The organism is Mesorhizobium sp. RIZ17, assembly GCF_051127865.1.
In the GTDB taxonomy this organism is placed as follows: Bacteria; Pseudomonadota; Alphaproteobacteria; order Rhizobiales; family Rhizobiaceae; genus Mesorhizobium; species Mesorhizobium humile.
On record NZ_CP147861.1, the window covers coordinates 4078756 to 4306725 of the forward strand.

The following is a 227970-nucleotide window of genomic DNA, read 5'->3' on the forward strand; positions in this document are numbered from 1 at the left end:
GGCGACGACGACACAATTGTTCGCCAATGTCCGCCGCAATTATTTCAAGCTCTATTTCCACTACATCTATTTCAACGTTGTTCGTTACACCTACCTGCAGGCCGACAACATCTTCTCGCTGCTGATCCTCGGGCCTTCGCTGGTCGCGCACAAGATCACTTTCGGCGCGCTGAACCAGATCTCGAACGCGTTCGGCAAGGTGACGAATTCGCTGCAGTTCCTGTTGAATTCCTGGTCGACGATTGTCGAACTGCAGTCTGTGCACAAACGTTTGCGTGCCTTCGAGGCGACACTGCAAGGCGAACAGCTGCCGGTAATCGATCAGCATTACCTAGAACGCGAGCAGGCTGGCATGCGCCCCGAAGATCAGCCGGCAAGTTAAAGCATGTCTCCCGAAAGTGGGAACCGGTTTCGGGATAAAGACATGCGTAAAATCAAAAACCTAAAGCGCATGGAGCGAATCTGAAAGATCGCGACGCGCTTTAGGGTGCGGCTTGCGTCCAGTCAGCCGCCCACGCTCGCCTGGGCTTGGCCGCCGCGCTGCCGCTCGACATAGTCGCGAAAACTGATGCACTCGACGTCAGCCTTCACGCAGACCTCGCCGGCGAAGCGCTCCAGCGCGTTCCAGTAGGCGCCGTTATTCATCAGCGTGAAGTGGAAGCCGAGCTCCAGCGGCAGGCGCTTGCCATTGTACTGAGCCTCGAAGGCGGCGCGGAACGCCTGGTAGGCGCGTTCGGTGAATTCGCCCGCCATGGCCAGCTTCTCGGTGCCGCTCGAGTGGCGGACATAGAGATTGTAGTCCATAGCGACCACGGGCTTCGCCTTCGCTCCCTCCGGGATAAGCGGCAGGGCAAAACGGGTCGTGCCATTCAGGGTCGGCGGCACGGCGGGACCGTTCGAAACGCCGCTGGCGTCATACTGGAAGCCGGCTTCGGGTAGGGCCTCGTAAAGCGCCTTGCCGGTCGAAAGATAGGGCGCGCGGAACCCGACCAGCGCATGATGCGCGAAATCATGCCAGTCGGCCGGTTCCGGGATGCCGTTGATCGCATAGGCCTTCTCGAAGATGCGCCGGGCGGAGGCGAATTCGGCCAGCCAGTCCGCCTTGCTCCAGGCCTTGCCGTCGAAATGGCCGCAGGCATGGCTGCCGATGTCGTGGCCCTCGGTGGCGGCCAGCCGGACCTGCTCCAGCCGGTCGGCCACGTCCTGCTTCGAGGCGCCGAAGCCGACATTGGATTTGCCGGCGGCCTTGCCGGGGCCGGCATAGTCCTGCCGCGTCTCGGGGGAAAGCAGGAAGACGCAGGACAGGAAATAGGTGAAATGCGCGCCCGTGCGCTTTGCCAGCGCCCGGCTGCGCTGCCATTGCGAGATATCGCGGGCGGCGTCGAACGAGATCAGCACCACCTGCTTGGGTCTGGCGGGCGAAACGGCCGGCGATTTCGGCGGATCGGCGAGGGCTGCGTTGGCGCAGGCAAGCGTGGCGAGACTGAATGCAAGGACGCGGTACGAACGAAGCATTGGCAACCTTCTGGCGGGACGTCTCCGGCTGATCGGAAGCCGGCTATCGCGCAAATGTGGCGCGGTTGCGTTCAGGCAAGGGCTGTGGGCGCCGGGCATTCCCAGCCGATTTTCCGGCCCGCCCCCTTCCATGCCGACAAAATTTCGCTAAAACGCGGGCTCAAGAAGCGCCCCCTTCCGGGGCAGCAATGGTTTTGATTGATGTCGGACGACAGTTTTATCCGCGAAGTCAACGAAGAGATTCGTCGCGAGCAGGCGCAGGCGCTGTGGGATCGTTTTGGCCCGTCCGTTCTCGGCATCGCCATCCTGATCGTGCTGGGCACCGCCGCGGTCGTTGGTTACCGTTACTGGGACGAGAGCCGCGCCAACCGCTCGGGCGACGCCTTCTCGGCTGCCCTCAAATTCGCCAATGACGGCAAGAACGACGAGGCGATCGCCGCGCTCGACCAGCTGGAGAAGGACGGCTACGGCGCCTATCCGCTGCTCGCCCGCATGCGCGCCGCGACCGTCAAGGCCGACAAGGGCGACGTCGACGGCGCGGTCAAGGACTTCGACGCGGTCGCCGCCGACACCGCCATCCCCGGCGGCATCCGCGACATCGCGCGGCTGAGGGCAGCACTGCTGCTCGTCGACCACGGCTCTTACGCCGATGTCTCCAGCCGCATCGAGGCGCTGACCGCCGACATCAATCCGCTGCGCCACTCGGCGCGCGAGGCGCTCGGCCTTGCCGCCTGGAAGGACGGCAAGTCGGCGGACGCGCTCAAACTGTTCGACCAGATCTCTTCGGACGATGCCGCCCCGCGCAATGTGCGCCAGCGGGCGCAGCTGATGTCCGAGCTGATCCGCGGGTCGGGCAACGCGTCGTGACCTCGGATGGGCTTCAAAGTCGCCATCATCGGCCGGCCTAACGTCGGCAAATCGACTCTTTTCAATCGGCTGGTCGGAAAGAAGCTGGCGCTTGTCGACGACACGCCGGGTGTGACGCGCGACCGGCGCGTGCATGCGGCAAAACTCTACGATCTCCATTTCGACGTCATCGACACCGCCGGCTTTGAGGATACGGCCGCCTCGACCCTGCCTGGCCGCATGCGCCAGCAGACCGAGATCGCCATCCGCGAGGCAGACCTCATCTTCTTCACCGTCGATGCCAAGTCGGGCCTGCTGCCGGACGACCGCACCTTCGCCGAGGTGGTGCGCAAGTCCGGCAAGCCGGTGGTGCTCGTCGCCAACAAGGCCGAGGCGCGGGGCGCTCAAGGCGGCATGCTGGAGGCCTGGGAACTCGGTCTGGGCGAGCCGATCCCGATTTCGGCCGAGCACGGCCAGGGCATGCCCGACCTGCGTGACGCGGTGGTCGAGGCACTTGGCGAGGAACGCGCATTCGGCGAGGACGAGGAAGAGGAAGACGGCGATGAGGTCGCCGCCAGCGAGGTGCTGATCGGCGAGGACATCGCCGACCCAGACGCCGAAGCATCCTATGACGACACCAAGCCGCTGCGCATCGCCGTCGTCGGCCGTCCCAACGCCGGCAAGTCGACGCTGATCAATGCGCTGATCGGCGAGGAGCGGCTGCTCACCGGTCCGGAGGCCGGCATCACCCGCGATTCGATCTCGGTCGACTGGGATTGGCGCGGCCGCCGCATCAAGCTGTTCGACACCGCCGGCATGCGCCGCAAATCGAAGGTGCAGGAGAAGCTCGAAAAACTCTCGGTGCAGGACGGCCTGCGCGCCATCCGCTTCGCCGAGATCGTCATCATCGTGCTCGATGCCACCATTCCCTTCGAGAAGCAGGACCTGCAGATCGCCGATCTCATCACCCGCGAGGGCAGGGCGCCGGTGATCGCCTTCAACAAATGGGACCTGATCGACAATCCGCAGGAGCTGCTGGCCGAGCTGCGCGAAAAGACCGAGCGGCTCTTGCCGCAGGTGCGCGGCATCCAGGCGGTGACGGTCTCGGCCGAAACCGGGCGCGGCCTCGACAAGCTGATGGAAAGCGTCATCAAGACGCACAAGGTCTGGAACAGCCGCGTGTCCACCGGCAAGCTCAACCGCTGGCTGGAAGGCATCCTCGCGCATCATCCGCCGCCCGCCGTCGCCGGCCGCCGTCTGAAGATCAAATACGTTACCCAGGCCAAGACGCGCCCGCCTGGCTTCGTCGTCTCCTGCTCGCGCCCGGACGCGATGCCGCAATCCTATGTCCGCTACCTGACCAACAGCCTGCGCGAAGCCTTCGACATGCCCGGCGTGCCGATCCGCATGGCGCTGCGCACCTCGGACAATCCTTTCGCGGGCAGGGCGAAGAAGCGCTGACGTTGCCCTTCGTTGTGGGCAAGATTTTCGCAACGCTGGCGGGACAGCACCCCCCTCTGCCCTGCCGGGCATCTCCCCCGCAAGGAGGGAGATTGGCAGCTCCGGCGCGGCGCCCTTTTTACAACGCTGGAGAGTAGCGAAAGCTTGCGTGACATCCGATCTCCCCCCTTGCGGGGGAGATGTCCGGCAGGACAGAGGGGGTGTGACGGAACGCGACGCCGAATAGTCCGATCCGCCACTGCCTATCCGAAAAGAGCTAAGCAACCTTCGACAGCCTCTCTTTCATCTTCGCCCCCTCAGGCAGCGTCTCCAGCGCCGCCTGCAGCAATATCTCGGCAAGTCGCGCCGCCACCGGGTCGAGTTCGGCGTCCTTCTGGTGCAGGTGCAGCGCCATCATCGGCAGGGCCGGGAGACCGAGCACCCCGGGCGCGATCGCCCTGACATTGGCCGGCAGGCCGATATCGGTGCGGATCGTCAGGCCAAGGCCAGCCGCCACCGCCGCCCAGATGCCGCTGAGGCTGGGGCTCGAGAAGGCCATGCGCCAGGGCATGCCCGCGCGGTCGAGCGTCTCGGTCGCCACGGTCCTGAGCAGGCAGGGCGCCTCGAACACCACCAGCGGCAGCGGCTCGCCATCGCGCGGACCTGCCTCGATCGGCTTCGCCGGGCCGATCCAGCGCGCTTGCACGTCGGCGACATGCCGGCTGTAGGGCAGGGTCATGCCGTCATGCCAGGCGAGCGCGATGTCGAGATTGCCTGACAGGACACGCTCGGCCAGATCGTGGCTGCGTCCGATCCGCGCTTCGATCCGAACCTTGGGGTGGGCGCGGGCGAAGCGGCCGAGCACGTCGGGCAGCACGGCTTCGCCGAAATCCTCCTGCAGGCCGAGCCGCACCCAGCCTTCCAGCTCGATGTCGCGAATGGCTGAGGCCGCCTCGTCGTTGAGCTCGATCAGCCGCCGCGCATAGCCGAGCATCGTCTCGCCGGCTTCGGTGAGCGCCAGGCCCCGCCCTGCCTTGCGGAAGACCGGCGTCGCCGCCTGCTCCTCCAGCTTCTTCAGTTGCGCGCTGACGGCGGACGTCGAGCGTCCCAGCCGTTCGGCCGCCTTGGCGAAGCTGCCCAACTCCATGCCGGTGACGAAGGTTCTGAGGACATCGAGGTCGAACGTGACGCGGTGCATGAGATTGTCCTGATTTTTAGGATTGTTGATCAAAAACTTCCTGATTTTGTGGATGAAGCTATGGCGCTACATCCCGTCCGTCAAGCCGTCAGCCGGCCGTCACGGGAATGGAACCATGTCCGCCATCGTCACACGAAACGACTGCCAGCCGCCCAAGGGAGATATCGCCGCTTCGGCGCGGCGCGACTTCGGCCCCAATCATCGCTGGAAGGTTCTGGGCATCGGCGTCGCCGCCAATGCCGGCTTCTCCGCTACCTTCTCCGGCATCCCGGCAACCGCTGTGGCGATGCGCCAGGGCTATCACCTCGACAATGCCTCGCTCGGCCTCGCGCTCGGGCTGCTCGGCCTCGGCGTGGCGCTGAGCGAGCTGCCCTGGGGCGTGCTCACCGACCGCTGGGGCGACCGTCGCGTGCTCCTGACCGGGCTCGGCGCGACGGCCGCATGGCTCTTCATCATGGCGCTGCTCGTCGTGCCGGCGAAAACGGCCGTTCCAGGCGTCGCGCTGCTGTCGGCAAGCCTGCTCGTCGCCGGCCTGCTCGGCGGCAGCGTCAACGGCTCCAGCGGCCGCGCCATTATGGGCTGGTTCGCGGAGGGCGAGCGCGGCTTCGCCATGAGCATCCGGCAGACGGCGGTGCCGCTCGGCGGCGGGCTGGGCGCGCTCGTCCTGCCTTCCCTGGCGCTGGCTGTGGGCTTCACCGCGGTCTTCGGCCTGCTTGCGGCCGTCTCTGCTCTGTCGGCCTGGTTTGCCTGGCGCTGGCTGCACGAGCCGCCGGTGGGAAGCGGCGGTCACGCCGCCGCCACGACAAGCGGCCCGGCGCCGCTTCGCAACATCGAGGTATGGCGCATCTCGACCGCCATCGGCCTGCTCTGTTTCCCGCAGGTCGCCGTGCTGACCTTCGGCTCGGTCTTCCTGCACGACTTCGCCGGCATGGGTACCTTTGTGACCAGCGCCAGCCTCGCGGCGGTGCAGACCGGCGCCATGGTGATGCGCGTCTGGAGCGGGCGCTTCACCGACCGCCACGGCAACCGCCGCCCGTTCCTCAAACTCTGCAGCGCGTTGAGCGCACTGGCCTTCCTGGTGCTTTGGCTGCTGGTGATCGGTGTCGCCGGAGCACCGGCGCTGGCGCCGCTGCTTCCGCCGATGGTCGTCGTCGCCGGCATATCCGTCTCGGCCTGGCATGGCGTCGCCTATACCGAGCTTGCCACGCTTGCCGGCGCCGGCCACGTCGGCACTGCGCTTAGCCTGGCCAACAGTTTTGTGTTCATCGGCTTCTGTCTGGTGCCGATCGCCATTCCGTGGCTGCTGGTGGTCTTCGCATGGCCGGGCGTCTGGCTCGCGGCGGCGATCTGCGCTGCGCTCGCTTGGCCGATCTTCCTGCGCCCCGCTTGATTCACCCAAGCCTGATTCACCAGTCTGATTGTTCGCCGGCTTTGCTGTGAAAACAGCAAGCCGGCTTTCCTCAAAGATGAAAAGAACACGATCGATGTCGTTAACCCCGCATCAAGGTTAATGCTTCATTTTGGCTCTCCGGGGTCAGTAGCGTTCTGGAGAGTTCCGTGCATCGACGCGTTTCATTGCGGCTTGCCGCCGCCGCCGTTGCGAAAAAACGTTCCTTCCTTCCTCCTTTGGTGCTCGGGCTCGGTATCTGGATCGGGTTTCCGTCGGCCGTCGCCTATCAGGATATGGCAAGCCTGATCTCCGGCCTGGAATCGTCCAACGTCCGCTGGAACGCCTATATCGAGAAATCCGCCGCCGGCTCGGTGCATGCGGCCGAAATGCCGTTCGTCGATTCCGTCACCACCGGCTCGCTCTCCGGCTCCGGTGTGGACCTGCCGGGCGTCGGCACGGTGGCCTTTCGCGGCAAGGGCAATGTCGCAGGCGCCACGCCCGATGAAGACCGCGTCATACGCGCCGACAAGAAGGGCCGTTTGGTCAAGGTGGCGCCGGTCGCGCCGCCCAAGAATTTCAGCGCCGGCTCGATCTTCGAGCGCACCTCCTCGCTGCTGCGGCCCTCGATGGACAGCAACCTGAAGCTCACCTTCGCCAAGCCCGGCATCAAGGGCAAGGAAGTGCAGATCGCCCAGGCCTTCCATCTGCGCGAGGACAAGAAGCCGGATCCGGATCTGCCGGCGGCGCTTGTCGCCCTCGTCAACAACGACAAGCCGGATATCCTCGCCACCGCCTATGCCCAGTCCGCGCCCGACTATGCGAAGGCGTCGCCCTTCGAGGCGCTGCTGCAGGACGATCCGAACGACGGCCGCTTCATCCCGCCGATGGGCAAGGGCGACCATGCCTGGCTGCAGAATCCGCTGCCGGCGAGCGTCTTTTCCAAGCCCGAGCAGGCCTGCCTTGCCAAGGGCATCTATTTCGAGGCGCGCAGCGAGCCTGTCCGCGGCCAGGCGGCGGTGGCGCAGGTGATCCTCAACCGCGTCCGCAACCCGACCTATCCCAAGACGATCTGCGGCGTCGTCTACCAGAACGACAACTGGTTCAACCGCTGCCAGTTCTCCTTCGCCTGCGACGGCAGGAAGAAGATCATCACCGACCAGGCTTCCTACAAGACCGCCCAGGACGTCGCGATGGCGGTGACCGCCGGCAAGATCTTCATTCCCGAGGTCGGCTCGTCGACGCATTACTACGCCAATTACGTCCATCCGGGCTGGGCGCGCGCCATGCACAAGATGACCAGGATCGGCCTGCATATCTTCTACCGCACCTATGGCGGCGGCTGGAGCTGAGCCCTCAGGCGACTCGAACTGAGCCGATTGGGCGGCTCGAGCCGAGCCGCCTAAACGACCGCTCCGGCGATCCTTCCTCCGTCCGCCGGCGCACCCCGGCGGACGCGGCTTGTTGCGCGGATTCGCGCCGAGTCCTCACGCGGCCGTGAAGGGCACGATGTCGCACCTCGATAAATCGTTGATTTAATTATTAAAAATACATCGCTTGGAAGTTCGGCCCGTGGCTTGACGGGCGCGGACCCTCTAACTATGTTGCCGGCGACTTTAGAAGCGGACGGACGGTGATCGTCTGCCCGGGCAGGGGGGTTGCGATGGCCGACAAAAACGGGCCAGACGGAACCGGAGAAACCGGCCGCGGCAGGCAGCCAGAAGCCACCATCCGCGACGACGAACTTGAGCGCCGCCGGCGCGATCTTGGAGCATCGCTTGCGACGAGACGCACGGACCGGCTCGAGGGGAAAGACGAAGCGAAAGCTGCGACCGGTTACGGTCAGGCGCTGAAACTGTCCAGCGAGTTCATCGCCGGAGTGGTGGTCGGTGTCGGCTTGGGCTGGATCATCGACCGCACGGCGGGAACAACGCCCTGGGGTCTGATCGTCGGCCTGCTGCTGGGTTTTGGCGCTGGTATACTGAATGTCCTGCGCTCTGCGGGGCTTGCATCCGAATTCGGCCAGGGCGGCAAGCCGCGCGAGCCGAAAGAATGAAGTGGGGCGCCGCAGGGCGCTGAAGCGAACTTAAGAAGCCGTGTGGCTTTGACGGGGATTTAAAGTGGCTGCTGCTGACAAGGTCGATCCGATCCACCAGTTCCAGATCCATCCGATCATCCCGCTGCATATTGGCGGCTACGACGTCTCGTTCACCAACTCTTCCCTGTTCATGGTCGTGACGATCGTGCTGGCGTCGGCCTTCCTCTATATGAGCACGGCCAGCCGCGCGCTCATTCCGGGCCGGCTGCAGTCGGTGTCCGAAATGGCCTACGAATTCGTCGGCAACATGCTGCGCGACGCCGCTGGCAAGCAGGGCATGCAGTTCTTCCCGCTGGTGTTCTCGCTGTTCATGTTCGTGCTGGTCGCCAATTTGGTCGGCCTGTTCCCCTATTTCTTCACCGTCACCAGCCACATCATCGTCACCTTCACGCTGGCGATCCTGGTCATCGGCACGGTCGTCGTCTACGGCTTCGCCAAGCACGGCCTCGGCTTCCTCAAGCTGTTCGTGCCGCATGGCGTGCCGGGACTTCTCCTGCCGCTGGTGGTGGCGATCGAAGTCATCTCCTTCGTCTCGCGACCGGTCAGCCTCTCGGTTCGTCTTTTCGCCAACATGCTGGCCGGCCACATCACGCTGAAAGTGTTCTCGGGCTTCGTCGTCAGCCTCAGCGCGATGGGCGCTGTCGGCATCGCCGGTTCGGTCCTGCCTCTCGCCATGGCCGTCGCGCTGACCGCTCTCGAACTGCTGGTCGCCTTCCTGCAGGCCTACGTCTTCGCGGTGCTGACCTGCATGTATCTGAACGACGCCCTGCACCCGAGCCACTGATTTTCACCGGCGCCCCGGCGCCAGCATACCCAACGTACCAACTGCAACGAACAAGCAAACCACAGGAGTTTTGAAATGGACGCAACTGCAGCAGCTGCTATCGGCGCTGGTATCGCCTGCATCGGCATGGGCGGCGCGGGCATCGGCCTCGGCAACATCTTCGGCAGCTACCTCTCGGGCGCGCTCCGCAACCCGTCGGCTGCCGACGGCCAGTTCGGCCGCCTGATCTTCGGCTTCGCCGTGACCGAAGCTCTGGGCATCTTCTCGCTCCTGATCGCTCTGCTCCTGGTCTTCAAGTAAGAGCCGGCGCTGACGAAAGGGGCCGCATGGTGCGGCCCCGTTCTAGGGACAGGGGAATGAGATGTTCGTGACATCTGCCTATGCGCAAGAAACAGCGCCGGCCGCGGCCGAGGGCGATACGCATGCGGGCACTGCCGTGCCTGCCGCGGAGCATGAGGCGTTCCCGCCGTTCGATGCCAAGACCTTCCCGTCGCAGATCCTGTGGCTGGTCATCACCTTCGGGCTCTTCTACCTGTTCCTGAAGCGGGTGGTGATGCCGCGCCTTGCCGGTATCATCGATGTCCGCAGCGACCGCATCACACAGGATCTCGACCATGCCGCAAGGCTGAAGGGCGAGGCCGACGCCGCCGTTGCCGCCTATGAGCAGGAACTGGCGGAGGCCAAGGCCAACGCCAACAAGATCGGCCAGCAGGCAAGCGACGCCGCCAAGGCGGACGCCGAGGGCACGCGCAAGAAGCTCGAGGCCGAGCTCGAAAAGAAGCTTGCCGAGGCCGAGGCGAGCATCGCCTCGATCAAGGCCAAGGCGATGAAGGAAGTCGGCACGATCGCCGAGGACACCACGTCGGCCATCGTCGAGGCGCTTGTCGGCGGCAAGGCCGACAAGTCCGAGATCGCGGCCGCGGTCAAATCCGCGAGCCGGTAAGGAGCGGGATCATGGACGCCACATCACTTGCCACGCTCTGGGCCACGATCGCCCTGATCATCTTCCTCGGCGCCATCATCTATCTGAAGGTGCCGGGCATGCTGACCAAGTCGCTAGACGCCCGCGCGGTCAAGATCAGCGCCGAGCTCGAGGAAGCGCGGCGCCTGCGCGAGGAGGCCCAGCAGCTGCTCGGCCAGTATCAGCAGAAGCGCAAGGAAGCCGAGAAGGAGGCCGCCGACATCGTCGCCGCCGCCAAGCGCGAGGCTGAATTGCTTGCTTCCGAGGCCGCCAAGAAGACCGAGGACTATGTCGCCCGGCGCACCGCGCTTGCCGAGCAGAAGATCAGCCAGGCCGAACGCGAGGCCGTCAGTGAAGTGCGCGCCAGCGCCGTCGACATCGCCGTCGAAGCTGCCCGCGCGCTGCTCGCCGCCAAGGTCGATGTCAAGGCAGGCGCGGACCTGTTCAAGTCGGCGCTGGACGACGTCAAGGCCAAGCTGAACTGAGCTGGCCGCACTTGCGAATGAGAAGCCGCCTGGGCAACCCGGCGGCTTTTTTGTTGTTTGAAAAGGGAGCGGGACGCCTGAACTGCTGATCTCCCCCTTGTTTACGCTATACACACACCTTCTGTGACTGGTGTAACTGATCGGGCCGACGCTTGATTGCCGCGTGGTTCCCCCAATCCGTCGCTGCTTCGCAGCGCCACCTTTCCCCCCTCCGGAGGGAAAGGAAGGGAGCGTTGCCGGACGAGCGTTGACGGCAAAAGCTTGGCGCCCTTCCTCTACCCCGTCGATCGGGGGAGAGGTGGCTCGGCGAAGCCGAGACGGAGTGGGGGTCGACCATCGCTACATTCGACAACGCATGCGCCAAGCTGCCATGCTCGCTATCGCCAAAGACCAGCCGCTTGGAAATGTGTGCATGCCATAGCTCCCCCACAAGGAGGGAGGTCAGCCGTCATCGTCGGCGGCGCCTTACTCCAGTCCGACGAAGCTCTCTTCCTCAACCGCCTCGGCGCCACCCAGCCTGAACGGCGCGAACGAGGCCCGGTGGAGCCTTGCCACCGGTCCATGCGCCTCGATCGCGGTGCGGTGCCTCACCGTCGCATAGCCCATATGCACTTCGAAGCCGTAATGCGCGTGGTGTCCGCCGCAGCCGCACATCATGCGGTCGCGCATCACCTTGGCGACGATCGAGGCGGCGGCGATCGATTGCGAGCGCTGGTCGCCCTTGACCAGCGCCCGGCCCTCGCAGGCGAGGCCGGGCGGAACGTCGCGGCCATCGGCCAAGGCAAGCTTGGGCTGCAGCGACAGGCCGGCGGCGGCGCGGCGCATTGCTTCCAGGCTCGCCTTCAGGATGTTGCTGTTGTCGATGCCTTCGGCGCTGATCGAGGCCATCGAGACGCTGAGCGCCGAGCCGAGAATCTTGAGGAACAGCGCCTCGCGCTGCAAATGGCTGAGGCGTTTGGAATCGTCGAGGCCTTCCGGGATATTGGCGGGGTTGAGCACCACCGCCGCGGCCACCACCGGACCCGCGAGCGGACCGCGGCCGGCCTCGTCCATGCCGGCGACAGGCCACAGCCCGTCGGCCATTGCCTTCGTCTCGATCGAGAAGTCGGGCTTCTCGACCATTTCAAAGAGAAGCGGAGAATCGGAACGCGCGCGAGCCATGGTGCGGCGAGGTTCGCATCGGCTCCGATTCTCCGCAAGTCCTTCCGGGTCGGATGGGGCGTCGGACCGGGAAGGCACCGTCTCGCGGCCGGGGGACATTGGCCGGACGGGATACTTGAAAGGAGGGCAATTCCAGACGGAAAGTCGCTTGGCCTGGAACCGCTTGGCGCCGGCCCGTCATGGCCGGCACTGAGGTTAAAGCAGCATCAGCTGCTCGCCGGCGCCGGAGCCTGCGACGAATTGGTCGGTGCGGAGCTGCCGCCGCTCGACATTGAGGCCGAGCCGCTTGGCGGCGATCTCGAAGCGCCGGCCGATCTGCCAGGCATAGGGACCGGCGCCCTTCATGCGCTTGCCCCATTCGGAATCGTAGTCCTTGCCGTCGCGCATCGATCGGATCAGCGACATCACATGCCGGTAGCGGTCCGGATAGTGACGCAGCAGCCAGTCCTTGAAGATCGGCGCCACTTCGAGCGGCAGGCGAAGGATGACATAGCCTGCCTCCCGGGCGCCGGCGGCTCTGGCCGAATCGAGGATGCGCTCCATCTCCGGATCGTTGAGGCCCGGGATGATCGGCGCCACCATCACCGAGGCCGGGATGCCGGCGTCCGAAAGCTGCCGGATCGCCTCCAGCCGCTTCGTCGGCGTCGACGCGCGGGGTTCCATCGTTCTTGCCAGCATGCGGTCCATCGTCGTCACCGACAGCGCCACCTTGGCAAGGCCGCGCTCGGCCATGCGCGACAGGATGTCGATGTCGCGCGTCACCAGCGCCGACTTGGTGACAATGCCGACCGGATGGCCGCGCGCCTCCAGCACTTCGAGGATCTCGCGCATGATGCGGTATTGCTTCTCGATCGGCTGGTAGGGATCGGTGTTGGTGCCGATGGCGATCGTGCGCGGCTGGTAGCCCGCCTTCGACAATTCCCTGTCCAGCATGCGCGCCGCATCCGGCTTGGCGAACAGCTTCGATTCGAAATCGAGCCCCGGCGACAGGCCCATGAAGGCATGCGTCGGCCTGGCGAAGCAGTAGACGCAGCCATGCTCGCAGCCGCGATAGGGATTGATCGAACGGTCGAAGGAAATGTCCGGCGACTCGTTGCGGGTGATGATCGTGCGCGGCTTCTCGACCTGCACTTCCGTCTTGAAGGGCGGCAGTTCCTCCAGCGAGTTCCAGCCGTCATCGAACACATGACGGCTGACCGGCTCGAACCGGCCGGACGGGTTGATGCCGGCCGAGCGGCCGCGATTGCGGTCGGGCCGCACGCGCATGCCGCTCTGCTCGATCATCGCGTTCGCCATCTCGGCTCTGCCTGCTCCGAAGGCAGCAATGTCGGCGCGCACGATCTGTTCCATTTTCGCCCTCTCCCAGGGACTGTCGGCAGGCTGTCGAATCGCTCTGTTCATGAAACTATTCCTATTTTGTCGATGAGAACAAAGCAAGAACTTTTTCGGCCGAAAAGCGCAACTGGCGCAAGCCGTGGCTTTCCGCTATTCGGCTAGGGATGCTCAGCGTTCTCATCGAGACCTTGAACGACGAAGAGGGGCTTGCCCGCACGCTCGCCTCGCTGGTCGGCGGCGCGGTCGAAGGCGTGGTGCGCGACGTGATCGTCTGCGATCAGGGTTCGACCGACCAGACGCATCGGGTGGCCGAACATGCAGGCTGCCACTATGTGACCGGCGGGATCGGCGCCGGTATCGGCCAGGCCAAGGGCGATTGGCTGCTGCTTTTGGAACCGGGCGCCAGGCTCGCCGAGGGATGGATCGACGAGGTGGTGGCGCACACGGCGAAGCAAACCATTCCAGCACGCTTTTCACGCGCCCGGGCCGATCGCACGCCTTTCCTGGCCCGCGTCTTTTCGGGCAACCGCGCGCTGGCCGAAGGGCTCGTCGTCAGCAAGCGACAGGCCTCGGCGCTGGCAAAGAGCGCGCGCAGCGCCGAGGCCCTGGCGCGCGGCCTTGCCACCAGAAGGCTGAACGCCGAAATCTGGGTTGCTCCGCCAAAGTGAGACCGGCTCTCCCTTCTCCCCTTGTGGGAGAAGGTGGCCGCGCAGCGGCCGGATGAGGGGTGCTCCAGGGAAAGCTAGCGTCTCACTTCGCTGGAACACCCCTCATCCGTCTCGGCGCTGCACGCCGATCCACCTTCTCCCACACGGGGAGAAGGAAACGCAGCGCGGTCCCTCCCCAGTCAACTCCCCCGAATTTCCACCGGCATCCAGTTGCCACTGCGCCTGGCCAGGCGTTGCTCGCGCGTTTCGGCATCGAACCGGACAGCGACCGGCTCGCGCGAGAACCGTTCACGCTCGTCGAGCGCGTTGACGATGACGATCGCCCTTGCGTCGTCACCGTCGCCGGCGATTGCCGCGACATAGACGCCGCATTCGCGGCAGACGAGGTAGTCGGCGGTGCGCAGGCCGAAGCGGTAGATCTGCAGCCGTGCCTCGTCCTCGACCGAGATGCTCAGGCGTCCATTCGGGTCGGCCGCCGCGCGCGAGCCGTGCCGGGTGCAGAACGAGCACTGGCAGGCGCGGATTTCCAGTTCGGCCGGATCGAGCGCGGTGGAAAAGCTCAGGCGGATGTTGCCGCAATGGCAGCCGCCGCTGTGAACGGCCATGGCACAGGTTCCTCGTTTGCTCGCACAAGCTACTGTGCCGGCGCCGGCTTCGGAATGGCAGCCTCGAAGGCGACAGCGCCATTTCGCCTGCAAACCGGTTGCCGTTCGGGCGCTTTGCCTGTGCTTTACGAGGTGGGCTTGCCGCCGCGCCTGAGATGCTCGTCCAGCCGCGGCATGATCTCGACGAAGTTGCACGGCATGTGCCGGTAGTCGAGCTGCGCCTTGATGATCCCGTCCCAGGCGTCCTTGCAGGCGCCAGGCGATCCCGGCAGCACGAAGACGAAGGTGGCGTTGACGACGCCGCCTGTCGCCCGGCTCTGAATCGTCGAGGTGCCGATCTTGTCATAGGAGATGCGGTGGAAGACTTCCGAAAAGCCGTCCATGCGCTTTTCGAAGGTCGGTTCCAGCGCCTCAGGCGTCACGTCGCGGCCGGTGAAGCCGGTGCCGCCGGTGGTGATGACAACGTCGATGTTGTCGTCCTTCGACCAGCCGAGCACCTTGTCGCGGATCTTGTCGCGATCGTCGGTGACGATGTCCCGCGCGGCAAGCGTATGGCCGGCTTGCGCGATGCGGTCGGCCAGCGTCTGGCCGGATTTGTCGTCGGCAAGGCTGCGCGTGTCGGAAACCGTTAGCACCGCGATGCGCACCGGGATGAAGGGCCGGCTTTCGTCAAGCTTCGCCATCGCTCACCTCCATGCTGCGGGTCGCGGCGACGAACCAGTCGGAGTGGCGGGCGCGGATCTCGATCGCCGCGCGCTTGGCGACATTGCCGGTCTCGAACAGGCCGAAGCAGGTGGCGCCCGAGCCGGACATGCGCGCGAAGGCAGCGTCGGCGCGCTTGAGCGCCTTCAGCGCCTCGCCGATCGCCGGCTGGATCGAGCGGGCGGCAGGTTCGAGGTCGTTGCGGGTCGTCTCCAGCCAGTTGCGAATGGCGTGGAAGTCGAGGCGCTTCGGCAGCGGCGGCAGCGCCTCGTTGTCGGGGCTGGACAGCGCTTTGAACACGTCCGGCGTCGAGACGGCGATGCCCGGATTGACCAGCACCAGGCCGAGCGCCGGAAACGCGGGCAGGGGGGATACTTCATCACCAATGCCGCGCGCGACCAGCGGCTTGCCCTTGAGGCACATCGGCAGGTCGGCCCCGAGCGAAAGACCGATCCGGGCCAGCGAATTGTCGTCGATATCGAGCTTCCAGAGTCGCGCCAGGGCGTTGAGCGCGGCTGCCGCGTCGCTGGAGCCGCCGCCGACGCCGGACGCGATGGGCAGGTTCTTCTCCAGCCGGATGGCGACGGGCGGTGCATGCTGCGCGCCGGCTTCCCGGCGCAAGGCATCGCGCGCCTTCACCACCAGATTGTCGCCGTCGAGCGGCAGGCCGGCGGCATAGCGGCCGGATACCGAGAAGTCGTCCTGCTCCGCCGGCTCGATCTCGAGCCGGTCGCCGAAACGGGTGAAGACCGCCAGGCTGTCAATGAGATGGTAGCCGTCGGCGCGCTGTCCGGTGACATGCAGCGCCAGATTGATCTTGGCAGGCGCAAGCCAGGTCCGGACCTCTGTGCCGGGCTCGAGAATGTCGGCTGCTGGCGAGATGGGATCAGTCCTTGGCGAGACGATATTCGCCGGTCTTGGGATCCTTGACCAGCGTGCCCATCGTGCCGTTCGCCGCCTGTTTCTCGGTGCGCCGGATCTTGGCCGTCACGCGTTCGGCCTCGCGCACGAAAGCGCGGTAACCAAAGTAAGCGGCGGCGCCGACGACGGCGAAGAAAATGATCTGCGGCATCTCAAAACTCCTCCCGCGTTCTCGCGGCAAGGCCGGCCGGATGGGCTCGGTCAAGCGATCATGCTATCCGCAATCATGGCTTTTTCAAAGCCCGAAGCGAGCCCACAGCGCGCGCTCTTCCGCCGCATCGATGACGCCACTGGCGGCGGCCGCCGCGATATCGGGCGCAGAGAAGCGCGAGCCGAACAGGCCGAAACGGCCAAACAGACCGCGCGGCGCGGTGATCAGCTTGAGCTGCGTCTTGTCGCCGAAACGGGTCCTGAGCACGCCGCGCATATCGCCCAGCGCATCGACAAGGCCGAGCTCCAGGCCTCGCTTGGCGGTCCAGAACAGGCCGGTGAACAGGTCCGGGTCGTCCTTGAGCTTTGTACCGCGCCGCTCCTTGACGAGATCGATGAAGGTCTCGTGCACTTCAAGCTGCAGCGCCTTCAGCCGCTCGACATCTTCCTTCTTCTCCGGCTTGAACGGATCGAGCACGGCCTTGTTCTGTCCGGCCGTGTGGACACGCCGCTCGACGCCGATCTTCTTCATCAGTTCAGGGAAACCGAAAGAGGCCGAGACCACGCCGATCGAGCCGACGATCGACGACGGGTCGGCGAAGATCTCGTCGCCGGCGACCGCGATCATGTAGCCGCCGGAAGCCGCCACGTCCTCGACGAAGACCAGAACCTTCTTGTTCTTTTCCACCGCGAGATCGCGGATGCGCTTGAAGATCAGCCGCGACTGCACCGGCGAGCCGCCCGGCGAATTGATCGAGATGGCGACCGCCGGCGCGTCGAAGCCGAACGCCTTTTCGATGAGGCCGGCCGTCGAGGCGAGCGACAGGCTCGGCCGGAACTGGCCGCCGCCGGCCATGATGGCGCCTTGCAGCCGGATGACCGGAATGGTGACGACTGTCGAGCGCCAGGATTTCGGCAGCAGGCGGTTGAAGAGGCGTTTCACGAAGGAATGTCTCCGGTCCATTTGCAAGGCAGCAAGATGAGATCAGGTCGGTTGGTCTGTTTCACGGCGTCATCTTGCCCTGGGCATGTAGGAATTCGCTGGCCAACGGCAATGCCGCATCGCCAGCCGGTGCATGTCGCGCAAAAGTGTGCAGCGGTTTTGCGAAACAAACATGCATAAACAAAAACTTGAAGCGCGTCGCTAGAATCCATTTCAACGCGACGCGCTTCAAGGATCAATCGCCGAACAGCGATGCCAGGCCGTTATTGATCATTTCGGTCCGCTCCGCCGGCGCGTTGCCGGACGGACCGTGCAAGGTGAGCGGCGGGCGGATCGACAGTTTTCCGCGCGCGCCGAGCACCGCCCTGACGACGATGCGGATCGCCGCCGCGTCCGGTCGCGGATGCACGCACAGCATCTCGGCATCGCCGAAACGCCCCTCGATCGCATCGAGGATGGCGACGAGCTGTTCGGGCCGCGCGATGGCGGCCAGCCCGCCGCGCGGCCTGGCGACGGCGGCGGCGCTCCTGATCCAGCGCTCGAACAGGCCATCCTCCGCCACATGCGCCTCTCGGCGCAGCGCGTCGGGGGTGGTGCGATCCTCGGCGGCGTTGAACGGCGGGTTCATGATGACGAAATCGAAGGAATTGTCGGCAAGTCCTGCCTCGGACCGCGCCCGGCCGGCAAGCGTGACGTCGGCCGTCAGCACCGAGGCGCGGTCGCCGAGATGCGCATTGCCGGGATGCGAAAGCGTGGCGGCGGCGAACCCGGCCATTTCGGCCGAACGTTCGACGAGCACGGCCTGGGCCGCCGGGCAGCGCGATAGCACGGCAAGGGCGGCGGCACCGGCGCCGGCGCCGAAATCGGCGAGACGGCCGGAAAAGCCCGAAGGCACGGCGGCCGCCAGCATCATGGCGTCCATGCCGGCGCGATGACCGCCACGGCTCGGCTGCACCAGCCAGAAGCGGCCGCGATGGAAGGCATCGACCGTGTGCGCCGGCGTATCTGGGGCGATCGTCGCTGCCATTATTTCTGGCGGATTTCGTTTTCGATGCCGGCATCCTTCAGGATGCGGCGCGCCACGTCAGCCTTGTCGGCATCGACCATGACACGCTTCTGCAAAAGGCCGATCGACCCTTCGAGCACGCTCATATTCTGGTCGGCGACGAAACAGGCGATGCCGGCGTCGCGCATCAGCGATTCGACAAAAGAGATCACGACGGCGTCATTGGTGCGGACAAGCTCGATCATGGAACGAAAATCGCAGGTTGCGGCGTTTCTGTAAACGTGCGGGTAGACACACCGTCGGCAAAGGCGCGCCAATTCGCCTCTTGCCGTGCCCGGTTGTGCCGCCCTAGAGTCGGCGCGGGATTAAGGGTGCCGTCGTGCGCGTTAACTCGTGCGCGTTAAACAGACGGGAGTTGTCGTGGTGGGTGTCGTTCTCAACATCGAAGGCAAGCGGGAACCCGCTTCCATCAAGGATTTGATCGATCTGACGGCTGCCGACATGGGCCGGGTCAACGAGCTCATCCTGTCCAAGGCCGGCTCCGACGTCGAGATGATCCCGGAGATCGCCAACCACCTGATCTCGTCGGGCGGCAAGCGGCTGAGACCGATGCTCACGCTCGCCGCCGCGCAGATGTTCGGCTATTCCGGCGAAGGCCATGTCAAGCTCGCCACGGCGGTCGAGTTCATGCACACGGCGACGCTCCTGCATGACGACGTGGTCGACGAGAGCGCGCTGCGCCGCGGCAAGAAGACGGCGCGCATGATCTGGGGCAACCAGGCGAGCGTGCTGGTCGGCGATTTCCTGCTCGGCCAGGCGTTTCGCATGATGGTCGAGGTCGGTTCGCTGGAAGCCCTCGACATCCTATCGGCCGCCGCCTCCATCATCGCCGAGGGCGAGGTCATGCAGCTTGCCGCCGCCAAGAACCTCGAAACCACCGAGGACGAGCATTTCGCCGTCATCAAGGCCAAGACCGCGGCGCTGTTTTCGGCCGCCGCCGAAGTAGGACCGGTCATCGCCCAGGCCTCGCGCACCGATCGCGCGGCACTTCGGTCCTACGGCATGAATCTCGGCCTTGCCTTCCAGCTCATCGACGATGCGCTCGATTATGGCGGCTCCAGCAAGGATCTCGGCAAGAATGTCGGCGACGATTTCCGCGAGGGCAAGGTGACGCTGCCGGTGATCCTCGCCTACCGGCGCGGCACCAAGGCCGAGCGGACCTTCTGGAAGCGCGCCATCGAGGACAATGTCGTCGACGATGCCGCGCTCGAAAAGGCCATCGGCCTGATGGCCCGCCACGGCGCGATCGCCGACACGATCGTCCGCGCCCGCCATTTCGGCGAGATCGCCCGCGACGCGCTCGCCCCGCTGGAGGCGACGCCGCAGAAGTCGGCTTTGATCGACGTCATCGATTTCTGCATCAGCCGCGTCAACTGAGCCTGTCTGTCTTCCAGGCCCTGCTTGGCATCCGTCGGGCATGGCGCCTGTGAATCCCGCGCCGGCCGTCTCGACAAGGGGCGGTTCGGCAAATTATCTATAAAATATGGCCAGCACAGAAGACACCATCGCCGTCCGCATCAGCAAGGAACTGGCGGACCGCATCATTTCGGGCGCCATCGAGCCTGGCTCGCGGCTGCGCCAGGACCATGTCGCCGAGGAATTCAACACCAGCCATGTCCCGGTGCGCGAGGCTTTTCGCCGCCTGGAGGCTCAGGGCCTGGCGATCAGCGAGCCGCGCCGCGGCGTGCGCGTCGCCGCCTTCGATCTCGGCGAGGTCAGGGAGGTGGCCGAGATGCGCGCGGCGCTCGAAGTGCTGGCGCTGCGCCATGCCGCGCCGCATCTGACGGCGTCGATCCTCGACCAGGCCGAGGAGGCGACCAAGGCCGGCGACAAGTCCCGCGACGTGCGCTCCTGGGAAGAGGCCAATCGCACCTTCCACCGGTTGATCCTGGCGCCTTGCAACATGCCGCGCCTGCTCTCTACCATCGACGACCTGCACGCGGCGAGCGCGCGCTTCCTGTTCGGCGCCTGGCGCTCCGAATGGGAAATCCGCACCGACCAGGATCATCGGGCGATCCTGAGCGCGCTCAGGCAAGGCAACGTCGAATCGGCCGCCGCCACGCTCGGTCGGCACGTGCAATGGATCGGCCAGAAGCCGGTCAAGACCGCCTCCGGCAGGACCCGCGACGCCTTCGCCATCGTCGGGTAGCACAGGCGATTGGGCAAGGCCTTCAGCTTCGTCTTCGTGGATAGCATTGGGCGAGGCTTCCCAGCTTCGTCATTCCAGGGCGGAGCAAGGAGCGAAGCGACGCGCGCAGACCCTGGAATCCATGCCGTGACGTCGATCGAAAAGCAAAACGGATCAAGACTTTACGCTGATCGGCGCCCGCCGCCCAGAGCCGGCCATTCTCGACCGCAGGAGCGCTGCCGCCAGGTCACGGCATGGATTCCAGGGTCTCCGCGACGGAGCTCCGCTCCTGCTTCGCCCTGGAATGACGAACCCGCGGGCTTGCCATCTTCGCAAAAATATGGATTCGATAATAGATCGAACGCAAAAATTATCTATAATTTCAATCCAGCCAGGGAAGACACCGTGACCAACGCAGCCGTTTCGACCTACAAGCCCTCCTTCAGCCCACTGCGCCTGCACAGCCGTTCGCTCGCCTGGCAGATCGGCGCCGTCATTCTCGGTTCGCTGTTCCTGGCGCTGTCGTCCTATATCGAGGTGCCGATGGTGCCGGTGCCGGTGACCATGCAGACTTTCGCCGTCACGCTGGTCGGCGCTCTCTATGGCTGGCGCTTCGGCGCGCTCACCATTGCCGCCTGGCTGGTCGAAGGCGCGGCAGGATTTCCGGTGCTGGCGGGCGGCGCGGCTGGCATACAGCATTTCGTCGGCCCGACCGGCGGCTATCTCTTCGCCTTCCCGGTCGTCGGCGCCGTTGTCGGCTGGCTGGCCGAACGCGGCTGGAACGGCAACCGCGTCATGCTCGCCTTCGCCGCCATGCTCATCGGCAACCTGCTTTGCCTCGTTCTCGGCACCGCCTGGCTTGCCGTCATGATCGGCGCTGAGAAGGCCATCACCTTCGGTTTCCTGCCCTTCATCGTCGGCGGCCTGCTCAAGTCGGCGCTGGGCGCGGCGACGCTGAAGCTCTTTTCCACCTATCGGGCGGAACAGCGCGACCGCTCGTCCGGGACGCGATGACCGTCAGGCTGCGCGCCCATCATCTGCTCTGCCTGCTGACCTATGTCGGCAAGGGCTACTCGCCCGCCTTCACCGCCAACTACGACAAGGTGGTGAAGCGGCTGGGTGAGGGTGAGGGGGTTGTGGTCGTTTCCGGTCCGGACGACATCTGCGCCCCGCTGCTCGGCGAGCCTGAGCCGCATTGCCTGCGCCAAAGCGCCGCCGAGCGGGACCGGCTCGCCGCGCGCGACGTGGGGACTTTGCTCGGCCGGCCGATCGAGGACGGCGACCGGTTCGTGCTGGACGCCTCCAGCCTGGCAGGGATGCGCGAGGCCTTTTCCGCCGGCCTGACGCGCCAGGCGTGCTCCGGCTGCGAATGGTCGGGCCTGTGCGACACGGTTGCCGCCGGCGGATTCAGCGGGACGCATCTGTAGGCAATCCGACGCTGGCATATGGGCATCTCAGACCTTCGCGCGGGATTTTTCGGTGGCGCGGCATCGTTTTTTAAGCCGGATGATTGCATTGTGATTCGCTTGGCGATTGAAGCCCGACCCCAAAAAGGCCATGCTTTGACCGGAAAAGATCGAGTCTAAGGGCGGCCTGCCAAGGGCGGGATCGCGTCTGGCTGAAAGGGATACGATGCGGCAAGGACGTGCGCGCTGGCTGACGAGGCTGGCATTTTTGACCGGAGTGGCGCTTTGGGTGCTGCCGGTCCAGGCCAAGGAAGAGGCCAAACCGCTGCAGATCACGTCTTTCTCGGGCGCCTATCTCGCGGCCCATATCGCCGAAAGCGACAACGACCTCGACGATGCGATCGCCTACTACAAGCAGGCGCTGGCCTTTGCGCCGGACGACAAGGAGTTGCAGCAGAGCCTGATGCTGGCGCTGGTCGCGCAAGGCCGCTTCGAGGAATCGCTGGTCTATGCCGACAAGCTGAAGGAAGTGCCCGATGTCGAGCGCTTCTCGCGCCTGGCTCTGGCCATCGATTCCTTCCACAAGAAGGACTACGCCAAGGCGCAGTATTGGCTGAAGCTCTCGCTCGAATCCGATCTCGACCGGTTGCTCTCCGGCGTCATGGAAGGCTGGGCCAAGGAGGGCGCCGGCAACGCGTCCGAGGCCATGGATTCCATCGACAAGCTCAAAGGCCCGGACTGGTTCGGCCTGTTCAAATCCTTCCACCGCGCGCTGATCGCCGATGCCGCCGGCCTGAACGACAAGGCCGATGAGATCTACGCCGCCACCATGGCCGACACCACGGCCGGCGGCTCTGCGCCCGAAACCTGGATGCGCAACGCCCAGGCCTATGCCTCGTTCCTGGTCCGCAAGGGCGACAAGTCGAAGGCCCTGGCGGTGTTGAACCAGGCCGAGGCGTTCGCGCCGGGCAAGCTCGAGATCACCACGCTGCGCGACCGCATCGCCAAGGGCGACAAGATCGAGCCGCTCGTCGCCGGCCCGGCCGACGGCGCGTCCGAAATCCTGCTCGACCTTGCCACCGCGCTCAACCGCGGCGGCGGCGAGCCTTTCGTGCGACTTTACCTGCAATACGCTCTGGCGCTGAAGCCGGACAGCGACGCCGCCCTTGTGCAGCTTGCCGCCGTTGCCGAGCAGCTGAAGGACGGCGAAGGCGCGGTCGCGCTCTACCGCCGCATTCCGGCGTCCTCGCCGCTGAAGGAGCTCTCCGACCTGCAGATCGGCCTCAACCTCGCCGACCTCGACAAGCATGACGAGGCGATTTCCCACCTCAAGGCCTATCTCGACAAGCATCCGGACGACATGCGCGCCTATCTGGCGCTTGGCGGCGTCTATGGTTCAAAGGAAGATTTCCGCTCGGCCGCCAGTCTCTACGACAAGGCCGTCGAGCAGCTGAAGACGCCGACCGCCGCCAACTGGAACATCTTCTACCAGCGCGGCATCGCCTATGAGCGGCTGAAGGAATGGCCGAAGGCGGAACCGAATTTCCGCAAGGCGCTGGAGCTGCAGCCCGACCAGCCGCAGGTCATGAACTATCTCGGCTATTCCTGGGTCGACATGAACATGAACCTCAAGGAAGGCCTGGCGATGATCCAGAAGGCCGTCGACCTGCGGCCGAACGACGGCTACATCGTCGATTCGCTGGGCTGGGCCTATTTCCGCATGGGCCGCTTCGACGACTCCGTGCGCGAAATGGAGCGCGCCGTCTCGCTGAAGCCGGAGGATCCGGTCCTCAACGACCACCTCGGCGATGCCTACTGGCGCGTCGGCCGCAAGCTGGAGGCCACCTATCAGTGGACGCAGGCACGCGACCTGAAGCCCGATCCGGATGTGCTCGCCACTTTGCAGCAGAAGCTGCTCAAGGGCCTGCCGCCGATCGAATCCAACACCGCGCAGGAAACCCCGAAAATGAAGCCGGAGCCGACGCCTGTGCCGAAAGGCTGAGCGATTTTCGTCAACGTTCAAGAATGCGGGGCTCGTCGAGCCCCGTTTTCTTTTCGGCCTGGTGTCTGTCGAGCTTATGGTCGGCTTGCCTCACTCTGAAGGTCGGCAAGTTCTCCAGCGATAGGTTATGTCTGCGGTGGCAGGCAAATGCCTCGGTGATTGGCCGAAACGCCTATCGCGATCGTCATTCTGGGGCGGAGCAGGAGCGAAGCTCCGTCGCGAAGACCCTGGAATCCATGCCGTTACGTTCGCCAAGGCGTGCAACGAGCAAAATTCTGCACCGTGGCGGCGCATCCAAGTCACGGCATGGATTCTATGGTCTGCGCCGCGTCGCTTCGCTCCTTGCTTCGCCATAGAATGACGAGGTTGGGGCGGCTTCAATCCCTGGCGTTTGCGCTGATTTCACGGAAATGAACGAAAAATCTTGCACCAAAACAAGGGCGACCTTTCAAATCCCTGTGTCGAGGAACTAGAACATCTTTCTGTAGACGACGAACCCGGACTTCTCGCCGACCTTGTCGTAGAGCTGCATGGCGGTGTGGTTCGTCTCATGCGTCAGCCAGTAGACGCGGCCCGAACCCGCTTCCCTGGCGCGCTGGTAGACGGCTTCGATCAATGCCCGCCCCACACCCTGGCCGCGCGCGTCCTGTGACGTGAAAAGGTCCTGAAGGTAGCAGTTCGGTGCGATAGCTGTTGTCGAGCGGTGGTAGAGATAGTGGACGAGGCCAAGCAGCTTGCCCTCGCGCTCGGCCACCAGCGCATGCATGGGCTCATAGGCGTCGAAGAAGCGCGACCAGGTCATCTGCGTGATCTCGCCGGCAAGCGCTGTTGGGCCGGAGCGCCCGTAAAACGCGTTATACCCGTCCCAGAGCGGCAGCCACTGCTCGTAATCCTGCCTCGTGACGGGTCGGACGGTAAGTTGACCGGACATAGCGAAACCTTTGTCGTTAAAGCTCGGGCGGAGCAAAGGATCGCCGCCGTTCGCCGGCAATGGGCCAGCCGCACGCAAAGCGTTCAACCTTGTCGGATGCGGGGCGCTGCCTTGACGCTTGCCGGCCCGGCAACTAGGGAAGCGTCATCCTGCGCTTTCCGAGGCCGCCGTGACCATCGAGATCCCTGCCCATATGCATCCCAGCCGCTCTTTCCAGGGGCTGATCCTGACCTTGCACAATTACTGGGCGGACTATGGTTGCCTCATCCTGCAGCCCTACGACATGGAAGTCGGCGCCGGCACCTTCCATCCGGCCACCACCTTGCGCGCGCTTGGCCCGTTGCGCTGGAACGCCGCTTATGTCCAGCCGTCGCGCCGGCCGAAGGACGGTCGCTATGGCGAGAACCCCAACCGCCTGCAGCATTATTACCAGTACCAGGTGATCCTGAAGCCCAATCCGCCGAACCTGCAGGAGCTCTATCTCGGCTCGCTCGCGGCGATCGGCATCGATCCATTGCTGCATGACATCCGCTTCGTCGAAGACGACTGGGAAAGCCCGACGCTGGGCGCCTGGGGCCTCGGCTGGGAATGCTGGTGCGACGGCATGGAAGTCTCGCAGTTCACCTATTTCCAGCAGGTCTGCGGCATCGAATGCGCGCCGGTGGCGGGCGAATTGACCTACGGGCTGGAGCGGCTCGCCATGTATGTGCAGGGCGTCGACAATGTCTACGACCTGAACTTCAACGGCCGCGAGGGCGCCGAGAAGGTCACTTACGGCGATGTCTTCCTGCAGGCCGAGCAGGAATATTCGCGCCACAACTTCGAATTCGCCAACACTGCGATGCTGCTCAGGCATTTCGAGGACGCCGAGGCCGAGTGCAAGGCGCTGCTCGATGCCGGCACGCCCAAGCCGAGCGACAATCTGGCGATGCACCGCATGGTCTTCCCGGCCTACGACCAGTGCATCAAGGCAAGCCATGTCTTCAACCTGCTCGACGCGCGCGGCGTGATCTCGGTCACCGAGCGGCAAAGCTACATCCTGCGCGTGCGCAATTTGGCCAAGGCATGCGGCGAGGCGTTCCTCAAGACGCGGGCTGGCGGGCTGGCTGCTTAGCGAACCGACTGCAGCTTTGGCGCTTGATCCTCCTTTTGTTCCCGTGTAGGTTGCAGGAACGTGCTGGGGGGAACAGGCAGCGTGGGCATTCTCAAGAATTTTTCGACAAGTACGAGCTGGGTCGTCAGGCTGCTGTGGATCGGCATCGCCGTCGACGTGATCGCCGTACTTTCAGGTCTGTCGGAGATCTGGCTGCTGAGTGATATCGAAGCCGGCACCTATGATTACGATGTCACCGCCGCGGCCAATCGGAACGACAGCCGGCAGGGGGCGATAGGCATCGTCCAGCTCGTTCTCTATCTCGCGCAGGCGATTGTCATTCTCGGCTGGATCAGACTGGCCAACAAGAACGCCAGGGCGCTTGGCGCCCGTGGCATGGAGTTCACCCCCGGCTGGGCGATCGGCTGGTATTTCATCCCTATCGCCAACCTTTGGAAGCCCTATCAGGCGATGTTGGAGATTTGGCGGGCAAGCAGTGGGTCTCCCGACTGGAAATCGGCCGGAACATCCGGAACGCTTCAGGGCTGGTGGGCCGCCTGGCTGGTGGCCAACGCGCTCGGCCGGGTCTCCTTCAGGCTCTCCATGAAAGCGCGGGAAATTCCGGAACTGAAGAACGCCTCGATTGCGACTGCCGTCTCCGATGTCGCCAGCGTTGTGCTGAGCCTGCTTTTCCTGGAAGTCGTGAAGGAGATTTATCGGCGGCAAACCGCCTGGCCCGCCGCCGCTCCCGCAATGCCTCAGGACAGCGCCGGCTTGCCTGAAACAGCATAGGTCACCGCAGCCAGGATATTCTGGCCGCTCGAGCCATCGATCGTGCGCATGGCCTGCCTCACCCCCGGCATCGTGATCACGCCGTGCATCTGGGCGGCGAAGCAGGCGCTGAGCGCCAGGATCTGCAGGGTTCTCGATGCCGTTTTCATCGTCGTTCAGCCAATAGGTCTCTGCCTGAGCGTGTGTCGCTTCAGCGCAGCATTCGGTTCATGGGAAGTTCTGCTCCAAGGACGATCGACCTCGTTGCGTCCCGACAGCGGCTTGAAATTCCGTGAATTCGCTTCAAGAGGCGATCCGCTAGCGGGGTGACAGCGGCCGGCCGAGTTGCTATTTCCCGCCCATTCGTTACGGCGCTGACGCGCCGGCCCTTCCCATCAAGGGGAGGGTGGGAGCCAAATCATGCCTGACCTATTGCTAGAACTTCGCTCGGAAGAGATTCCCGCCCGCATGCAGCGCAAGGCTGCCGGCGACCTGAGGAAGATGCTGACCGATGGTCTGGTCGAGGCGGGTCTGACCTATGAAGCGGCGCGCGAATACTGGACGCCGCGGCGCCTGGCGCTCGACATCCGCGGGCTGACGGCGCGCTCCAAGGACATCCGCGAGGAGATCAAGGGTCCCTCGACCACGGCGCCCGAGCAGGCGGTGCAGGGTTTCCTGCGCAAGGCCGGGCTTTCGTCGATCGCCGAGGCGCATGTCCATTCCGACCCGAAGAAGGGCGACTTCTACGTCGCCCATATCGCGAAGCCGGGCAGGGCGGCCGAGGAGATCATCGCCGAACTGGTGCCGGGCATCATTCGCGCCTTCCCCTGGCCGAAATCGATGCGCTGGGGGCCGGCCTCGGCAAAACCCGGCTCGCTGCGCTGGGTGCGGCCGCTGCAGTCGATCGTCTGCACTTTTGGCCCGGAGACCGAAGAGCCGGTCGTGGTCGATTTCGAGATCGACGGCATCCGCGCCGGCAACGTCACCTATGGCCACCGTTTCCACGCGCCGGGCGCGATCACCGTGCGCCGCTTCGACGACTATGTGTCGAAGCTCGAGGCGGCCAAGGTCGTGCTCGACGCCGACCGGCGCAAGGAGATCATCCTGGCCGATGCGCGCAACATCGCCTTCGCCAACGGCCTCGACCTGGTCGAGGACGAGGGCCTGCTGGAGGAGGTTTCCGGCCTGGTCGAATGGCCGGTCGTGCTGATGGGCGAGTTCGAGCAGGATTTCCTCACCATTCCGGGCGAGGTCATCCGCCTCACCATCCGAGCCAACCAGAAATGCTTCGTCACCCGGCCACAAGGTGCGGCCGAGGACCTGTCGAACCGCTTCATCCCGGTCGCCAACATCGAGGCGAGCGACGGCGGCAAGGAGATCGCGCGCGGCAACGGCAAGGTGGTGCGCGCGCGCCTGTCCGACGCGCTCTATTTCTGGAAGACCGACCAGGGCGATCTGCCGGACCTCGGCATGCTGCAAGAGTCGGCGGCGAAGTTCGGCCTCGACCTGAAGAAGCCGCTCGACCAGCGCATGGCACGCCTCGATCATCTCAACGTCACCTTCCATGCCAAACTCGGCACGCAAGGTGCGCGTGTGGAGCGCATCAAGCAGCTGGCGCGAGGGCTTGCGCCTGTCGTCGGTGCCGATACCGCATTGGTCGCCCGCGCCGCCGTGCTCGCCAAGGCTGACCTGCAGACCGAGGTGGTTGGCGAGTTCCCCGAACTTCAGGGCGCAATGGGCCGCAAATATGCGCTGCTGCAGGGCGAGCATCCGTCGGTCGCGGCCGCCGCGGAGGAGCACTACAAGCCGCAAGGCCCGTCTGATCGCGTGCCGACCGATCCGGTCTCGGTTGCCGTCGCGCTCGCCGACAAGCTCGACACGCTGACCGGCTTCTGGGCGATCGATGAAAAGCCGACTGGCTCGAAGGATCCGTTCGCCCTGCGCCGCGCCGCGCTTGGCGTGGTGAGGATCCTCATCGAGAACCGGATTCGCCTGGCGCTGAAGTCTGTTTTCGCCAAGGCCTTTGCAAACTTCAAAGGCGGCGCGGATCAGTCGTCCGACCTCCTTGCCTTCTTCCACGACCGCCTGAAGGTTTATCTTCGCGACCAGGGCGCCCGGCACGATCTGATCGACGCAGTCATCACGCCGCAGTCCGACGACCTGCTGCAGATCGTGCGCCGCGTCGAGGCGCTCGGTTCCTTGCTCGACACCGACGAGGGCAGGAACCTGCTCGCCGGCACCAAGCGCGCCGCCAACATCCTGGCCGCCGAGGAGAAGAAGAAAACGCCGGTCGCCGAGACTGTTGAGCCGGCGCTGTTCCGCGAGGGAGCGGAAAAGAAGCTCAATGCCGCGGTGAATCAGGCCGAGAAGGAAGCCGGCCAAGCGATTCAAAACGAAGATTTTTCGGCTGCCATGCTGGCGCTTAGCGTGTTGCGCGAACCGGTTGATTCATTCTTTGAGGGCGTTCTCGTGAATGATGAGGACCAGGCCGTGCGCGCTAACCGTCTGGCGCTGCTTGCCCGCATCCGGACCGCCACCGATCAGGTCGCGGATTTTTCAAAAATCGTCGGCTGATAGCGCGAAAATCGCGCCTTCCAACTTGCCCGCATCCGCTAGGATGCGGGCATTCCTCGACAATTCGGCGCACGAAATTTAATGCGCCGGAGCCGGCTTACAGTCATATGACGATGACCTCCGCATGGGACAACCGATACATGTCGCCCGGAAGTGTGCAGCGGTTCCGGGACCACGACATGCATCAGACAAAAGACGTTCCCCAACCACGGAGGCATGCCATGAATTCCGTTGACGATATCGACCTGATTGAAGAGACCCCGGCCGCCGCCGAGGCCATCGAATCCGCTTCCGAAAACCTGCTCGACCACGCTGCCGCCGCGGCGGTCGAATCCGCCGAGCCATCCGAAGACGATGAGGAAGAAGGCGACGACGAGGAGGCCACTGCCTCGGCCGACGATGAGTCGGACGACGAGGATGAAGATGACGACGAAGACGGCGACGACGAACACGAAGACGCCGACGAAGAAGCCAAAGCCTCGGGCGACGATAAGTCCGACGACGAGGATGAAGATGGCGACGACGATGAAGACGACGCCGACGAGTCCGACGATGACGACAAGGAAGACGCGGCCTGAGCCGTCTCCTCTCGTCTGAAATGAGGGGCGGCGCGTTATGCGTCGCCCCTTTTCGTCAGGCTTGCCCTGTCACTCTTCGAGAAGCTGACCTCGTCAATCTTCCAGGAAGATTGACCCGTCAATCTTCCACGATGCTGACCCGCACGCTGTCGGGATAGACGTCGACCTCGATCAACGGCTCGCCATTGACGATGGCCCGCCTTGTGGCGCTGCTCATGGCGCCGCCACGTTCCAGCATGCGCTGCAGGTCGGCGCGCGAACCATCGCTGCGGAACCAGGAATCGCCCTGGTCGTCGCTGTCGCGCCGGTGGAACTTGTGCCAGTTGGCGCGGTCCTGCCGCACCATCTGCGCCGCGCTGCTCAGCGGATAGCCGTCGCTGGCGCGATGATCGCGATCGGAAATGCGCGCCGTGTAAGAACCGAGCATGTCGTCGGCCCGCGCCGTGCCCGCGCTCAGCGCTATTGCCGCCATCAACCCGGCGACGGCCATTGCTTTCGAGACAGTCATGAAATCCCCCTTCTTTTTGAAACGCCAACCCATCGTGCCATATCCCGATGACGGAGATCGGACAGGCAATTCCGTTCGGAATTGCGTCCCGACAAACTGCGCCTAGCACATCGAGGTGGTGTGCAGTGTGATCTACATCGCCTTGCCGACGCGCGGCAGCGGCTGCGCATTTGGAGGCTGCGCGTTGGCCGTCGCGGCGGGCTGGTTGCCGGTTTTGCCGTTCGAAGCGGACGCGGTGCCGTTCGCGGGCGTCGCCGTCGAAGTGCCGTTTGCCGGCGCGGTGGCCGCGGGTGTGGTTGTCGGTGTTGCGGGTTTGGCCGACGCGGTCGCCGCCGGCGTCGAGAAGGCGCCGCCGACAATGCCGCCCCGGATGATCATCGGGGCCTGCTGGTGCCCGGACTTCTCGGGAATTGCCGCGACCTTTTCGTCGGTGACGGCGGGCACGGGATCGCCCAGCGCTATCATCGACGGCGTCGAGGCCGCGGACTGCTTGGTTGCCTCGATTGCATTCAGCCTGACGACGGAAGGCGTCGAGGTCGAGAGTCCGACAACGACGATCGACGAAGCCTGTGCCGCGCCGCTCATCGCCAAAAGGCTGATACCGAACGCTCCGAGCAAACGCATCACAAAAACTCCCCAGCCCGCAACCAACTCAAGCCCGCACCTTAGAGCCGGCACATTGAAGCCGGCTTGCGCGGAAACTTAACATTTTAGGGATTGATAAATCGCCAATGCCCGCACTTGCCCGATGCAAGCGGCCGTATTACGGGACCGGCATGTCTAAAGCGCGTCGCGTTGAAACGGATTCAATCGACGCGCTTTAGGTTTTGTTTCATGCATGTCGTTGTCCCAAAACCGCTGCACACTTTTGGGCAACATGCATCAGGACTGGTGGCGAATTTGGCTGAGATACTGGCGATCGGCGAGGCTCTGGAGCGGGCTTTGGCGTTGCTCGAAGGCGGCGACGTCGTCGCCATCCCGACCGAGACGGTTTACGGCCTTGCCGGCGATGCCACCAATGGCGTCGCCGTGGCGCGCATTTTCGAGGCCAAGGGCCGGCCGCGCTTCAACCCGCTGATCGCCCATGTCGCCGATCGCGCGATGGCGGACCGTATCGCCGGCTTCGATCCGCTTTCGGCAAGACTGGCCGAAGCCTTCTGGCCCGGCCCGCTGACCTTGGTGTTGCCGCACAGGGCGGACAGCGGCATCCATCCGCTGGTCACGGCGGGGCTGGACACGATCGCGCTGCGCATGCCGCGCGGGTTCGGCGGCGAGCTGATCGCGCGGCTCGGCCGGCCGCTCGCCGCCCCCAGCGCCAATTCCTCCGGAAGGATCAGCGGCACCACGGCGGGCGCGGTCGCGGCCGATCTCGGCGACAGGATCAGGCTGGTCGTCGATGGCGGCGCGACGCCTGTCGGGCTGGAATCGACTATTCTCAAGGTCGAGAACGGCAAGCTGCGGCTGCTGCGGCCCGGCGGCATCTCCGCCGAGGAGATCGAGGCGGTGGCCGGCGCGAAACTATCGCGCGGCGCCAGCGGCATCGAGGCGCCGGGCATGCTTGCCTCGCATTACGCGCCAGGCGCCGCGATGCGGCTCAATGTCGAGGACGTTGCCCAAGGCGAGGCTTTGCTTGCGTTCGGCCGCAACCGCGCCGCGGGCTGGGAGCGGGCCGTCGCGCTGCGCAATCTCTCCGAAACGGGCGACCTGCGCGAGGCGGCCAGCAACCTCTTCGCCTTCATGCAGGCGCTCGACCGTGCCGGCGCCGCCACCATCGCCGTCGAGCCGATCCCGTTCGAGGGCCTGGGCGAGGCGATCAACGACCGGCTTGCCCGCGCCGCCGCGCCGCGTGACAAGAACGGCTGAGCCTATCTCTTTGTTTTGACGCAATTCCGGACGGAAAACCGTTTCGCACTTTTCCTGGAATTGCTCTAGGGTTTGCATCATGAACGATCAGCCCTTCGATCTCGATCCCGCCGTCATCGACCGCTTCGTGGCCATCGTCGGCGACAAATATGCGCTGCGCGACCAGGCCGATATCGCGCCTTACATCACCGAGCGGCGCGGCCTTTGGCATGGCCGCACATCGCTGGTGTTGAGGCCGGGCAGCGTCGAGGAAGTGCGCCGCATCATGCGTCTTGCGACCGAGACCGGAACGCCGGTCGTGCCGCAGAGCGGCAACACCGGGCTGGTCGGCGCCCAGGTGCCGGACAAATCCGGCCACGACATCGTGCTGTCGCTGTCACGGCTGAACCGCATCCGCGAGATCGATGTCTTGTCGAATACGGTGACCGCCGAGGCCGGCGTGATCCTGCAGACGCTGCAGGAAGCGGCCGACGCCGCCGGCCGGCTGTTTCCGCTGTCTCTCGCGGCCCAAGGCTCCTGCCAGATTGGCGGCAATCTGTCCTCCAATGCCGGCGGCACCGGCGTGCTTGCTTACGGCAATGCGCGCGAGCTCTGCCTCGGCGTCGAAGTCGTGCTGCCGACCGGCGAGGTGTTCGACGACCTTCGCAAATTGAAGAAGGACAACACCGGCTACGATCTGAAAAACCTCTTCGTCGGCGCCGAAGGCACGCTCGGCATCATCACCGCCGCGGTGCTGAAGCTTTTCCCGAAGCCGAAGGGCAGGGAGGTCGCCTTTGCCGGGCTGCCGTCGTCCCCGCAGGACGCGCTTTCGCTATTCACCTTGGCGATGGACCGCGCCGGCGCTTCGCTCACCGCTTTCGAGTTGATCGCCAAGAGGCCCTACGACTTCACGCTCAAGCACGGGCAAGGCATTACCCGGCCGCTGGCCGACGACTGGCCGTGGTATGTGCTGATGCAGGTCTCGTCCGGCCGTTCCGAAGAAGACGGCAAGGCGCTGATCGAGGAGATTCTTTCGGCCGGCCTGGAGCAGGGCATCGTCGGCGACGCGGTGGTGTCGGCAAGCCTTGCCCAGGGCGACGCCTTCTGGAATTTCCGCGAGACGCTGCCCGAATGCCAGAAGCCGGAGGGCGCCTCGATCAAGCACGACATCTCGGTGCCGATCGCCTCGATCCCGGAGTTCATCGAAAAGGCGGCCGGCGTGGTGGAGGGGGTCTGCCCCGGGGCGCGCGTGGTCTGCTTCGGCCACATGGGCGACGGTAATCTGCACTACAACATCTCGCGTCCCGTGGACTGGCAGGACGAGGCGTTCCTCGACCTCTACCACCCCATGAACAAGGCGGTGCACGACGTCGTGCGCTCCTTCCATGGCTCGATCTCGGCCGAGCACGGCATCGGTCAATTGAAGCGCGACGAACTGATCGCCACGGCGCCGCCGATGGCGATCGATTTGATGCGCCGGGTGAAGGCTGCCTTCGATCCGGCCGGCATCATGAATCCCGGTAAGGTTATCTGATCCTTCCCATATCTGGTGGCCAGTCGCATTCCGATAACCATCCCTGAGATCAGCAAAATTTAACCGACTTTCTTAAGCGCGCCGGTAAGAAGCGAGCGCTAATGTTTCTTCCCATAACGAGGCCGGAAAAACCGGCCCTGAGAGAACCGGAAAAACGGCCCTCAGGAATAACAGGGAAGACATCGATGAACACTGGACTGAAGCCAGTCTGGGCCGGGCGCAATATGCGCCTCGACCCGTTTCGCCTGCCGCAGATGGTGAGCTATGCCACCCGCGACGACTATGGCGATGTGACCTTCACCATCGACCAGCGCGGCGCCGTCATCCGCCGCATGCTGGAGATGAGCGGCGTGCCGGCGATCATCGCGCTGCCCCCCAATGCGTTCCGCGGCGTCGCCGCGCGCGCCATGGAGGATCCGGACGGCAACGTCACGGTGACGCTGGAACTGCTGCACAATGATCCGATGCTGTCGGTGCCGCTTCTGGTCGCCGACGACCTCGACGACGTCGCCGCCGACTGGCGCGCCTGGGCCGATGCCTATCGCCTGCCGATGCTGCTGATCGAGGCCGACGGCATTGCCCGCACACTGGAAGAATCGCTCGGCGCCGCCATCAAGGCGCTGCCGCCGCAGGAGCGCCGCAAGGGCCGCGTCTCCAATATGCGCCGCCCGCGCTTCCTTGCCCGCCGCAAGGCCGGCAATCTGGGCCTCAGGCTCGTCATCGACGGCCAGGAGATTATCGCGCGGGAGTAGCGCGGCTTTCCTTCTCCCCTTGCGGGAGAAGGTGGATCGGCGCGAAGCGCCGAGACGGATGAGGGGTGCTCCAGCGGAGTGAGACGTCGGTGTTCCCTGGAGCACCCCTCATCCGTCGCCTTCGGCGACACCTTCTCCCCCAGGGGGAGAAGGGAAGGCGCCCCGCTAAACCAGCGGCTTCAGCCATATCCACACTGACCCGCCGATCAGGCCGAGGAAGATCAGCCAACCGACCTGGTTGTTCGACTTGAACAGTTTCAGGCATTGATCCGGATTGTTGATGTCGAGCCGGATGATCTGGCGCGCCATATGCGCGCCGGCGGCGATCAGCCCGGCGAGCGACACCACGGGCACCTGCGCCGAAGCGAAGGCGATGGCGAAGCAGATGAGCGCGCCGCCATAGAGTCCGGTGAGCCAGGTCTTGGTGTTGTCGCCGAACAGCCGCGCCGTCGAGCGCACGCCGACGATCGCGTCGTCTTCCTTGTCCTGATGCGCATAGATCGTGTCGTAGCCGATCACCCACAGGATCGAGCCGATATAGAGCATGATCGCCGGGTCATCGATGTCGCCGAACTCGACCGCCCAGCCCATCAGCGCGCCCCAGGAGAAGGCAAGCCCCAGCACGAATTGCGGCCAGTTGGTGATGCGCTTCATGAAGGGATAGACGGCCACGATCGCCAGCGAGGCGATGCCGAGCGGAATGGCGAAGCTGTTGAACTGCAACAGCACGGCAAGCCCGATGAGCGCCTGGATGATGACGAAGGTCCAGGCCTGGCGGCGCGTCACCTTGCCGGCGGGCAGCGGCCGCGAGCGGGTGCGCTCGACCTGGTTGTCGATTTCCTCGTCGGCGAGGTCGTTGTAGGTGCAGCCGGCGCCGCGCATGGCCACCGCGCCGATGAAGAACAGCAGCAGGTACCAGGGCGCCGGAAGCAGCGTCAGCAGCGGATCGGTCGAACGCGGATAGGCGCCCGCGGCAAGTGCCGCCGACCACCAGCAGGGCCACAGCAGCAGCTGCCAGCCGATCGGCCGGTCCCAGCGCGCGAGCTGCGCGTAGGGCCAGAGCCAGCGCGGCAACACCCGATAGACCCAATGGCCGCTCGGCGCGTCGGCGACACGGCCCTGGATCGCTTTCGACTGGACGGGTTCCATCACGCTGGAGTGGCAGCAGCAAGGGGCGCCGTCAAGCGGACGCAGTGTCGCTTAAGCAGTGAAAACATCGTGACTGGCAAACCATGCCTTGGCGATATCGATGAAGGCCATGGCCGCCTTCGACAGGCGTTGGCGCGTGTCGTGGGTCAGGATGATGCGCTGCATCGGCAGCGGATCCGAGAGCGGTTTGCAGACCAGCGGCAGGCCGTCATAGCTGCGGTCGCCATAGGGCCTTGTATAGCTGACCGCGACGCCGAAGCCGTTGGCCACCATGGAGCGCTGCAATTCGAACGAACTCGTCGTCGCCCGGGCGATTGGCGACAGGCCACGGCTCAGGAAAAGATCCAGCATGTGCTGCCAGCTATGCGGCTGGTCGGTGGTGATCAGCGGATGCTCAGCAAGCTCCGCCAGGCTGACCGCATGCTTGTCCGCCAGCGCATGGCCCGCCGGCAGAAGCGCGTGCGGCCGCAATTCGTGCAGCAGAATGCGCTTGAAATGGCCTGGAAGGCCGAGATCGTAGGTGAGGCCGAGGTCGACGGCGCTGTCGGCGAGGCGCCGCCCCAGCGTGTCGAAGGTCTCGTCGCCGATGATGACCGTGACGGCCGGGCAGCGCTCGGCGAAGGCGCGCATCAGCGCCGGCGCGAAATAGGGCGCCAGGTCCTCGAAGCAGCCCAGCACCAGCTCGCCGCCGATATCGGCATCACGTGATCCGAGCGCGGCGAGCTCGTCCGCCTCGCCAAGCACCTGCCTTGCCTTGGCGACGGCCCTGCGGCCGAAGGATGTCAGCGCAACGCCGCTTCCCCGCTGGCGCACGAACAGCTTCTGGCCAAGCGCATCCTCGACATTGTCGATCGCCACCGAGATCGACGGCTGCGACACATTGAGCGCCGAGGCGGCGGCGGTCACGCTGCCATAGCGGGCCACGGCAACGACATAGCGCAACTGGGTGAGCGTCAGTCTCATAGGCAAAAACTATAAACTAGATGACAAGTTATTATTTTACGCGATGTCTGGCGCTTGCGATAGTCGGGCCACCGAACCGCGAGCAATTCCAGGAAAAGTGTGCAGCGGTTTTCCGTCCGGAATTGCGTCAAACAAAGAGAGACAGAGCGCCATGGCCAGCCCAAAGATCGATGCTTCGACGATTGCCGATTACCAGCGCGACGGCGCTGTCTGCATCCGCGGCGCCTTCAAGGACTGGGTCGATGTCATCGCCGACGGCATCGAACGCAACATTGAGAACCGCAGCGCCACCGCCTCCGACATCGCCGGCGGCAAGGGCAGCTTCTTCGACGATTACTGCAACTGGGAGCGCATCCCGGAATTCGTCAGGATCGTGCGCGAATCGCCGGCCGCCGAGCTCGCCGCCGCCGTCATGCAGTCGCGCAGCGCCCAGTTCTTCCACGATCACGTCCTGGTCAAGGAGCCCGGCACCCAGAAGCCGACGCCGTGGCACCAGGACATTCCCTATTACTTCGTCGACGGCAGCCAGACGGTGAGCTTCTGGATTCCGATCGATCCGGTGAAGGAGGCGACGCTGAGGCTGATCGCCGGCTCGCACAAATGGGAAAAGATGGTGCTGCCGGTGCGCTGGCTGAACGACGACAATTTCTATGCCAGCGAGGGCGACTACCGGCCGGTTCCGGATCCCGACAACGACCCGTCGATGAAGGTGCTCGAATGGGAGATGGAGCCGGGCGACGCCATCCTGTTCGACTTCCGCACCGCCCACGGCGCGCGCGGCAACATGACGTCGGCGCGGCGCCGGGCGCTGTCGCTGCGCTGGGTCGGCGACGACGCGCGTTATGTCGAACGTCCCGGCCGCACCTCGCCGCCCTATCCGGGCCACGACATGAAGCCCGGCCAGAAACTGCGCGAGGACTGGTTTCCAGTCGTTTTCCGGAGCTGAACGGCCCTGCCTCGTCATCCACGGGCGGAGCGGTAGCGAAGCGGACGCGCAGACCCGAGGATCCATTCCGTTACCTTCGCCACAGCGTGCAACGGAGCAGAATTCTGCACTGCAACAGCGCTTCCAAGTCACGGCATGAATTCTATGGTCTGCGCGCGTCGCTTCGCTCCTGCTCCGCCATAGAATGACGAGGTTGGGGCGGAACTGACCGAATGCGGGACCTGTCTCATCACATCTTGATCAGGGCCATGTTCCCGTGCGCAATTGCCGCCAAAATGCCAAGACGCCTTGACCCGTCGCCCGCGGACCAATAGCGGGTTCAGGGAGACGATCAGCAAGAGGTGGCCATGAATGTTCTTCTTCTCGGCTCGGGTGGCCGCGAACATGCGCTCGCCTGGAAGATGTCCGCCTCGCCGCTGCTGACGAAGCTCTATGCCTCACCCGGCAATCCGGGCATCGGCCGTGTCGCCGAGCTGGTCAAGCTCGACGTTGCCGACCATTCTGCCGTCGCGTCCTTCTGCCAGGAAAAGAAGATCGACCTCGTCGTTGTGGGCCCGGAAGGTCCGCTGGTCGCCGGCATCGCCGATGATCTGCGCGCCTGGGGCGTCCGCGTCTTCGGTCCGTCAAAGGCCGCGGCAAGGCTCGAGGGCTCGAAGGGCTTCACCAAGGATCTCTGCGCCAAATTCGACATCCCGACCGCCGCCTATGGCCGCTTCGGCGATCTCGGCACGGCAAAGGCCTATGTCGAGAAGATAGGCGCGCCGATCGTCATCAAGGCCGACGGGCTCGCAGCCGGCAAGGGCGTCACCATCGCCATGACTTTGGAGGAGGCGAACGCCGCGCTGGAGGCCTGTTTCGACGGCGCATTCGGAGCCGCCGGCGCCGAGGTCGTCGTCGAGGAATATCTGACCGGCGAGGAGGCGAGCTTCTTCTGCCTGTGCGACGGCGCCACCGCGCTGCCCTTCGGCACGGCGCAGGACCACAAGCGCGTCGGCGACGGCGACACCGGGCCGAACACTGGCGGCATGGGCGCCTATTCGCCGGCGCCGGTGATGACGCCGGAAATGACCGAGCGCACCATGCGCGAGATCATCGAGCCGACCATGCGCGGCATGGCCGATATCGGCGCGCCCTTTGCCGGCATCCTCTTCGCCGGCTTGATGATCACCGACCAGGGCCCCAAGCTGATCGAGTACAACACCCGCTTCGGCGATCCCGAATGCCAGGTGCTGATGATGCGGCTGAAGGACGATCTGCTCGTCCTGCTCAACGCCGCCGTCGACGGCCAGCTCGCGCATATGTCTATCCGCTGGAGCGATGACACGGCGTTGACCGTGGTGATGGCGGCGAGGGGCTATCCCGGCACGCCGGAAAAGGGCTCGGTCATCCGCGGCCTCGATAAGGCGGAAGGCGAGGGCGTCCAGGTCTTCCACGCCGGCACCGCCATCAACGGCGGCGCGCTGGTCGCCAATGGCGGCCGCGTGCTCAACGTCACCGCGCTCGGCGCCACGGTCGGCGAGGCGCAAGCAAAGGCCTACGCGGCGATCGACCATATCGACTGGCCGCAAGGCTTTTATCGGCACGACATCGGCTGGCAGGCCATCGCACGCGAGAAAGCCGGCGCCTAGAGCGTTTCACGGAATCGCCGAACCGCTCTAAGTCTTTGTTTTACGCAATTCCGGACGGAAAGCCGCTACGCACTTTTCCTGGAATTGCTCTAAGCCGCCTTGCTTCTGCCTGTCCGCGCCCAGGCCGGCAGCCAGTCGCCATGCGCGGCAAGCAGATCGTCGACCAGTGACCAGATCTGGTCGAGATCGAGCTCGGCCGCCGTATGCGGGTCCATCATCGCGGCGTGGTAGATGTGCTCGCGGTTTTCGCTCATCAGCGCCCGCACCGTCAGTTCCTGCACGTTGATGTTGGTGCGGATCAGCGCCGTCAGTTGCGGCGGCAGATCGCCGATGTAAGTGGGCTGGATACCCGAGGCATCGACCAGGCACGGCACTTCCGCGGCGCAGTCGAAAGGCAGCGAGGTGATACAGCCATTGTTGCGCACATTGCCGTAGATCACCGACGGCTCGCCGGTCCATACCGAGTTCATGATCGAGGAGGCGTATTCCCTGGATTGCTCGACCTCGATCCGGTCTGCCGAGCGGTAGGCCTCCGCCTGGCCCTTCCAGCGCTCGATCTGCTCGATGCAGCGTTTCGGGTATTCGTCGAGCGGGATGCCGTATTTCTCGATCAGGTCGCCGCGCCCGTCCTTGATGAAATAGGGCGTGTACTCGGCGAAATGCTCCGAGCTTTCGGTGACGAAATAGCCGAGCCGGGTCAGCATCTCGTAGCGCACCTTGTTCGGGCAGCGCGGGTTCCAGCCGGGCTTCGGCGCGCGGCCCTCGCGATAGGCGCGCACGAGATCGGGATAGAGGTCGCGGTAGGTGCCGTCCGGCTGGCGATGCTCGAACTTGAGATAAAACGCCATGTGGTTGATGCCGGCCGAGCGGTAGCGGATCTCGTCATAGGGAAGGTCGAGGTCGTGCGCCAGTTCCATCGCCGTGCCCTGCACCGAATGGCAGAGACCCACCTGCTTGATCGTGGGATATTTCTCGGCGATCGCCCAGGTGTTGATCGCCATCGGGTTCACATATTGCAGCATGATCGCTTCGGGACAGACGGCGAGCATGTCCTCGCAGATCTTCCACAGATGAGGCACGGTCCTCAGGCCCCGCATGATGCCGCCGACGCCGAGCGTGTCGGCGATCGTCTGGCGCAGGCCGTATTTCTTAGGCACCTCGAAGTCGGTGACGGTGCAGGGCTCATAGCCGCCGATCTGGAAGGCGACGACGACGAAGTCGGCGCCTTTCAATGCCTTGCGCTGGTCGGAATAGGTCTCGGCCTTGGCCTTGACGCCCAGCGTCGCGATCAGCTTGTTGACGACGACGGCGCTTTCTTCCAGCCGCTGCGGATTGATGTCCATCAGCGCGATCGTCGCGCCCGACAGCGCCGGACGCTGCAGCACGTCGCCGACGATGTTCTTCATGAACACCGTCGAGCCGGCGCCGATGAACGTGATCCTGGGATTCCTTGCCACTGTAAGCCTCCGGCACTTTTGCTACGCCACGTCGAAGGCGGCCCTGACGAGCCGTTCGGTGTAGGCGGTCTTGGGATTGGAAAGGACCTCGTCGACAGGTCCCTGCTCGACGATCTTGCCATGCTGCATGACGATGACGCGGTGGCACAGCGCCCGCACCACCTTGAGGTCGTGCGAGATGAACAGGTAGCTCAGGCCGCGCTCGTCCTGCAGCTTGCGCAGCAGGTCGATGATCTGCGCCTGCACCGAGAGGTCGAGCGCCGAAGTCGGCTCGTCGAGCAGGATGAATTCGGGCTCCAGCGCGATGGCGCGGGCGATCGCGATGCGCTGCCGCTGGCCGCCGGAAAATTCGTGCGGGAAGCGCGACAGGATGTTGCCGGGCATGCCGGCGCTGACCAGCGCCTCGCGCACGCGGTCGACCCGTTCGCGCCGCGTCGCGCCCAACCTGTTGACGACCAATCCTTCCTCGATGATCTGGCCGATCGTCATGCGCGGATTGAGCGAGGAGAACGGGTCCTGGAAGACGATCTGCATGCGCGAGCGCAGCGGCCGCATTTCGGCGCGTGTCAGCTTCTGGATCGGCTGGCCATCGAAGCGGATCTCACCACGTTTGGCATCCTGCAACCGGAGCAGCGCCTGGCCGAATGTGGTCTTGCCGGAGCCAGATTCGCCGACCAGTCCCAGCGTCTCGTGACGGCAAAGCTTCAGGTCGAGGTCGTCGACCGCGACCAGTTCGCGCCAGTCCGGCTTGAGGAATGAGCCGTGGCGCAACATGAAGCAGACGCGCACGCCGTTCGCCTCGAGGATGGTGCCGCTGCCCTGCGGCAGCGGCTGCGGCCGCCCGCGCGGCTCCGAGGCGAGAAGCCGCTGCGTATAGGGATGCCGCGGCTCGGCGAACAGCCGCTCGGTGACGTTGTGCTCGCACATCTCGCCATGCTGCATGACATAGACATAGTCGGAGAACTTGCGCACGACGGTGAGGTCGTGCGTGATCAGGATCACCGCCATCCGCAGCTCTTTTTGCAGGTTGCGGATCAGGTTCAGGATCTGCGCCTGCACCGTGACGTCGAGCGCCGTGGTCGGCTCGTCGGCGATCAGCACGTCCGGCTCGTTGGCCAAGGCCATGGCGATCATCACGCGCTGCCGCTGGCCGCCCGACAGCTGGTGCGGATACTGCTTGAGCCGCGCTTCCGGCTCGGGGATCTGGACATGCCGCAGGAGCTCGAGCGCGCGCGCCCAGGCTTGCCTGCGGCTCATCTTGCGATGCACCCGGATCGCCTCGACGATCTGGCTTCCGACCGTGTAGATCGGATTGAGCGAACTCATCGGCTCCTGGAAGATCATCGAGATGCGGTTGCCGCGCAGCTTGCGCCGCGCGCTTTCCGCGAACTTCAGGATGTCCTGCCCGCAATAGTCGATGCTGGACCGCGGCGACACGGTCGCCCGGCGAGACAAGAGGCCCATGACCGTGCGCGCCGTCACCGACTTGCCGGAGCCGGATTCGCCGACGATGGCGATCGTCTCGCCGCGATAGAGCTGGAACGAGATGTCCTTCACCGCCTCGACGGTGCCGTGCTCGACCTTGAAGGCGACCTCGATGTTGCGGGCGTCGATGACTGGCTGGTCGTGCCGACCATTGTGGTCGTACCGGACGGCCGGAGCAAAATTGTCTGCGAGCGCGATCGTCGTCATCCGGCCACCTCAATAGGGATCGACGGCATCGCGCAGGCCGTCGCCCAGCGCGTTGAAGGCAAAGACTGTGATCAGCACGAAGCCGACTGGCGACAGGATCCACGGATAGGTGCCGATGACCGAATAGGTCGCGGTGTCCTGCAGCATCAGCCCCCACGAGATCAGCGGCGGCTTCACCGCGAAGCCGAGGAAGCCGAGGAAGGATTCGAGCAGCACCACCGTCGGGATCGCCAGTGTCACCGCGACGATCACGTGGCTCATCACATTGGGGAAGATGTGTTGCATGATGATGCGCCGGTCGGTGGCGCCGACCGCCATGGCGGCGCGCACATAGTCGATCCGCGCCAGCGCCAGCGTCTTGCCGCGCACCTCGCGCGACATCTGCGCCCAGCCCAGCGCCGACATGACGATGATGACGAAGCCAAGGAAGACATTGGTCGGCGCGGTGACCGGGATCAGCGTCGTCAGCGCGAGGTAAAGCGGCAGTTGCGGGAAGGCAAGCACAAGCTCGACGAAGCGCTGCATCCAGACGTCGAACTTGCCGCCGAAATAGCCGGAGATCATGCCGATGCTGGTGCCGATGACCGTGATGATGAAGACTACCGTCAGCGCGATCATCAGCGACACACGCGAGCCGTGGATGGCGCGTGACAGCACGTCGCGGCCGAACTTGTCGGTGCCGAGGAAATGCACCGGCTGGCCGTCCATCGAGGCGAAGAAATGCCGGTTCGCCGGGATGAGGCCGAGAAGCTTGTAGGGAGCGCCCTCGACGAAGAAGCCGAGCAGCCTTGGATGGTCGTAGTCGGGGCCGACGATCGGCTGGAAGGTGACCGGATCGAGATCGGCCGAATCGGACAGCGCATAGACCCGCGGCCGCGCGACGAAATTGCCGTCCTTGTCGTGGAAAACAGGCACTTGCGGCGGCGCGAAGGCGACGTCGGTCGCCTTGGGGTCCATCGGCGCCAGGAATTCGGCGAACACCGCCATGACCAGCAGCAGCACCACCAGGCAAAGCCCGGCCATGCCGGTCCAGGAACGCTTCAGCCGGCGCCAGACAAGCGCGATGTAGCTCTCGTTGCCATGCGCGGGTCCGGCCACCGCGACGCCTTCGGTCGGCAAGGGCGTGAGGGATGGGGGCGGCGGTGAGGGGTCGCGGGCCAGCATCTAGCGCTCCCCGAACTGGCGAATGCGCGGGTCGAGCAGGACGAGGAGCATGTCGGCGACGATGTTGCCGACAATCAGCGTCGCCGACAGCACCATCATGAAGGTGGCCGTGACATAGACGTCGCCGACCGCCATCGAACCGACGATCGCCGGACCGACGGTCGGCAGTGCGAAGATGATCGCCGTTTCGATCTCGCCGGTCAGCATATAGGGCAGCACCACGCCCTGATACATCACCAGCGGATGCAGCGCGTTGGGCACGGCATGCCGCATGACGACGGCGCCGCCGGTCAGGCCCTTGGCCTTGGCCGTCTCGACATATTGGGCGTTGAGCGTGTCGAGCAGGTTGCCGCGCATCACGCGCATATTGTAGGCGAGGCCGCCGAAGGTCGCGATCGCCACCACCGGCCAGACATGCTTGACCAGGTCGACGAACTTCGCCCACGACCACGGCGCGCCGCCATATTGCGGCGAGAAGAACGAGCCGATCTCCGAAACGTTGAACTGGAAGACCAGGAGATAGACGATGATCAGCGCCATCAGGAAGCGCGGCACCGTCATGCCGAGGAACGAGATCGCCGAAAGTGTCGTGTCGATCCAGGAATATTGCCGCGTCGCCGCCCATATGCCGAAGGTGATGCCAAGCACCGAGGCGAGCAGATGGCAGACCAGCGCCAGAAGCAAGGTGCGCGGCAAGCGCTCGCCCACCACATCGGCCACCGGCTTGTTGTAGTAGAGGCTGTAGCCGAAATCGCCGCGGGTGACGATGCCGCCGATCCAGTTGAGGTACTGGACGGGCAGCGGCTTATCGAGGCCGTGCTCTACACGGTAGGCCTGCGCCTGCGCGTCGGCTTCGGCGAAGGACGCGCCGCCCTGGTTGATCAACTGCGAGCGGATGTAGTCTGCATAGTCGCCGGGTGGCGCCTGGATGATGGCGAAGGTGACCAGGCTCAGGATGAGGAGGACCGGAAGCGCCGACGCTATGCGCATGAGCAGGAATCGCAGCATGGACGGTCCGCTTCCTTTTTTGACCGGTCGCTCCCTCGGGTGCGTTCGGAGGTTTCGTTTGTCCGGCCGCGCCGCGACGCGGCCGGACGTCTCTTGGTCAGGGGAGGTAGACCTTACATCGGACCCTTGTCACCCGGCTTGCCGGGAAGCTCTTCGGGGAACAATTCATATTTCGCCTGTTTGTCGGCCGCGACGAAAACCCGTTCGCGGATGATCGAATCCTCGGCCCAGTTGAACATGAAGATCGGCGTGCCCTGCGGGATGTTGGAGAAGCGCTTGTTGACGATCAGCGCGCCCGGATATTCCGTCAGGCCGATATTGTAGACATGTTCGGTCGAGATCTTCTGGAATTTCTTCATCAGGCTGGCGCGCTCGTCATTGTTTGACGAGGAGACGAACTTGTTGATGATATCGACAAGGTCCTTTTCGAAGGGCATCAGGTCGACCACGCCGCTTTCGGGCGCGCGGTGATCCCAGCTGGTTTTGGGGCCGACGGGCGCGAGTTGCACGGTGTTCTGCACGACGGAAGTCAGCTCCTGCTCGTTGCGCCGGATCAGCCAGTCGAAGCGGCCGGAATATTGCGTGGCGTCGCGCTGGGTGCCGTTAAGTCCGTTGAGCACGACCCGCAAGCCCAGTTTCTCCATCTGCGCCACCACGCCTTCGGCGAGGCTCTTGTCGGTCGTGTAGTCGTTGTTGACCAGCATCACGATCTCGACATTCTTGCCGCCGGCGGTGCCCGCCGGGAAATTCACGAAACCGTCGCCGTCGGTATCCTTGAGACCGGCCTTGGCGAGCTCGGCCTTGGCGCCTTCGAGATCGAACGGATAGTACACCGTCGACTTGCGGTCATAGAAGCTGGTGCCGGAGGAGAAGCCGCCGGGATAGATGGCGGTGAACGGCCCCTTGACCAGTGACCCGCCCAGCGCCTTGCGGTCGATCGCCATGGTCACGGCCTTGCGGAAATCCTCGTTACGGTTCAGCTCGCGGATCGCCTGGCCACGCTCGTCCGGGTTGCCCCAGCCATTGGCGGAGAAGTTCAAGCGCAGATTGTAGCCGATCAGCCGCGGACCGAATGCGAGCCTGGCCGGCGCATTGGCTTCCGCCGCTCGTTTCAGCGAGGCGACGAAATTCTCCGGTTGCTCGAGATTGGAGAAGTCTCCGGAGCCCGCCACCGCCTGGACGTCGCGGTCGGCCCAGGTCGACAGCTTGTAGTGCAACTCGTTGAGATAAGGCAGCTGGTTGCCCTTCTCGTCCACCTTCCAATAGTAGGGGTTGCGGCGCATGACGATGATGTCGTCCGGCCGGTACTCGACCGGTACCCAGGCGCCCATGACCGGCATGTTCATATATTCGGGCGGGAAGGCGTTCTTGAACTGGTCGTAGGTGTTCTTCGAATATTTCGGATGCTGTGGCTTCAGGATATGCGACGGGCCGGGGCAGAAGGTGCCGTAGGCCATCGCATAGAGATATTGCCGCGGGAAGGCGTCCTTGAACGTCCACTCGACGGTGTTGTCGTCGATCTTCTTCAGCGTCGTGCCGACGCCGAAGGTTTCGGGCGTGGCGCCGTTCAGCGGCGAGACGTTTGGATCGACCACCTCGTCGTCCCAGTAGAACATGACGTCGTCGGCGTTGAAGGGAGCGCCGTCGGACCATTTGGCGCCTTCGATCAGATGCATGGTCAGCTTGTGGCCGTCGCTCGACCAGTCCCAGCTCTTGGCGAGGTTGGGCAGCGGCTCGGTGTCCTTGGCCTCGACCTGGAACAGCGGCGCCGTGCGCGTCAGGCATTCGGACAGGCCGATGTCGATGCCGCCCCAGCCTTGCGTCTGGCCGGCGCCGTAGTTCCAGCCTTCCGGCCTGCCGCCGATGACGTGGCGCATCGTATCACCGTAGACGCCGATGCCGTCCGGCATGTTGCCGGTCTTGAAGACCAGCGGTTCCTTGGGCAGGCGGTCCTTGACCGGCGGCAGCTTGCCGGTCTTGACGTATCTCTCCGTCACCCACTCCGGCTCGTGATATTGCGGCAGCGCCTTGAACTCCAGGATGGAATCGCGCGCCACATAGTGGATCTTGCCTTCGGCCGGAAACGTCGCCGGCTCGGGCGGGATCGTCGGTTCGGATGCCAAGGCGTATGCCGGAATGGCAACGCTCATCGCCAGTCCGGCGGCAAAGCCTATTCTGCGTAAGGTCCTCATCGTCTCCTCCCAGTTGTTTGGACGCCTGCTGCTGCCCGCTTCTTGTTCTGAATGGCCGACTTTGGCGGACGTACCTCCTGCGCGTCCGTCAGCATGCCCGGGCGATCTCAGCCGGCCTGTTTGAGCGCCGCCTTTTCGGCGCGCAATTCCTCGATCGAACGCACGCTCCGCCGCGCCGCGCCCGCCCATTCGCGGGTCTTGACCTTGGATTTCGAAAGCCGCTCCTTCGCCGCCGGAATGGCATCGGCATATTGCGGCAGCCATTGAGCCTGGGCGACGACCATCTCGTCCACCATCTGCCAGACTTCTTCCGGGGTCGACACGGCGCCCACCAGCGGATCGTGCAGCACGGCGAGCTTCAAGAGGTCGATGTCGCCGGAAATGGCCGCATGCACCGACATGCGTTGCACGTTGATCGAAGCCATGCAGGTTGCGGCGCAGGCCTCCGGCAGCGTGATGCCGGCCGCCATGTTGATGCCGAAACGGTCGACGAAGCCGGGCGATTCGATGATGGCGTCCTGCGGCAGGTTGGTGATCACGCCGTCGTTCTTGACGTTGAAATGGCCGCGATAGACGCGGTTGGTCTCCAGCGCCTCGAGGATGCGGCTGGCATGCTCGTTCGAGCGCTTCGCCGGGTCGATCGGCTTCGAGGCCGCTTCGAGGAATTGCGGATATTCGGTCTCGAACCAGTTGCGGGTCTCGGTCGAGTAGCGCAGGTAGCCGCCGGTCTCGCCATGGATCCAGTCGGACATGTCGATCCAGCGCGTGATCTCGTCGGGCCGCTTGCGATACCAGGGCAGATATTCCGACAGATGGCCGTTGCTTTCGGTCGAATAGACGCCGAAACGCTTCAAAACGTCGATGCGCAGCTTCTCCTGCTTCGAATAGACCGGATGCGCCTCGAAGGCGGCGACCAGCTCGTCCTTGCCGATCTGCCGGCCGTTCAGCCTGAGCCCGATGAACCAGGTCTGGTGGTTGATGCCGGAGCAGACATAGTCGAGCTCCCGAGGCGACTTCGCGCCGAGCACTTCGGCGATCTGTTCGGCGCCATGCTGCACGCCGTGGCAGAGCCCGACCGTGTCGACCTTGCCGTATTCGATCGCGGCCCAGGTGTTCATCGCCATCGGGTTGGCGTAGTTGAGGAACTTGGCGTTCGTGTCGGCGACTTCGCGGATATCCCGGCAGAAGTCGAGGATCACCGGGATATTGCGCTGGCCGTAGAGGATGCCGCCGGCGCAGATCGTGTCGCCGACGCATTGGTCGATGCCATATTTCAGCGGGATGCGGATGTCGTCGGCATAGGCTTCAAGCCCGCCGACGCGCACGCAGCTGATGATGTAGCGCGCGCCCTCCAGCGCCTCGCGGCGGTTCGTGGTCGCCGTCACCTTGGTCGGCAATTTGTTCGCCTCGACGATCCGGTCGAGGATCGCCTTGATCATGCCGAGATTGTGCTCGCTGACATCGGTCAGCGCGAATTCGATGTCCTTGAATTCCGGCACGCACAGGATGTCGGTGAACAGCTTCTTGGTGAATCCGACGCTGCCGGCGCCGATAATAGCGATTTTGAAACTCATCACCTTCACCTCGATCCAATCGAATGCTAGGCAAGGAGCAACAAGGGAGGATATGGCCGCACGCAACAGCGCGCCCGCCATTCAAAGCCGGAAATCCGGCTTTTTCTCCTCCCGCCCGCTCCTCGACCGCGGGTCTTTCGCGTCTTTGAGGGCCGGATTATGCGCTTATTCGCCGGCGCGGCCAGAGAAGGATTATGCTTTCGAGGGTAATTTTGTGCTGCGAGACCTGATCGCCAACGGAAAGCTGATGCGCACGATCTCGCTGCCGCGCGGCCGCCAGCGCCTGCATGCCATGCCGACCAGCACCGGCTATGAGCTGCGCGAGGACGAGACCTACGACTGGGACGGCAGGAAGCGCGGCCAGACCCCGTTCACCGTGCTCCAGCATACGATCAGCGGCACCGGCCAATTGCGCTACGAGAGCCGCAACTACCGTCTGCAGGCGAACGACACGCTGCTGGTGCTGGTGCCGCACAATCATCGCTACTGGTTGGCCAAGGGCGACCGCTGGGAATATTTCTGGATCTCGATGAATGGCGAGGAGGCACTGCGCATCCACAAGTCGATCCTCAGCGTTTCGGGCCCGGTGTTCCGGCTGCAGCCGGCCACCGTCGATCACCTTGCCGACTGCAGCCTGCGGCTCATCAAGGGGGCGGGTTCACCGGGCGCCGCGTCGGCGATCGCCTATGAGGCGGCGATGGCGCTTTACGACGACGTCTTCGGCTCGCACGCCTTCGCCGAGAAGCAGAGCGCCATGCAGCCGGTCATCGACCACATCAACGCCAATCTCGACAAGCCGCTGCCGGTGGCGGAGCTGGTCGAGATCAGCGGCCTGAGCCGCGCCCATTTCTCGCGCTGCTTCGCCGAGAGCGAGGGGCTGCCGCCGGCAGAATTTGTTCTGCAGCAGCGGCTGCAGCGCGCGGCGAAGCTGCTCACCAAAGCGGATTTCCTGCCGGTGAAGGAAGTCGCGGTGCTGTGCGGCTTCGAGGACGCGAACTACTTCTCAAAAGTCTTTCGCCGCTGCTACGGCATCAACCCGACGCAGTTCCGCACCACCGGCATGTATGCCAGCCTGGGCAACCATCGTTGATGATGCTTGGGGCTCAGTGTCGCCTGTGGTCGAGAGCGGTCGAAGCAGTATTGACCGGATCGGCCGCCGCGAAAGCCGCATCGATCTGCTCGGGCGTGCGCTGCTCGGTCCGTTTCCAGGCGACATATTGCACGATGCCGAAGCCCGGCCGCTGTGGCACCGTCTTCACCACCGGCATGCGGAATCCGTCGCGGAATCTTTCCCAGCGCGATCCGAGCACGGCGACCATCTCCTCGACGGTCGGCGGCGTCGCCACGTCGGCATAGGTGATGGTCACCTTGCCGGCCAGCGCCGTCTCACGTGGTACCGGCACCGGGATCGAGGCGAGGTAGTCGGCCGGCACGTCGAGCAGTCCGCCAAAGGCCCATTCCTGGCGCAGTTCGTCGGCGCTCATCGGCGCGACGGAAACGTCGATGTCGTGGGGCGTGCCCGGCACGCGATAGGGGCAGCGGAAACGGCCGCAATTGGCCTGCGCCGAAAATTGCCACAGCGCATAGCCCTGCCAGTTGCCCATCGGGAAATGCACGTCGATGTCCGGCTTGTAGCGCGCATACCAGAGCGGCAGCCGCGACAGCAGGCGGTACTGGTAACGGTTGTCGGCGATGTACTGGGCCGTCTTGCCGTTGACATAGAGGACCGGGAAACGGCCGAGGCGACGATGCACCTGGCGCACGAATTCCTCCGCGTCCTCCAGCGACATCCATTGCGTGGCATCGATGCCTTCGATGTCGAGGGCCATCAGCTCATCCGGAGCCGGTTCGGCGAAATCGATGAAATTGTTGGCCTGCTCGACCGGGTTGCCGGGGCGGGCGAGATGATAGGCGCCCCATTTCAGGCCGAGCGCCTTGGCCACCACCTTGCGCGTCTGGAACAATTCGCGCGTCACCGCATAGCGCTTCCATTGCGCCTTGCAGAGTTTGACGTCGGCCTCGGCCCCGAAGCAGAAGTAAGGTGGCGGCAGCCCGTCGGACGCCTTGTTGATGAAGCCGGCGATGCGCTTGTCGGTGACGAGCTGCTGCCAGTCGATGGAATTGTATTCGTAGGCGTCGATCACCAGCGGGCGGTCGGCATTCTTCCACGGCTCGGAGAAATCCGAGGCCTGTGCCGCCGTGCCAAGCGCAACCGCCGCCGCGAGAAGCGCCAGGCGGCGAAGAGGGCGCGCCGGCTTTTTCAATCAGGGTGTCCCCACTGACCAGGGGACGATCCTGAACCGCTATGGTTAAGGAATTGCTTTCACAACATCGGCTTGCTTCGGTCCGCTCCAAAACGTCAAAAAAGTATCGGTCGGGTGGACAAGCCGTGGTGGCAGGCGCTTCAATTGCCGCCTAAGCTTTCCATCGCGGTGGCCAGTGGGAATACACGGCTTGCCCAAACGAAGCGCAGCAACCGGTCACAAGACCGGACCCGCGCGGGGAGGAAAATGAAGATGAATCCGGACCTGGAAGTCGTCCAGATCAGACAAGGAGAGTCGTTCAAGGCCTGGGCCCACGGCTATCCTTTCCGCACCGTGCGCTGGCACTTCCATCCCGAATACGAACTGCATCTGGTCGTCGCCACCACCGGCCGTTATTTCGTCGGCGACTTCATCGGCGAGTTCGAGCCGGGCAATCTGGTGCTCACCGGGCCCAACCTGCCGCACAACTGGGTCAGCGATGTGCCGCCGGGCGAGACCGTGCCGCTGCGCGGCCGTGTCGTGCAGTTCTCCGAAGAATTCATCGCCGACGCTTCCGCCGCCTTGCCCGAGCTTGCCGCCTGCGCCGGCATTCTTGAAACCAGCCGCCGCGGCGCGCTGTTCTCGGCGGCGACGGCCGAGCTTGCGGCGCCCTTGCTGGCGGAGCTGACCGAGGCGCAGGGCGTGCGCCGCCTGTCGCTGTTCATGGCCGTGCTCGACATCTTGAACCGCGCCGGCGATGTCCGCACGCTGGCCAGCGCCGGCTATCTGCCCGACCCGTCCGGCTTCATGTCGGCCGGCATCAACCAGGCGCTCGCTTATATCAACTGCCACCTGACCGAACCCTTCAGCGAAGGCACTCTGGCCGAGATCGCCGGGCGCAGCCCGAGCGCCTTCTCGCGCAGCTTCCGCCGGCACACCGGAATGGCGCTGGTGCAGTATGTCAACCGCCTGCGCATCAACCTCGCCTGCCAGCTGCTGATGAGCGAAGGCCAGATGTCGATCACCGAAATCTGCTACGCCGCCGGCTACAACAACATCTCGAATTTCAACCGTCAGTTCCTGGCGCAGAAGGGCATGTCGCCTTCGCGCTTCAGGGCCTTGCTGGCTGAGAACATCAACGCGGAGATTGCCGCCTAACAGGGAGGAAGCGGGAGGAGCTCAAAGCAATTCCAGTCTGAAAAGATTTTGCGCCCGGAATTGCATCAAACAAAGAAACATTCAGGGAAGGAAAGACGCGGGGTGCAGGGCACCCGGTGCTGGGGTTCGTTTGCCCGAAATCCAGCATGCTCAGGAGGATATCTGCGTGGCTTATCGGGATCGATCGATCCTCGGCCGCTGCTGACAATACTCCTTTCAACAGTTCGACATGCAGTCAAGGCCTGACGCGTCGTCCCGCGCAGGTCATCGTGAAACCATTTCTCGAAACGGAGACATTCGAATGACCAGATATACATGGAAATCGCCGTTTGCCTTGAAATCGACGATCGCGGCCATTTTCGCGGTCTCGCTGCTCGGCAGCACGGCGGCATTCGCCGCCACGGTCACCGACGCCACGGTTGCCTTCCTGATGCCCGACCAGGCATCGACCCGCTACGAGCAGCACGACTATCCGGGCTTCGTCGCCGAGATGAAGAAGCTCTGCCCTGGCTGCAAGGTGATCTACCAGAACGCCGATGCCGACGCGGCGCGCCAGCAGCAGCAGTTCAACTCGGTGATCTCGCAGGGCGCCAAGGCCATCGTGCTCGATCCCGTGGATTCGACCGCCGCCGCTTCGCTGGTCAAGCTGGCGCAGAGCCAGGGCGTCAAGGTGATCGCCTACGACCGGCCCATCCCGACGGCGCCCGCCGATTTCTACGTGTCCTTCAACAATGAAGGCATCGGCAAGGCCATTGCCGATTCGCTGGTCGAGCATCTCAAGGCGCTGAAGGTCGACCCGGCCGGCGGCGGCCTGCTGCAGATCAACGGCTCGCCGACCGATGCCGCCGCCGGCCTGATCAAGAAGGGCATCCATGAGGGTCTCGACAACAGCGGCTACCCGATCCTGGCCGAGTTCGACACGCCGGAATGGGCGCCGCCGAAGGCCCAGCAATGGGCGAGCGGACAGGTCACCCGCTTCGGCGCCAAGATCCTAGGCGTCGTCGCCGCCAATGACGGCACCGGCGGCGGCGCCATCGCCGCCTTCAAGGCAGCCGGCGTCGATCCGGTTCCGCCGGTGACCGGCAACGACGCCACGATCGCCGCGCTGCAGTTGATCATCGCCGGCGACCAGTACAACACCATCTCCAAGCCGAGCGAGATCGTCGCGGCCGCGGCGGCCAACGTCGCCGTCAAGCTGTTGTCGGGCGAGACGCCGAAGGCCGAGATGACGCTCTACGACACGCCCTCGCAGCTCTTCACGCCGGCGGTGGTGACGCAGGAGAACCTCAAGGCCGAGATCATCGACAAGAAGATCAACACGGCCGCCGAGCTCTGCGTCGACCGCTATGCCGAGGGCTGCAAGAAGCTTGGCATCACCAACTGATCAGGTGACATCCGGCCGCCCGTCGGCGGCCGGATGTCCAGGAAACACTGTCAAGAAGGGCGGCGCATGAACGAGAGTCCTGAAAGGTCGGCTTCCGTCGGCGAGCTGGTGCTCAGCCTGCGCGGGATATCGAAGCATTTCGGCGCCGTTTCGGCGCTGACCGATATCGATTTCGACGTCCATGCCGGCGAGGTCGTGGCCCTGGTCGGGGACAACGGCGCCGGAAAGTCGACGCTGGTCAAGATACTCGCCGGCGTGCATCAGCCGAGCTCGGGAACGATCAATTTCCGCGGCAGGGCGGTGACGCTGCCCGACCCGCGCGCGGCGCTGACGCTCGGCATCGCCACGGTTTTCCAGGATCTTGCGCTCTGCGAGAATCTCGACGTCGTCGCCAACATTTTCCTCGGCAACGAGCTCAGCCCGCTCCGGCTGGACGAAGTGGCGATGGAGATGCGGGCCTGGACGCTGCTCAACGAATTGTCGGCGCGCATCCCGAGCGTGCGCGAGGCGGTCGCCTCGCTGTCCGGCGGCCAGCGCCAGACGGTGGCGATAGCGCGCTCGCTGCTGCTCGAACCGAAGCTCATCCTGCTCGACGAGCCGACCGCAGCCCTCGGCGTCGCCCAGACGGCGGAGGTGCTCAACCTCATCGACCGCGTCCGCGCCCGCGGCCTCGGCGTCGTGATGATCAGCCACAACATGGAAGATGTCCGCGCCGTCGCCGACCGCATCGTCGTTCTCAGGCTGGGGCGCAACAACGGCGTCTTTGAACCCGATGCCTCGAACCAGGATCTGGTCAGCGCCATCACCGGCGCGTCCAACAACGCGGTGTCGCGCCGCGCCGAGCGCCTGCGCATGGAGCGCGATCACAGCGACAGCGAACAGGCGGGGGAGCAACACCCATGACGGACGTCAAGCAAGGCGCCTCCGCCCCGCTGGCGCTCGACCGCGCCGATACGCGGGTGAAGCATGACAGCGGCGTCGGCGGCGCGCTCCGCGCCTTCCTCGATCGCGTGCGCAGCGGCGATCTCGGCTCGCTGCCGGTCGTCGTCGGCCTCGTGGTCATCTGGACCGTGTTCACCAGCCTCAACCCGGTGTTCGTTTCGAGCAGCAATCTGGTCAACCTCCTGTTCGATTGCTCGACCGTCGGCGTCATCGCGCTCGGCATCGTCTGCGTGCTGATGGTCGGCGAGATCGACCTTTCCGTCGGCTCGATCAGCGGCTTCGCCTCGGCGATGGTCGGCACGCTCTGGGTCAACCAGGGCTGGCCTGTGGCGCTCGCCATCTTGGCGGCGCTGGCCTTCGGCGCCCTGATCGGCTCGCTCTATGCCTTGCTGTTCAACCGGCTCGGCATGCCGAGCTTCGTCTCGACGCTGGCCGGCCTGCTCGCGGTGCTGGGCATGCAGCTCTACATCCTCGGCTCCACCGGATCAATCAACCTGCCTTACGGCTCGGCCCTGGTGGATTTCGGCCAGCTGATGGTGATGCCGAAATGGGTCTCCCACACGCTTGCCGCGATCCCCGGCCTGGCGATGCTGGTTTCCGGGCTTCGCACCTTCGCGCGCCGCCGCGCGGCCAATCTGTCGACCCCGTCCGCGACGGGGCTCATCCTGCGCGTCGCCACTATCACCATCGGCCTCGAGCTGATCGTCGCCTACCTCAACCAGTCGCGCGGCATACCGTGGATGTTCGGCCTGTTCGTCGGCCTCGTCGTGGCGATGAATTATGCGCTCACCCGGACCAAATGGGGGCGTTCGATGACCGCCGTCGGCGGCAACCGCGAGGCGGCGCGGCGCGCCGGCATCAAGGTGCGCGCCATCTATCTCAGCGCCTTCGCCCTATGCTCGCTCTTCGCCGCGCTCGGCGGCGTGCTGGCCGCGGCGCGGCTCGCTTCCGCCAGCCAGCAGGCCGGCACCGGCGACGTGAACCTGAACGCCATCGCGGCCGCGGTCATCGGCGGCACCAGCCTGTTCGGCGGTCGTGGCAGCGCCTATTCCGCGCTGCTTGGCATCATCGTCATCCAGTCGATCGCCAGCGGCCTGACGCTGCTCGATCTGTCCTCGTCGCTTCGCTACATGATCACCGGTGCCGTTCTGGCCATCGCCGTGATCGTCGACTCCCTCGCGCGCAGGTCCCGTGCTTCGCACGGCCGCGCCTGAACAGTTTCAAACGAGAAGGGTACACATGGCTCACGATCTTTCGGGAAAAGTCGCCGCGGTCACCGGCGCGGCATCGGGCATCGGCCTCGAATGCGCCAGGGCCATGCTGACAGCCGGCGCCCGCGTCGTGCTGGTCGACCGCGCCGAGGACAGGTTGAAGGAGGTCGTCGCCGAGCTCGGCTCCGGCGCCATCCCGCTGGTGGTCGACCTCACCAGCCCGGCCAGCGTGGCGACCATGCTGCCCGGCATCCTCGACAAGACCGGCCAGCTCGACATCTTCCACGCCAATGCCGGCTCCTATGTCGGCGGCGAGATCCTCAACGGCGATCCCGACGCCTGGGACCGCATGCTGAACCTCAACATCAATTCGGTGTTCCGCTCGGTGCACGCCGTGCTGCCGCATATGGTCGGACGCAAGACCGGCGACATCGTCGTCACCAGCTCCATCGCAGGCCTGGTCCCCGTCGTCTGGGAGCCGGTCTACACGGCCTCGAAGCACGCCATCCAGGCCTTCGTCCACACGCTGCGCCGGCAGGTCGCCAAGCACGGCCTGCGCGTCGGCGCCGTGGCGCCGGGGCCGGTGGTGACGGCGCTGATCAGCGATTGGCCGAAGCAGAAGCTCGAGGACGAGCTGGCGGCCGGTGGCCTGATGCAGCCCACCGAGGTCGCGGACGCCGTCCTGTTCATGCTCACGCGACCAAGGAACATCACCATTCGCGATCTGGTGATCCTGCCGCAGAGCAACGATTTGTAGTGAGTAGTGAATAGTGAATAGTGAATAGTGAATAGTGAATAGTGAATAGAAAATCGTCTACTCAACTCGCTACTAACTAATAACTACTCACCATTCACCATTCACCATTCACCATTCACCGTTCACCCCGAGGCCCCCCATGCCTTCCCACTTCCTCGGCATCGATGTCGGCACCGGCAGCGCGCGCGCCGGCGTCTTTGACGAGCATGGCCAACTCCTGGCTTCCGCCAAGCGCGACATTGCTCTCTTCGTCGAGTCCGGCGAGATCGCCGAGCAATCCAGTCGCGACATCTGGCAGGCGGCATGCGCCAGCGTGCGCGAGGCGGTCGGGAAATCGGGCGTCGATCCCCGGGACATCGGTGGCATCGGCTTCGACGCGACCTGTTCGCTGGTGGTGGTCGGCGACGATGGCGAGCCTTTGCCGGTAGGCCGCTCGGGAGACAGCGACCGAAACATCATCGTCTGGATGGATCATCGCGCCCTCGACCAGACCAGGCGCATCAACGCGCTGCGGCATCCGGTCCTCGACTATGTCGGCGGCGTCATCTCGCCGGAGATGGAGACGCCGAAGCTTCTATGGCTGAAGGAGAACCTGCCCGAGACCTTTGCCAGAGCGCGGCATTTCTTCGACCTGGCCGATTACCTGACCTGGCGCGCCACGGGCAGCCTTGCCCGCTCGGTCTGCACGCTGGCCTGCAAATGGACCTATCTCAGCCATGAACGGCGCTGGGACGACAGCTATTTCCATGCGGTGGGACTTGGCGAGCTAGCGGACGAGGGTTTTGTCCGTATCGGCACGGATGTGGTCGATCCCGGCACGGCGGTGGGCGCCGGCCTGACAGAGGCGGCCGCCGCCGAACTGGGACTGGTTGCGGGCACGATCGTGGCCGCCGGGCTGATTGACGCCCATGCCGGCGGCGTCGGCACCGTCGGCGCCGCGGGCGATGCCGGCACCATCGTCTCGCGCATGGCCTATGTGCTCGGCACCTCGGCCTGCACCATGGCGAGCAGTGAAGGTCCGGCCTTCGTGCCGGGTGTATGGGGACCCTATTATTCCGCCATGGTGCCGGGGTTCTGGCTGAGCGAGGGCGGCCAGTCGGCGGCCGGCGCGGCCATCGATCTGCTGGTGCATTTCCACCCGGCCCAGGCCGAGGCTTCCGCGCGCGCTGCAGCCGAAGGCAAATCGCTGGTCGATTGGCTCGCCGCGGCCGCCACGGCGGGTTCGCCCGACCTGTCGGTCGCCGCCACGCTTGCGGGAAGCATCCATGTCGTGCCCGAATTCCTCGGCAATCGTTCGCCGTTGGCCGATCCGGATGCGCGCGGCCTGATCGCCGGGCTCGGCACCGACCGTTCCGTCGAGAGTCTCGTCGGCCTTTACGTGGCCGGACTTTGCGGCCTCGGCTACGGCGTGCGCCAGATCGTGGCGGCTATGGCCTCGTCCGGCCATGCCGTCGACACCATCGTCATCAGCGGCGGCGCCGGCCAGTCGCCGCTGGTGCGCCAGCTGCTTGCCGACGCCGCCGGCCTGCCGGTGGCCGCCTCGCAGTCGCCGGAGCCGGTGCTGCTCGGCGCCGCGATGCTCGGAGCGGTCGCGGCGCGCCGGTACGCGGACCTATCGACCGCCATGCCATCCATGTCCCGGCTTGGTGATGTTTTCACACCCGCGACGGGCGACTTCCGCGCCTGGCACGACCGCCGCTACGAAGCCTTCCTGGCGCTGCAGGCGGTGGGGCGCAGCTTGCGCTGAGGGATCGGCAAGGCGTCAGCGCCGGAAGACTGTCGGCACCTCGAACGGATCGGACGCCGGCTCCTGCGGCAGCGTTCCTTCGGCCCTGCGCTTGTTGTGATGCGAGAGCGAGCATTGCGGCGAGCACAATATGCCGCGATCGGTCCAGTAGGCGGGGCCTTCCTCAAGCATGCCGTGATAGTGGTGGAAGCCTGGAGCCCGGTAGGGCAGGCCGCATTCGATGCACCGATAGGCGTCGGGTCTGGCAAGCATGGCTGGTATCCGGTGTTTCTATGAATTGTCCGGGCAGATCATAGCGGGATGTAGTTCCTTGTTGCAGTAATTTTGAGAGGTAGCCATAGCCTCCACAATTGGCCCGGCATTCGCGATTTCGTCATTCTATGGCGTAGCAAGGAGCGAAGCGACGCGCGCAGACCATAGAATCCATTCCGTAACGTTGACGTTGCTCTACGATCCAGAATTCTGCTCCGTTGCACCCTTCGCGCGGGGTCACGGAATGGATCCTCGGGTCTACGCGTCCGCTTCGCTCCCGCTCCGCCCATGGATGACGAAGCTCAGGCGCTGCGGCTAATCTTCGAAGTTTGCGATTGTTTCCATGGGGGGCAAAGCGTTCCGACCTTCGCTTGGTCGAAACGCTCGTCAGGTCTACGCTCCCACTCCGCCCGTAGATGACGATCCTGCAAAATCCGCGTGACAAAATTTGACGTTTACGTAAAAAGAAGGTGCGAAATCGACACATGGTTTCGCTTCGGCCATGTACTACGGTTGGCTGGAACGGAGGAGGAGCAGACATGTATCGCGCACCGGTCGAGGACATCGCCTTCACGCTGAAGCAGGTGGCCGGGCTGAAGCCGGCGCTGGACGCCGGCACCTTCGGCGATCTCGGCGAGGATCTCGTCGACGCGATCCTGGCCGAGGCGGGACGTTTCGCGAGCGAGGAGGTCGCCCCGCTCTACAAGATCGGCGACGCGCATGGCGCGGTGCTGAAGGACGCGGCCGTCACTACGCCGCCCGGCTGGAAGGAGCTCTACCGGCGCTGGATCGACGGCGGCTGGAACGCGCTGTCTGGACCGGAGGAGTTCGGCGGCCAGGGCCTGCCGACGATGCTCGGCGTCGCAGCGCTCGAAATGTGGAATTCCGCCGCCATGGCTTTCGGCATCGGCCCGACGCTCACCATGGGCGCGGTCGAGGCGCTCGACAAACATGCTTCCGAGGCGCTGAAGCAAAAATATCTGGCCAAACTCGTCTCGGGCGAGTGGATGGGCACGATGAACCTGACCGAGCCGCAGGCCGGCTCGGACCTCGCGGCCTTGCGCAGCCGCGCCGAGCCGGTCGGCGACGGCACCTACCGCATCTTCGGCCAGAAGATCTTCATCACCTATGGCGAGCACGATTTCACCGACAACATCGTGCATCTGGTGCTGGCCAGGTTGCCCGTCGCGCCCGCCGGCACGCGCGGCATCTCGCTGTTTCTGGTGCCGAAGTTTTTCGTCAATGACGACGGCTCGCTCGGCGGCCGCAACGACGTCTTCTGTTCCGGCCTCGAGCACAAGCTCGGCATCCATGCCTCGCCGACCTGCACCATGATCTATGGCGACGGCTTTCAGGGCGCGGCACCCGGGGCCATCGGCTGGCTGATCGGCGAGGAGAACAAGGGGCTGGCCTGCATGTTCACCATGATGAACAACGCTCGCCTCGCCGTCGGCATGCAGGGCGTGGCGGTTGCCGAGACCGCCACCCAGAAGGCGATCGCCTATGCCAACGAGCGCCGCCAGGGCAAGGCATCGGACTATTCCGGTTCCGGCATGGCGCCGATCGTCCATCACCCCGACGTGCAGCGCAATCTCTTGACCATGAAGGCGCTGACCCAGATCGCCCGCTCGATCAGCTATTCCTGCGCCCATGCCATCGACCGCGCCCGCGTCGGCGAGGGCGAGGCCGCCGCCACCTGGCGCGACCGCGCCAACCTGCTGACGCCGCTGGCAAAGGCCTTCTCGACCGATGTCGGCGTCGAGGTCGCCTCGCTGGGCGTCCAGGTGCATGGCGGCATGGGCTTCATCGAGGAGACGGGCGCCGCGGCGCTTTATCGCGATGCCCGCATCGCGCCGATCTATGAAGGCACCAACGGCATCCAGGCAATCGACCTCGTGGCGCGAAAACTGCCGCTTGGCGGCGGAGAGCATGTGCATCGCTATATCGGCGAATTGAAAGCCGTGGCCGATGCGGTGCGCACCTCCAACATCGACGGCTTCGGCCGTACCGCCGACAATCTCGACCGGTCACTCAGCGATCTCGACGAGGCGACGCGCTTCCTGCAGAAGCTCACCGCCGACGGCAAGATCGACGCCGCGATGGCCGGCGCCACGCCCTATCTGCGCCTGATCTCGCTCGCCGCCGGCGGTGCCTATCTGGCGCAGGGCGGGCTGGCCGACCGTGGCCGCATCGCGCTCTGCCGCTTCTTTGCCGAAAACCTACTCGGCGAGACGCGCGCCTTGAAGGAGCGCGTCATCGACGGCGCAGAAAGTCTCGCCGCCGCCGGCAAGGCACTGATTTCCGCTTAAGCATCCCGACGTTCAAAGGACCAGCCGTGACAGACCATATCCTCGTCGAGCGCCAGGGCGCCGTGCAGATCATCCGCATCAACCGCCCGGACAAGAAGAACGCGCTGACGCGCGCCATGTACGCGAAGATGTCGACGGCCCTTGCCGAAGGCGATGCCGATCCGGCGGTCCGCGTGCATGTCTTCCTCGGCGTTCCGGGCGCCTTCTCCTCCGGCAACGACCTTGCCGATTTCCTGGTCATCGCCACCGGCGGCGAGGGCGGCAACGAGGTCTGGGATTTCCTGATGGCGCTGGCCAGGTCGGAAAAGCCGATGGTGTCGGGCGTCGATGGCATCGCGGTCGGCATCGGCACGACGCTCAATTTGCATTGCGACCTGACCTTCGCCACGCCGCGCACGCTGTTCCGCACGCCCTTCGTCGATCTCGGCCTGGTGCCGGAAGCCGGCTCCAGCCTGATCGCGCCGCAGCTCCTCGGCCGGCAGGGCGCCTTCGCGCTGCTCGGTCTCGGCGAGGGTTTTTCGGCCGAGCGCGCCAAGGTCGCCGGCATGATCTACGACGTCGTGTCGGAAGACGCGCTGGAAGGCGCGGTGCTGGCCGCCGCCAGCAACATCGGCGCCAAGCCGCCGCAGGCGCTGAAGATCGCGCGCGACCTGATGCGCGAGCCGCGCGAGGAACTCGTCGCCCGCATCAAGGTCGAAAGCGAGCATTTCCGCGAGCGGCTGACCTCGGAAGAGGCGCGCGCAGCGCTCACCGCTTTCATGACGCGCAGGAAGGCGGGCTGAATTCACGACACTGTCAGGTTGTGGCAGCTTCGAGCGAAACTCGCGTCTGACGCGATTTTTGGTCTGTACACTGTCGTTTTCGCGCCCTATCTCACGAAGCCGACGGGGCGGGGGCCTACAGCAATTCCAGGAAAAGTGCGTAGCGGTTTTCCGTCCGGAATTGCGCCAAGACAAGGACTACAGTGCGAAGCGCTCTAGTCGCCTGGAGTGGACATGGCCCGCAAAATTGCCGCTGACGAGCAACCTTCCGAAATGACGAGGCACGCACCGACGGATTGAACGTCCGACATGCTTGCCATTGCCGTAAGACCGCTGGCGCTCACCATGAAACTTTGGTGGCGCTTCTGGCCGCAGCTGGTCGCCATGGTACTTCTGGGCATCGTGTTCGGCGACCTGTTCATGCAGGTCGCGGCACGCGCGGCCCTGCTCAACCACATGGCCGGTCTCGCTCTGCTGACGCTGGTCGCGCTGACCCAGCTCATCGTCACCGTCGCCATGTTCCAGACCCTGCTGCCCGCGCTGCCTGCCGTGCGCGTCGCGCAGCAGTCGGCCCAGAGCGAAAGCGAAACCGGGCCACGGAGCGGTAGCGCGCGGCTGGCGCGCATGGTCACCGTCGCGCTGCTGCCCTTCTTCGCCTACTACGCCGCCTGGGGCTTTCTCGGCGACACGGTGCGGCAATATTCGCGCGTCACGCTCGACATGGCGCCCTTCGGCGAAGGCGCCGGCAACGTGCTCGATGTGCTGGATTCGCGCTGGCTGATCGTGTCGGTCGTCATCTCCTGGCTGATCAGGCGCTTCGCCACCGCCATGCAGAAGCGCGGCGGCTCGCGCTCCTTCTGGCAGATCGTCGTGGTCATCTGCGAGACCAATTGGATCTTCATCGGTCTCTATGTGATCTCGCGCTGGAAGGACGAGGCCGTCGCCTGGATCATGAGCCGCAACATCTTTTCCGCCCTGCAGGCGGCGGCTGATGGCGTCGCGCATCCCATCGCCAGCGCTTTCGCCGATCCGATGGTGCCGGTCGAGGTCACCTGCATCGACACCACGACCAGGCTGGTGAACCTGTTCTTCTACATGCTCTTGCCGGTGATCTGGCTGGTGCTGGCGGCGCTGATCTACGGCTATGACGTGCGCGACGACAAGGAACTGATGCGCATGCACCGGCGGGTTGAACGCGCTGGCGAACGCTATCGCGCCATCCCGAAATTCCTGCGCGACTTCGCCGAGCATTTCATCTCCGGCTACCGCTCGCGTTACCTGCCGATCGCCAACGGCGTGCGCATCACGCTGAGCTCGGGCGTCGTGCTTATCGTGACGCTGATCGTCGGCTACCGCCTGATCGATTGGCTCGCCGCCTGGGCGTGGCTCGGCATGACGCGGCTCATCGGACCGCATGAGCTCGACACCTGGCAGGTGCTCTCGGAAGGCGTGTCGCTGCTGTTCGGCAGCCCATTCCAGGATTCCTCGACCGGCATCCTGGTCGAGCCGCTGCGCATCTGCTTCCTCGCCGCGGTCCTCGAAACGGCGTTCGCACTGCCCAAGCGCCACGCCGGCGGGAGCGCCGAGCCGGCCGGGCCGGCCGACGCCACGGAAATCGAGGCGCAGAATGCTTGAAAGCGCCCGCTCACGGCTGAAGGCGTGGACCGTCGCCGGCATCGGCACGGCAGCCGCAATTGCCGTCGCGGGTGTCCTTGGCGCCTTCGGCGCGAGGCATGAGCCGTTGCCGGTTCTGGCGCCGGCAAGCCGGATCGACACCGGCGAGTGGCTGCTGCGGCCATTGAAGGCCTATGTCACCACGGAAAAATACGCCTACGGGACGTTGCTCAAGCCGGGCGGCAAGGCGCTGGTCCTCGAGCTCGAAATGACCAACCGCACCGCAAAGTCGACCAAGGACTATTTCGACGTGCTGCAGGCAAGCCCGGCGACGGTCGATCCGGCCACCAAACCCTTCATCGTGCTGACGCGCGATTCCACGATGTCGCCCGAACTGCATCCCGGCATGCCGGAGCGCATGGCCTATATCTGGCAATTGCCGGATGGAGCGGCGGCACCTGCCAGTTTCGGCCTGACGGTCATCCGCAAGACCTACAAGCCGCGCGACAATCTCTACGGCCTGCCGGGCTGGTTCAATCCCACGCCGGCCGGCACGCTGACCATTGCCGTCGGCGCCGGGCCCGACAGCGGGGATATCCAGCCATGATGGGCCCATGATGCGAAAATCGGCCAACATCGCCCTGCTGCTTGTCGCCATGGTTTTCTGCTACGGCCTGCAGACATCGAAGCCGCGTTACGGCGACCTGATCGGGCCGATCCCCGCGCACGGCAAACTCGGCGATACCGTTGTCGGGCGCGCCTTCGAGGTCCATGCCGAGAAAGTCGAGTTCGCCCGCAAGCTGAAGGTCGATCAGTTCGGCCAACAAAAGGTCCTGACCACCGGCGGCGTCTGGGCCGTGGTGACGGTCGAGTTCGCGGCGCGCTCCGAGTCGACAACCATTGGTGTCGCGTCCTGGCGCGGGCCGACCGGTCTTGCCTACGACCAGACCGAGAGGCTGTCCTTCATGAACGGGCTTTTGCCGGTCGCGATCGATCCCGGCCTGCCGAGGAAGGCGAGGCTGATCTTCGAAATGCGGCCGGACCAGGTGAGCGACGCGACCTTGCTCGTTTCGGAGAAGCTGATGGCGGCGCTGGACTCCCAGGCCGAAATCGCGCTTGGGCCGGTGGCAGTCGCGCCGGACGGCCTGCCTCCCGGCACGGTCGACATGCTGGATATGGCGCAGCCGCTCTGAGGAAAGCGAATGACGGCAGAGGCTCTGGATCAGGAGAATAGGGCAGGAGAGCGGAAATGGCGGCGGCGCAGCCTGTGGTCGCTCGCGCTCCTGATCCCGCTCGCCTTGGCCGTGGAGTCCTATGACAGCGTCAAGGCGCTGCTCGGCGACAGCGACCTGTTCGCGCGCCGCGTCGTGTGGGGGCAGAGCGCGCATTTCGGCGGCAGCGACTGGAAACTGACCGATTTGCGCGGCGCCTTCGGCATGTCGAACCTGCCGCCGGACTCCGTGCCCGTGCTGGCCGACTTCCAGGTCAAGGTCGGCGATCCGGACCTGCAAAAACTCTGGCTCGGCTGCAAGGTCACGCTGATTGACAAGGACGGCCGGCGCTGGTTACCGACCTCGATCGTCTCGCTGAAGACCCCCGACAATGTCGGGAACTGCATCTCGGCGATCTTCTCGGGCGCCAAGAGCGGCGACACCCTCAATCTGCGCGAGACGTTCCTGGTGCCGAAGGAAGCCACCAAATCGATACGCCCTGCCGTCGGCGTCGCCAGCGAGCGGCCGCGCTTCCTGCTGTTCCAGCTGGAAAAGGACTGATTTCCGGCAGGCGTTCGGGGTTAGGGATAGAGCCGGCTCTTGTCCCAGCCACCGGCGGCATTGCGCGAAAAGACGACCCGGTCATGCAGCCGGAAGGGCCGGTCATGCCAGAACTCGATCGTCTGCGGCAGGATGCGGAAGCCCGACCAGTGTTTCGGCCGCGGGATCTCGCCGATGGCATAGCGCGCCGTATATTCGGCCACCGCCTTCTCCAGCGCGAAGCGGCTTTCCAGTGGCCGCGACTGTTTCGAGGCCCAGGCGCCGATGCGGCTGCCGCGCGGACGCGTCGCATAGTAGGCGTCGGCCTCGGCGTCGCTGACGATCTCCACCGGCCCGCGCACCCGCACCTGGCGGCGCAGCGATTTCCAGTGGAAGCACATCGCCGCCTTCATGCTGCCAAGAATCTCGCGGCCCTTGGCGCTCTCGAAATTCGTGTAGAAGACAAACCCCTTTTCGTCGAACCCCTTGAGCAGCACCATCCGCACATCCGGCATGCCGTCGGCGTCGACGGTCGCCAGGGCGACGCCGTTGGCATCGTTGATCTCGCTTTTCGTGGCGTCCTCCAGCCATGCGGCAAAGAGCCTGAACGGCTCCGCCGCCTCGGTGAAGTCACTGCTTGTTAACTCGGTTTCGTTCATAGTTTTCCAAATTTTTACCGTTGCGGGAGGAGTTGGCCGATTGTCGCGTATCGCGCAAGCTTTTGACAGCAGGCAATGGGGCGTTATCGCTTCGGCCAGCGTCAAGGCTGTGGTCGTGGCAGCGGCCCTTCCCCTTGCCGCCTGCGGCGCAGGTGGCTTCAGCCTGGAAAAGGCTGATGTCGACCGCTCGATCATCACCTCCAGCGCCCCGTCCTCGCCCGCTGCCCCGGCCGCCGGCGACAAGGATTCCGACCAGACCACCATCGGCAATGCCGTTTCCTCGGCCGACATCAAGGAGTTGGGCGGCCAGGCGGTGCCATGGGCCAATGCCGGCACCGGCTCGCGCGGGGCGATCACCGAACTGCTGGAGCTGAAGGATGGCGGGCTGACCTGCCGCCGTTTCAGCGCCACGCGCGAGAGCTTCGACGGCGTCGCGCTCTACAAGGGTGAGTTGTGCCTGGCCGGCGCCGGTGGCTGGCGCATGCAGGAATTCAAGGCGCTCTGATTTCGACCAGGGTAAGGCTACCCATTGTTGGTCTCAGTTTGAACTTCCGCTTCGTTCGAATGGAGTCGCGATACTATTCTTCGTATGTATTCGATACCAGCGGAGGCTTTTGATATGATCACGCCCGAAGAGTTATCGGCCAAGCTGTGGTCGGTACCGAAAGCAAAAGACATTTTTGATAAGATGGTGAATTTACCTCTATGGGATGCCGCATACTTTCTCTTTAGCTATGAACATCTATTAGAGCACATCGCATATGAGGCTGGACTTCGCAATGCGCCGTTCGTTAATGATCCTGCTGCACAGCCGGTTCCTCCTCGGATTTATGTTGGCCCGCGCCTTGTCATAGAGCAATTTAATCGACGTGAAATGATGTTGCTTCGACTTAGGGCATTTCACCCCGATGCAAGTGACGATCGTCTCCTAGAGGCGATAAAGGCGGCAGGCGAGTTGTATAGCACCAAAGCATGGCCCCTTATGGACTACGATTTGACCCGCTTGCGAGAGGAAATGCCGGGGTTCCAACAGAGCACTTATGAATTAGCCTATCATGATTTCCGAGTGGCGAACCGATGACGGTTAGAAGTTCTGTCGGCGAAATTCAAACCGAGACAGGATCCAACTACCACTGGAATTTCTTCCTATGCGAGCGCATATAGGGAGCGACCACAAATCCATTCTCTCTTGCAGGCAGGAAGCATGCGCGACCCCTATGAGGTGCTGGGCGTTGCCAAGAACGCATCGGCGAAGGACATAAAATCGGCTTACCGCAAGCTCGCCAAGAAGCATCATCCGGACCAGAATCCGAATGATCCCAAAGCGAAGGACCGTTTTGCCGCCGTCAACCAGGCTTACGAAGTCGTGGGCGACGAGAAGACGCGCGGCGCCTTCGACCGCGGCGAGATCGACGCCGAGGGCAAGCCGAAATTCCAGGGTTTTGAAGGCGCGGCCGGCGGCGACCCGTTCGCCGGGTTCCGCCGTCAGCAGGGCCCGGGCGGCGCGCATTTCGAATTCCGCACCGGGCGTCCGGGCGGCGATCCGTTCGACGGCAACAGCGATATCTTCAGCCAGATATTCGGCGATGCTTTTTCCGGCGCCCGCGGCGCCGGCGCAAGGGCGGCCGGGCCAGGCGACCGCCGCCAGCCGGCGCAGGCTGCCGACCTCAACGTCACCATGGACATCAGCGTCGAGGAGGCAGCCACCGCCGACAAGGTGACGGCGATGTTCCCCGACGGCCGCAAGGTGGCGGTGAAGCTGCCGGCCTATGTCGAGGACGGCCAGACGATTCGCCTGAAGGGTCAGGGCGGGCAGGGTCCGGGCCAGCCGGGCGATGCGCTGGTCAAGATCCACATCCGCCGCCATCCGCGCTACCGCATCGAGGGGCGCGACCTGCATGTCGACCTGCCTGTCTCCCTGGCCGACGCCGTCCTCGGCGCCAAGGTGGCGGTCGAGACGCCGACCGGCAAGCTCGCGGTCAACGTCCCGGCATGGTCGAGCTCGGACAAGGTGCTGCGCCTCAAGGGCAGGGGCCTGCCGGAAAAGGCTGGCGGCCATGGCGATCTCTATGCCCATGTGCGATTGATGCTGCCGGAAGGCGGCAATGCCGAGCTTGAGGCCCTGATGCGCGGCCGAAAAGGCTGATTGAGGGAATTTTGTTCCTGTTACAGTGTCTTTTGGGCGCTTGAAGGGGCTTTGTGCCTGTGCGATAGGGCTCTCCACAAAGCAGATATTCTTGCGGAGAGCTTGCACATGGCAGCTGGACAGGGCCTGATGGCCGGTAAGCGGGGCCTGATCCTCGGCGTCGCGAACAATCGGTCGATCGCTTTCGGCATCGCCAAGGCATGCGCCGATCATGGCGCCGAAATCGCGCTGACCTATCAGGGCGAAGCCTTCAAGAAGCGCGTCGAGCCGCTCGCGGCCGAACTCAACGCGCATGTCGCCGGACATTGCGACGTGACCGACCCGGAAAGCCTCGACGCCGTCTTTGCCGACATTGCCAAGCACTGGGGCAAGCTCGACTTCCTCGTCCATGCCATCGCCTTCTCCGACAAGGACGAGCTCACCGGCCGCTATGTCGAGACGACGCGCGACAATTTCCTGCGCACCATGGACATCTCGGTCTATTCCTTCACCACCATCGCCAAGCGCGCCGAGCCGCTGATGACCGATGGCGGTTCGCTTTTGACGCTGACCTATTACGGCGCCGAGAAGGTGATGCCGCATTACAATGTCATGGGCGTCGCCAAGGCGGCGCTCGAAGCCAGCGTGCGCTATCTCGCCGTCGACCTGGGTGCCAAGAAGATCCGCGTCAACGCCATCTCGGCCGGTCCGATCAAGACGCTCGCCGCCTCCGGCATCGGTGACTTCCGCTATATTCTGAAGTGGAACGAGTACAATTCGCCGCTGAAGCAGACGGTCACCCAGGAAGAGGTCGGCGATTCCGGCGTCTATTTCCTGTCGGACCTGTCGCGCGGCGTGACCGGCGAGGTCCACCACGTCGATTCCGGCTACCATGTCGTCGGCATGAAGGCGGTCGACGCGCCGGATATCTCGACCGTCAAGGACTGATCCTCTCCTTCGCCGATCCTTCGTCCCAGGCCCTGGCCCGACCTTGGAAGACCTGATGTATCCGCTCGTCTACATCGCGCGCCACGGCCAGACCGAGTGGAATGCCGAGCACCGCCTGCAGGGCCAGGCCGACACCGACATCAACGCATTCGGCCGCGAGCAGGCCACGCAAAATGGCCGACGGTTGGCGCAGCTGATCAGAAATCCTGCGGATTTCGATTTTGTCGCCAGCCCGATGCGGCGCACGCGCGAGACGATGGAATTGATGCGCGAAGCGATGGGGCTCGATCCCACCGCCTACCGCACCGATGCGCGCCTTGTGGAGATAAGCTTCGGCGACTGGCAGGGTTTTACCTTCGCCGAACTCGAGGAACGTGCTCCCGGTTCAACCGACGGCCGACGCGCTTCCAAGTGGGATTTCCAGCCGCCCGGCGAGGGCGCCGAAAGCTACGAGATGCTGCTCGACCGGATCAAGCCGTGGTTCGACGGGCTGCGCCAGCCTACCGTCTGCGTGACCCATGGCGGCGTCATGCGCTGCTTCTTCCGTTTCGTCACCGGAATTTCCAAGCAGGAAGCCGCCGGCCTGGAGATCCCGCAGGATCGCCTGCTGCGACTGGAAGGCCGCAGCCTGGAGTGGTTGTGAAGGTTAGCATCGTCATTCTAGGGTCTGCGCGCGTCGCTACGCTCCTTGCTTCGCCCTAGAATGACGAAGCTTCGGCGTTTCGGCCAATGTCTAAGGTTGGTCCCGGCGCAGCGCGGGCTTGCGTCGGACTAGTTCTGGTCGCTGTCGGGCAACTGCATATCGGTGACGACATTCTCGCCATTGGTCACGTCGAAGGCGATGACGATGTCCATGCCCGGCTTCAGCGAGTCGATATCGGTCTCGGCGTTGAGCTTGTAGGCCTTGCCGTCGTCAAGCGTCAGCGTCAGCGTGTCCTTGTCGACCTTCTTGATCAGGCCTTCGGTCTGGCCGGCGAAGGCGGCGGCGGTGGAAATCAGCAACATGGCGCAGGCGGCGCCAATCAGGGTACGCATCGTCGTCCTCTTTGGTCATTGCGCCGGCTGGTCAGCGGCGGATCCTCAACGGCGGATGGAGGAGAGCAGAAACCAACCGAATGTGTCAAAACTAAATCCGGCAGATCACAGTTTGATGCAGTCATTTGACCACTGTGGAAAACGCCAATAGAAGGCAGCCTAACCGGCTTTGCCGCCGGGGCAGGGCGTATTCTCATGTCGCACAACACATTCGGCCATCTCTTCCGCGTCACCACCTGGGGTGAAAGCCACGGCGCCGCGCTCGGCTGCGTTGTCGATGGCTGCCCGCCCGGCATTCGTTTCAAGCGCGAGGATATCCAGGCCGAGCTCGACCGCCGCCGTCCCGGACAGTCGCGCTTCGTCACCCAGCGCCGCGAGCCGGACGAGGTCAAGATCCTTTCCGGCTTCATCCTCGACGAGGACGGCGAGACGATGATCACCACCGGCACGCCGGTATCGATGCTGATCGAGAATGTCGACCAGCGCTCCAAGGATTATGGCGAGATCGCCCGCCAGTACCGCCCGGGCCATGCCGACTACACCTACGACGTCAAATACGGCCTGCGCGACCATCGCGGCGGCGGCCGCTCCTCGGCGCGCGAGACGGCAGCAAGGGTCGCGGCCGGCGCCCTGGCGCGCAGGATAGTTCCCGGCATGACGGTGCGCGGCGCGCTGGTCTCGATGGGCGAGAAGTCGATCGATCGCGGCAACTGGAACTGGAATTTCATCGGCGACGCCGAAAACCCGTTCTTCACGCCCGATCCGGCCTCGGTTCCGGTCTTCACCGCCTATCTCGACGGCATACGCAAGGCCGGCTCCTCGGTCGGCGCGGTGATCGAGATCGTTGCCGACGGCGTGCCGCCGGGCCTTGGCGCGCCGATCTACGCCAAGCTCGATCAGGACATCGCGTCCGGCCTGATGTCGATCAACGCCGTCAAGGGCGTCGAGATCGGCAACGGCTTCGAGGCGGCCCGTATCACCGGCGAACAGAACGCCGACGAGATGCGCATGGGCAATGACGGCAAGCCGGTGTTCTTATCGAACAATGCCGGCGGCATCCTGGGCGGCATCTCGACTGGACAGGCGATCGTCGCCCGCTTCGCCGTCAAGCCGACCTCGTCGATCCTGACCCCGCGCCGGTCGATCGACAAGGACGGTCACGATGTCGAGGTGATGACCAAGGGCCGCCACGATCCTTGCGTCGGCATCCGCGCGGTGCCGATCGGCGAGGCCATGGTTGCCTGCGCGATCGCCGATCATTATCTGCGGCACAGAGGACAGACAGGGAAGGGAGTAGGCAGTAGGGATTAGGCAGTAGGCCGCCCGACACAGCCGTTTCTTCCTTCTACTGCCTATTCCCTATTCCCTATTCCCTGCGAGCGAAGCGAGCGCCCAATGCCCTACGACCAGAAGAAGATCGTCGAAGCGATCCGCGCCTTCGAGCGCGGCGAGATCGTCGTCGTCATGGACGATGACGGACGCGAGAACGAGGGCGACCTGATCGTCGCCGCCGTCCACTGCACGCCGGAGAAGATGGCCTTTATCGTGCGCAACACCTCCGGCATCGTCTGCACCCCGATGCTGCGCGAGGACGCCAGGCGGCTGAACTTGGCGCCGATGGTGGCGGACAATGACTCCGCCCACACCACCGCTTTCACGGTCAGCGTCGATTTCAAGCATGGCACGACAACAGGCATTTCCGCCGACGATCGCACGCTGACCGTGCGAAACCTTGCCAATGGCAATGTCGGCCCGTCGGATTTCGTGCGCCCCGGCCACATCTTCCCGCTGATCGCGCGCGAAGGCGGCGTCTTGATGCGCTCCGGCCACACCGAAGCCGCGGTCGATCTCTGCAAGCTTGCCGGCCTGCCGCCGGTCGGCGTCATCTCCGAGCTGGTGAACGACGACGGAACGGTCAAGCGCGGCCCGGAAGTGCAGGCTTTCGCGGAACAACACGGCCTGAAGCAGGTTTCGGTCGCCGACCTCATCGCCTACCGTCAGCGCAAGGAAACGCTGGTCGAACGCGTCGCCTGCTCCGACATCGACACGCCCGGCGGCAAGGCGCAGGTCTTCACCTACACGCTGCCCTGGGATTCCATGCACCATGTCGCGGTCGTCTTCGGCGATATCCGCGACGGCGAGGACGTGCCGGTGCGCCTGCATTCCGAAGATGTCGTCACTGACGTCTTCGGCACCAGCCACCGGCTCGACGGCATCATGACGGCGATGGGCGAGCGCCGGCGCGGCGTCATCGTCTATCTGCGCGAGGGGTCCGTCGGCGTCGCCCACCAGGAGCGCAATCGGCCGCAGAGCGGCGACCGCGAGGACCACGAGGAAGCCCGCCGCCGCGAGAATGAGTGGCGCGAGATCGGCCTCGGCGCCCAGATCCTCAAGGACTTGGGCATCTCCTCGATCAACCTGATCGCCTCGCGCGAGCGCCACTATGTCGGTCTCGAGGGGTTTGGCATCCACATCGCCAAGACCGAAATTTTGTAGCTCGCTGAACCCCCGCGACGTCGTCATCCACGGGCGGAGCAAGGAGCGAAGCGCCGCGCGCAGACCCGAGGATCCATGCCGTGACTTCGAAGCGCCGCGACGGTTCAGAATTCTGCTCCGCTGCGCTCTACGATCGAGGTAACGGAATGGATCCTCGGGTCTGCGCTCCGCTTCGCGTCGCTCCGCCCGTGGATGACGAAGTCATAGAGGCTACGGCCAACTTCCAACCTCTGCGATGATCAACGGATGGCTGGCCACGCTTTTGGCCGTCACTGCGCCGGGATCACCGCCTCGCCTCTGTCCACGTCGCAATCGTCCGTCGCCAACCGGCGTTGCCCGGCGAGCACGGTGGCCAGCGCGATCGCGCCTGCCGCCACCGACACCCAGAACCCGCTCTGCGGACCGAAACTGTCAACCATCCAGCCGGCGGCGAAGGAGCCGAGCGCTATGCCGATGCCGATGCCGGTGGTCACCCAGGTGACGCCTTCGGTGAGCATCGCCGGCGGCACGTGGCGTTCGATCAGGCCGAAAGCGGTGATGAAGGTCGGCGAGATCGCGACGCCGCTCACGAACACCGCGAGCGCCAGCGTCGGCACAGTGTCGGCGAAAAGCAGCGGCAGCGTGGTGAGCGCGATCACGCTGACTGCGACAGCCAGTTGCCGTTGCAGCGGCGCCTTCAGGCTGAGCGCGCCGACGACGATGCCGAGCACGAAGGATCCCAGAGCGTAGACGCCGATGACGAGGCTTGCTGCCTCAGGCTGGCCGAGCGCCTTGGTGATGGCGACGGTGGTGACTTCCGTGGTGGCGAAGGTCGCGCCGACGAAGATCAGCGCGAAGGTGATGATCTGCACTGGCCGCAGGCGGATCGCCGAACCGGTGGCCCCATGTTCCGCCGGGCGGATGGGTGGTTCGGACGAACGCTGCAGCAGGAATGCCGCCGTGCCGAGCGCGAGCAGCAACGTGCTGACCACCATGCCGGCTTCGGGAAACAGCGCCGCGCTCAAGCCCACCGACAGCGAGGCGCCTGCGACATAGACCAGTTCGTCCGCCGCCGATTCGAAGGCGAAGGCGGTGTTGAGCTCGGGACGATCGCGAAAGATCTCGGTCCAGCGTGCCCTGACCAATGCCGGGATGCTGGGCATGGCGGCGGCAAGCAGAGCGGAAAGGAACAAGGTCCAGGCCGGCCAGTGTTGGTTGGCCGCGACGATCAGTGTCGCGAAGGAAATGACCGAGACGAGCGTCATCGGCGCGGCGATCGCCGTCTGGCCGCGCCGGTCGACCAGCCGCGACACCTGCGGCGACAGGAAGGCGTTGACCAGCGCGTAGGTGGCCGAGACGGCGCCGGCCAGCCAGTATTCGCCATGCGTCTGCGACAGCATCGCCACGATGCCGATCGGCGCCATGGCGATCGGCAGCCGCGCGATGAAGGCGGCCGCGGCGAAGCCTTTCGTGCCGGGAGCCCGAAAGATGTCCGAATAAGGGTTTCGCATGGTCTTGCTCCTCGACAACATAACATATCGCAACTACATACGCTGCGTATGAAAGTCAGATAGTTCATACGCAGCGTATGTCAATTGGCATACGGAACGTATGTAAATAGAGCCAGAGCCATGCACAGACCGCGCAAGGAGATGATCGCCGAGACGCGCGCCAAGCTGATCGCGGCCGCTCGCCATGCTTTCGGCACGGTCGGCTATGCCGAGTCCTCGATGGACGATTTCACTGCGTCTGCCGGGCTGACCCGCGGCGCGCTCTACCATCATTTCGGCGACAAGAAGGGGCTGCTGCAGGCGGTGATCGCCGAGATCGACGGCGAAATGGCCGTGCGGGTGAACGAGGTGGCGTCGAAAGCGCCGACCCGCTGGCAGCATTTCGTCGACGAATGCACCACCTATATCGAGATGGCGCTGGAGCCGGAAATCCAGCGCATCATGTTCCGCGACGGCCCGGCGGTGCTCGGCGACCCGGCGCAATGGCCCAATGCCAGTGCCTGCATCGCCTCGATGACCAACCATCTGACGAAGCTGCAGGACGATGGCGTGGTCGTTCCGGAGCTTGATCCCGAGACGACCGCACTGCTGATCAACGGCGCCAGCAGCCAGGCCGCGCAGCGTATCGCCAATTCCGGTGACCCCGAAGCGACGTCGAAGAAGGCGATCGCGGCGTTCAAGCAACTGCTCGAAGGCTTGCGCAGAAAAACTTGACGGCACGTTTGGCTGACCAAGCCGCCGGGTTGTGCACTGGTTTCAAGCCCTCGCAACCCTGCCGTGATTGACAATCGATCGGGTGAGCGCATCCTCCCCAGCCATTCTCTTACAGCGCCGCGCGTTCTTTGAACGCGCAAAGGACGCTGTAAAACTTGATTTGGCGCATGATCCTTTTCCGAAAATCGATTCCGATTTTCGGGGTCATGCGCGGGTGGGAGAGTCGGGGCATGTGGGACTTCAGCATCGCCAGGTCGGTGTCCATCATGATGCGGACATGGCCGTTCATCGTCTTTCGCATGATCGTCTATTTCGGCATCACGGTCGCCTACATCATGGCGACCGGAACCGGCGCCAGCGTCGGCTACGGCGTCGGCCACATCTCGACCGACCCGGACGGACCGACGTCTTTCGCGCTCTGGGGCGGCGTGGTCGGCTTCGGCATCGTCTCGATCGCCGTCTACTGGATCCGCGAATACATTCTCTATGTGCTCAAGGCCGGTCATATCGCCGTCATGGTGCATCTGATCGACGGTCATGACGTTCCCGACGGCCAAGGGCAGATCGCCTATGCGAAGGAAGTGGTCACCCAGCGTTTCGCCGAGGCCAACATCCTTTTCGTCGTTGACCAGTTGGTCAAGGGCGCGATCCGCGCCATCACCGGCCTGATCGGCGGCATCGCCGCCTTCCTGCCCATTCCGGGCCTGAGCGGCCTCGTCAGCTTCATCAACACGGTGATCCGCATCTCGCTGACCTATGTCGACGAGATCATCCTCGGCTACAACATCCGCATCAATTCGAATTCGCCCTTCGAGACGGCGCGGCAAGGCGTCGTGCTTTACGCTCAGAACGGCAAGCACATGGTCAAGAACGCCGTCTGGCTAGCGGTGATCATGTGGGGCGTGTCCTTCGTCATCTTCCTGTTGATGCTGGCGCCCGCCGCCGCGATCCTCTGGGTCATGCCGGGACAGTTGGCCGGCTGGGCCTTCGTGCTGGCGATCGTGTTTGCCTGGGCCTTCAAGGCGGCCTTCATCGAGCCCTTCGCCATCGCCTCGCTGATGCAGGTCTATTTCGAAGCCATCGAAGGCCAGACGCCCAATCCCGAATGGGACCGCCGGCTCGCCGAGGCCTCGTCCAAGTTCAGGGAACTGCGCGACAAGGCGCTGGGCTCCTTCGGCGGCTCGCGCTGGGATACGCCTCGGGCCGCTTGATCACGGCTTCGGCGGGCTCCCAAGCCTCGCAATCGCCGATTTGAGCGGCGCTTCGCCGGCGCCGCGAAACGTCTCGCTCATCACCAGCTCCGGCAGCGGCAGGCGCTTGCCCCAGCCATGCGCCTCGAGGTCCGGTTTCGGCGCGAATTGCGACACGCGGCCGACGCACAGATAGGCGATCGGCGTGACATGCTCCGGGATCGACAAGAGCTGCTTCAGCGCCTCGGTCTCGATGATGCTGACCCAGCCGACGCCGACACCTTCCGCCCGCGCCGCCAGCCAGAAATTCTGCACCGCGCAGACGGTGCTGTAGAGATCCATCTCGGGGTTGTGCCAGCGCCCGAGCGGAGAGTCTTTCGAGCGCTGCCGGTCGCAGGTGATGCACAGGTTGAGCGCGCTTTCGCAGATGCCTTCGAGCTTCAGCTTGCGGTAGAGCGCCTGCCGTTCCGCCTCGATCGCCGGCAGTTCCTGTTCGCGCGCGGCGAGGAACAGATCGCGCACCTGCCGCCGCCTTGCCGCGTCGCGGATGACGATGAAGTTCCACGGCTGCATGTAGCCCACCGACGGCGCGTGATGGGCCGCGGTGATCAGCCGCGCCAGCACGCTGTCATCGAGATCGTCGGAGACAAAATGGCTGCGCACGTCACGCCTGGTGAACATCGCCCTGTAGACCGCGTCGCGCGCCAATTGGTCAAAGTCGTCGCCGCTCGTGGCGATCGCTGCTGCCGTCATCGCTTTTCCCCTTGCGATAAGCAGTCTCCCGCCTGACCAAGCGGAAAACCATGTCTGCCAGGCCGGTCTTCTGGCTCGGGATCGTCCCGCACCGGCGCCTTCCCGTCATCGACAGTGGCTCTTGCCGGCGCGGTCCCCCTCACAGCGTTGGGCACGCCACGGAGTTCAACCGTGTTCCCGATTCTCCCGCGTCGCGGGCACCAGGCAGCGACGAGACCTTACCGCGAAGCTTGCGCTGCGCCAATGGTGCCAGCGACACGGGTTGGCGCAATTTTCCCCAGCCATTCGGCTTTCAAACATGGTCATCCGTGCCGCCGGTGCCTAGATTAGGCGCCATGGCCACCCGTCTCTACACGCACCCGATCTTCCTGGAACATCTTACGCCGCCCGGACATCCCGAGCGGCCCGACCGCCTGCGCGCCATCGAGCGTGTGCTCGACGACGAGGCTTTTTCGGCGCTCGACCGCGTCAAGGCGCCCGAAGGCGACGAGAAAACCATCCTCTATGCGCACCCCGAGGATTTCGTCGAGCGCGTGCGCGCGGCGATCCCTGAGAACGGCATCGTCTCGATCGACGCCGATACCAGCGCCAGCCCGAAAAGCTGGCAGGCCGCGGTGACGGCCATCGGGGGCGCCAACGCCGCGGTCGACGACGTCTTCGAAGGCCGCGCCGCCAATGTCTTCGTCGCCGCGCGTCCGCCGGGCCACCATGCTGAAAAGACCACCGCGATGGGCTTTTGCCTGTTCAACACGGCCGCGATCGCTGCCCGCTACGCGCAGAAGAAGCACCAGGCCGAGCGCGTCGCCATCGTCGACTGGGACGTCCACCACGGCAACGGCACCCAGGACATTTTTTGGGACGACCCGTCGGTGCTCTATTGCTCGACGCACCAGATGCCGCTTTATCCCGGCACCGGCGCGAAGAGCGAGACCGGCGCCGGCAACATCGTCAACGCGCCGCTCGCGCCGCAGACCGGCAGCGACCTGTTCCGCGATGCCTTCCTGTCACGCGTGCTGCCCTCCATCGATGCGTTCGCGCCGGACCTCATCATCATCTCCGCCGGCTTCGACGCGCACCACCGCGATCCGCTGGCCGAGATCAACCTGACCGAGGACGATTTCGACTGGGCGACCGGCCAGCTGATGGAGCGCGCCGGGCGCCACAGCTCCAACAGGCTCGTCAGCCTGCTGGAAGGCGGCTACGATCTGCAGGGACTGGCATTTTCAGTCGCCGCCCATGTCGGGCGGCTGATGAAGGGATAGGGTATGGCAGTGGAAGGCAATGAGGACGTCAAGGCGATGAGCTTCGAGCAGGCGCTCGACGCGCTGGAGAAGATCGTCGACGATCTGGAGCGCGGAGACGTCCCGCTCGACCAGTCGATCAGGATCTACGAGCGCGGCGAGGCGCTGAAGGCGCACTGCGACCGGCTGCTGAAGGCCGCCGAGGACAAGGTCGAGAAGATCAGGCTGTCGCGCGACGGCAAGCCGGTAGGAACGGAGCCGCTGGACGCGGACTGAGGTGTATTGATATTCAGGTGAGGCCGGCCTGCAAATGGCAACTCCCTGCGCTTCCGATGCTCACGTACTTCAAGTACGCTCCGCTCCGGCTCTCGGAAGCCACCATTTTCGGCTCGGCCTGACCTGAATCTCAACACACCTCGGTGCATGATCTCAGACCGGGCAGGGGCAGAGCAAGCAGGTAAGGAGTTCAAGCCATGTGCCGCAACATCAAGACCCTGGCCAATTTCGAACCGCCGGCGACCAATGACGAAGTGCATGATGCTGCGCTTCAGTTCGTGCGCAAGCTCAGCGGCTCGACCAAGCCGTCCAAGCGCAACGAACATGCCTTCCACCATGCGGTGGAGGCGATCGCCGCGATCGCGCGCGAATTGATCGACTCGCTCGAAACCAGCCAGGAACCGCGCAACCGCGAGGAAGAGGCCGCCAAGGCGAAAGCCAGGTCGGCGCTGCGCTTCGCCTGAGGGACGGTCATGAGCTTCTTTCCGGGAAACGATCCTGAGCCCGGCGATGCCTTCGCCTGCGACCAGATCGAGCTGATGGTGGTTCCGAACGCCAAGGATATCGGCGGTTTCGAGGTGCGCCGGGCCTTGCCGACGGCAAAGCGCCGTCTGGTCGGGCCGTTCATCTTCTTCGACCGCATGGGACCGGCCATCCTGCGCGCCGGTCATGCGCTCGACGTGCGCCCGCATCCGCATATCGGGCTTTCCACCGTCACCTACCTGTTCGACGGCAAGATCAGGCACCGCGACTCGCTCGGTACCGAAATGGTGATCGCGCCCGGCGACGTTAACCTGATGACCGCCGGACGCGGCATCGTTCATTCCGAGCGCACGCCACAGGAACTGCGCGGCGCGCCGATGTCGGTCTCCGGCCTGCAGACCTGGTTGGCGCTGCCTGACGGCAAAGAGGAGATTGCCCCGGTGTTCGCGAACACCGCGGTGGCCAGCTTGCCGCAGATCGATGCCGAGGGCGTCAGCGGCCGCGTCGTCATTGGTGCGTTCTCAGGCCTCCACTCGCCCGTTGCGACCGCTTCGGACACGCTTTACGCCGATCTCAGCCTGGCGGCGGGTGCTGCCGTGAAAATTCCGGCCGATGCAGAGGAGCGCGCCATCTACACGCTGGAAGGCGACGTCTCGATCGCCGGCGATGTTTTCCCGGCCGAGCGGCTCCTGGTGTTCAAGCCGGGCGAGGAGATCGTCGTTTCCTCCGAGCGCGGCGCGCATTTCATGCTGTTCGGCGGCGCCTCGCTCGGCTCCAAGCGCTATATCTGGTGGAATTTCGTCTCGTCCTCGAAGGAACGCATCGAGCAGGCCAAGCAGGAATGGAAGACGGGCCGCTTCGATATCGTTCCTGGCGATGAGGAAGAGTTCATTCCGCTGCCGGAAGGTTAGTAGCGCAGAATTTCGACTGCCCGGACATGCCTGCGTTAGCAAGGTCGCATGCCGTGGCGATTGGCTGAATACATCGGTCGCGTCGTCATCCACGGGCGAAGCAAGGAGCGAAGCGACGCGCGTAGACCCGAGGATCCATTCCGTGACCTCCGAGCATTGCAACGGTGCAGAATTCTGCTCCGCTGCACGCTTGGTTTGAAGTCACGGAATGGATTCCAGGGTCTCCGCGACGGAGCTTCGCTCCTGCTTCGCCCTGGAATGACGACATTGGGAAGGCTTCGCCAATGCAGACGTTTGCGATGGTTCACCGAAACGAGCAATGCCTGCGCGTCACTGGCGCGCATTTACATTCGCCCGCCGGCGGCCTATTCCGGCGCATGATTAAGGCGCAATTTGCTGGTAGCGCCGTGTTCGATCAATTGAGGCAGGACGCGCCCGAGTGAAGCCAGACACGCCGCTGCTTGACAAGGTCCGCATTCCGGCGGACCTGCGGACGCTCGATGAGGGCGCGTTGCCGCAGCTTGCCGCGGAACTGCGCGCCGAGCTTATCGACGCCGTGTCGCAGACCGGCGGCCATCTCGGCGCCGGCCTCGGCGTCGTCGAGCTGACCGTCGCGCTGCATTATGTCTTCAACACGCCGGACGACCGGCTGATCTGGGATGTCGGCCACCAGGCCTATCCGCACAAGATCCTGACCGGCCGCCGCGACCGCATCCGCACGCTGCGCCAGGAAGGCGGCCTCTCCGGTTTCACCCGGCGCGCCGAGAGCGAATACGACCCGTTTGGCGCGGCACACTCCTCGACATCGATCTCGGCCGGCCTCGGTATGGCCATGGGGCGCGACCTGTCAGGCGGGCGCAACAATGTCATTGCCGTCATCGGCGACGGCTCGATGTCGGCAGGCATGGCCTTCGAGGCGCTGAACAATGCCGGCGCGCTCGATGCCCGGCTGATCGTCATCCTCAACGACAACGACATGTCGATCGCGCCGCCGACCGGCGCCATGAGCGCCTATCTGGCCAGGCTCGCCTCCGGCAAGGCTTATCTAGGCCTGCGCGACTTCGGCAAGAAGCTGACATCTTATCTCGGCAAGCGCGCCGACCGCGCCATCACCCGCGCCGTCGAGCATGCGCGCGGCTACGTCACCGGCGGCACACTGTTCGAGGAGCTCGGCTTCTACCATATCGGCCCCATTGACGGACACAATCTGGAGCATCTCATCCCGGTGCTGAAGAATGTGCGCGACAACGGCAAGGGCCCGGTGCTGATCCATGTCGTGACCCAGAAGGGCAAGGGCTACGCGCCGGCGGAGGCCGCGGCCGACAAATATCACGGCGTCAACAAGTTCGACGTCATCACCGGCGCGCAGGCCAAGGCGCCGGCCAATGCACCGGCCTACACCAAGGTCTTCGCCGAAAGCCTGATCCAGGAAGCGCGCGAGGACGACCGCATCGTCGCCATCACCGCCGCCATGCCGAGTGGCACCGGCCTCGATCTGTTCGGCGAGGTGTTTCCGCGGCGGACCTTCGATGTCGGCATTGCCGAGCAGCATGCCGTGACCTTCGCGGCGGGGCTGGCCACCGAAGGCTACAAGCCCTTCGCCGCCATCTATTCCACCTTCCTGCAGCGCGCTTACGACCAGGTCGTGCACGACGTTGCAATCCAGAAATTGCCGGTACGCTTCCCGATCGACCGCGCCGGTTTCGTCGGCGCCGACGGCGCCACCCATTGCGGCGCCTTCGACACGACCTTCCTCACCACGCTGCCGGGCTTCGTCGTCATGGCCGCGGCCGATGAGGCGGAGCTGCGCCACATGGTGCGCACCGCGGCGTCCTATGATGACGGTCCGATCGCCTTCCGCTATCCGCGCGGCAACGGCGTCGGCGTCGACATGCCGGAGCGCGGTTCGGTGCTCGAAATCGGCAAGGGCCGCGTCCTGAAGGAAGGGACAAAGGTCGCGCTGCTTTCCTTCGGCACGCGGCTGCAGGATTGCCTATTGGCGGCCGAGGAGCTCGGCGCGGCAGGCCTGTCCACCACGGTTGCCGACGCCCGCTTCGCCAAGCCGCTGGACGAAGATCTGATCCGCCGGCTCGCCCGTTCACACGAGGTGCTGGTGACCGTGGAGGAAGGCGCTATCGGCGGCTTCGCCAGCCAGGTGCTGCATTTCCTTGCCCATGAAGGCCTGCTGGAAAGCGGCCTCAAGGTGCGCCCGCTGGTGCTGCCGGACATGTTCACCGATCATGCCAAGCCGGAGAAGATGTATGCCGATGCCGGCCTGGATTCTGCAGGTATCGTGCGCACGGTCTTTGCTGCGCTCGGTCGCGGCGTGCAGGCGCAGCGCGCCTGAATCAAGACTTCAACACGCTGAATCGGTTTGCCGGCTGCCGGAAGCAATTCCAGCAAAAGTGTGCGCGGTTTTGCGTCCGGAATTGCGTCAATTCAAGATCGTAACTAGTTGTTAACGCTTCCATTTGGCGGTTCGCTTACCCTGTCTCTTGGCCGATTTTCAACGGCGCCCTGCTAAGACCTTGGTCCCAGGCACGGGGTAAGAACAATGAAGGCGTTCCTTTGCGGCATGGCCTTGCTGGCTGCCATGGCTGCGCCGGCGGCAGCCGAGACGCGTTACGACCGCAATCTCGAAAAGGCGGCGATGGAGATCGTCGCCGGCAAGATGGGCAACATCCGCGGCACCTTCTCCTACAAGCAGGTTCCTCAACTCGTCGTGGTGCCGGATGCTGCGCCTGTCGCGCCCACTTCGGTTGAGCCGCCGCGCAAGGAAGCATCCGGCAATGACGGCCTGACGCCGGCCGTCGAGCGCCAGGTTTCGCGAACTGTCTTTTAAAGCAGGTCGCGTGAAAAAGGATTCACGCAACCTGCTTTAAGTCTTTGATCTTAAGCATGTCTTTGTCCCGAAACCGGGACCACTTTCGGGAGACATGCTTTAAAACCACATATCCCGCACGCAGCGCCCGTCGCGCGGCAGGTCGTTGAAACTGTCGAGGCCGTCGAAATGGTCGATCGGCAGGTCGGCGACGTCCTGTGGCGGCGCCAGCCTGACATTGACGGCAATGCGCGTGCGGCCGCTCTTGCCTTGGCGCAGGCCGCGCAAGGCGACCACGCAGGCGCAGGTCGGACAGAACAGGATCTCCAGCGCGGGCTCCGACACCTCGGCGCGCGTGTAGGATTTCAGCGGCCCGGCGACGCGGATGCGCTCGTCGAGATAGTCATAAGCCCAGAGTGCGCCGTAGCGCCGGCAAAGCGTGCAATTGCAGGCGGTGATTCCACCGGGATCGCCTTCCAGCGTCCAGTGGGCCGCGCCGCAATGACAGGTACCTTTCAGCATTGCCACCTCCACCGGCTGACGAATGGCCTGTTCCCGCTGGCATTCTGCAGCCTGCTGCCCGATATTCAAACCCATTGCGTTCGCGCCCGGCATTCGCCAATGAAGGCCGATGAGTTCCCCTTTGCCATTGAGCCAGCGCCAGCGGCTCGACGAATTGCTCGTCGGGCGCGGCCTGTTCGCCAGCCGTTCGCGCGCCCGCGACGCGATCGAGCGCGGCACGGTGACGGTCGACGGCATCGTCGCCCGCAAGCCCGGCCAGCCTGTCGCGCCGGACTGCATGGTCGCCATCGACGATCCGGCGCGGGCCTATGTCTCGCGCGCGGCACTGAAGCTGATCGCCGGCCTCGACCATTTCGGCCTCGATCCTTCCGGCAGCGAAGCGCTCGACGTCGGCGCCTCGACCGGCGGCTTCACCCAGGTGCTGCTCGAGCGCGGCGCCACGCATGTCACGGCGATCGATGTCGGCCACGGCCAGATGCATCCCGACCTTGCCGGCGACCCGCGCGTGACGGTGATCGAAGGGCTGAACGCCCGCGATTTGACGGCAGCCGATCTCGGCGGCCGCATCCCCGGTTTCCTGGTCTGCGACGTCTCGTTCATTTCGCTGAAGCTGGCGCTGCCGCCGGCGCTGGAATTGGCGGGCGAGGGCGCCAGGGCAATTCTCCTGGTCAAGCCGCAATTCGAGGCCGGCCGCGAGGCGATCGGCAAGGGCGGCCTGCTCAAAGATCCAGGCGATGCAGCGCGCATTGCAGCTAACCTGCGCGATTGGCTCGCCGGCGTTTCCGGTTGGCGGGTCCTGGGACTCCACCCGTCGCCGATCGAAGGCGGCGACGGCAACCGCGAGTTCCTGCTCGCCGCCACGAAGGACGGGTGATGAGCACACGCTTGACGATCGCAAGGCTCGGCTCGCAGGGCGACGGCATCGCCAATGCGGAGGGCGGGGAGGTCTTCGTCCCGTTCACGCTGCCGGGCGAGGCGGTCATGGCCGCGCGCCAGAAGGACCGTGCCACGCTGATGTCGGTGCTGGAAGCCTCGCCGCTCAGGATCGACCCGGCCTGCCGCCATTTCACCGAATGCGGCGGCTGCGCGCTCCAGCATTTCGAAGCGGAAGCCTACCGGCAATGGAAGCGCGAGAAAGTCGCGCAGGCCCTGAAGACCAAGGGCATCGCCTGTGACATCGCCGCGCTGGTGCCTTGCGCGCCGCACACCCGCCGCCGCGTCACGTTCAGCGCCAGGCGCACCGAAACCGGGATGCTGCTCGGCTTCGTGCGCGCGCTGTCCTCTGAGATCATCCCGATCGAGGAATGCCCGATCTCGCTGCCGGCGATCGTTGCGGCGCTCGACAAATTGCGCGCCCTGGCCGGCTTGGTCTGCGCGACGTCGAAGGCGTTTCATATGACCGTGACCGTCACCGCCTCGGGCCTCGACATTGCCGTCCATGATGCCGGTAAGCTTGGCGACCACCAGCGCCGCATCGCTTCGAACTTCGTCATGGCCGAGGGTCTGGCGCGGCTTTCCGTCGATGGCGAGATCGTCGTCGAGCCTAAGAAACCGATGGTGCAATTCGGATCGGTTGCTGTCGCTCTGCCGCCCGGCGCCTTCCTGCAGGCGACGGAAGCCGCCGAGCAGGCAATGGCTGGTCTCGTCAGCCAGCATCTGTCGCGCGCCAGGAAGGTCGCGGACCTGTTCGCCGGCTGCGGCAGCTTTGCGCTGCGGCTTGGCGCGAAATCGGAGGTCCATGCCGTCGAAGGCGATGCGCCGGCGCTTGCCGCGCTCGACCGCGCCTACCGCTTCGCCACCGGTCTGAAGCGGGTGACCAGCGAACGCCGCGACCTCTTCCGCCGGCCGCTGACCTTCAAGGAGTTGAACGTCTTCGACGGGCTGGTCTTCGATCCGCCGCGCGCCGGCGCCGAGGACCAGTCGAAGCAGATCGCCCGTTCCGACGTGCCGCTGGTCGCCGCTGTCTCCTGCAATCCGGTGACGCTGGCGCGGGATCTGCGCACCCTCATCGACGGCGGCTATCAACTGAAGAGCGTCACGCCGATCGACCAGTTCCTGTGGTCGTCGCATGTCGAGGCGGTGGCATTGCTGGAGAAGCCGAAGCGGCGGCGATAGCCTACGACTGGCGGTTGGCAAGAAATTTTGTGAAGCCTCTGTTCCTTCGACGAAATTGCGCCCTAAAGCCGCCTTTTTGCGGGACTTAAATTTTGGCGGTTCGGGAAACGTTCCGACCTCTGGAGCGTTACCATTTTGAATGGATGGCGGATTGCAATGCGCACGCTTCAGAAATTCCTCGGTCTCGTCGTCGTTCTCGTCATATTCGCGGTCGGTTCCGCGGCCGGAGCGCTGGCGCAAGGTGAAAAGCGGCTGGCCTTCGTCATCGGCAATGGCGCCTATCAATCCGGAGAGCTCGCGACAGCCGCCAACGACGGCGGACTGATCGCGCAGACCCTGCAGGCGGCCGGTTTCGATGTGGTTGGGGCCCGCGATGTGGATCAGGAATCACTGCGCGGCGCGTTGCGTGATTTCCTTGGAAAGGTCTCCGCCGCAGGTCCCGATGCGGTCATTTTCGTGTACCTCGCCGGCCGCGGGGTGCAGTTCGAAGGCGAGAATTATTTCTTGCCGGTCGACGCCCAGATCGCCAATCCGGCCGACGTGCCGCTTCAAGCCATGCGGCTGTCCGATGTCACCAAGTCGCTGGCGGGACTGCCGGCGAAGGTCAATATCGTGGTCCTCGACGCGGCGCGGCCGAATGACTTCCCACAAATGAGCCAGCCGCTGGCTGGCGGCCTCGCGCTGGTCGACCCCGACCCGAACATGCTGATTGCGTTCAATGCCGCCCCGGGAACGGTCGCGCCTGAAGGCAAGGGCCCCTATGGCGCCTATGCTCAGGCGCTGGCCGAGATGATACGCGAAGGCGGCCTGTCGCTCGACGACGTGTTCGACCGCACGCGGCTGCGGGTCAACGAGGTGACGCAAGGCGCGCAAGTGCCGTGGAATGCCTCGAAGATCAATGTGCCTTTCGTGTTCTTCGATCGTGCCCCGGACGCGCCCGCGCCCAAGGTTTCGGAGGCCGAATCCCGGTCCAACCGCACTCGGGAAATACGCGACTTCGATGCGCACGACGCCTATGTCGCGGCTCTCGACCGCGATACCATGCGCGGCTATCAGGATTTCCTCGTCGCCTACCCGCACGATCCCATGGCCAAGCGGGTGCGCGCCATCATCGCGGCGCGGCGCGAGGCGATCACCTGGCGCGAGACATGGCTGCGGGACACGCCGGAGGCCTATTGGTCTTATCTGCGGCGCTATCCGCATGGCCCGCACGCCTGGGACGCGCGTCGTCGGCTCGAGCATTTCGATGCTGCGCTGGAGCCGCCGGAGGAATTCACCGTCTATGACTATGATTTGCCGCCGCCTCCGCCGGAGGAAATCATCTATGTCGACCGGCCGGTGCTCTATTTCGACGACCCGGATTTCGACTTCGACCCGCCGCCGCCGGTTACGGTGATCTTCCTGCCGCCGCCGCCGCCGGATTTTGTCGTGCTGGCGCCGCCTCCGCCACCGGTCGACGTCTTCGTCCTGCCGACGCCGGTCTTCGTGCCCGTGCCGGTATGGGTCAGGCCGCCGCATGACATCGTGCCGCCGCCGGACAATTTCATCTTCAACAACATCCACAACACGACCGTTATCAACAACACGACGATCAACGAGAACAATCAGCAAGGGCAGGGTGGCGGCCTCACCACCGGCCAGAAGCTGACCGCCGGCGCGGTTGGGCTGGGCGCCGCGGCTCTGGCTACCAAGGTGGCGCTGCCGCCGCTGTTGCAGAAGCGGGCGGCGTTGTCCAACCAGAATCCCGTTCAAGGCAAGATCGGCCAAGGTGCGGCGCAAGGCCAGCAGCCAGGCGGTGCGGCGCCGCTTTCGAAAACACTGGGCAAGCTCTCGACCGATCACGCGCTGCCGGGAACGAACGGCAAGACGTTGCCGCTCGTCAACGGCAAGCCGGTGCTGAATGGCCAGAATTTCCCCAACGACAAGTCGAGGAAGCTGCTCGGCAAGCAGGGCACCCTGGGAACCAACCAGCAGGCAACCGGAAATGCCGGTGCCGCCGTGACCGGTAGCGGTCAGCAGAACGGAGCCGGCAACGGTCAGGGCAAGAATGGCAAGTTCCGCAAGCTGCCGACCGTCAAGGGTCTGCCGGCCGAGAACGGACAGAGCGCCCAGCAGAAGTTCGGGAAGAACAATACGAAAGTGTTGTCCGATCAGAACGGAGGCAAACCGAAGAAGCTGACACGCAAGGATCTGACGGCAGGCCAGTCCGTCGTCGGACCGAGCGATCAAGGCTCGGCCGACGGAAGTGACAAGGGCAAGAAGTTCCGCAAGCTGCCAACCGTCAACGGTTTGCCAACCAACAATCGGCCGAGTGTGCAGGAGCGCCTCGGGAAGAACAATCCGAACGTGTTCTCCGACCAGAATCAGGGCTCACCAAACGGGAACAAGAAGTTCCGCAAATTGCAAAACGGTGGTCCAGATTCTGGTGGCGCGGAGGTCCAGCAGAACTTCAAGGTCAACAGGCCCAGCGAGAATGCGCAGCGCCAGCTCAAGCTGCAGGAAAAGCCGAATGTGCAGGTGTTCGCCAAGCCGCCGAAACCGGAGTTCCATGCGCAGCCGAAGTTCCAGGTCCAGCAGCAGGAGCGGCGTCTGACGCAGCAGCCCAAGGAGCAGCCGCCGCAAGGCAACAAGAAGCCGAGCTGCGGGCATCCGGGCGAGCCGCCCTGCAAGCAATAGGCTTGCCGCTGTCGGACGGAAGCGATCCTTTCATGGGCCGGATCTTCCGACCCATGAACCTGCGAGAGGCGGCCACGAGTCCATGGCGCGGACCATCGTGTTAAAGGCGAAGGGCAGATCTCTCCAAGCGGCCGCGTTGCCTACGAACTCGGCGTCAGCCGTTTCGCCGTGCCGCCGCGCTGATTGATCGACACCCAGGTGTTCGGGTTCTGCTGCGACTGGCGCTTCAGGAAATAATAGCCGGTGGCGTTCCAGGGGCGGATTTCGTCGACCATATTGTCCAGGACGAGATCGCCCTTGTCGGTCTTCACCGTCAGAATGGTGTGGCCCTCATTGTGAAGGTCGCGCACCACCGTCATCAACAGCGCCTGACGGGGAAATCCTGCCTCCTGGAGAAGCTTGCGCTTGTAGAGCGCGTAGATCTTGCAATCGCCCTTGCCGTCCACCGGATAGTCCCAGTGGTCCATCATCGTGCCCCAGTGGTCATAGTTGCTGACCGGCTTGATGGAGCGGTTCGCCTTCTGGTTTACCCGCTTGAGGATGCTCATGTTCTGCGCGGTCAGCTTGACGCTGGCGGCAGGCAAGGCGGGCACCTTGCACTCTTTCGGCCGGCGATGGCAGAAATCGAGCCAGCCATATGGGACGCTGGTGCTGCCGCCGACGGTGGCGGAACTGGCCGCAGGCCGCGTCGACGCTAGTTTGACCAGCGACGACTGCGCGGCCGCTGGGCCGACTTGCAGCGACGAAACGCCAACCAACGAAATGAAGCCAAGGAGGAGAGAAGAGGTCGAGACACCAGGGGATCGCTTCACTGCCAACACCACCGCAACGAGGAGACTGGCGACAGGCTAATGCGCAAACGCCGGCCCGGCCAATTAAACAATTAATAATGTCCTAACACGATTGTGTTCACTTCAAGGTGCCGGCGGGAAGTTCGGGCTGGAAACCATCAGCCCGTGCCCGAAAGGATGCGCTCGACGAAGGCGGGCACCACTTGCGTCGCCGGCCCTTCCAGTTGCTCGTCGAAACGGGAAGCCCAGCCGGCGCATTTCAGGTTGAGCTCGACGGTCAAGGCGCCGGCGATGCGTGCCTCTTCTACGAAGCCGGCGGCCGGATAGACGCTGCCGCTCGTCCCGATCGCCGCGAAGAGGTCGCAGCCGCCCAGCGCTTCGCTGATCTCTTCCATGCGATAGGGCATCTCGCCGAACCACACGACGTCTGGCCGCAGCCGTCCCCTGGCGCCGCAGGCCGGACACTCGGAATGGTCGGCGATGTCGTCGGCCCAGGCGCTGCTGGCGCTGCAATCTTGGCAAAGCGCGCGACAGAGCTCGCCATGCATGTGGATCAGCTTTCGCGAGCCGGCACGCTCATGCAGGTCGTCGATGTTCTGGGTGACGACCAGGACTTCGCGGGGAAAGGCTTGCTCGAGCCTGGCCAGCGCCTCATGCGCGGCATTGGGCTTGACGTCGCCAAGCTGCCGCCTGCGCATGTTGTAGAAGTCCTGCACCTTGGTTGGGTTGCGGGCGAAGCCCTGCGGGGTCGCGACCTCCTCAAAGTCGAAACTAGCCCACACCCCCTTCGGATCGCGAAACGTCGCGACGCCCGATTCCGCCGAGATGCCGGCGCCCGTCAGGATGACGATCTTGGGTTTGGACATTGGTCGATGGCACCGGCCCGAAGGCTATCGTTTGGCGGATGCTATCGGAACATGCAGACATGCTCAAACGCGAGCGTGGCACCGTGCTTCAGCGAGCACGCCTGCGTCCATCTCTTCGAGTGTTTTCGGCGTGCCGCGGGCTGGCAGGGAACCAAACACGTCCTTCGGTTGCGTCGCCGGGAACGACGACGCGCGTTTCACGGCGACGCGCGTTTCAAAGACACCCCGTCCGGCTCTTTTGTCGAGACAATTGGTAGCTTTTCAGAAGCCGACATTGTGGCCTTTCCAGCGTTCACGCGCTCAAATCCTGGTGCCGCCAACCGTCATCTGGTTCATCCGCAGATGCGGCTGGCCGACGCCGACGGGCACGCCCTGTCCGGCCTTGCCGCACATGCCGATGCCGTTGTCGAGCTTCATGTCGTTGCCGATCATGCTGACGCGGTGCATGGCGTCCGGCCCGTTGCCGATCAGCATCGCGCCCTTGATCGGCTGCGTCACCTTGCCGTTCTCGATCATATAGGCCTCGGTGCAGCCGAACACGAACTTGCCTGACGTGATGTCGACCTGGCCGCCGCCGAAGGAAACGGCGTAGACGCCGTTCTTGACCGAGGCGATGATCTCTTCCGGCTCCATGTCGCCGGAGGTCATGTAGGTGTTGGTCATGCGCGGCATCGGCTGGTGCGCATAGCCCTCGCGGCGGCCGTTGCCCGTCGCCGTCATGCCCATCAGCCGGGCGTTCTGTCGGTCCTGCATATAGCCGACCAGTTTGCCGTCCTCGATCAACACGTTGCGCGCCGAAGGCGTTCCTTCGTCGTCGACGGTGAGCGAGCCGCGCCGCTCGGGGATGGTGCCGTCGTCGACCACGGTGACGCCTTTCGCCGCCACCTGCTGGCCCATCAGGCCGGCGAAGGCCGATGTCTTCTTGCGGTTGAAGTCGCCTTCCAGTCCGTGGCCGACAGCCTCGTGCAGCATCACGCCCGGCCAGCCGCTGGACAGCACGATATCGAACGTGCCGGCGGGCGCCGGGACCGCTTCCAGGTTGACCAGCGCCTGCCGTAGCGCCTCGCTGGCGGCATGCTTCCAGCTTTCCTCACTGACGAACTCGCCAAAACTCTTGCGGCCGCCCATGCCGTAGGAGCCGCTCTCCTGCCGGTCGCCATCGCCGACCACGACTGAAACGTTGATCCGGACCAGCGGGCGGATGTCGCGCACGATCTGCCCGTCGCCGCGCACGATCTCGACATGCTGCCACGAGGCGGCGAGCGACGCCGTCACCTGGCGCACGCGCGGATCCTTCGCCCGCAGCCAGCCGTCGATCTCCTGCAAGAGCTTGGCCTTGACCTCGAAGGAAGGCGAGGGGATCGGGTTCTCGTCGCCATAGAGGTGACGGTTGGTGCGTGCGGGCGCGCCGGCGAGCTGGCCGGAATAGCCGCCCTTTACCGCCGAGACGGCGTCGGCCGCGCGCTTGAGCGAGGCTTCGGAGAGATCGCTGGAATGCGCATAGCCGCTGGCCTCGCCGGCCACGGCGCGCAGGCCGAACCCTTGGTCGGTGTTGAAATTGGCCGTCTTCAGCCGGCCATTGTCGAACATCAGCGCTTCGCTCTCGCTGTATTCGAGGAACAACTCGCCGTCGTCGGCGCCCTTGATTGTGTCGGCGACGATCTCCTTGACGCGATCGTCGGAAATGTCGAATTGGCCGATCAGGCTGGTCATGGCAAATCCATTCGTGGAAACAAATCGTTCTAGAGCATGATGCCGAAAAGTGTGAAGCGGTTTTCGGACGACATCATGCTCTACCTCTTTGATCTGGGGGATGTAGGCGCGAAGCCGCCGTTGCACAATCGCCAACAGGATCAAGCTGACGATTGCGTCGCCGTCACTTGCCGGCGACGAAGTCCCTGATGTTGGCGGCCATCGCGTTCCAGTTGGAAAACTGCTCCTCGACATTGGCCCTCGTGATGCCGCCGGCAAAGCTGACATCCATCCTGAAATTCGAGCCGTCGCCCGCATAGGCCTTCACCCAGCGGTATTTCGCGTTCCAGGCGTTGGCCTGATCGGCGCTCAGCGGGTCGGTGTAGCCTGTCGAGAATTGCAGCGATTTGCAGTTCTCGTGATCCTCGCAGCCGTAGAAGTAGATCACGTATTTGACGCCCTCGATCCGCCCTGAAAGCATCGGATCGCCATTGTCGTCCTTGTCCATCCTGGCCGAGCCGAAGCCCTTGGCGATGTCGAGGATCGCCGCCGGGTCGGGCGTCTGGAGGATTTCGGCATCCTCGGCCCGGGCGACAGAGACCGCACCGGCCAGCGCCAGGCCAGCCATGAAAGCGGACAACGACGTGCGCATGGAACCTCCTGCCACCAAATCCGCATTCGCCATCCGACCTCGGCGTCGGGAATGGCCGCGGCGCGTGGCGACAAGATCAAGGTAGGGCGGCGAAGCCGTCCGCAAAGCCCTTGAGATCGACGGGAATGCCGATGCCTTCCTCGGGCGTCTGGAAGACGATGAAGGTGGCCGAGGTGCCGCTCTTCAGCGTGTCGAGCAGCGGCTTTTCGAGGATCACCTCGGCATAGCAGCCGTCCTGGAAGCAGCGCACGAAATAGGCGCGGCCGATATCCTTGCCGTCGACATTGAGGCCGAGGCCGTTGGGCAAAAGCACGCCGAGCGGCGCCAGCACGCGCAGGATCTCGGCCTTGTTGTCGGCGGTGCGCAGCACAACGACCGAAAGCCCCATTTCTGGGCGATCCTCGGCGACGACGTTCTGCATCATCACGCATTGTTCGGAGGTAGCACCGGCAGGCGTATCGCAGATGATCGACCATGCGCCATGCGTCGACTTCACCGTGCCGCTCGGCGGCGAGGCGTTGTTCGGCGAGGCGGCGGCGCCGACGGCTACGCCGACACCGAGCAAGGCGACGGCAAGGACGACCTTCGCCAGGGTTCTCGAAAGCCAGGAAGTCATAACGGCTCCATTGCGAATCACGGCACTTTAAGCTGCGCCGGGGCCAAGTAAAGGACGAGACCGCCGCCGGTCCGCCCCGATACCGGCAATTCCATGCTTTTCCAAAGCAAATTCGCCCGAATTGCGACCGCTGCGCATATAGCATGGCGAGCGCCGAACACGGCCTTCGGCCTGCGCGCAAAAATGCCGCACGGTTTCCTCCGCTCCTTTCTTGCGGAGGGAAATAGAGTATGGTTTGAACCAGCCTAGGGACAGACCGGGATTCCCAATTCCGGCGTCGTCCGTTATTGGTGCGATCAGATCGCGGGAAGTGGGAGACGAGAGGGCGATGAGGAAATTCCTGGCAAGCGCTGAATTCTTGGCAGGCGCGGCAGCTTCGGCCGTGCTCTTCTCCAGCGCAGCGGCCCATGCCGACCAGCCGCGCCCATGGGAGATGACCTTCCAGGCTCCCGCGACCGACATGATGCGGCAGATCGAGCGGTTCGGGAACTACACCATGTGGTTCATCGTCCCGATCACCATCCTCGTTCTGCTGCTGCTTTTGGTCTGCATCGTCAGGTTCCGCGCCAGCGCCAATCCGGTGCCATCCAGGACCAGCCACAACACGCTGATCGAAGTGATCTGGACGGTCGGGCCGGTGATCGTGCTCTTGCTCATCGCCATTCCCTCCTTCCAGTTGCTCACCGCTCAGTACACGCCGCCGGAGGAAGCCAAGCTCACCGTCAAGGCGACCGGCAACCAGTGGAACTGGGATTACGAGTACCAGGTCGACAAGACTTTCTCGTTCAACTCGGCGGTCCTTCAGGATGCCGACCGCGCCAAGGCCGGCAAGGAGGATCGCGCCCTCTATCCGCGGCTGCTGGCGGTCGACAACGAGCTGGTTGTCCCGGTCAACACCACGACCCGCGTGCTGATCACCGCCACCGACGTCATCCACTCCTTCGCCGTGCCGTCCTTCGGCATCAAGATGGACGCCGTTCCTGGCCGCACCAACGAGACTTGGTTCAAGGCGGAGAAGGAAGGTCTCTATTACGGCCAGTGCTCGCAGCTCTGCGGCAAGGACCATGCCTTCATGCCGATCGCGGTGCGCGTCGTGTCCGACGCGCAGTTCAAGACCTGGCTGGATACGGCCAAGACCAACGTGCCCGCCGCCAACAAGGCGCTGATGGCCGAGATCGATGGTACCAACAAGGTAGCGGCCGCCGGCAACTGATGCCGCGGGTTAGCAAGATTTAGGGAACGGAGCGGAACATGGCAGAGGCTGCAGCTCACGATCACGGCGACCACAGGCCGCATGGCTGGGTCCGCTGGGTCTACTCGACCAACCACAAGGACATCGGCACGCTCTACCTGATCTTCGCGATCATGGCCGGCATCGTCGGCGGCGCGCTCTCGGTCGCCATCCGCATGGAGCTGCAGGAGCCGGGCATCCAGATCTTCAGCGGCCTCGCCCAGATGGTCTACGGCATGCAGGGCGATGCCGCCATCGACGGCGGCAAGAGCATGTACAACGCCTTCGGCGCCGCGCACGGCCTGATCATGATCTTCTTCATGGTCATGCCGGCGCTCATCGGCGGCTTCGCCAACTGGATGGTGCCGATCATGATCGGCGCGCCGGACATGGCCTTCCCGCGCATGAACAACATCTCGTTCTGGCTGCTGCCGCCGGCCTTCATCCTGCTGCTTTCCTCGATGTTCCTGCCGAGCGCGCCGGGCGCATTCGGCGTCGGCGGCGGCTGGACGATCTATCCGCCGCTCTCGACCTCCGGCCAGCCTGGCCCTGCGATGGATCTGGCGATCCTGTCGATCCACATCGCCGGCGCGTCGTCGATCCTAGGCGCCATCAACTTCATCACCACCATCTTCAACATGCGCGCTCCCGGCATGACGCTGCACAAGATGCCGCTGTTTGCCTGGGCGGTGCTGATCACCGCCTTCCTGCTGCTGCTGTCGCTGCCGGTCCTGGCGGGCGCCATCACCATGCTGCTCACCGACCGCAATTTCGGCACTTCCTTCTTCGTGCCAGACAATGGCGGTGACCCGATCCTCTTCCAGCACCTGTTCTGGTTCTTCGGCCACCCCGAAGTGTACATCCTGATCCTGCCGGGCTTCGGCATCATCAGCCATATCGTCTCGACCTTCTCGAAGAAGCCCGTCTTCGGCTATCTCGGCATGGCCTACGCCATGGTCGCGATCGGCGCCGTCGGCTTCATCGTCTGGGCGCACCACATGTATACGACCGGCCTGTCGCTCGACACGCAGCGTTACTTCGTGTTCGCCACCATGGTCATCGCGGTGCCGACCGGCGTGAAGATCTTCTCCTGGATCGCCACCATGTGGGGCGGCTCGATCTCCTTCAAGCCGCCGATGCTGTGGGCGCTGGGCTTCATCTTCCTGTTCACCATCGGTGGCGTCACCGGCGTTCAGCTGGCCAATGCCGGCCTCGACCGCTCGCTGCACGACACCTATTTCGTCATCGCCCACTTCCACTACGTGCTGTCGCTGGGCGCAGTGTTCGCCATCTTTGCCGGCTGGTACTACTGGTTCCCGAAGATGACCGGCTACATGTACTCGCCGATGATCGCCAACACCCACTTCTGGGTCACGTTCGTCGGCGTCAACCTGATCTTCTTCCCGCAGCACTTCCTCGGCCTCGCCGGCATGCCGCGCCGCACCGTCGACTATCCGGACGCGTTCGCCGGCTGGAACATGGTGTCTTCCTACGGCTCCTACATCGCGGCCGTCGGTGTTGCGATCTTCCTCTACGGCGTGTTCGAGGCCTTCCAGAAGAAGCGCGTCGCTGGCGCCAATCCGTGGGGCGAGGGTGCCACCACGCTCGAATGGCAGCTGCCTTCGCCGCCGCCGTTCCACCAGTGGGAACAGCTGCCGAAGATCAAGTAGGCAGCGTCCCGACGCATACGAGACCGCCGGCTTGTCCGGCGGTCTTGGCCAACGGAATGATGGACTTTAAGTACACATGGCCCTTGCCGAAGACAGATTGATGGAGGAAGCGGGCTTTCGCATGTCGGAAGCGACCGCGGGCGATTTCTTCGCCCTGTTGAAGCCGCGCGTCATGTCGCTGGTCGTCTTCACGGCCTTTGTCGGCCTCGTCGCGGCGCCCGTTGCTATCAACCCGTTGCTGGCGATGATCGCCATCCTGGCGATTGCCATCGGCGCCGGCGCTTCCGGCGCGCTCAACATGTGGTACGACGCCGATATCGACGCGGTGATGACCAGGACCGCCGGTCGTCCGGTGCCGGCCGGCCGTGTCACGCCGGGCGAGGCGTTGAGCTTCGGCCTGGTGCTGTCGGTACTGTCGGTGATGACGCTCGGCGTGCTGGTCAACTGGCTGTCGGCATCGCTCCTCGCCTTCACCATCTTCTTCTACGCCGTCATCTACACCATGTGGCTGAAGCGCTGGACGCCGCAGAACATCGTCATCGGCGGCGCCGCCGGGGCCTTCCCGCCGGTGATCGGCTGGGCCGCGGTGACCGGCTCGGTCAGCCTCGAAAGCGTGATCCTGTTCCTGATCATATTCCTGTGGACGCCGCCGCATTTCTGGGCGCTGGCGCTGTTCAAGTCCGACGACTACGCCCGCGCCGGCATCCCGATGATGCCGAATGTCGCCGGCCAGGCCTCTACCCGTCGGCAAATCTTTGCCTATGCGCTGATCCTGGCGCCGGTCGGCGTGCTGCCTTGGGCGCTCGGCTACACCACGGCCGGCTATGGCGTCGTCTCGGCGGTCCTCGGCGCGGGCTTCGTCTGGTATGCCTGGAAAGTGCTTGCCATGGCTGATGACGACCGTGCGATGAAGCCGGCCAAGGCCCTGTTCGGCTACTCGCTGCTCTATCTCTTCGCCATCTTTGCCGCCTATCTCGTCGACTGCGTGGTCGGTCGCGCCCTCATGATGGGGGGAGTGTGACCGTGGCCGACAAGAAACTCGAGCTGGTCACGCTGACCGAACGCCAGCAGAAGGCACGCCGCAACCGCTCCATCGCCATCGGCATCGCGCTGGCGGCATTGGTCATCATCTTCTATGCCGCCACAATCGTGCGCTTCGGCCACAGCGGGGCCAGCATCACCGGCTCCGGCCTGTTGGGAGGCGGCTGATGGGCGGCGAGACCAGCAGCAAGCCCCGCAAGGTCAACAACGGCATCGTCGCCGCCGTCTGCCTGGCCTTCTTCACCGGCATGGTCGGCATGGCCTATGCGGCGGTGCCGCTCTACAAGATGTTCTGCCAGGTCACCGGCTATGGCGGCACCACGCAGCGCGCCGAGAAGCAATATGCCGGCCGCGTGCTCGACCGCGACATCACCATCCGCTTCGATGCCAACACCAATGGCATTCCGTGGCAGTTCGAACCCGTCGCCCGCTCGGTGACGATCAAGATCGGCGCGACGGCGCAGGCGCATTACAGCGCGACCAACAAGTTCGACCGCGCCATCACCGGCCGTGCCTCGTTCAACGTGCAGCCGGAGATGGCTGGCGCCTATTTCAACAAGGTGGAGTGCTTCTGCTTCACCGACACGACGCTGAAGCCCGGCGAGACGCTGGACATGCCGGTCGTGTTCTATGTCGATCCAGACATCGTCAACGTACCGGAACTCAAGGACTTGAAGACCATCACCCTGTCCTACACGATGTTCCCGGTCGAAAAGAAACAGCCGGTCGCCTCGTCGGCGCCGGCCGCTGGCAGCAGCAACAAAGTTCCAGATTCCGAAGCAAGCCTCGGGGGTTGATATGGCAGACGCGCACGCAAAACCACAACACGACTACCATCTCGTCAACCCCAGCCCGTGGCCTTTCCTGGGTTCGATCGGCGCCTTGGTGACCGCCGTCGGCGGCGTCTGCCTGATGCAGTATCTGAAGGCCGGCAACTTCCCGGTCTTCGGCCACAACATCGCCAATCCGTGGCTGTTCTTCATCGGCCTGATCATCGTGCTCTACACGATGTTCGCCTGGTGGTCGGACACCATCAAGGAAGCGCATGAGGGTTACCATACGCGCGTCGTGTCGCTGCACCTGCGCTATGGGATGATCATGTTCATCGCCTCGGAGGTGATGTTCTTCGTCGCCTGGTTCTGGGCCTTCTTCGACGCCAGCCTGTTCCCCGGCGAAGCCTCGCAATATGCACGCACCGCCTTCACCGGCGGCGTCTGGCCGCCGAAGGGGCTGGAGGTTCTCGATCCCTTCCACCTGCCGCTCTACAACACCATCATCCTGCTTCTGTCGGGCACGACGGTGACCTGGGCGCACCACGCGCTCCTGCACGGCGACCGCAAGGGCCTGATCAACGGCCTGGTGCTGACCGTCGGCCTCGGCATGCTGTTCACCATGGTGCAGGCCTACGAGTACATGCACGCGCCCTTCGCGTTCAAGGATTCGATCTACGGCGCCACCTTCTTCATGGCGACCGGCTTCCACGGCTTCCACGTCATCATCGGCACCATCTTCCTGCTCGTCTGCCTGGTGCGTGCGATGCGCGGCGACTTCACGCCGAAGCAGCATTTCGGCTTCGAGGCGGCAGCCTGGTACTGGCACTTCGTCGACGTGGTCTGGCTGTTCCTGTTCAGCGCGATCTATGTCTGGGCCTCGAACGGCGCGCTGATCGAAGGCCACTGATAAAAAGCAATTCCGGGAAAGCGCGTAGCGATTTTCCGGAATCTGCTTTCAGCAGTTTTTCAGGAGTTTTGGAAGGCGGCCGCGGCGACGCGGCCGCCTTCTTCTTTTCGGCGCAATGGCCGGCCATCGCTAGGTCATGTGGGCGAAGATTCCTTTGATCATCTGCGCGTATCTGACCACCACGAGCTCACTGTTCGACAGGGGGATGTGGCCCGGACAAACGGTCGACCTGGTGCGTGTCGAGAAATCGCAACGGCAGTTGCAACTGATCGGCGGCGGCCAAATCCTGCGCCGCTACAGCATCGCGCTCGGCGGCGATCCGGTCGGCCGCAAGCACCGCGAGGGGGACGAGCGAACGCCGGAGGGGCGCTATGTGCTCGACTGGCGCAACCCCAACAGCGTCGCGCACAGGTCGATCCATATCTCCTATCCAAATGCCGACGATAAGGCGGCGGCGACAGCGCTGGGCGTCGATCCCGGCGGCTTCATCATGATCCACGGCCAGCCGAATGGTTTCGGTTGGCTGGGCAGGCTGCTTCAAATGGTCGACTGGACCGACGGCTGTATTGCAGTTACGAACTCCGATATGGATGAAATCTGGACAATGGTGGCCGACGGCACACCGATCGAGATCATAAAATGAGCGAAGATAAGGCGATCTGGCCACCCATCGATCCGGTCTCTGCCGGCCTGCATGGCCGCTGCCCGCGCTGCGGCGAAGGCAAGCTGTTCTCGGGTTTCCTGACTGTCGGCAAGCGCTGCTACAATTGCGGGCTCGACTATTCCTTCGCCGATGCCGGCGACGGCCCGGCGGTGTTCGTCATCCTGATCATCGGCTTCGTCGTCGTCGGCCTCGCGCTGTGGATGGAGGTGACGTTCAGTCCGCCGCTCTGGCTGCACTTCATGTTGTGGATACCACTGGCGCTGGTGCTCTGCCTGACGGCGCTGCGCCTGATCAAGGGCGTGCTGATCACCTTGCAGTATTCGAGGAAGGCCTCCGAGGGCAGGCTGGATTCCAGCGAATGACCGAAACGACCGGTTTGGCCGCCGGCCGTTCGCGGCCGCGCTCGGCGTTGCTGCTCGGCCTTGGCCTCTTGCTGTTCGCCGTCCTGATCGGGCTCGGCACCTGGCAGGTGCAGCGCCTGCACTGGAAGGAAGGCCTGCTCGCGACCATCGGCAAGCGCACCCATTCCGCGCCGCTGCCGCTGGCTGACGTCGAGAAGGAATTCGCCGCTTCCCACGATGTCGATTACACGCCGGTGACGGTGACCGGCACTTTCCTGCACCGGGGCGAGCGCCATTTCTTTTCCACCTGGCAAGGCGACAGCGGCTTCAACGTCTACACGCCCCTGCAGTTGGAGGACGGCCGCTTCGTGCTCGTCAACCGAGGCTTCGTTCCCTACGATCTCAAGGATCCTGCCAAGCGCCAACAAGGTGAGGTTGCCGGCAAGGTGACGCTGACAGGGCTTGCCCGCAATCCGCTGCCCGCAAAGCCGTCGATGATGCTCCCCGACAATGATGTCGCCAAGAATATCTTCTTCTGGAAGGATCGCGACGTCATGGCGGCGACCGCTGGCCTGCCTGCCGGCTTCGTGCTGGTGCCGTTCTTCATCGATGCCGACAAGACGCCGAACCCGGGCGGCCTGCCGGTCGGCGGCGTCACCATCATCGACCTCCCGAACAACCATTTGCAATACGCGGTCACCTGGTATGGCTTGGCCGCCGCCCTTGCAGCGGTTCTCATCCTCAGGCTTCGCCGTCCAGCGAAGGAAGCGTGAAGCCTGCCGCTCTTGACAGGGCAGGGGTGCACGCCTCATTTCCCTCCAGCTTTCCGACTGAACCGGCCTCGCATTCATGACTGAGAAAAAGCCACCGCTTACGATCAGGCTCTGCCAGCCGCGCGGCTTCTGTGCCGGCGTCGATCGCGCCATCCAGATCGTCGTGCTGGCGCTGAAGAAATACGGCGCGCCGGTCTATGTCCGCCACGAGATCGTGCACAACCGTTACGTCGTCGAAGGCCTGCAGAGCCTGGGCGCCGTCTTCATCGAGGAACTGTCCGAGATTCCGCCGGAGCATCGTCAGTCGCCGGTGGTATTTTCCGCGCATGGCGTGCCGAAGTCGGTGCCGGCGGATGCCGAGGCGCGCAATCTCTTCTACCTCGATGCCACGTGCCCGCTGGTCTCCAAGGTGCACAAGCAGGCGATGCGCCACCAGCGGCTCGGTCGCCATGTGCTTTTGATCGGCCACGCCGGGCACCCGGAAGTGATCGGCACGATGGGCCAATTGCCGGAAGGCGCCGTGACGCTGATCGAGACCGAGGCCGATGCGGCGCGCTTCGTGCCGGTCGATGCCTCTGCCCTCGGCTTCGTTACCCAGACGACCTTGTCCGTCGAGGACACCGCCGGCATCATCCGGGCGCTGCAGGAGCGGTTTCCCGAACTGCACGCGGCCGCGGCCGAATCGATCTGCTACGCCACCACCAACCGCCAGGAAGCGGTGAAGGAGACGGCGGCGGGCGCCGATCTTTTCCTTGTCGTCGGCGCTCCCAATTCGTCCAACTCCCGTCGCCTTGTCGAAGTGGCGGAGCGCGCGGGCGCGACGATGTCGCTTCTCGTGCAGCGCGCCGCGGAAATTCCGTGGGATGAGATCGCCGGGATCAGGACGCTCGGCCTGTCGGCCGGTGCCTCGGCGCCGGAGATCATTGTCGATGAGATCATCGACGCGTTCCGGCAGCGTTTCGACGTCACCATCGATCTGGCCATCACGGCCACGGAAACGGAGGATTTTCCGGTGATGCGGGTGTTGCGCGATGTCGAACTGACGGCGGCCGACATGGCCTTCGTCAATGGAGCGGCGTGAAAACGGATGGCCGTCTACACCGACGTCAACGAGAACGAACTCAGTGCGTTCCTGAAGGCCTATCCGGTCGGCGAGCTCCTTTCCTACAAGGGCATTGCCGAAGGCACCGAGAATTCCAACTTCCTGGTCCACGCCTCGACCGGCTCCTACATCCTGACGCTCTACGAAAAGCGCGTCGACAAGGCCGACCTGCCGTTCTTTCTCGGCCTGATGGGCCATCTCGCCAGGAAGGGCATTTCCTGCCCGCTGCCGGTCACCGCGCATGACGGCACCGTCATCGGCACGCTTGCCGGCCGGCCCGCCGTGATCATCACCTTCCTCGAAGGCCTGTCGCTCAGGCGACCGACGGCCGCGCATTGCGCGGAAGTGGGCAAGGCGCTCGCCAGTCTCCATCTCGCCGGCCAGGATTTCCAGATGAGACGGCCGAACGCGCTGGCGATCGACGGCTGGCGCAAGCTCTGGGCTGCCTCGCGCGAACGCGCCGACGAGGTCGAGCCGGGCTTGGCGGCCGAGGTCGACGCCGACTTCCAGGATTTCGAGCGCAACTGGCCGGCGGGCCTGCCGCAAGGCATCATTCACGCCGATCTCTTCCCGGACAATGTCTTCTTCCTCGGCGAGAAACTGTCCGGGCTGATCGACTTCTATTTCGCCTGCGACGACCTCTACGCCTATGATGTCGCCACCTGCCTCAACGCCTGGTGCTTCGAGAAGGATTTTTCCTTCAACCTGACAAAGGGGGCGGCGCTGCTCGCCGGCTACCAGTCGGTGCGGCCGCTTCAGGGTGACGAGAAGGCGGCGCTGCCGATGCTGGCGCGCGGCTCGGCGCTGCGCTTCATGCTGACCCGCCTCTATGACTGGCTGACCATTCCCGATGGCGGGCTGGTGATGAAGCGCGATCCGACCGAATATATCCGCCGCATGCGCTTTCACCGCGCGATCCGATCTCCTTCCGAATACGGACTGACATGAGCAAGCACGTTGAAATCTTCACCGACGGCGCCTGCTCCGGCAACCCGGGGCCGGGCGGCTGGGGCGCCATCCTGCGCTTCAACGGCAAGACCAAGGAATTGTCGGGTGGCGAGGCCGAGACGACCAACAACCGCATGGAGCTGCTTGCCGCCATCACCGCGCTCGATGCGCTGAAGGAACCTTGCACGGTCGATCTCTACACCGACAGCAAATACGTCATGGACGGTATTTCCAAATGGATCCATGGCTGGAAGAAGAACGGCTGGAAGACCGCCGACAAGAAGCCGGTGAAGAACGGCGAACTATGGCAGGCGCTCGACGCAGCCAACCGGCGCCACAAGGTGACCTGGAACTGGGTCAGGGGCCATGCCGGTCATCCCGAGAACGAGCGCGCCGACGAGCTCGCGCGCGAAGGCATGGCGCCGTTCAAGAAAGGGCCGGCCACCCCTGCAATGCCGAAGCCGGCAGCGGCGCCGAGGCCGGCCACACCGGCAAGCCAGCCGGCAACCCCAAGGGCACGTCGCTCCACCCAGAGCTATTGATTTCGGCGGGCTGGCTTGCACTCTGACCGGAGAAGCATGTCGTGCCGATAGCCTATTACATCACACACCCGCAGGTGCGGATCGACGCCGCCGTTCCCGTGCCTGAATGGGGATTGTCCGACATCGGCCGGGCAAGGGCGGTCGCCATGCTCGACCAGCCCTGGATCGGCTCGATCCGGCGCGTCGTGGCGTCCGCCGAACGCAAGGCGATCGAAACCGCGGAAATCCTGGCGGACCATCTCGGCCTTGCGGTCGAGGTGCGCGAGCGGATGCACGAGAACGATCGGTCGGCAACCGGCTTCCTGCCGTCGCCGGAATTCGAGGCGGTTGCTGATCAGTTCTTCGCCAACCCGCACGACAGCATCCGAGGCTGGGAACGGGCGATAGACGCGCAGCAACGTATCATGAGCGAGGTCGATGCGGCGCTCGCCGCCAATCACGTCGGGAACATTGCTTTCGTTGGCCACGGAGGCGTCGGGACGCTTCTGCTGCTTTTGCTCGATGGCAGAGAGATCAGCCGTATCGCTGATCAGCCGGCGGGCGGCGGCAACTACTTCGCCTGGGATATCGGCGCGCGCCGCATCCTGCACAGCTGGCGACCGATCGACGATCCGGCGCCGCATCGCGGCCATTGATCGTCAGTGGACCAGCAGCGCCATTGATTGCGGTTCTGCAAAGGGAGTATTATTTACTACCATAGAGCAAGGATAATGGCCCATGGCAAACGTGGAAAAAATCAGCGTGGCGGTCACAACGCAGCAGGCGGCTGTGATGCGGGAGGCCGTAGAAACTGGTGAATACGCCACCACGAGCGAAATCGTACGCGAAGCGGTGCGGGACTGGCTGACAAAACGCGAACTGCGACAAGAGGATGTTCGGCGACTGCAGCGGCTCTGGGACGAAGGCAAGGCAAGCGGAAAACCGGAGCCGTTGGACTTTGGCGCCCTTAGAAAGGAAGCTCGGCAGAGGCTGAAGGACGCTGCGTCGAATGGCCGTTGAGGTAGTATGGTCGCCAGCGGCCAGAGTCGATCTAATCGACATTTATGTGACCATCGGCAGTGAAAGCACAAGGGCCGCCGATCGCTACTATGATTGGATAGAGGACCGGGCTCTGCAATTGGCGGACCAGCCACGTTTGGGCGTAAGGCGGCCTGACATTCGAGCGGCGACGCGCATGCTGGTGGCAGCGCCATTTGTGCTGCTCTATGAAACAATACCCGACACGGATAATGGCCCGGTAGAATTGGTCGAGATTATTCGCGTCGTCGACGGACGCAGGGATCTAAGCCGTCTGTTCTGATTTGAACTCATCACTGGCGATGACGGAAACGTCAGCGGATCAGCAGCGCCGTCGAGAACATGCCGAGCGCGAACACCGTGTGCGCCACGAGATTGAGCGCACGCACTTTCGTCGGGTTGGGGAGCTTGGATGCCGCCCAGCCGGCGCCCATGCCTGGAGCCAGCAGGAACCAGCCGGCTCCGACCGTGACGATGCCGAGGATGAAGGCCGGCAGGAAGGTCGGCGCTGTCAGCCAGCCGGCGCCCGCGAGCACCACCAGGATCACGCCGTAGAGGATACCGACCAGATAGTGGAAGGCCCAGCCGAGCGCCTTTTCATGCGCATAGGGCGCGGCCTTGCCGATATCGTCGTGGAAGACCTTCTCGGGCAGATGCCGGACCCAGCGTCCAACCATGCCCCAATTGGGTAAAGGCTGGCCGATCGCCTTGTTGAGGATAATCGCCCAGATATCCATGAACACCGTGGCGCCGATGCCGATCGCCACCGCGCGCCAGATTGTGTCAAACATCAGAGCATGATCCCGTCAACGAAACGTCATCCTGATCTAGAGCTGCTCGAGGATCTTGGCCGCGCCGCTCTCGTTGACGCCGGGCTTTGTCTCGACATTGAGCGCGGTGACCTTGCCGTCGTCGACGATCATCGAAAACCGCTTGGAGCGCAGGCCCATGCCGGTTGCGGAAAGATCGTTGTCGAGCCCCACGGCCTTGGCGAAATCGCCGCTGCCATCGGCGAGATAGAGGATCTTGCCTTCACCGCCGGAGAAGCGTGCCCAGGCGCCCATGACATGCACGTCGTTGACCGAGACGACGGCGATCGTGTCGACGCCGCGCGCCAGAATGGCGTCATGGTTTTCGAGATAGCCCGGCAAATGGTTGTTGCTGCAGGTCGGCGTGAAGGCGCCGGGAACACCGAACAGAACCACCTTCTTGCCGGCGAAGATCTCGTTGCCCTTTATGTCCTTCGCGCCATCGGCGGTCATCGTCTTGAAGGTCACGTCGGGCAGTTTTTCGCCAACCGCTATGGTCATGGGGAGCCTCGCTTGGGGGATATGGAAGGGTAGATGCCTTCGATATCGGACCGGACGATTTCCCGCAACCGCTGACCAAATGCTGGATCAAGGGAAAGGCAACAGCCCGTCCACCGAACCCTCGGCGCTGGTCAGCGTGTAATAGAGCCCGCCATCGGTCGGCGTCGCCGACGGCCGGTCGAGGATCGGCACGGTGAAGACGAGCTTGCCGTCCTTCTCGCTGCGCACCGGCGCGCCGAACATGTAGTCCCGCTCGCCGGCGATGAAGAAATCGACCGATGCCGGGTCGCCGGGCGACTGCGCCTGGACGACAAGCGTCTCGTGGTCGCCGGGCAGCACGCTGACACCGAAATCGGACCGGGCCGGAGAGGGCAGCGTCGCGAGCGCGGTTTTCACCAGAGCCGCGTCGGTCGCGTTGTCCGGATCGGCCCCGGGGTCGACGCTGAGCCGGGTCTGCACCGGAATGCAGATCGTCTCGCAGATGCCGAGGAAGACATGCGCGTCGATGGTCGCCGGCTGGTCGGGCGAAGACAGCGTGAAGGTCACCGGCAGCGATACCGGACGGTCGTAGCCGGCCCATTTGCCGTAGCCGTCGTCATGCCGCTGCGGCGGCGGGAACGACAATTGGGCGTCGGCGATGTTGGTGCTGCCGGATATGTCGAGCTGCGGCGGCACGCCGGCGTCGCCCGGATCGCGCCAATAGGTCTTCCAGCCGGACTTCAAGGCGATGTCGAGCACGCCGTGGATCTTGCCGGCCTCGTCGGGCTTGCCGGTGGTCACCAGCCGAACCTTGCCGCCTTCACTGTTGTACCAGATCGAGGAGGAGGCCTCGGCCGGGAGGCTTGCAGCCCACCCGAAAACGACGCCGAGAACCAGTATTTTCATGTATCGCATGCGGTGATTTGACCGTCCGTTCTTGGCCGCGCAATGACTTCATCGCTTTTCCGGTATCATATTTGCGTTACATCCGGGACCGGCGCCATCTTTTCGGCGCGGCCGAAACGCGTTACGCTCAAGCCATGGACTTGCTGCGCCACAAGAAGGGAGCCGCCGGACGCGGTTTCCTTGACGACCAGTTCCTGATTGCCATGCCCGGCATGAAGGACGACCGTTTCGCGCGCTCCGTCATCTACATCTGCGCCCACAGCGACGAGGGCGCGATGGGCCTGATCATCAACCAGACGCAGCAGATGCTGTTTCCGGACCTGCTTGTGCAGCTCGGCATCATGAACGAGCAGGAAGCGATCCGCCTGCCGGCGCACACGCGCGATTTCGTCGTGCGCAATGGCGGGCCGGTCGACCGCAGCCGCGGCTTCGTGCTGCATTCGGGCGACTATCGCGTGGAGTCCTCGCTCAACGTCTCCGACGATATCTGCCTGACGGCAACCGTCGACATCCTGCGCGCCATCTCCACCGGCCGCGGGCCGCGTCGTGCGCTGATGGCGCTCGGCTATTCCGGCTGGGGCGCCGGCCAGCTCGAAACCGAGATCGCCGAGAACGGCTGGCTCACCTGTCCCGCGACGCCCGAGCTTCTCTTCGACACCGACATCGAGCGCAAATACGACCGTATCCTCGCCTCGATCGGCATCGACCTTGCTCATCTCAGCGCCGCCGCCGGCCACGCATAGCGCGCTCGTCATCCTGTTAGGTTAGCGCGAGCTTCCCCAACGTCGTCATTCTAGGGCGAAGCAGGAGCGAAGCGACGCGCGCAGACCCTAGAATGACGATGTTGGAGGTCTCCGCCAAGCGCTGACAGGCCTCTAAGCCTTGGTCAGTGGATACTGCTCCCTGAGCGTCTTCAGCACCTGGTCGCCGGGCATCGGCGCGCCGAACATGAAGCTCTGGACATATTCACAGCCCATCTGGCGCAGCTCCAGCGCGTCGCTCTCGTCCGAAATGCCTTCCGCTACCACCGAAAGCCCGAGCTCATGCGCCATGTTGACCATGGATTTGAGCAGCACCGCGCGCTTCGGCGTCGAGTCGTCGACGAAGCTCTTGTCGATCTTGATCGTGTCGAAGGGGAAGCGCGTCAGATAGGAAAGCGAGGAATAGCCGGTGCCGAAATCGTCGAGCGACAACCCGATGCCGAGCTGCTTCAGCTTGGTCAGCACATGCGCGGTCTGCTCGGGATTGTCCATCACCAGGGATTCGGTGAGCTCGAGCCGGAAGCAGCGCGGCTTCAGATTGGCGCGCGCGATGACCGAGCGGACATCGCTGACCAAGTCGCGGCGGATGAGCTGGCGGCTGGACAGGTTGACCGAGATCGACAGCGGCGCGTCGCCGATCTGCTTCTGCCAGCCCGCGAGGTCCTCGGCCGCCTGCTGCATGGCGAACAGGCCGAGCTGCACGATCAGCCCGCAATTCTCGGCCACCGGGATGAAGTCCCCCGGCGGGATCATGCCGCGGCGCGGATGATCCCAGCGGAGCAGGGCCTCGAAGCCGGCGACGCTGCCATCCTCCAGCCGCACGATCGGCTGGTAGGCAAGCGTGAACTCGCGTCGCTCGATGGCGCGGCGTAGGTCTGATTCGAATTGCAGCCGGTCGGTGCCGACGGTGCGGAAGGCGGGCCGGAACGGCTCGATCCTGTCGCCGCCGAAGCGCTTGGCCTGGTGCATGGCAAGCTCGGCGTCCTTGACCATGTCCTCGGCCGAGGTCTGCGCCGTCGTCCAGGTGATCAGGCCGATCGAGGCGGTCAGCACGATCTCGCGCTTGGCGAAAGTGATCGGATTGTTGATCGCATGCTTGATGGCGTCGGCGATTGCCGCGATGCGGGCCGGATCCTGCTCCGAAAGCAGCATCAGCGCGAACTGGTCGCCGGCAAAGCGCGACAGCGAATCCTTCGGCTTCAAGATGCGGTGCAGCCGGCGTGCGACGGTGAGAAGAATGGTGTCGCCGGCGGAAATGCCGAGACCGTCATTGACCTGCTTGAAGCGGTCGATGTCGATGATGAAGACGGTCGGCCGCACCTTGTCCTCGGTGCGGGCGATCGAGATGATCGCCTCCAGCCGGTTCATGAACAATTCGCGGTTCGGCAGTCCAGTCAGATTGTCGTGCACGGCGTCGTGCAGCAGCCTTTCCTCGGATTTCTTTTGCTCGGTGACGTCGACCATGGTGCCGACGCAGCGGATCACCTCCCCGTCGGAGCCGATCACCGGCCGGGCGCGCAGCGAGAACCAGTGATAGTGGCCGTCGGCGCCGCGCAGGCGGAAGTTCTGCGCCACCTTGCCGCGGCGGTGCTCCAGCACCACGTCGAGCGTGGTGCGGAACGTGTCGCGGTCGTCGGCATGCAGCACCGGCAGCCAGTTGCGGGCAGCCCCTCCAAGGCTGTTGGGCGCAAGGCCGAGCTGCAGGCTGATGTCCGGCTTGGTGACGACGCGGTCGCGCAGCACGTCCCAGTCCCAGACGATGTCGCCCGAGCCGGCGACGGCCAGCGCCTGCCGCTCGAGGTCGGAGAACAGGCCCTGGTGCAGCGCGCCGCCGGCAAAGGCGTGCTGCATGACGGTGAAGCCGATCAGGAGGATGATCAGGATCAACCCGCCGCCCAGCGCCGGCTGGGCGATGTCGTTGTCGAGCATGCCGGTGATCGCCATCCACGACCCGCATAGCCACAGGAGCACCATCACCCAGCTCGGTACCAGCATGATCGCGCGGTCATAGCCGCGAATGCCGAGGAAGATGATGAGGCCGAGGCCGGTGAGCGCGGTGGCGGCGAACGAAATGCGGGCAATGCCGGCGGCAACCGCCGGATCGACGATGGCCACGCCCGCGATCAACAGCAGTCCGAGGATCCAGACCAGCGCGCCATAGCTGAAATGGCCATGCCACCGGTTGAGGTTGAGATAGGCGAACAGGAACACCACGAAGGTTCCCGCAAGCGCCACCTCCGTGCCAGCCCGCCATATCTGCTCGTTGCCAGGCGATATCTCGATGATCTTGTTGAGGAAGCCGAAGTCGACGCAGATATAGGCCAGCACTGCCCAGGCGAGTGCCGCGGTCGCCGGGAACATCGAGGTTCCCTTGACCACGAACAGGATCGTCAGGAACAGCGCCAGAAGGCCAGAAATGCCGATGACGATGCCGCGGAACAGTGTGTAGGAATTGACCGAGTCCTTGTAGGAATCCGGCTCCCAGAGATAGATCTGCGGCAGCTTCGGCGAGGCGAGCTCGGCGATGAAGGTCACCACTGTTCCGGGGTTCAGCGTCACCCGGAACACATCGGCGTCGGGACTTGTCTGGCGGTCGAGCGCGAAGCCCTCGCTGGGTGTGATGGCGGCGATGCGGGTCGAGCCGAGATCGGGCCAGAAGATGCCGGAGTTCACCAGGCGGAAATGCGGTGCGACGATCAGCCGGTCGAGCTGCTGGTCGGTGGTGTTGGCGAGCGCGAACACGGCCCAGTCGCCGCTCGAGCGCGTGTCCTTGGCCTCCACCTCGATGCGCCGCACGATGCCGTCGGGTCCGGGCGCGGTCGAGACCTGGAAATTCTCACCCTGATTCGGGTACAGGTCGAAGGCGCGCGAAAGGTCCAGCGCCTTGTCGTCGCGCGCGATCTTGATCGGCTCGACGGCGAAAGCCGGCATGGCCGAGAAAAACGTGACAACGACCGCCAGGATAAGGGCGAACAGCGACGCGAATCGCGGAAAATTCGTCACATTCAGCCCTTCGTTCCATCGCCCGGCGGATCGTCCGCGATCCGGGCGTAGAGGTAGTGATCCTGCCAGATGCCGTTGATCCTGAGATAGGATCGCAGAAGTCCTTCGCGCCGGAATCCGGCTTTTTCAAGCACACGGATCGACCGGGCGTTTTCGGGGATACAGGCAGCTTCGATCCGGTGCAACCGCAGCGTATCGAAGGCGAAGCGCGACACCAGCTTGACCGCCTCGGTCATCAGGCCGTGGCCGCCGAAGCGTTCGCCGATCCAGTAGCCGATATGGCCGCTCTGCGCGACGCCGTGACGGATGTTGCCGAGCGTGATGCCGCCAGCAAGCTTGCCGCTCGATTTTTCGAAGATGAAGAAGGCGATCGCCGTGCCTTGCGCGTAATCTTCGCGGTAGCGGCTGATGCGCAGGCGCCATGCGGTGCGGTCGAGCTCGTCCGGCTGCCAGCGCGGCTCCCAGGGTTCGAGGAAGGCGCGGCTTTCGCCGCGTACCGCCGCCCATTCGCGGTAGTCGTTGGTCAGGGGCACGCGCAGCGTGACCTTTTCGCCCTTCAGTGCCGGCAGGTCGCGGCGAAAGAAAGGGAGCGCGAACACGGGAGCAGTTCTAGGCAGATATTCGTGGGATGCCCCACGAATATCTGCCTAGATTCCCTGGTTTCTCGAAGGTTTTGATCGCAAAACCGTGGGACACTTTTGCGCAACCTGCTTAGGGTCAGACGGCGAGCCGGCGGGCCGCCGTCTGCGGGCCCGCAAGCGATTCGAGGATCGCTTCGTAGGGCGCAAGCGTGCCCACGGGGCCGACCGCCGTAAGGGTCGGTTTGGTCGAGAACAGCCGCGAGGAGAGGTCGGTCAGCCGCTCGACGGTCAGCGCCGAAAGCCGCTCCATCAATTCCTCCTTGGCGATCGGCCGTCCGAACAACAGCAGCTGCCTTGCGATCTGCGAGGCGCGGCTGGCCGGGCTTTCGGCCGACATGATCAGGCCGGCGCGGTATTGCGCCCGCGCCCGGTCGAGCTCTTCCTGCTGGATGCTCTCGCCGGCCTTCTGCAATTCGTCGATGATCACCGGCACCAGCTTGGCGATGTCGCTCTGCCCGGTTGCGGCATGCACGCCGAAGATGCCGGTGTCGGAAAAACCCCAATGGAAGGCATAGACCGAGTAGCAGAGGCCGCGCTTCTCGCGCACCTCCTGGAACAGCCTCGACGACATGCCGCCGCCCAGGATCATCGACAGCACCTGCGAGGCGTAGAAATCGCGCACATGGTAGGCGCGGCCCTCGAAGCCGAGCACGATCTGCGCATCCATCAGGTCGCGGTCCTCGCGGAAGTCGCCACCGACATATTGGGCATATTGCGGGATATTGCCCGCCGCCTTGGCGCGGAAGCCGCCGAGCTGCTTTTCCACCTCGCGCACGAAAGCGTCGTGCTTGACGTCGCCGGCGGCCACGATGACCATCCGCTCGGCGTCGTATTGCCGCTCGATGAAGTCGTGCAACTGCTTGGAGGTGAAGGATTTGACCGTCTCCGGCGTGCCCAGGATCGAGCGGCCGATGGTCTGATGGCGGAAGGCGGTTTCGGTGAAACGGTCGAAGACGATGTCGTCGGGCGTGTCGTGCGCGGCGCCGATCTCCTGCAGGATCACATGCTGCTCTCGCTCGAGCTCCTCGGGATCGAATTCGGACTCCTGCAGGATGTCGGCCAGTATGTCGACCGCCAGCGGCACGTCGCCGGAAAGCACCCTGGCGTAGTAGGAGGTCGTCTCGACGCTGGTGGCGGCGTTGATCTCACCGCCGACATTCTCGATTTCCGAGGCGATCTCGAAGGCGCTGCGGCGCTTCGTGCCCTTGAACGCCATGTGCTCGAGCAGATGGGCCATGCCGTGCTCTTCGTCGCGCTCGTTGCGAGCGCCTGACTTCACCCAGGCACCTAGGGCGACCGATTCGATGCTTGGAAGGGTTTCGGTGGCGACTGTCAGGCCGTTCGACAGACGGCTTACCTCAACACCCATATGGCAAGTACTCCCTAACGCGCCGCCCGCGAGTGGCGGTTCACATAATCTTCCACCATTTTCAAGTCGGAGGGAAGTGTCGTGTATTTTTCGTCGGCTGTCATCAAGCCGCCTAGCCATGCGGGCAGGGCAGGAGCGATGCCGCTCGCGGCCTCGACCGCTGCCGGGAATTTCGCCGGGTGCGCGGTGCCGAGCACCACCATGGGCACCGGACCGGAGGCGTGCGCGGCCGCGACATGAACGGCGGCGGCCGTGTGCGGATCGAGCAGGTAGTTGCTCGCTTCCAGCGTCGTACGGATGGTGGCGGCGACCTCGTCGACACTGGCGCGGCCGGCGTCGAACTCGGCGCGGATGCGCTTGAGCTCGCCTCCCTCGATGGTGAAGGCGCCCGACTGCTTCAGCCCGTTCATATAACGCCTGACCGTCTCGGCGTCGCGACCGGCCGCCTCGAACAGCAGCCGCTCGAAATTCGACGACACCTGGATATCCATCGACGGCGAGGTCGTGGCGAACACGCCCTTGGTGCGGTATTCGCCGCTCGCAAGTGTGCGCGCCAGTATGTCGTTGTCGTTGGTGGCGATGATCAGCCGCTCGATCGGCAGGCCCATGCGCTTGGCGGCGTAGCCCGCGAAAATATCGCCGAAATTGCCGGTCGGCACGGTGAAGGAAACCGGCCGGTCCGGCGCGCCGAGCGACAGCGCCGACGAGAAATAATAGACGATCTGGGCCATGATGCGGGCCCAGTTGATCGAATTGACGCCCGACAGCGACACTCGGTCGCGGAAGGCGTGATCGTTGAACATGTCCTTCACCAGGCCCTGGCAATCGTCGAAATTGCCTTCGACCGACAGCGCGTGGACGTTTGCCGCGCTCGACGTCGTCATCTGGCGCTGCTGCACCGGCGAAACCTTGCCATGCGGGAAAAGGATGAAGATGTCGGTGCGGTCGCGGCCGGCGAAGGCGTCGATCGCGGCACCTCCGGTGTCGCCCGAGGTCGCGCCGACGATGGTGGCGCGCTGTCCGCGTTCGGCAAGCACATGGTCCATCAGCCGCGCCAGCAACTGCATCGCCACGTCCTTGAAGGCCAGCGTCGGGCCATGGAACAACTCGAGGACGAAGGTGTTTTTGCCGGTCTGCACCAGCGGGCAGACGGCCTCGTGCCGGAAAGTCGCATAGGCCTCGCGCAACAGCCGCTCGAAGACGGGCGCCGCGATGTCGCCGCCGAGGAAGGGCGTCAGCACGCGGATGGCAAGGTCGGGGTAGGCGAGCCCGCGCATTGCGCGGATATCGGCTGCCGAAAAGTGCGGCCACTCGCGCGGCACATAAAGCCCGCCGTCGCGCGCCAGCCCGGCCAGCACCGCGTCGGAAAATCCAAGCGCGGGCGCATCCCCGCGGGTACTCACATATTGCATCGTCAAAGACCCATTGTTGCCGGTCGCGTCATCCACGGCAATTGGTTAATTTTCCGAGCCGGCTCAGTCGCATTTTTGCCGCGCGGTTGCTATACGTCACCGGCTTTGTGAGAGGGAAGTGCAGTTTCATGGCGTTTTATTCGGTCAACCGTCGTCTTGTCGCGGGTCTGGCGCTCACCGGCTTTATGCTCGCCGCCGCCGGATGCCAATCGGGCGACAATGGCATACTGGACCTCGGCTTCGGCAAGAAGAGCGATCCGACCGCGCCGCCGCCGCCGCAGGATCCCAAGATCCTCGCCAGCCAGTTGCGCGCCTATTGCCCGAAGGTGACGCTGCGCGACGGCACCGCTTATTTCAACACCTACGCCAAGGGCACCGCGGCGAAGCCGAAGAAAAAGAAGCTTGATCCCGCGGCGCAAGCCGAGGCCGAGGCAGCCGCCGCGGCCGCCCGGACCGGTCCCAACGGTCAGCCGATCGATCCCGATCACGATCCGTCGAAGGTCATCTACCAGGCCTCGATCACCGACGTGACGCGCGATTGCACCCATGCCAACGGCCAGATGTCGATGAAGATCGCCGTCGCGGGCAAGGTCGTGCCAGGGCCGGTGTTCACGCCCGGCACCGTCACCATGCCGATCCGCATCGCGGTTCAGCATGGCGACGAGGTGCTTTATTCGCAACTGCATCAGTATCAGGTGCAGGTCACCGACCCTTCGGCCGCCACCCAATTCGTCTTCGTCGACAGCAATGTCGTGGTGCCGGAGCCTTCCGCGCGCGACTATCAGGCCTATGCCGGCTATGACGAGAACACGCCGGTCGCCTCGGCGGACAAGTCGAAAGGCAAGAAGAAGAAGCGCGCTCCGGCCATGAACTAGACTGGCCAGCCGGGCAGGCTTCTAACGAACCCTAGAGCAATTCCAGGAAAGGTGTGAGCGGTTTTCCGTCCGGAATTGCGTAAAAACAAAGGGATAGAGCGGTTCGCCGTTTCCGTGAAACGGTGAAACGCTCTAGGCGTCTTCCGACCACTCCGACAGCGCCGCGATCGTGCTGTTGAGTTCCGCCCAGCGCCGGATGACCGTTTCGGCGCCGGCCTCGGTCAGCGCGTCGGCGTGGCCGGGATAGCTGTGCCCGGCGCCGGTGAAGCCGATGACGCGCATGCCGGCCGCCCTGGCGCCGGCGATGCCATGCACGGAATCCTCGATGACGAAGGTGTTCTTCGGGTTGGCGCCGAGCTTCTCGGCGGCGTAGAGGAACACGTCCGGCGCCGGCTTGGTCTTCTTGCTGGGGATATCGAGGCCGGAAAAGATGCGGCCGGCGAAGAACGGCAGCAGCCGGACCTTCTCAAGCATGAACTCGACCCGCTCGGTCGACGAATTGGAGCAGACCGCGCGCGGGGCGGTGACGGCGGCGACCGCCTCGCGGGCGCCGTCGATGATGCGCACGTCCGAGCGCAGCTTGCGGTCGACCAGTTCCTCGGCGCGGTCGATCAGCGAGGCCTGGAACGGGATCTGCGACTTTTCCTCGACCCGCAGCATGATGTCCTTGAAGGTCAGGCCGGCATAGGTCTCGGCAAGCTCCTCGGCCGATATCTCGAACCCGGCCGACGTCAAAAGCTCGGCCTCGACGCGCGCGGCGACGATTTCGGAATCGACGAGCACGCCGTCGCAATCGAAAATGACAAGATCTGGCTGGGGCATGGCAATCCGAAAGAAATTTGGGGAAGGGCCTGACTGGCTTAGAGCATGATGCCGAAAAGTCATGTCGACCTGAAATCTGAATCCGGCTCTAGGCGGGCGCGGCATACACCAACGGGCGGGCGGGCGCAAACCGCGTGAGCCGGGTCTCAGGTCTTCACCGAATGTTTACGCTGATCGGTAACCATAACAGCCAGTAAACCGTAACGCGTTCCTTTGGGTGTTTTGATGTCAGCCGTGCGTCTTCTCGACGAGCTTTCCCACGCTCCCCAGCAGTCCGAGTGGTTGGACACGATCCTGAAGGGCGATTGCGTCGCCGCCCTCGACAGGCTGCCGGAAAAGTCGGTCGACATCATCTTCGCCGACCCGCCCTACAATCTGCAGCTCGACGGCGACCTGCACCGGCCCGACCAGTCCAAGGTCGACGCCGTCGACGATGATTGGGACCAGTTCGAGAGTTTCGAGGCCTATGATGCCTTCACCCGCGCCTGGCTGCTCGCGGCGCGCCGCGTGCTGAAGCCCAGCGGCACCATCTGGGTCATCGGCTCCTACCACAACATCTTCCGCGTCGGCGCCCGCATGCAGGATCTCGGCTTCTGGATCCTGAACGACGTCGTCTGGCGCAAGACCAACCCGATGCCGAACTTCCGTGGCCGCCGTTTCCAGAACGCGCACGAGACGATGATCTGGGCCTCGCGCGACCAGAAGGCCAAGGGTTACACCTTCAACTACGAGGCGCTGAAGGCCTCGAACGACGATCTGCAGATGCGCTCCGACTGGCTGTTCCCGATCTGCACCGGCGGCGAACGGCTGAAGGACGAGAACGGCAACAAGCTGCATCCGACGCAGAAGCCGGAGGCGCTGCTGGCCCGTATCATGATGGCCTCGACCAAGCCGGGCGATGTCGTGCTCGATCCCTTCTTCGGCTCCGGCACCACAGGCGCCGTCGCCAAGCGCCTCGGCCGCCACTTCGTCGGCATCGAGCGCGAGCAGGCCTATATCGATGCCGCCAATGAGCGCATCGCCGCGGTGCGCCCGCTGGAAAACGCCGATCTCACCGTGCTTTCGGGCAAGCGCTCCGAACCGCGCGTCGCCTTCATCAGCCTGATCGACAACGGCCTGGTGACGCCGGGCGCCACGCTCTACGACGCCAAGAAGCGCTGGGCCGCGAAAGTGCGCGCCGACGGCACGCTGGCGATCGGCGACAGCGCCGGCTCTATCCACAAGATCGGCGCCGAAGTGCAGGGTCTCGACGCCTGCAACGGCTGGACCTTCTGGCACTATGAGCGCAGCGGCGGCCTGACCCCGATCGACGAATTGCGCCGCATCGCCCGCCTCGGCATGGAGCGGGCAGGGGCCTGAATCAACACTTCAACGGATCGCCGCAAGCGATTCAGTTCAAGCTGCAATCCCAAACCGTTCAAGGTCTGCTTTAAGCGTCCTGGCGTCGGTGAACAGCACCGACTGCCAGCCGGCGGCCTTGGCGCCGTCGACATTCTTCTGGCTGTCGTCGATGAACAGCGTGGCCGATGGCTCGAGGCCGAACGCGCTCACGTGATGGTCGTAGATGGCGCGGTCGGGTTTGATCTGGCGGATATCGGCCGACACGGTCACGCCGCGCGGTCGGTTGAGAAAGTCGAAACGCTGCCTAGCTTCGGCAAGCGTGTCGGCGGCGAAGTTGGTCAGCATGGTCACATCGTGGCCGCGCTCGATCAGGCCGAGCATGATGGCGACGCTGTCGTCATAGGCATGCGGCACCATCTCGTGCCAATGGCGGCGGAAATTACGGATGTTCTCGGCGTGATCAGGATGCTCGGCAATCAGCAGCGCCTCGGCATCTTCCCATGTGCGGCCGCGATCCTGCTCGATGTTCCAGTCATGCGTGCAGACATTGTCGAAGAACCATTTCCGCTCGTCGGCATCCGGAATAAGGCGGCTGAACGGGATATTCGGATCGTAGTGGATCAGCACCCTGCCGATGTCGAACACGATATGGCGGATTTCGGTCATTGCGGGCCTTTCGGTTTCTTGGTCGCGCCCGGTATCGCCGCTTCGATTACCTTTTTCATGACGGTGGGCAGCGCTTCCCCGGAAATTTCATGGGCCAGCGACCAGAAATGTCCTGCCGGCGCATCGCCCTTGATTTGGGCATGGAAGACTTCGAGTTCGAGCGCGAAATGGGTGAAGACATGCCCGATCTGGCCGGCACGCCGCCAATCGGCGTGAAAGGGCGCGGCGTCGGCGGTCGTGGCGCCGTCGACCCGCGCCGTCCAGCCGGTCGTCGGCACCTCGGTCATGCCGCCGAGCAGGCCCCTCTCCGGCCTTTTGCGCATAAGGATGGCACCGTCCTCGCGCTCGGCGACGAAGGCCGCACCCTTGCGCAGCGGCTTGTCGTCCTTCGGCAGGCGGACCGGAAACCGTTCCGGGTCGCCGGCGAGGATTGCGCTGCAATCCTCGCGCACCGGGCAGAGCATGCAGCGCGGCCGCTTCGGTGTGCAGATCGTGGCGCCGAGGTCCATCATCGCCTGGGCGAAATCGCCGGGCCGGTTTTGCGGCACCAGCTTCTCGACCAACGCGCGGATTTGCGGCTTGGCTTCGCTAAGCGGTGTTTCGATCGCGTAGAGCCGGGTCATGACCCGCTCGACATTGCCGTCCACGACCGCCGCCGGCCGGTCGAAGGCGATTGCCGCGATCGCCGCCGCCGTATAGGCGCCGATCCCCGGCAATTCGCGCAGGCCCGCCTCGGTATCAGGGAAGCAGCCGCCCCGGAGCGCCACCAGGTCGGCGCAGGCTTTCAGGTTGCGTGCCCTGGAATAATAGCCGAGACCGGCCCAGGCCTTCATTACATCCTCGGCGGGCACCGCGGCCAACGCTTCGACCGTCGGCCATTTCTCGACGAAATTGCGGAAATAGGCTTTCACCGCCTCGACCGTGGTCTGCTGCAGCATCACCTCGGACATCCAGACGCGATAGGGATCGGCCCTCACGCCACGCGCAAACGCGACCGGTGTCACGCGCCAGGGCAGGTCGCGATGATGCGCGTCATACCAGGCAAGCAGGCGGGGTCCGATATCCAAGTATCCAGCTTTGCTGGTATCTCCGGATCCGGTATCGCCGGCTGCGGCGTTCTGTGATGCCTTGCGGGTCTGATCGAGCGGTGCCATTGATCGGATGAACTGGGGAACTGGAGAACGCACATGGCAGGGAAAAGGGCCTTCGGCAATCCCGTTCCGGTGAGCGATCTCGCCACCGAGATACTCGATCCGGTGCTGAAGAAGCGCGCCGGCATCTCGATAGGGCTGGTGCAGTCCTGGGAAGAGATCGCCGGGCCGCGGCTCGCCACCCACTCGCGGCCGGAAAAGATCCAGTGGCCACGCCGCCTGCACGAGGACGATCCTTTCGAGCCGGCGACGCTGATCATCGCTTGCGAAGGCATGGCGGCATTGCATCTGCAGCATGAGGCAGGCGAGGTGATCAACCGCGTCAACGCCTTCCTGGGTTTCAACGCGGTCGGCCGCATCAAGATCCTGCAAAAGCCGGTGCTTTCGCAAAAGGCGCGGCCGAAACCGGCGCCGCTCCCTTTGAGCGAGGCGGAGAAATCGAAGCTCTCACATCTGGTCGGCAAGATCGAGGATGACGGCCTGCGTGCTTCGCTGGAGCGGCTCGGCGCCACGATTATGGGTGAAAGGAAGCGCAAAGGGTCGTAAGAAACGTCATGAATGCGTCACCAATCTCGCGCATTCGTGATGCTCATGACCGAGTTTCGCGATTGGATTGGGGAACGCGATGCCTTAATTCGCGCCAACTCTCGCCTTTTCTAGCCGCTGCATTGCAAAATCCAACTCATATCAGGTGATTCGCATGAACCGCGCCCCGTTTGGCAATAGCTTGTCCCGCAGAAACGTACTGACCACGCTGGCCGCTGTTCCTGCGGTGGCGTTGCTTGCCGCATGCAGCAACTCCGGCGAGGAGGCGAAGGCCGCCGATGTGAAGCCGGCCGATCCGTCGACGCCCGCCAAGCCGGCCGCTACTCCGGCTGCGGCTCAGGTTCCGCAATCGAGCGGCGACGTCGACATGGCCGAGCTGCTGAAGCCTGGCGCCCTGCCCGAAAAGCAGCTCGGCAAGGATGACGCCAAGGTCACCATCGTCGAATATGCGTCGATGACCTGCCCGCATTGCGCGCATTTCGCCATGACCACCTTCCCTGAGTTGAAGACCAAGTATATCGACACCGGCAAGGCCCGCTACATCCTGCGCGAGTTCCCGTTCGATCCGAGCGCCGAGGCCGGCTTCATGCTGGCGCGCTGCTCCAAGGACAACTACTTCGCCATGGTCGACGTGCTGTTCAAGCAGCAGCCGAGCTGGGTTGGCGTCAACAACACCAAGGAAGCGCTGCTGCAGATCTCCAAGCTGGCCGGTTTTACACAGGAGTCCTTTGAGTCCTGCTTGACGGACCAGAAACTTCTGGACGATGTGAGAGCAGTCCAGAAACGCGGAGCGGACGAGTTCAAGGTCGACTCGACGCCGACCTTCTTCATCAACGGAAAGACCTACAAAGGGGCGATGTCGATTGAGGAAATGTCGGCCATCATCGACCCTCTGCTCTGACATCCAGGCCGCGCCGAAGCGGTCCGGCTTCGGCGCGCGCGGACCTTTGTCTTGTCGCGGGTTCTTGTCGCAAAACCGCGGAACACTTTTGCGGAACCCGCTTAAGGGGCGGCGCGAATGAAATTTTCGCGCCTTCGCCTCCTCGGTTTCAAATCCTTCGTCGAGCCCGGCGAGTTCGTCATCGAACGCGGGCTGACCGGCATTGTCGGGCCGAACGGCTGCGGCAAGTCGAACCTCGTCGAAGCCTTGCGCTGGGTGATGGGCGAAAGCTCTTACAAGAACATGCGCGCGTCCGGCATGGACGACGTGATCTTCTCCGGCTCCGGCGCGCGCCCGGCCCGCAACACCGCTGAAGTCACGCTTTTCCTCGACAACACCGACCGCACGGCGCCCGCCGCCTTCAACGATGCCGATGAATTGCAGGTGTCACGCCGCATCGAGCGCGAGGCGGGCTCGCTCTATCGCATCAACGGCAAGGAAGCGCGCGCCAAGGACGTGCAGTTGCTGTTCGCCGACCAGTCGACCGGCGCCCGTTCGCCTTCCATGGTCGGGCAAGGCCGCATCGGCGAGCTGATCCAGGCCAAGCCGCAGGCCCGCCGCGCGCTGCTGGAAGAAGCCGCCGGTATTTCCGGCCTGCATACGCGCCGCCATGAGGCCGAACTCAGGCTCAAGGCGGCCGAGCAGAACCTCGAGCGCCTGGACGACGTCGTCGGCGAGCTCGAAGGCCAGATCGAGAGCCTGAAGCGCCAGGCGCGCCAGGCCTCGCGCTTCAAGAACCTGTCGGCCGATATCCGCAAGGCCGAAGCGACGCTGCTGCATCTGCGCTGGACGCTGGCGAAGACCCAGGAAGGCGAGGCGCGTTCCGCGCTTGCCGTCGCCACCACGCTGGTCGGCGACCGGGCCGCCGCCCAGATGGCCGCGGCAAGAGAGCAGGGCATCGCCGCGCATCGGCTGCCGGACCTGCGCGACGCGGAAGCCGCCGCCGCTGCCGCCTTCCAGCGCCTGTCGATCGCCAAGACGCAGATCGAGGAAGAGGCCGGCCGCATCCGCGCCCGCCAGACCGAGCTTGAACGCCGACTGCAGCAGCTGGACGCCGACATCGCCCGCGAGGAGCGGATGGTGCGCGACAACGCCGATATCCTCGAGCGCCTGCGCACCGAGGAAGCCGAGCTCAATTCAGAAAACGCCGGTGCCGCCGAGCGCGAGGCGACCACGCGCGCCGCTTTCGAACAGGCCGGCGCGACGCTGTCGCAAAGCGAAGCCAAGCTTGCTGCGCTGACCGCCGAACGCGCCGAGGCGGCCGCCTCGCGCCACCAGATCGAGCGCAGCCTGCGCGAGACAGCCGAGCGCCGCGACCGCTTCGCCCGCCAGCTCGCCGAGGTCGACCGCGAGCTTTCCGACATCGTCGCGCGCATTTCCGGCCTGCCGGATCCGGCCGAGAAGCGGCTTTTGGTCGAAGATGCGCTTGCCCGGCTGGAAGAGAGCGAGGCCGGCACCATCGCCGCCGAGCAGGCCGTCGCCGAGGCGCGCGCCGCCGAAAGCGCCGCAAGGCCTCCGCTGCAGGACGCCAGGGCGGAACTGGCGCGCATCGAGACCGAAGCGCGCACGCTGGCAAAGATCCTTAACGCCACCAGCGGCGGCGATCTTTTCCCTTCGGTGCTGGAGCAGATCAGCGTCGAGCGCGGCTATGAAACCGCGCTTGGCGCAGCCCTTGGCGAGGACCTCGATGTTCCGCTCGACCGCAGCGCCCCGGTGCACTGGGGCGAAAGCGCGGTGCAGCCCGGCGATGCGTCGCTGCCCGAAGGCGTGAAGAGCCTGGCAAGCGTCGTGCGCGCGCCGGCGCAGCTTGCGCGCCGCTTGGCGCAGATCGGTATCGTCGAAGCCTCCGATGGTCGCCGTCTTCAAGCGCTGTTGGCGCCTGGCCAGCGGCTGGTCAGTCGCGACGGCGCGCTGTGGCGCTGGGACGGCCTGACCGCGAGCGCCGACGCCCCGACCGCCGCCGCGCTGCGGCTGGCGCAGAAGAACCGCCTGGCCGAGCTCGATGCCGAAGCCGTGCAGGCGACGCGCGTCGTGCGCGAGGCCGAGGAAGCGCTGGCGCATGCCGAGCAGGCGATGCGCCAGGCAAGCGAGGCCGAGCGCAATGCACGCCAGGCCGGCCGCGACGCCCAGCATGCGCTGGATGCCGCGCGCAACGCGCTGGCCGAGGCCGAGAAGGCCGGCGGCGAGCTGTTGAGCCGGCGCGCCGCGCTTGAAGAGGCACGCGCTCGCATCGTCGACAGCCATGAGGAGACGCAAGCCGCCTTCCTCGAAGCCGAGGAGATGCTGAAGGACGCGCCCGATCTCGGCGATCTGCAATTGCAACTCGAACAGGCCTCCGCCAACGTGTCGCGCGATCGCGCCACGCTTGCCGATGCGCGCGCCGTGCATGAAGGGCTGCGGCGCGAGGCCGAGGCGCGCATTCGCCGGCTGGATGCCATCGGCGCCGAGCGCAAGAATTGGCTGGAACGCGCCGAAAACGCCTCGACGCAGATCGCCGCCCTTGGCGAGCGCAAGGCCGAGGCCGAAGCCGAGCGCGAGAGGCTGGCCGATGCGCCCGACGAGATCGACGCCAAGCGGCGCGCCTTGCTGACTCAGCTCTCCGAGGCCGAGGCGTTGCGCCAGGCCGCAGGCGACCGCCTGCAGGAGGCGGAGAACAGGCAGGCCGAGCTCGACAAGGCGGCTACCGCCGCCATCCAGTCGCTCGCCGAATCGCGCGAAACCCGCGTTCGCGCCGAGGAGCGGCTTACCGCGGCCGATGAACGCCGCGTCGAGGTCGAGGCGCGCATCCAGGAGGCGCTTAACACGCCGCCGCATCTGGTCATCAAGCATACGGGCCTCGAAGCCGACGATCCGATGCCCGACATGGTCGAGATCGAGCGCCAGCTCGACCGGCTGAAGATCGAGCGCGAGCGGCTCGGTGCGGTCAATCTGCGCGCCGAGGAAGAACAGAAGGAATTGTCGGAGCGTCTGGAAACCATCGTCTCCGAGCGAGAGGACATCATCGAGGCGATCAGAAAACTGCGCCAGGCTATCCAGAGCCTCAACCGCGAGGGCCGCGAGCGGCTGCTCTCGGCCTTCGAGGTTGTCAACGGCCATTTCCAGCGGCTGTTCTCGCATCTGTTCGGCGGCGGCACGGCCGAGCTGCAGTTGATCGAGTCCGAGGATCCGCTGGAGGCGGGGCTGGAAATCCTCGCCCGTCCGCCTGGCAAGAAGCCGCAGACGATGACGCTGCTTTCGGGCGGCGAGCAGGCGCTGACGGCGATGTCGCTGATCTTCGCCGTGTTCCTGACCAATCCGGCGCCGATCTGCGTCCTGGACGAGGTCGACGCGCCGCTCGACGACCACAATGTCGAACGCTTCTGCAATCTGATGGACGAGATGTCGAAGACCACCGAGACGCGTTTCGTCATCATCACCCACAACCCCATCACCATGGCGCGCATGGACCGGCTGTTCGGCGTCACCATGGCCGAGCAGGGCGTCAGCCAGCTGGTCTCGGTCGACCTGCAGGCCGCCGAAGCGATGCGCGAGGCAAGCTGAGCTAGAGCGTTTCACCGTTTCACGGAAACGGCGAACCGCTCTATCCCTTTGTTTTTTACGCAATTCCGGACGGAAGGTTACGGCGAAGGCGCCGAACCCAACCGCTCACACTTTTCCTGGAATTGCTCTACCCGGCCCTGGGCTATCGCGTCGAGATCGTTTCCGACGGCATGAAGCGGATGCCGGCCGAGCGGCTTTCGCCCGGCGCGAGCACCATGCAGCCGGTGCCTTCGTCCAATCGGTTGAAGGCGTCGGTGATGTTGCTGACCGGCTCGGCGCAGAAGAAGGGCTCGCCTGGCGGCGTGTAGAGCACCAGGAAATCGAGCGGCGCTTCGGCTTCGACGTCCAGTAGCCGTTGTTCATCCGGCCAGCTTATGCGCGCCCGGCGCGTCCATCCGGTGAAGACGGTGTCGAAAGCGGCCTCGGCGACGTCGAAGCCCGTCGTCGGATCGGCGCCCGCTGGCGGCGAAACGTGGCGCGTGGGAAGAACCTCTGCATCAGTTTCCCACATCCCCGTGACGCCGGCCTGGACATGCGTCCATGGCGTGGCGGGAAAATAGGGATGAAGTCCGAACCCGGCCGGCATGGGCGTATCCGAGAGATTGCGAAGCGAGATCCGGATGCTCAGGCAGCCCTGTGCGAGTCCGATGCTCTGCTCGGCCTCGTAGCTCCAGGGCCAGGAATCGGCATCGTGGCGATAGCGCAGGATCGCCCTGTCGTCCCGGTGTCCGGCCAGCATCCATGGCCGTCGCCAGCCATGGCCGTGCTCATGGTGCGGGTCGTCCGACCGCGTCGGCAACTCGATGGTCCGGCCGGCAAACGCGAAGCGGCCGTCCCTTACACGATTGGAGTAGGGGATCAGCGGAAAGCAGGCCATCGCGCCCGCATCTCGGCTGTCGAGCGCGGAGGGCCCAGCGGGACGTAGCCAGTCGACGGAATGCCCATTTCTCTGCCAGCGGTACGATGCCAGCGCGCCGCCGACGGCCGGGGCGATCTCGACCGTCGCCAGGCCATCGGCGATCGCGACCATCCCACGCGAGCCTCTCGTCTCAAAATTCCCGTCCATCCTCCCTCCAATGGCTTGACTCTCATCGCCGGCCGGATAAAGACATATCATATGAATAGTATGAAGAATACGAAATCCTTCAGCACCGCCCGCACGTCGCGGGTCGTCGCGGCGGTCGCCAGCGGTTCGACGGCGCTGCATGCGACGGTCGTCGAGCAGATCGGATTGCGCATCGTGCAGGGCGATTTCCTGCCCGGCGAGGCGCTCCCCAATGCCGACGATTCCAGTGAGATGCTTGGCGTCAGCCGCACCGTGCTGCGCGAGGCGATCAAGGTCCTGGCGAGCAAGGGGCTGGTCGAGTCGCGGCCGAAGACCGGCACGCGGGTGCGCCCCCGCTCCGACTGGAACTTCCTTGATCCCGACGTCCTTTCATGGCGCTACGCGGCGGGCGTCAGCGCCGAGGATGTCACGGCCCTTTTCGAGCTGCGCCGGGCGATCGAGCCGATGTCGGCAGCGCTCGCGGCCAAGCGCGCGACGCCGGCACAGCTTGCCGATCTCAACGCCGCCCTCGCCGAAATGGAGGCCGTGGGTGACGACGGCGACCGCTTCGCCAAGCCCGACCTCGTCTTCCACCAGACCATCCTGCGCATGACGGGCAATGAGTTGATCGGCTCTCTGGCGGCGTTGGTGGAGACAGCCCTGATGATGAGCTTCCGTCTCTCCAACGACAATCCGGAGGGGCAGCGCCACTCGCTGCCGCTGCATCGCGAGGTGGCCGAGAAGATCGCCGCCGGCGATGGAGGCGGTGCACAGCAGGCTCTTCTCGTGCTCATCGACAACGCCGAGGAAGATGTTCGCCGCAGTGTCGAGAACCGCAACAGGCGCCGTAAGGAACAGAAATCGTGAGCGAGCAGAAGCGAAAGCTGCGATCGACGGCATGGTTCGGCGGTGAAGGCAAGAACGCCTTCATGCATCGCAGCTGGATGAAGAACCAGGGTATTCCGGCCGACGCGTTCGACGGCCGCCCGGTGATAGGCATCTGCAACACCTGGTCGGAACTGACGCCATGCAATGCGCATTTGCGGGCGCTCGCCGATCACGTCAAGCGCGGCGTCTATGAGGCCGGTGGCCTGCCGGTGGAATTCCCGGTCATGTCGCTCGGCGAAAGCAATATGCGCCCAACGGCCATGCTGTTCCGCAACCTGGCGAGCATGGATGTCGAGGAGTCCATCCGCGGTAACCCGATCGATGGCGTCGTGCTTCTGGTCGGATGCGACAAGACCACGCCGGCCCTCCTGATGGGGGCGGCGTCATGCAACCTGCCGACCATCGCGGTGTCCGGCGGGCCGATGCTCAACGGCAAGTTCCGCGGCCAGGATATCGGTTCCGGCACCCATGTCTGGAAATTCGCCGAGGAGGTGAAGGCCGGCCGCATGAAGGTCGAGGATTTCCTGGCGGCCGAGCAAGGCCAGAGCCGGTCGGCCGGCAGCTGCATGACCATGGGTACCGCCTCCACCATGGCCAGCATGGTCGAGGCGCTCGGCATCGGCATGCCCGACAATGCGGCGATACCGGCAGTCGACTCGCGTCGCAGCGTGCTTGCGCAGCTGGCCGGCCGGCAGATCGTCGACATGGTCCACAAGGACGTGACGATTTCGCAGATCCTCACCCGGCAGGCCTTCGAGAACGCCATCCGGGTCAATGGCGCCATCGGCGGATCGACCAACGCGGTGCTGCACCTCATAGCGATCGCGCATCGCGTCGGCGTCGATCTCAGCCTCGACGACTGGGATCGCCTCGGTCGCGATGTGCCGACCATCGTCGATCTGATGCCGTCGGGTCGGTTCCTGATGGAAGATTTCTACTATGCCGGGGGGCTGGCTGCGGTCATGGCGTCGCTTGATGAAGTGGGGCTTCTTCATCGCGACGCCATGACCGTCAATGGGAAGACCATCGGCCAGCTGGTCGACGGCGCGCCGAACTACAACAGCGAGGTGATCCGGCCGCTCGATAGGCCGCTGACCAGGGAAGGCGGCATATCGGTGCTGCGCGGCAACCTCGCTCCCAATGGCGCCGTCATCAAGCCGTCCGCCGCGACACCGGAGCTTATGCGGCACCGGGGCAGGGCGGTCGTCTTCGAGAATATCGAGCACTACTACGCCCGCATCGACGATCCCGACCTCGATATCGACGCCTCCTCAGTCATGGTGCTCAAGAATTGCGGGCCGCGCGGCTATCCTGGCATGGCCGAGGTCGGCAACATGCCGCTGCCGGCCAAGCTGCTGAAGCAGGGCGTGTCCGACATGGTGCGCATCTCCGATGCGCGCATGAGTGGCACCGCCTATGGCACCGTGGTCCTGCATGTCGCTCCGGAAGCGGCGGCGGGCGGCGCGCTTGCCCTGGTTCGCGATGGCGACCTCATCGAGCTCGACGTGGCTGGCCGGCGTCTCGAATTGCTGGTTTCCGAGGAGGAGCTTGCCGCCCGCCGGGGCGACTGGAAGCCGCCGGCATCACCCCAGGGCGGCTACCAGAGCCTTTACGTCGAACGTGTCCTGCAGGCCGACAGGGGTTGCGATTTCGATTTCCTCGTCGGCCGCCGCGACGTCGGCATTCCCCGCCATTCGCATTAGGTGCCGCGATGACCACCGAGACCTACGCCGTCTACCCCAGCCTCAGGGGCCGCAGCGTCTTCATAACCGGCGGTGGCAGCGGCATCGGCGAGAGCCTCGTGCGCCATTTCTGCGCGCAAGGCAGCCGCGTCGCCTTCGTCGATGCGGCGGCGGAGCCTTCCCTGCGGCTGATGGCGGCGATCGCGGCGCAAGGCCATCCGGAACCGTTCTTCATTCCCTGCGATCTGCGCAATGTCGAGGCCCTGCAGGCAGCCGTCGAACAGGCGAGAGAGCGAAATGGCCCCATCCAGGTACTCTGCAACAATGCCGGCAATGACGACCGCCACCAGACCGCCGATGTCAGCGTCGCCTATTGGGACGACCGCATGGCCGTCAACCTGCGCCACCAGTTCTTCGCCGCCCAGGCCGTGCGCCCGCAGATGAAGGCGCTTGGCGGCGGCTCGATCATCAATTTCGGTTCCATCACCTGGATGGTCGGCGATCCGGATTGCCCGGCCTATGTGACGGCGAAGGCGGCCGTCTACGGCATGACGCGGGCGCTCGCCCGCGAACTCGGCCCCGAGCGCATCCGCGTCAACTGCATGGTGCCTGGCTGGGTGATGACGGAGCGCCAGATGCGTCTGTGGCTGACGCCGGCCGGCGAGCGTCAGATCGAGGAAAGGCAGTGCCTGCCCGACAGGCTGCAGCCTTCCGACATTGCGCGCATGGCGCTGTTTCTTGCCGCCGATGACAGCCGCATGTGCTCGAGCCAGCAATTCATCGTCGATGGCGGCTGGGTGTGACCGCCATCGGACCGCAGCAAAAAGGTAGCATCATGCGTCTCGTTCAGTTCGAATTGCCCGATGGCAGCCGTCGTGTTGGCCGCGTCAGCGCCGATGGCGATCACCTCAACCTCCTGGTCGGAACCGAAACCGTCCTCGAACTTGCCACGGCGGCCATCGCCGAGCGCAGGTCCATTGCGTCGCTCGTCGAGGAGCGGACCGGCGGCGGGAAAGTCGATTACGACCAGCTGCTGCGTGAAGGCCGCGTGCTCGCACCGGTCGACCATCCGGAGCCGGCGCGTTTCCTCATCACCGGCACCGGCCTGACGCATACGGGAAGCGCCGCCGCGCGCGACAAGATGCATGTGCTGACCCACGGCAAGGACGCCGCCGAATCCGACTCGCTGAAGATCTTTCGCATGGGGCTGGAGGGGGGCAAACCCGCGCCGGGAGAGCTGGGCGTCCAGCCCGAATGGTTCTTCAAGGGCGTCGGCACCTGCGTCGTCCCGCCTGGTGCTGCGTTGCCGCTGCCGGCCTTCGCCAAGGCGGGTGCCGAGGAGGCCGAGATCGTCGGCCTCTACCTCAACGGACCGGATGGCCGCCCCTATCGCATCGGCTACGCGCTGGGCAACGAGTATTCCGACCACGTGACCGAGGCCGAGAATTATCTCTACCTCGCGCACTCGAAACTCCGCTCCTGCTCGATCGGTCCCGAGCTGCTGATCGGCGAGCTGCCGCGGGAGGTGCGCGGACATTCCCGCATCCGGCGGGACGGCGCCGTCATCTGGGAGCAGGAATTCCTTTCCGGCGAAGCGCACATGTCGCATTCGATCGCCAATCTCGAGCACTACCATTTCCGCTACCCGATGCACCGCCGGCCGGGCGATCTGCACGCCTATTTCTTCGGCGCAGCGGTGATGAGCTACGCCTCTGGCATCAAGACGGCACCAGGCGACGAATACGAAATCCAGGCACCGGAATTCGGCAAGCCGTTGCGCAACCCGATGCAGGCGGTGCCGGACGAGGGGCTGGTGGCCGTCACCGCGCTGTGACGGCAAGACCCGCGGACTGAGATCATCACAACAACAAATGGGAGAATGATCATGCTGTTGAAGAGACTGCTTCTAGGGATAGCGAGTGTCGGCCTGGGCATCGGCCTGATGGCTTCGTCGGCGCTTGCCGCCAACCTGCGCGTGCTGGCTTGGGACGGCTACGCCGACGCCGACTGGGTCAAGGACTTCACCGCCGAAACCGGCATCGGCGTCGATGTCGTCTTCATCGGCAGCGACGACGAGATCTGGGCCAAGATCAAGGGCAGCGAGGGGCAGGACTTCGATGTCTTCGCCGTCAACACCGCGCAGCTGCAGCGCTACATCAAGGCCGATCTCGTCACGCCGATCGACGTATCGAAACTGTCCAACCAGAAGGATACGCTGCCGCGCTTCCGCGACCTCACGCAGGTCAGCGGCGACACCAAGGACGGCAAGGTCTACGGCATTCCGTTCTGCTTCGATTCCATCGGACTGATCTACGACACCGACAAGGTCAAGCCGGCGCCGACCTCGATGTCGGTGCTGTGGGATCCGGCCTACAAAGGCAAGGTGCTGGCCTATGACAATGGCGAGCACAATTTCTCCTTCACCGCGTTGACGCTGGGCTACAAGGACCCGTTCAATCTCGACGCCGAGCAGATGGCGGCGGTCAAGGCCAAGCTGGTCGAGCTGAAGCGCAACGTGCTCAGCTTCTATACCACCGCCGACGAGGCCCAGCAGATCTACCAGAACAACGACGTCGCCCTGATCTGGGCCAATTACGGTCAGCAGCAGGTCAAGGCCCTGCAGAAGATCGGCGCCCACGTCGCCTACATCAATCCGAGCGAAGGCGCGCTCGCCTGGCTCGACAACTGGGTCATCTCGAAAGGGGTTCGCGACAAGGAGGCGGCCGAGAAGTGGATCGACTTCATGCTCAGCAAGAAGGTCAGCGGCGCGCTGTCCGAGCGGACCGGCTTCGGCAATACCGTGGTCGAATCGAGCAGCGCCGGCAGCAACGACAAGCTGGTCTGGCTCAACAATGTCGAGGACCCGACCAAGCGCTCCGACCTGTGGAACGAGATCAAGGCGACGCCCTGATATCCTTCCGCCGAGCTTTCAAGGACCTGGCGGTCCGGGCATCGGGCCGCCAACAGCGTATTTCTGGAAGTTTGTGATGAACCTGAACAGCGACCTGCTCACGCTGCGCTCCGTCTCGAAATCCTACGGCACGGTTCCCGTGCTGCACGACATCGATCTCGCGATCCGCGATGGCGAATTCCTGACCGTGCTCGGGCCGTCCGGTTCGGGCAAGACCACGGTGCTCAGGCTGATCGGCGGCCTCGAGCCGCTGACCTCGGGCGAAATCCGGCTCGACGGCCGCGACATCAGCGGCATGCCGATCAACCGGCGGCCCTTCAACACCGTGTTCCAGGACTACGCGCTGTTCCCACATCTTACCGTCGCCGGCAACGTCGGCTACGGCCTGTCGGTTCGCCGCGTGCCGCGCCCGGAGATCGCGGAACGCGTCGCCAAGGCACTGGAGCTGGTGCAGCTTGGGCGCTTCGCCGAACGCTTTCCGGCCCAGTTGTCGGGCGGCCAGCGGCAGCGCGTAGCACTCGCGCGTGCGCTGATCTGTCAGCCGCGACTTGTCCTGCTCGACGAACCGCTCGCGGCGCTCGACCTCGAACTGCGCCGGCAGATGCAGGAATTCCTCAAGTCGATCCAGCGCGAGGTCAAGACCACCTTCCTGTTCGTGACCCACGACCAGGAGGAGGCCATCGGCATGGCCGACCGGATCTGCGTGATGGAGGCCGGCCACATCCGCCAACTCGGCGCGCCGCATGACCTCTACTACAAGCCGAACTGCGAGTTCGTGGCGCGTTTCTTCGGCGAGAACAATCTCGTGGCCGGGACGCTCGGCGAGGCGCAGGGCGAATTCCGCGCGATCGAGACGGTGCTCGGCCGGCTCGTCTGTTCGGTCGTCGGCCAGCCGCATCTCAAGGCTGCGGCCACCGGCGCCCGCGGCTTCGCCGCGTTCCGCCCCGAAGCACTGCACATTGCCGGCGACGGCGATGCCGACAATCGTCTTTCCGGCACCATTGCCGATCTTGCCTTTGCAGGCTCCTCGACGGTAGCCACCATTACGGCTGGCGGCGATGCCGCGCAGCGCCTCAGGTTGCGCTTCCCGAGCCGGGTGGACGGCAGCGCCCTGAGGGTTGGCGACACCGTGGCGCTTTTCTTCGCGCCGCATGAAGGCCACCTGGTGCTGGCATGAGAAGCGCAGGCCTGGCGCGTCCCGTCGCCATCCGCTGGTCGCCGCTGGTCACCGCGCTTGCCTTTGCGCTGCCGGTGGTGTTCGTCCTGATGCCGCTGGCGATCTTCCTCGTCTACAGCTTCTTCAGCGTGGACCAAGGCCAGATCGTCTATGCGCCGACGCTTGCCAACTATGCTCGCTTCTTCACCGACCCGGTCTTCCTCCCGGTGTTCTGGCGCACGATCATGCTTTGCCTTTCCGTGGCGGCGATCTCGATCCTGCTCGCCTATCCGACGGCCTATTTCCTGACCACGCTGCACGGCCGCTGGCGCTACGCGCTGCTGATGCTGCTGATGGTGCCGCTCTTGATGAGCTACGTCATCAAGATCTACGCGATCCGCAGCATCCTCGGCCTCAATGGTTTTCTCAACAAGGCGCTGGTGGGACTGGGCATCATCGCCGAGCCGTCGACGCTCTTCGTCTTCAACATGAACGCAATCCTGCTTACCCTCACGCTGCTCTTGATCCCGTTCGCGATCCTGCCGATCTTCCTGGCGCTGGAGCGCATACCGCAGGTGCTGCTGCGCGCATCCGACGACCTTGGCGCAAGCAGCCTGCAGACTTTCCTGAGGATCACCCTGCCACTTTCCTTGCCTGGTGTCGCCTCGGCGGCGAGCTTCGTCTTCGTGCTGGCGATCGGCGACTTCCTCACGCCGCAGATGGTCGGCGGGATCAGTGGCTTCACTTTCGGGCGCATCCTCTACAGCCAATTCGGTACCGCCTTCAACTGGCCCTTCGGCGCTGCCCTCTCGGTGGCGCTGGCCATGGTGGTCATCGCCGCGATCCTTGCCGGCGAGCGGTTCGGGCGCAATCGGGGGGCTTCGCTTTGATCGTCGCGCCGCGCCTGTCCACGATACTTCTCGCCGCTGTCACCACGCTGGTCGCGGTGCTGCTCTACAGCCCGCTCTTCGTGCCGATCGTGTCGTCCTTCTTTCCGGTGGCGCGTGGCGAGGTCGACTGGTCCTCGCCGACCGTTTCGACCTATGCCGCGCTGGCCGGGAACCACGAGATACTCGCGGCCCTGCGCACCACGCTTGTCGTCGGGCTATGCACGGTCGTGCTTGCGGTGGTCAGCGGTACGCTGCTAGCCCTCTATTATCACGGCCGCGGCGCCGGCCGCTCGTTGCTGCAGTTCATCGTCTTCCTGCCGTTCCTGATGCCGCCCATCATCAGTGGCCTGGCGCTGTTGATCTTCTTCCGCGAGATCGGGCTCGAACGCTCGCTGCTGACGGTCGTCATAGGCCATACGGTCTTCGTGCTCGCCATCGTCTACCGCACGGTGCTGACGCGCTTGCAGTCGATGAGCCGCACGCTGGTCGAGGCCTCCTACGACCTCGGCGCGACCAAATGGCAGACTTTCTGGCGCGTCATCCTGCCCAACCTGTCGAGCGCGATGGTCGGCGGCGCCATCCTGGCCTTCGCCCTTTCGTTCGACGAGACCATGATCACCATTTTGGTCACCGGCACCCAGACGACGCTGCCGGTGCGCCTGTGGGCGATGATGCGACTCGGTTTCTCGCCGGATATCAACGCGCTGGTGGCGCTGATCCTGATGTTTACCGTCCTGCTCTGCGCTCTTGCGGCAAGGTTCCTCATTCCGAGGCAGGTCGCCACGCAGCGCAGCTGAAACGAGGCCAACCCTGCGCCGGATCACGCCGGGGCAAGCCATGCGAGAGGGGCTGGCTGGGGCGCCAGGAACCGAACCTGGGAATGTCGGTACCAAAAACCGATGCCTTACCACTGGCGACGCCCCAGCAGGCGGGGCATGCCCGCTGCGCGCGGCCTTATAGGACGAGGCGGCGCAAAGCTCATTGGCACCAGGAGCTCAATCCGCCCACTTGCCGCGCGGCAACGCCTTCGTTACTGCCATCTGATGGCAACGCACAAGCTGATCAACTCCACTTGGCACAATGTCCTCGGTACGATCGCGCCGGCGCTCACAATCGCGTCCGGCGATATCGTGATCACGGAAACGCTCGACGCACAGGGCTTCGACAAGAACGGTGCGCGACTGGCTCATGGTCCAAACCCGATGAACGGCCCGATCTTCGTGACCGGAGCTGAACCGGGCGACGCGCTGCGCGTGGACATTCTGCGCATGGACCCGATCTGCCCTTCCGGCTGGACGATCTCGTCGCTGGCTGCGAACGTCGTCGATCCGGAGGCTGCCCGCGGGCTGCCGGCAAGAGATAAAGTCACCTGGCGGATCGATCTGGAATCGCGAACTGCGGTGCTGCAGGAGCCGCCAAAAGGCCTTGAAAGCTTCGTTTTGCCGCTCGAGCCGATGATCGGCTGCTTTGGTGTGGCGCCCTCGTTGGGCCAGGCTTTCTCCACCGCAACCAGCGCGGAAAACGGCGGCAACATGGATTACCGTGGGTTTCGGCCCGGCGCGACCGTCTGGTTTCCCGTTGCCGTAGAGGGTGCGCTCTTCTTCGCGGGCGATTGTCATGCAGCGCAGGGCGATGGTGAGATCGTCGGAACCGGGATCGAAACCTGCTTTGAAGTCGAGCTACGCTTGACTGTGGAAAAAAGCAGGCGGCTGGTATGGCCTCGCGGTGAGAACGAGACGCACATTTTCTCTGTCGGCAACGCACGCCCGCTTGACCAGGCTCTTCAGCACGCAACCACGGATATGCTGAACTGGTTGACCAGCGACTATGGATTGTCCGCGACGGCCGCGTCGCATCTGATGGGGCAGGTTGTCCGCTATCACGTCGGAAACGTTTTTGACCCTGCCTATACGATGGTCTGCCTGGTCGAAAAGCGATGGCTTTCGAACCGGCCTCCATCGGCTGACGGGACAACACCATCAAGTCGTTGACCGGTCGGATTTGCTCGATGACGGTTGGCTGGGGCGCCAGGATTCGAACCTGGGAATGTCGGTACCAAAAACCGATGCCTTACCACTTGGCGACGCCCCAGCATGCGGGGCATGCCCGCTGCGCGCGGCCTTATAGGACGAGGCGAGGCAAAGCTCAATGCCGGGAGATCAACTAAAATCGGCAGCGATAAGGGCCGCCATTCCCGGCCGGTTCGTCGCCCCGATCGCCGGGGATGGATCGCAAGCCCCACGCGGCCGCGCGGCTTCGCGCTTGTGCCGGCCGTGAGCAGGTCAGCTCAGGCTTCCGGGACCTGGGCCACGCGCGCGCGGCAATCCTCCAGGACGGCCGCGAGCGTATCCTCGAAGGAATGCCCGGGCGCCCAGCCAAGCAGGGTCCGGGCGCGGGTCGCATCGCCGACGATGCATGGCAGGTCGCTCGGTCGCAGCCGCAGGGGATCCTGCTCCGTGGCTATCTTGACGCTGCTCCAGGCCAGCAGCCGATCGAGGATGTCTCCCATCCGCCAGGACACGCCGGATGCGACATTGAAAATGGTGTTCGGGGCGAGGTCGCGGCTGTTCAGCACCGCGCGGGCATAGGCATCGGCGATGTCGCGCACATCCAGGAAATCGCGCCGCGCATCGAGATTGCCGACGCGGATGACCGGCGGAGCCAGGCCTGCTTCGATCCGTGCAATCTGCATGGCGAAAGCCGGCACGGCAAATGCCTCGGTCTGACCCGGACCGGTATGGTTGAAGGGGCGCATCCGGACACACTTCAACCCCTGGCGTGAAAGCGCGCCGAGCGCGAGATCGGCCGCTGCCTTGGTCACGGCGTAGTCGTCGATCGGAGCAAGAAGCGTGCCTTCGTCGAGCGGCCGCCCGGTCTTGGCGCTCTCGCCATAGACCAGGCCCGACCCGACATGAACCAGCCAGCAGCCCGGAGCCATGTCGATTATGGCATTGGCCACGTTGAGCGCGCCGCCCACATGAATGCGCCAGGTGTTGCGGGGATCGGCCTGGGCGGCGCCCAGGGCCGCGACCGCCGCCAGGTGAATGACATGGCTGGGCTGGTGACGGACAATGGCATCCTGGACGGCGGCCGGGTCCGTCACGTCCAGCTCTTCGACCTGGCCGAAGGCGGGATGCGGACCGCCATCTTTGGAGGTCGCGGCAACGGCAACGCCATCGCCGCAAACGCTGCGCAGCGCGTCGCGCACATAGGGGCCGACGAACCCGTTGGCACCGGTTATCAAAACGCGCATGCCGGCCGCTTCCTTCAACGCCTGGCGGCGAAGTGGCGCGCCAGATCTGCGTCCACCATTTCGCGGATCATCTCTTCCAGGGAGATCGTCGCTTCCCATCCAAGCTTCGCCTTTGCCTTGGCCGGATTGCCGAGCAGGATTTCGACTTCCGCCGGCCTGAACAGGTCGGGATCGATGACGAGATGGTCGTCCATGTTCAGCCCGACATGCTCGAACGCGATCCTGCACATGTCGCGCACCGTCGTCGTCCTGCCGGTGGCGACCACATAGTCGTCGGGCTGGTCCTGCTGCAGCATCAGCCACATGGCGCGGACATAGTCTCTGGAGTGGCCCCAGTCGCGCCTGGCGTCGATGTTGCCCAGGCGCAGTTCCCTTGCCAGGCCCTTCTTGATGCGCGCGACGGTGTCGGTGACTTTGCGTGTCACGAATTCGATGCCGCGAAGCGGCGATTCGTGATTGAACAGGATGCCGCTCGAAGCGTGCAGGCCGAAGCTTTCGCGATAGTTGACGGTGATCCAGTGACCGTAGACCTTCGCCACCGCATAGGGGGAGCGGGGATGGAAAGGCGTGGTCTCAGACTGCACCGGCTCCTGGATAAGGCCGTACATCTCCGAAGACGAAGCCTGATAGAAACGCGCCTCGGGGATTTCGAGACGCAGCGCCTCGAGAACATTCGTGACGCCGATGCCGGTGACGTTGCCCGTCAGGATCGGCTGCTGCCATGAGGATTTGACGAAAGACTGAGCGGCAAGGTTGTAGACCTCGTCCGGTCGTACGTCGCGCATGGTCCGGGTCAGGCCCGACAGGTCCGTGAGATCGCCGTCCACGATCCGCACGTCGTTCTCGATGCCCAGCCATTTCAGCCGCGCGGTGTTGACGGCCGTGCTCGACCGTCGCGCCAGTCCGTGGACGCTATAACCCTTCGAAAGCAGGAGTTGGGCCAGATAGGCGCCGTCCTGCCCCGTAATGCCGGTTATCAATGCTGTCCTTGTCATGGATGCTTTCTGGGATCGAGCGAGTGCGGGTGCGCGAGCCCCTTGTTATTAACCAGCCGCGCTTCAGGCCTGCGGCAACCGCCGGCGCCACTTTCGTTACACGGCCTCTGGTTCATCCGCCAGTGTGGTGTCCCGCGCCCGTTCCAGCGCCATTGCCACAATTTCGGTCGCCTTGTCGGCGCTGGCGGCCTCGGCATAGCAACGAAATTCCGGGGCGTTGCCGGAAGGCCTCAGATGGATGATCTCGCCGCTGGTCATCCGTGCCCTGAGACCGTCGGTCTCATCGACATCCGCGACGGTGCCGAAGGGGGCAAGGAATTGCCGCAACGCATCGCGGTCGGCGAGCTTGCGCATCAAGCCGCGCGATGCCTCGACAGGGAAATTCTGGAGCCGTTCGCTGGCGCAGACCGGAAGGTTCCAGGTTTTGCGCAGGCCCGAAAGCGATTTGCCCGTCGATCCCGCCGTGCCCAGAACCGCCAGGATGGGCAAGAACGAATCCCGCGTCGGCAGCGCCGACAAGGTCCTGCCGTTCACCAGGCAGTCCGAGCCCAGGAGAACCCCGCCATTGGCTTCGAAACCGACGACGATGCCGCCGGTCGATTGCGCGGCCTCCATGCCCGCTATGACGAAGGGCGATCCAACCTTCGTTCTCACCACTTCGAAGCCGAAAGCGTGTGAAATGCCCGAATTGGACGTTACGGGCGTCACCACCATGTCGGCCTTGAGGAAGAGCGCCGTCGCCAGCCCGATCAGGTCGCCGCGGAACAGCTCGCCCTCGTCGTCGATGACGAGAGGACGGTCGGCATCGGCGTCGGCGGAAAGCACGGCGTCGAATTTGAATTCGCGCACCCAGTCCTTCACCTTCGCCATCGTTTCCAGGCCGACGGCCTCCGTGTCGACAGGCACGAAAACGTCCGTTTTCCCGACCGGCATCACATCGGCGCCAAAGGATCGCAGGACCTCGACCAGCAACTCGCCCGCGACGGTGCTGTGCTGGTAGACGCCGAGCCTCATGCCGGAAAGGGCGCCAGGGGCGAGAATGCCGCCAACCCGGTCTCGAAAGGCCGCGAGCGCCTGTTCATGGCCGCTTTGCCAGTCCGCATGGGCCGGCGGCCAGGGATAGTGGTCCGACAACTTGGCGACCGCCTGCGTGATCGCGGCCTCGTCCGCTTTGTCGATCTCGCCCTTCGGCCCATAGAACTTGATGCCGTTGCGGTCGGCGGGAATGTGCGATCCGGTCACCATCAGCGCCGCGGCGCCGTGCAGGCGGGCAAAATAGGCAAGCGCGGGCGTTGGGATGGGGCCGCAATCGACCGGCTGGAAGCCGCTTGCGGCCAGCGCCGCCATGCAGTCTTCCGCAATCGCTTGGCTGCTGTCGCGCAGGTCACGCCCGACGAAGACCTTGCCCTGCTGAAATCCAGTCGACCGCAAGCGCCGGGCGAAACCCTCGGTATAAAGTCCGCTTGGCCTTCCAACCAATTCGCTAGCCAAACCCCGAACGCCGCTTGAGCCGAATTTCATCAGTCTGCTTTGCTGTTGGAAGATTGCCGCCGCTCATTGGAATGAGCCCGGCTGCCCCCCGGCTGTCAACAGCAAAAAACAACTCGAAATCCGCGTCTTCCCTAATGTCCCCAAACGGCCAGTTCGTTGCCGGCCGGATCGGTGAAGTGGAACCGCCTGCCGCCTGGGAAGGAAAAGATCGGCTTGACGATGACGCCGCCGGCATTCTCGACCGCGTCCAGCGTTTCCTCAAGGTTTTCGGAATAGAGCACGGGCAGTGGCTTGGCCGGGGCTTCGCCGGCGTCTGTCTGGAAGCCGCCGTCGAGCCCTTCGGCAAAGGCGGCATAGGTCGGGCCGTAGTCGGTGAACGACCATGAAAAAGCGGCGCTGTAGAAGGACTTGACGCTGTCCAGCGTGCCGCCCGTCGCCGGCAGTTCGAGATAGTCGAGTTTTCCGTTGAGTTTCATCACGCTACTCCAATATGTTCCTGTTATGTTCTATATCGCGCCGGACCCCTCCGGCAAGTCTTTTTGACGCAGCTTTTGCTTAATCGATTGTAGTTTCGGCGACGATCAGGCCAGTGCCTTGCCTTTCGCACTGCAGCATCCTATCGCTCGGGTCGGGGAAGGCGGGGAACCGGGCCATCGTCCGGGGTGTTCTATCTTCCACGAACTGGAGGGCTAGCATGACCAAGTGGGTTTACACCTTCGGCGACGGTGCCGCCGAAGGCCGCGCCGGTGACCGCAATCTTCTCGGCGGCAAGGGTGCCAATCTGGCCGAGATGTGCAGCCTCGGGCTGCCGGTGCCGCCCGGTTTCACCATCACCACCGAAGTCTGTAACGCCTATTACGCCAACGGCCGCACCTATCCCGCCGGGCTCGAGGCGGATGTCGTCTCCGCCCTCGATCATATCGGCCGCATCACCGGCCGCCGTTTCGGCGATCCGTCGAAGCTGCTCCTGGTCTCCGTGCGCTCCGGTGCCCGCGCCTCCATGCCCGGCATGATGGACACGGTGCTCAATCTCGGCCTCAACGACGAGACGGTCGAGGCCTTGGCCGCCGATTCTGGCGATGCGCGTTTTGCCTACGACAGCTACCGCCGCTTCATCCAGATGTATTCCGACGTCGTGATGGGCCTCGACCACGAGGTGTTCGAGGAAATCCTCGAGGACCAGAAGGCGAGCCTCGGCCACGAGCTCGACACCGGGCTTTCGGCCCAGGAATGGCAGAGCGTGATTTCGCTCTACAAGGCCAAGGTCGAGGAAGAGCTCGGCAAGCCTTTCCCCCAGGATCCGCGGGAGCAGCTGTGGGGCGCGATCGGCGCCGTATTCTCGAGCTGGATGAACAACCGCGCCATCACCTATCGGCGCCTGCACGACATCCCGGAAAGTTGGGGCACGGCCGTCAACGTCCAGGCCATGGTGTTCGGCAATATGGGCGAGACATCCGCGACCGGCGTCGCCTTCACCCGCAATCCCTCGACCGGCGACAGGCAGCTTTACGGCGAGTTCCTGGTCAACGCCCAGGGCGAGGACGTGGTGGCCGGCATTCGCACGCCGCAGAACATCACCGAGGCGGCGCGCATCGCCGCCGGTTCCGACAAGCCGTCGCTGCAGAAGCTCATGCCCGACGCCTTCCAGGCTTTCGTCGACATCTCCGACCGCTTGGAAAAGCACTACCGCGACATGCAGGACCTCGAATTCACCATCGAGCGCGGTAAATTGTGGATGCTGCAGACCCGCTCGGGAAAGCGCACCGCCAAGGCGGCGCTGAAGATCGCCGTGGACATGGCGAAGGACGGGCTGATCACCAAGGAGGAGGCCGTCGCCCGCATCGATCCGGCCTCGCTCGACCAACTGCTCCATCCGACCATCGACCCGAAGGCTGCGCGCGATGTCATCGGCATGGGCCTGCCGGCGTCGCCGGGTGCGGCCACCGGCGAGATCGTCTTTTCGTCCGCCGATGCCGAGGACGCCAGGGCGCAAGGGCGTAAAGTCATCCTGGTGCGCATCGAGACCAGCCCCGAAGACATCCACGGCATGCATGCCGCCGAAGGCATCCTCACCACGCGCGGCGGCATGACCAGTCATGCCGCGGTGGTGGCGCGCGGCATGGGCAAGCCCTGCGTGTCGGGCGCCGGCTCGCTGCGCGTCGACTACAAGGCCGGCACGCTGCTCTCGATGGGCCAGACCTTCCGCAAGGGCGACACCATCACCATCGACGGCGGCAACGGCCAGGTGCTGAAAGGCGCTGTAGCCATGCTGCAGCCGGAGCTGTCGGGCGATTTCGCCGCCATCATGGAATGGGCGGACGCCGCGCGTCGCATGAAGGTGCGCACCAATGCCGAAACGCCGCTCGACGCGCGCATGGCGCGCTCCTTCGGCGCCGAGGGCATCGGGCTGTGCCGCACCGAGCATATGTTCTTCGATGGCGCCCGCATCGTCGCCATGCGCGAGATGATCCTCGCCGACACCGAGAAGGACAGGCGAGCGGCGCTGGACAAGCTGCTGCCCATGCAGCGCTCGGACTTCCTCGAACTGTTCGAGATCATGGCCGGCCTGCCGGTGACGATCCGCCTGCTCGACCCGCCGCTGCACGAGTTCCTGCCGAAGACCGAGGCCGAGCTCGCCGAGGTCGCCTCGGCCATGAACGTGTCGGCCGACAAGCTGAGGCAGCGCACCGATGCGCTGCACGAATTCAACCCGATGCTCGGCCATCGCGGCTGCCGGCTCGCCGTCTCCTATCCGGAGATCGCCGAGATGCAGGCACGCGCCATCTTCGAGGCGGCGGTCGAGGCCGGCCACAAGGCCGGAGCGCTGGTGGTGCCGGAAATCATGGTGCCGCTGGTCGGCCTCGTGAAGGAGCTGGAATATGTCAAGGCGCGCATCGATGCCGTCGCGCAGAGCGTCATGCAGGAGACCGGCACCAAGATCGACTACCTGACCGGTACGATGATCGAACTGCCGCGCGCAGCGATCCGCGCCCATGTCATTGCCGAAGCGGCCGAATTCTTCTCCTTCGGCACCAATGATCTCACGCAGACGACTTTTGGTATCTCTCGCGATGATGCCGCGTCCTTCCTCGAAACATACCGGCAGAAGGGCATCATCGAGCAGGATCCGTTCGTGTCGCTCGACATCGACGGCGTCGGCGAGCTGGTGCGGATCGCGGCAGAAAAAGGCAGGGCGACGCGGCCCGGCATCAAGCTCGGCATCTGCGGCGAGCATGGCGGCGATCCGGCCTCGATCCGTTTCTGCGAGGAGGTCGGCCTCGATTACGTGTCGTGCTCGCCCTACCGGGTGCCGATCGCCAGGCTGGCCGCCGCGCAGGCTGCCGTGGCGGCGGCGAAGAGCGCTGCAATACGCGGTTCCTAATGCATGTCGCCCAGAAGTGCGCAGCGGTTCTGGGACAACGACATGTATCGAGGCAAAGACCATGTCGCCCAGAAGTGCGCAGCGGTTCTGGGACAACGAAATGCATCAAAACAAAGAGCATGTCGCCCAGAAGTGCGCAGCGGTTCTGGGACACGCGTCAAAACAAAGACTTGAAGCGCACCGCCTGAATCCGTTTCGGCGCGGCGCGCTTTAAGGACATTCGGGTACCTTACGATTTTGTATGCAATGTCACGCGAACGTGCGTGTGACGGCCCTGAATCTCGACACCGTTTCAAGGCACATTCCGACACTGAATTTATTGGCGCGCGGTTCGCCGCTCGGGCGGGAACGCGAGCTGCCGCCCGTCGGCCGCCTCGAGGCTCTTGGTGGCTCGCAAGAGTCGTTGTGGCCCAGGGCCTGATCGTCCTGTATATGAGATCACCTTGAAATACGCGTGATGGTCCCGCATGTCGATGTCCCAGCCCAGCTCCCTGGAGTCCGATCCGTCCGGAGCCCGGTCAAGGATGTTGCCGGTTGGCCCCGTCCGCTCGATCCTGATCCTGCAAACGAAGTACATCGGCGATCTCATTCTTGCCTCCGCGCTGGCGAAGAATCTCCAGATCGCATATCCCGGCGCCAGGGTTGTCTTCCTTTGCGAGGCCCGTTTCGGAAGCTTCCTGACCGCACACGGGATCGCGTCCGAGACCGTTACTTTCAGGCGTGGCAGTGCGCGCGGCACTATATTGCAGCGCGGCCTGGAACTCTGGCGAGTAATCCGCAATCTACGCCGGTTCGGCTTCGATATGACCATCGACCTGACCGATTCAAGAACGTCGCATTTCATCGCCATGGTCGTTAATGCGAAGACCCGGGTCGGCTACTATCCGTCGGAACACCCATTGCGTCGTTTCGAGCGCCAATCCATCAATGTCCAGGCAAAGCCGTTCGGTTACGGCGAGAGGCATTTTCTCTATCGCTATCTTTCGCCGCTGGAGGCGCTTGGCGTGGATCTGCGGGTGAAGGCTCCCTCAATCCAGCCGCTGCCGCTGGAAACGGCGCGGGCCCTGGCCTTGCTGGACAACTCCGGTCTTCGGCGCAAGGCCTTCATGGTGGTGCATGCCGGTGCAAGCTTCCCGGGGCGCCGGTGGCTGCCCGAGCGCTTCGCCGCGGCCATCGACACGATATCGACCGAAACCGGTCTCTCCGTCGTTCTGGTTGGCGGTCCCGATGAGGCCGAGGCGAACGATCAGATCATGGCCATGGTCAGCACGCCGGTCGTCAATCTGGTAGGGGCACTATCGCTGGAAACGTTGCTGGCGCTGCTCCAGGAGGCACGGCTGTTTCTCGGCAACGAAAGCGGCCCGATGCATATGGCGGCGGCAACCGGCACGCCGGTGGTCGGTCTGTTTGGTCTGACCAACCCGATCCGGTGGGGGCCGGTCGGTGCGCCCAGCATTTCGATGCGACCATCCATGCCTTGCGACTGCGTGGGCGGCGACCTGTGTCACCGGACCGATCCGAGCAAGGCATGCTGCGTCTGGCGCGTCGAAGTGGCCTCGGTCGTCGATGCCGTGCGCGAGCTTCTGTCGCGGACAGCGGTGGCCCTCAACAGCACGGTTTGATATTGCGGGAAAATTCCGCGCTTGCGGGTTGGGCATCCTGATTTTCGCCTTGATGCCGGTCGCCTTTGGGCGCGGTTTTCATGTGGCAAAACGTTCGATATGAAGGACTTGAAATAAGGAATGCGCGTGTTTCGAAACTCTCTTTGCGCGATGGCGCTGTCGGTGTTCACCGCGTCGGCAGCCAATGCCACTGCCTTGCTCGAACCGAAGCTTCATGTGAAGCCGCAGGGCGTCGAGGGCGGCGGCGGGCGCGTCGCCCTGACGCTCGATGCCTGCGGCGGAAAGACCGACACGAGGATACTCTCGGCGCTCGTCGACAACAGGATACCGGCGACGATCTTCGTCACCGGCATCTGGCTGAAGCGCAATGCCGAAGCCGTCGAGATCATGCGGGCGCATCCCGATCTGTTCGAACTGGAAAACCACGGCGGCCGCCACATTCCGGCGGTCGATACGCCGCAGAAGATCTATGGCATCCGCAGCGCCGGCAGCCCGGACGCCGTGCAGGCCGAAGTTGAATCCGGCGCTGCCGCCCTGGCCGGCGCAGGCGGGCCGGCGCCGAAATGGTTTCGCGGCGCAACCGCCGAATACAGCCCCTCGGCGATCGCCATGATCCGCAAGCTGGGCTTCAAGGTCGCCGGCTTCTCGGTCAACGGCGACGGCGGCTCGCTGCTCGGCGCGAAGGAAACGGCGCGCCGCATCGGCGCCGCCAAGGACGGCGACGTCATCATCGCCCACATCAACCAGCCGACCCATGCGGCCGGCGAGGGCGTGGTCCAGGGGCTGCTCGCCTTGAAGCAGAAGGGCATGACCTTCGTGCGCCTCGACGATGCCGTAGGCAATGACGGCACGACGGACTGAGGGGCGGTGCGAGGGTCGTAGCCTCGTCATTCCAGGGCGGAGCAGGAGCGCAGCTCCGTCGCGAAGACCCTGGAATCCGTTCCGTTACCTTAATCATAGGGCGCAGCGGAGCAGAATTCCGGACCATGGCGTGGCTTCGAAGTCACGGAATGGATTCTATGGTCTTCGCCGCGTCGCTTCGCTCCTTGCTTCGCCATAGAATGACGACGGAAAGGCGTTTCGGCCGATCTCAAACGTCTGTGATAATCCAGCCTGTCGCTCAACCGGGCGTGGCTTCGACCGTCACCTTGTTCGTGTAGAACGCGCCGTGATTGCGGATCTCGACCATTTCGTCGAACGGATGCTCATAAGCCCACATCGCATTCTTGCCGGCTTCGCCGGCCGGCTGGACGCTCCAGTAGCTGGCATCGCCTTTGTATGGGCAATGTGTCGAATGGTCGGTCGGGGCGAGCTTGCCGAAATCGATATCGTCGAACGGGATGTAGAAAACGGCCGGGTAAGGTGGCTCCGAGAGAATCTTTGCCGCAGTCGATGTGGCGATGATCCTGTCGCCAGCGCGGACAGTGACGGTGCCGCGATAAGATTCGACCGTGATCACCTTTTCGGGATTGCGTTGAAAGCCGGGGGCTGGATTGGCAAGCTTGTCCATGAATGGTCTCCTTGGGGGAGACTTACATGTGTCGAGCACCCGCCTCGTGCAAGCTTGCGCCGCGCAAGGCGCCATCACCATTCATTGAACGTCTGTCGCCCCGGGCGAGTCGGCGTCAGGCGGCCGTCTTGAAGGCATCCATGAGGCCGGCATAGGCGGCGGCAATGCCCGCCACCGGATTGGTGCTCCTCGCCGCGGTCTCGACCTTCAGCGCGCCTCCGCTGGCCGGCAGCGTGAGCAGCAGGAACTGACGATTGTCGGCATTGCCGATGCAGGCCGCGGCGACATGCTCGCCCTCGGCGCCGTTTTCGACGCGCATCTTGAACAGTAACGTTCCGCCGACGGCCTCCAGCGCGCCGCCGACGACTTCGGCAAATTCATCATCGGAAACAATTTTGGTGTCCGGCGTCAGATCGTCCAGACTTTCGGCAAGCGTGCTTTCGAGGGCTTTATCGTCGAGCTGCGCGTCCATGCGAACCACTCCATTCGCCAATCTCACCCAGCCCGTTAATGAAACTTAACGGCGACGATGGCCGGATTATGGCGGTTTTTCCGGTTCTTCGATCCATCCACGGGCTTCGACTTATGGCGGCTGGACAAACCGCCGGTTCGTTCCACAATGCGTGAAACAAACGACGCGAATGCGCGAAGGGGAGGAACAGATGCTCGGATTGATGCAGGAATGGCCGCTGCTTTGCCACAAGCTGATCGACCATGCCGAACGCCAGCACGGCAGCCGGGAGGTCGTGTCGCGTTCGATCGAAGGCCCGATCGTGCGCACCACCTTTGCCGAAATCCATCACCGGGCGCTCAAGGTCGCGCAGCGGCTGGATCGTGACGGCTTCAGGCTTGGCGACCGCATCGCGACCCTTGCCTGGAACACGGCTCGCCATATCGAGGCCTGGTACGGCATCATGGGCATCGGCGCGATCTATCATACGCTCAACCCGAGGCTGTTTCCCGAGCAGATCGCCTGGATCATGAACAATGCCGAGGACAAGGCGATCTTCGTCGATTTGACCTTCGTGCCGCTCCTGGAAAAGATCGCCGGTGCGGTCCGGTCGCTGAGAAAGGTGATCGTGCTGACCGACCGGGCGCATATGCCGCAAACCTCGCTGGCAAATGCCGTCGCCTATGAAGAATGGCTGGCCGAGGCCGACGGCGCCTTCGCCTGGAAGACCTTCGACGAGAACACCGCAGCCGGCATGTGCTACACCTCGGGCACGACGGGCGACCCGAAGGGCGTGCTCTACAGCCACCGCTCCAATGTTCTCCACGCCATGATGGCCGCCATGCCTGACGCCATGGGCATATCCACCCGGGATGTGATCCTGCCTGTCGTACCGATGTTCCACGCCAATGCCTGGGGTCTCGGCCAGAGCGGGCCGATGATCGGCGCCAAGCTGGTGATGCCCGGCTGCAGGATGGACGGCGCTTCGATCTACGAATTGCTCGACACCGAAAAGGTGACGTTCAGCGCCGCCGTGCCGACCGTGTGGATGATGCTGCTGCAATATCTGGAGGAGACCGGCAAGAAGCTGCCCTACCTGAAGAAGGTCGTCATCGGCGGGGCGTCCTGTCCGCGCGCCATCACCGCGAAGTTCCAGGAAAATTACGATGTGCAGGTGGTGCATGCCTGGGGCATGACCGAAATGTCGCCGCTGGGCACGCTCTGCACCCTGAAGCCGCAATATGAGACGCTGACCGGCGAGGCGCGGCTCGATGTCCAGGGTAAGCAGGGTTTTCCGCCCTTCGGCGTCGAAATGAAAGTGACCGACGACGACGACAACGCGCTGCCCTGGGACGGCAAGACCTTCGGACATCTCAAGGTGCGGGGCCCCGCGGTGGCGCGCGCCTATTATGGCGGCGCCGGCGCCGAGCAGTTCGATGCCGATGGCTGGTTCGACACCGGCGATGTCGCCCATATCGACGCCAGCGGCTACATGCAGATCACCGATCGCGCCAAGGACGTCATCAAATCGGGCGGCGAATGGATATCGACCATCGATCTCGAGAATCTCGCTGTCGGCCATCCGGACGTGGCTGAGGCGGCGGCCATCGGCATCCCGCATTCGAAATGGGGTGAGCGGCCCTTGCTCGTCGTCGTGAGCAAGCCCGGCAGGCAGCCGAGCAAGGGCGACATCCTCACCTTCATGAGCGGCAAGGTGGCGAAGTGGTGGATGCCCGACGACGTCGCCTTCGTCGGCGAAATTCCCCATACCGCCACCGGCAAGATCCAGAAGACCACGCTGCGCGACCAGTTCAAGGATTACCGCCTGCCGACGGATTGACGAAAAATGTTCGATCTTTCGGCTTCAAGCCGGCGCCAAAAACCGCTAACTCTCGGCCCGGGTTGGGACGACACGGCAAAGAATGGCATCTATTCCTGAACGGCAGACGTCAAGCGCGGCCGGCTGGTCGCGGCGGATCGGGGCATTTTCCCTCGTCCTTTTGCTCACCGTCATTGCCGCTTACAGGCTGGGTCTCGTCGAGACGCCGCCTTTCCTGTGGGTGCTGGCGCTCGTGGCGCTGCTGGCGGCGCTTGCCCTGTTGCTGGCCGGTCTCGGTTTGTCCAGGGTCTGGAGTTTCGGCGATCGCGGCGGCCGCGATCTCTCGATCGGCGCGCTGCTGGCGCTTCTGGTGCTGGCGCCCTACGGCGTCGCCGTCTACTGGGCGACGATCTATCCGCCGCTGCGCGACATCTCGACCGATCTCGACGATCCGCCGGTGTTGGACACCAGCGATCGCACCGGCGACATGAACGAGCTGTCGCCGCCGACGCCGGGCGAACAGAGCCTGCAGGCCGATGCCTATCCGCTGGTCAGCGGGCGCAGCTACAACCTGCCTTTCGAAACCATCGTCGACGCTGTCGAAACCGTGCTCGACCGCCGCGATTGGCAGCTGACGGCGCCTTATCCCGACATCAACGGTCAGAGCGAGGCGACGATCAATGCGCTGGCCAAGGGCTTCGTGCTCGGACTGCCGGCCGACGTCGCCATCCGCGTCACCGACGACGGCGAGCAGGTCATCGTCGACATGCGCTCGGCCTCGCGCTACGGCCGCTACGACCTCGGCGACAATGCCGCCCGCATCACGGATTTCCTTGGCGAGCTCGACCAGGAGGTCGCCGGGCAAGTCGGAGCGGCGCCAGCCGAATAGAGCCTACGCAGCGGGCGCGAAAACGCCGTCTATGGCCGGATCGCCGTCCGTGATGATCAAGCCGCGCGCGACCAGATCCTCGATATGGGCAAGCACCGAAAGGCCGGCCGCGCCATGCAGCCGCGGGTCTGTGTCGCGATAGATCGCCGCGACCATTTCCGCGATCGTCCGGTCTCCGGCGCGGATGCGTTCCAGGATCGCCCTTTCGCGCATCTTGCGATGTGTCTTGAGACCGCGCATGAACCTTTGCGGCGCGGTAACAGGTCCGCCATGGCCCGGCAACAGCAAGCGATCGTCGCGCGCCAAGAGCTTGTCGAGGGAGCTCATATAGTCGGCCATGGCGCCGTCCGGCGGCGCAACGATCGAGGTCGACCACGCCATGACATGGTCGGCTGAAAACAGGGTTCCGGCTCCTTCGAGGGCAAACACGGCGTGGTTGGCGGTGTGACCGGGCGTCAGCACGGTTCGGATTGCCCAGCCGTCGCCCTGGGTCAGCGCATCGTCGGCCAGCACGACATCGGGAGCGAAGCCGAGGTCGGCGCTGGCGTCGAGCGGATTGACCTCGCCGATGCGCAAAGGCCGCGCCGGCCGGTGCGGGCCTTCGGCAAGCGTCGGCGCGCCGGTCAGCTCCTTCAATCGCGCCGCGAGCGGCGAATGGTCGCGATGGGTGTGGCTGACGAAGATGTGGCTGACCGGCCGGTCGCCGATCGCCTTGAGCAGCGTTTCGATATGGGCGTCGTCTTCCGGGCCCGGGTCGATCACCGCCAGCGTGTCGCGGCCGACGAGATAGCTGTTGGTGCCGTGGAAGGTGAAAGGGCTCGGATTTCTGGCGGTGATGCGCAGCACGTCCGGCGCAACCGCAACCGCCCGGCCATAGGCGGGATCGAAGCTGGTGTCGAATTCAAGGGCCATGCCGGCTAGCTCCGCTGCAATGCGGCAAAGTGATTGCCGCCCGATACGGAAGCCAATATAGGAAAATCAATGCATGTCGCCCAAAACTGCGCAGCGGTTTTGGGAGAACGGCATGCATCAAGACAAATTTTTGAAGCGCATCGCCTCAATCCGCTCTTGCGCGATGCGCTTTAAAGCCGGCAAATCAGCCACCCAGTGAATTAGCCAGAACGGGGAAGACCATGGCAACTGCAACCACGATGCGCCCGCTTGTTTCTCTCACCCTGCCGGATCGGGGCGCTGCCCGGCTCGCGACGCAGCTCTTCCTGGCGCTCGCCGGAACCCTGCTGCTCACGCTTTCGGCCAAGACCAAAGTGGTGCTCGGCCCGGTCGACCTTTCGCTGCAGACGCTCGCCGTGCTGTTGATCGCCTCGGCGTTCGGCCTGCGGCTGGCTGTGGCGACGCTCCTTCTCTACCTCGCCGAAGGCGCTTTCGGCTTGCCGGTCTTCCAGGGCACGCCGGAAAAGGGCATCGGCATCGTTTACATGCTGGGCTCGACGGGCGGCTATCTCGCCGGCTTCGTGGTCATGGCGGCGATCGCCGGCTGGGCGGCCGATCGCGGCTGGGACCGCAATCCGTTCAAGCTGTTCGGCGCCATGCTGACGGCGGAGGTCGTGATGATGGCGATGGGTTTTGCCTGGCTGGCGATCCTCATCGGGCCGGAAAAGTCCTGGCAGTTCGGCGTCCTGCCTTTCATCGTCGGCGACCTGATCAAGGTGGCTCTGGCCGCCAGCCTGGTGCCGGCCGTGTGGGCATTGCTCAAGCGCGGCTGAGAACGATCGACGAGAAAAGGGGCCGGCGGGCGACAGGCGCCCGCCGGCCCTTTTTCATGGCGCGGTCGGATTTCGCTCGAAACCAGCGCATGCCGGATGATAGAAAGTGGTGAACCAGCGTCGGGAAGCAGTCAAAGCCGACATTGACAAGCCAGCGCCCGAAACCTAAGCACGGGCAACTTGGCGTCGAGGCGGGGGCCGCGGTAGTTCAAGGAGAGCTTGTTGAAAGGAATTATCCTTGCGGGTGGCAGCGGAACACGCCTTTATCCGCTTACATTAGCGGTTTCTAAGCAGATACTGCCGATCTACGACAAGCCGATGATCTATTACCCGCTGAGCGTTCTGATGCTCGCGGGAATTCGCCAGATTCTGGTCATTTCAACTCCGCGCGACTTGCCGGTCTTCCAGGCTTTGCTGGGCGACGGTTCCGAATTCGGGCTGGAATTGTCCTATGCCGAGCAGCCGCAGCCCAACGGCCTCGCCGAAGCCTTCATCATCGGCCGTGACTTCATCGGCAAGGACAGCGTGTCGATGATCCTCGGCGACAACATCTATTTCGGCGGCGGCCTGCCGCAGCTCTGCCGCGAGGCTGCGACGCGCGATGGCGGCGCCTCGGTCTTCGCCTACTATGTCGATGATCCCGAGCGTTACGGCGTGGTCTCCTTCGACAAGGTTACCGGCAAGGCTCTGACGATCGAGGAGAAGCCGCAAAAGCCGAAGTCGAACTGGGCCGTGACCGGTCTCTATTTCTACGACAACGATGTGGTCGACATCGCCTCGACGATCCGCCCTTCGGCGCGCGGCGAGCTTGAGATCACCGCGGTCAACAATGTCTATCTCGAGCGTGGCGAGTTGCATGTTCACCGCCTCGGCCGCGGCTATGCCTGGCTGGACACCGGCACGCATGACAGCTTGCTCGAGGCATCGTCTTTCGTGCGCACGATCGAGCATCGCCAGGGCATCAAGATCGCGTGCCCTGAGGAGATTGCGCTGGAACAGGACTGGATCAGCGCCGACAAGGTGCTGGAGCGCGCCGCGCGGTTGGGCAAGAACGAATATGCAGCCTATCTGCGCCGGCGGGTGGCCGATCTGATGGAGGAACGCGGTGCTTGAGGTCAGGCCGCTCGGCCTGGACGGCCTGCTGGAGATCGTGCCGAAGCGGCATGGCGATGCGCGCGGTTTTTTCAGCGAGACCTGGAATGCCGAGCGCTTCGCGGAGGCCGGCATCGATCTCGTCTTCGTTCAGGACAATCATTCCTATTCCGCCGCGGCCGGCGTGCTGCGCGGCCTGCATTACCAATTGCCGCCGCGCGCGCAAGCCAAGCTGCTGCGCGTCATCCGGGGCAGCCTGCTCGATGTCGCGGTCGACATCCGCAGCACCTCGCCGACCTTCGGCAAATGGGAGGCGCTGGAGATATCGGCCGAGAAGGGCAACCAGATCCTGGTGCCGCAAGGCTTCGCGCACGGCTTCGTCACGCTCGTGCCGGATACCGAGGTGCTCTACAAGGTGACCGACACCTATTCGCCCGAGCATGACCGGTCGATCCGTTTCGATGACCCCGCGATCGGCATCGAATGGCCGGCAATTGCCGGCGGGTTCCAGCTTTCGGACAAGGATCGCAAGGCGCCTCTGCTCGGCGCGGCGGAGGTCTTCGCGTGAGGAGGGACGGCGGCATGAATTTTCTGGTCACCGGTGGCGCTGGCTTCATCGGCTCGGCCGTGTGCCGGCATCTGTGCGCCAATCCGGCCTACCGCGTCACCAATCTCGACAAGCTCACCTATGCCGGCAACCTCGCTTCGCTCAGGCCGATCGAGAACGCGCACAACTATCGTTTCGAGCAGGCCGACATCTGCGACGAGCGCGCGGTGCTGGAGATATTGCGCCGCGACGACATCGACATCGTCATGAACCTTGCCGCCGAGAGCCATGTCGACCGCTCGATCGACGGCCCCGGCGCCTTCATCGAGACCAACATCGTCGGCACCTACCGCATTCTGAATGCGGCGCTGGAATACTGGCGCGGGCTGTCCGACGAGCGCAAGTCCGGCTTCCGCTTCCATCATGTCTCGACCGACGAGGTGTTCGGCGACCTGCCTTTCGACGGCGGCATGTTCGTCGAGGAGACGCCTTACGCGCCGTCCTCGCCCTATTCGGCGTCGAAGGCGGCGTCCGACCATCTGGTGCGGGCCTGGCACGAGACCTACGGCCTGCCGGTGGTGCTGTCCAACTGCTCGAACAATTACGGGCCCTACCATTTCCCGGAAAAGCTGATCCCGCTGGTCATCCTCAACGCGCTCGACGAGAAGCCGCTGCCCGTCTACGGCGCCGGCGCCAATGTGCGCGACTGGCTGTTCGTCGAGGATCACGCGCGAGCCCTTGAACTGGTGGCCACCAAGGGACAGCCGGGCGAGAGCTACAATGTCGGCGGCAATTCCGAGCGCACCAATCTCGGCGTCGTCGAGACGATCTGCGGCCTGCTCGATCTGAAGCGGCCGCGCGCAGGCGGCAAAAGCTACCGCGATCTGATCACCTTCGTCACCGACCGCCCCGGCCATGACCGGCGCTACGCGATCGACGCCGCCAAGATCGCGCGCGACCTCGGCTGGGCGCCGCGCGAGAATTTCGACAGCGGCCTGGCCAGGACCGTCGACTGGTATCTCGACAACAAATGGTGGTGGGGCCCGATCCGCGAGCAGCGCTATGACGGCGAACGGCTGGGCCGGGCTACGGCCGAAAAGCGCCCGGCCGCAAGCGCCCCGATCGAAAACGCAAAGAGCGAAAGCAGCCCGACCGGAAGCAAGGCCGAGAGCAGGAAGGTGGCCACGTGAGGCTTGCCGTCACCGGACGCGAGGGCCAGGTTGCCGCAAGCCTGGTCGAGACGGCGCGGGGCAGCAATGGCCTCGAAGTTGTCGCCGTCGGCCGGCCGGAGCTCGACCTGGCGCGGCCCGACACGGTGTTCGCGGCACTTGAAGCGGCAAGGCCCGACATCGTCGTTTCCGCCGCCGCCTACACCGCCGTCGACCAGGCCGAAGACGAGAAGGAGCTGGCCTTCGCCGTCAACGCAACCGGAGCCGGCAAGGTGGCCGAAGCGGCGGCAAGGCTCGGCGTTCCGGTCATCCATTTGTCGACCGACTATGTCTTCGACGGCACCAAGGATGGCGCCTATGTCGAGACCGACCCGACCGCGCCGCTCGGCGTCTACGGCGCTTCCAAGCTCGCCGGCGAAGAGGCGGTAGCGGCCGCCAACCCGCGCCATCTCATCCTGCGCACGGCCTGGGTCTACAGCCCCTTCGGCAACAACTTCGTCAAGACGATGCTGCGGCTTGCCGCCAGCCGAGACGAGATTTCGGTCGTTGCCGATCAGTGGGGAAACCCGACATCGGCGCTCGACATCGCCGAGGCGATCCTGCATGCGGCCGCCAGACTGCAAGCCGACAGGAATTTCGCCGCCTTCGGCGTCTATCACCTGGCGGGCGGCGGCGAGACCAACTGGAGCGGCTTTGCCCGTCACATCCTCGACACAAGCCGGGCGTTTGGTGGCCCGCACGCGAGCGTGCGCGACATCGCGACGGCGGACTATCCGACCAAGGCCAGGCGCCCGCAAAATTCGCGGCTGTCGAGCGCGAAGTTTGAGGGCGTGTTTGGGTGGAAGGCGCCGGGGTGGCGGGTATCGGTGGAAAGCGTGGTTCGGCGGCTGGGTGAGGGCGCATGACCAAACATGAGTACACTGCCGGCGAACTATGACGGGCGAGAGGGAGCTAGTCTTTCTGCTTATCGGGCGAGAAATTGCGGGCCGCTATCGCGGCTCCGTGCTCGGGCTTCTGTGGACGTTGATCAATCCTCTATTTATGTTGGCCGTCTATACCTTCGTTTTCGGCGTGGTGATGAAATCGCGCTGGACGATTCCTGGCCACGAGAGCGCAACACATTCGACTGGTGAGTTCGCGATTATTCTGTTCTGCGGATTGATCGTCTTTCAGTTTTTCGCGGAAGTGGTTTCTCAAGCGCCCGGACTGATTGTAGCCAATGCTAACTATGTAAAAAAGATCGTTTTTCCAATCCATGTCTTGCCGATAGTTTCGGCAGGGGCCGCTCTGTTTCATGCTGCCGTTAGCCTGCTAGTGTTGCTTGTTTTTGCATACGCGGTGTTTGGGTCGATCCCAGCTACATTAGCCTGGGCCCCTGTGGTCTTCACGCCACTGCTCCTTCTGGTACTCGGAATTGCTTGGCTACTGGCATCGATCGGCGTCTATTTCCGCGATATGAATCAGATCGTGACGCCGCTTGTGACTGCAACGGTGTTCCTGTCGCCGGTGTTTTTCCAGAGAACGGCATTGCCGACCTGGCTGCAGCCTTGGCTTTCGCTAAATCCTATCGCGGTTCCCGTCGAAGGTTTTCGCAACGTGGTCATTTTCGGCGTACAGCCGGACTGGGCGGCGCTCGGCAATTATTCCCTGGTGGCGATCGTGATAGCGTTTCTCGGCTATCAATTTTTCCAGAAGACCCGCAGAGGCTTTGCCGATGTCCTCTGACAAGTCTGAGGCTGTGAGCCGCAATCCAGATATTGTCATTCGTGTGCGTGACGTTTCGAAGCACTATGTCATGTTCGAGCGGCCAGAAGATCGCTTCAAGCAAATGGTGGTGCCCCGATTGGAGCGGCTGATTGGCAGACCGCCGCGGCGGTATTTTCGTGATTTCGCGGCATTATCCGGTGTTTCGTTCGAAATCGGCCGCGGTGAAACGGTTGGCATCATCGGCCGCAACGGCTCTGGCAAGTCGACACTCCTGCAGATCATTTGTGGCACGTTGCAGCCAACGAGCGGTTCGGTCGAAGTCAACGGCCGCATCGCCGCTCTGCTTGAACTCGGCGCTGGGTTCAATCCAGAATTCACTGGCCGCGAAAATGTTTTCCTCAACGCTTCGATCCTCGGCGTGCCGCGCAAGGAAATGGAATGGCGCTTCGATGACATTGCTCGTTTTGCTGATATCGGCCCTTTTCTCAATCAGCCGGTTAAGACGTATTCATCTGGCATGTATGTGCGGTTGGCCTTCGCCACCGCTATCAACGTCGACCCGGATATTCTGGTGGTGGACGAGGCGCTTTCTGTGGGGGACGAGGCGTTCCAGCGCAAATGTTTTGCCCGGATCGAAGACATCAAGGACAAAGGCGGTACTATTCTATTCGTTAGCCATGCAGCTCAGACCATCGTGCAATTGTGCACTCGGGCGGTATTGGTCGATGGGGGTGAAAAGATACTCGAAGGGCAGCCGAAAAATGTCATAAGTCAATATCAGAGGCTGATGAACCTCGTTGGAGATGAGGCTCAAAGCGTCCGAGAACAAATCAGGCAGAAAGATAATGCAAACCTTCGCCATCTCGACGGGCGGAGCAGAAAGATCGCTCTTGACAACAAAGATAACGTTTTCGATTTCGATCCGAGAAATAAGAACAATCTTAATGACGATAGCTGGTTTGACCCGTCCCTCGCCTCGCCGGCCAAGGTTGAATATGAGAGTCAGGGAGCTAAAATAGATCAACTTAAAATAGTTAACTCGGCTGGAGACCAAGTCAATGTACTTGCTTTTGGAAAAAGGTATTTTTATCAATACACAGTTGAATTTGACGAAGTAATCCATAATGTTGGATTTGGTATGCTTATAAATACAAGAACCGGTCTCGGAGTTGCGGGTATTGGTAAAGGCGTTCGTGGTAGGCCTGTAATTAAAAGGGTAGAAAAGGGTACAAAAATAAAAGTTACGCTAGAGTTTAGTGCGTCATTGCTGCCTGATGTCTACTTTCTAAATGCTGGAGTAATGGGAAGGTCATCGCATGGAAGTAATTTTGCGCATCGTATTTTAGATGGCATAGCATTTCGAATCGCCCCAGTTCCGGACTTAGAAGAAACCGGTATCGTAGATCTTGGAATTGTATTTAATCACGAGTTTGTTGATTGAGAAAAACTGGGTGTTGACGGCCTGGTTCGTTCGAAGCCTCACCGCTCCCCAGTTTGACCAATTCGTTGAATTCCGTCCGTATGGCGTCCATGGCGGCAATGTCGAGTTGCCCTTCGGCCGCAGCTCCCATCAGCGCTTCGAGGCGCGCGGCCAACGAATACAAGGGGCCTTCATCGGCGGGCGATGATCGAGGCTGATCGAAATGTCTCAATTCGCGCCGCGGGATCGTCTCCAGGATATGTGTACGATCCTTGATGGCGGTGTGAAACTCTATCCCCGTATCAATCGCTACTTTTTGAGGCACGCATCTCCAGTCAGCCATTGCGGCGTGATAGCGTATGATCGATCTTGGTAGCCTCCGCGAAAATAGTTCCGCATCAAGTGTGTACCGGAGCCACACTTCCAAGGCCTTGTAGGCATAGCGTGTGAATGCACGCTGGAACGAGGATTCAACCTCTGCGAGAGGTCGATAAACCAATACGGCAGCAGCCCACACTCCCTGATCGCGAAAAATCATTCGCCAGATAGGCAGTAAGCTCGAAAGGCGAGGGTCCTTCATTACGGCAAAATAGCTCTCGCCGAAATTGCGAGAAAATTCGTACCACAGTCCTGCTTTGTAGGCCTGCAACTGAGAATAAGTGAGTCGCCGGATGTCCCGTTCCTGGTTGGAATGCCAAGTGAGCCCGATATCGGTCAATAGTCTGTCATGGATCTCGACAATTCGCGCGGGTTCCCAAAAACCTGCCTCATTAAGCACATTGGCTGGAAGCGAATATCGCGGAAGCCCGTTAAGAGCTGTCCCAAGGAGTTGAGATATATACGATGTTCCGCTCCTTGGGGCGCCAAGGATAAGCAGGGCGTGTTTCGTCATATTATCATTTTCTTATTTGCCATCGGCCGGGTCTCATACGACAGCATTTCGGTGGCACTCTTTGGTTTCGTGTTGTATCTACCCGGCGGGGTTGGGAGGGAGGTTGGCCCGAGGCTGCGGTTGAACACGAGCCTTGTCGTTTCGAGTGAACTGGAGACTTCTGGATGCGGCGCTTAGCAATTGCCTTCTTTTACGACAAGGACGGCATCATAGACGACTATATGGTGACCCTGTTAGGCGGGCTTCGATCCAATGTCTCCACGATCGTGTTCGTCAGCAATGGCCCGATTACAACCGAATCGCGTTCAAAAATTGTCGATTTGGTGGATGACATTCTGATCCGCGAAAATGTCGGCTTTGACGTATGGGCATATAAGGCTGCCTTGGAACACGTTGGATTTGGCAAACTCGGGCAGTGGGATGAAGTCATCCTTCTAAATCATACCTTCTATGGTCCAATTTATCCATTCTCCGAAATGTTTGACTACATGGACGCCACGTCCTGTGACTTTTGGGGGATGACCGCACATCGCGAGATGACTCCGAACCCGTTCACGGGGGTTGGCGTTTTGCCCATGCACCTGAATTCGCATTTCATCGCGGTCCGGAAGAAGATGGCGACGTCCAGCGAGTTCGAGTCGTACTGGCGTTCCATGTCGCCAATTGAAAGTTACACCGATTCCATACTTAAGCACGAAAGCCGGTTCACGAAGCATTTCACAGATCTCGGTTTTTCGATGAGGGTCTATCTCAATGCGGATGAAAATTGGTCGGACTATCCGGCGTTCATCGACGTTGACGAATCTCTGCTTCGGCGTTCTCCTATATTAAAGCGGCGGTTATTTTTCCACGATCCGATGTTTCTAGAACAAAATGCTGTCGATCTTCCCCGCGCACTACGTATAATTGAAGAGACGTCGGATTATCCTGTTGAGCAAATCTGGACGAACATTCTAAGGACATCGACGCTCGGCACTCTGATAACAAACGCGTCTCTCATTCGTGTCTTGCCGGATATCTCCGAAGGAACTAGTGACAGCGGCTTGCGGATAGCGGTCTGCGCACATGTTTATTACACCGAGATGCTTGATGAGATTTTGTCTCACGCAAGGCATATTCCCCACGGCTATGATTTCATCGCCACGACAAGCTCTGTTGAAAAGAAAGCTGAGATAGAAGAGCGAATTCGCTCGGAAACGTCGATCAAGAACGCGTTCGTTCTAGTTGTAAAGCAAAATCGCGGGCGTGATATGGCGTCTCTGTTTATCGATTGCCGCGAGTTCTTTTTGGATGATCGGTATGATCTTGTCTGTCGGCTTCATACCAAAAAGTCTCCGCAAGTCTTTGCGTCTCGAGGCAATCTCTTCAAGCGCCACATGTTCGATAATTTGCTAAACAGCCAGGGATATGTCGAACACCTGATGGCGCTGTTCGCTCGCTCGCCCAGTCTAGGCCTCGCTATACCCCCGCTGGTTCACATATCCTATCCGACGCTCGGGCACGCTTGGTTTGCTAATCGTCCCAAAGCACAGAGCATTGCTGAGGAACTTGAGCTGAACGTGACTTTCGATGAACACACGCCGGTCGGCGCCTTCGGGACGATGTTTTGGTTCAGGCCTAAGGCTCTGCGGAAACTGTTCGAAAGAAAGTGGCAGTATGACGATTTCAATGCCGAGCCCCATCACGTCGATGGCGGCCTGGCACATGTTCTCGAACGCCTGATTCCCTATGTTGCGCAGGACGCTGGATTCCGCACGATAGTAGTAATGTGCGCGCACCAGGCCGAACACAATTATGCGATGCTGGAATACAAACATCGGCAACTGTCATCACATTTTCCCAACGGTGATTTTCGCTGGCAGAATCATATGCTGACACTATGGGAAAGGTCAGGATACGCAGGCGAAACAGTCAAACAGGCGTTTCGACGTCTTTTGTACGCTGCAGGGCGCAGTGCCACCTTCCGGTACCCGGCGCTGGCGCGGTATGCCCGCCCATTATACCAACGACTGGCTTCTCGCTTCCACTTCTAGCGTGGGACGCCTCGGCGCATGAGCGTCGAGGCGTAACCACTTAAAGAAGTGTGTCGATCCAATCGCCAAGGATCGATATGCCCTTTTCGACCGGGAACTGTGGCCGCCAACGCATGGCTTTTGTCGTGTCGGCTATGTCGGCCACGGCACATCGCACATCCCCGTTTCGAAACGCTCCGGTAATTTGCGGTGCTGGCGCCCCGTACCTTTTCGCAATGATTTCAGCTAGCCGAAGAATTGTGGTTTTTTCGCCGGTTCCGATATCGAATGCCTCGGCTTTTGGCAGATCGGCATCGGCGGCTTCGGCTATTGCATTCGCGACATCGTCTATCAGGATAAAATCCCGTCCGATGTCTCCGTCTTCGTAGACTGGTATCGATCGTCCTTCCTTGGCCATCCGGATGAACAAGGAAACGATCCCGGTGTAGGAGTTCGTTAGCGATTGCCCCGGTCCGTAGACATTCTGAAGACGCAGGACATTGAGGACCGAACCGAACGAAAGCGTCCAAGCCCGCAGAACCTGCTCCTGAGTGAGTTTAGTCGACCCGTAGACGCTTGTGGGATCTGGCCTCGTGTGTCTGGCACTCATCGACAACGACGTCGCGTTCGGAAAATCCCATTGCCTCGCCTCGAGCTGGGCCTTGGACCTCTGTCCAGGATAAATCGTGGCTCCAGACGCGCTGTCCTTCCAGGCACCCTCTCCGTAAACCGCGCGACTCGATGATAGCACAAAGCGAGATGGGACGTGATTGGCCTTTGCAAGCGCGTCGAGCATTCGCGTTGTGCCAACGACATTCACAAGCGCATGGCGTGTAGCTTCCGTGAGAGACTGCCCTGTCCCGGTCTCCGCTGCGAGATGAACGATCACGTCTGGACGATGCCTTGTTAGGACGTCATCCCAAGTAGAGGTGTCCGTCACGTCCGACACGATCAATTCGACGTGAGGCGAAAGCGCCTTCGGCCGTTCTCGCACCGCGTGAATTTGAGGATGAAGATTATCTATGGCGACCACCCGGTCGAATTTCTGTGCCAATTTGTCCGATATTGCGCAGCCGATAAAACCGGCCCCACCGGTAACCAAGCAAACTCCATGCATTCATAGGCCTCCTTATCAAATTTCAGTTGTGGTGGGATGGCATTCCAGCGGGAACTCGCCTTATGCCTTACGGACCGAGACGGTCGGCCGCTGGGCATCGCTGCCATCAATTGCTGCCAATCGCGCCACCGTTGGTGCGCCGGCTAGCCGCCGGGCGATTTTGCGCCCGTAGTCATTCACCGGCCGCTCAAGCAGAGAATAGGTCGTGGCAGACACGGCAATGACGCATGAAGCGACCATGATCAGTATCACTAGGTAGGACATCGACTGTGGTATGGACGACTCGATAGCTCTGATTGCGCCCTGCAATAGCAAAATGACAGGAACGTGAACGAGATAGATGCTGTAACTCCGCTCTCCCAACCAATCTGTCCAGTTGTTTATCAGCGCCGGCATGGGAGCGACGGAAAATCCAAGAACGACCAGGCAGAACATCACGCCTCTCCAGTAGTATGGCTCAATAAGTGCAGATCGTCCTGACTGGATCATCATGAATATTGCTATCGATGAGAATAACAAAAAAACACCAATGGACCGCTTTTCAGGGTTATTTTCCAGGTATGGAGCCAGATGGAATGCAAGCAACCCAAATCCAAAAATAGGCAATTTGTGAATTGCGGCGTAGAGAATGTAATTGCTCGGGGTGGCGACTATCGCTGGCAGGGCCAGCTGATAAATGTTTCCAATGACGATAAACAGCGCGACTGCTGCTGCCGCATGCCAAATATTTCTCACACGCGCATAAATGAAGGGAAAAACGAGGTAGAACGGCATCTCAATTCCGATGGTCCAACCCGAGGGAACTATCGACGGTTGATATCCATCAATAAAATTGAAAACAAAAAATATGTTTGCGAGGATTTCACCAAATTGGTGTTCGCGATACCGGATGATCATCAAGATCATAACCAAGTAAAACAGAGGCGCAATCCGGAAAAAGCGGCGCAAAGCGAAGCCGATGAGGGGGCGTTTTTCCTGGGCGTGTCCAGGCATAGATAGGCAGAGTGAGAAAGCGCTAACAACGAAAAAAAGCTCAACACCCATCGACCCGCTGACAACGAACATATCGAGCCAACCAGGTACGTACAGTCTTGGTGATAGGCTGAGAGCGGTGTGCTCCATCAGCACCCACATCGCAGCCAAACCTCTCAGGGCATTCAGGTATTTTAGCCTGGATTTTCCTTGCCCTTCAATCTGCAACAGCGGCGTCCTTCTCGTATGAGTGGCGCTTCTACCGTGATGGCGCATGCAGTGCAAAGCAAAAGCTGTCCGAAAAAATGTCTGCAACCAAATGTTCCAAAAACCTTGCTCGCCGCGCTAAGGCGATACCCGGGTGACGGGGTTGGGGATTTTGCAGTCCAGAGCGGTGTCGGACGCTGGTCGGTCCGAGGATGCGGTGCGCCATTATCATGGTCGGTGGTGGCGCTCAGCCTGATCCGGTGCTGGGGAAACCTTGATAGATCGAGATCGCCAACCGCCGCCGGCTACCTCCTCGTCAACGGACAGCGAACGGACGCCAGCTCGGAAAAGTACATTGCGACAAAGATCGCGAAGAGATTGATAGCCGCCCGGCTCAGCGCATCAGCAGCCTCTGCGCAGGATCCATCGGGAAACCAGGAAATTGAGCGTCGTCGTGATGGCAAGCGTTGCAAAGAAGGCCGCCGTGCGGCTTTGCAGCGCTCGCTCGAGAAGATGAAGGGTTGCCAGGCCGGCCACGAACACCGCGCCGACCGAACCGCCGACCGCCAGCCGGTCCGCGAAGCCGGTACGCCCGCCTGGAAAGACGCGGTCCGGATAGAACGCCATCACGAATGCGAGGCCCGCCAGCCAGGCGATCGTGTAGGAAACGCCTGACGACAGAACTGTCAGCCCGGCAAAGTAGACGGCGCTCGTCAATGCGGTGTTCAACCCGCCCGCCGCAAGAAAACGCAGCGCATCCGGGCCTATCCGTTCAGTGCTCATCCGGCCTGGACTGTCGCGAGGAAATCCGAATAGTCCCTGATGTAATCGCTTGCGTCATATGGATGCGAGGCCATGACCAGCAGAACCGTATCCGGCTGGAACTTGTACTGGATGCCCCATACCCCGGGCGGCAGGTAGAGACCGATCGAGGGATCCGCCAGCAACACTTCCTTCCTGTCGCGGCCGTCATCGACGACCACCGAGAGGCGGCCATGGGTGGCAATCAGGAATTGGTGGCACTGGCGGTGCGCATGCTCACCCCTGACCTTGTCGGAACGAACGCCATAGACGAGAAACGAGCGCAACGGCTTGAAGGGCAGGTTCCGTCCGAACTCGAGCGGGGCCAGTTCGCCGCGCAGGTCGCTGAAATGCGGCAACCGCCAGAGCTCGCAGCCGCCGACGTCCAACGCCATCCTGTCGCCGGCAGCGCCGGGTGTCGCTTGCATTATGGTCGGTTCAACCTGGGGACCGGTCTGATAGCCGACGATGACGGCCGGATTTCCGACGACCACGGCGTTGGCCGGCACATTCTTGGTCACCACGGCGCCAGCGCCGACCATTGCCTGGCGGCCGATGGTTATTCCCGGCAGGATCGTTGCATTGGCCCCGATCGAAGCGCCGTCCTCGACGATCGTCTGGAGAAACGTCTCCGGATAGTGCTTCGAGCGCGGGAAGCGGTCGTTGGTGAATGCGACATTGGGCCCGACGAAGACGCGGTTGCGTATGCGCACGCCATCCCACAACTGAACGCCGCTTTTTATGGTGACGTCGTCGCCGACCGTCACATCATTCTCGACAAACACATGATCGCAGATGTTGCAATTGGCGCCGATCACGGCACCCGGAAGGACATGGGCGAATGCCCATATGCGTGTGCCGTCGCCGACGTTCGTGCTTTCGCAGATGCCGCGGTCATGAACAAAAAAGGTCTTGTCGTTCATGCAGACGTCCCATCGACAATGCGACTTATTATCCGCAGTGGGCGCGATTTGGTATTTTCAACCGCTCGCCAAAGATAACAGCCCAGGATGCCCTGCACCGCGAGGATCGCCGACCCAAATCCCACGATGAGCAGCACCAGTGTCGTGTACCCGGCCGGGTCGATCTTGCCAAGCAAGCGGGCGACGACGGTGATTACCGCAAACACGAGGCTGAGAATGCAGCCGGCAATCCCCACCCAGAGTGTAAGAACGATCGGAAAGTCGGAAAACGACAAGATCGAGTCCATCATATACCGGAGCCGGCGCCCCATGCCCCAGGCGCTTTTCCCGTGCTCCCGTTCGCGGCGGTGATACGGCACGAATTCCCGCCTGAAGCCCACCCAGAACAGTTGCACGACAAGCGAGCTGTTCGGTTCCTCGATTGACAGGATCGCTTCCAGCACCTGGCGGTTGCAGGCAAAAATATCGACGCCCCCGCTTGGCATGCTGGGCAGGATCAGCCTGCGGTAAACGCCCCAGAACGCCCGGGAAAGAAACCGCGTCAAAAGCGGATCGTCTCGCCCCGCTCTTTTGCCGAACACGACGTCCGCCGCGTCTCTTTCCAGTATCGAAAAGAACTCGACGATGAGTTCCGGCGGCTCCTGAAGATCGGCCGCCATTGCAGCCACATACTTGCCCGATGCGTGCTCAAGCCCGGTTCTGATGGCCGTGAAGGAGCCAAAGTTGCGACTGTGGAAGATGACCTTGTAGTCGTAGTCGGTATCCTTCAAAGCCGTGATCAGCAGCGCGCCGGATGCATCCGGCGATCCGTCGATGACGAAGACGAACTCGATATCGCCTTGGTACCTGCCGTGAAAGCCGGCAACCGCCTGCATCAGGGCAGGGATGTTCGCCTCGTTTCGATAGATGGGAAAAACAATGGAACGCGCTGTCACATTGCCTCCCATTCGCCGAGGGCCTTGCAGACTTGCTCGATCTCGTCATTCGACATGTCCGGGTAGCACGGGACGGAACAAAGACGGCCTATGCTTGCCCTGGAGATCGCGAGGTTCTGCACCCCTTTCATGGGCAGGTCTGCCCAACCGACCTGATCGCAATCGAGCACGGGATAGTGAATATCGGTGTCGATGCCGCGGTCCTTCATGAACGCCCGGAATGCATCCCGATCATCGCAGAGCAGGACCGCAAGGTGCGCAACCGCGCCGGCGCCGCCGTCGAGGAATTTGAGCCGCCCCCCGGCAGCGGCCTTGAATCGGGCAAGGACGGCACGGCGTTGTTCATTGCGGCTGTTCAGATCCGGAAGAAGTACATCCAAAATCGCGGCCTGGACCTCATCCATGCGGGAGTTGCGCCCTCCAGGCAAGCCCACATGATATTTGGAATTCCAGCCATATTGATGAAGCTGACGAACGCGGTCTGCCAGTCTTGGATTGGAGGTCAGGACCGCGCCACCGTCACCCATCGCGCCGAGATTCTTGGTCGGGTAGAAGCTGAAAGTGGCGATGTCTCCAAGTGACCCAGCCATCTCACCCCGGATGCTGGCACCGTGCGCCTGGGCGCAATCCTCGATGACCGGTATGTGCGACATGCCGGCAGCGATAAGTCCCGCCCGAACAGCGGTAACGTCGACCACCCCGCCGTAAAGGTGGGTAACGACGATCGCAGCCGTGTCGGCACTCACCGCTTGCAGCACGGATTGGACGCTTGCAAGTTGGCTTTCTGGTTCGATGTCGACGTAATGTGGAATGAGGTTGTTGTGCCAGCAGGCACAACTGGCATATCCCCCAGCATTGGCAGCCACGATCACCTCGCGTCCGCGCGCATCATCGAGTCCGACGATCGAGCGTAAGGCGAGTTCAAGGGCGTCCGTGCCGTTAGCGACAAGGATGCAATTGGCGGCTCCTACAAACTTCGCAAAGTTCGCAGCGAACCGCTTCCCAGCCGCGCCGTTGAGCCACCATCCGGACTGCAACGTGCTCGCCACTTCGCGCGCGATCTTGGCCTCGTAGCGCTGGTACAGGCGCTTGAGATCGTTCATCGGAACGGCATTGGGCGTTGTCATCAACAACTCTTATCCATTCCGGCATCCTTGCGTGGCAAAACACCCAGAAAATTCAACTGCTGCCGATGCACCACATCTGACGATACTTGCATCGAGGGCACTGCGGGAAAGCCAAGACCAGAGCCACAACTATTGAGATTCCGGCTCAGCCGCAACTGCTTTGCGAAGCGTGGTAAGCTGCGGTATTGGTCAATGCCGTCTCCGCAGGCTTGATCGGCGCCGCCGTGAGCGACGCCACTCGACCACCTTTGAGCGTTGGTCTCTTCGTGCATAGCCGTTGCAACAAGCTTATGGCGGCTTAGTGAAGCCGAATCGCGATCCTGCGCTATTTATTAGCAGAACCTATTGGGTGTCTTCCGGCGGCTTTTCTGAAGCGACCAACAAGTCCGGCTTGAGTTGTTGCAGCTTCCAGACAAATTATTTGCACAACCGCATATGCACCCAAAAAACCTCTGGCTCTCCCGCCCTCTCCGCGCTAAGGCGATAGTCGGGTAAGGGGTTGGGGACTTTGCAATCCAGAGTGGTGGCGGACGCTGGTCGGTCCGGCGCTGTTCTGGCAGTCATATCCCGGCGCCTGGAGTTCAGTACTACCCAATGACTGCATACGTAGAAGCCGTATCGGGTATCCGACCAAGGATGCGGCGCGCCATCATCATGATCCAGGATCTCGTCATGGTCCTGGTCGCGGTGGCGCTTAGCCTGATCCTGTCGCAGTCGCGGCTTTCCTTCGACGCGTTCTCCGCCAGTGGGCTGGCCTGCTGGGCGCTCATCGTGCTCATCGCCCATCTTTTGTTCCGCACCTGCGGTCTCTACAACACCGTCTGGCGCTTTGCCTCCACGCCCGACTTCTTCAATATCCTGAAGGGCTGCGGCAGCCTCACGGTGGTTCTCTATCTGGCTTCGCTCGGCTTCCGCTTCTTCTTCCAGCCGGTCGCCGGCCTCAACGAGCGCCAGTTCATTGTCTTCTTCCTGGTCTCCTTCACCATCATTTCGGCGCCCAGGCTCTACTATCGCTTCCTGCGCGACGGCGCGAGCTGGCGCATTTTGCGCCGCGCCACCGGCGATGCCTCGACCAAACAGGCACTGTTCATCGGTCGGCTGAGCGAGGCGGACCTGATCGTCCGCTTCACCCGCACGGCCCAGCCCGCCGAATACGCGATCGCCGGCATCATGGCCACCGAGAGCGAGGCGCCGCTCGGCACGCAGATCCAGGGCGTTCCGGTCGTGGCGCTGCGGGCGCGCCTGGTCGAAGTGCTGGAGGACTATGTCAAGGGCACGGAAAACCTCGACCTCCTGATCTTCGGCCAGGGGGTCGAGCGCGAGATCGAGGACTATGCCGAGCTGGTGCGGATTGCCCGCCACAGCGGCATCGGCGTCGTCCAGTTTTCCGGCCTGTCGGAACTGGGGCAGGGCGGCAAGCTGGTCCTCGATGCCGTCGAGATGGAGACCATCATGCGCCGTTCGGCGGTGGCCACCGACACCACGCGGATCGGCGCTTTCGTCGGCGGCAAGCGCGTCATGGTCACAGGCGGTGCCGGCTCCATCGGCCGCGTGCTCGTCAAGCGCGCGCTGGAGCTGGGCGCCGAGGCGGTGCTGGTGGCCGACAATTCCGAGTTCGGCATTTTCCAGCTCGATCAGCAGACCGACGATGGCGACCGCGACCGGCTGACCAGCCGCATTGTCGACGTCACCGACCGGCCTCACATGACGCGTCTGGTCAGCGAGTTCAAACCCGCGATCATCTTCCATGCCGCGGCGCTCAAGCACGTGCCGCTGCTCGAGGAGAACTGGGAAGCCGCGATCGAGACGAATGTCTTCGGCACGCTCGCCTGCGCCGAGATCGCCGCCGAATGCGGGGTGCCGCAGTTCCTGCTGATTTCCAGCGACAAGGCCGTCGACCCGACTTCGGTGCTGGGCGTCACCAAGCGGGCGGCCGAACAGGTCGTCTCCTCGCTGCATGAAGCCCAGGCGACGTCGCCGCAGCCGCGCGCCGGCGCGGCGAACGGCCATGCCGGCGTCTCCGATCTACGTCATTCGGGCACGAAATTCATCGCCGTGCGTTTCGGCAATGTCTTCGGCTCCAACGGCTCGGTGGCGACCATCTTCCAGGCGCAGATCGAGGCCGGCGGGCCGGTGACCATCACCGACCGGCGCATGACCCGCTATTTCATGACCGTGGCCGAGGCCGTCGACCTCGTCATCATGTCGGCCGCCGACGCCGAGCGGCGCCGGGGCGCGGATGACTACGCCATCTACATGCTCGACATGGGCAAGCCCGTGCCGATCCTCGAAGTCGCCGAGACCATGATCCGCATGGCTGGCAAAAGCCCCTACACCGACATTCCGATCCGCTTCACCGGCATCAGGCCCGGCGAGAAGCTGCACGAGGCGCTGCACGCCGAGAACGAGGAGGTGGTCAAGCTCGACATCGCCAAGATCTTCGGCCTCAAGACCGGCGTCATTGAATGGCCGAGGATCGAGGCGGTTCTGCCGGCGCTGGTGGCCGCGATGCACAATCGCGACAAGGCCGCCGCGCTTGCCATCCTTGCCGGACTCTATGGGGCGGAAGAAGACATTCGCGGCGCGCGCGAAGAGGTGGTGCCGAAAACGGCCGGACAGGTCGGTTAACCTGTGCCGTACGCCCGCAATTGGCTATTGAAACCTGTTCAAGCACCCTTCTGGCAAGTGACTCCAAAGCCGTGACCAGAAGAGATCAGCGCGTGGCCGTTCTCATGGGCACGAAGGACGGCGCGGCATATATCGGCGAACAATTGGAATCCTTGGCTACACAGTCCTGGCCGCTCGTCGATCTCTGGGTCTCCGACGACGGCTCGTCGGACGCCACGACCGCAATCGTCGAGACGTGGCGATCCCGCTGGACCAAGGGGTCGCTCACACTTTTGCAGGGCCCGCAAAGGGGCTTCGCCGCCAATTTCCGCTCGATGATCATCGATGCGCGCATCGACGCCGACTACTACGCCTTTTGCGACCAGGACGATGTCTGGGAGCCGGATCGGCTGGAGAGCGCCATCCGCTGGATGGAGGGAGAGGACATGGAAACGCCGCTCCTGTTCTGCTCGCGCACGGCGACCATTTCGCAGACCGGCGTTCCGGCCGGCTATTCGCCGCTGTTTCGTCGCCCCCCGTCCTTCCGCAATGCGCTGGTGCAAAGCATCGCCGGCGGCAACACGATGCTCTTCAACAGCGCGGCACGCCAGCTTTTGGCGAAAGCATCGGCGAGAACCGAATTCGTCAGCCATGACTGGTGGGCCTATCTCATCGTCACCGCCGCCGACGGCAAGGTCCGCTACGAGCCGCGGCCGCTGGTGAGATACCGCCAGCACGCGGCAAACCTCGTCGGCGCCAATGTCTCGTGGAGGGCGAGGTTTTCAAGGCTGGGGCGTCTGTTCCAGGGTCAGTTCGCCACCTGGACGGACAGCAATCTGCGCGGCCTCGCCGTCAACCGCGAGCTCATCGCGCGCGATGCAGCACTTTGCCTTCGCCTGTTCATCAGGGCGCGCAAAGGCAACATCTTCAAGCGTTTCGGCCTGCTCGACAAAAGCGGCGTCTACCGGCAGACATTCATGGGCACGCTCGGGCTCTACGTCGCTTTCCTTTGGCGCCGGATCTGAGCCATGACGGCCAAGCGCGCGTTCGACCTGGCGGTCGCTGTTCCGATGCTGGTGGTGGCGGCTCCCATCCTGCTTGTCGCGATGCTGGCAATCCGGGCAACGTCGGCCGGCCCCGCCATCTTTTCGCAGGTCCGCGTCGGCCGGGGAGGAGCCCTCTTTGCTTGCCGCAAATTGCGCACCATGCATCGGGGAACGCCGTCGCTGCCCACACACGAGGCGCCGGCCGGTTCGGTCACAGCGGTCGGCAAGGTTCTGCGCGCAACCAAGATCGACGAATTGCCGCAGCTCTGGAATGTGCTCAAGGGCGAGATGAGCCTTGTCGGCCCTCGTCCATGCCTGCCGACACAGGCGGAACTGATCGAGCGGCGCAGGGAACTGGGCGTGCTCACAGCGCTTCCAGGCATCACAGGGCTCGCGCAGATCAAGGGGATCGATATGTCCGATCCAAGACTTTGCGCGGAAACCGATGCGGCCTACGTCAAGGCCGCCTCGACCGGTCTGGACCTCAAGATATTGCTGGGCACGGTCTTTCGCGCCTAGAGCAATTCCAGGAAAAGTGTAAGCGGTTTTCCGTCCGGAATTGCGCAAGACAAAGGGATAGAGCGTTTGACCGTTCACGGAAACGGCGAACCGCTCCCCTGCCGAGCCAGCTCCTCGAGCCGGCCGAGCGTATCGGTTTCCGGCCCCCAGCCTTCCGAGACCAGCAGCGACGGATCGCAGATCTGCGTCGCCATGAAGGCCTGCCATGACGCCCGCCGGCCAACCAACGTTGCCAACAGCTGCAACGGCGAGGCAGGCAGGGGCAGAAGCCGCGCCGGCCGGCCGTATCCGCGCCGGAACGCTCTGATGATTTCGGACATCGCAACCGGCGAGGCGTCGCCGAGCACATAGGTCGGGCGCGGCGGCACGGGGCGGGTCAGAAGATGCGTCACGGCGGCGGCCACGGCGTCGTGCGAGACGAGCGAGCGAACCGCCGTCAGGGCGGCTGCTGGCAGCGGCAGGCCGGTGTCCGCCAGCCGCATCAGCCCACGCAGATTTCCCTTCATGCCTTCGCCATAGACCGGCGGTAGCCGCAGCGCCGCCGCCCCGCCGTGCCCTGACGCCGCGAAAGCCTCCAGCATTTTGATCTCGCCTTCGCGCTTGGAGCGCCCGTAGGCGCATTGCGGGGCAGGGGGCGTGGCATCGTTGATGGTGCCGCTGAAACCGGGGCCTACCACGGCGCGGATCGAGGAGAGATAGATGAAGCGGCCGTCGATGCGCGTCGCCGCCGCCTGGGCGAGCCGGCCGGTCAGCGTCGCGTTGATGGTCCGCAAGTCGGCCGCGCCGGCGCCACGGTCGTTGTTGAGCGCCGCGCAATGGACGACATGCGTCACATCGCGCGTCAGCGCCAGGAAGGCTTCCCGCGGCGCATCGGCGGCGGGCAGCGCGACGGCGTCGTCCGCGCCGGCCAGCCCTTGCGGGAGGCGGGAGGCTATCCGTATGTCGAATCCGGTCTCGCGCAACCGGATGACGACCCGGCGTCCAATGAAGCCTGTCGCGCCGGTGACCAGGACCTTCATGGGTGTCGGCTGGCGTCCGGCGCCGTCGCAGGCGCGCTTTTCCCGGTCGGCGCCACCGTCCGCCCGGATGCAAGGTAGGTCCCCGAGATCAGGAACACCATCAGCGTGGCGTCGAGGATGTCGTGGCCGACGAGGATGCCGGCCATTCCGCCGGTGAGATAGGTGATGACCGCGACAAGGACCATTGTCGCGCCGAACCGCTCCACCGGGTCGACGCTGAGGCGCAGCGTCCGTGCCGCGTTCCAGGCGGCGACGACGAAAATCGACGCCAGGGTCAGCGCCCCCAGCAGGCCGGCCTCGACCAGCGCCGTCAGGAAGCCATTGTGGAAATGGCTGAAACCCTGGCTCAGGCCGTACTGGTCCTGAAAACCCTGCTTCATCAGCGCCCGGCTCGCCGAGATGCCATGCCCGAAAATCGGCATCTCGCGAAACGCGCTGAAGCCGATTTCCCACATCGCCACGCGCAGGCCGAGCGCCGTCGAATGGTCGCCATTGGCGTTCAGCGCGTCCCAGTCGCTGACCAGGAAGTCGGCTCGATCCAGGATGGCGTGAGAGCCGATGGCGGCGATCACAAGGGCGACCACGACGCCGATCGCCACGAAGCGCGCCAGGCTGGCGCCGGTGAACCGGCGGCGGTTGATGAAAAGCACGACGATGCCGGCAATCGGCACGGCCACCCAGATCATGCGCGATCCCGAATAGACAATCGCAATGGCTCCGGCGATCGCCGCCGGGACCAGCAGCTTCCAGCGTTTCTCGATGCCCGACAGCGCGCCGGCAAGGCATGTCATGACGGCGAGACAGGTAACGGTTGCGAAGACGATCGGATTGCCGGCGCCGCCCTCCGCCCTCACGCCGAGCCGATGATACTGGAACACGGCCATCGCCAGCGCGCCGAAGCAGGCCGCGGTGCTGGCCAGAATGGCGATGCGTGCCAGCACGCTCTTCTCGGTGATGCTCCAGGTCGAATAGGAGATGGGGAACAGCAGGAAGGTGACCAGCGGCAGGAAAAACCGCAAATCGGCGGCCAGCGTGCCGTTGACGATCGAAGCCAGAACCATCGCCGCGCAATAGGCATAGATCGCCACCGTGATGGCGAGCATCGGCCGGTCGACGTTGAGGCGCCGCCGTTTCGCAGCCAGCAGCATCGCGGACCACACACCACCGGCATTGAAGGTGATGCTGACCAGCGATCCAAGCACCGGCGGTGAGAAGAAGCAGGCGATCGAGAAATAGATGTTGATCTGTGCGGGCGTGAGGTGGCGCCGGAGCGTTGTAAACGGGTTCAAATGCTTGCTTCGCAATTTTCCAGGTTGCGCCCGGATTCACGGAGCCAGCCAGAGGCCGCCTCGCCGATCTCCGTTTGCCGCGCCTTGCCCGTTCCCCGAGCCCGTATAGCGGCTGGCGCCGCCCTGCGATAGTGCGGTCGACAATCTTGCGGCGGAAATCCCCCGATCCGGCGAGGATCGGGGAGCCCTGCAATTCCCTGGATGCCAAGGCCTTTGCCCGCTTCCTGCGTTTTCGGTGGCTCTGGCAGGATTTTCCGCTTTGCCGGCTGTGCTTGGAAAATTCGTTCTCCAATCACCTTGCGCCGCGCGGGTCTTGCATTGTTATCGGCGGCGCCGATCTGTTAGAACGCCCGCACGAAACAGTTTGTCCGAAGTGAAATCTGCGCCCGGGCGGCATGGAATTGCGCCTGCAATGCAAGATTTCCGCTCGACGGCACGAAAGAATGCTCGACGCTCCATGAATATCGCGCTCACGCATCTGCAGCGGCTCGAGGCCGAATCCATCCACATCTTCCGCGAGGTCGCGGCGTCTTTCTCCAAGCCGGTGATGCTCTATTCGGTCGGCAAGGATTCGTCCGTGCTGATGCATCTGGCGATGAAGGCCTTCTATCCGGCCAAGCCGCCTTTCCCGTTCCTCCATGTCGACACCACCTGGAAGTTCCGCGAGATGATCGCCTTTCGCGATCAGATGGCGCAGAAGCTCGGCTTCGACCTCCTGGTCCACGTCAATGAGGATGGCGTTCGCGAAGGCATCAACCCCTTCGACCATGGCTCCAACACCCACACCCATGTGATGAAGACGGTGGCGCTGCGCCAGGCGCTCGACAAATACGGCTTCGACGCGGCCTTCGGCGGCGCCCGCCGCGACGAGGAGAAGTCGCGCGCCAAGGAGCGCATCTTTTCCTTCCGCAACGCCCAGCATGCCTGGGACCCGAAGAACCAGCGGCCGGAAATGTGGAAGATCTTCAACACCCGCATCGCGCCGGGCGAGTCGATCCGCGTCTTCCCGCTGTCCAACTGGACCGAGCTCGATATCTGGCAGTACATCCTGCAGGAGAACATCCCGATCGTGCCGCTCTATTTCGCCAAGGAACGGCCGGTGGTCGAGCGCGACGGCATGCTGATCATGAAAGACGATGACCGCATGCAACTGCGCCCCGGCGAGGCGGTCGAGAACCGGCTGGTGCGCTTCCGCACGCTGGGCTGCTATCCGCTGACCGGCGCGATCGAGTCCGATGCCGACACGCTGGAAGCCATCGTCGGCGAGATGCTGACCGCCCGCACGTCCGAGCGCCAGGGCCGCCTCATCGACCGCGACGAGGCAGGCTCCATGGAAAAGAAGAAGCGCGAGGGTTATTTCTGATAATGCGCCACATCATGGCCAAGAGCCTCGCCCCGACCGATTCGATCCGCGACTACATGGCCGCGCAGGAGAAGAAGTCGCTGCTGCGCTTCCTCACCTGCGGCTCGGTCGACGACGGCAAGTCGACGCTGATCGGCCGGCTGCTCTCCGACACCAAGCAGATATTCGAGGACCAGCTTGCCGCGCTCGAGAAGGATTCGCGCAAGCACGGCACCACCGGCGACGACATCGACTTCGCGCTGCTGGTCGACGGGCTGGAGGCGGAGCGCGAGCAGGGCATCACCATCGACGTCGCCTACCGTTTCTTCGCCACGCCGAAGCGCAAGTTCATTGTCGCCGACACGCCCGGCCATGAGCAGTACACGCGCAACATGGCGACCGGCGCCTCGACCGCCGATCTCGCCATCGTGCTGATCGACGCACGCCAGGGCGTGCTGCGCCAGACCAGGCGCCATTCGATCATTGCCTCGCTGCTCGGCATCCGCCACATCGTTCTTGCGGTCAACAAGATCGACCTCGTCGGCTTCGACAAGGCCGTGTTCGACCAGATCGTCGCCGACTATGGCGAGTTCGCGAAAGACCTTGGCTTCGTGAGTGTCGTGCCGATCCCGATGTCGGCGCGCTTCGGCGACAACGTCACCAGCCGCTCGGAGCGCACGCCCTGGTATTCCGGGCCGTCGCTGATCGAGCATCTCGAAAACGTGTCGGTCGACGAGGCCGCCGTCGAGCTGCCTTTCCGCTTTCCTGTCCAATATGTGAACCGCCCGAACCTCGATTTCCGCGGCTTCGCCGGCACCATCGCTTCGGGCACGGTTTCGCAAGGAGACGAAGTCGTGGTCGCCAAGTCGGGCAAGGCGTCCCGGGTCAAGCGCATCGTCGCGCAGGGCGGCGATCTCGAGGAGGCGGTCGCCGGCCAGGCGATCACGCTGGTTCTCGAGGACGAGGTCGAGGTGTCGCGTGGCAATCTGCTGGTCTCGCCGGCCGCACGCCCGCAGGTCGCCGACCAGTTCGCCGCCAACATCGTCTGGTTTGACGAGCAGGCGCTCCTGCCCGGCCGCTCCTATGTGTTGCGCACCGAGACCGATCAGGTCAGCGCCACCGTCACCGATCTGAAATACCGGGTCAACGTCAACGACTTCGCGCATGAGGCGGCGAAGTCGCTCGACATCAACGAGGTCGGCGTCTGCAACCTCTCGACCCGCGCGCCGATCGCTTTCGATCCCTTCGCCGAGAACCGCACCACCGGCGCCTTCATCCTGATCGACCGCATCACCAACGCCACGGTCGGCGCCGGCATGATCCTGCATTCGTTGCGCCGTGCCGAAAACATCCATTGGCAGTCGCTCGACGTCGGCAAGCGTGGCCGCTCCGACCTGAAGAACCAGCGCCCGGCCGTGTTCTGGTTCACCGGGCTTTCGGGTTCCGGCAAGTCGACCATCGCCAACCTGTTCGAGAAGAAGCTGTTCGCGTCCGGGCGCCACACCTACATTCTTGACGGCGACAATGTCCGTCACGGCTTGAACCGCGATCTCGGCTTCACCGACGCCGACCGCGTGGAAAACATCCGCCGCGTCGCCGAGGTGGCGAAGCTGATGGCCGATGCCGGCCTGATCGTCATCGTTTCCTTCATCTCGCCCTTCGCCGCCGAACGGCGCGTGGCGCGCGAGCTGATGGCCGAGGGCGAGTTCGTAGAGGTCTTCGTCGACACGCCGTTCGAGGAATGCGCCCGCCGCGATCCGAAGGGTCTCTACGCGCGCGCCTTGAGCGGCGAGATCAAGAATTTCACCGGCGTCGATTCGCCCTATGAAGCGCCGCTGAATCCGGAAGTCCACCTCAAGACGCTCGGCAAGAAGCCCGAGGAGATGGCGGAAGCCCTGGAGCACTGGCTGAATGAGCGCGACATCGCCGAAGACCAATACGACAATGGCGGCGGTATCTGACGACGAGGCGATGCTCGGTGTCTTCGAGCGCCTGGCGCTCGAGGCCGGGCGCGAGGTGATGCGTGTCTTCCACGAAGGCTGCGCCGTCGACAGCAAGGCCGACGCTTCGCCGGTGACGGAAGCCGATCGCGAAAGCGAGAAGATCATCCTGGCCGGCCTGCGCGCCGCCTATCCGGACATCCCTTGTGTGGCCGAGGAAGAGGTGGCGGCGGGCATCGCAACGCCCGATCTCGACGGCGCCTTCTTCCTGATCGATCCGCTCGACGGCACCAAGGAATTCGTCAACCGCCGCACCGATTTCACCGTCAACATCGCGCTGGTCCGCCACGGCGCGCCGGAAGTCGGCGTCGTCTTCGCGCCGTGCACGGGACGCTTTTTCTCCGGGCGACCCGGCAAGGCCGAGTCACTCGAGGTCGATGCCGACTATCGCGTTCTCGGCCGCCGGCCGATCACGGTGCGGGCAGGGGGCACGCCGCTCGCCGTCGTCGCCAGCCGTTCGCACAACACGCCTGAAACCGATGCCTTCATCCGCGATCTCGGCGCCGCCGAGATCGTCTCGATCGGCTCGTCGCTGAAATTCTGCCTGCTCGCCGCTGCGGAAGCCGACGTCTATCCGCGCTTCGGCCGTACCATGGAGTGGGATACAGCGGCGGGCGACGCAGTGCTGCGCGCCGCCGGCGGCATGACGCGCACCCTGGACGGCCAGCCGCTCGTCTACGGCAAGCGCAACCAGGCGAGCGACAGCGATTTCGCCAATCCGCATTTCATTGCGACGGGGAAAACAACAGAGTCGGCTTGAAGCCTGCCTGCTCCGAGATTCTTCACACCCCCCTCTGTCCTGCCGGACATCTCCCCCGCAAGGGGGGAGATTGGCCGTCGCGTCGGCTTTCGCCAATCGCCAGCGTTAGGTGGGTGAATGCGGCGCTGAAGCTGCTGATCTCCCCCCTTGCGGGGGAGATGCCCGGCAGGGCAGAGGGGGGTGCCTCGCGCCGACGTCCCGACCTTACGCCGCCGCGACATGCGCCGAGTTCGAGCCGATGTAATTCCTGATCGTCTCGATAATCCGGTCCTGGTCGGCTTCGCTCAAATAGGCGTGCATCGGCAGGCAGAGGATCTGCTTCGGCAACTCCTCCGACACAGCCAAGCCGGTCGGCGTGCGCGGATAATCCTTGTAGGCTACCTGCTCGTGCAGCGGCTTCACGTAGTAGATCACCGACGGGATGCCTTTTTCACCGAGATGGGCCTTGAGCCCGTCGCGCTTCGGCGTTTCGATCGCATATTGCGCCCAGGCCGAGCGGCCGTGGCCGAGGTTGCGCGACGCTTTGACGATATCGCCGAGGCCCTTGGCATAGCGGTCGGCCACGACCTGGCGCGCCACCATCTCATCCTCGAGGATGGCGAGCTTTTCGATCAGGATCGCCGCCTGCAGCGTGTCAAGGCGCGAATTGATGCCGACGCGGACATTGTCGTATTGCGTCTCGCCCTTGCCGTGGAAGGCGAAGGAACGGAGCTTGTCGGCCAGCGCGCCGTCATTGGTGAACATGGCGCCGCCGTCGCCATAGCAGCCAAGCGGCTTGGCCGGATAGAAACTGGTCGAGCCGACATGGCCGAAGGCGCCGCACATCTTGGCGTCGGCGGAACCGCCGATCGCTGTGGTATCGGCGGAACCGCCCATCGACTGGGCGGCGTCCTCGATCACCAAAAGGTTCTCGCGCTTGGCGATCGCCATGATCGCCTCGTAGTCGGCGGCAAGACCGAACAGGTCGACAGGAATGATCGCCTTCGGCTTCAGCCTTCCTTCCTTCTTGATCATCGCGATCGCCGCCTCGAGGCTGGCGATGTCGATGTTGTAGGTATCGCGGTCGACGTCGACGAAGACAGGCTCGGCCTTGGCAAGCGCCACCACCTCGGCCGTCGCGGCGAAGGTGAAGCTCGGCACGAACACCGCATCGCCCGGGCCGATGCCGGCGGCAAACAGTGGCAGCAGCAGGGCATCGGTGCCGTTGGCGCAGGCGACCACATGCTTGACGCCGACATAGGCCGCGAGCTTGTTCTCGAATTCGGTGACCTGCGGGCCGAGGATATAGCGGCCTTCCTCGACGACTTTGTCGATGGCGACCTTCAGCCGGTCGCGGATACGTTCGCGCTGCGCGCCAAGATCGATGAACTGCATGTCGGCCTCGAAACTGCCTGTAAAAACCGGCCCGCTGGTAACAGACTTGGATCGGCTGAGAAAGCCGGTGGCGGCCAGGCGAAATTGCTTATGTGTCGCACCCGTTACGGATTTTGCCGGCGCAATGCCTGAAAAAGCCTGAAATCCGAGCTTTGAGGGGTGTTTCGCGGCTTGCCTTATCGCGACGTCCCATCGATGGGAAACATAAAGTGATCGGCCGGGGAGGGCAGTCTCACGCCCATCCCGCCGCCGGATCAGTCGATTTCGTTCCGCCAGGGCGGGTTGGCGCCGGCTCGCGAAACTGTCACTGCCGCCGCCTTGGCGCCAAGCTCCAGCGCCTTGCGGATCGCTTCTTCAGGCAGGTCGCCGATGGCGGCCTTGGTGAGCAGGCCCTGCTCATGCAGCGATGCCAGGATGCCGGCATTGAAGGTGTCGCCGGCGCCGACCGTGTCGACCACCTTCACCTTCCGCGGCATGACGGTGACCTTGTGCGACCTGCTGTAGCCGACGGCGCCTTCGCTGCCATGGGTGACGACGATCAGCTTGGGTCCGCGATCCAGCCAGTTGCGCACCACCTCCTCATGCGAGCCGGCCTCGTCGAACCATTTAAGGTCCTCGTCCGAGAGTTTCACGATGTCGGCCATCGCCATCATCTCGCGGATGCGCCGCAGATGCTTTGCCTTGTCCGGGATGAAGTTCGGCCGGATGTTGGGGTCGAGCATCATTACCCGGCTCTCGTGCTCGCGCCGCATGAACTCCTCATAGGCCGATCCGGCAGGTTCGGAGATCAGGCTGATGGCGCCGAACAGCATCGCCTCGATCTCGGCGCCGAGCTTCGGCAGGTCCTCGACGGTCAGCATGCGCCCGGCGGTATTCTCGTCATAGAAGGTGTAAGTCGCCTGGCCGTTGGTGAGCCGCACGAAGGCGAGCGTCGTCGGACGCGGCGAGGTGTGCGCATAGGTGGAACTCACCTTGCTGGCGCCGAGCGCTTCGCGGAACTGGCCGCCGAACAGGTCGGAGGAGAGGCCCGAGAAGAAGCCTGCCGGGGCGCCGAGCCGGCCGAGCGCGATCGCCGAGTTGAACACCGCGCCGCCGACATAGGGCGCGAAGGCCGCTTCGCCTTCCGTCGTGGTACGCGGCAGCATGTCGATCAGGGCTTCGCCACAGCAAAGGATCATGTCGTCTTGGTCTCCGGCGGATGGATCACGCCCTTGCGGATGATGATGTTGGCAAAGAGCCTGGGTTCGCTGGTCGCCACGATTGCGTGCGCGGCCTTGACGCGTGCATAGAAGTCGGGCCCGGCCAGCGCAACTACCTTATGGCCCGGCGCGCGCCTGGCGCAGACAGCTTCCATCTCGCGATGCACGGGGTCGGCCAGCGCCGGGTCGCCCTTCACCGAGGCACGGAACAATGCCTCCGGCACCGCTTCGTCCACCGGCAGCACGCTGAGCACGGCGTCGAGGACGGCTATAACGTCGTGGCCGTCCGCGCGGATCAGCCGCCGCGCCTGCTCCTCGGCCGGATAATTGCCGTCCACGATCGCGATCTCGTCGCCATGACCCATCGCCCTGAGCGTCGCCAGGAACTGTGGCCCGAGCAGCGACGGGATGCCGATCAGCATGTCAGGCGCCCCCGGACGTGTTCGGTCCGATCAGGAAGCGCTCGGAGAGCGGCAGGCTGGCGCCGCCCATGGCGCGTGCATGGATGCCGACCGTTCCCTCGCGCACGACAGGCAGCTTCAGTCCTTCGGCATCGATGCCGGCAATCGCTTCCGTGACGGCATCGACAAGCCGGCGCCGCACATCGAGCGGCATCCACCCGTCGATGACCGCCGCCTCGAAATCGATGACCGACGAGGCGGCGACGATGGCATAGGCGAGCGCCCGCGAGGCACTGGCGATCCACTCGTCGAGATCGGGGCCGATTTCGCCCCATTCTTGCGGCGAGGTCCACAGATAGGAGCCATCGATGCCCTTGGCGGAGATCGCCTTTTCCAGCATCGCGATCGAGGCGACGTCGATGAGCTGCGTCGGCTTGCCGTCCGGCCCCGGCACTGGCATCGAGCCCAGCGCGCCGGCGTTGCCGTTGGGCCCGCTGTAGAGGCGGCCGTTGAGCACGATGCCGCCGCCGGCAAAGGCGCCGATGTAGAAATAGACGAAATCGCGCGCTCCGCCCGCCCGCCCGAAGACGAGCTCCGCGCCACAGGCCGACGTCGCGTCGTTCTGCAGGTAGACAGGGAACTCGCACTGCGCCTGGATGTTGGCGCGGATATCGCGATGGCGCCATTCGTCCATGATCTCGCGCGGCGCGCCGGCCGTGTCGGCCCAGTTCCACAGCTCGAACGGCATGGCGATGCCGAGCCCGGCGATGCGCTTGTCCTGCGCCGGCGTCAGCTCGCCGCGCATCGTCTTGATGCCGGCAGTGACGAATTCGACGGTCTCGCGCGGTGCGGGGTAACGGTAGGAATGCTGCAGCATGGCGCGCACGTTGCCCAGGAAGTCGATCAGAACGAGCTCGGCCGAGCGCCGGCCGATCTTGAGGCCGATGAAAAAGGCGCCCTCCGGGTTGAGCGCCATCGGGATCGAAGGCTGGCCGATCTTGCCGCGCAGCGGCGCCTGGCGCACGAGCAGCTTGTCTTCCTCGAGCTCGCGCATGATCACCGACACGGTCTGGGCCGACAGCCCGGTCATGCGCGCGATGTCGGATTTGGCCAGGCTGCCATGCTGACGCACAAGGGACAGCACGAGCCGCTCATTGTGGTCGCGCATGCCGCTCTGGTTGGTGCCGCGATGCACCCGGCTTTCCAAAGCCTCGGGCGAACCGTGCCTCGCAATGCCGGTCTCCACCCTGTTCCTCCCGTCTGTTTCCCCTCGATGCTTTTCGTTTAGAATGAGTGAACAGCGCAAGAGTGTCAATAATAAATAAGAGTGATTTAATTATTGACAGCCGTTGCGGACTGGTGTTTTTTGAGGTGTGTCCACTCTGGGAGAAAATCGGTGGATGCGCTTGAGACGCCGGGTGGCCGGCGTCCGGAACAAGTTCCATTGGGAGGAAATCGTGACCAAGAAATCACTGCTGAAGTCCACTGTGTTCGCGGCTGCCGGCCTGGGTCTGATGGCGTTCGCTTCGTCGGCATCGGCCGCCGGCGTCGGCGCCTGCCTGATCACCAAGACCGACACCAACCCCTTCTTCGTCAAGATGAAGGAAGGCGCCACCGCCAAGGCTAAGGAACTGGGCGTCGATCTCAAGACCTATGCCGGCAAGATCGACGGCGACAGCGAGAGCCAGGTCGCCGCGATCGAAAGCTGCATCGCCGACGGCGCCAAGGGCATCCTGATCACGGCGTCCGACACCAAGGGCATCGTGCCGACTGTCAAGAAGGCCCGCGACGCCGGCCTGCTGGTGATCGCGCTCGACACTCCGCTCGATCCGATCGATGCCGCCGACGCCACCTTCGCCACCGACAATCTCGAGGCCGGCAAGCTGATCGGCGCCTGGGCTGCCGCTACGCTCGGCGACAAGGCCAAGGACGCCAAGATCGGCTTCCTCGACCTCACCCCGTCGCAGCCGACGGTCGACGTGTTGCGCGACCAGGGCTTCATGATGGGTTACGGCATTGACGTGAAGGATCCGAACAAGATCGGCGACGAGGTCGATCCGCGCATCGTTGGCCATGACGTGACCAACGGCAACGAAGAAGGCGGCCGCAAGGCGATGGAAAACCTTCTGCAGAAGGACAACACCATCAACGTCATCCACACCATCAACGAGCCCGCCGCTGTCGGCGCCTACCAGGCGCTCAAGGCAGTCGGTCTCGAAAAGCAGGTGCTGATCGTCTCGGTCGACGGCGGCTGCCCGGGCGTGAAGTCGGTTACCGAAGGCGTCATCGGTGCCACCTCGCAGCAATATCCGCTGCAGATGGCGGCGCTCGGCATCGAGGCGATCGCCAAATATGCCAAGGACGGCACCAAGCCGAAGCCGACCGAAGGCAAGAACTTCTTCGACACCGGCGTCAATCTCGTCACCGACAAGCCGGCCAAGGGCGTGAAGTCGATCGACACCAAGGAAGGCCTTGCCAAGTGCTGGGGCTGATGCTGGCCTGAATGGCTAATAAAGCTTGCGGCTGGGGCTTGATCCCCGGCCGCATCAGGTGGACGATGTGTCGCTATAAGCGCGAATAATCCCGGCGACAGACCGGAAAGGCGCGGACGGGCGTCGGCGAGTGGCTGACACCCTACGGGGAGAAAACATGGCTCAAGCTCAGGAATTCGAGAAGGTCCTCTCGGACAGCGACACCAGTGTTGCCGCTTTCGACGAGCACAAATCCTTCGTCAAACGCGCACAGCATTTCCTGCATTCCACGCCGGCGGCGGTGCCGCTGATCGTGCTGGTCCTGTCGATCATCATTTTCGGCATCGCTATCGGCGGACGTTTCTTTTCATCCTACACACTGACGCTGATCCTGCAGCAGATCGCCATCGTCGGCATTCTCGGCGCCGCCCAGACACTGGTCATCCTGACTGCCGGCATCGACCTGTCGATCGGGGTCATCATGGTGATCTCGGCCGTCATCATGGGCAATTGCGCGGTCAGCTACGGCATGCCGGCCGTGCTCGCCGTGGTCATCGGACTTGCCGCCGGTGCCGCTTGCGGCCTGCTCAACGGCCTGCTCGTTGCCTACATGAAACTGCCGCCCTTCATCGTCACGCTGGGCACCTGGAACATCGTCATGGCCACGAATTTCATCTATTCGGCCAATGAGACGATCCGCGACACCGACGTCGACACCCAGGCTCCGCTGCTGCATTTGTTCGCGCTGAGTTTCAGGGTCGGCAGCGCGGTGCTGACCGCCGGCGTGATCGCCATGGTCCTGCTCGTGCTGCTCCTCTGGTACGTTCTCAACCACACGGCCTGGGGCCGCCATGTCTATGCCGTGGGCGACGACCAGGAGGCGGCCAAGCTGTCGGGCATTCAGACCAAGAAGGTGCTGATGACCGTCTACACCCTTGCCGGGCTGATCGCCGCTTTCGCGGCCTGGGTTTCCATCGGCCGCAACGGTTCGATTTCGCCGTCCGCCGCCGTCACCGACTACAATCTGCAGGCGATCACCGCGACGGTGATCGGCGGTATATCGCTCTTTGGTGGCCGTGGCTCGATCCTCGGCACCCTGTTCGGCGCCATGATCGTCGGTGTGGTCTCGATGGGCCTCAATATGCTGGGCGCCGATCCGCAATGGAAGGTGCTGCTCACCGGCGTGCTGATCATCGGCGCCGTTGCGATCGACCAATGGATCAGAAAGGTTTCGGCATAATCATGACCCAGGAACCCATCCTCACCGCTCGTGGTCTGGTCAAGCGCTATGGCCGCGTCACTGCCCTCGATAATGCCGACTTCGACCTCTATCCGGGCGAGATCCTTGCCGTCATCGGCGATAATGGTGCCGGCAAGTCATCGCTGATCAAGGCGATTTCCGGCGCTGTCGTGCCCGATGAAGGCGAGATACGGCTCGAAGGCAAACCCGTCGCCTTCAAGTCGCCGATGGAGGCCCGGGAAGCCGGCATCGAGACCGTCTACCAGAACCTGGCCCTGTCGCCGGCGCTGTCGATCGCCGACAACATGTTCCTCGGCCGGGAAATCCGCAAACCCGGTCCGCTCGGCAGCTGGTTTCGCATGCTCGACCGTCCGGCGATGGAAAAGCGCGCCCGCGACAAGCTCACCGAGCTTGGCTTGATGACCATCCAGAACATCAGCCAGGCGGTGGAAACGTTGTCGGGCGGCCAGCGCCAGGGTGTCGCGGTGGCACGCGCCGCGGCCTTCGGCAGCCGCGTCGTCATCATGGACGAGCCGACGGCCGCCCTTGGAGTGAAGGAAAGCCGACGGGTGCTCGAACTGATCCTCGACGTCAAGAAGCGCGGCCTGCCGATCGTGCTTATCTCGCACAACATGCCGCATGTCTTCGAAGTGGCGGATCGCGTTCACATACACCGTCTCGGAAAGCGCCTTTGCGTCGTCGATCCGAAGCAGATTTCCATGTCGGATGCCGTCGCTCTCATGACCGGCGCCAAGAAGCCCCCGGAGGATGCTCTGGCGGCTTGATCTGCCTCGATGGGTAGATCGCCGCAGGGGATCGGATGAGTCGATCGTCTAAATCGATTGAATGTATGCTGCGATGCGGTACGATGGGCTGGGAGAAACGATGAAAGCCGGTATGATCGTAGCAAAATCACGAGAGGCGAAATGACATCGGCCATGACGATCGAAGTCCCTGTTCTCGACAATCCAGACCCCAAGACCCTTGCTGAAGAAGTCTTGATGTCGCTTAAATACCGGGTTGGCAAGGACACCACCGTCGCCACGCCCTATGACTGGCTGACCGCCTCGATCAAGGTGGTGCGCGACCGCATCGTCGACCACTGGATGCAGGCGACCAAGGAAGCCTACGACCAGCAGGAAAAGCGCGTCTATTACCTTTCGCTCGAATTCCTCATCGGTCGCCTGATGCGCGACGCCTTCTCCAATCTCGGCCTGATGGAGAACATGCGCGAGGCGCTGTCCTCGCTTGGCGTCGATCTCGATCTCATCGCCGCGCTGGAACCGGACGCGGCACTCGGCAATGGCGGTCTTGGCCGGCTTGCCGCCTGCTTCATGGAAAGCATGGCGACCGTCGACATCCCCGCCCATGGCTACGGCATCCGCTACGCCAACGGTATGTTCCGCCAGGAGATCCACGGCGGCTGGCAGGTCGAGCTGCCTGAGACCTGGCTCGATCACGGCAATCCCTGGGAGTTCGAGCGGCGCGAGCGCTCCTTCGAGGTCGGCTTCGGCGGTTCGGTGGAATCGATCACCTCCAAGGACGGTCGGCTCGAACGCCACGTCTGGAAGCCGACCGAGCATGTGCTGGCCGTCGCCTACGACACGCCGGTGGCCGGCTGGCATGCCAGGCGCGTCAACACGCTGAGACTCTGGTCCGGCATGCCGATCGACCCGATCCTGCTCGACAAGTTCAACGCCGGCGACCACATCGGCGCGCTGGCCGAGAGCAACAAAGCCGACGCGCTGTCGCGCGTGCTCTATCCGGCCGATTCCCACATGGCCGGGCAGGAGCTGCGGCTGCGGCAGGAGTATTTCTTCTCCACCGCCTCGCTGCAGGACATCGTTCAGCGTCATCTCAGCCAGTATGGCGACCTGAAATCGCTGCCCGACAAAGCGGCGATCCACCTCAACGACACCCATCCCGCGGTCGCCGTGCCGGAATTGATGCGGCTCCTGATGGACGTTCACGGCATGGACTTCGACCAGGCCTGGGACATCACCAAGCGCACCTTCGGCTACACCAACCACACGCTGCTGCCCGAAGCGCTGGAAAGCTGGCCGGTGCCGCTGTTCGAACGGCTTTTGCCGCGCCACATGCAGATCGTCTACGCCATCAATGCGCAGGTGCTGCTCGAGGCCCGCGCCACCAACCAGTTCTCGGGCGATCAGATCGCCCGCATCTCGCTGATCCAGGAAAACGGCGACCGCCGCGTGCGCATGGGTAATCTGGCCTTCGTCGGCTCGCATTCCATCAACGGCGTCTCGGCCCTCCACACCGAGCTGATGAAGGAGACGGTGTTCGCCGATCTCCACAAGCTCTATCCCGACCGCATCAACAACAAGACCAATGGCATCACGCCCAGGCGCTGGCTGATCCAGTGCAATCCCGGCCTGACCGCGCTTGCCCGCGAGGCGATCGGCGACCGCTTCATGGACGACATCGAGGCGATCAAGGATCTCGATCCGCTCGCCGACGACGCGGCTTTCCGCGAAAAATTCGCCGCCGTGAAGCGGCAGAACAAGGTGAAGCTCGCCAATTTGATTGCCGACCGCCTGGGCATTCGGCTCGACCCGTCGGCGCTGTTCGACATCCAGGTCAAGCGCATCCACGAATATAAGCGCCAGCTGCTCAACATCCTCGAAGCGATCGCGCTCTACGACCAGATCCGCTCGCATCCCGAGCGGGACTGGATGCCGCGCGTCAAGATCTTCGGCGGCAAGGCGGCGCCGAGCTACCACAACGCCAAGCTGATCATCAAACTGGCCAACGACGTCGCGAAAGTCATCAACGGCGACCCGTCGGTGCGCGGCCTGCTGAAGGTCGTGTTCGTGCCGAACTACAATGTCAGCCTGGCCGAAGTGCTGATGCCCGCCGCCGACCTTTCCGAGCAGATATCGACCGCCGGCATGGAAGCATCCGGCACCGGCAACATGAAGTTTGGCATGAACGGCGCGCTCACCATCGGCACGCTCGACGGCGCCAATGTCGAGATGAAGGAACATGTCGGCGACGACAACATCTTCATCTTCGGCCTCACCACCGCCGAGGTCGCCGAACGACGCAGCAATGGCTACAACCCGCGCGGCATCATCGAGGCGTCACCTGAATTGTCGCAGGCCGTAGCGGCGATCTCGTCCGGCGTCTTCTCGCCCGACGACCCCGATCGCTACCGCGACCTCATGAACGGGCTCTACAGCAGCGACTGGTTCATGGTGGCGGCCGACTTCGATTCCTACGCCGCCTGCCAGCGCGAGGTGGACCGCGTCTGGCGCGACAGCCCCGACTGGAACGCGCGCGCCATCCACAACGTTGCCCGCATGGGCTGGTTCTCGTCCGATCGCACAATCCGCCAATATGCGAAAGAAATCTGGAACGTACCCGTCTGATATGATTGCATGAGGCTACGAACAATGTGGCCCAGGTGTCTTCTGTCCAATTGTGCTGGGCGGGCGCACCCAAAACAAAGGTGCCCGGGGAGGGCGACCGCTTGATGAGGAAGCCGCGCGCGACCGCTGCGACAAGCGGGCCGGACGGACTGGCGCCAGCCGGCGATGTCGCGGCGATTGTCGCCGGAACGCATGGCGATCCTTTCGCGGTCCTGGGCGTGCAGGAAGCCGGCAAAGGCTTCGTCGCCCGCTGCTTCGTGCCCAACGCCGAATTCGTCACCGCCTATACGCTGACCGGCAAGGAGGCCGGCGAGCTCTCCCGCCGTGACGACGCCGGCTTCTTCGAGGGCAAGATCTCGATCCGCAAGCGCCAGCCGCTGCGCTATCACGCCAGGAATGCCGGCGGCGACTGGTGGCTGACCGATCCCTATTCCTTCGGCCCGGTATTGGGTCCGATGGACGACTATTACATGGCCGAGGGCTCTCATCTCAGGCTCTTCGACAAGCTCGGCGCCCACATCATCGAACACGAGGGCGCCACCGGCGTGCATTTCGCCGTCTGGGCGCCGAACGCGAGGCGCGTCTCCGTGGTCGGCGCCTTCAATGACTGGGACGGCCGCCGCGACACCATGCGCGACCGCAAGGACACCGGCATCTGGGAATTGTTCATTCCCGATCTCGGCGCGGGGCAGCCCTACAAGTTCGAGATCATCGGGCCCGACGGCGTGCGCCTGCCGCTCAAGGCCGATCCGTTCGCCTTCGAGTCGGAACTGCGCCCGGCCACCGCCTCGGTGACGGCGCCGCCGATCGCGCATCGCTGGGGCGACGAGGCGCATCGCGGTTTCTGGCAAAAGGCCGATCCCAGGCGCGAGGCGATCTCGATCTATGAGGTCCACGCCGGCTCCTGGCAGCGCCGCGACGACGGCACGTTCCTCTCCTGGGACGAGCTCGCCGCGCGGCTGATCCCCTACGTGATCGACACCGGCTTCACCCATATCGAGTTCCTGCCGATCTCGGAGCACCCCTACGACCCGTCCTGGGGCTACCAGACCACCGGCCTCTACGCCCCGACGGCCCGCTTCGGCGATCCGGACGGCTTTGCCCGCTTCGTCGACGGCGCGCACCGCGCCGGCGTCGGCGTCATCCTCGACTGGGTGCCGGCGCATTTCCCGGTCGACGAGCATGGGCTGGTGAAGTTCGACGGCACGGCGCTCTACGAACATGCCGACCCGCGCCAGGGTTTTCACCCCGACTGGAACACCGCCATCTACAATTTCGGCCGCCGCGAGGTGGTGTCGTTCCTGGTCAACAACGCGCTGTTCTGGGCCGAGAAATACCATGTCGACGGCCTGCGCGTCGACGCGGTCGCCTCGATGCTCTACCTCGATTATTCGCGCAAGGCGGGCGAGTGGATCCCCAACGAGAAGGGCGGGCGCGAGAACCTCGAAGCGGTCAGTTTCCTGCAGAAGATGAACAAGGAGGTCTACGGCCACCATCCCGGCGTGATGACGATCGCCGAGGAGTCGACCTCGTGGCCGAAAGTGTCGCGCCCTGTGCATGAAGGCGGCCTCGGCTTCGGCTTCAAGTGGAACATGGGCTTCATGCACGACACGCTGGAGTATCTCTCCAAGGAGCCTATCTTCCGCAAGCACCATCACAACGACATCACCTTCGGCCTGGTCTACGCGTTCTCGGAGAATTTCGTGCTGCCGCTGTCGCATGACGAGGTCGTGCACGGCAAAGGCACGCTGCTCAACAAGATGGCCGGCGACGACTGGCAGAAGTTTGCCACCCTGCGCGCCTATTACGCCTTCATGTGGGGCTATCCCGGCAAGAAGCTGTTGTTCATGGGCCAGGAATTCGCCCAGCGCCGCGAGTGGAGCGAGGAGCGCGCGCTCGATTGGAACCTGCTCGAATTCGCACCGCATCGCGGCGTCTGGCAGACGGTGCGCGACCTGAACTACCTCTATCGTTCGCGCCCGGCGCTGCATGCGCGCGACTGCGAGCCGGAAGGCTTCTCCTGGCTGATCGTCGACGACCGCGACAATTCGGTCTTCGCATGGCTGCGCAGCGCGCCGGACGGCAATCCGATTGCCGTCATCTCCAATTTTACGCCGGTGCCGCGCGAGAACTATCGCGTGCCGCTGCCGAAGGCGGGAAAGTGGCGCGAAATCATCAATACCGACGCCGAGGTCTATGGCGGCTCCGGCATGGGTAATGGCGGCATGGTCGAGGCGAGCGGGGAAGGAGGCGGCGTATCGGCGACGATGCTTTTGCCGCCGCTGTCGACGATCATGCTGGAATTCGTCACGGATTGAAGCAGATGATGTCTCATCCTGCTCTTGCAACGATCCGGGCAGCTTGTTTGGGAGGGTAACAAAATGGCAGAGATCAAAAGAACCCAGCCGCTGGCACGCGATGCCATGGCCTATGTGCTGGCCGGCGGCCGCGGCAGCCGCCTCAAGGAGCTGACCGACCGGCGCGCCAAGCCAGCGGTCTATTTCGGCGGCAAGACGCGCATCATCGATTTTGCCCTGTCCAATGCGCTCAACTCCGGCATCCGCCGCCTCGGCGTCGCCACCCAGTACAAGGCGCATTCGCTGATCCGCCACCTGCAGCGCGGCTGGAACTTCCTGCGGCCCGAGCGAAACGAAAGCTTCGACATCCTGCCTGCATCGCAGCGCGTCTCGGAAACGCAGTGGTATGAAGGTACAGCCGACGCCGTCTACCAGAACATCGACATCATCGAGGCCTACGGCCCCGAATACATGGTCATCCTCGCCGGCGACCACATCTACAAGATGGACTACGAGCTGATGCTGCGCCAGCATGTCGACGCCGGCGCCGATGTCACCGTCGGCTGTCTCGAAGTGCCGCGCATGGAGGCGACCGGCTTCGGCGTCATGCATGTCGACAAGAAGGACAACATCATCGCCTTCGTCGAGAAGCCGGCCGATCCGCCGGGCATTCCCGACAAGCCGGAATTCGCCCTGGCCTCGATGGGCATCTATGTCTTCAAGACCAAGTTCCTGATGGAACAGTTGCGCCGCGACGCCGCCGAACCCGGCTCCAGCCGCGACTTCGGCAAGGACATCATCCCCTACATCGTCCAGCACGGTAAGGCGATCGCCCATCGCTTCGCCAAATCCTGCGTGCGCTCCTCGCATGAGTCCGAACCCTATTGGCGCGACGTCGGAACGGTGGACGCCTATTGGGAAGCCAACATCGACTTGACCGACATCACGCCCGAGCTCGACCTCTACGACCGCGACTGGCCGATCTGGACCTATGCCGAATTGAAGCCGCCGGCAAAGTTCGTGCATGACGAGGACGGCCGACGCGGCGAGGCGATCTCCTCGCTGGTCTCCGGCGACTGCATCGTCTCTGGCGCCTCGCTGCGCCGCAGCCTGATCTTCACCGGCGCGCGCATCAATTCCTATTCGAAGCTCGAGGAAGTGGTGATGCTGCCCGACGTCACTGTCGGCCGCAACGCGCATCTCAAGCGCGTCGTCATTGATCACGGCGTCCACATCCCGGAAGGATTGGTGGTGGGCGAGGACCCGGCGCTCGACGCCAAGCGCTTCCGTGTATCGGAAAAAGGCATCTGCCTGATCACGCAAGATATGATCAACAAGTTGTCAGTTTGATCAACAAGTTGTCAGCTTGATCGACAAACTGTCACTTTAAGATCGGAATGTGGAGCGCATGCAGGTTCTGTCGGTCACGCCCGAAATCTTTCCGCTGATCAAGACCGGCGGGCTTGCCGACGTGACCGGCGCCTTGCCGATCGCGTTGGCCGGCAAGGGCGTGGCGATGCGCACGCTGATCCCCGGCTATCCCGTCGTGATGGCGGCCTTCGCCAAGAAGAAGGCCGTCTACCAGTATCCGCTGCTGCAGGGCGGCAAAGCTTCGATTCATGCCGTCAAGGTCGGCGATCTCGACCTCTTCGTGCTTGACGCGCCGCATCTCTTCGATCGCCAGGGCGGCCCTTACGGCACCGCCTCCGGCGCCGACTGGCCGGACAACTGGCGCCGCTTCGCGGCCTTGAGCCAGGTTGGCGGCGACATTGCCGGCGGTGCGATCTCCGGTTACCAGCCCGATATCGTGCATGCCCATGACTGGCAGTCGGCGATGACGCTTGCCTATATGCGCTACGGCAAGGCCGTCGGCGTGCCGTCGCTGATCACCGTGCACAACCTTGCCTTCCAGGGCCAGTTCGGCGCCGGCATCTTCGGCGAGCTCGGCCTGCCGGCGGTGGCCATGCAGCTCGACGGCGTCGAATATTATGGCGGCGTCGGCTTTCTCAAGGCCGGCCTCCAGGCTGCCTGGGCGATCACCACGGTCAGCCCGACCTATGCGCAGGAAATCCGCTTGCCCGAATTCGGCATGGGTCTCGACGGGCTGATCAACATGCGCTCAACCGACCTCTACGGCATCGTCAACGGCATCGACGTCGATATCTGGAATCCCGAGACCGACAAGCACCTGGTCGCCAATTATTCGGCCGAGAAGCTTGCGGCGAGGGCCAAGAACCGCAAGGCGGTCGAAGAGCGCTTCGGTCTGGAGGCGGACGGCAGCCCGATCGTCTGCGTCATCAGCCGGCTGACCTGGCAGAAGGGCATGGACATCCTCGCCGCGGTCGTCGACGGCATCGTCGCCGCCGGCGCGCGCCTTGCGATCCTCGGCTCGGGCGATGCCGGTCTCGAGGGCACGCTGCTTGCCGCCGCAGCCCGCCATCGCGGTCGCGTCGGCGTCGTCGTCGGTTACGACGAAGGCCTTTCGCATGTCATGCAGGGCGGCTGCGACGCCATCATCATCCCGTCCCGCTTCGAGCCGTGCGGGCTCACCCAGCTCTATGGCCTGCGCTATGGCTGCGTGCCGGTCGTCGCCCGTACCGGCGGGTTGGCCGACACGATCATCGACGCCAATGAGGCCGCCTTGTCGGCTGGTGTCGCCACCGGTTTCCAGTTCGCGCCCAACAATGGCGGCGCGATGCTGCATGCCATCCAGCGGCTGGTCGAGGTGCATGCGCGGCCCGCGACCTGGGCCTCGATCCAGCGGCAGGGCATGAAGGCCGATGTCTCCTGGGACAAGAGCGCCGAAAAATACGTCGAACTCTATCGCTTGCTGCTTTCGAAAAGGGCTGCCTGAGGCATGATCAAAACCGTCCCCACCAAACCCTATACCGACCAGAAGCCTGGCACGTCGGGCCTGCGCAAGAAAGTGCCGGTGTTCCAGCAGGAGCACTATGCCGAGAACTTCATCCAGTCGATCTTCGATGCGCTGGACGGTTTTCAGGGCAAGACGCTGGTGATTGGCGGCGACGGCCGCTTCTACAACCGCGAGGTCATCCAGAAGGCCATCGCGATTGCCGCCGGCAATGGATTCGGCAAGGTGATGGTCGGGCAGGGCGGTATTCTGTCGACCCCCGCCGCCTCCAACATCATCCGCAAATACAAGACCTTCGGCGGCATCATCCTGTCGGCCAGCCACAATCCCGGCGGCCCGCACGAGGATTTCGGCATCAAGTACAATGCCGGCAATGGCGGCCCGGCGCCTGAAAAGATCACCGACGCGATCTTCGCCAAGTCGAAGGAGATCAAGAGCTTCAAGATCGCCGAGATCGGCGAGATCGACATCGACACCATCGGCACCGTCAAGGCCGGCGACATGACGGTCGAGATCTTCGACCCGGTCAAGGATTATGCCGAATTGATGGAAAGCCTGTTCGACTTCGATGCGCTGAGGAAGCTCTTCAAGTCGGGCTTCCGCATGCGTTTCGACGCCATGCACGCGGTGACCGGCCCCTATGCCAAGGAGATCATCGAGCACCGCCTCGGCGCCCCGGACGGCACCTGCCGCAACTTCAAGCCACTGCCGGATTTCGGCGGCCACCATCCCGACCCGAACCTTGTGCACGCAAAGCATCTCTATGACGAGATGATGGGCCCCGATGCGCCGGATTTCGGCGCGGCGTCCGACGGCGACGGCGACCGCAATTTGATCATCGGCAGAGGCATCTTCGTCACGCCGTCGGATTCGGTGGCGATGCTTGCCGCCAATGCCAAGCTGGCGCCAGGCTACAAGGACGGCCTCAAGGGCATTGCCCGTTCGATGCCGACCAGTGGTGCTGCCGACCGCGTCGCCGAAAAGCTCGGCGTCGGCATCTATGAGACGCCGACCGGCTGGAAGTTCTTCGGCAACCTGCTCGACGCCGGCATGGCCACCATCTGCGGCGAGGAAAGCGCCGGCACCGGCTCCAACCATGTGCGCGAGAAGGACGGGTTGTGGGCGGTGCTTTTGTGGCTCAACATCCTCGCCGCGCGCGGCGAGAGCTGCAAGCAGATCGTCACCGAGCACTGGGCGACCTACGGCCGCAACTACTATTCGCGCCACGACTATGAGGAGGTCGAGAGCGACCGCGCCAACGCGCTGGTCGACGAGCTGCGCGCCAAGCTTAACTCGCTGCCAGGCACCAGCGTGCGCGGCCTCAAGATCGCCAAGGCCGACGACTTTGCCTATCACGACCCGGTCGACGGCTCGGTGAGCGAGCATCAGGGCATACGAATCCTGTTCGAGGGCGGCTCGCGCGTCGTGCTGCGCCTCTCGGGCACCGGCACGTCGGGCGCGACGCTGCGCGTCTATATCGAGCGCTACGAGCCGGACAAGGCGCGGCATGACCTCGACACGCAGGAAGCGCTGGCCGATCTCATCGCCGCCGCCGACGACATCGCCGGCATCAAGAGCCACACCGGCCGCAACAAGCCGAGCGTGATTACTTGAGGGTGGCGGCGCCGCGCGGCTCCCCCTTCTCCCCTTGTGGGAGAAGGTGTCGCCGAAGGCGACGGATGAGGGGTGCTCCAGCTTGGCGCAAACCGGCGTCCAGAACACCTGCGCCCCATTCCTTCCAACACCCCTCATCCGTCTCGGCGCTGCGCGCCGATCCACCTTCTCCCACAAGGGGAGAAGGGAAGGCGCCTGCATGACCCTCGGCGCCACCATCACCGCCGAAGGTATCCGCTTTGCCGTCTGGTCATCATCGGCCCGGCGTCTTTGGGTCTCGCTTTTCGACGACAGCGGCAGCCGCGAAACCGACCGGCTGGAGCTCAACCCGGAAGGCGAGGGCCTGCATGCGCTGCTTGTCCCCGGCCTTGGCGACGGCACCCGCTACGGCTTTCGCGCCGACGGCGACTACGCGCCGGAACGCGGCCTGTGGTTCGATCCGAGCAAGCTTCTCTCCGACCCGTATGCCGTCGAGGTCGATCGTCCATACCAATACCATTGGCGGCTTGCCGCCAAACGCAGCGAAGGCGCCGACACGGCCTCGCTGATGCCGAAGGCGATTGCGCGGTCCCTGCTCAAACCAGTGCCGGCCAAGCCGCCGCTGTTCCAGCCCGGCGGGCTGATCTACGAGCTCAACGTCCGCTCCTTCACCAGACTGCATCCGGACGTGCCGGAGGCTGAGCGCGGCACCGTCGCGGCGCTTGCCCACCCGGCTGTCGTTGAGCACCTGATGCGTCTCGGCGTCTCCGCGGTCGAGCTGATGCCGGTCACCGCGTCGATCGACGAGCGGCATCTGCCGCCGCTGGGGCTGGGCAACGCCTGGGGCTACAATCCCGTCACCTTCATGGCGCTGGATCCGCGTCTGGCGCCCGGCGGCCTCAAGGAACTGCGCGATACCGTCGCCGCGCTGCGCAAGGCCGGCATTGGCACCATCCTCGATCTCGTCTTCAACCACACCGGCGAGAGCGACCGGCTCGGCCCGACGCTGTCGCTGCGCGGGCTGGATGCGCTGGCCTACTACCGGCATCAGGAGGACGGCAGGCTGGTCAACGACACCGGCACCGGCAACACGGTCGCCTGCGACCATCCGGTAGTGCGCGAGATGGTGCTCGACACGCTCCGACACTTCGTCCGCTTCGCCGGTGTCGACGGCTTCCGCTTCGATCTGGCACCGGTGCTCGGCCGCGTCGACGGCGCCTTCGAGCCGGAAGCGCCGTTGCTTCAGGCCATCGCCGGAGATCCTCTGCTCGCCGACCGCGCGCTGATCGCAGAACCCTGGGATATCGGCCCGAACGGCTACCAGCTCGGCAATTTCCGCCCGCCCTATCTCGAATGGAATGACCGCTACCGCGACGATGTCAGGCGCTTCTGGCGCGGCGATACCGGCGCGATCGGCGCTTTGGCCACCCGGCTTGCCGGCTCCTCGGACGTCTTTGGCAGAGAAGGGAAACCTGTCAGTCGCACGGTCAACTTCATCGCCGCGCATGACGGCATGACGCTGGCCGACATCGTCGCCTATGAGCGCAAGCACAACGAGGCCAATGGCGAGCAGAATCGCGACGGCCATAACGACAATTTGTCCTGGAACAACGGCGCCGAAGGCGAGACGGATGAGGAGGCGATCGCCAGGGCCCGCTTCGCCGACCAGTGCGCGCTGCTCGCCACGCTCTTTGCATCGCGCGGCACCATCATGCTGACCGCCGGCGACGAGTTCGGCCGCACGCAGAAGGGCAACAACAACGCCTATGCGCAGGACAACGCCGTCACCTGGTTGGACTGGGCAGGCCGCGATCGGGCGCTCGAGCAATATGCATCGTCACTCGCTTCGCTGCGCCGGGTCTTTCCCGCTCTGGCGGATACACACTTCCTGGCGGGCGAGCCGGCCGACGGAGCGGACATTCCCGACGTGGCCTGGCTGACCGAGACCGGTGCGCCGCTCGGCGATACGGACTGGAACGATCCCGGCCGGCATCGCCTCGTCATGCTGCTTGGCGATACCGAAGGCAACCGCCTGGCCGTCGTGATCAATGGCGACCGCCGCCAATGTGTCTTCACCTTGCCGGCGCGGGACGGATTTGAATGGCGCCCGGCAATCGAGACTCAGCCGGTCGACCTCGCGCGGCCGTTGCCCGGCCGCAGCGTCAATTTCATGATCGAGCGGCGTGCCGCCAAATCGCGCAGCGGGAAGGGTTCGTGATGGCTGGCGACAATCCCGGGCAGGGAACCGAATGGTGGCGCGGCTGTGTCATCTACCAGGTCTATCCGCGCTCCTTCCAGGACACGAGCGGCGACGGCAGCGGTGATTTGAAGGGCATCGCCGCGCGGCTCACCCACATCGCTTCGCTCGGCGTCGACGCGGTCTGGCTCTCGCCTTTCTTCAAGTCGCCGATGGCCGACATGGGCTATGACGTGTCCGACTATCGCGACGTCGATCCGATGTTCGGCAGCCTGGAAGATTTCGACGCGCTGGTCGCCGAGGCGCATCGGCTCGGCCTGAAACTCATCATCGACCAGGTGATCTCGCATTCTTCCGACAAGCATGAATGGTTCGTCGAAAGCCGAGCCAGCCGCGACAATGCCAAGGCCGACTGGTATGTCTGGGCCGACGCCAGGCCGGACGGCAGCGCCCCGAATAACTGGCTGTCCGTCTTCGGCGGCCCGTCCTGGGAATGGGACGCCACCCGCCGGCAATATTACATGCACAATTTCCTCGCCGCGCAGCCGGATTTGAACTTCCACAATCGTGAGGTCCAGGACGCGCTGCTCGACACCGTGCGCTTCTGGCTGGAGCGCGGCGTCGACGGCTTCCGGCTGGATACCGTCAACTACTATGTCCACGACCGCTGGCTGCGCGATAACCCGCCCTTGGCGTCAAGCGTCGCCGGCACCAACGGCTCGACAAGCACCTATGGGTTCCAGGAGCATCTTTTCGACAAGACGCGCCCCGAGAACCTCGACTTCCTGAAACGCTTCCGCGCGCTGCTCGACGAATATCAAGACCGCGCCGCGGTCGGCGAGGTGGGGGACGAGGAGCGTTCGCTGCAGACGCTCGCCGCCTATGTCTCCGGCGGCGACAAACTGCAGATGTGCTACACGTTCGACCTGCTCAGCCCGCAATTTTCCGCTGCCCATGTGCGCGGCTGCGTCGAGGCGTTCGAGACCACCGCCCCGGACGGCTGGGTCTGCTGGGCCTTCTCCAACCATGATGTCGTGCGCCATGTCAGCCGCTGGACACGGCCTGGCGAGAGCCCGGACGCGGTGGCCAAGTTCTCGATCGCGCTTTTGTCCTGCCTGCGCGGCTCGATCTGCCTTTACCAGGGCGAGGAACTGGGCCTCGATGAAGCTGAGCTCGCCTATGAGGATCTGCGTGATCCGGTCGGCATCCGCTTCTGGCCGGGCGTGAAGGGCAGGGACGGCTGTCGCACGCCGATGGTCTGGCAGGCTGAGGCGGACAATGCCGGCTTCTCGACGGCCAAGCCCTGGCTGCCGGTGCCGCAAGCGCATCGTGCGCGTGCGGTCGATGTCCAGGATGGCGAAGGCGGCTCCGTGCTGGCGGCTTATCGCTCGATCCTTGCACTGCGCAAGCGCCATCCGGCGCTGATCGCTGGCTCTATCCGTTTCCTCGAGGCCGAGGGCGATGTGCTGGCTTTCATCCGCCAGCACGAAGACGAGAGATTGCTATGCGTCTTCAACTTCGCCGCGGAGCCGGCGAGCTGGGCCCTGCCGGCCGAGATCAGGGATGCCGAGATAACGGCTCTTGCCGCTGACGTCGCCGGCGTTCTTGGCGGTGTCCTTGAGGAGATTGGCCTGGCACTGCCGCCCGTGGGGTGCTTCGTAGGCAGAATTGCCTGAAGGCGGCTTACTGGACGAGCACCGAGCGCCCGCAGGTCGCGCCGGTTACGCGCACGTCTGCCTCGCCGACATGGACACCGAGCGCCCCAAGCACATTGTAGAGCAGGTCGTCGACCGGCGCGGTCACGCCGTTGAGCAGCGTCGTCACTGCAGGCTTCACCGTGCCGAGCAGGGCGGTCACGTCGAGGCCGAGCCCCAGCGCATTGACCGACAGCGACAGGTTGTTGACCAGCGATGTCGTCAGCGACTGCGTCAGGTTCTTCGTCGACACCGTCTTGATCGCCTTGTTGGCGATGTCGGAGGCGTTGTAGGTCAGGGTGGTCGGCGCCATGTTCGTGACCGAAAAGGCCGACTGCCCATTGATCTGCAGCAGATTGAGGTTGATCAGCAGCAGCTTGAGGCTGACATCCGCGATCTCGGCGTCGGAGAAGGATTGCGGCTGGGTGAAGTCGGCGAAACCGCTGGCGCTGCTCTTGGCCAGATGAGCCGCGACCACGCCCGGCTGCGCGGCGATCGACACCTTGATGCTGGAGGGTCCGGTCGGGCAGGTGATGTCGGTCAGCTTGGCTTCCGCATAGGCGACCTCGACATTGAGCGGCAGGTTGACGGCAAGCAGACTGATGCCGCCGCCGAGATTGGCATTGCCGAGCGTGACGCTGGCGTTGAGCTTGATGCGCGTCTGCGCAGTGCGCACCACCGTGCCTGCCTCTCCCACCGCCAGCCAGGCCGAATTCTGCATCGGCTCGCCGATGGCGATGGCAAGCGTGGTCGATGCCAGCCCAGGTATGGTGGCGCCGAGATTGACCGCGACCTGGTTCGTGCCGTTGGCAAGTGCCGCCGCCGCCGTCAGCATGCTGAGCGCGCTGGCGTCGACCGACAGCCCGGCCGGTTTTTGTCCAAGGCCGAGGTTGCCCACCGAGCCCAGGTCGACGAGGCTGCTGAGCGGAATCTTGACGGTGTTGGTGGCGCTGGAGGCCATGGTCTGGAGCGCGATCTTGGCTGTGTGGTCCAGCCCGGGCACGTTGGCCATGGCGGTGGCGATCTGGCCGACCGTTGCCTTGGAGGCGAGCACGTCGGAATAGCTGACACCGGTCAGATGCAATTGCGTGGCCAGCGCATCGGTGAACGAAAGAACATCGATATCGGCCGACACCAGCGAATTGTAATCCATCACGCTGAGCGAGATGTTGCCGCCGAGAAGGCCGCCGAGAAGCGCGTTGAGAATGCCGCCATTGAGGCTGGCAAGCCGCGAGCCGACCGAAAAAGCCGCTTGCGGCTGCGCGCTGGCGATAGCGGTCGTGCCGAGAGTGGGCGGCGACATGATGGAGCCGGCGAAATAGAGCGTGCCCTGCTTCTTCAGCGACACCTGCACGGCATTGTAAGGCAGCTTGCCCGCCTCGAACCGGCTGCCGGCGGCAATGGCGCTGACGCCCGTGTAGCGTCCAGGCACGATCTGGACGACCGCCTTGCTGGCGGTTGGCGCCACGGTGGTGCCTTGCTCCTGCACGGCGACCGAGGTGATGCCGTTGTCGCTGAGCGTCGTCAGCACCGCCTGCTGCGCATTGGTGATGTTCGAGGCCGCGGTGATGGCGGCAAGGTCGACGATCGACTGCGCAGCGCGGCGCTCATTGTAAAGCGAGCCTTCGTCGATCGCGAAGGCGGTCAGCGCCAGCGCCACCGGCGTGCATAGCGCCGTCATGACGGCGAAATTCGCGCTACGGTCGGCGACGAGCCTTCGCGTCGCCGCCATGAGAGCAATTCCAGGAAAAGTGCGAAGCGGTTCGGTTCGGCGACTTCGCCGTAGCCTTCCGTCCGGAATTGCGTCACGGAAAACAGAAACAGATGGAGCGGTTTGGCGTTTCCTGGAAACGATAAACCGCTTAAGCCCCCCCTTGATGGGCATCATATGCCTCCGACCCGGATCGTCGACTGGCGCTGGATCGTGGTGCCCGGTAGCGGCAGCGTCTTGAACAGATTCCAGATCGGCAGGTTGCGCGCATCGTAGGTGACCGAGACGACGAACTGGCTGCCGTCGGCGACGCTGTCCTGCGCGTTGACGGTCAGCTTGTTGGGGTCGACGAACGGATAGCCCGAGACATCGTGCGCGATGAAATCGGTGACCAGTGCCTGCCGCTCGGTCTGGTTCAGGCCGGCAATCGCCGTGCGCGCCGCATCGGCGGCGATCTGCTGGACGGAATGGCTGGCGCCGAAATAGATTCCATATGCAACCATGCCGAGCAGAAGCAGGATGAAGATCGGTGCCAGCATGGCGAATTCGATTGCTGACGTGCCCTCGGCGTCTGCCGGGAAACGAGACCAGGAAACAGGGAGTTTTCGGTTTTTCAGCATGATACGGAGAATGCCAAAACCTGCCTGCAAAAACAGAAAATGCCTCGAACAACCGGCAGGTGTACCAAGTTGAAGGCAAGCTCTAAGCTTTAGGTTTTGCTGTTTTAGCGTGATGACGCTCACTTTGCGTCAAGCAGGCAATGGTTGAAATAAGATTTCGCTCTGTCTAGTCTCCTGCCACCAGCCGCCGGAAGGGACCGGCGGCACGCCTGAAACGGGGCCGTTTCAACGGTTCCGAGGTGTTAAAACTTAAAGAGGCGCGGCTGAGGGGCTGCGCCGACAGGGAGAAACTTCATGCTGAAAAATATGCTGAAGGCGACGGTGTTCGCCACCACCATGGCTCTGGCCACGGGCTCCTTTTACACGCATGCTTTTGCCGAAGTGGTCTACAACCGCGGCAGCGCCGCGGAGCCGGAATCTGTCGATCCGCACAAGACCTCGACCGTCTACGAAGCCAACATCCTGCGCGACCTGTTCCAGGGACTGGTGATGCAGGACGAGAAGGCCAATCTCATCCCGGGCGCCGCCGAAAGCTGGACCGTCTCGGACGACGGCACCGTCTATACCTTCAAGCTGCGCAAGGACGGCGTGTGGTCCGACGGCACCCCGGTGAAGGCGGAAGACTTCGTCTTTGCCTTCCACCGCCTGGAAGATCCCGCGACCGGCGCCGAATACGCCTCGATGCTCTATCCGGTGAAGGGCGCCGAGGACTTCAACACCAAGAAGGGCAAGGCCGAGGACATGGGCGTGAAGGCGATCGATGCCAACACGCTGGAAGTCACGCTCAAGGCGCCGACGCCCTACTTCCTGGAGATGCTGACCCACCAGGCGACCTATCCGGTCAACAAGGCCTCGATGGACAAGCTCGGCGCCGACTGGATCAAGCCCGGCAAGCTCGTGTCCAACGGCGCCTATACGCTCGCCGAATGGGTGCCCAACGACCACCTCAAGCTGGTCAAGAACCCGAAATTCTGGGATGCCGCCAGCGTCAAGATTGACACCGTCAATTACATCCCGACCGAGGACCGTTCCTCCGCCATGAAGCGCTTCGAGGCAGGCGAGCTCGACAGCTATGACGATCTGCCGACCGAGCAGTTGGCCGACCTCAAGACCAAGTTCGGCGATCAGATCAAGGTCGGCCCGTATCTCGGCACCTATTATTACGCCATCAAGACCGACAAAGCGCCTTGGAACAATGTCGAGCTCCGCAATGCCATCTCGATGGCGATCGACCGCGACTTCCTGGCCGAGAAGGTCTGGCAGAACTCCATGCTGCCTGGATATTCCATGGTGCCTCCCGGCATCGAGGGCTACACGCCGGCGATGGCCAAATACGCGGACATGCCGCAGATCGACCGCGAGGACGAGGCCAAGAAGATCCTGGAGAAGCTAGGCTACACGCCCGAGCATCCGCTGAAGATGGAAATCCGCTACAACACCTCGGAAAACCATAAGAACACGGCGGTCGCCATCCAGGAACAGCTGAAGCCGCTCGGCGTCGAGGTGACGCTGCTCAACACCGACACCAAGACCCACTACGGCTTCCTCGAGCAGAAGGGCAATTACGACGTCGCCCGCGCTGCCTGGATCGCCGACTACAAGGATCCGGAGACCTTCCTCGGCATCTCGCGCAAGGCGAGCGGCAACAACTACTCGGACTACGACAGCCCGGCCTACGAGGCCGCCATGGACAAGGCCGCCGCCGCCGGCGGCAAGCCCGAGGAGCGCATGAAGGACCTCGCCGCGGCCGAGCGCATCCTCGTCGACGATGTCGGCCAGATCCCGCTGCTCTATTACAGCTACCACGACATCGTGTCCTCGAAGCTGCATGGCTTCACCGACAACGTCATGGACGTTCATCCATCCCGCTTCATCTCCAAGGACTGACGATCAACCCTTGGCCGCGCCGCCGCTATCTTCCGATAGCGGCGGTCGCGGTCTGGCGTCGTGCCGGGCCGAAAATCGGGTTGGATTTTCGGGAATGCCGGTGCGAAGATCAGAGATGCCGGCGCCACGGATCTTCGTCTGGAGAGCCGTTGCCCTGGCTGAAGCGGGGCGCCGATGCTGCGTTATGTCTTCCGGCGGCTGTTGACCGCCATCCCCACGCTCTTCGTCATCGTGACGGTGGCGTTCTTCCTGATCCGCGTCGCCCCTGGCGGCCCGTTCAACCAGGAGCGGGGCTTGAGCCCCGAGATCAGGGCCAATCTCGAAGCCCAGTTCGGCCTCAACGATCCGCTCTGGCTGCAATATGTCCACTATCTCGGCAATCTTTTGCGCGGCAATTTCGGCCCGAGCTACAATCTGCCTGACTTCACCGTCACCGAACTCTTCGCCAAGGGCTTGCCGATCTCGATCCAGATCGGCACCTCGGCTCTGGTGCTGGCGCTGCTGCTGGGTTCCATCCTCGGCACCATCGCCGCGCTCAACCAGAACAAGATAGGCGATTATTCGGTGATCGCTTTAGCCACCGCCGGCAGCACCATCCCCACCTTCGTCATCGCGCCGGTGATCCAGCTCGCCTTCGGGCTGTCCTGGAAGCTGTTGCCGATCGGCGGCTGGGGCGACGGCGCCTTCATCAACAAGGTCGGGCCGGTGCTGACGCTGGCCTTGCCGCAGATCGCCATCGTCGCCCGCCTGATGCGCGGCTCGATGATCGAGAGCCTGCGCTCGCACCATATCCGCACGGCGCGTGCGCTCGGCCTGTCCGACTGGTCGGTGGTGGTCAAGCACGCGCTGCGCGGCGCCGTGCTGCCGATCGTCTCGTTCACCGGCCCGGCGGCCGCCGCGCTGCTCACCGGCTCGATCATCGTCGAGACGATCTTCTCCATCCCCGGCGTCGGCCGCTACTTCGTCGATGCAGCGCTCAACCGCGACTACACGCTGGTCATGGGAACCGTTGTGGTGATCGCGCTCTTCACCATCGTCTTCAACCTGATCGTCGACCTGCTCTATGCGGTCGTCGACCCGAGGGTCCGCTATGACTGACCTCGCCGTCGCCGTACCCGAGCCGATCGTCGGCCGCTCGCTCTGGGGCAATGCCTGGGCGCGGCTCAAGCGCAACCGCGCCGCGATGCTCAGCCTCTATTACCTGGCTTTCATCGCCGTCATCAGCATTTGCGGTCCGTGGGTCGTGCCGCATGAGTACACCACCATCTATGGCGACTATGTGCGCATGCCGCCGAGCGTTTCGGCCTATCCGAAGCCTGAGATGATCCAGGGTGCGCTGGGCGACGCCATCAAGCGCATGCGGGCCGACATCAAGGAGTGGCACCAGGACGGCAACCGCGTCATCGTCACCGTCACCTCGACCAAGCCGATCGACGACCGCAACATCCGCTATCTCGACCGCTCCGACGCCTTCGACGACACCAGGATCGAGAGCAAGTCGCCCGACGGCCTCGAAGTGACGATGAGCTCGGCCGTGAAGCAGCAATATTTCTTCTTCGGCACCGACAACACCGGCCGCGACCTGCTCTCGCGCACGCTGATGGCCGGACGCATCTCCTTGGCCATCGGCCTGCTCGCCGGCGTCGTCGCCGGCGTCATCGGCGTCATCTACGGCGCGACAGCGGGCTTCTCCGGCGGCAGGGTCGACGAGGTGATGATGCGCATCGTCGACGTGCTCTATTCGCTGCCCTTCATCTTCTTCGTCATCATGCTGGTGGTGTTCTTCGGCCGCAACTTCGTGCTGATGTTCCTCGCTGTCGGCGCCGTGCTGTGGCTCGACATGGCGCGCATCGTGCGCGGCCAGGCGCTGTCGATCCGCAGGCAGGAATATGTCCAGGCGGCGGAAGCCATGGGCGTCGGCCAGCGCGGCATCCTGTTGCGCCATGTCATTCCCAATCTGCTCGGGCCGGTCGTCATCTACATGACGCTGCTGGTGCCGCAGGTCATCATCCTGGAAAGCTTCCTCTCCTTCCTCGGTCTCGGCGTGCAGGAGCCGATGACCAGCTGGGGCGTGCTGATCTCGGTCGGCGCCAAGAACATCGGCTACGCCAACTGGCTTCTGTTGTTCCCGGCTTTCTTTCTCGTCTCGACGCTGTTCGCGCTGAATTTCGTCGGCGACGGCCTGCGCGACGCGCTCGACCCCAAGGACCGCTGAGATGACCGCTTCCGAAACGATCCTCAGCGTCAAGGACCTGCGCGTCCGCTTCCAGACCCTCGACGGCACCGTCGAAGCGGTCAAGGGCATCAACATCAAGGTCAATGCCGGCGAGACGGTCGCCGTCGTCGGCGAATCCGGGTCCGGCAAGAGCCAGACGATGATGGCGGCGATGAGCCTGTTGTCTTCCAACGGCGAGGCGACGGGCCAGGTCGACTATCGCGGCCGGAACCTTCTGGCCATGTCGAAGAGCGATCTCAACAAGGTGCGCGGCCGCAAGATCAGCATGATCTTCCAGGAGCCGATGACCTCGCTCGACCCGCTCTACACCATCGGCAACCAGCTTATGGAGCCGATCCGCCGGCATCGCGGACTTTCCGCGGCCGCCGCGCGCGAAGAAGCGCTGAAGCTCTTGCGGCTGGTGCACATCCCCGATCCCGAACGGCGGATGAAATCCTATCCGCACGAGATGTCGGGCGGCCAGCGCCAGCGCGTCATGATCGCCATGGCTCTGGCCAACGACCCCGATATCCTGATCGCCGACGAGCCGACCACGGCGCTCGACGTGACCATCCAGGCGCAGATCCTGATGCTGTTGGCCGAACTGCAACGCAAGCTCGGCATGGCCATCGTCTTCATCACCCACGATCTAGGTATCGTGCGGCGCTTCGCCGACCGGGTCTATGTCATGCGCCAGGGCGAGGTGGTGGAGGAGGGCGATGCGGAAGCGCTTTTCGCCAACCCGCAGCATGCTTACACCAGGATGCTGCTCGCGGCCGAGCCCACCGGCACGAAGGCGGCGGCGCCCGCCAGTTCGCCGGTGCTGCTGGAAGGCCGCAATGTCGAAGTCGTCTTCAAGATCGGCGGCGGCTTTCTAGGCGGCGAGCCGCTGATGCTGCGCGCGGTGGATAGGATCTCGATCCGGCTGAAGCGCAACCAGACGATCGGCATCGTCGGCGAGTCCGGTTCGGGCAAGTCGACGCTCGGCCGCGCGCTACTCAGGCTCTTGCCCAGCGACGGCGTGATCCGCTTTGGCGACCGCGATATATCCGAAGCCGACCGCCAGGCGATGCGGCCGCTGCGGCGAGAGCTGCAACTCGTCTTCCAGGATCCGTTCGGTTCGCTGTCGCCGCGCATGACCGTCGGCCAGGTGATCACCGAAGGCCTTTTGGTGCACGAGCCCTCGCTCACAGGCAAGCAGCGCGACCAGCGCGCCGTCGAGGCGTTGCGCGAGGTCGGCCTCGATCCCAACGCGCGCAACCGCTACCCGCACGAATTCTCCGGCGGCCAGCGCCAGCGCATCGCCATTGCCCGCGCCATGATCCTGAAGCCGAAAGTGGTGGTGCTGGACGAGCCGACCTCGGCGCTCGACCGCTCCGTGCAGAAGCAGATCGTCGAACTGCTGCGCAAGCTGCAGGCCGACCACGAACTGTCCTACCTGTTCATCAGCCATGACCTCGCTGTAGTGCGCGCCATGGCCGACTACATCATCGTGATGAAGCAGGGAAAGATCGTCGAGGAAGGCCCGACGCAGGAGATCTTCGACAATCCGCGCGAAGCCTATACGCAGACGCTGATGAAGGCCGCGATCGATACGACAAAGTTCCGCATGAGCGCTTGAACCCGGGCAAGCCTAATCGGTTCGGCTACTGCGAGGCCGGGCACCTCTGCCTCCGCGTCGCGACGATCACCTGCTGCTGTTGCTGCAACCTGTCGATCCGGGCGGTTTCGCGATTGGCCACCACAGTCTTCACGCGCTCGCCGCCGAGCAGCCACGTCGGCACGGAGGTGTTGGCGACCCTGCCGCGGGCGATTGCGGTGCGTGAAATATCGGTGGCGGTGTCGCCGACCGCATTGTTGAGCTCAGGGCAGTTCATTTTGTCGTATTTCGCCGGGCTGATCGATCCGGTGGTCGACGAGCAGCCCGCCGCCAGAAGCAGCGTCGCGATCGAAATGGCTATGAACTTCACTTCATTTCTCATTTAGCCGCTCTGTTCGCGCCCAGTAGGAACCAGGTCAGACCACCATTAGGTCAAAGTGAGGACCGGCTGTCGAGCATATTGGATGACGGCAGCCATTCCGGCGCGCAAATCGACGCTGAAAGGTTAATGGTCGAGGCGGGAGGACAAGCAGCCAAGTGCTTGTTTTTTCTGGTCGGAGTGGCAGGATTTGAACCTGCGACCCCCTCGTCCCGAACGAGGTGCGCTACCAGACTGCGCTACACTCCGTGACCAGACCGCGGGCTTATAGCCGCCACGTTCCGATCCTGCAAGCGCCAATGACAGCACTTCTGTCGCATTTCCCTTCTTTCGCGAAGCTTGCCTGAATGGCATAGGATTTGGCTGTCGGGTAAAGGTGGGCTTAAAGGCTTTTGTCGTAAGTCCAGGCCGTCGGAGCCAGACTTTTGACAAGGTCGTTCATGAGCCAGCGCATCGTCAGTTTTGTCATGAGCGGCGGCGTCGGGTCGCGGCTGTGGCCGTTGTCGCGCGAGGACAATCCCAAGCAGTTCCACGACTTCTCGGGCGACGGCTCGATGCTGGCCAAGACCTTGCGCCGGCTGGCGGCGCGCCCGCAAGGCGAGACGCCGATCTTCCTGATCGCCGCGGAGCGTCACGCCGAGCGCGTCCATGCCGACCTTGCCGGTCTCGATCTCGCCGGCGGGGGGCCGCTGTTCGAGCCGACGGGCCGCAACACGGCGGCCGCCGTGGCGCTGGCCAGCCTGCGCACGCTCTCCGAATATGGCGACGAACTGGTGCTGGTGGTGCCGTCGGATCACGAGATATCGACCCCTCGCCAGTTCTGGCAAAGCATCGAGGCGGGCGCGGCGGCGGCAAATGCCGGCCGGCTCGTGGTGTTCGGCCTCAAGCCGACACAGCCCGAGACCGGTTATGGCTATATCGAGGTCGGAGCCGGCAAGGACGGTGTCTTCGACGTCTCGCGCTTCGTCGAGAAGCCCGATTTCGCCACCGCACAGGCCTATCTCGATGCCGGCAGCTTCTACTGGAACACCGGCATCTTCCTGTTCCGCGCCGGCGCCATGAGCGACGCCTTCGCGGCCCATGAACCGCAAATCTGGCAGGCGACGGAAGCCGCCTACAAGGCTGCGACCAGCGATCTGTCCGGCCTTTATATGCCGCTGGAACTTTATTCCGCGATTCCGTCGACCTCGATCGACTACGCCATCATGGAACGCGCGAAGGACATCGCCATGGTGCCCGCCGGCTTCCGCTGGAACGATCTCGGCTCCTGGCAATCGCTGCTCGACGTCGGCCCGTCCGACAAGGACGGCAACGTCATCGTCGGAGACGTCGTCGCCATCGATTGCGAGAACTCTTACATCCGCAGCGAGGGGCGGCTGCTCTCGGCCATCGGCATGAAGGACGTGGCCGTCGTCTCCACCGCCGACGCCACGTTCGTCGCGCCGGTCAGCCACAGTCAGCACGTCAAGAAGATTGTCGAGCAGTTGGAGAAATCCGGCCGGCTGGAGACCAGGTTCACGCCGGCGCATGACCGCGTCATCGAGAGCGGCGCCTGGCGGCGGCGCGTGCGCCACTGGCTGTTCGACGAGACGCTGCCGCTATGGTCGACCCTTGGCGTCGACGAGCGCCATGGCGGTTTTCATGAGGCGCTGGGCTTCGACGCCGCGCCGCTGATGAAACCCAAGCGCATGCGCACGCAGGCGCGTCAGGTCTATGCCTTCGCGGTCGCCAAGGAGCGAGGCTGGGATGGGCCGGCCGACCGGCTGATCGCGCACGGCATCGACTTTATGGCCGGCCAGGGCCGCACCGAGCGTGGCGGCTGGGTGCGCACGCTCAACATCGACGGTTCAGTCGCCGATCCGGTCGAGGACGCTTATGACCATTCCTGCGTGCTTCTGGCGCTCGCCCACGCCCACATGTCGGGCCATCCCGACGCGCTGCGGCTCGGCGAGGAGACGTTTGCCTTCCTCGACGCGCATCTCGAAGACAGCCGCATGACCGGCTTTCTGGAAACCTCCGACGGCGCGGACGAGCGGCGCTCCAACCCGCATATGCATTTTCTGGAGGCTTTTCTCGCCTGGCATCAGGCGACCGGCGAGCGCGCCTATCTGCGCCGCGCGGCGCGCATCATCGACCTTTTCCGCAGCCATTTCTTCGATGCCGAGAGCTGGACGCTCGGCGAATATTTCGACGAAGGCTGGAGGCCGGCGGCGAACGGAAAGGCCAACTGGACCGAGCCCGGCCACCATTTCGAATGGGCCTCGCTGCTGGTAGATTTCGCCGCCCGCAGCGGCCAGAGCGAGCTCACAGCCTTTGCCCGTAAACTCTATGCCTCGGCCATTGCCAACGGCCTCAACCGCGCTACCGGCCTTGCCTACGGCGCCGTCTCGCGCCAGGGCCTGCCACTCGACACGGTCTCGCGAAGCTGGCCGCAGGCCGAGGCGATCAAGGCGGCGATCGCGCTCGACGGCTCGGGCGGGCCGGACCTCAAGCCCGAGATCGAGGCTCGCGTCGGTCGCCTGTTCCGCTGGCACATAGACCCGGCGCCGCTCGGCCTCTGGATCGACCGCATCGACGAGCGCGGCCGCTCACTGGCAACCGAAGTGCCAGCCAGCATCTTCTATCACCTGGTCTGTGCGCTGACGCAGTACCTGGACGGGACGGCGGAGAAGGAGTGAGACGATGCCTGCGCGATAGGCTGGTTTAGCCAGGGGCGTAGACGCGAAGCATCGTGCCATTGTCGTAGGCGGCTGTCACGAGGACGTTTAGCTTGAGTGCGGCCGCCAAACCGCTGAATAGGGGTTTGCCACCGCCATAGGCGATTGGCCGTGTCAAGATGACGTACTCATCAATCAGCCCCGCCTTCGACAGTGCCTGAGCGAAACCTGCGCCACCCCATGCGATGATTTCGCCGCCGCGCTGCTTTTTCAATTTAGAGATCTCCTCGTGCAGATCACCTTTCGCGATAGTGGAATCTGGCCAAGTCGCCTCCTTCAGCGTTTTCGAAAAAACGACCTTAGGGATATCATTCATAGGCTCGGCATAGGCATCGTCGGATTTCTGCCAGTACGGTCCCATTTCCTCGTAGCTGACGCGCCCCATGATGTGTGTGCCAGCGCGACGAATACGATCCAGTTTCCAGCGCTTGAGCTCTGCCGGTTCAGGGGAGCCGCCCGTCGGCATTCCTTCCGGCCCAACGACATATCCGTCGATCGACATGGTCATGATCAGGACAACTTTTCGCACATGGCTCTCCGTTCGATTACCTTCGCCGCAGTCGGCCAGCGACGAGCAGATGGAGCCAGCATCCTAGCTAAAGGCACGCTCGTTCGCCGTGACCACAGCGAAAGTTTCCACGCTGACGACAGACAGCCATTAGTTATGGCTTTATCGGGGTACTTCACCGCCAGCAATTTGTGACAAGTTGGCTAACCCATTTTGCCAAGTCAGTAAGGCGCCGCCACGTCCCCAGTCTCGACATAGACCGCCTTCAGCTGCGAGTAGTGCGCCAGCGCCGCCAGCGAATTTTCCCGCCCGATGCCGGATTGCTTGACGCCGCCGAATGGCATTTCGACAGGCGTCAAATTGTAGGCGTTGATCCAGCAGGTGCCGGCCTGCAGCTCGGCGATCACCCGATGCGCACGCGGCAGGTCGCGCGTGAACACGCCGGCTGCCAGCCCGAACTCGGTGTCGTTGGCGCGCTCGATCACCTCGTCCTCGCTGTCGAATTTCAAGACGCTCATCACCGGCCCGAAAATCTCTTCACGCGCGATGCGCATGGTGTCGGTGACGCCGGTGAACACCGTCGGCTCGACAAAGAAACCGCCCTCGAAACCCTGCAGTGACGGCACGCTTCCGCCGCAGGCGAGCGTCGCACCCTCCTGCTTGCCGGCTTCGATGTAGGAGACGACCTTGTCCTGCTGCGCCTTGTTGACCAGCGGGCCCATCTGCGTCTCGGGATCGAGCGGATCGCCGATGCGGATTTTTTTCGTCCGCTCGACCAGCCGCTCGACGAAGCGGTCATGCAGGCCCTTCTGCACGAAGACGCGCGTGCCGTTGGAGCAGATCTGGCCGCTGGAATAGAAATTGCCGAGCATGGCGCCGCCAATGGCGTTCTCGAGATCGGCGTCGTCGAAGACGATCAGCGGCGACTTGCCGCCGAGCTCCATCGTCGCGTGCTTCATCTTCGAGCCGGCGAGCGATAGCACCTTGCGGCCGGTCGGCACCGAGCCGGTCACCGAGACCTTGGCGACGACGTCATGCCCGACGAGGCCGGCACCGACATCGCCATAGCCCTGCACGACGTTGAACAGCCCGTCGGGCAGGCCGGCCTCCGAGTAGATCTCGGCCAGCGCCAGCGCCGACAGAGGGGTGTTCTCCGAGGGCTTGAACACCATGGCGTTGCCCATGGCCAAAGCCGGCGCCGACTTCCAGCCGGCGATCTGGATCGGATAGTTCCAGGCGCCGATGCCGACGCACACACCGAGCGGCTCGCGGCGCGTGTAGGCGAAGGGCCCGCCGAGATCGATCATCTCGCCGTTGAAGGCGGCGACCGCTCCGGCGAAATATTCCAGGCAATTGGCGGCCGAAGGCGCATCCGCCACCAGCGTCTCCTGGATCGCCTTGCCGGTGTCGAGTGTCTCGATCCGCGCCAGATCGGCATTGCGCGCCCGCAGGATGTCGGCGGCGCGGCGCAGGATGCGGCCGCGTTCGACCGGCTTCAGCCGCGCCCAGGCCGGCTGGGCGGCGCGGGCTGCCTCGATTGCCAGCTCCAGCACATTGGGCGTCGCCGAATGCAGCGTCGCTATGGTCTCGCCCGTCGCCGGATAGATCACGGGCAGTGGCGCGCCGCCTTCATCCTCGATGTAGCGGCCATTGACGTAGTGCGATGCGGTCGGCTGGGCGCGCATGGTTTTTCTCCATTCCTGGTCGCTGGGCGGGGAGGGCACCCGCCCGACAATGCCCTATCGGTCCGCCACCTGCCAGCGCGGATTGATCCACGGTTCCTGGTTGGATGGCGCCAGCGGCGTGCGGCCCAGGATGTGGTCGGAGGCCTTCTCGCCGGTCATGATCGACGGCGCGTTGAGATTGCCGTTGGTCACCCGCGGGAAGATCGAGGAGTCGGCGACGCGCAAGCCATCGACGCCGATCACCCGGCATTCGGGATCGACGACGGCTGTGAGATCGTCGGCGCGACCCATCCGGCAGGTGCCGCAAGGGTGGTAGGCGCTCTCGGCATGGTCGCGGATGAAGGCGTCGAGCTCGTCGTCGGTCTGCACATGGCTGCCCGGCGAAATCTCCTTGCCGCGAAAGCCGTCGAATGCCTTCTGGCCGAAGATCTCGCGCGTCAGCCGGATGCAGTGGCGGAACTCGCTCCAGTCGTCGGGGTGCGACATGTAGTTGAAGCGGATCACTGGCTTCGTCCTCGGATCGGGCGAGCGCAGCGTCACCGAGCCGCGCGACTTGGAGCGCATCGGCCCGACATGCGCCTGGAAGCCATGCGACTTCGCCGCCGCCTTGCCGTCATAGCGCACCGCCGCCGGGATGAAATGATACTGGATATCGGGGTAGTCGACGCCGGCAGCAGAGCGCACGAAGGCCGCCGCCTCGAAATGATTGGTGGCACCAAGCCCGGTCTTGAAGAACAGCCACTGCGCGCCGATCAATGCCTTGGAGAAAGGATTGAGCACCGAGTTCAGCGTGATCGGCTTGGTCGATTCCTGCTGGATGTAGAGTTCCAGATGATCCTGCAGATTGGCACCGACGCCTGGACGGTCGGCGATCACCTTTATGCCGTTTTCCTGCAGATGCGCGCCCGGGCCGATGCCGGACAGCATCAGGATTTTCGGTGAATTGATCGACGACGCCGCGACGATCACCTCACGCCGCGCCTTAACGACCTGAATCTGTTTGTTAGCTTCGATCTCGACGCCGACGGCTCGTTGATTCTCGATCACCAGGCGCCGCGCGAAACCCTTGAGCAGGCTAACATTCTTGCGTTTGAGGGCCGGCCTCAGATAGGCATTCGCAGCCGACCAGCGGCGGCCACCCAGGATGGTCTGCTCCATCGGCCCAAAACCTTCCTGCTTCGAGCCGTTATAGTCGTCGGTGAGCTCGAAACCGGCCTGGCGGCCTGCCTCGACAAAGGCGCCGTAGAGCGGATTTTTCCGCGAGCCGCGCTGCACATGCAATGGTCCGCTTCTGCCCCGCCAGCCGTCCTCGCCGCCGTCGGAATCCTCCATGCGCTTGAAATAGGGAAGCACGTCGGCGAAGCCCCAGCCGGCGGCGCCCTGTTCGGCCCAGTGGTCGAAGTCATGCGCATGGCCACGCACATAGACCATGCCGTTGATCGAGGACGAGCCGCCGATCACCTTGCCGCGCGGCGTGGCAAGCACGCGTCCGCCGAGATGCGGCTCCGGTTCGCTGGCGAAACCCCAGTCGTAAAGGCTCATGTTGAGCGGGATCGACAGTGCCGACGGCATCTGGATCAGCGGTCCCATGTCGGTGCCGCCGAACTCGATGACGATAACCGAATTCTTGCCGTCTTCCGACAGCCGGTAGGCCATGGCCGAGCCGGCGGAGCCGGAACCGATGATGACGAAATCCGCTTCAAGCATTGTTCATATGCGCCATAAAATCGGCGAGCGAGACATTGCCGCCGGTTGCTACCACAAGGACGGTCTTGTCCTTCACATCCACCTTGCCGCCGAGCAGCGCCGCCAGCGAGGCCGCGCCCGACGGCTCGAGCACCAGCTTCATCCGCTCGAAGGCGATCTTCATCGCGCGTCGCACCGAGGCATCGTCGACGGTGACGCCGCGCACGCCGGCGGCACTCACCGCCGCGAAGGGCGCGTCGCCGGGCTTGCGCGCCATCAGCCCATCGCAGATCGATTTCGGCCCGATCGGCATCGTCTCGATCGCGCCATGCGCCAGCGATGAGCCCATGCCGTTGAACCCCTCCGGCTCGACCGCGATGATTTCGGTCTTCGGCGACACATAGTGGAAGGCGAGCGAGACGCCGCCGATCAGTCCGCCGCCGCCGACCGAGCAGAACACCAGGTCGGCATGCGCCTTCTTCATTGCCAGTTGGTCGAGTGCTTCCAGTCCGGCGCCGGCCTGGCCGGCGACGATCTCCGGATCGTCGAAGGGATGCAGCAAGGTGAAGTGCTCGGTCTCGGCGATCTCCCGCGCCTTCGCCGCGGCGACCTCCTCGCGGGCGCGGTCGCCATGATCGGTCAGCACCACCCGCGCGCCATAACCGGCCGTCGCGTCGCGCTTGGCGGCGGGCGCGTCGATCGGCATGACGATGGTGACCGGAATGCCCAGAGCCTGGCCGGCGGCCGCCAGCCCTTGCGCGAAATTGCCGGAGGAATAGGCCACCACGCCCTTTCTCGCCTCATCCGGCGAAAGCCGGTTCAGCCGCCAATAGGCGCCGCGCACCTTGAAGGAGCCGGCCCATTGCAGCGACTCCGGCTTGACGAAGACACGCGCCGCGCCGGTCTCCTTGGCCAACGCCGCCGACTCCAGCAGCGGCGTCACCTGCGTGGCCGTCGAGGTGACGGCATAGGCTTGCTTCAGATGATCAAGCGTAGGGACAAGAATGTCTGCCATCATTCGCCTCTCGGATACCGTTTGCTCTCTTCGAGATTGTCGAGGTTCATGTGATTGCGCATGTAGCGTTCCGACGCCTTCTGCAGCGGCTGGAAATCCCAAGGGTAATAGGCGCCGTTGCGTAGCGCCGGATAGACGACCCAGCGGCGCGCCTGGCTTTCGCGGACCGCCGCGTCGAAAGCGGCCATGTCCCAGCGGGCTCTGACCTTTTCCATGAACGCAGCGACCAGGGCGGCGTTCGCCGGATCGTCGGCCAGGTTGTCGCGTTCGAGCGGATCGGCTGCGAGATCGAACAACTGCGGGGCGTCGAGCTCGCAATGGACGAACTTGTATTTGCCGTCGCGGATCGCGACCAGCGGCGCGTTAGAGCCTTCCGCGGCATACTCGATCAGCACCGGTGCGGCGCGTGCCTTGCCGTCGAGCAGCGGCAGCAGCGACTGGCCGTCCGTCCACGGTTCGATCGCGGCAATGTCGATGCCGGCGAGGTCGCAGAGCGTCGGCGTCACGTCGAGATTGGAAACCGGCGCCTCGATCGGCCCGGCCGGCACGCCCCTGCCGGCGATCATCAGCGGCACGCGCGCCGAGCCTTCGAAGAAGCTCATCTTGAACCACAGGCCACGCTCGCCCAGCATGTCACCGTGATCCGAGCAGAACAGAATGATGGTATCATCGAGCATGCGGGTGCGCTTTAAAACGTCCAGAAGCTCGCCGAGCTTGTCGTCGACATAGGAGATGTTGGCGAAGTAACCGCGCCGCGAACGGCGTACCTGTTCATCGGTAATATCGAAGGACGAATAATCGCTGGCGCGGTAGAGCCGCTGCGAATGCGTATCCTGCTCATCATACGGGATGAACGGCGTTTCCGGATCGAGCGCCTGGCAGTTCTCGTAAAGATCCCAATACTGCTTGCGCGCCACATAGGGGTCGTGCGGATGCGACAGTGAAACGGTAAGGCACCAGGGGCGGTGACCCGCATCGTCCTGCTCGCGCGACAGCTGGTAAAGCTTTTGCGTCGCCAGGAATACGACTTCGTCATCATATTCCATCTGGTTGGTGGTCTCGGCGACGCCGGCGCCGGTGACCGAACCCAGATTGTGGTACCACCAGTCGATGCGCTCGCCCGGCTTGCGATAGTCTGGCGTCCAGCCGAAATCGGCTGGATAGATGTCGGTGGTCAGCCGTTCCTCGAAACCATGCAATTGGTCCGGTCCGACGAAATGCATCTTGCCCGACAGGCAGGTGTAATAGCCGGCACCGCGCAGGTGATGGGCGAAGGTCGGGATCGACGAGGCGAACTCGGCCGCGTTGTCATAGACACCCGTGCGTGACGGCAGTTGCCCGCTCATGAACGAGGCGCGGCCCGGGGCGCAGAGAGGCGAAGCGGTGTAGTTGTTGGCGAAGCGCGCCGAGCGCGCGGCCAGCGCCTTCAGATGCGGCGCATGCAGGAACTCGGCCGGACCGTCCGGGAAGAGCGTGCCGTTGAGCTGATCGACCATGACGATCAGGAAATTGGGTCGCCGGGTGGTCAAGGCAGGCTCCGTCCGTTGAGCTTGGTTTCGAGATAGTCTTCCACGAGCGCGATCGCGGTCCGCGCGTCCGGCACGCCGTCCTTCAGCGCGCGGCGGATATAGAGCCCGTCGATCAGCGCCGCGGTCGCTTCCGCCACGCGGTCGGCCTCGGTCCGAGGCAGGATGCCGGTCAGCCCGCTCATCAGGTTCGAATGCAGCCGCCGCGCATAGATGCGCAGCAGCCGCCGCAGCTCGGTCGATTTCTGCGCCTCGACATAGAAGGCGAGCCAGGCGGCGATGATCTGGGGCTGGAACTGGTCGTCGGAAAAGCTGACGGCGACGACTGCCGAGACACGATGGCGCGGCGTCGCGGCAAGGCCGAACGCGCGCCTTGTGTCGGTGTTGAGCTCGGCGAGGATATGCCGCATCGTCGCGAACAGCAGCTCGTCCTTGGCGCCGAAATAGTGATGCGCCAGCGCCGACGACACGCCGGCGCGGCCGGCGATCTCCGACATCGTCACGTCCAGCGATCCGCGCTCGCCGATCGCCGAGATCGTCGCGTCGATCAGCGCCTTGCGGCGCACTGGCTCCATTCCGATTTTTGGCATTTTGGTATCCGGTTCGCAGTGAGATTATTTTTTATTGACGCGTCAATCAATAAAAAATCGACGCCCGGATCAACCGATCGTGTCGTTCTGCCCCATGCCTTGGGCTGGAAAACGGTTCACTATTGAACAATATTGAATCGCGAGCCGCGACCAAGACGTGCTAGCGTGTGTTGAGGTTCAGGTCAGGCCGCGCCGAGAGTGGCGATCTCCGAGAACCGGAGCGGAGCGTACTTAAGTACGTGAGCACCGGAAGCGCAGGAAATCGACATTCGCAGGCCGGCATCACCTGAAGATCGACATACGCCAGGCTCGGCGGCAAATGGAGGCTGTTATGACCGCATGCATCGTCGGCTGGGCGCATTCGCGCTTCGGCAAGCTTGAAGGCGAGACGCTCGAGGGCCTGATCACCAAGGTCGCCGTCGAAGCGCTCGACCATGCCGGCATCGGCCCCGACGATGTCGACGAGATCGTGCTTGGCCATTTCAACGCCGGCTTCTCGCCGCAGGATTTCACCGCGAGCCTTGTGCTGCAGGCCGATGACCGGCTGCGCTTCAAGCCCGCGACGCGCGTCGAGAACGCCTGCGCCACTGGCTCCGCGGCGGTAAGGCAAGGCATCCGCGCCATCGACGCCAACGCCGCCCGCATCGTGCTGGTGGTCGGCGCCGAGCAGATGACGACGACGCCCGGTCCCGAGATCGGCAAGAACCTGCTCAAGGCATCCTACCTGCCGGAAGACGGCGACACGCCGGCAGGCTTCGCCGGCGTCTTCGGCAAGATCGCGCAGGCCTATTTCCAGCGCTATGGCGACCAGTCGGATGCGCTGGCCATGATCGCGGCCAAGAACCACCGGAATGGCGTCGAAAATCCCTACGCGCAGATGCGCAAGGATTTCGGCTACGAATTCTGCCGCCAGGAAAGCGAGAAGAATCCGTTCGTCGCCGGTCCGCTGAAGCGCACAGATTGCTCGCTGGTCTCGGATGGCGCCGCGGCGCTCGTTCTCACCGACACCGCGACGGCGTTGAAGATGCGCCGTGCCGTGACCTTCCGCGCCAACGAGCATGTGCAGGACTTCCTGCCGATGTCGAAGCGCGACATCCTCTCCTTCGAGGGTTGCGAGCGCGCCTGGGAGCAAGCGCTGAAGAAGGCCGGCGTCACGCTCGACGACCTCTCCTTCGTCGAGACGCATGACTGCTTCACCATCGCCGAATTGATCGAATATGAGGCGATGGGTCTGGCCAAGCCCGGCGAGGGTGCCAGGCTGGCGCTGGACGGCACGACGGCCAAGGACGGTCGCCTGCCGGTCAACCCATCCGGCGGCCTGAAGGCCAAGGGCCACCCGATCGGCGCCACCGGCGTGTCGATGCATGTGCTGACCGCCATGCAACTGACCGGCGAAGCCGGCGGCATCCAGGTGCCGGGGGCCAAGCTCGGTGGTATCTTCAACATGGGCGGCGCGGCGGTCGCCAACTACGTTTCCATCCTCGACCGGATCAGATAGAAGCGGCCCGCATTAAGGCGCGCCCTCTGGGCGCGCGCGGGAGGCAACATGACAAATCCGGTTCTGGTCGAAGTCACGCGCGGCGCGGTGGTGGAAAGCGCGCACCGCGGCGCGGTTTGCGTCTTCGACGCCGACGGCAAGGCCGTCTGGGAGATCGGCGACACGGACCGCCCGGTCTTCCCGCGTTCCGCGGTGAAAGCCATCCAGGCCTTGCCGCTGGTCGAATCGGGTGCCGCCGACGCCTATGGTTTCGGCGACCGCGAACTGGCGCTTGCCTGCGCCTCGCATTCGGGCGAGCCCGCCCATGTCGAACTGGCGACGGCGATGCTCGCCAAGGCCGGTCTCGACAAGACCGCGCTCGAATGCGGCGCGCATTGGCCCTCGAGCCACGATGCCACCATCGCGCTCGCCCGCGCCGGCGGCGTTCCCAACGCTTTGCACAACAATTGTTCCGGCAAGCATTCCGGCTTCCTTTGCACCTGCGTCCATGCCGGCATCGCGCACGCTGGCTATGTCAAGGCAGGTCATGCGCAGCAGGAGATGGTGCGCGACGCCATGCAAGCCGTGACCGGCACGGCGCACGGCGTCGACAACAGCGGCATCGACGGCTGCTCGATCCCGACCTACGCCGTGCCGCTGAAGAGCTTCGCCCGGGGCTTTGCCCGCATGGGGACGGGCAGGGGCTTTTCGCCCAAGCGCGCCAAGGCGGCGAAGCGACTGCTCTCGGCTTGCATGGCCGAGCCGTTCCTCGTCGCCGGCACCGGCAAGGCCGATGTCGCGCTGATGCAGGCCGCGCCCGGTCGCCTCTTCGTCAAGACCGGCGCCGAAGGCGTCTATTGCGCTGCATTGTCCGAACTTGGCCTCGGCATCGCCTTGAAATGCGATGACGGCGCCGGCAGGGCGGTAGAGGTGATGATCGCCGCGGTTCTGGCCAAGTTGCTGCGCGGCGACGATGCGGTTGCGGCAAAGCTTATCGAACTCGCCCATCCCGCAATCGAAAGCCGCATCGGCGCCAAGGTCGGCTTGCTGCGGCCAACGGCGGCGCTCAACTAGTGCGCCGACTTTCCGACGCGCATCTGCCGCGTGGGTGAACTCAAGACAAAAAATTATGTGCTAGTCTCCCTACCATCGAATGGATGGGTGGGTAGCCATGCTGGAAGCAGACAAGGTGTTTGCCGGGTCGATCCCGGAAAATTACGATCGCCATATGGTGCCGCTGATTTTCGAGGCCTATGCCGCCGAGACCGCGCGCCGTGCAGCGTCCTTCTCACCCTTGGCTGTTTTGGAAACTGCCGCGGGCACCGGGGCCGTCACCCGCGCCCTGGGGTCGAAACTCTCGCCTGGCGCCAGCTACACCGTAACCGATCTCAACCAGCCGATGCTCGACTATGCGGCCTCGCGCCAGGGGCCCGACGGCCGCATTGCTTGGCGCCAGGCGGATGCCCTGAAGCTGCCTTTCGAGGAGGCGGCGTTCGACCTCGTCTGCTGTCAGTTCGGCGCCATGTTCTTTCCCGACCGCGTCGCCGCCTATCGCGAGGCAAGGCGGGTCCTGAAGCCCGGCGGGCATTTCCTGTTCAGTGTCTGGGATCGCATCGAGGAGAACATCTTCGCCAACGACGTGACGAATGCTCTCGCCAGGATCTTTCCGCACGATCCGCCGCGCTTCCTGGCGCGTACGCCGCACGGCTACCACGACAAGGCGCTGATCCGTAACGATCTGGCTGCCGCGGGTTTCTCCGACGTGGCGATCGACACCATAGCCGAGCAGAGCCGCGCATCCTCGCCGCGCGTTCCCGCGGTCGCCTACTGCCAGGGCACCCTGCTTCGCAACGAGATCGAGGCGAGGGAGCCGGGACGATTGGCGTCCGCGACCGACTACGCCGAATCCATGATCGCCGACAGGCACGGCCGTGGCGAAATTGCCGCCAAGATCCAGGCGCACATCATCGTCGCTGCGGCCTAACTGACCTTGTTGCGCTCCACAGTGAGATGCGCATAGCCGGTATCAGTTGACCGCGATAGATCGCCGGTCACCGGATCGGCCCAGCGCTGGCCGATGATGGCGCCGTTTTTCGCGCCGTCGATGACGTTGTCCGAGATGACCGCGGTGCCGGAACCTTCGACGACCGAAACGACGATGCCGGTGCCGGCCTGGCGGATGATGTTTCCGGTCGCCACGACATTGCGCAGATAGGGGCCCCAGCCGAGCTGCATGCCGTAGAGCGGCGCGTTCTCGACGACATTGCCTGAGACCGTCGTATCGGCCTCGGCGCTGATGCCGACGCCGAAGCCGGGCGGGTCCGCGGTGTAGGGACCGGTGGTCGAGAGGTTGCGCACGATGTTGTTCGAGCAGACCGCCATCCGCCCGCCCTCGTTGAAATTGACGATCGAGATGCCGTTGGCGGCGCCGTCGACCAGATTGTTGCTGAGGATCGCGCCTTCGAAGGAGAATTCCGAATAGATGCCGGTCTCGCCCGAGCGCGAGCAGGTGTTGCCGGCGATCTGCAGATTGCTCGCGCTGTTGGCGCGGATCGCGGTGAAGGCGCAGTCGGAGACGACATTGCCCGAGATGATCACATTGCCAGCGCGGAAAGCGTTGATGCCGTTGCCATTCTGGCCGGTGCCGCCGCTGCGCGCGCCGATGCGCTGCACGCGGTTGCCGCTGACGATGGTGCCGTCCTCCGCCGACTGCCAGCGATGCACCAGGATGCCGCCATTGGCGCAGTCCGAAACACTGTTGCCGGAAATCTCCAGCCCGCCGGCCTCGACGGAGTAGATGCCGGCATCGGCCGCACCGGAAATGTCGCAGCGGCCGATACGGCCGACGGCATGTTCGAGCGCCAGCCCGTTCTTGCCGCTGCCGGTCACCTGGCAATTGTCGATGACGAGATGGCCGACGCGGCGCAGGTCGAGCAGCCCTTGCGCGTAATCGGCCAGCCAGCGGTTGGCGCCGTCGAACACCAGGCCGCTGAACTCGATATGCTCGGCCTGTTCGGCCATCATCAGGTGGCCGTTGCCGCCATAGACGATGCGCGTCGCGCCTGGCACACCCGAAAGCCGCATGCGGGCCGGTAGCTTGAGGTTCGAGACGAGATAGGTGCCGGGCGGCAGGAACACCGGCTGGTCGCGATCGCTGGCCTCGGCCAGCATCTTGGCGAAGACCTTGCTCTGGTCGTCGACCGCGCCGGGCTGCACGCCGATCTCCGTGGCGTTGATCGAGCCGCGCATGGCGGCCATTTCGATGCCCGGCAGCGATTTCGCCGCTGCCTTGCCGGCGAAGAGGCCGGCGGCGGCGAAGCCGGCGGTCCGGGCAAGCAGCGTTCGTCTGTTCAACATCGGCACAGGTCCTGGCGTTTCGCCCTGTCTGTCGCAGGAATCGTGCCAAGGCGGGCTCATTTCCAAACCGCTTGTGCAGTCGCCTCGCCGAGCCTAAGTTCATCGCATGAGCAGAGCTTTCACCCGCGAAGAAGACAGCGAAAACGCCATTGCCGGCGTCGGCGAACGTCCAGTTAGCACGCACCGCAATCTGGTGACGGAGCGCGGACTTGCGATGATCGAGGACAATCTCGCCGACTTGCGCGACATATTGGCCAAGGCGGAGCGGAAGGGCGACCGCGAGCGTATCGCGGTGGTCTCCCGCGACCTGCGCTACTGGACCGCGCGGCGCGAGAATGCCGAGCTTTCCGTGCCGGAGCCAGGCAGCGACGTGGTCCGCTTCGGCATGGGGGTTACGCTGGAAGGCGACGACGGCAAGAAGGTGCATTGGCGCATCGTCGGCGAGGACGAAGCCGACCCGTCAAAGGGCAGCATTTCCCATGTTTCGCCGATGGCCGTGGCCCTGTTCGGCAAGAAGATCGGCGAGGTCGTTAAGGTCAACGGCAAGGAATGGGAAATCGTCAAGCTCTCGGACAAGGCCGAGAGCTAGTTCCTTAACACAGAAGTTTTGACCGGTTGGCTGGTGTGCGTTGGGCAGATCCCATGCCTTGGCGATTGGCCGAGACGCCTATCGCGGTCGTCATCCACGGGCGGAGCAAGGAGCGAAGCGACGCGCGTAGACCCGAGGATCCATGCCGTGACTTGGAAGCGCCGCGGCGGGTCCAGAATTCTACACCGTTGCACACTTCGGTCCAGGTAACGGCATGGATTCCAGGGTCTGCGCGCGTCGCTTCGCTCCTTGCTCCGCCCTGGAATGACGAGGTTCAGGAGCCTTCAGCTCATCGCCAGCGTTTGCGCTGACTTACCCCAGCGGACGTTGATAGCCTTGCCCGACAAGCCTGCAATCTTTCAAATCACTGTGTTGAGGAACTAGCCGTTAGCCACCGTTGCAAGCTTCCGTAGCTCAGCTTCGTACTTGTCCATGACAACGCGAGCTGCGTTCATTTGCCGTTGGCGGTTGTCGTGGCGGACTGGCCTTAGAATGAGGCCGTCGTCGGTTTCAATGATCTGGAACTCATCGCCAACCTGAAGGTTCAAGCTGTCGAGCATTTCGCGCGGCAGCAGTACGGCTCCTGATCCGTCCTCAAGTCCATGGATGATTGTCTTAAACACAGTCGCGCCCTGGTTGTGTCGATTGCTATAGAACAACCTTTCAGGCAAATCGGCAAGAGCCTCACCGATCGGCCAGCAGCCGATCCATCAGCCGGTTCGCCGCTTCCGGGATGACGGTCCCCGGCGGGAAGATTTCCGCCGCGCCTGCCGCCAGCACCGCGTCATAATCCTGCGGCGGGATGACGCCGCCGGCGACGATCAGCATGTCGGCATGGCCGAGCTTCTTCAGCGCTTCCTTGAGCTCGGGGATCAGCGTCAGGTGCCCGGCGGCCAAGGAGGAGGCGCCGATGATGTCGACGTCGTGCTGCACCGCAAGCTTCGCGATCTCGTCCGGCGTCTGGAACATCGGCCCGACAGTCACGTCGAAGCCGAGATCGGCAAAGGCGCTGGCGATCACCTTCTGGCCGCGGTCGTGGCCGTCCTGGCCCATCTTGGCGACCAGGATGCGCGGCTTGCCGCCGGATTTCTTCTCGAACGCGTCGATCTTCTCCTGCAACCGCTCAAGCGCCGGATTGTCGCCGAGCGCGTCGCGATAGACGCCCGAGATCGTCTGCACCGCCGCCGTATGGCGGCCGAACACTTTTTCCAGCGCCAGCGAAATCTCGCCGACCGTGGCGTTGGCGCGCGCGGCGCGGACCGCGAATTCCAGTAGGTTCTCATTGCCTTCGGCGGCATGGGTCAGCGCCGCCAGCGCGTCTTCCAGCGCCGCGACGTCGCGCGTGCCCTTGAGCCGCTGCAGCTTCGCCAACTGCCGGGCCTTCACCTCGGCATTGTCGATCTTCAAGACATCGACTTCGATATCGGCCTCGGGGCGATGCGCGTTGACGCCGACCAGAATTTGCTCGCCGGAATCGATGCGCGCCTGGGTGCGGGCGGCGGCTTCCTCGATGCGCAGCTTCGGAATGCCTTTCTCGATCGCCGCCGCCATGCCGCCGAGGCTCTCGACTTCCTCGATATGGGCAAGCGCGCGCGCCGCCAGGTCATGCGTCAGCCGCTCGACATAGGCCGAGCCGCCCCACGGATCGATCATGCGCGTGGTGCCGGATTCCTTCTGCAGGATGAGCTGCGTGTTGCGGGCGATGCGCGCCGAATGGTCGGTCGGCAGCGCCATCGCCTCGTCGAAGGAATTGGTGTGCAGCGACTGCGTATGTCCCTGCGTCGCCGCCATCGCTTCGATCATGGTGCGGGTGATGTTGTTGTAGGGGTCCTGCGCCGTCAGCGACCAGCCGGACGTCTGGCAATGGGTGCGCAGCGACAGCGAGCGCTCGTCCTTCGGCGCGAAATTCTTCTTCATCAGGCTCGACCAGAGCAGCCTTGCGGCCCTGAGCTTGGCGACCTCCATGAAGAAGTTCATGCCGATCGCCCAGAAGAAGGAGAGGCGCGGCGCGAAGCGGTCGATGTCGAGGCCTCCCGCAACGCCCGCGCGCGCATATTCGATGCCGTCGGCGATCGTGTAGGCAAGCTCGAGATCGGCGGTCGCGCCGGCTTCCTGCATGTGGTAGCCGGAGATCGAGATCGAGTTGAATTTCGGCATATGCCTGGAGGTGTAGGCAAAGATGTCCGACACGATCCGCATCGAAGGTTTCGGCGGATAGATGTAGGTGTTGCGGACCATGAACTCCTTCAGAATGTCGTTCTGAATGGTGCCAGTGAGATCCTTCTGCGCGACGCCCTGCTCCTCCGCCGCGACGATGTACAGCGCCATGATCGGCAGCACGGCGCCGTTCATGGTCATCGATACCGTCATCTCGTTCAGCGGAATGCCGTCGAACAGCTGGCGCATGTCGAGGATGGAATCGATCGCCACGCCCGCCATGCCGACATCGCCGGCGACGCGTGGGTGGTCGCTGTCATAGCCGCGATGCGTGGCGAGATCGAAGGCAACCGACAGGCCTTTCTGGCCGGCGGCGAGGTTGCGCCGGTAGAAGGCGTTGGATTCCTCCGCCGTCGAGAACCCGGCATATTGCCGGATCGTCCAGGGTTGCTGGACATACATGGTGGGGTAGGGGCCGCGCACGAAGGGCGGCATGCCCGGATAGGTGTCGAGATTGGCGAGCCCCTCGAGGTCGCCTTGCGTGTAAAGATGTTTTACGGCGATGCCCTCCGGCGTCATCCGCTGGCCTTTGAGCTCGACCGGCGCGCGACGTGGCGCCGACCAGCCGATCTGGCTGAAATCCGGGATCATGATCCGGCTCCGATCGACTGATCGATGCGCACCGGAAACAGCGGCTCGCAGGTCGCGACGCCTTCGGTCAGGGCCGGGCACCGCTCCTGCGGCAGAGACTCGACCGGGCGCTCCGTTCCGACGCGGTAAAGCGTCGTGCCGACAATGCCGCGTTCGCCCGACCGATAAGCGCCGTTGCGCTTGGCGGCGGCGGTTTGCACGCGATTCTGGATATAGCCCTGCTGCAGGCTGGCGAGCACGCCGCCTTCGGCCTCGATGCGCTGGAATTCTTCCCAGGCCGCAGCGCAGAGACCGTCGGTCAGCGCCTCGACCGCGCCCGAGCCGCTGGCGGGGTCGACAACATGGCCGATATGGCTCTCCTCTGCTATGATGAGCTGGGCGTTGCGGGCGACGCGGCGGGCAAAGCCGGCCGGCAGCCCATGCGCGATCGTGTGCGGCAGGATCGAGACCGAATCGGCGCCGCCGGTTGCCGCCGCGAAGGCCGCGATCGCCGTGCGCAGGATATTGGTTTCCGGGTCGGCCATCGTCATCATGCGATATGAGGTCTCGGCATGGACGCTGGCGGTCGAGGCCGGAATCGAGCAGGCTTCCTGGATGCGCGTCCACAGCTTGCGCAGCGCCCGCACCTTGGCCATCGACAGGAACTGGTCCTGGTCGACGCTGAGCGCGAAGCCGATATGGGGGGCTGCATAGACGAGCGGCTGGCGCGCCTTCTCGAACATCCTGAGATAGGACACGACGGAGGCCATCATCGTGCCGAGCTCCTGCGCCTCGGTGGCGCCGGCATTGTGGAAGACGCGGCCGTCGGCCTCGAGCAGCACGCCCGGCACGCCCATCGAGAAGAAATGCGCCAGCGATTGCGGCATCGATTCCTGCAGCGCCTCGATCGAGGTGCGCAACCGCCCGGTGCCGGCGAAGATCGCCGCCGGGTCGATGCCGAAGGAAAGGTTGAGTTTGGTCGGATCGGAGCGGCGGCGGCTCAGGAAAGCGAGCAGCCAGTCGGCCACCGCGCGGCTCCAGGGATGCGCGTCGATGCGCACCTGCACGCGGTTGAGCGGCACACCGTCGAGCACCCTTTCCAGCGCTTCCGCGGTGCGCGGCAGGCCGTAGCCGAAGGCATTCGGCGCGCCCTCGAAAACCAGTGACAGGCCGGTCGCTCCCTGCTCGATGTCTTCCAGGGCTTGCGCGCTGGCTCGGGCAATGTCCGGGTCGTCGACGCGCTGGCTGACGATCCAGGGCGCGGTCGGATTTGTGCGCGGCAATGGCTCGGCGGATGTCGAACGTTGGCTGAGCGGTTCGATACGGATGCCGTCATCGGTGTGCGAGACGAGTTTTTCCTCGAAGGAACCGCCGGCAAGCGCCTTTTCCGCCAGCGCCTGCCAACGCTTGGCGTCCGGGTTCGGAAGGTCGACATCCCTGGTCAAGGCGCCGGCGCCCATCGCTCTCCTCGCTTCTCGGCCGCATCTGCCGGGCCAGCCAATTTAAGGTCAGGAACCGGATATCACAATGCGTCATCCGGCCGGGTTCTCTCGCGGCCTGCCAACCGATTGCCAAACATGCGCGCAATCCGCAAGCGCCAAAGGCCAAATTCGCTGCGCCCCAAATCGATACCGGGCATTGCCGCATGCGGCTGGCGTTACTATACCTCGGGTTGAGGCCTTTGAGCGGAACAGATTGCGGAGACCGGATATGGTTGACGAGACCAGCATCTTCATCGGTGCCAGCCGCAAACCCGACGATTCCTACCAGCGCGCCGAAGAGTTGCTGCTGCGTTACGGCAACCGCCACGGCCTTGTCACCGGAGCCACGGGCACCGGCAAGACCGTCAGCCTGCAGATCCTTGCCGAGGGCTTTTCGAATGCCGGCGTGCCTGTCTTCTGCGCCGACATCAAGGGCGACCTTTCCGGCATATCCATGATGGGCGAGGCCAAGGATTTCCTGGTCAAGCGCGCCGGAGAGGTGAAGCTCGATCCCTATCAGTTCCAGGAATTCCCGGTCATCTTCTGGGATCTGTTCGGTGAGCAGGGCCATCCGATTCGCGCCACCATCTCGGAAATGGGGCCGTTGCTTTTGTCGCGGCTGATGAACCTCACGGAAGCGCAGGAGGGCGTCATGAACATCGCCTTCCGCATCGCCGATGAAGAGGGGCTGCTGCTGCTCGATCTCAAGGATCTGCAGGCGCTGCTCGCCAACATGGCCGATCGCGCCGACCAGCTCAGCGCGCGCTACGGCAATGTCACCAAGCCGTCGGTCGGCGCCATCCAGCGCACACTCCTGGTGCTCGAGAGCCAAGGCGCCGCGAACTTCTTCGGCGAGCCGGCGCTGCGCATCGCCGACATCATGCGCACCACGCGCGACGGCCGTGGCGCGATCAGCGTTCTGGCCGCCGACAAGCTGATGATGAATCCCAGGCTCTACGCCACCTTCCTGCTCTGGCTGATGTCGGAGCTGTTCGAGGAACTGCCCGAGGTCGGCGATCTCGACAGGCCCAAGCTGGTGTTCTTCTTCGACGAGGCCCATCTGTTGTTCGAGGACGCGCCGAAAGTGCTGATCGACCGCGTCGAGCAGGTGGTGCGGCTGATCCGTTCCAAGGGCGTCGGCGTCTATTTCGTCACCCAGAACCCGCTCGATATTCCCGAAAAGGTGCTCGCCCAGCTCGGCAATCGCGTCCAGCACGCGCTGCGCGCCTATACGCCGCGCGAGCAGCAGGCGGTGCGCACGGCCGCCGAGACGTTCCGGCCCAACCCCGATTTCGACTGCGCCACCGCGATCACCCAGCTCGCCACCGGCGAAGCGCTGGTCTCGATGCTGGAGGACAAGGGCGTGCCGGCCATGGTCCAGCGCACGCTGATCCGCCCGCCGTCCTCACGGCTCGGCCCGATCAAGCCCGACGAGCGCCGCAAGATCATCGCCGAGAGCCCCGTCGCCGGCCAGTACGACCGGGTCGTCGACCGCGAATCGGCCTTCGAAATGCTGCAGAAGAAGGCCAAGGAGGCGCAGGATGCCGAGGCGCAGGCAAAGCAGCAGAACAGCGGCGGCTCGCGCTGGACCATTCCCGGCTTCGACGATGTTTTGGGAACAGGCAACCGGCGGTCTTCCAACCGCCAGACCGTGGCCGAAGCCGCCATCAAGTCGGTGGTCCGCTCGGTCGGCTCCTCCGTCGGCCGCGCCATCGTGCGCGGCATTTTGGGGAGCCTGGCCCGGGGGCGGTAGGGTCGCGTCGCAACCAGGGCGGCGCTCAGCCGATCTCGATGTTCATCTCGGCGATCAGCCGCTCGCGCCCGGCCAGCGAGTTCAGCGCCTTGTCGCCCAGCTCGCGGGCGACAAGGTTGAGCAGCGCCTCGCAAAACACGACATAGGCGCCCATGCTGTTCGAATAGAAGCTGCTGGCATGCGGAATGAAGAAGGCATGCTCGGCCGGAGGTACGAGCGGCGAGGATCGGGAATCGGTGATCGCGATCACGCTCTGGCCGTTTGCCGCGGCAACGCGGCCGACCTCGGCGACGCTGCGCGTATAGGGCGCGCAACTGGCGATGATGACGACGTCGCCCGGCTCAAGCTGTGACAGGGCTTCGGCGACGCCGAGGCGCGGCGCGTCCAGAAGCGCCACGTCCGAGCGCACCATGCCCAGGCAATAGGTGAGGAAGCTCGCCAGCGAATGGAACTGGCGAACGCCGTGGACGCGCACGCGGCGCGCGCTGGCCAGCAGCGCGGTCGCGCCCTTCAGCGAGGCGCTGTCCAACTGGCCGAGGAAGCCGTCGACATTCGCCGCCGTTTCGCGCGCCAACTGCTCGAAGACCTCGATTTCGGCGCCGCCCGCCGATGGCGTCGCCATCAGCCTTCCGGCCTGGCGGCTGTAGAAATATTGCTGGTCGTTGGCGATGGCCTTGCGGAAGACCGCCTGGAAATCGCTGAAACCTTCGAAGCCGAGACGCTTCGCCAGCCTGGTCAGCGTCGACGGATTGATGCCGAACTGATCGGCGAGTTCCGAGATGGTGCGGACGGCCGATTGCTCTGGCGCCTCGACCAGCTTGGCGAAGACATCATGCGCCTTGGAGCCGAGGGAAAAGCCTGCTTCGTCGCGGCCGACCGAGAGCGCCAGTGCCCTCAGATCCTCGATGGTGCGCGGCGGCTCCGCAACGGCTTCCTCTGGCATCGTTCCTGCTTACCCCGCGACAGGGACCAGCCCCTCCCGCATCTCAAAGCGCGCTGCTTCGTATGCTGCATCGTAGACAGCCCACTCCACCTTGTCAGCCCCGACGCGGAAGACAGCGCTGGCAAGCGTGTTCTCGACATCGCTATCGGCGGGGTCGGTGCGATAGATCGGCAGCTCCGGGTCGGCCGCGTCCCACAATATGCCGAGCGCGCGGCCCTGCGGTTCAGAGTGAGGCGTCTGATCCAGCAGCGCTTCGCCTCGGCGCTGGCGCACGCCGGACGAGCCGGTGACGATCTGCGACATTCGCCCGGTGTCGGCATGGATGAGGTGGTTCGAGTGGACACGCGCCGCTTCCACGCGATCGATTGACAGGGCTTGGGCGGTGAACTCGACGCTGAGCAGCCGCTCGTCGCCCGCCTGCGCCAGGGTCAGGTGAAAGGCGCCGGCGCGCGGCGCCGATCTGAGCAGGGCCATCGCCGCGTCGAGGTCCGGTGCGTCGAGCACGGCGCGGGCAAGCACCATGCGCGGCACTCCCGCGCCGCCGGCCAGCGGCCTGATGTTGTTGACCGTCTGCAGCAGCCCCGCCGATGTCGCCGCGAACGTATGCCCGGGCAGCGAGCCGGGATAGACGAAGGCGGTGAACTGATTGCCGCCCTCGGACGTCACATGGGCCAGCGCGCAGTGGCCGGCGAAATCAGGGTCGCCATCCTCATTGTGGCCGATGACATGGGGTGAGCCAGGCAATTGCACGGTCGTGCAGCCATCCGGCGCCATTGCCCAGATGTCGCCGCGGCAGTTCCACAGGAAGACGTCGTCGAAAGCCAATTCGAGCCCGGCGGCGAGGCCCTGTAGTTCGGCCCAGTATCGTGGAAACCGTTCCCGCACGATCGTCGCCATCGTGCCGATGCGCGGATCGGCGCGCCGCGTGCTGAGCTCGCGCCATGCGGCCGACGTCTGGAAATGGTCGTTGAGCGCCGTCCGGCCGAAGCGCCCGAGGGCGGCCCCGACATCATAGGGCGACCCCGCGACATCGATGAAGGAAAGCCGGCGGCCGGCATCATGCGACATGCTGGAGAAACTCTTTCAAGCGCGGATTTTGCGGGTTTGCAAGCAGCTCCCGCGGCTCGCCGTCGACGGCGATCTTGCCGCCTTCCATGAAGATCAGCCTGGTTCCGACCTTGCGGGCAAAGGCCATCTCGTGGGTGACGACGATCATCGTCATGCCTTCCTCGGCCAGCGCCTGCATCACGCGCAGGACCTCATGCCGCAATTCGGGGTCGAGCGCCGAGGTCGGCTCGTCGAACAGCATCAGCTTCGGCTTGACGGCAAGCGCACGCGCGATGGCAACGCGCTGCTGCTGGCCACCGGAAAGCTCGCTCGGATAGTGATGCGCGCGATCGGCAAGGCCGACCTTGGCAAGCATTTCCAGCGCCTGCTTGCGTGCCTCCTGCCGCGTTTCGCCACGCACGCGGCGCGGGCCGAAGGCGACGTTCTCGATCGCCGTCATCTGCGGAAACAGGTTGAACTGCTGGAAGACCATGCCGGCTTCCTGGCGGATCAGGCGGACCTTGCGGCCGCCGGACTTGACGCTGATGCCGTCGACGACGAGGTCGCCGCCATTGATCTCCTCCAGCGCATTGATGCAGCGAAGTAGCGTCGATTTGCCGGAGCCGGAGGGACCGATCAGGACGACCTTCTCGCCGGGCTCGATCGACAGATCCACCTGGTCGAGTATGGTGACCTGGCCGAAGCGCTTGGTGACTTTCTCGAACGCCACGATGCTCACAGGATGCGCATCCTCTTTTCGGTCAGCCTGAGGATGAGCGTAAGCGTGCCGGTCATGATCAGGTAGAACATCGCCACGGCCGACCAGATCTCGACGGCGCGGAAGTTGGCCGCCATGATTTCCTGGCCTTGCCGGGTGAGTTCGCCGACGCCGATGACGATGAACAGCGAGGTATCCTTCAGGCTGACGATGAACTGGTTGCCCAGCGCCGGGATCATGCGGCGGAAGGCGAGCGGACCGATAATGTAGAAAAGCACTTTCCAGAATGGCAGGCCGAGCGCCAGACCTGCCTCGCGTAATCCGCGATGCACCGAAAGGAAGGCGCCGCGCACGATCTCGGCGATATAGGCACCGGCATTGATGATGATCGCCATGATGGCGGCGGCCAGCGGGTTGATGCGGACATCCGCCAGGATCGGCAGCGCGAAATAGATGAACATCACCTGCACGATGATCGGGGTGCCGCGAATGATCTCGACATAGATCATGGCGATGGCGTTGAGCACGATGTTGCCGTAGGCGCGCGCCAGCCCGGCGGCAAAGCCGATCACCAGCCCGCCGGCGAGCCCGGCGAGCGCGATCAGCACGGTGAGGCGGGCGCCTTTAAACAGCTCCGGCAGGGCCTGCCAGATGACGGACCAGTCGAAATCCATGAGAGCCATCCTTCAGGGAAGGCACGCCGGCCATGCCGGCGCGCCAGGAGATCCAGGGAACCCGGTGATCAGATCCAAGGGGAACCCTTGTGATCAGCTCTTCGGCGGCTCGGCGCCGAACCACTTCTTGTAGATGTCGGCGTAAGTGCCGTTGGCCTTCAGCTTGGTGATCGAGGCATTGACCTTGGCGACGAGCGGGCTGCCCTTCGGGAAGGCGATGCCATATTGCTGCGCCATCATCTGCGGGCCGACGGTCTTCACTTTCCCCTGGCCGTTGGTCTTGATGTAGTAGAGCACGTTTGGCGTGTCATGCATGGCGGCGTCGGCGCGTCCGGTCGCGACCTCGAGATAGGCGTTGTCGCTGTTCGGGAACAGGCGCAGCTCCGTGCCCTTGAAGTGCTCCTTGGCATAGTCGGTCGCCGACGTGCCGGTCTTCACGGCAAGCGTCTTGCCGACGAGATCATCCGGACCCTTGATCGTGCTGTCGACCGGCACCATCAAAAGGAAGCCGCTGTCGTAATAGCCGTCGGAAAAGTCGATGACCTTCTTGCGCTCGTCCTTGATGGTGATGCCGGCCAGCCCGACATCGACCTGCTTGGTCTGCAGCGCCGGGATGATGCCGTTGAAGTCCATCGGCTGCAGCGTGTAGGTCACGCCGATATCCTTGGCGATCGCGGCCCACAGGTCGATGTCGAAGCCGACATATTTGTCGCCTTCCTTGAATTCGAACGGAACGAAGGCGGTGTCCGTTGCCACGATCAGGTCGTCGGCAAAGGCCGGCTGGCCGAACGCCAGCGTTGCCGCGAGCGCCGCGGCGGCGGTCAGGCTTGCAAGTGCGAACTTCATTTTCGGGTTCCCCTTTTTGTTGGAATTGCCTGGGAAGCGTAACACCGCCAAGCCAGTATCGCAAATTGAAAATGCATTTTTAAACAGAATGCATTTGATATTTGCAAAACGTGGCAATGGAGTGAGCCAGCCGGCGATGCCCGTCAGCAAACTTCAGATGCTTCAGGCGCCGCCCCACTGGCCTCTAAGCGAGTCTGCGCTGGCGAGGGGGAGTCCGCAGGCTTCGACTGTCCGCCTTGTGGCCGCTACGAGATCCTGATTTCCGGCAGCCAGGGCTCCGTCGGGCAGGAAAAGATTGTTCTCGAAGCCGACGCGCGCATGTCCGCCGAGCAGCACGGCTGCCGTCACGCAGGCCGTCTCCTGGCCGCCGAAGGCGCAGGCCATCCAATGGCCGAAGGACGGACTGCCGGGCGCCAGGAACGGCAACAGGTCGGCGGGGGAGGATTTCTGCCCGACCGTGTAGCGGCCGAGCACATAGAGAACCGGCAGATTGTCGAAGGGGATGTGGCCGCGCTGCTTGAGCGTCGCCAGATAGGTCGCCTCCTCGGGCGTATAGAGGATGATCTGCGGTGCGACCTTCTCTTTGCGCAAC

General features: G+C 63.9%; 212 protein-coding genes, 3 tRNA genes, 1 pseudogene and 1 riboswitch (2 of these 217 cut by a window edge). Of the genes and pseudogenes, 126 read left to right on the top strand and 90 right to left on the bottom strand.

Annotation, left to right across the window (positions count from 1 at the left end):
- Positions 1 to 382, top strand: the final stretch of a protein-coding gene (sbmA, locus tag WDX12_RS19415) for a peptide antibiotic transporter SbmA (RefSeq protein WP_320294687.1). The gene continues 896 nt to the left of window position 1, outside the view; only the last 382 of its 1278 coding nucleotides appear in the window; the start codon falls outside the window, past its left edge; the stop codon is at positions 380 to 382.
- A 122-nt stretch (positions 383 to 504) separates the two neighbouring features.
- On the opposite strand, the gene WDX12_RS19420 is transcribed toward sbmA, so the two are convergent.
- Positions 505 to 1515 (bottom strand): polysaccharide deacetylase, encoded by a 1011-nt coding sequence (locus WDX12_RS19420; RefSeq protein ID WP_434721645.1) that lies wholly within the window; start codon positions 1513 to 1515, stop codon positions 505 to 507.
- Between the two features lie 201 nt (positions 1516 to 1716).
- On the opposite strand from WDX12_RS19420, the gene WDX12_RS19425 reads away from it, so the two are divergent.
- Entirely contained in the window at positions 1717 to 2382 is a 666-nt protein-coding gene (locus WDX12_RS19425; protein ID WP_434721646.1) for a tetratricopeptide repeat protein, read from the top strand.
- Positions 2383 to 2388: 6 nt separating this feature from the next.
- The gene (gene der / locus WDX12_RS19430) at positions 2389 to 3822 is read left to right on the top strand and encodes a ribosome biogenesis GTPase Der (RefSeq protein ID WP_434721647.1); all 1434 of its coding nucleotides are present in this window, start codon (positions 2389 to 2391) and stop codon (positions 3820 to 3822) included.
- Between the two features lie 256 nt (positions 3823 to 4078).
- Here der and WDX12_RS19435 read toward each other — a convergent pair whose 3' ends face one another.
- Positions 4079 to 4999, bottom strand: coding sequence for a LysR substrate-binding domain-containing protein (locus WDX12_RS19435; protein ID WP_434721648.1), 921 nt, complete (start codon positions 4997 to 4999; stop codon positions 4079 to 4081).
- Between the two features lie 115 nt (positions 5000 to 5114).
- Here WDX12_RS19435 and WDX12_RS19440 point away from each other — a divergent pair, with 115 nt between their 5' ends.
- The 7 genes from WDX12_RS19440 (at position 5115) to WDX12_RS19470 (ending at position 10714) form a co-directional block, all read left to right on the top strand.
- Positions 5115 to 6389 carry an MFS transporter gene (locus tag WDX12_RS19440; RefSeq protein WP_434721649.1) on the top strand — a complete coding sequence of 425 codons (1275 nt, stop codon included), beginning with the start codon at positions 5115 to 5117 and terminating at the stop codon, positions 6387 to 6389.
- Between the two features lie 167 nt (positions 6390 to 6556).
- Positions 6557 to 7738, top strand: coding sequence for a cell wall hydrolase (locus WDX12_RS19445; protein WP_320294693.1), 1182 nt, complete (start codon positions 6557 to 6559; stop codon positions 7736 to 7738).
- Between the two features lie 311 nt (positions 7739 to 8049).
- Positions 8050 to 8442 carry an AtpZ/AtpI family protein gene (locus WDX12_RS19450; protein ID WP_434721650.1) on the top strand — a complete coding sequence of 131 codons (393 nt, stop codon included), beginning with the start codon at positions 8050 to 8052 and terminating at the stop codon, positions 8440 to 8442.
- Between the two features lie 64 nt (positions 8443 to 8506).
- On the top strand, positions 8507 to 9268 hold the full coding sequence (locus WDX12_RS19455) for a F0F1 ATP synthase subunit A (RefSeq protein WP_434721651.1): 762 nt from the start codon (positions 8507 to 8509) through the stop codon (positions 9266 to 9268).
- A gap of 75 nt (positions 9269 to 9343) precedes the next feature.
- Entirely contained in the window at positions 9344 to 9568 is a 225-nt protein-coding gene (locus WDX12_RS19460; RefSeq protein WP_027164582.1) for a F0F1 ATP synthase subunit C, read from the top strand.
- Between the two features lie 61 nt (positions 9569 to 9629).
- Positions 9630 to 10211, top strand: a complete 582-nt coding sequence (locus WDX12_RS19465; protein WP_434721652.1) for a F0F1 ATP synthase subunit B — start codon at positions 9630 to 9632, stop codon at positions 10209 to 10211.
- A gap of 11 nt (positions 10212 to 10222) precedes the next feature.
- On the top strand, positions 10223 to 10714 hold the full coding sequence (locus WDX12_RS19470; protein WP_434721653.1) for a F0F1 ATP synthase subunit B: 492 nt from the start codon (positions 10223 to 10225) through the stop codon (positions 10712 to 10714).
- A 465-nt stretch (positions 10715 to 11179) separates the two neighbouring features.
- On the opposite strand, the gene WDX12_RS19475 is transcribed toward WDX12_RS19470, so the two are convergent.
- Both WDX12_RS19475 and WDX12_RS19480 read right to left on the bottom strand, forming a co-directional pair.
- Positions 11180 to 11875, bottom strand: a complete 696-nt coding sequence (locus WDX12_RS19475; protein WP_434721654.1) for a ribonuclease HII — start codon at positions 11873 to 11875, stop codon at positions 11180 to 11182.
- A 195-nt stretch (positions 11876 to 12070) separates the two neighbouring features.
- The gene (locus tag WDX12_RS19480; protein ID WP_434721655.1) at positions 12071 to 13225 is read right to left on the bottom strand and encodes a PA0069 family radical SAM protein; all 1155 of its coding nucleotides are present in this window, start codon (positions 13223 to 13225) and stop codon (positions 12071 to 12073) included.
- Positions 13226 to 13374: 149 nt separating this feature from the next.
- On the opposite strand from WDX12_RS19480, the gene WDX12_RS19485 reads away from it, so the two are divergent.
- The gene (locus WDX12_RS19485) at positions 13375 to 13878 is read left to right on the top strand and encodes a glycosyltransferase (RefSeq protein WP_434721656.1); all 504 of its coding nucleotides are present in this window, start codon (positions 13375 to 13377) and stop codon (positions 13876 to 13878) included.
- Positions 13879 to 14057: 179 nt separating this feature from the next.
- On the opposite strand, the gene WDX12_RS19490 is transcribed toward WDX12_RS19485, so the two are convergent.
- From WDX12_RS19490 to WDX12_RS19525, 8 genes are all read right to left on the bottom strand, one after another.
- Entirely contained in the window at positions 14058 to 14483 is a 426-nt protein-coding gene (locus WDX12_RS19490; RefSeq protein ID WP_434721657.1) for a GFA family protein, read from the bottom strand.
- 125 nt (positions 14484 to 14608) lie between these two features.
- The gene (gene moaB, locus WDX12_RS19495) at positions 14609 to 15166 is read right to left on the bottom strand and encodes a molybdenum cofactor biosynthesis protein B (protein WP_434721658.1); all 558 of its coding nucleotides are present in this window, start codon (positions 15164 to 15166) and stop codon (positions 14609 to 14611) included.
- A complete protein-coding gene (locus WDX12_RS19500) occupies positions 15153 to 16049 on the bottom strand; it encodes a 4-(cytidine 5'-diphospho)-2-C-methyl-D-erythritol kinase (protein ID WP_434725677.1) in 897 nt (298 codons plus the stop codon). Before WDX12_RS19500 ends, moaB begins: the two co-directional genes overlap by 14 nt.
- A 22-nt stretch (positions 16050 to 16071) precedes the next feature.
- Positions 16072 to 16257 (bottom strand): membrane protein, encoded by a 186-nt coding sequence (locus WDX12_RS19505; protein WP_027164591.1) that lies wholly within the window; start codon positions 16255 to 16257, stop codon positions 16072 to 16074.
- A gap of 84 nt (positions 16258 to 16341) precedes the next feature.
- Positions 16342 to 17199, bottom strand: coding sequence for a S49 family peptidase (locus WDX12_RS19510; RefSeq protein WP_434721659.1), 858 nt, complete (start codon positions 17197 to 17199; stop codon positions 16342 to 16344).
- A 61-nt stretch (positions 17200 to 17260) separates the two neighbouring features.
- Positions 17261 to 17431, bottom strand: a complete 171-nt coding sequence (locus WDX12_RS19515; protein ID WP_320294703.1) for a hypothetical protein — start codon at positions 17429 to 17431, stop codon at positions 17261 to 17263.
- Between the two features lie 3 nt (positions 17432 to 17434).
- On the bottom strand, positions 17435 to 18226 hold the full coding sequence (locus WDX12_RS19520) for a tRNA1(Val) (adenine(37)-N6)-methyltransferase (protein WP_434721660.1): 792 nt from the start codon (positions 18224 to 18226) through the stop codon (positions 17435 to 17437).
- Positions 18226 to 18450 carry a DUF2007 domain-containing protein gene (locus WDX12_RS19525; protein ID WP_040991013.1) on the bottom strand — a complete coding sequence of 75 codons (225 nt, stop codon included), beginning with the start codon at positions 18448 to 18450 and terminating at the stop codon, positions 18226 to 18228. The genes WDX12_RS19520 and WDX12_RS19525 overlap by 1 nt, the downstream gene beginning before the upstream one ends.
- 178 nt (positions 18451 to 18628) lie before the next feature.
- Between WDX12_RS19525 and WDX12_RS19530 the strand changes: the two genes are divergently transcribed.
- The 5 genes from WDX12_RS19530 to WDX12_RS19550 all read left to right on the top strand — a co-directional run bounded on the left by WDX12_RS19530 (position 18629) and on the right by WDX12_RS19550 (position 23801).
- Positions 18629 to 19642, top strand: a complete 1014-nt coding sequence (locus tag WDX12_RS19530) for a polyprenyl synthetase family protein (protein WP_320294705.1) — start codon at positions 18629 to 18631, stop codon at positions 19640 to 19642.
- Between the two features lie 106 nt (positions 19643 to 19748).
- Positions 19749 to 20414: a GntR family transcriptional regulator gene (locus WDX12_RS19535; RefSeq protein ID WP_434721661.1), complete on the top strand. Its 666-nt coding sequence runs from the start codon at positions 19749 to 19751 to the stop codon at positions 20412 to 20414.
- A gap of 384 nt (positions 20415 to 20798) precedes the next feature.
- Positions 20799 to 21407: a biotin transporter BioY gene (locus WDX12_RS19540; protein ID WP_320294707.1), complete on the top strand. Its 609-nt coding sequence runs from the start codon at positions 20799 to 20801 to the stop codon at positions 21405 to 21407.
- On the top strand, positions 21404 to 21820 hold the full coding sequence (locus tag WDX12_RS19545) for a DUF1284 domain-containing protein (RefSeq protein ID WP_434721662.1): 417 nt from the start codon (positions 21404 to 21406) through the stop codon (positions 21818 to 21820). Before WDX12_RS19540 ends, WDX12_RS19545 begins: the two co-directional genes overlap by 4 nt.
- Positions 21821 to 22025: 205 nt before the next feature.
- Positions 22026 to 23801 carry a tetratricopeptide repeat protein gene (locus tag WDX12_RS19550; protein WP_434721663.1) on the top strand — a complete coding sequence of 592 codons (1776 nt, stop codon included), beginning with the start codon at positions 22026 to 22028 and terminating at the stop codon, positions 23799 to 23801.
- Positions 23802 to 24270: 469 nt separating this feature from the next.
- On the opposite strand, the gene WDX12_RS19555 is transcribed toward WDX12_RS19550, so the two are convergent.
- Positions 24271 to 24732, bottom strand: a complete 462-nt coding sequence (locus WDX12_RS19555) for a GNAT family N-acetyltransferase (protein WP_320294710.1) — start codon at positions 24730 to 24732, stop codon at positions 24271 to 24273.
- 193 nt (positions 24733 to 24925) lie between these two features.
- On the opposite strand from WDX12_RS19555, the gene WDX12_RS19560 reads away from it, so the two are divergent.
- The gene (locus WDX12_RS19560) at positions 24926 to 25846 is read left to right on the top strand and encodes a glycine--tRNA ligase subunit alpha (RefSeq protein WP_320295032.1); all 921 of its coding nucleotides are present in this window, start codon (positions 24926 to 24928) and stop codon (positions 25844 to 25846) included.
- 81 nt (positions 25847 to 25927) lie between these two features.
- Positions 25928 to 26617 (top strand): DUF4328 domain-containing protein, encoded by a 690-nt coding sequence (locus WDX12_RS19565; protein WP_434721664.1) that lies wholly within the window; start codon positions 25928 to 25930, stop codon positions 26615 to 26617.
- On the opposite strand, the gene WDX12_RS19570 is transcribed toward WDX12_RS19565, so the two are convergent.
- Positions 26584 to 26766 (bottom strand): hypothetical protein, encoded by a 183-nt coding sequence (locus WDX12_RS19570; RefSeq protein WP_320294712.1) that lies wholly within the window; start codon positions 26764 to 26766, stop codon positions 26584 to 26586. The genes WDX12_RS19565 and WDX12_RS19570 overlap by 34 nt on opposite strands.
- 250 nt (positions 26767 to 27016) lie before the next feature.
- On the opposite strand from WDX12_RS19570, the gene glyS reads away from it, so the two are divergent.
- Together glyS and WDX12_RS19580 are read left to right on the top strand one after the other, a co-directional pair.
- A complete protein-coding gene (gene glyS, locus WDX12_RS19575) occupies positions 27017 to 29170 on the top strand; it encodes a glycine--tRNA ligase subunit beta (protein ID WP_434721665.1) in 2154 nt (717 codons plus the stop codon).
- Positions 29171 to 29391: 221 nt separating this feature from the next.
- Positions 29392 to 29748 (top strand): ATPase, encoded by a 357-nt coding sequence (locus tag WDX12_RS19580; protein ID WP_434721666.1) that lies wholly within the window; start codon positions 29392 to 29394, stop codon positions 29746 to 29748.
- A gap of 118 nt (positions 29749 to 29866) precedes the next feature.
- On the opposite strand, the gene WDX12_RS19585 is transcribed toward WDX12_RS19580, so the two are convergent.
- Both WDX12_RS19585 and WDX12_RS19590 read right to left on the bottom strand, forming a co-directional pair.
- Positions 29867 to 30256 carry a hypothetical protein gene (locus WDX12_RS19585; protein ID WP_320294715.1) on the bottom strand — a complete coding sequence of 130 codons (390 nt, stop codon included), beginning with the start codon at positions 30254 to 30256 and terminating at the stop codon, positions 29867 to 29869.
- Positions 30257 to 30388: 132 nt separating this feature from the next.
- Positions 30389 to 30880, bottom strand: a complete 492-nt coding sequence (locus tag WDX12_RS19590) for a hypothetical protein (protein WP_434721667.1) — start codon at positions 30878 to 30880, stop codon at positions 30389 to 30391.
- Between the two features lie 276 nt (positions 30881 to 31156).
- On the opposite strand from WDX12_RS19590, the gene WDX12_RS19595 reads away from it, so the two are divergent.
- The 3 genes from WDX12_RS19595 (at position 31157) to WDX12_RS19605 (ending at position 34384) form a co-directional block, all read left to right on the top strand.
- Positions 31157 to 32119, top strand: coding sequence for an L-threonylcarbamoyladenylate synthase (locus tag WDX12_RS19595; protein ID WP_434721668.1), 963 nt, complete (start codon positions 31157 to 31159; stop codon positions 32117 to 32119).
- A gap of 79 nt (positions 32120 to 32198) precedes the next feature.
- Complete coding sequence (locus WDX12_RS19600) at positions 32199 to 33632, top strand: FAD-binding oxidoreductase (protein ID WP_434721669.1); 1434 nt, start codon at positions 32199 to 32201, stop codon at positions 33630 to 33632.
- A 185-nt stretch (positions 33633 to 33817) separates the two neighbouring features.
- The gene (locus WDX12_RS19605) at positions 33818 to 34384 is read left to right on the top strand and encodes a DUF6101 family protein (protein ID WP_320211926.1); all 567 of its coding nucleotides are present in this window, start codon (positions 33818 to 33820) and stop codon (positions 34382 to 34384) included.
- A 165-nt stretch (positions 34385 to 34549) separates the two neighbouring features.
- Here WDX12_RS19605 and ubiA read toward each other — a convergent pair whose 3' ends face one another.
- Positions 34550 to 35533 (bottom strand): 4-hydroxybenzoate octaprenyltransferase, encoded by a 984-nt coding sequence (gene ubiA, locus WDX12_RS19610; RefSeq protein WP_434725678.1) that lies wholly within the window; start codon positions 35531 to 35533, stop codon positions 34550 to 34552.
- A 51-nt stretch (positions 35534 to 35584) separates the two neighbouring features.
- Positions 35585 to 36496 carry a LysR family transcriptional regulator gene (locus tag WDX12_RS19615; RefSeq protein WP_434721670.1) on the bottom strand — a complete coding sequence of 304 codons (912 nt, stop codon included), beginning with the start codon at positions 36494 to 36496 and terminating at the stop codon, positions 35585 to 35587.
- A gap of 151 nt (positions 36497 to 36647) precedes the next feature.
- On the opposite strand from WDX12_RS19615, the gene WDX12_RS19620 reads away from it, so the two are divergent.
- Positions 36648 to 37442, top strand: a complete 795-nt coding sequence (locus WDX12_RS19620; protein WP_434721671.1) for a phytanoyl-CoA dioxygenase family protein — start codon at positions 36648 to 36650, stop codon at positions 37440 to 37442.
- Between the two features lie 347 nt (positions 37443 to 37789).
- Complete coding sequence (gene purD / locus WDX12_RS19625; protein WP_434721672.1) at positions 37790 to 39070, top strand: phosphoribosylamine--glycine ligase; 1281 nt, start codon at positions 37790 to 37792, stop codon at positions 39068 to 39070.
- Positions 39071 to 39159: 89 nt separating this feature from the next.
- Here the strand turns inward: purD and WDX12_RS19630 are convergent, their stop codons facing one another.
- The 6 genes from WDX12_RS19630 to WDX12_RS19655 all read right to left on the bottom strand — a co-directional run bounded on the left by WDX12_RS19630 (position 39160) and on the right by WDX12_RS19655 (position 48157).
- A complete protein-coding gene (locus tag WDX12_RS19630; protein ID WP_434721673.1) occupies positions 39160 to 40527 on the bottom strand; it encodes an alpha-glucosidase/alpha-galactosidase in 1368 nt (455 codons plus the stop codon).
- A gap of 21 nt (positions 40528 to 40548) precedes the next feature.
- The gene (locus WDX12_RS19635; protein ID WP_434721674.1) at positions 40549 to 42219 is read right to left on the bottom strand and encodes an ABC transporter ATP-binding protein; all 1671 of its coding nucleotides are present in this window, start codon (positions 42217 to 42219) and stop codon (positions 40549 to 40551) included.
- A 9-nt stretch (positions 42220 to 42228) separates the two neighbouring features.
- Entirely contained in the window at positions 42229 to 43383 is a 1155-nt protein-coding gene (locus WDX12_RS19640) for an ABC transporter permease (RefSeq protein ID WP_320294724.1), read from the bottom strand.
- Entirely contained in the window at positions 43384 to 44391 is a 1008-nt protein-coding gene (locus WDX12_RS19645; RefSeq protein WP_320294725.1) for an ABC transporter permease, read from the bottom strand.
- 113 nt (positions 44392 to 44504) lie between these two features.
- On the bottom strand, positions 44505 to 46583 hold the full coding sequence (locus WDX12_RS19650) for an ABC transporter substrate-binding protein (protein WP_320294726.1): 2079 nt from the start codon (positions 46581 to 46583) through the stop codon (positions 44505 to 44507).
- 107 nt (positions 46584 to 46690) lie between these two features.
- Positions 46691 to 48157 carry an alpha-glucosidase/alpha-galactosidase gene (locus WDX12_RS19655; RefSeq protein WP_434721675.1) on the bottom strand — a complete coding sequence of 489 codons (1467 nt, stop codon included), beginning with the start codon at positions 48155 to 48157 and terminating at the stop codon, positions 46691 to 46693.
- 247 nt (positions 48158 to 48404) lie between these two features.
- Between WDX12_RS19655 and WDX12_RS19660 the strand changes: the two genes are divergently transcribed.
- Entirely contained in the window at positions 48405 to 49247 is an 843-nt protein-coding gene (locus WDX12_RS19660; RefSeq protein WP_434725679.1) for an AraC family ligand binding domain-containing protein, read from the top strand.
- Between the two features lie 13 nt (positions 49248 to 49260).
- On the opposite strand, the gene WDX12_RS19665 is transcribed toward WDX12_RS19660, so the two are convergent.
- Entirely contained in the window at positions 49261 to 50421 is a 1161-nt protein-coding gene (locus WDX12_RS19665) for a glycoside hydrolase family 25 protein (protein ID WP_434721676.1), read from the bottom strand.
- Positions 50422 to 50673: 252 nt separating this feature from the next.
- On the opposite strand from WDX12_RS19665, the gene WDX12_RS19670 reads away from it, so the two are divergent.
- The 6 genes from WDX12_RS19670 (at position 50674) to WDX12_RS19695 (ending at position 57599) form a co-directional block, all read left to right on the top strand.
- A complete protein-coding gene (locus WDX12_RS19670; RefSeq protein ID WP_320295035.1) occupies positions 50674 to 51558 on the top strand; it encodes an AraC family transcriptional regulator in 885 nt (294 codons plus the stop codon).
- 301 nt (positions 51559 to 51859) lie between these two features.
- Entirely contained in the window at positions 51860 to 52942 is a 1083-nt protein-coding gene (locus tag WDX12_RS19675; RefSeq protein WP_434721677.1) for an ABC transporter substrate-binding protein, read from the top strand.
- A 66-nt stretch (positions 52943 to 53008) separates the two neighbouring features.
- Positions 53009 to 53845 carry an ATP-binding cassette domain-containing protein gene (locus WDX12_RS19680; RefSeq protein WP_320294730.1) on the top strand — a complete coding sequence of 279 codons (837 nt, stop codon included), beginning with the start codon at positions 53009 to 53011 and terminating at the stop codon, positions 53843 to 53845.
- Complete coding sequence (locus WDX12_RS19685) at positions 53842 to 55098, top strand: sugar ABC transporter permease (RefSeq protein ID WP_434721678.1); 1257 nt, start codon at positions 53842 to 53844, stop codon at positions 55096 to 55098. The genes WDX12_RS19680 and WDX12_RS19685 overlap by 4 nt, the downstream gene beginning before the upstream one ends.
- Before the next feature lie 25 nt (positions 55099 to 55123).
- Positions 55124 to 55852: an SDR family oxidoreductase gene (locus WDX12_RS19690; protein WP_320294732.1), complete on the top strand. Its 729-nt coding sequence runs from the start codon at positions 55124 to 55126 to the stop codon at positions 55850 to 55852.
- Between the two features lie 139 nt (positions 55853 to 55991).
- Positions 55992 to 57599: an FGGY-family carbohydrate kinase gene (locus WDX12_RS19695; protein WP_434721679.1), complete on the top strand. Its 1608-nt coding sequence runs from the start codon at positions 55992 to 55994 to the stop codon at positions 57597 to 57599.
- Positions 57600 to 57614: 15 nt separating this feature from the next.
- On the opposite strand, the gene WDX12_RS19700 is transcribed toward WDX12_RS19695, so the two are convergent.
- The gene (locus tag WDX12_RS19700) at positions 57615 to 57851 is read right to left on the bottom strand and encodes a hypothetical protein (protein WP_434721680.1); all 237 of its coding nucleotides are present in this window, start codon (positions 57849 to 57851) and stop codon (positions 57615 to 57617) included.
- Positions 57852 to 58390: 539 nt separating this feature from the next.
- On the opposite strand from WDX12_RS19700, the gene WDX12_RS19705 reads away from it, so the two are divergent.
- The 6 genes from WDX12_RS19705 to WDX12_RS19730 all read left to right on the top strand — a co-directional run bounded on the left by WDX12_RS19705 (position 58391) and on the right by WDX12_RS19730 (position 64307).
- Positions 58391 to 60160, top strand: coding sequence for an acyl-CoA dehydrogenase family protein (locus tag WDX12_RS19705; RefSeq protein WP_434721681.1), 1770 nt, complete (start codon positions 58391 to 58393; stop codon positions 60158 to 60160).
- A 26-nt stretch (positions 60161 to 60186) separates the two neighbouring features.
- Positions 60187 to 60942, top strand: a complete 756-nt coding sequence (locus WDX12_RS19710) for a crotonase/enoyl-CoA hydratase family protein (RefSeq protein ID WP_434721682.1) — start codon at positions 60187 to 60189, stop codon at positions 60940 to 60942.
- 288 nt (positions 60943 to 61230) lie between these two features.
- Positions 61231 to 62556: a hypothetical protein gene (locus WDX12_RS19715; RefSeq protein ID WP_434721683.1), complete on the top strand. Its 1326-nt coding sequence runs from the start codon at positions 61231 to 61233 to the stop codon at positions 62554 to 62556.
- Positions 62549 to 63142, top strand: coding sequence for a hypothetical protein (locus tag WDX12_RS19720; protein WP_434721684.1), 594 nt, complete (start codon positions 62549 to 62551; stop codon positions 63140 to 63142). Before WDX12_RS19715 ends, WDX12_RS19720 begins: the two co-directional genes overlap by 8 nt.
- 7 nt (positions 63143 to 63149) lie before the next feature.
- Entirely contained in the window at positions 63150 to 63728 is a 579-nt protein-coding gene (locus tag WDX12_RS19725; protein ID WP_434721685.1) for a hypothetical protein, read from the top strand.
- A gap of 9 nt (positions 63729 to 63737) precedes the next feature.
- Positions 63738 to 64307, top strand: a complete 570-nt coding sequence (locus WDX12_RS19730; RefSeq protein WP_434721686.1) for a hypothetical protein — start codon at positions 63738 to 63740, stop codon at positions 64305 to 64307.
- A 20-nt stretch (positions 64308 to 64327) separates the two neighbouring features.
- On the opposite strand, the gene pdxH is transcribed toward WDX12_RS19730, so the two are convergent.
- Positions 64328 to 64945 (bottom strand): pyridoxamine 5'-phosphate oxidase, encoded by a 618-nt coding sequence (gene pdxH, locus WDX12_RS19735; protein WP_320294741.1) that lies wholly within the window; start codon positions 64943 to 64945, stop codon positions 64328 to 64330.
- Between the two features lie 40 nt (positions 64946 to 64985).
- On the opposite strand from pdxH, the gene WDX12_RS19740 reads away from it, so the two are divergent.
- The 5 genes from WDX12_RS19740 to WDX12_RS19760 all read left to right on the top strand — a co-directional run bounded on the left by WDX12_RS19740 (position 64986) and on the right by WDX12_RS19760 (position 68661).
- Positions 64986 to 65450: an RT0821/Lpp0805 family surface protein gene (locus WDX12_RS19740; protein ID WP_320294742.1), complete on the top strand. Its 465-nt coding sequence runs from the start codon at positions 64986 to 64988 to the stop codon at positions 65448 to 65450.
- A gap of 114 nt (positions 65451 to 65564) precedes the next feature.
- Positions 65565 to 66026: a hypothetical protein gene (locus WDX12_RS19745; RefSeq protein WP_434721687.1), complete on the top strand. Its 462-nt coding sequence runs from the start codon at positions 65565 to 65567 to the stop codon at positions 66024 to 66026.
- Positions 66027 to 66149: 123 nt separating this feature from the next.
- Entirely contained in the window at positions 66150 to 67091 is a 942-nt protein-coding gene (locus WDX12_RS19750; protein WP_434721688.1) for a DnaJ C-terminal domain-containing protein, read from the top strand.
- Positions 67092 to 67199: 108 nt separating this feature from the next.
- Positions 67200 to 68018 carry an enoyl-ACP reductase FabI gene (gene fabI / locus WDX12_RS19755; protein WP_224669765.1) on the top strand — a complete coding sequence of 273 codons (819 nt, stop codon included), beginning with the start codon at positions 67200 to 67202 and terminating at the stop codon, positions 68016 to 68018.
- 55 nt (positions 68019 to 68073) lie between these two features.
- Positions 68074 to 68661, top strand: a complete 588-nt coding sequence (locus WDX12_RS19760) for a histidine phosphatase family protein (protein WP_320294744.1) — start codon at positions 68074 to 68076, stop codon at positions 68659 to 68661.
- Between the two features lie 128 nt (positions 68662 to 68789).
- Here the strand turns inward: WDX12_RS19760 and WDX12_RS19765 are convergent, their stop codons facing one another.
- The gene (locus tag WDX12_RS19765) at positions 68790 to 69053 is read right to left on the bottom strand and encodes a DUF1344 domain-containing protein (protein ID WP_140783436.1); all 264 of its coding nucleotides are present in this window, start codon (positions 69051 to 69053) and stop codon (positions 68790 to 68792) included.
- 195 nt (positions 69054 to 69248) lie between these two features.
- Between WDX12_RS19765 and aroC the strand changes: the two genes are divergently transcribed.
- Positions 69249 to 70364 carry a chorismate synthase gene (aroC, locus tag WDX12_RS19770; protein WP_434721689.1) on the top strand — a complete coding sequence of 372 codons (1116 nt, stop codon included), beginning with the start codon at positions 69249 to 69251 and terminating at the stop codon, positions 70362 to 70364.
- An 84-nt stretch (positions 70365 to 70448) separates the two neighbouring features.
- Entirely contained in the window at positions 70449 to 71549 is a 1101-nt protein-coding gene (ribB, locus tag WDX12_RS19775) for a 3,4-dihydroxy-2-butanone-4-phosphate synthase (RefSeq protein WP_434721690.1), read from the top strand.
- A gap of 269 nt (positions 71550 to 71818) precedes the next feature.
- On the opposite strand, the gene WDX12_RS19780 is transcribed toward ribB, so the two are convergent.
- The gene (locus WDX12_RS19780) at positions 71819 to 73039 is read right to left on the bottom strand and encodes an MFS transporter (protein WP_434721691.1); all 1221 of its coding nucleotides are present in this window, start codon (positions 73037 to 73039) and stop codon (positions 71819 to 71821) included.
- Between the two features lie 120 nt (positions 73040 to 73159).
- Between WDX12_RS19780 and WDX12_RS19785 the strand changes: the two genes are divergently transcribed.
- Together WDX12_RS19785 and WDX12_RS19790 are read left to right on the top strand one after the other, a co-directional pair.
- The gene (locus WDX12_RS19785; protein WP_320294748.1) at positions 73160 to 73753 is read left to right on the top strand and encodes a TetR/AcrR family transcriptional regulator; all 594 of its coding nucleotides are present in this window, start codon (positions 73160 to 73162) and stop codon (positions 73751 to 73753) included.
- Positions 73754 to 73983: 230 nt separating this feature from the next.
- Positions 73984 to 74964 (top strand): hypothetical protein, encoded by a 981-nt coding sequence (locus tag WDX12_RS19790; RefSeq protein WP_434721692.1) that lies wholly within the window; start codon positions 73984 to 73986, stop codon positions 74962 to 74964.
- On the opposite strand, the gene bluB is transcribed toward WDX12_RS19790, so the two are convergent.
- Positions 74965 to 75696, bottom strand: coding sequence for a 5,6-dimethylbenzimidazole synthase (bluB, locus tag WDX12_RS19795; protein ID WP_434721693.1), 732 nt, complete (start codon positions 75694 to 75696; stop codon positions 74965 to 74967).
- 43 nt (positions 75697 to 75739) lie between these two features.
- Positions 75740 to 75916: riboswitch (cobalamin riboswitch) on the bottom strand.
- Between the two features lie 115 nt (positions 75917 to 76031).
- Between bluB and WDX12_RS19800 the strand changes: the two genes are divergently transcribed.
- The 6 genes from WDX12_RS19800 (at position 76032) to WDX12_RS19825 (ending at position 81449) form a co-directional block, all read left to right on the top strand.
- Complete coding sequence (locus WDX12_RS19800; RefSeq protein WP_434721694.1) at positions 76032 to 76958, top strand: histone deacetylase family protein; 927 nt, start codon at positions 76032 to 76034, stop codon at positions 76956 to 76958.
- A 3-nt stretch (positions 76959 to 76961) separates the two neighbouring features.
- Positions 76962 to 77213: an exodeoxyribonuclease VII small subunit gene (locus WDX12_RS19805; protein WP_140809600.1), complete on the top strand. Its 252-nt coding sequence runs from the start codon at positions 76962 to 76964 to the stop codon at positions 77211 to 77213.
- A gap of 197 nt (positions 77214 to 77410) precedes the next feature.
- Positions 77411 to 77677 carry a DUF2277 domain-containing protein gene (locus WDX12_RS19810; RefSeq protein WP_434721695.1) on the top strand — a complete coding sequence of 89 codons (267 nt, stop codon included), beginning with the start codon at positions 77411 to 77413 and terminating at the stop codon, positions 77675 to 77677.
- 9 nt (positions 77678 to 77686) lie between these two features.
- Positions 77687 to 78607 carry a pirin family protein gene (locus tag WDX12_RS19815; RefSeq protein WP_434721696.1) on the top strand — a complete coding sequence of 307 codons (921 nt, stop codon included), beginning with the start codon at positions 77687 to 77689 and terminating at the stop codon, positions 78605 to 78607.
- Between the two features lie 439 nt (positions 78608 to 79046).
- Positions 79047 to 80954 (top strand): 1-deoxy-D-xylulose-5-phosphate synthase, encoded by a 1908-nt coding sequence (gene dxs / locus WDX12_RS19820; RefSeq protein WP_434721697.1) that lies wholly within the window; start codon positions 79047 to 79049, stop codon positions 80952 to 80954.
- Positions 80955 to 81161: 207 nt separating this feature from the next.
- Entirely contained in the window at positions 81162 to 81449 is a 288-nt protein-coding gene (locus WDX12_RS19825) for a hypothetical protein (RefSeq protein WP_434721698.1), read from the top strand.
- A gap of 99 nt (positions 81450 to 81548) precedes the next feature.
- On the opposite strand, the gene WDX12_RS19830 is transcribed toward WDX12_RS19825, so the two are convergent.
- Complete coding sequence (locus WDX12_RS19830) at positions 81549 to 81950, bottom strand: GFA family protein (RefSeq protein ID WP_434721699.1); 402 nt, start codon at positions 81948 to 81950, stop codon at positions 81549 to 81551.
- Between the two features lie 109 nt (positions 81951 to 82059).
- On the opposite strand from WDX12_RS19830, the gene WDX12_RS19835 reads away from it, so the two are divergent.
- The 3 genes from WDX12_RS19835 (at position 82060) to WDX12_RS19845 (ending at position 86741) form a co-directional block, all read left to right on the top strand.
- Positions 82060 to 82824: a TlyA family RNA methyltransferase gene (locus tag WDX12_RS19835; protein ID WP_434721700.1), complete on the top strand. Its 765-nt coding sequence runs from the start codon at positions 82060 to 82062 to the stop codon at positions 82822 to 82824.
- Positions 82824 to 84065 carry a class I SAM-dependent RNA methyltransferase gene (locus tag WDX12_RS19840; RefSeq protein WP_434721701.1) on the top strand — a complete coding sequence of 414 codons (1242 nt, stop codon included), beginning with the start codon at positions 82824 to 82826 and terminating at the stop codon, positions 84063 to 84065. Before WDX12_RS19835 ends, WDX12_RS19840 begins: the two co-directional genes overlap by 1 nt.
- A 156-nt stretch (positions 84066 to 84221) precedes the next feature.
- The gene (locus WDX12_RS19845; protein ID WP_434721702.1) at positions 84222 to 86741 is read left to right on the top strand and encodes a caspase family protein; all 2520 of its coding nucleotides are present in this window, start codon (positions 84222 to 84224) and stop codon (positions 86739 to 86741) included.
- A gap of 140 nt (positions 86742 to 86881) precedes the next feature.
- Here the strand turns inward: WDX12_RS19845 and WDX12_RS19850 are convergent, their stop codons facing one another.
- The 6 genes and pseudogenes from WDX12_RS19850 to WDX12_RS19875 all read right to left on the bottom strand — a co-directional run bounded on the left by WDX12_RS19850 (position 86882) and on the right by WDX12_RS19875 (position 91358).
- Positions 86882 to 87499: a transglutaminase-like cysteine peptidase gene (locus WDX12_RS19850; protein WP_434721703.1), complete on the bottom strand. Its 618-nt coding sequence runs from the start codon at positions 87497 to 87499 to the stop codon at positions 86882 to 86884.
- A 191-nt stretch (positions 87500 to 87690) separates the two neighbouring features.
- Positions 87691 to 88398 (bottom strand): NAD-dependent deacylase, encoded by a 708-nt coding sequence (locus WDX12_RS19855; protein ID WP_320294761.1) that lies wholly within the window; start codon positions 88396 to 88398, stop codon positions 87691 to 87693.
- 63 nt (positions 88399 to 88461) lie between these two features.
- Positions 88462 to 88575: pseudogene (locus tag WDX12_RS19860) on the bottom strand (AbrB/MazE/SpoVT family DNA-binding domain-containing protein); the annotation flags it as partial.
- Positions 88576 to 88698: 123 nt separating this feature from the next.
- Entirely contained in the window at positions 88699 to 90111 is a 1413-nt protein-coding gene (gene tldD, locus WDX12_RS19865; protein ID WP_434721704.1) for a metalloprotease TldD, read from the bottom strand.
- Between the two features lie 163 nt (positions 90112 to 90274).
- Entirely contained in the window at positions 90275 to 90742 is a 468-nt protein-coding gene (locus WDX12_RS19870) for a YbjN domain-containing protein (RefSeq protein WP_434721705.1), read from the bottom strand.
- 76 nt (positions 90743 to 90818) lie between these two features.
- Positions 90819 to 91358, bottom strand: coding sequence for an invasion associated locus B family protein (locus WDX12_RS19875; protein WP_140681830.1), 540 nt, complete (start codon positions 91356 to 91358; stop codon positions 90819 to 90821).
- Positions 91359 to 91686: 328 nt separating this feature from the next.
- Between WDX12_RS19875 and coxB the strand changes: the two genes are divergently transcribed.
- The 15 genes from coxB to WDX12_RS19950 all read left to right on the top strand — a co-directional run bounded on the left by coxB (position 91687) and on the right by WDX12_RS19950 (position 102650).
- Positions 91687 to 92571, top strand: a complete 885-nt coding sequence (gene coxB / locus WDX12_RS19880; RefSeq protein ID WP_434721706.1) for a cytochrome c oxidase subunit II — start codon at positions 91687 to 91689, stop codon at positions 92569 to 92571.
- Between the two features lie 38 nt (positions 92572 to 92609).
- Positions 92610 to 94259, top strand: a complete 1650-nt coding sequence (gene ctaD / locus WDX12_RS19885; RefSeq protein WP_434721707.1) for a cytochrome c oxidase subunit I — start codon at positions 92610 to 92612, stop codon at positions 94257 to 94259.
- Between the two features lie 76 nt (positions 94260 to 94335).
- The gene (locus WDX12_RS19890) at positions 94336 to 95280 is read left to right on the top strand and encodes a heme o synthase (protein ID WP_434721708.1); all 945 of its coding nucleotides are present in this window, start codon (positions 94336 to 94338) and stop codon (positions 95278 to 95280) included.
- Positions 95277 to 95468 carry a hypothetical protein gene (locus tag WDX12_RS19895; RefSeq protein ID WP_320294767.1) on the top strand — a complete coding sequence of 64 codons (192 nt, stop codon included), beginning with the start codon at positions 95277 to 95279 and terminating at the stop codon, positions 95466 to 95468. The genes WDX12_RS19890 and WDX12_RS19895 overlap by 4 nt, the downstream gene beginning before the upstream one ends.
- Positions 95468 to 96097 (top strand): cytochrome c oxidase assembly protein, encoded by a 630-nt coding sequence (locus WDX12_RS19900; RefSeq protein ID WP_320294768.1) that lies wholly within the window; start codon positions 95468 to 95470, stop codon positions 96095 to 96097. The genes WDX12_RS19895 and WDX12_RS19900 overlap by 1 nt, the downstream gene beginning before the upstream one ends.
- A gap of 1 nt (position 96098) precedes the next feature.
- Positions 96099 to 96980 carry a cytochrome c oxidase subunit 3 gene (locus WDX12_RS19905; protein WP_434721709.1) on the top strand — a complete coding sequence of 294 codons (882 nt, stop codon included), beginning with the start codon at positions 96099 to 96101 and terminating at the stop codon, positions 96978 to 96980.
- A 205-nt stretch (positions 96981 to 97185) separates the two neighbouring features.
- Positions 97186 to 97623: a L,D-transpeptidase family protein gene (locus WDX12_RS19910; RefSeq protein WP_434725680.1), complete on the top strand. Its 438-nt coding sequence runs from the start codon at positions 97186 to 97188 to the stop codon at positions 97621 to 97623.
- Entirely contained in the window at positions 97620 to 98006 is a 387-nt protein-coding gene (locus tag WDX12_RS19915) for a DUF983 domain-containing protein (RefSeq protein WP_434721710.1), read from the top strand. Before WDX12_RS19910 ends, WDX12_RS19915 begins: the two co-directional genes overlap by 4 nt.
- Positions 98003 to 98758 carry an SURF1 family protein gene (locus WDX12_RS19920; RefSeq protein ID WP_434721711.1) on the top strand — a complete coding sequence of 252 codons (756 nt, stop codon included), beginning with the start codon at positions 98003 to 98005 and terminating at the stop codon, positions 98756 to 98758. Before WDX12_RS19915 ends, WDX12_RS19920 begins: the two co-directional genes overlap by 4 nt.
- Before the next feature lie 76 nt (positions 98759 to 98834).
- Positions 98835 to 99839 (top strand): 4-hydroxy-3-methylbut-2-enyl diphosphate reductase, encoded by a 1005-nt coding sequence (gene ispH, locus WDX12_RS19925; protein ID WP_434721712.1) that lies wholly within the window; start codon positions 98835 to 98837, stop codon positions 99837 to 99839.
- 6 nt (positions 99840 to 99845) lie between these two features.
- Positions 99846 to 100808: a homoserine kinase gene (locus WDX12_RS19930; RefSeq protein ID WP_320294773.1), complete on the top strand. Its 963-nt coding sequence runs from the start codon at positions 99846 to 99848 to the stop codon at positions 100806 to 100808.
- Positions 100805 to 101350, top strand: a complete 546-nt coding sequence (gene rnhA, locus WDX12_RS19935; RefSeq protein WP_320294774.1) for a ribonuclease HI — start codon at positions 100805 to 100807, stop codon at positions 101348 to 101350. The genes WDX12_RS19930 and rnhA overlap by 4 nt, the downstream gene beginning before the upstream one ends.
- A 41-nt stretch (positions 101351 to 101391) precedes the next feature.
- Positions 101392 to 101985 carry a histidine phosphatase family protein gene (locus WDX12_RS19940; RefSeq protein WP_434721713.1) on the top strand — a complete coding sequence of 198 codons (594 nt, stop codon included), beginning with the start codon at positions 101392 to 101394 and terminating at the stop codon, positions 101983 to 101985.
- Positions 101986 to 102067: 82 nt separating this feature from the next.
- Positions 102068 to 102349: a ribbon-helix-helix domain-containing protein gene (locus tag WDX12_RS19945; RefSeq protein ID WP_434721714.1), complete on the top strand. Its 282-nt coding sequence runs from the start codon at positions 102068 to 102070 to the stop codon at positions 102347 to 102349.
- Positions 102339 to 102650: a type II toxin-antitoxin system RelE/ParE family toxin gene (locus tag WDX12_RS19950; RefSeq protein WP_434721715.1), complete on the top strand. Its 312-nt coding sequence runs from the start codon at positions 102339 to 102341 to the stop codon at positions 102648 to 102650. Before WDX12_RS19945 ends, WDX12_RS19950 begins: the two co-directional genes overlap by 11 nt.
- Positions 102651 to 102681: 31 nt before the next feature.
- Here the strand turns inward: WDX12_RS19950 and WDX12_RS19955 are convergent, their stop codons facing one another.
- The 3 genes from WDX12_RS19955 to WDX12_RS19965 all read right to left on the bottom strand — a co-directional run bounded on the left by WDX12_RS19955 (position 102682) and on the right by WDX12_RS19965 (position 104571).
- Complete coding sequence (locus tag WDX12_RS19955; RefSeq protein ID WP_434721716.1) at positions 102682 to 103158, bottom strand: DUF2938 domain-containing protein; 477 nt, start codon at positions 103156 to 103158, stop codon at positions 102682 to 102684.
- A gap of 36 nt (positions 103159 to 103194) precedes the next feature.
- Positions 103195 to 103677 (bottom strand): peroxiredoxin, encoded by a 483-nt coding sequence (locus WDX12_RS19960; protein WP_320294777.1) that lies wholly within the window; start codon positions 103675 to 103677, stop codon positions 103195 to 103197.
- Between the two features lie 87 nt (positions 103678 to 103764).
- Positions 103765 to 104571, bottom strand: coding sequence for a protein-disulfide reductase DsbD domain-containing protein (locus WDX12_RS19965; protein WP_320294778.1), 807 nt, complete (start codon positions 104569 to 104571; stop codon positions 103765 to 103767).
- Between the two features lie 125 nt (positions 104572 to 104696).
- Between WDX12_RS19965 and WDX12_RS19970 the strand changes: the two genes are divergently transcribed.
- Complete coding sequence (locus WDX12_RS19970; RefSeq protein WP_320294779.1) at positions 104697 to 105305, top strand: YqgE/AlgH family protein; 609 nt, start codon at positions 104697 to 104699, stop codon at positions 105303 to 105305.
- 132 nt (positions 105306 to 105437) lie between these two features.
- Here the strand turns inward: WDX12_RS19970 and WDX12_RS19975 are convergent, their stop codons facing one another.
- From WDX12_RS19975 to thrC, 4 genes are all read right to left on the bottom strand, one after another.
- A complete protein-coding gene (locus WDX12_RS19975) occupies positions 105438 to 108326 on the bottom strand; it encodes an EAL domain-containing protein (protein ID WP_434721717.1) in 2889 nt (962 codons plus the stop codon).
- 2 nt (positions 108327 to 108328) lie between these two features.
- Positions 108329 to 108925, bottom strand: coding sequence for a GNAT family N-acetyltransferase (locus WDX12_RS19980; protein WP_320294781.1), 597 nt, complete (start codon positions 108923 to 108925; stop codon positions 108329 to 108331).
- A 118-nt stretch (positions 108926 to 109043) separates the two neighbouring features.
- Entirely contained in the window at positions 109044 to 110336 is a 1293-nt protein-coding gene (locus WDX12_RS19985) for a M16 family metallopeptidase (RefSeq protein WP_320294782.1), read from the bottom strand.
- Between the two features lie 14 nt (positions 110337 to 110350).
- Positions 110351 to 111748 carry a threonine synthase gene (thrC, locus tag WDX12_RS19990; protein WP_434721718.1) on the bottom strand — a complete coding sequence of 466 codons (1398 nt, stop codon included), beginning with the start codon at positions 111746 to 111748 and terminating at the stop codon, positions 110351 to 110353.
- Between the two features lie 128 nt (positions 111749 to 111876).
- Between thrC and WDX12_RS19995 the strand changes: the two genes are divergently transcribed.
- A complete protein-coding gene (locus tag WDX12_RS19995) occupies positions 111877 to 112623 on the top strand; it encodes a hypothetical protein (RefSeq protein WP_434721719.1) in 747 nt (248 codons plus the stop codon).
- A 132-nt stretch (positions 112624 to 112755) separates the two neighbouring features.
- Here the strand turns inward: WDX12_RS19995 and WDX12_RS20000 are convergent, their stop codons facing one another.
- Entirely contained in the window at positions 112756 to 113445 is a 690-nt protein-coding gene (locus WDX12_RS20000; RefSeq protein ID WP_320294787.1) for an HAD family hydrolase, read from the bottom strand.
- Positions 113446 to 113670: 225 nt separating this feature from the next.
- Between WDX12_RS20000 and WDX12_RS20005 the strand changes: the two genes are divergently transcribed.
- Positions 113671 to 114804 carry a site-specific DNA-methyltransferase gene (locus WDX12_RS20005; protein ID WP_434721720.1) on the top strand — a complete coding sequence of 378 codons (1134 nt, stop codon included), beginning with the start codon at positions 113671 to 113673 and terminating at the stop codon, positions 114802 to 114804.
- A 36-nt stretch (positions 114805 to 114840) separates the two neighbouring features.
- Here WDX12_RS20005 and WDX12_RS20010 read toward each other — a convergent pair whose 3' ends face one another.
- Positions 114841 to 115452, bottom strand: a complete 612-nt coding sequence (locus WDX12_RS20010; RefSeq protein ID WP_320294789.1) for an HAD family hydrolase — start codon at positions 115450 to 115452, stop codon at positions 114841 to 114843.
- Positions 115449 to 116606, bottom strand: coding sequence for an A/G-specific adenine glycosylase (mutY, locus tag WDX12_RS20015; protein WP_434721721.1), 1158 nt, complete (start codon positions 116604 to 116606; stop codon positions 115449 to 115451). The genes WDX12_RS20010 and mutY overlap by 4 nt, the downstream gene beginning before the upstream one ends.
- Before the next feature lie 33 nt (positions 116607 to 116639).
- On the opposite strand from mutY, the gene WDX12_RS20020 reads away from it, so the two are divergent.
- The 3 genes from WDX12_RS20020 (at position 116640) to smc (ending at position 121629) form a co-directional block, all read left to right on the top strand.
- Entirely contained in the window at positions 116640 to 117149 is a 510-nt protein-coding gene (locus tag WDX12_RS20020) for a DUF721 domain-containing protein (protein ID WP_434721722.1), read from the top strand.
- A 154-nt stretch (positions 117150 to 117303) separates the two neighbouring features.
- Entirely contained in the window at positions 117304 to 118050 is a 747-nt protein-coding gene (locus WDX12_RS20025) for a DsbA family protein (RefSeq protein WP_320294792.1), read from the top strand.
- Between the two features lie 117 nt (positions 118051 to 118167).
- Positions 118168 to 121629: a chromosome segregation protein SMC gene (smc, locus tag WDX12_RS20030; protein WP_434721723.1), complete on the top strand. Its 3462-nt coding sequence runs from the start codon at positions 118168 to 118170 to the stop codon at positions 121627 to 121629.
- A 142-nt stretch (positions 121630 to 121771) separates the two neighbouring features.
- Here smc and WDX12_RS20035 read toward each other — a convergent pair whose 3' ends face one another.
- Complete coding sequence (locus WDX12_RS20035; protein WP_434721724.1) at positions 121772 to 122695, bottom strand: aldose 1-epimerase; 924 nt, start codon at positions 122693 to 122695, stop codon at positions 121772 to 121774.
- 51 nt (positions 122696 to 122746) lie between these two features.
- Between WDX12_RS20035 and WDX12_RS20040 the strand changes: the two genes are divergently transcribed.
- The 8 genes from WDX12_RS20040 to WDX12_RS20075 all read left to right on the top strand — a co-directional run bounded on the left by WDX12_RS20040 (position 122747) and on the right by WDX12_RS20075 (position 130998).
- Positions 122747 to 123541 (top strand): FadR/GntR family transcriptional regulator, encoded by a 795-nt coding sequence (locus WDX12_RS20040; protein WP_434721725.1) that lies wholly within the window; start codon positions 122747 to 122749, stop codon positions 123539 to 123541.
- Positions 123538 to 125265 carry an IlvD/Edd family dehydratase gene (locus WDX12_RS20045; protein WP_434721726.1) on the top strand — a complete coding sequence of 576 codons (1728 nt, stop codon included), beginning with the start codon at positions 123538 to 123540 and terminating at the stop codon, positions 125263 to 125265. Before WDX12_RS20040 ends, WDX12_RS20045 begins: the two co-directional genes overlap by 4 nt.
- Before the next feature lie 8 nt (positions 125266 to 125273).
- Positions 125274 to 126047, top strand: coding sequence for an SDR family NAD(P)-dependent oxidoreductase (locus WDX12_RS20050; protein ID WP_320294798.1), 774 nt, complete (start codon positions 125274 to 125276; stop codon positions 126045 to 126047).
- 32 nt (positions 126048 to 126079) lie between these two features.
- The gene (gene araD1, locus WDX12_RS20055; RefSeq protein ID WP_434721727.1) at positions 126080 to 127078 is read left to right on the top strand and encodes an AraD1 family protein; all 999 of its coding nucleotides are present in this window, start codon (positions 126080 to 126082) and stop codon (positions 127076 to 127078) included.
- Between the two features lie 51 nt (positions 127079 to 127129).
- On the top strand, positions 127130 to 128155 hold the full coding sequence (locus tag WDX12_RS20060) for an ABC transporter substrate-binding protein (RefSeq protein WP_434721728.1): 1026 nt from the start codon (positions 127130 to 127132) through the stop codon (positions 128153 to 128155).
- 76 nt (positions 128156 to 128231) lie between these two features.
- The gene (locus tag WDX12_RS20065) at positions 128232 to 129332 is read left to right on the top strand and encodes an ABC transporter ATP-binding protein (protein WP_434721729.1); all 1101 of its coding nucleotides are present in this window, start codon (positions 128232 to 128234) and stop codon (positions 129330 to 129332) included.
- Positions 129329 to 130201 (top strand): ABC transporter permease, encoded by an 873-nt coding sequence (locus tag WDX12_RS20070; RefSeq protein WP_434721730.1) that lies wholly within the window; start codon positions 129329 to 129331, stop codon positions 130199 to 130201. The genes WDX12_RS20065 and WDX12_RS20070 overlap by 4 nt, the downstream gene beginning before the upstream one ends.
- Positions 130198 to 130998 carry an ABC transporter permease gene (locus WDX12_RS20075; protein WP_434721731.1) on the top strand — a complete coding sequence of 267 codons (801 nt, stop codon included), beginning with the start codon at positions 130198 to 130200 and terminating at the stop codon, positions 130996 to 130998. The genes WDX12_RS20070 and WDX12_RS20075 overlap by 4 nt, the downstream gene beginning before the upstream one ends.
- A gap of 53 nt (positions 130999 to 131051) precedes the next feature.
- Here WDX12_RS20075 and WDX12_RS20080 read toward each other — a convergent pair.
- Positions 131052 to 131125: transfer RNA gene (locus WDX12_RS20080), tRNA-Gln, on the bottom strand.
- Between the two features lie 119 nt (positions 131126 to 131244).
- On the opposite strand from WDX12_RS20080, the gene WDX12_RS20085 reads away from it, so the two are divergent.
- The gene (locus WDX12_RS20085) at positions 131245 to 132192 is read left to right on the top strand and encodes an acetamidase/formamidase family protein (protein ID WP_434721732.1); all 948 of its coding nucleotides are present in this window, start codon (positions 131245 to 131247) and stop codon (positions 132190 to 132192) included.
- 25 nt (positions 132193 to 132217) lie between these two features.
- Here WDX12_RS20085 and WDX12_RS20090 read toward each other — a convergent pair.
- The 5 genes from WDX12_RS20090 to WDX12_RS20110 all read right to left on the bottom strand — a co-directional run bounded on the left by WDX12_RS20090 (position 132218) and on the right by WDX12_RS20110 (position 136416).
- Positions 132218 to 132292: transfer RNA gene (locus WDX12_RS20090), tRNA-Gln, on the bottom strand.
- Positions 132293 to 132488: 196 nt separating this feature from the next.
- The gene (locus WDX12_RS20095; protein WP_434721733.1) at positions 132489 to 133472 is read right to left on the bottom strand and encodes an NAD-dependent epimerase/dehydratase family protein; all 984 of its coding nucleotides are present in this window, start codon (positions 133470 to 133472) and stop codon (positions 132489 to 132491) included.
- Positions 133469 to 134449 (bottom strand): GDP-mannose 4,6-dehydratase, encoded by a 981-nt coding sequence (gene gmd, locus WDX12_RS20100; RefSeq protein WP_434721734.1) that lies wholly within the window; start codon positions 134447 to 134449, stop codon positions 133469 to 133471. The genes WDX12_RS20095 and gmd overlap by 4 nt, the downstream gene beginning before the upstream one ends.
- Positions 134450 to 134545: 96 nt before the next feature.
- Positions 134546 to 135970, bottom strand: coding sequence for a phosphomannomutase (locus tag WDX12_RS20105; protein ID WP_434721735.1), 1425 nt, complete (start codon positions 135968 to 135970; stop codon positions 134546 to 134548).
- A gap of 101 nt (positions 135971 to 136071) precedes the next feature.
- A complete protein-coding gene (locus WDX12_RS20110) occupies positions 136072 to 136416 on the bottom strand; it encodes a VOC family protein (RefSeq protein ID WP_320294808.1) in 345 nt (114 codons plus the stop codon).
- 218 nt (positions 136417 to 136634) lie between these two features.
- Between WDX12_RS20110 and ppdK the strand changes: the two genes are divergently transcribed.
- The 3 genes from ppdK to WDX12_RS20125 all read left to right on the top strand — a co-directional run bounded on the left by ppdK (position 136635) and on the right by WDX12_RS20125 (position 141805).
- Entirely contained in the window at positions 136635 to 139322 is a 2688-nt protein-coding gene (gene ppdK, locus WDX12_RS20115; RefSeq protein ID WP_434721736.1) for a pyruvate, phosphate dikinase, read from the top strand.
- Positions 139323 to 139846: 524 nt separating this feature from the next.
- The gene (locus tag WDX12_RS20120; RefSeq protein WP_434721737.1) at positions 139847 to 140944 is read left to right on the top strand and encodes a glycosyltransferase family 9 protein; all 1098 of its coding nucleotides are present in this window, start codon (positions 139847 to 139849) and stop codon (positions 140942 to 140944) included.
- Positions 140945 to 141064: 120 nt separating this feature from the next.
- Positions 141065 to 141805: a polysaccharide deacetylase family protein gene (locus WDX12_RS20125; protein ID WP_434721738.1), complete on the top strand. Its 741-nt coding sequence runs from the start codon at positions 141065 to 141067 to the stop codon at positions 141803 to 141805.
- 259 nt (positions 141806 to 142064) lie between these two features.
- Here WDX12_RS20125 and WDX12_RS20130 read toward each other — a convergent pair whose 3' ends face one another.
- Positions 142065 to 142454 (bottom strand): DUF427 domain-containing protein, encoded by a 390-nt coding sequence (locus tag WDX12_RS20130; protein WP_434721739.1) that lies wholly within the window; start codon positions 142452 to 142454, stop codon positions 142065 to 142067.
- Positions 142455 to 142569: 115 nt separating this feature from the next.
- Entirely contained in the window at positions 142570 to 142926 is a 357-nt protein-coding gene (locus tag WDX12_RS20135) for a hypothetical protein (RefSeq protein WP_320294813.1), read from the bottom strand.
- Positions 142927 to 143116: 190 nt separating this feature from the next.
- Here WDX12_RS20135 and WDX12_RS20140 point away from each other — a divergent pair, with 190 nt between their 5' ends.
- On the top strand, positions 143117 to 144745 hold the full coding sequence (locus WDX12_RS20140; RefSeq protein ID WP_434721740.1) for a fatty-acid--CoA ligase: 1629 nt from the start codon (positions 143117 to 143119) through the stop codon (positions 144743 to 144745).
- A gap of 82 nt (positions 144746 to 144827) precedes the next feature.
- A complete protein-coding gene (locus tag WDX12_RS20145) occupies positions 144828 to 145613 on the top strand; it encodes a DUF1499 domain-containing protein (protein WP_434721741.1) in 786 nt (261 codons plus the stop codon).
- Positions 145614 to 145616: 3 nt separating this feature from the next.
- Here WDX12_RS20145 and WDX12_RS20150 read toward each other — a convergent pair whose 3' ends face one another.
- Complete coding sequence (locus WDX12_RS20150) at positions 145617 to 146525, bottom strand: MBL fold metallo-hydrolase (RefSeq protein ID WP_434721742.1); 909 nt, start codon at positions 146523 to 146525, stop codon at positions 145617 to 145619.
- A 73-nt stretch (positions 146526 to 146598) separates the two neighbouring features.
- Between WDX12_RS20150 and WDX12_RS20155 the strand changes: the two genes are divergently transcribed.
- From WDX12_RS20155 to WDX12_RS20190, 8 genes are all read left to right on the top strand, one after another.
- On the top strand, positions 146599 to 146724 hold the full coding sequence (locus WDX12_RS20155; RefSeq protein WP_434721743.1) for a hypothetical protein: 126 nt from the start codon (positions 146599 to 146601) through the stop codon (positions 146722 to 146724).
- A 22-nt stretch (positions 146725 to 146746) separates the two neighbouring features.
- A complete protein-coding gene (locus WDX12_RS20160) occupies positions 146747 to 147337 on the top strand; it encodes a biotin transporter BioY (protein WP_320294818.1) in 591 nt (196 codons plus the stop codon).
- 222 nt (positions 147338 to 147559) lie between these two features.
- Positions 147560 to 148450: a glucose-1-phosphate thymidylyltransferase RfbA gene (gene rfbA, locus WDX12_RS20165; protein ID WP_320294819.1), complete on the top strand. Its 891-nt coding sequence runs from the start codon at positions 147560 to 147562 to the stop codon at positions 148448 to 148450.
- Entirely contained in the window at positions 148443 to 148997 is a 555-nt protein-coding gene (gene rfbC / locus WDX12_RS20170; protein ID WP_434721744.1) for a dTDP-4-dehydrorhamnose 3,5-epimerase, read from the top strand. The genes rfbA and rfbC overlap by 8 nt, the downstream gene beginning before the upstream one ends.
- A 14-nt stretch (positions 148998 to 149011) precedes the next feature.
- Complete coding sequence (gene rfbB, locus WDX12_RS20175) at positions 149012 to 150166, top strand: dTDP-glucose 4,6-dehydratase (protein WP_434721745.1); 1155 nt, start codon at positions 149012 to 149014, stop codon at positions 150164 to 150166.
- On the top strand, positions 150163 to 151050 hold the full coding sequence (gene rfbD / locus WDX12_RS20180) for a dTDP-4-dehydrorhamnose reductase (RefSeq protein WP_434721746.1): 888 nt from the start codon (positions 150163 to 150165) through the stop codon (positions 151048 to 151050). Before rfbB ends, rfbD begins: the two co-directional genes overlap by 4 nt.
- Positions 151051 to 151078: 28 nt before the next feature.
- Positions 151079 to 151870, top strand: a complete 792-nt coding sequence (locus tag WDX12_RS20185; protein ID WP_434721747.1) for an ABC transporter permease — start codon at positions 151079 to 151081, stop codon at positions 151868 to 151870.
- Positions 151860 to 153293: an ABC transporter ATP-binding protein gene (locus tag WDX12_RS20190; protein ID WP_434721748.1), complete on the top strand. Its 1434-nt coding sequence runs from the start codon at positions 151860 to 151862 to the stop codon at positions 153291 to 153293. The genes WDX12_RS20185 and WDX12_RS20190 overlap by 11 nt, the downstream gene beginning before the upstream one ends.
- Here WDX12_RS20190 and WDX12_RS20195 read toward each other — a convergent pair.
- On the bottom strand, positions 153271 to 153990 hold the full coding sequence (locus WDX12_RS20195; RefSeq protein WP_434721749.1) for a hypothetical protein: 720 nt from the start codon (positions 153988 to 153990) through the stop codon (positions 153271 to 153273). The genes WDX12_RS20190 and WDX12_RS20195 overlap by 23 nt on opposite strands.
- Before the next feature lie 338 nt (positions 153991 to 154328).
- Here WDX12_RS20195 and WDX12_RS20200 point away from each other — a divergent pair, with 338 nt between their 5' ends.
- Positions 154329 to 156197 (top strand): rhamnan synthesis F family protein, encoded by a 1869-nt coding sequence (locus WDX12_RS20200; RefSeq protein WP_434721750.1) that lies wholly within the window; start codon positions 154329 to 154331, stop codon positions 156195 to 156197.
- Positions 156198 to 156237: 40 nt separating this feature from the next.
- Here the strand turns inward: WDX12_RS20200 and WDX12_RS20205 are convergent, their stop codons facing one another.
- The 6 genes from WDX12_RS20205 to WDX12_RS20230 form a co-directional block, all read right to left on the bottom strand.
- On the bottom strand, positions 156238 to 157293 hold the full coding sequence (locus WDX12_RS20205; RefSeq protein WP_434721751.1) for an NAD-dependent epimerase/dehydratase family protein: 1056 nt from the start codon (positions 157291 to 157293) through the stop codon (positions 156238 to 156240).
- A 60-nt stretch (positions 157294 to 157353) separates the two neighbouring features.
- Positions 157354 to 158493 carry an acyltransferase family protein gene (locus tag WDX12_RS20210; protein ID WP_434721752.1) on the bottom strand — a complete coding sequence of 380 codons (1140 nt, stop codon included), beginning with the start codon at positions 158491 to 158493 and terminating at the stop codon, positions 157354 to 157356.
- Positions 158494 to 158874: 381 nt separating this feature from the next.
- Entirely contained in the window at positions 158875 to 159201 is a 327-nt protein-coding gene (locus tag WDX12_RS20215; protein WP_434721753.1) for a hypothetical protein, read from the bottom strand.
- 50 nt (positions 159202 to 159251) lie between these two features.
- On the bottom strand, positions 159252 to 160196 hold the full coding sequence (locus WDX12_RS20220) for a WxcM-like domain-containing protein (RefSeq protein WP_434721754.1): 945 nt from the start codon (positions 160194 to 160196) through the stop codon (positions 159252 to 159254).
- Positions 160193 to 161131 (bottom strand): glycosyltransferase family 2 protein, encoded by a 939-nt coding sequence (locus WDX12_RS20225; RefSeq protein ID WP_434721755.1) that lies wholly within the window; start codon positions 161129 to 161131, stop codon positions 160193 to 160195. Before WDX12_RS20225 ends, WDX12_RS20220 begins: the two co-directional genes overlap by 4 nt.
- Complete coding sequence (locus WDX12_RS20230) at positions 161128 to 162258, bottom strand: DegT/DnrJ/EryC1/StrS family aminotransferase (protein WP_434721756.1); 1131 nt, start codon at positions 162256 to 162258, stop codon at positions 161128 to 161130. The genes WDX12_RS20225 and WDX12_RS20230 overlap by 4 nt, the downstream gene beginning before the upstream one ends.
- Before the next feature lie 594 nt (positions 162259 to 162852).
- Between WDX12_RS20230 and WDX12_RS20235 the strand changes: the two genes are divergently transcribed.
- From WDX12_RS20235 to WDX12_RS20245, 3 genes are all read left to right on the top strand, one after another.
- Positions 162853 to 164886, top strand: a complete 2034-nt coding sequence (locus WDX12_RS20235) for a UDP-N-acetylglucosamine 4,6-dehydratase (protein WP_320294833.1) — start codon at positions 162853 to 162855, stop codon at positions 164884 to 164886.
- A 92-nt stretch (positions 164887 to 164978) separates the two neighbouring features.
- Positions 164979 to 165890: a glycosyltransferase family 2 protein gene (locus tag WDX12_RS20240; RefSeq protein ID WP_434721757.1), complete on the top strand. Its 912-nt coding sequence runs from the start codon at positions 164979 to 164981 to the stop codon at positions 165888 to 165890.
- 3 nt (positions 165891 to 165893) lie between these two features.
- A complete protein-coding gene (locus WDX12_RS20245) occupies positions 165894 to 166430 on the top strand; it encodes a sugar transferase (protein WP_434721758.1) in 537 nt (178 codons plus the stop codon).
- A gap of 74 nt (positions 166431 to 166504) precedes the next feature.
- Here WDX12_RS20245 and WDX12_RS20250 read toward each other — a convergent pair whose 3' ends face one another.
- Positions 166505 to 167449, bottom strand: coding sequence for an NAD-dependent epimerase/dehydratase family protein (locus tag WDX12_RS20250; protein ID WP_434721759.1), 945 nt, complete (start codon positions 167447 to 167449; stop codon positions 166505 to 166507).
- Positions 167446 to 168738, bottom strand: a complete 1293-nt coding sequence (locus WDX12_RS20255) for an O-antigen ligase family protein (protein ID WP_434721760.1) — start codon at positions 168736 to 168738, stop codon at positions 167446 to 167448. Before WDX12_RS20255 ends, WDX12_RS20250 begins: the two co-directional genes overlap by 4 nt.
- Positions 168739 to 169195: 457 nt before the next feature.
- Here WDX12_RS20255 and cysD point away from each other — a divergent pair, with 457 nt between their 5' ends.
- The 3 genes from cysD to cysQ are packed head-to-tail and all read left to right on the top strand — an operon-like array spanning position 169196 to position 172840.
- Entirely contained in the window at positions 169196 to 170101 is a 906-nt protein-coding gene (gene cysD / locus WDX12_RS20260) for a sulfate adenylyltransferase subunit CysD (RefSeq protein ID WP_246672342.1), read from the top strand.
- A gap of 2 nt (positions 170102 to 170103) precedes the next feature.
- Positions 170104 to 172041, top strand: a complete 1938-nt coding sequence (cysN, locus tag WDX12_RS20265; protein WP_434721761.1) for a sulfate adenylyltransferase subunit CysN — start codon at positions 170104 to 170106, stop codon at positions 172039 to 172041.
- Between the two features lie 10 nt (positions 172042 to 172051).
- Complete coding sequence (gene cysQ / locus WDX12_RS20270) at positions 172052 to 172840, top strand: 3'(2'),5'-bisphosphate nucleotidase CysQ (protein ID WP_434725681.1); 789 nt, start codon at positions 172052 to 172054, stop codon at positions 172838 to 172840.
- 204 nt (positions 172841 to 173044) lie between these two features.
- On the opposite strand, the gene WDX12_RS20275 is transcribed toward cysQ, so the two are convergent.
- From WDX12_RS20275 to WDX12_RS20290, 4 genes are all read right to left on the bottom strand, one after another.
- The gene (locus WDX12_RS20275; protein ID WP_434721762.1) at positions 173045 to 174214 is read right to left on the bottom strand and encodes a DegT/DnrJ/EryC1/StrS family aminotransferase; all 1170 of its coding nucleotides are present in this window, start codon (positions 174212 to 174214) and stop codon (positions 173045 to 173047) included.
- A gap of 254 nt (positions 174215 to 174468) precedes the next feature.
- Positions 174469 to 175392 (bottom strand): carbohydrate kinase family protein, encoded by a 924-nt coding sequence (locus WDX12_RS20280; RefSeq protein WP_434721763.1) that lies wholly within the window; start codon positions 175390 to 175392, stop codon positions 174469 to 174471.
- The gene (locus WDX12_RS20285; RefSeq protein WP_320294842.1) at positions 175389 to 175835 is read right to left on the bottom strand and encodes an RbsD/FucU family protein; all 447 of its coding nucleotides are present in this window, start codon (positions 175833 to 175835) and stop codon (positions 175389 to 175391) included. Before WDX12_RS20285 ends, WDX12_RS20280 begins: the two co-directional genes overlap by 4 nt.
- Position 175836: 1 nt before the next feature.
- A complete protein-coding gene (locus WDX12_RS20290) occupies positions 175837 to 177060 on the bottom strand; it encodes an ROK family transcriptional regulator (RefSeq protein WP_320294843.1) in 1224 nt (407 codons plus the stop codon).
- 268 nt (positions 177061 to 177328) lie between these two features.
- Between WDX12_RS20290 and WDX12_RS20295 the strand changes: the two genes are divergently transcribed.
- The 10 genes from WDX12_RS20295 (at position 177329) to WDX12_RS20340 (ending at position 193549) form a co-directional block, all read left to right on the top strand.
- Positions 177329 to 178306: a sugar ABC transporter substrate-binding protein gene (locus WDX12_RS20295; protein WP_434725682.1), complete on the top strand. Its 978-nt coding sequence runs from the start codon at positions 177329 to 177331 to the stop codon at positions 178304 to 178306.
- 157 nt (positions 178307 to 178463) lie between these two features.
- Positions 178464 to 179525 carry an ABC transporter permease gene (locus WDX12_RS20300; protein ID WP_320294844.1) on the top strand — a complete coding sequence of 354 codons (1062 nt, stop codon included), beginning with the start codon at positions 178464 to 178466 and terminating at the stop codon, positions 179523 to 179525.
- Between the two features lie 2 nt (positions 179526 to 179527).
- Positions 179528 to 180310 (top strand): ATP-binding cassette domain-containing protein, encoded by a 783-nt coding sequence (locus WDX12_RS20305; RefSeq protein ID WP_320294845.1) that lies wholly within the window; start codon positions 179528 to 179530, stop codon positions 180308 to 180310.
- Between the two features lie 141 nt (positions 180311 to 180451).
- Positions 180452 to 182914 (top strand): glycogen/starch/alpha-glucan phosphorylase, encoded by a 2463-nt coding sequence (locus tag WDX12_RS20310; protein ID WP_434721764.1) that lies wholly within the window; start codon positions 180452 to 180454, stop codon positions 182912 to 182914.
- Between the two features lie 104 nt (positions 182915 to 183018).
- Positions 183019 to 185232 (top strand): 1,4-alpha-glucan branching protein GlgB, encoded by a 2214-nt coding sequence (gene glgB / locus WDX12_RS20315; RefSeq protein ID WP_434721765.1) that lies wholly within the window; start codon positions 183019 to 183021, stop codon positions 185230 to 185232.
- 63 nt (positions 185233 to 185295) lie between these two features.
- On the top strand, positions 185296 to 186561 hold the full coding sequence (gene glgC, locus WDX12_RS20320; RefSeq protein WP_320294848.1) for a glucose-1-phosphate adenylyltransferase: 1266 nt from the start codon (positions 185296 to 185298) through the stop codon (positions 186559 to 186561).
- A gap of 58 nt (positions 186562 to 186619) precedes the next feature.
- Positions 186620 to 188065 (top strand): glycogen synthase GlgA, encoded by a 1446-nt coding sequence (glgA, locus tag WDX12_RS20325; protein ID WP_320294849.1) that lies wholly within the window; start codon positions 186620 to 186622, stop codon positions 188063 to 188065.
- Positions 188066 to 188068: 3 nt separating this feature from the next.
- Positions 188069 to 189697 (top strand): alpha-D-glucose phosphate-specific phosphoglucomutase, encoded by a 1629-nt coding sequence (locus tag WDX12_RS20330; RefSeq protein ID WP_320294850.1) that lies wholly within the window; start codon positions 188069 to 188071, stop codon positions 189695 to 189697.
- A gap of 199 nt (positions 189698 to 189896) precedes the next feature.
- On the top strand, positions 189897 to 191894 hold the full coding sequence (gene glgX / locus WDX12_RS20335) for a glycogen debranching protein GlgX (protein ID WP_434721766.1): 1998 nt from the start codon (positions 189897 to 189899) through the stop codon (positions 191892 to 191894).
- A complete protein-coding gene (locus tag WDX12_RS20340) occupies positions 191894 to 193549 on the top strand; it encodes an alpha-glucosidase family protein (protein WP_434721767.1) in 1656 nt (551 codons plus the stop codon). The genes glgX and WDX12_RS20340 overlap by 1 nt, the downstream gene beginning before the upstream one ends.
- 7 nt (positions 193550 to 193556) lie before the next feature.
- Here the strand turns inward: WDX12_RS20340 and WDX12_RS20345 are convergent, their stop codons facing one another.
- Entirely contained in the window at positions 193557 to 195299 is a 1743-nt protein-coding gene (locus WDX12_RS20345; RefSeq protein ID WP_434721768.1) for a TadG family pilus assembly protein, read from the bottom strand.
- 152 nt (positions 195300 to 195451) lie between these two features.
- Positions 195452 to 195817 carry a TadE family protein gene (locus WDX12_RS20350; RefSeq protein ID WP_320294854.1) on the bottom strand — a complete coding sequence of 122 codons (366 nt, stop codon included), beginning with the start codon at positions 195815 to 195817 and terminating at the stop codon, positions 195452 to 195454.
- A gap of 375 nt (positions 195818 to 196192) precedes the next feature.
- Between WDX12_RS20350 and WDX12_RS20355 the strand changes: the two genes are divergently transcribed.
- From WDX12_RS20355 to WDX12_RS20370, 4 genes are all read left to right on the top strand, one after another.
- Complete coding sequence (locus WDX12_RS20355) at positions 196193 to 197785, top strand: peptide ABC transporter substrate-binding protein (RefSeq protein ID WP_434721769.1); 1593 nt, start codon at positions 196193 to 196195, stop codon at positions 197783 to 197785.
- A gap of 174 nt (positions 197786 to 197959) precedes the next feature.
- Positions 197960 to 198883, top strand: coding sequence for an ABC transporter permease subunit (locus WDX12_RS20360; protein WP_434721770.1), 924 nt, complete (start codon positions 197960 to 197962; stop codon positions 198881 to 198883).
- Positions 198876 to 200000, top strand: a complete 1125-nt coding sequence (locus WDX12_RS20365; RefSeq protein ID WP_320294857.1) for an ABC transporter permease — start codon at positions 198876 to 198878, stop codon at positions 199998 to 200000. Before WDX12_RS20360 ends, WDX12_RS20365 begins: the two co-directional genes overlap by 8 nt.
- A gap of 1 nt (position 200001) precedes the next feature.
- Positions 200002 to 201621, top strand: coding sequence for an ABC transporter ATP-binding protein (locus WDX12_RS20370; RefSeq protein WP_320294858.1), 1620 nt, complete (start codon positions 200002 to 200004; stop codon positions 201619 to 201621).
- 25 nt (positions 201622 to 201646) lie between these two features.
- On the opposite strand, the gene WDX12_RS20375 is transcribed toward WDX12_RS20370, so the two are convergent.
- Both WDX12_RS20375 and WDX12_RS20380 read right to left on the bottom strand, forming a co-directional pair.
- A complete protein-coding gene (locus tag WDX12_RS20375; protein ID WP_434721771.1) occupies positions 201647 to 201970 on the bottom strand; it encodes a hypothetical protein in 324 nt (107 codons plus the stop codon).
- A 181-nt stretch (positions 201971 to 202151) separates the two neighbouring features.
- Positions 202152 to 202228, bottom strand: a tRNA-Pro gene (locus tag WDX12_RS20380).
- A gap of 191 nt (positions 202229 to 202419) precedes the next feature.
- Between WDX12_RS20380 and WDX12_RS20385 the strand changes: the two genes are divergently transcribed.
- Positions 202420 to 204657: a mannose-1-phosphate guanylyltransferase/mannose-6-phosphate isomerase gene (locus WDX12_RS20385; RefSeq protein WP_434721772.1), complete on the top strand. Its 2238-nt coding sequence runs from the start codon at positions 202420 to 202422 to the stop codon at positions 204655 to 204657.
- A 25-nt stretch (positions 204658 to 204682) separates the two neighbouring features.
- Here the strand turns inward: WDX12_RS20385 and WDX12_RS20390 are convergent, their stop codons facing one another.
- The 6 genes from WDX12_RS20390 to betI form a co-directional block, all read right to left on the bottom strand.
- Positions 204683 to 205225: a dihydrofolate reductase family protein gene (locus WDX12_RS20390; protein ID WP_434721773.1), complete on the bottom strand. Its 543-nt coding sequence runs from the start codon at positions 205223 to 205225 to the stop codon at positions 204683 to 204685.
- Positions 205226 to 205425: 200 nt separating this feature from the next.
- A complete protein-coding gene (gene betB / locus WDX12_RS20395; RefSeq protein WP_434721774.1) occupies positions 205426 to 206889 on the bottom strand; it encodes a betaine-aldehyde dehydrogenase in 1464 nt (487 codons plus the stop codon).
- Positions 206890 to 206943: 54 nt separating this feature from the next.
- Positions 206944 to 208596, bottom strand: a complete 1653-nt coding sequence (betA, locus tag WDX12_RS20400) for a choline dehydrogenase (protein ID WP_434721775.1) — start codon at positions 208594 to 208596, stop codon at positions 206944 to 206946.
- A complete protein-coding gene (locus WDX12_RS20405; RefSeq protein ID WP_434721776.1) occupies positions 208589 to 209593 on the bottom strand; it encodes a threonine/serine dehydratase in 1005 nt (334 codons plus the stop codon). The genes betA and WDX12_RS20405 overlap by 8 nt, the downstream gene beginning before the upstream one ends.
- Positions 209590 to 211119: a choline-sulfatase gene (gene betC, locus WDX12_RS20410; protein ID WP_434721777.1), complete on the bottom strand. Its 1530-nt coding sequence runs from the start codon at positions 211117 to 211119 to the stop codon at positions 209590 to 209592. The genes WDX12_RS20405 and betC overlap by 4 nt, the downstream gene beginning before the upstream one ends.
- Complete coding sequence (betI, locus tag WDX12_RS20415) at positions 211116 to 211706, bottom strand: transcriptional regulator BetI (protein ID WP_434721778.1); 591 nt, start codon at positions 211704 to 211706, stop codon at positions 211116 to 211118. Before betI ends, betC begins: the two co-directional genes overlap by 4 nt.
- Before the next feature lie 331 nt (positions 211707 to 212037).
- Between betI and WDX12_RS20420 the strand changes: the two genes are divergently transcribed.
- From WDX12_RS20420 to WDX12_RS20430, 3 genes are all read left to right on the top strand, one after another.
- Entirely contained in the window at positions 212038 to 213204 is a 1167-nt protein-coding gene (locus WDX12_RS20420; protein ID WP_434721779.1) for an acetyl-CoA acetyltransferase, read from the top strand.
- A gap of 48 nt (positions 213205 to 213252) precedes the next feature.
- Entirely contained in the window at positions 213253 to 214257 is a 1005-nt protein-coding gene (locus tag WDX12_RS20425; protein WP_434721780.1) for an asparaginase, read from the top strand.
- A 97-nt stretch (positions 214258 to 214354) separates the two neighbouring features.
- Positions 214355 to 215167 (top strand): methyltransferase domain-containing protein, encoded by an 813-nt coding sequence (locus tag WDX12_RS20430; protein WP_434721781.1) that lies wholly within the window; start codon positions 214355 to 214357, stop codon positions 215165 to 215167.
- Here the strand turns inward: WDX12_RS20430 and WDX12_RS20435 are convergent.
- On the bottom strand, positions 215164 to 216540 hold the full coding sequence (locus WDX12_RS20435) for a TIGR03808 family TAT-translocated repetitive protein (protein ID WP_434721782.1): 1377 nt from the start codon (positions 216538 to 216540) through the stop codon (positions 215164 to 215166). The two genes, WDX12_RS20430 and WDX12_RS20435, sit on opposite strands and share 4 nt — an antisense overlap.
- Positions 216541 to 216646: 106 nt before the next feature.
- On the opposite strand from WDX12_RS20435, the gene greA reads away from it, so the two are divergent.
- Positions 216647 to 217129 (top strand): transcription elongation factor GreA, encoded by a 483-nt coding sequence (greA, locus tag WDX12_RS20440; RefSeq protein ID WP_434721783.1) that lies wholly within the window; start codon positions 216647 to 216649, stop codon positions 217127 to 217129.
- Between the two features lie 380 nt (positions 217130 to 217509).
- Here greA and WDX12_RS20445 read toward each other — a convergent pair whose 3' ends face one another.
- The 3 genes from WDX12_RS20445 to WDX12_RS20455 all read right to left on the bottom strand — a co-directional run bounded on the left by WDX12_RS20445 (position 217510) and on the right by WDX12_RS20455 (position 221376).
- A complete protein-coding gene (locus WDX12_RS20445; protein ID WP_434721784.1) occupies positions 217510 to 217752 on the bottom strand; it encodes an AbrB/MazE/SpoVT family DNA-binding domain-containing protein in 243 nt (80 codons plus the stop codon).
- Positions 217753 to 217813: 61 nt separating this feature from the next.
- Positions 217814 to 219937: a methylmalonyl-CoA mutase gene (scpA, locus tag WDX12_RS20450; protein WP_434721785.1), complete on the bottom strand. Its 2124-nt coding sequence runs from the start codon at positions 219935 to 219937 to the stop codon at positions 217814 to 217816.
- Positions 219934 to 221376, bottom strand: coding sequence for a methylmalonyl-CoA mutase subunit beta (locus tag WDX12_RS20455; RefSeq protein WP_434721786.1), 1443 nt, complete (start codon positions 221374 to 221376; stop codon positions 219934 to 219936). The genes scpA and WDX12_RS20455 overlap by 4 nt, the downstream gene beginning before the upstream one ends.
- A gap of 250 nt (positions 221377 to 221626) precedes the next feature.
- Here WDX12_RS20455 and WDX12_RS20460 point away from each other — a divergent pair, with 250 nt between their 5' ends.
- A complete protein-coding gene (locus WDX12_RS20460; protein ID WP_434721787.1) occupies positions 221627 to 223150 on the top strand; it encodes a helicase HerA-like C-terminal domain-containing protein in 1524 nt (507 codons plus the stop codon).
- 25 nt (positions 223151 to 223175) lie between these two features.
- Here WDX12_RS20460 and WDX12_RS20465 read toward each other — a convergent pair whose 3' ends face one another.
- From WDX12_RS20465 to WDX12_RS20490, 6 genes are all read right to left on the bottom strand, one after another.
- Positions 223176 to 224093 carry a MurR/RpiR family transcriptional regulator gene (locus tag WDX12_RS20465; protein WP_320294881.1) on the bottom strand — a complete coding sequence of 306 codons (918 nt, stop codon included), beginning with the start codon at positions 224091 to 224093 and terminating at the stop codon, positions 223176 to 223178.
- 9 nt (positions 224094 to 224102) lie between these two features.
- Positions 224103 to 225161, bottom strand: coding sequence for a C45 family autoproteolytic acyltransferase/hydolase (locus WDX12_RS20470; protein ID WP_434721788.1), 1059 nt, complete (start codon positions 225159 to 225161; stop codon positions 224103 to 224105).
- Positions 225151 to 225879, bottom strand: a complete 729-nt coding sequence (gene glnQ / locus WDX12_RS20475) for a glutamine ABC transporter ATP-binding protein GlnQ (protein ID WP_320294883.1) — start codon at positions 225877 to 225879, stop codon at positions 225151 to 225153. Before glnQ ends, WDX12_RS20470 begins: the two co-directional genes overlap by 11 nt.
- Positions 225876 to 226532 (bottom strand): glutamine ABC transporter permease GlnP, encoded by a 657-nt coding sequence (glnP, locus tag WDX12_RS20480; RefSeq protein ID WP_320294884.1) that lies wholly within the window; start codon positions 226530 to 226532, stop codon positions 225876 to 225878. Before glnP ends, glnQ begins: the two co-directional genes overlap by 4 nt.
- A 93-nt stretch (positions 226533 to 226625) precedes the next feature.
- On the bottom strand, positions 226626 to 227378 hold the full coding sequence (gene glnH / locus WDX12_RS20485; protein WP_320294885.1) for a glutamine ABC transporter substrate-binding protein GlnH: 753 nt from the start codon (positions 227376 to 227378) through the stop codon (positions 226626 to 226628).
- Positions 227379 to 227540: 162 nt separating this feature from the next.
- Positions 227541 to 227970: the 3' portion of a 3-keto-5-aminohexanoate cleavage protein gene (locus WDX12_RS20490; RefSeq protein ID WP_434721789.1), read on the bottom strand. The gene runs 398 nt beyond the window's last position; the window shows 430 of its 828 coding nt (coding positions 399–828); its start codon lies beyond the right edge, outside the window; its stop codon occupies positions 227541 to 227543.

Bases quoted from the DNA above. Each gene is read 5' to 3' on its own strand.
- WDX12_RS19825 (WP_434721698.1), top strand. From the start codon at position 81,162: ATGAAGGCGTTCCTTTGCGGCATGGCCTTGCTGGCTGCCATGGCTGCG.
- WDX12_RS19680 (WP_320294730.1), top strand. From the start codon at position 53,009: ATGAACGAGAGTCCTGAAAGGTCGGCTTCCGTCGGCGAGCTGGTGCTC.
- WDX12_RS20425 (WP_434721780.1), top strand. From the start codon at position 213,253: ATGACAAATCCGGTTCTGGTCGAAGTCACGCGCGGCGCGGTGGTGGAA.
- WDX12_RS20190 (WP_434721748.1), top strand. From the start codon at position 151,860: ATGTCCTCTGACAAGTCTGAGGCTGTGAGCCGCAATCCAGATATTGTC.
- WDX12_RS19620 (WP_434721671.1), top strand. From the start codon at position 36,648: ATGGCCAGCCCAAAGATCGATGCTTCGACGATTGCCGATTACCAGCGC.
- WDX12_RS20465 (WP_320294881.1), bottom strand. From the start codon at position 224,093: ATGCCAGAGGAAGCCGTTGCGGAGCCGCCGCGCACCATCGAGGATCTG.
- pdxH (WP_320294741.1), bottom strand. From the start codon at position 64,945: ATGAACGAAACCGAGTTAACAAGCAGTGACTTCACCGAGGCGGCGGAG.
- WDX12_RS20250 (WP_434721759.1), bottom strand. From the start codon at position 167,449: ATGAAGGTCCTGGTCACCGGCGCGACAGGCTTCATTGGACGCCGGGTC.
- WDX12_RS19855 (WP_320294761.1), bottom strand. From the start codon at position 88,398: ATGTCCAAACCCAAGATCGTCATCCTGACGGGCGCCGGCATCTCGGCG.
- WDX12_RS20295 (WP_434725682.1), top strand. From the start codon at position 177,329: ATGGCGTTCGCTTCGTCGGCATCGGCCGCCGGCGTCGGCGCCTGCCTG.
- WDX12_RS20245 (WP_434721758.1), top strand. From the start codon at position 165,894: ATGACGGCCAAGCGCGCGTTCGACCTGGCGGTCGCTGTTCCGATGCTG.
- WDX12_RS20405 (WP_434721776.1), bottom strand. From the start codon at position 209,593: ATGATGGCAGACATTCTTGTCCCTACGCTTGATCATCTGAAGCAAGCC.
- rnhA (WP_320294774.1), top strand. From the start codon at position 100,805: ATGAGCAAGCACGTTGAAATCTTCACCGACGGCGCCTGCTCCGGCAAC.
- WDX12_RS19520 (WP_434721660.1), bottom strand. From the start codon at position 18,226: ATGGCAGCGACGATCGCCCCAGATACGCCGGCGCACACGGTCGATGCC.
- WDX12_RS20305 (WP_320294845.1), top strand. From the start codon at position 179,528: ATGACCCAGGAACCCATCCTCACCGCTCGTGGTCTGGTCAAGCGCTAT.
- WDX12_RS20420 (WP_434721779.1), top strand. From the start codon at position 212,038: ATGACCGCATGCATCGTCGGCTGGGCGCATTCGCGCTTCGGCAAGCTT.
- WDX12_RS20145 (WP_434721741.1), top strand. From the start codon at position 144,828: ATGGCATCTATTCCTGAACGGCAGACGTCAAGCGCGGCCGGCTGGTCG.
- WDX12_RS19965 (WP_320294778.1), bottom strand. From the start codon at position 104,571: ATGCGATACATGAAAATACTGGTTCTCGGCGTCGTTTTCGGGTGGGCT.
- WDX12_RS19995 (WP_434721719.1), top strand. From the start codon at position 111,877: ATGGCGTTTTATTCGGTCAACCGTCGTCTTGTCGCGGGTCTGGCGCTC.
- WDX12_RS20460 (WP_434721787.1), top strand. From the start codon at position 221,627: ATGGTTGACGAGACCAGCATCTTCATCGGTGCCAGCCGCAAACCCGAC.
- der (WP_434721647.1), top strand. From the start codon at position 2,389: ATGGGCTTCAAAGTCGCCATCATCGGCCGGCCTAACGTCGGCAAATCG.
- WDX12_RS19840 (WP_434721701.1), top strand. From the start codon at position 82,824: ATGAGCACACGCTTGACGATCGCAAGGCTCGGCTCGCAGGGCGACGGC.
- WDX12_RS20110 (WP_320294808.1), bottom strand. From the start codon at position 136,416: ATGAAACTCAACGGAAAACTCGACTATCTCGAACTGCCGGCGACGGGC.
- WDX12_RS19815 (WP_434721696.1), top strand. From the start codon at position 77,687: ATGAGCTTCTTTCCGGGAAACGATCCTGAGCCCGGCGATGCCTTCGCC.
- WDX12_RS19985 (WP_320294782.1), bottom strand. From the start codon at position 110,336: ATGGGTGTTGAGGTAAGCCGTCTGTCGAACGGCCTGACAGTCGCCACC.
- WDX12_RS19470 (WP_434721653.1), top strand. From the start codon at position 10,223: ATGGACGCCACATCACTTGCCACGCTCTGGGCCACGATCGCCCTGATC.
- WDX12_RS19485 (WP_434721656.1), top strand. From the start codon at position 13,375: ATGCTCAGCGTTCTCATCGAGACCTTGAACGACGAAGAGGGGCTTGCC.
- WDX12_RS19560 (WP_320295032.1), top strand. From the start codon at position 24,926: ATGCATCCCAGCCGCTCTTTCCAGGGGCTGATCCTGACCTTGCACAAT.
- WDX12_RS20280 (WP_434721763.1), bottom strand. From the start codon at position 175,392: ATGATCCTTTGCTGTGGCGAAGCCCTGATCGACATGCTGCCGCGTACC.
- WDX12_RS19425 (WP_434721646.1), top strand. From the start codon at position 1,717: ATGTCGGACGACAGTTTTATCCGCGAAGTCAACGAAGAGATTCGTCGC.
- WDX12_RS19690 (WP_320294732.1), top strand. From the start codon at position 55,124: ATGGCTCACGATCTTTCGGGAAAAGTCGCCGCGGTCACCGGCGCGGCA.
- WDX12_RS19910 (WP_434725680.1), top strand. From the start codon at position 97,186: ATGTGGCCCGGACAAACGGTCGACCTGGTGCGTGTCGAGAAATCGCAA.
- glgA (WP_320294849.1), top strand. From the start codon at position 186,620: ATGCAGGTTCTGTCGGTCACGCCCGAAATCTTTCCGCTGATCAAGACC.
- greA (WP_434721783.1), top strand. From the start codon at position 216,647: ATGAGCAGAGCTTTCACCCGCGAAGAAGACAGCGAAAACGCCATTGCC.
- WDX12_RS19475 (WP_434721654.1), bottom strand. From the start codon at position 11,875: ATGGCTCGCGCGCGTTCCGATTCTCCGCTTCTCTTTGAAATGGTCGAG.
- mutY (WP_434721721.1), bottom strand. From the start codon at position 116,606: ATGGCACCGCTCGATCAGACCCGCAAGGCATCACAGAACGCCGCAGCC.
- WDX12_RS19870 (WP_434721705.1), bottom strand. From the start codon at position 90,742: ATGCGCACGTCGTTGTCCGCTTTCATGGCTGGCCTGGCGCTGGCCGGT.
- WDX12_RS19465 (WP_434721652.1), top strand. From the start codon at position 9,630: ATGTTCGTGACATCTGCCTATGCGCAAGAAACAGCGCCGGCCGCGGCC.
- WDX12_RS20345 (WP_434721768.1), bottom strand. From the start codon at position 195,299: ATGGCGGCGACGCGAAGGCTCGTCGCCGACCGTAGCGCGAATTTCGCC.
- WDX12_RS19760 (WP_320294744.1), top strand. From the start codon at position 68,074: ATGTATCCGCTCGTCTACATCGCGCGCCACGGCCAGACCGAGTGGAAT.
- WDX12_RS20200 (WP_434721750.1), top strand. From the start codon at position 154,329: ATGCGGCGCTTAGCAATTGCCTTCTTTTACGACAAGGACGGCATCATA.
- WDX12_RS19835 (WP_434721700.1), top strand. From the start codon at position 82,060: ATGAGTTCCCCTTTGCCATTGAGCCAGCGCCAGCGGCTCGACGAATTG.
- WDX12_RS19535 (WP_434721661.1), top strand. From the start codon at position 19,749: ATGGCCAGCACAGAAGACACCATCGCCGTCCGCATCAGCAAGGAACTG.
- betB (WP_434721774.1), bottom strand. From the start codon at position 206,889: ATGCGCGCCCAGCCGACCGCATCGCACTACGTCAATGGCCGCTACATC.
- WDX12_RS20340 (WP_434721767.1), top strand. From the start codon at position 191,894: ATGGCTGGCGACAATCCCGGGCAGGGAACCGAATGGTGGCGCGGCTGT.
- aroC (WP_434721689.1), top strand. From the start codon at position 69,249: ATGTCGCACAACACATTCGGCCATCTCTTCCGCGTCACCACCTGGGGT.
- WDX12_RS20010 (WP_320294789.1), bottom strand. From the start codon at position 115,452: ATGACCGAAATCCGCCATATCGTGTTCGACATCGGCAGGGTGCTGATC.
- WDX12_RS19555 (WP_320294710.1), bottom strand. From the start codon at position 24,732: ATGTCCGGTCAACTTACCGTCCGACCCGTCACGAGGCAGGATTACGAG.
- WDX12_RS19435 (WP_434721648.1), bottom strand. From the start codon at position 4,999: ATGCACCGCGTCACGTTCGACCTCGATGTCCTCAGAACCTTCGTCACC.
- glgC (WP_320294848.1), top strand. From the start codon at position 185,296: ATGGCAGAGATCAAAAGAACCCAGCCGCTGGCACGCGATGCCATGGCC.
- WDX12_RS19955 (WP_434721716.1), bottom strand. From the start codon at position 103,158: ATGTTTGACACAATCTGGCGCGCGGTGGCGATCGGCATCGGCGCCACG.
- WDX12_RS19490 (WP_434721657.1), bottom strand. From the start codon at position 14,483: ATGGCCGTTCACAGCGGCGGCTGCCATTGCGGCAACATCCGCCTGAGC.
- WDX12_RS19460 (WP_027164582.1), top strand. From the start codon at position 9,344: ATGGACGCAACTGCAGCAGCTGCTATCGGCGCTGGTATCGCCTGCATC.
- WDX12_RS20435 (WP_434721782.1), bottom strand. From the start codon at position 216,540: ATGTTGAACAGACGAACGCTGCTTGCCCGGACCGCCGGCTTCGCCGCC.
- WDX12_RS19545 (WP_434721662.1), top strand. From the start codon at position 21,404: ATGACCGTCAGGCTGCGCGCCCATCATCTGCTCTGCCTGCTGACCTAT.
- WDX12_RS19640 (WP_320294724.1), bottom strand. From the start codon at position 43,383: ATGCTGGCCCGCGACCCCTCACCGCCGCCCCCATCCCTCACGCCCTTG.
- WDX12_RS20350 (WP_320294854.1), bottom strand. From the start codon at position 195,817: ATGCTGGCACCGATCTTCATCCTGCTTCTGCTCGGCATGGTTGCATAT.
- WDX12_RS20230 (WP_434721756.1), bottom strand. From the start codon at position 162,258: ATGACAACGCCCAATGCCGTTCCGATGAACGATCTCAAGCGCCTGTAC.
- WDX12_RS19960 (WP_320294777.1), bottom strand. From the start codon at position 103,677: ATGACCATAGCGGTTGGCGAAAAACTGCCCGACGTGACCTTCAAGACG.
- WDX12_RS19890 (WP_434721708.1), top strand. From the start codon at position 94,336: ATGGCCCTTGCCGAAGACAGATTGATGGAGGAAGCGGGCTTTCGCATG.
- WDX12_RS19550 (WP_434721663.1), top strand. From the start codon at position 22,026: ATGCGGCAAGGACGTGCGCGCTGGCTGACGAGGCTGGCATTTTTGACC.
- WDX12_RS20085 (WP_434721732.1), top strand. From the start codon at position 131,245: ATGGCAACGCACAAGCTGATCAACTCCACTTGGCACAATGTCCTCGGT.
- WDX12_RS20285 (WP_320294842.1), bottom strand. From the start codon at position 175,835: ATGCTGATCGGCATCCCGTCGCTGCTCGGGCCACAGTTCCTGGCGACG.
- WDX12_RS19580 (WP_434721666.1), top strand. From the start codon at position 29,392: ATGAATTCCGTTGACGATATCGACCTGATTGAAGAGACCCCGGCCGCC.
- ctaD (WP_434721707.1), top strand. From the start codon at position 92,610: ATGGCAGAGGCTGCAGCTCACGATCACGGCGACCACAGGCCGCATGGC.
- WDX12_RS20220 (WP_434721754.1), bottom strand. From the start codon at position 160,196: ATGAACGACAAGACCTTTTTTGTTCATGACCGCGGCATCTGCGAAAGC.
- WDX12_RS19800 (WP_434721694.1), top strand. From the start codon at position 76,032: ATGGCCACCCGTCTCTACACGCACCCGATCTTCCTGGAACATCTTACG.
- WDX12_RS20105 (WP_434721735.1), bottom strand. From the start codon at position 135,970: ATGAAATTCGGCTCAAGCGGCGTTCGGGGTTTGGCTAGCGAATTGGTT.
- WDX12_RS19720 (WP_434721684.1), top strand. From the start codon at position 62,549: ATGCTTGAAAGCGCCCGCTCACGGCTGAAGGCGTGGACCGTCGCCGGC.
- WDX12_RS19945 (WP_434721714.1), top strand. From the start codon at position 102,068: ATGGCAAACGTGGAAAAAATCAGCGTGGCGGTCACAACGCAGCAGGCG.
- WDX12_RS20020 (WP_434721722.1), top strand. From the start codon at position 116,640: ATGGCAGGGAAAAGGGCCTTCGGCAATCCCGTTCCGGTGAGCGATCTC.
- betA (WP_434721775.1), bottom strand. From the start codon at position 208,596: ATGCTTGAAGCGGATTTCGTCATCATCGGTTCCGGCTCCGCCGGCTCG.
- WDX12_RS20205 (WP_434721751.1), bottom strand. From the start codon at position 157,293: ATGCATGGAGTTTGCTTGGTTACCGGTGGGGCCGGTTTTATCGGCTGC.
- WDX12_RS20130 (WP_434721739.1), bottom strand. From the start codon at position 142,454: ATGGACAAGCTTGCCAATCCAGCCCCCGGCTTTCAACGCAATCCCGAA.
- ubiA (WP_434725678.1), bottom strand. From the start codon at position 35,533: ATGGAACCCGTCCAGTCGAAAGCGATCCAGGGCCGTGTCGCCGACGCG.
- WDX12_RS19715 (WP_434721683.1), top strand. From the start codon at position 61,231: ATGCTTGCCATTGCCGTAAGACCGCTGGCGCTCACCATGAAACTTTGG.
- WDX12_RS20135 (WP_320294813.1), bottom strand. From the start codon at position 142,926: ATGGACGCGCAGCTCGACGATAAAGCCCTCGAAAGCACGCTTGCCGAA.
- thrC (WP_434721718.1), bottom strand. From the start codon at position 111,748: ATGCAATATGTGAGTACCCGCGGGGATGCGCCCGCGCTTGGATTTTCC.
- glgX (WP_434721766.1), top strand. From the start codon at position 189,897: ATGACCCTCGGCGCCACCATCACCGCCGAAGGTATCCGCTTTGCCGTC.
- WDX12_RS19810 (WP_434721695.1), top strand. From the start codon at position 77,411: ATGTGCCGCAACATCAAGACCCTGGCCAATTTCGAACCGCCGGCGACC.
- WDX12_RS19590 (WP_434721667.1), bottom strand. From the start codon at position 30,880: ATGCGTTTGCTCGGAGCGTTCGGTATCAGCCTTTTGGCGATGAGCGGC.
- WDX12_RS19745 (WP_434721687.1), top strand. From the start codon at position 65,565: ATGATCACGCCCGAAGAGTTATCGGCCAAGCTGTGGTCGGTACCGAAA.
- glgB (WP_434721765.1), top strand. From the start codon at position 183,019: ATGAGGAAGCCGCGCGCGACCGCTGCGACAAGCGGGCCGGACGGACTG.
- WDX12_RS19585 (WP_320294715.1), bottom strand. From the start codon at position 30,256: ATGACTGTCTCGAAAGCAATGGCCGTCGCCGGGTTGATGGCGGCAATA.
- WDX12_RS20155 (WP_434721743.1), top strand. From the start codon at position 146,599: ATGTCGCCCAAAACTGCGCAGCGGTTTTGGGAGAACGGCATGCATCAA.
- WDX12_RS19650 (WP_320294726.1), bottom strand. From the start codon at position 46,583: ATGAGGACCTTACGCAGAATAGGCTTTGCCGCCGGACTGGCGATGAGC.
- WDX12_RS20365 (WP_320294857.1), top strand. From the start codon at position 198,876: ATGACTGACCTCGCCGTCGCCGTACCCGAGCCGATCGTCGGCCGCTCG.
- WDX12_RS19695 (WP_434721679.1), top strand. From the start codon at position 55,992: ATGCCTTCCCACTTCCTCGGCATCGATGTCGGCACCGGCAGCGCGCGC.
- WDX12_RS19570 (WP_320294712.1), bottom strand. From the start codon at position 26,766: ATGAAAACGGCATCGAGAACCCTGCAGATCCTGGCGCTCAGCGCCTGC.
- WDX12_RS19785 (WP_320294748.1), top strand. From the start codon at position 73,160: ATGCACAGACCGCGCAAGGAGATGATCGCCGAGACGCGCGCCAAGCTG.
- WDX12_RS19875 (WP_140681830.1), bottom strand. From the start codon at position 91,358: ATGACTTCCTGGCTTTCGAGAACCCTGGCGAAGGTCGTCCTTGCCGTC.
- WDX12_RS20050 (WP_320294798.1), top strand. From the start codon at position 125,274: ATGACCACCGAGACCTACGCCGTCTACCCCAGCCTCAGGGGCCGCAGC.
- WDX12_RS20275 (WP_434721762.1), bottom strand. From the start codon at position 174,214: ATGCAGTTCATCGATCTTGGCGCGCAGCGCGAACGTATCCGCGACCGG.
- WDX12_RS20185 (WP_434721747.1), top strand. From the start codon at position 151,079: ATGACGGGCGAGAGGGAGCTAGTCTTTCTGCTTATCGGGCGAGAAATT.
- WDX12_RS20140 (WP_434721740.1), top strand. From the start codon at position 143,117: ATGCTCGGATTGATGCAGGAATGGCCGCTGCTTTGCCACAAGCTGATC.
- WDX12_RS20160 (WP_320294818.1), top strand. From the start codon at position 146,747: ATGGCAACTGCAACCACGATGCGCCCGCTTGTTTCTCTCACCCTGCCG.
- WDX12_RS19705 (WP_434721681.1), top strand. From the start codon at position 58,391: ATGTATCGCGCACCGGTCGAGGACATCGCCTTCACGCTGAAGCAGGTG.
- WDX12_RS19905 (WP_434721709.1), top strand. From the start codon at position 96,099: ATGGCAGACGCGCACGCAAAACCACAACACGACTACCATCTCGTCAAC.
- ribB (WP_434721690.1), top strand. From the start codon at position 70,449: ATGCCCTACGACCAGAAGAAGATCGTCGAAGCGATCCGCGCCTTCGAG.
- WDX12_RS20430 (WP_434721781.1), top strand. From the start codon at position 214,355: ATGCTGGAAGCAGACAAGGTGTTTGCCGGGTCGATCCCGGAAAATTAC.
- WDX12_RS19645 (WP_320294725.1), bottom strand. From the start codon at position 44,391: ATGCTGCGATTCCTGCTCATGCGCATAGCGTCGGCGCTTCCGGTCCTC.
- ispH (WP_434721712.1), top strand. From the start codon at position 98,835: ATGACTGAGAAAAAGCCACCGCTTACGATCAGGCTCTGCCAGCCGCGC.
- WDX12_RS19450 (WP_434721650.1), top strand. From the start codon at position 8,050: ATGGCCGACAAAAACGGGCCAGACGGAACCGGAGAAACCGGCCGCGGC.
- WDX12_RS19670 (WP_320295035.1), top strand. From the start codon at position 50,674: ATGAATCCGGACCTGGAAGTCGTCCAGATCAGACAAGGAGAGTCGTTC.
- araD1 (WP_434721727.1), top strand. From the start codon at position 126,080: ATGCGTCTCGTTCAGTTCGAATTGCCCGATGGCAGCCGTCGTGTTGGC.
- scpA (WP_434721785.1), bottom strand. From the start codon at position 219,937: ATGATCCCGGATTTCAGCCAGATCGGCTGGTCGGCGCCACGTCGCGCG.
- WDX12_RS19655 (WP_434721675.1), bottom strand. From the start codon at position 48,157: ATGAGTTTCAAAATCGCTATTATCGGCGCCGGCAGCGTCGGATTCACC.
- WDX12_RS19675 (WP_434721677.1), top strand. From the start codon at position 51,860: ATGACCAGATATACATGGAAATCGCCGTTTGCCTTGAAATCGACGATC.
- cysN (WP_434721761.1), top strand. From the start codon at position 170,104: ATGCGCCACATCATGGCCAAGAGCCTCGCCCCGACCGATTCGATCCGC.
- betI (WP_434721778.1), bottom strand. From the start codon at position 211,706: ATGCCAAAAATCGGAATGGAGCCAGTGCGCCGCAAGGCGCTGATCGAC.
- WDX12_RS20300 (WP_320294844.1), top strand. From the start codon at position 178,464: ATGGCTCAAGCTCAGGAATTCGAGAAGGTCCTCTCGGACAGCGACACC.
- WDX12_RS20035 (WP_434721724.1), bottom strand. From the start codon at position 122,695: ATGGACGGGAATTTTGAGACGAGAGGCTCGCGTGGGATGGTCGCGATC.
- WDX12_RS19915 (WP_434721710.1), top strand. From the start codon at position 97,620: ATGAGCGAAGATAAGGCGATCTGGCCACCCATCGATCCGGTCTCTGCC.
- WDX12_RS19600 (WP_434721669.1), top strand. From the start codon at position 32,199: ATGAACGATCAGCCCTTCGATCTCGATCCCGCCGTCATCGACCGCTTC.
- WDX12_RS20385 (WP_434721772.1), top strand. From the start codon at position 202,420: ATGAGCCAGCGCATCGTCAGTTTTGTCATGAGCGGCGGCGTCGGGTCG.
- WDX12_RS20330 (WP_320294850.1), top strand. From the start codon at position 188,069: ATGATCAAAACCGTCCCCACCAAACCCTATACCGACCAGAAGCCTGGC.
- WDX12_RS20005 (WP_434721720.1), top strand. From the start codon at position 113,671: ATGTCAGCCGTGCGTCTTCTCGACGAGCTTTCCCACGCTCCCCAGCAG.
- WDX12_RS20360 (WP_434721770.1), top strand. From the start codon at position 197,960: ATGCTGCGTTATGTCTTCCGGCGGCTGTTGACCGCCATCCCCACGCTC.
- WDX12_RS20470 (WP_434721788.1), bottom strand. From the start codon at position 225,161: ATGTCGCATGATGCCGGCCGCCGGCTTTCCTTCATCGATGTCGCGGGG.
- glyS (WP_434721665.1), top strand. From the start codon at position 27,017: ATGCCTGACCTATTGCTAGAACTTCGCTCGGAAGAGATTCCCGCCCGC.
- WDX12_RS20125 (WP_434721738.1), top strand. From the start codon at position 141,065: ATGCGCGTGTTTCGAAACTCTCTTTGCGCGATGGCGCTGTCGGTGTTC.
- WDX12_RS20060 (WP_434721728.1), top strand. From the start codon at position 127,130: ATGCTGTTGAAGAGACTGCTTCTAGGGATAGCGAGTGTCGGCCTGGGC.
- WDX12_RS19635 (WP_434721674.1), bottom strand. From the start codon at position 42,219: ATGACGACGATCGCGCTCGCAGACAATTTTGCTCCGGCCGTCCGGTAC.
- WDX12_RS19700 (WP_434721680.1), bottom strand. From the start codon at position 57,851: ATGCTTGCCAGACCCGACGCCTATCGGTGCATCGAATGCGGCCTGCCC.
- WDX12_RS19920 (WP_434721711.1), top strand. From the start codon at position 98,003: ATGACCGAAACGACCGGTTTGGCCGCCGGCCGTTCGCGGCCGCGCTCG.
- rfbB (WP_434721745.1), top strand. From the start codon at position 149,012: ATGAATTTTCTGGTCACCGGTGGCGCTGGCTTCATCGGCTCGGCCGTG.
- smc (WP_434721723.1), top strand. From the start codon at position 118,168: ATGAAATTTTCGCGCCTTCGCCTCCTCGGTTTCAAATCCTTCGTCGAG.
- WDX12_RS19480 (WP_434721655.1), bottom strand. From the start codon at position 13,225: ATGGAACAGATCGTGCGCGCCGACATTGCTGCCTTCGGAGCAGGCAGA.
- WDX12_RS20025 (WP_320294792.1), top strand. From the start codon at position 117,304: ATGAACCGCGCCCCGTTTGGCAATAGCTTGTCCCGCAGAAACGTACTG.
- WDX12_RS19845 (WP_434721702.1), top strand. From the start codon at position 84,222: ATGCGCACGCTTCAGAAATTCCTCGGTCTCGTCGTCGTTCTCGTCATA.
- WDX12_RS20065 (WP_434721729.1), top strand. From the start codon at position 128,232: ATGAACCTGAACAGCGACCTGCTCACGCTGCGCTCCGTCTCGAAATCC.
- tldD (WP_434721704.1), bottom strand. From the start codon at position 90,111: ATGACCAGCCTGATCGGCCAATTCGACATTTCCGACGATCGCGTCAAG.
- WDX12_RS20235 (WP_320294833.1), top strand. From the start codon at position 162,853: ATGACTGCATACGTAGAAGCCGTATCGGGTATCCGACCAAGGATGCGG.
- purD (WP_434721672.1), top strand. From the start codon at position 37,790: ATGAATGTTCTTCTTCTCGGCTCGGGTGGCCGCGAACATGCGCTCGCC.
- WDX12_RS20355 (WP_434721769.1), top strand. From the start codon at position 196,193: ATGCTGAAAAATATGCTGAAGGCGACGGTGTTCGCCACCACCATGGCT.
- WDX12_RS19750 (WP_434721688.1), top strand. From the start codon at position 66,150: ATGCGCGACCCCTATGAGGTGCTGGGCGTTGCCAAGAACGCATCGGCG.
- WDX12_RS20120 (WP_434721737.1), top strand. From the start codon at position 139,847: ATGTTGCCGGTTGGCCCCGTCCGCTCGATCCTGATCCTGCAAACGAAG.
- cysQ (WP_434725681.1), top strand. From the start codon at position 172,052: ATGCTCGGTGTCTTCGAGCGCCTGGCGCTCGAGGCCGGGCGCGAGGTG.
- WDX12_RS19830 (WP_434721699.1), bottom strand. From the start codon at position 81,950: ATGCTGAAAGGTACCTGTCATTGCGGCGCGGCCCACTGGACGCTGGAA.
- WDX12_RS19950 (WP_434721715.1), top strand. From the start codon at position 102,339: ATGGCCGTTGAGGTAGTATGGTCGCCAGCGGCCAGAGTCGATCTAATC.
- WDX12_RS19730 (WP_434721686.1), top strand. From the start codon at position 63,738: ATGACGGCAGAGGCTCTGGATCAGGAGAATAGGGCAGGAGAGCGGAAA.
- WDX12_RS19605 (WP_320211926.1), top strand. From the start codon at position 33,818: ATGAACACTGGACTGAAGCCAGTCTGGGCCGGGCGCAATATGCGCCTC.
- WDX12_RS19505 (WP_027164591.1), bottom strand. From the start codon at position 16,257: ATGCCGCAGATCATTTTCTTCGCCGTCGTCGGCGCCGCCGCTTACTTT.
- moaB (WP_434721658.1), bottom strand. From the start codon at position 15,166: ATGGCGAAGCTTGACGAAAGCCGGCCCTTCATCCCGGTGCGCATCGCG.
- WDX12_RS19790 (WP_434721692.1), top strand. From the start codon at position 73,984: ATGTGGGACTTCAGCATCGCCAGGTCGGTGTCCATCATGATGCGGACA.
- WDX12_RS19765 (WP_140783436.1), bottom strand. From the start codon at position 69,053: ATGCGTACCCTGATTGGCGCCGCCTGCGCCATGTTGCTGATTTCCACC.
- WDX12_RS19440 (WP_434721649.1), top strand. From the start codon at position 5,115: ATGTCCGCCATCGTCACACGAAACGACTGCCAGCCGCCCAAGGGAGAT.
- gmd (WP_434721734.1), bottom strand. From the start codon at position 134,449: ATGACAAGGACAGCATTGATAACCGGCATTACGGGGCAGGACGGCGCC.
- WDX12_RS20370 (WP_320294858.1), top strand. From the start codon at position 200,002: ATGACCGCTTCCGAAACGATCCTCAGCGTCAAGGACCTGCGCGTCCGC.
- WDX12_RS19805 (WP_140809600.1), top strand. From the start codon at position 76,962: ATGGCAGTGGAAGGCAATGAGGACGTCAAGGCGATGAGCTTCGAGCAG.
- WDX12_RS20000 (WP_320294787.1), bottom strand. From the start codon at position 113,445: ATGCCCCAGCCAGATCTTGTCATTTTCGATTGCGACGGCGTGCTCGTC.
- coxB (WP_434721706.1), top strand. From the start codon at position 91,687: ATGAGGAAATTCCTGGCAAGCGCTGAATTCTTGGCAGGCGCGGCAGCT.
- WDX12_RS19420 (WP_434721645.1), bottom strand. From the start codon at position 1,515: ATGCTTCGTTCGTACCGCGTCCTTGCATTCAGTCTCGCCACGCTTGCC.
- WDX12_RS20040 (WP_434721725.1), top strand. From the start codon at position 122,747: ATGAATAGTATGAAGAATACGAAATCCTTCAGCACCGCCCGCACGTCG.
- WDX12_RS19900 (WP_320294768.1), top strand. From the start codon at position 95,468: ATGGGCGGCGAGACCAGCAGCAAGCCCCGCAAGGTCAACAACGGCATC.
- WDX12_RS20455 (WP_434721786.1), bottom strand. From the start codon at position 221,376: ATGGGCGCCGGCGCCTTGACCAGGGATGTCGACCTTCCGAACCCGGAC.
- bluB (WP_434721693.1), bottom strand. From the start codon at position 75,696: ATGACGGCAGCAGCGATCGCCACGAGCGGCGACGACTTTGACCAATTG.
- glnH (WP_320294885.1), bottom strand. From the start codon at position 227,378: ATGAAGTTCGCACTTGCAAGCCTGACCGCCGCCGCGGCGCTCGCGGCA.
- WDX12_RS19970 (WP_320294779.1), top strand. From the start codon at position 104,697: ATGGACTTGCTGCGCCACAAGAAGGGAGCCGCCGGACGCGGTTTCCTT.
- WDX12_RS19660 (WP_434725679.1), top strand. From the start codon at position 48,405: ATGCGCACGATCTCGCTGCCGCGCGGCCGCCAGCGCCTGCATGCCATG.
- WDX12_RS19685 (WP_434721678.1), top strand. From the start codon at position 53,842: ATGACGGACGTCAAGCAAGGCGCCTCCGCCCCGCTGGCGCTCGACCGC.
- WDX12_RS19615 (WP_434721670.1), bottom strand. From the start codon at position 36,496: ATGAGACTGACGCTCACCCAGTTGCGCTATGTCGTTGCCGTGGCCCGC.
- glnP (WP_320294884.1), bottom strand. From the start codon at position 226,532: ATGGATTTCGACTGGTCCGTCATCTGGCAGGCCCTGCCGGAGCTGTTT.
- WDX12_RS20070 (WP_434721730.1), top strand. From the start codon at position 129,329: ATGAGAAGCGCAGGCCTGGCGCGTCCCGTCGCCATCCGCTGGTCGCCG.
- fabI (WP_224669765.1), top strand. From the start codon at position 67,200: ATGGCAGCTGGACAGGGCCTGATGGCCGGTAAGCGGGGCCTGATCCTC.
- WDX12_RS19525 (WP_040991013.1), bottom strand. From the start codon at position 18,450: ATGATCGAGCTTGTCCGCACCAATGACGCCGTCGTGATCTCTTTTGTC.
- WDX12_RS19780 (WP_434721691.1), bottom strand. From the start codon at position 73,039: ATGCGAAACCCTTATTCGGACATCTTTCGGGCTCCCGGCACGAAAGGC.
- WDX12_RS19725 (WP_434721685.1), top strand. From the start codon at position 63,150: ATGATGCGAAAATCGGCCAACATCGCCCTGCTGCTTGTCGCCATGGTT.
- WDX12_RS20310 (WP_434721764.1), top strand. From the start codon at position 180,452: ATGACATCGGCCATGACGATCGAAGTCCCTGTTCTCGACAATCCAGAC.
- ppdK (WP_434721736.1), top strand. From the start codon at position 136,635: ATGACCAAGTGGGTTTACACCTTCGGCGACGGTGCCGCCGAAGGCCGC.
- WDX12_RS19930 (WP_320294773.1), top strand. From the start codon at position 99,846: ATGGCCGTCTACACCGACGTCAACGAGAACGAACTCAGTGCGTTCCTG.
- cysD (WP_246672342.1), top strand. From the start codon at position 169,196: ATGAATATCGCGCTCACGCATCTGCAGCGGCTCGAGGCCGAATCCATC.
- WDX12_RS20150 (WP_434721742.1), bottom strand. From the start codon at position 146,525: ATGGCCCTTGAATTCGACACCAGCTTCGATCCCGCCTATGGCCGGGCG.